This window comes from Fodinicola feengrottensis (assembly GCF_039530045.1).
GTDB classification, from domain to species: Bacteria; Actinomycetota; Actinomycetes; order Mycobacteriales; family HKI-0501; genus Fodinicola; species Fodinicola feengrottensis.
In genome coordinates this window covers 167,725-398,410 of record NZ_BAAANY010000020.1, presented here as the reverse complement: position 1 = coordinate 398,410, position 230,686 = coordinate 167,725, and the positions used below count along the sequence as shown (strand labels likewise).

General features: G+C 66.8%; 213 protein-coding genes, 1 pseudogene and 2 riboswitches (2 of these 216 running past the window's edge). Of the genes and pseudogenes, 131 read left to right on the top strand and 83 right to left on the bottom strand.

Annotated features, from left to right (window positions below; translation table 11 throughout):
- A protein-coding gene (locus ABD301_RS25960) for a PHP domain-containing protein (RefSeq protein ID WP_344313080.1) crosses the window boundary here: on the bottom strand, nt 1-367 show its start. Its footprint begins 1,325 nt before the window's first position; only the first 367 of its 1,692 coding nucleotides appear in the window; the start codon lies at nt 365-367; the stop codon falls past the left edge of the window.
- Nucleotides 368-568: 201 nt separating this feature from the next.
- Nucleotides 569-785, top strand: a riboswitch (cobalamin riboswitch).
- A gap of 117 nt (nt 786-902) precedes the next feature.
- Between ABD301_RS25960 and metE the strand changes: the two are divergent.
- Nucleotides 903-3,175, top strand: a pseudogene (gene metE / locus ABD301_RS25955) (5-methyltetrahydropteroyltriglutamate--homocysteine S-methyltransferase).
- Here metE and ABD301_RS25950 read toward each other — a convergent pair.
- The 6 genes from ABD301_RS25950 to ABD301_RS25925 all read right to left on the bottom strand — a co-directional run bounded on the left by ABD301_RS25950 (nt 3,172) and on the right by ABD301_RS25925 (nt 8,319).
- Nucleotides 3,172-4,260, bottom strand: coding sequence for an S-adenosylmethionine:tRNA ribosyltransferase-isomerase (locus ABD301_RS25950; protein WP_344313079.1), 1,089 nt, complete (start codon nt 4,258-4,260; stop codon nt 3,172-3,174). The pseudogene metE and the gene ABD301_RS25950 sit on opposite strands and share 4 nt — an antisense overlap.
- Complete coding sequence (locus tag ABD301_RS25945; RefSeq protein ID WP_344313078.1) at nt 4,257-4,952, bottom strand: SDR family NAD(P)-dependent oxidoreductase; 696 nt, start codon at nt 4,950-4,952, stop codon at nt 4,257-4,259. The genes ABD301_RS25950 and ABD301_RS25945 overlap by 4 nt, the downstream gene beginning before the upstream one ends.
- Nucleotides 4,953-5,021: 69 nt before the next feature.
- The gene (locus ABD301_RS25940; RefSeq protein ID WP_279579100.1) at nt 5,022-5,669 is read right to left on the bottom strand and encodes a response regulator transcription factor; all 648 of its coding nucleotides are present in this window, start codon (nt 5,667-5,669) and stop codon (nt 5,022-5,024) included.
- The gene (locus ABD301_RS25935) at nt 5,659-6,795 is read right to left on the bottom strand and encodes a GAF domain-containing sensor histidine kinase (protein WP_344313077.1); all 1,137 of its coding nucleotides are present in this window, start codon (nt 6,793-6,795) and stop codon (nt 5,659-5,661) included. The genes ABD301_RS25940 and ABD301_RS25935 overlap by 11 nt, the downstream gene beginning before the upstream one ends.
- Before the next feature lie 12 nt (nt 6,796-6,807).
- Complete coding sequence (locus ABD301_RS25930) at nt 6,808-7,386, bottom strand: class I SAM-dependent methyltransferase (protein WP_344313076.1); 579 nt, start codon at nt 7,384-7,386, stop codon at nt 6,808-6,810.
- A gap of 72 nt (nt 7,387-7,458) precedes the next feature.
- The gene (locus tag ABD301_RS25925) at nt 7,459-8,319 is read right to left on the bottom strand and encodes an LLM class F420-dependent oxidoreductase (RefSeq protein ID WP_344313075.1); all 861 of its coding nucleotides are present in this window, start codon (nt 8,317-8,319) and stop codon (nt 7,459-7,461) included.
- 246 nt (nt 8,320-8,565) lie between these two features.
- On the opposite strand from ABD301_RS25925, the gene ABD301_RS25920 reads away from it, so the two are divergent.
- Both ABD301_RS25920 and ABD301_RS25915 read left to right on the top strand, forming a co-directional pair.
- Nucleotides 8,566-9,573, top strand: coding sequence for a methyltransferase domain-containing protein (locus ABD301_RS25920; protein WP_279579184.1), 1,008 nt, complete (start codon nt 8,566-8,568; stop codon nt 9,571-9,573).
- Nucleotides 9,574-9,672: 99 nt separating this feature from the next.
- Nucleotides 9,673-12,231 carry a glycoside hydrolase family 20 zincin-like fold domain-containing protein gene (locus tag ABD301_RS25915; RefSeq protein WP_344313074.1) on the top strand — a complete coding sequence of 853 codons (2,559 nt, stop codon included), beginning with the start codon at nt 9,673-9,675 and terminating at the stop codon, nt 12,229-12,231.
- A gap of 17 nt (nt 12,232-12,248) precedes the next feature.
- Here the strand turns inward: ABD301_RS25915 and ABD301_RS25910 are convergent, their stop codons facing one another.
- The 3 genes from ABD301_RS25910 to ABD301_RS25900 are packed head-to-tail and all read right to left on the bottom strand — an operon-like array spanning nt 12,249 to nt 15,970.
- Nucleotides 12,249-13,424, bottom strand: a complete 1,176-nt coding sequence (locus ABD301_RS25910) for an ROK family transcriptional regulator (protein ID WP_344313073.1) — start codon at nt 13,422-13,424, stop codon at nt 12,249-12,251.
- 49 nt (nt 13,425-13,473) lie between these two features.
- The gene (locus ABD301_RS25905; protein WP_344313072.1) at nt 13,474-14,256 is read right to left on the bottom strand and encodes a thioesterase family protein; all 783 of its coding nucleotides are present in this window, start codon (nt 14,254-14,256) and stop codon (nt 13,474-13,476) included.
- A 52-nt stretch (nt 14,257-14,308) separates the two neighbouring features.
- Complete coding sequence (locus tag ABD301_RS25900; protein WP_344313071.1) at nt 14,309-15,970, bottom strand: threonine/serine exporter family protein; 1,662 nt, start codon at nt 15,968-15,970, stop codon at nt 14,309-14,311.
- 227 nt (nt 15,971-16,197) lie between these two features.
- Here ABD301_RS25900 and ABD301_RS25895 point away from each other — a divergent pair, with 227 nt between their 5' ends.
- From ABD301_RS25895 to ABD301_RS25875, 5 genes are all read left to right on the top strand, one after another.
- A complete protein-coding gene (locus ABD301_RS25895; RefSeq protein ID WP_344313070.1) occupies nt 16,198-19,290 on the top strand; it encodes an alpha-mannosidase in 3,093 nt (1,030 codons plus the stop codon).
- Between the two features lie 74 nt (nt 19,291-19,364).
- The gene (locus tag ABD301_RS25890; protein ID WP_344313069.1) at nt 19,365-20,120 is read left to right on the top strand and encodes an alpha/beta fold hydrolase; all 756 of its coding nucleotides are present in this window, start codon (nt 19,365-19,367) and stop codon (nt 20,118-20,120) included.
- 86 nt (nt 20,121-20,206) lie between these two features.
- On the top strand, nt 20,207-20,947 hold the full coding sequence (locus tag ABD301_RS25885; RefSeq protein ID WP_163566801.1) for a VOC family protein: 741 nt from the start codon (nt 20,207-20,209) through the stop codon (nt 20,945-20,947).
- Between the two features lie 3 nt (nt 20,948-20,950).
- Nucleotides 20,951-21,070, top strand: a riboswitch (ZMP/ZTP riboswitch).
- A 53-nt stretch (nt 21,071-21,123) separates the two neighbouring features.
- On the top strand, nt 21,124-22,392 hold the full coding sequence (locus ABD301_RS25880; RefSeq protein ID WP_344313068.1) for a serine hydroxymethyltransferase: 1,269 nt from the start codon (nt 21,124-21,126) through the stop codon (nt 22,390-22,392).
- Between the two features lie 113 nt (nt 22,393-22,505).
- Nucleotides 22,506-23,261, top strand: coding sequence for an MBL fold metallo-hydrolase (locus ABD301_RS25875; protein ID WP_163566894.1), 756 nt, complete (start codon nt 22,506-22,508; stop codon nt 23,259-23,261).
- Here the strand turns inward: ABD301_RS25875 and ABD301_RS25870 are convergent.
- Complete coding sequence (locus tag ABD301_RS25870) at nt 23,258-25,885, bottom strand: DUF7402 domain-containing protein (protein WP_344313067.1); 2,628 nt, start codon at nt 25,883-25,885, stop codon at nt 23,258-23,260. The two genes, ABD301_RS25875 and ABD301_RS25870, sit on opposite strands and share 4 nt — an antisense overlap.
- A 123-nt stretch (nt 25,886-26,008) precedes the next feature.
- Here ABD301_RS25870 and ABD301_RS25865 point away from each other — a divergent pair, with 123 nt between their 5' ends.
- A complete protein-coding gene (locus ABD301_RS25865) occupies nt 26,009-27,148 on the top strand; it encodes a LacI family DNA-binding transcriptional regulator (protein WP_279579107.1) in 1,140 nt (379 codons plus the stop codon).
- 41 nt (nt 27,149-27,189) lie between these two features.
- On the opposite strand, the gene ABD301_RS25860 is transcribed toward ABD301_RS25865, so the two are convergent.
- The 7 genes from ABD301_RS25860 to ABD301_RS25830 all read right to left on the bottom strand — a co-directional run bounded on the left by ABD301_RS25860 (nt 27,190) and on the right by ABD301_RS25830 (nt 34,660).
- Nucleotides 27,190-28,065 (bottom strand): septal ring lytic transglycosylase RlpA family protein, encoded by an 876-nt coding sequence (locus ABD301_RS25860; protein ID WP_344313066.1) that lies wholly within the window; start codon nt 28,063-28,065, stop codon nt 27,190-27,192.
- A gap of 145 nt (nt 28,066-28,210) precedes the next feature.
- The gene (locus tag ABD301_RS25855; RefSeq protein WP_344313065.1) at nt 28,211-29,767 is read right to left on the bottom strand and encodes an alkaline phosphatase D family protein; all 1,557 of its coding nucleotides are present in this window, start codon (nt 29,765-29,767) and stop codon (nt 28,211-28,213) included.
- 86 nt (nt 29,768-29,853) lie between these two features.
- Nucleotides 29,854-31,416, bottom strand: a complete 1,563-nt coding sequence (locus ABD301_RS25850; protein ID WP_344313064.1) for a PH domain-containing protein — start codon at nt 31,414-31,416, stop codon at nt 29,854-29,856.
- Nucleotides 31,413-31,997 (bottom strand): PH domain-containing protein, encoded by a 585-nt coding sequence (locus ABD301_RS25845; RefSeq protein WP_279579111.1) that lies wholly within the window; start codon nt 31,995-31,997, stop codon nt 31,413-31,415. The genes ABD301_RS25850 and ABD301_RS25845 overlap by 4 nt, the downstream gene beginning before the upstream one ends.
- A gap of 31 nt (nt 31,998-32,028) precedes the next feature.
- Entirely contained in the window at nt 32,029-33,147 is a 1,119-nt protein-coding gene (locus ABD301_RS25840) for a CaiB/BaiF CoA transferase family protein (RefSeq protein WP_163566805.1), read from the bottom strand.
- Between the two features lie 82 nt (nt 33,148-33,229).
- Nucleotides 33,230-33,514 (bottom strand): hypothetical protein, encoded by a 285-nt coding sequence (locus ABD301_RS25835; protein ID WP_344313063.1) that lies wholly within the window; start codon nt 33,512-33,514, stop codon nt 33,230-33,232.
- Nucleotides 33,515-33,610: 96 nt separating this feature from the next.
- A complete protein-coding gene (locus ABD301_RS25830) occupies nt 33,611-34,660 on the bottom strand; it encodes an amidohydrolase family protein (protein WP_279579112.1) in 1,050 nt (349 codons plus the stop codon).
- Here ABD301_RS25830 and ABD301_RS25825 point away from each other — a divergent pair.
- Complete coding sequence (locus tag ABD301_RS25825) at nt 34,659-35,501, top strand: SDR family oxidoreductase (protein ID WP_279579113.1); 843 nt, start codon at nt 34,659-34,661, stop codon at nt 35,499-35,501. The genes ABD301_RS25830 and ABD301_RS25825 overlap by 2 nt on opposite strands.
- A gap of 41 nt (nt 35,502-35,542) precedes the next feature.
- Nucleotides 35,543-36,772 carry a DUF445 domain-containing protein gene (locus tag ABD301_RS25820; RefSeq protein WP_344313061.1) on the top strand — a complete coding sequence of 410 codons (1,230 nt, stop codon included), beginning with the start codon at nt 35,543-35,545 and terminating at the stop codon, nt 36,770-36,772.
- On the opposite strand, the gene ABD301_RS25815 is transcribed toward ABD301_RS25820, so the two are convergent.
- On the bottom strand, nt 36,748-37,446 hold the full coding sequence (locus ABD301_RS25815; RefSeq protein WP_344313060.1) for an MOSC domain-containing protein: 699 nt from the start codon (nt 37,444-37,446) through the stop codon (nt 36,748-36,750). The two genes, ABD301_RS25820 and ABD301_RS25815, sit on opposite strands and share 25 nt — an antisense overlap.
- Nucleotides 37,447-37,598: 152 nt before the next feature.
- Between ABD301_RS25815 and ABD301_RS25810 the strand changes: the two genes are divergently transcribed.
- Together ABD301_RS25810 and ABD301_RS25805 are read left to right on the top strand one after the other, a co-directional pair.
- The gene (locus ABD301_RS25810) at nt 37,599-38,030 is read left to right on the top strand and encodes a hypothetical protein (protein ID WP_163566808.1); all 432 of its coding nucleotides are present in this window, start codon (nt 37,599-37,601) and stop codon (nt 38,028-38,030) included.
- 154 nt (nt 38,031-38,184) lie between these two features.
- Nucleotides 38,185-39,078 carry an AurF N-oxygenase family protein gene (locus ABD301_RS25805; RefSeq protein ID WP_163566809.1) on the top strand — a complete coding sequence of 298 codons (894 nt, stop codon included), beginning with the start codon at nt 38,185-38,187 and terminating at the stop codon, nt 39,076-39,078.
- Here ABD301_RS25805 and ABD301_RS25800 read toward each other — a convergent pair.
- Nucleotides 39,034-40,581, bottom strand: coding sequence for an alpha/beta hydrolase (locus ABD301_RS25800; protein ID WP_344313059.1), 1,548 nt, complete (start codon nt 40,579-40,581; stop codon nt 39,034-39,036). The genes ABD301_RS25805 and ABD301_RS25800 overlap by 45 nt on opposite strands.
- Nucleotides 40,582-40,757: 176 nt before the next feature.
- Here ABD301_RS25800 and ectA point away from each other — a divergent pair, with 176 nt between their 5' ends.
- From ectA to thpD, 4 genes are read left to right on the top strand one after another with little or no spacing between them, the layout of a single operon-like run.
- On the top strand, nt 40,758-41,324 hold the full coding sequence (gene ectA / locus ABD301_RS25795) for a diaminobutyrate acetyltransferase (RefSeq protein WP_163566811.1): 567 nt from the start codon (nt 40,758-40,760) through the stop codon (nt 41,322-41,324).
- Between the two features lie 10 nt (nt 41,325-41,334).
- Nucleotides 41,335-42,585 (top strand): diaminobutyrate--2-oxoglutarate transaminase, encoded by a 1,251-nt coding sequence (ectB, locus tag ABD301_RS25790; protein WP_344313058.1) that lies wholly within the window; start codon nt 41,335-41,337, stop codon nt 42,583-42,585.
- A gap of 17 nt (nt 42,586-42,602) precedes the next feature.
- Nucleotides 42,603-43,004: an ectoine synthase gene (locus tag ABD301_RS25785; protein WP_163566812.1), complete on the top strand. Its 402-nt coding sequence runs from the start codon at nt 42,603-42,605 to the stop codon at nt 43,002-43,004.
- Complete coding sequence (gene thpD / locus ABD301_RS25780) at nt 43,001-43,909, top strand: ectoine hydroxylase (protein WP_163566813.1); 909 nt, start codon at nt 43,001-43,003, stop codon at nt 43,907-43,909. The genes ABD301_RS25785 and thpD overlap by 4 nt, the downstream gene beginning before the upstream one ends.
- On the opposite strand, the gene ABD301_RS25775 is transcribed toward thpD, so the two are convergent.
- The gene (locus tag ABD301_RS25775; RefSeq protein WP_163566814.1) at nt 43,881-45,005 is read right to left on the bottom strand and encodes a pyridoxal phosphate-dependent aminotransferase; all 1,125 of its coding nucleotides are present in this window, start codon (nt 45,003-45,005) and stop codon (nt 43,881-43,883) included. The two genes, thpD and ABD301_RS25775, sit on opposite strands and share 29 nt — an antisense overlap.
- A 63-nt stretch (nt 45,006-45,068) precedes the next feature.
- Between ABD301_RS25775 and ABD301_RS25770 the strand changes: the two genes are divergently transcribed.
- Nucleotides 45,069-46,487: an aminotransferase-like domain-containing protein gene (locus ABD301_RS25770; RefSeq protein ID WP_344313057.1), complete on the top strand. Its 1,419-nt coding sequence runs from the start codon at nt 45,069-45,071 to the stop codon at nt 46,485-46,487.
- Here the strand turns inward: ABD301_RS25770 and ABD301_RS25765 are convergent.
- Both ABD301_RS25765 and ABD301_RS25760 read right to left on the bottom strand, forming a co-directional pair.
- Nucleotides 46,484-46,723 carry a hypothetical protein gene (locus ABD301_RS25765; protein ID WP_344313056.1) on the bottom strand — a complete coding sequence of 80 codons (240 nt, stop codon included), beginning with the start codon at nt 46,721-46,723 and terminating at the stop codon, nt 46,484-46,486. The genes ABD301_RS25770 and ABD301_RS25765 overlap by 4 nt on opposite strands.
- Nucleotides 46,724-46,752: 29 nt before the next feature.
- Complete coding sequence (locus ABD301_RS25760) at nt 46,753-47,697, bottom strand: hypothetical protein (RefSeq protein ID WP_344313055.1); 945 nt, start codon at nt 47,695-47,697, stop codon at nt 46,753-46,755.
- A 185-nt stretch (nt 47,698-47,882) separates the two neighbouring features.
- Here ABD301_RS25760 and ABD301_RS25755 point away from each other — a divergent pair, with 185 nt between their 5' ends.
- From ABD301_RS25755 to ABD301_RS25720, 8 genes are read left to right on the top strand one after another with little or no spacing between them, the layout of a single operon-like run.
- Nucleotides 47,883-49,583: an acyclic terpene utilization AtuA family protein gene (locus tag ABD301_RS25755; RefSeq protein WP_344313054.1), complete on the top strand. Its 1,701-nt coding sequence runs from the start codon at nt 47,883-47,885 to the stop codon at nt 49,581-49,583.
- Nucleotides 49,583-50,731: an acyl-CoA dehydrogenase family protein gene (locus ABD301_RS25750; protein ID WP_344313250.1), complete on the top strand. Its 1,149-nt coding sequence runs from the start codon at nt 49,583-49,585 to the stop codon at nt 50,729-50,731. The genes ABD301_RS25755 and ABD301_RS25750 overlap by 1 nt, the downstream gene beginning before the upstream one ends.
- Nucleotides 50,728-52,323: an acyl-CoA carboxylase subunit beta gene (locus ABD301_RS25745; RefSeq protein ID WP_163566817.1), complete on the top strand. Its 1,596-nt coding sequence runs from the start codon at nt 50,728-50,730 to the stop codon at nt 52,321-52,323. Before ABD301_RS25750 ends, ABD301_RS25745 begins: the two co-directional genes overlap by 4 nt.
- Nucleotides 52,323-54,308 carry an acetyl/propionyl/methylcrotonyl-CoA carboxylase subunit alpha gene (locus ABD301_RS25740; RefSeq protein WP_344313053.1) on the top strand — a complete coding sequence of 662 codons (1,986 nt, stop codon included), beginning with the start codon at nt 52,323-52,325 and terminating at the stop codon, nt 54,306-54,308. The genes ABD301_RS25745 and ABD301_RS25740 overlap by 1 nt, the downstream gene beginning before the upstream one ends.
- On the top strand, nt 54,305-55,462 hold the full coding sequence (locus ABD301_RS25735) for an acyl-CoA dehydrogenase family protein (protein ID WP_163566818.1): 1,158 nt from the start codon (nt 54,305-54,307) through the stop codon (nt 55,460-55,462). The genes ABD301_RS25740 and ABD301_RS25735 overlap by 4 nt, the downstream gene beginning before the upstream one ends.
- Nucleotides 55,463-55,474: 12 nt before the next feature.
- Nucleotides 55,475-56,242: an enoyl-CoA hydratase family protein gene (locus ABD301_RS25730; protein ID WP_344313052.1), complete on the top strand. Its 768-nt coding sequence runs from the start codon at nt 55,475-55,477 to the stop codon at nt 56,240-56,242.
- Nucleotides 56,242-56,847, top strand: a complete 606-nt coding sequence (locus ABD301_RS25725) for a TetR/AcrR family transcriptional regulator (protein WP_163566819.1) — start codon at nt 56,242-56,244, stop codon at nt 56,845-56,847. The genes ABD301_RS25730 and ABD301_RS25725 overlap by 1 nt, the downstream gene beginning before the upstream one ends.
- Before the next feature lie 53 nt (nt 56,848-56,900).
- Nucleotides 56,901-57,809: an alpha/beta hydrolase gene (locus ABD301_RS25720; RefSeq protein WP_163566820.1), complete on the top strand. Its 909-nt coding sequence runs from the start codon at nt 56,901-56,903 to the stop codon at nt 57,807-57,809.
- On the opposite strand, the gene ABD301_RS25715 is transcribed toward ABD301_RS25720, so the two are convergent.
- A complete protein-coding gene (locus ABD301_RS25715; protein ID WP_425551980.1) occupies nt 57,806-58,885 on the bottom strand; it encodes a Cmx/CmrA family chloramphenicol efflux MFS transporter in 1,080 nt (359 codons plus the stop codon). The two genes, ABD301_RS25720 and ABD301_RS25715, sit on opposite strands and share 4 nt — an antisense overlap.
- 360 nt (nt 58,886-59,245) lie before the next feature.
- On the opposite strand from ABD301_RS25715, the gene ABD301_RS25710 reads away from it, so the two are divergent.
- The 4 genes from ABD301_RS25710 to ABD301_RS25695 all read left to right on the top strand — a co-directional run bounded on the left by ABD301_RS25710 (nt 59,246) and on the right by ABD301_RS25695 (nt 68,050).
- Nucleotides 59,246-61,378, top strand: a complete 2,133-nt coding sequence (locus ABD301_RS25710; protein ID WP_344313051.1) for a protein kinase domain-containing protein — start codon at nt 59,246-59,248, stop codon at nt 61,376-61,378.
- Nucleotides 61,365-62,735: a serine/threonine-protein kinase gene (locus tag ABD301_RS25705; protein ID WP_344313050.1), complete on the top strand. Its 1,371-nt coding sequence runs from the start codon at nt 61,365-61,367 to the stop codon at nt 62,733-62,735. Before ABD301_RS25710 ends, ABD301_RS25705 begins: the two co-directional genes overlap by 14 nt.
- 40 nt (nt 62,736-62,775) lie before the next feature.
- Nucleotides 62,776-63,564, top strand: coding sequence for an FHA domain-containing protein (locus ABD301_RS25700; protein ID WP_163566824.1), 789 nt, complete (start codon nt 62,776-62,778; stop codon nt 63,562-63,564).
- Nucleotides 63,565-63,835: 271 nt separating this feature from the next.
- Nucleotides 63,836-68,050 (top strand): GH116 family glycosyl hydrolase, encoded by a 4,215-nt coding sequence (locus ABD301_RS25695; RefSeq protein WP_344313049.1) that lies wholly within the window; start codon nt 63,836-63,838, stop codon nt 68,048-68,050.
- On the opposite strand, the gene ABD301_RS25690 is transcribed toward ABD301_RS25695, so the two are convergent.
- On the bottom strand, nt 68,051-68,968 hold the full coding sequence (locus ABD301_RS25690) for an SAM-dependent methyltransferase (RefSeq protein WP_344313048.1): 918 nt from the start codon (nt 68,966-68,968) through the stop codon (nt 68,051-68,053). It abuts the gene before it with no gap.
- A gap of 115 nt (nt 68,969-69,083) precedes the next feature.
- On the opposite strand from ABD301_RS25690, the gene ABD301_RS25685 reads away from it, so the two are divergent.
- Together ABD301_RS25685 and ABD301_RS25680 are read left to right on the top strand one after the other, a co-directional pair.
- The gene (locus ABD301_RS25685; RefSeq protein WP_344313046.1) at nt 69,084-69,473 is read left to right on the top strand and encodes a hypothetical protein; all 390 of its coding nucleotides are present in this window, start codon (nt 69,084-69,086) and stop codon (nt 69,471-69,473) included.
- Nucleotides 69,473-70,258, top strand: coding sequence for a SigB/SigF/SigG family RNA polymerase sigma factor (locus ABD301_RS25680; protein ID WP_344313249.1), 786 nt, complete (start codon nt 69,473-69,475; stop codon nt 70,256-70,258). The genes ABD301_RS25685 and ABD301_RS25680 overlap by 1 nt, the downstream gene beginning before the upstream one ends.
- A gap of 30 nt (nt 70,259-70,288) precedes the next feature.
- Here the strand turns inward: ABD301_RS25680 and ABD301_RS25675 are convergent, their stop codons facing one another.
- Nucleotides 70,289-70,564, bottom strand: coding sequence for a hypothetical protein (locus ABD301_RS25675; protein WP_344313045.1), 276 nt, complete (start codon nt 70,562-70,564; stop codon nt 70,289-70,291).
- Nucleotides 70,565-70,733: 169 nt separating this feature from the next.
- On the opposite strand from ABD301_RS25675, the gene ABD301_RS25670 reads away from it, so the two are divergent.
- From ABD301_RS25670 to ABD301_RS25660, 3 genes are read left to right on the top strand one after another with little or no spacing between them, the layout of a single operon-like run.
- On the top strand, nt 70,734-71,942 hold the full coding sequence (locus ABD301_RS25670; RefSeq protein ID WP_344313044.1) for a PP2C family protein-serine/threonine phosphatase: 1,209 nt from the start codon (nt 70,734-70,736) through the stop codon (nt 71,940-71,942).
- A gap of 25 nt (nt 71,943-71,967) precedes the next feature.
- On the top strand, nt 71,968-72,342 hold the full coding sequence (locus ABD301_RS25665; protein ID WP_163566831.1) for an STAS domain-containing protein: 375 nt from the start codon (nt 71,968-71,970) through the stop codon (nt 72,340-72,342).
- A gap of 33 nt (nt 72,343-72,375) precedes the next feature.
- Nucleotides 72,376-72,780 carry an ATP-binding protein gene (locus ABD301_RS25660; protein WP_163566832.1) on the top strand — a complete coding sequence of 135 codons (405 nt, stop codon included), beginning with the start codon at nt 72,376-72,378 and terminating at the stop codon, nt 72,778-72,780.
- On the opposite strand, the gene ABD301_RS25655 is transcribed toward ABD301_RS25660, so the two are convergent.
- Entirely contained in the window at nt 72,781-75,057 is a 2,277-nt protein-coding gene (locus ABD301_RS25655) for a SpoIIE family protein phosphatase (RefSeq protein ID WP_344313043.1), read from the bottom strand.
- A 157-nt stretch (nt 75,058-75,214) separates the two neighbouring features.
- On the opposite strand from ABD301_RS25655, the gene ABD301_RS25650 reads away from it, so the two are divergent.
- The 7 genes from ABD301_RS25650 to ABD301_RS25620 all read left to right on the top strand — a co-directional run bounded on the left by ABD301_RS25650 (nt 75,215) and on the right by ABD301_RS25620 (nt 85,240).
- A complete protein-coding gene (locus tag ABD301_RS25650) occupies nt 75,215-79,432 on the top strand; it encodes a HAMP domain-containing protein (RefSeq protein ID WP_344313042.1) in 4,218 nt (1,405 codons plus the stop codon).
- A gap of 38 nt (nt 79,433-79,470) precedes the next feature.
- Nucleotides 79,471-80,325, top strand: a complete 855-nt coding sequence (locus ABD301_RS25645; RefSeq protein ID WP_344313041.1) for a glycosyltransferase family 2 protein — start codon at nt 79,471-79,473, stop codon at nt 80,323-80,325.
- Between the two features lie 139 nt (nt 80,326-80,464).
- Entirely contained in the window at nt 80,465-81,151 is a 687-nt protein-coding gene (locus ABD301_RS25640) for a response regulator transcription factor (protein ID WP_344313040.1), read from the top strand.
- Complete coding sequence (locus ABD301_RS25635) at nt 81,148-82,512, top strand: sensor histidine kinase (RefSeq protein WP_344313039.1); 1,365 nt, start codon at nt 81,148-81,150, stop codon at nt 82,510-82,512. The genes ABD301_RS25640 and ABD301_RS25635 overlap by 4 nt, the downstream gene beginning before the upstream one ends.
- Before the next feature lie 44 nt (nt 82,513-82,556).
- Complete coding sequence (locus ABD301_RS25630) at nt 82,557-83,978, top strand: ferredoxin reductase family protein (RefSeq protein WP_344313038.1); 1,422 nt, start codon at nt 82,557-82,559, stop codon at nt 83,976-83,978.
- Nucleotides 83,979-84,011: 33 nt separating this feature from the next.
- Nucleotides 84,012-84,449 (top strand): FMN-binding protein, encoded by a 438-nt coding sequence (locus ABD301_RS25625; protein WP_344313037.1) that lies wholly within the window; start codon nt 84,012-84,014, stop codon nt 84,447-84,449.
- Nucleotides 84,446-85,240: an FAD:protein FMN transferase gene (locus tag ABD301_RS25620; protein WP_344313036.1), complete on the top strand. Its 795-nt coding sequence runs from the start codon at nt 84,446-84,448 to the stop codon at nt 85,238-85,240. The genes ABD301_RS25625 and ABD301_RS25620 overlap by 4 nt, the downstream gene beginning before the upstream one ends.
- 120 nt (nt 85,241-85,360) lie before the next feature.
- Here the strand turns inward: ABD301_RS25620 and ABD301_RS25615 are convergent, their stop codons facing one another.
- Both ABD301_RS25615 and ABD301_RS25610 read right to left on the bottom strand, forming a co-directional pair.
- Entirely contained in the window at nt 85,361-87,349 is a 1,989-nt protein-coding gene (locus ABD301_RS25615; protein ID WP_344313035.1) for a hypothetical protein, read from the bottom strand.
- Between the two features lie 20 nt (nt 87,350-87,369).
- Nucleotides 87,370-88,041, bottom strand: coding sequence for a hypothetical protein (locus tag ABD301_RS25610; RefSeq protein ID WP_163566840.1), 672 nt, complete (start codon nt 88,039-88,041; stop codon nt 87,370-87,372).
- Nucleotides 88,042-88,216: 175 nt separating this feature from the next.
- Between ABD301_RS25610 and ABD301_RS25605 the strand changes: the two genes are divergently transcribed.
- Nucleotides 88,217-89,155 carry a hypothetical protein gene (locus ABD301_RS25605; protein WP_344313034.1) on the top strand — a complete coding sequence of 313 codons (939 nt, stop codon included), beginning with the start codon at nt 88,217-88,219 and terminating at the stop codon, nt 89,153-89,155.
- Here the strand turns inward: ABD301_RS25605 and ABD301_RS25600 are convergent.
- A complete protein-coding gene (locus ABD301_RS25600) occupies nt 89,146-89,646 on the bottom strand; it encodes a MarR family winged helix-turn-helix transcriptional regulator (protein ID WP_163566843.1) in 501 nt (166 codons plus the stop codon). The two genes, ABD301_RS25605 and ABD301_RS25600, sit on opposite strands and share 10 nt — an antisense overlap.
- 86 nt (nt 89,647-89,732) lie before the next feature.
- On the opposite strand from ABD301_RS25600, the gene ABD301_RS25595 reads away from it, so the two are divergent.
- Nucleotides 89,733-90,185, top strand: a complete 453-nt coding sequence (locus ABD301_RS25595) for a pyridoxamine 5'-phosphate oxidase family protein (RefSeq protein WP_163566902.1) — start codon at nt 89,733-89,735, stop codon at nt 90,183-90,185.
- Between the two features lie 4 nt (nt 90,186-90,189).
- Here the strand turns inward: ABD301_RS25595 and ABD301_RS25590 are convergent, their stop codons facing one another.
- Nucleotides 90,190-90,564, bottom strand: coding sequence for a DUF1304 domain-containing protein (locus ABD301_RS25590; RefSeq protein WP_344313033.1), 375 nt, complete (start codon nt 90,562-90,564; stop codon nt 90,190-90,192).
- A gap of 111 nt (nt 90,565-90,675) precedes the next feature.
- On the opposite strand from ABD301_RS25590, the gene ABD301_RS25585 reads away from it, so the two are divergent.
- Nucleotides 90,676-91,746, top strand: a complete 1,071-nt coding sequence (locus tag ABD301_RS25585; protein ID WP_163566844.1) for an LLM class flavin-dependent oxidoreductase — start codon at nt 90,676-90,678, stop codon at nt 91,744-91,746.
- Nucleotides 91,743-92,318, top strand: coding sequence for an FMN reductase (locus tag ABD301_RS25580; protein ID WP_344313032.1), 576 nt, complete (start codon nt 91,743-91,745; stop codon nt 92,316-92,318). The genes ABD301_RS25585 and ABD301_RS25580 overlap by 4 nt, the downstream gene beginning before the upstream one ends.
- A gap of 46 nt (nt 92,319-92,364) precedes the next feature.
- Here ABD301_RS25580 and ABD301_RS25575 read toward each other — a convergent pair whose 3' ends face one another.
- From ABD301_RS25575 to pdhA, 3 genes are read right to left on the bottom strand one after another with little or no spacing between them, the layout of a single operon-like run.
- Nucleotides 92,365-93,537 (bottom strand): dihydrolipoamide acetyltransferase family protein, encoded by a 1,173-nt coding sequence (locus ABD301_RS25575; protein ID WP_344313031.1) that lies wholly within the window; start codon nt 93,535-93,537, stop codon nt 92,365-92,367.
- Nucleotides 93,538-94,551: an alpha-ketoacid dehydrogenase subunit beta gene (locus ABD301_RS25570; RefSeq protein WP_279579136.1), complete on the bottom strand. Its 1,014-nt coding sequence runs from the start codon at nt 94,549-94,551 to the stop codon at nt 93,538-93,540.
- Nucleotides 94,548-95,615 (bottom strand): pyruvate dehydrogenase (acetyl-transferring) E1 component subunit alpha, encoded by a 1,068-nt coding sequence (gene pdhA / locus ABD301_RS25565; protein ID WP_344313030.1) that lies wholly within the window; start codon nt 95,613-95,615, stop codon nt 94,548-94,550. Before pdhA ends, ABD301_RS25570 begins: the two co-directional genes overlap by 4 nt.
- Nucleotides 95,616-95,735: 120 nt before the next feature.
- On the opposite strand from pdhA, the gene ABD301_RS25560 reads away from it, so the two are divergent.
- Both ABD301_RS25560 and ABD301_RS25555 read left to right on the top strand, forming a co-directional pair.
- Nucleotides 95,736-96,206 (top strand): Lrp/AsnC family transcriptional regulator, encoded by a 471-nt coding sequence (locus ABD301_RS25560; RefSeq protein WP_344313029.1) that lies wholly within the window; start codon nt 95,736-95,738, stop codon nt 96,204-96,206.
- Between the two features lie 111 nt (nt 96,207-96,317).
- A complete protein-coding gene (locus ABD301_RS25555) occupies nt 96,318-97,082 on the top strand; it encodes a GH12 family glycosyl hydrolase domain-containing protein (protein WP_344313028.1) in 765 nt (254 codons plus the stop codon).
- 1 nt (nt 97,083) lies between these two features.
- Here the strand turns inward: ABD301_RS25555 and ABD301_RS25550 are convergent, their stop codons facing one another.
- A complete protein-coding gene (locus ABD301_RS25550) occupies nt 97,084-98,091 on the bottom strand; it encodes a LacI family DNA-binding transcriptional regulator (RefSeq protein WP_344313027.1) in 1,008 nt (335 codons plus the stop codon).
- A gap of 122 nt (nt 98,092-98,213) precedes the next feature.
- Between ABD301_RS25550 and ABD301_RS25545 the strand changes: the two genes are divergently transcribed.
- Nucleotides 98,214-99,233, top strand: coding sequence for a glycoside hydrolase family 6 protein (locus ABD301_RS25545; protein WP_279579140.1), 1,020 nt, complete (start codon nt 98,214-98,216; stop codon nt 99,231-99,233).
- Nucleotides 99,234-99,290: 57 nt separating this feature from the next.
- Here the strand turns inward: ABD301_RS25545 and ABD301_RS25540 are convergent, their stop codons facing one another.
- Both ABD301_RS25540 and ABD301_RS25535 read right to left on the bottom strand, forming a co-directional pair.
- The gene (locus ABD301_RS25540; RefSeq protein ID WP_163566848.1) at nt 99,291-99,848 is read right to left on the bottom strand and encodes an HdeD family acid-resistance protein; all 558 of its coding nucleotides are present in this window, start codon (nt 99,846-99,848) and stop codon (nt 99,291-99,293) included.
- A gap of 52 nt (nt 99,849-99,900) precedes the next feature.
- Nucleotides 99,901-100,557 (bottom strand): pentapeptide repeat-containing protein, encoded by a 657-nt coding sequence (locus ABD301_RS25535; protein ID WP_344313026.1) that lies wholly within the window; start codon nt 100,555-100,557, stop codon nt 99,901-99,903.
- A 117-nt stretch (nt 100,558-100,674) separates the two neighbouring features.
- Here ABD301_RS25535 and ABD301_RS25530 point away from each other — a divergent pair, with 117 nt between their 5' ends.
- Entirely contained in the window at nt 100,675-101,652 is a 978-nt protein-coding gene (locus ABD301_RS25530; RefSeq protein ID WP_163566850.1) for an NAD(P)H-dependent flavin oxidoreductase, read from the top strand.
- 74 nt (nt 101,653-101,726) lie between these two features.
- On the opposite strand, the gene ABD301_RS25525 is transcribed toward ABD301_RS25530, so the two are convergent.
- The gene (locus tag ABD301_RS25525) at nt 101,727-102,929 is read right to left on the bottom strand and encodes a glycoside hydrolase family 88 protein (RefSeq protein WP_344313025.1); all 1,203 of its coding nucleotides are present in this window, start codon (nt 102,927-102,929) and stop codon (nt 101,727-101,729) included.
- 115 nt (nt 102,930-103,044) lie between these two features.
- Complete coding sequence (locus ABD301_RS25520; protein ID WP_344313024.1) at nt 103,045-104,112, bottom strand: LacI family DNA-binding transcriptional regulator; 1,068 nt, start codon at nt 104,110-104,112, stop codon at nt 103,045-103,047.
- Nucleotides 104,113-104,234: 122 nt separating this feature from the next.
- Here ABD301_RS25520 and ABD301_RS25515 point away from each other — a divergent pair, with 122 nt between their 5' ends.
- From ABD301_RS25515 to ABD301_RS25485, 7 genes are read left to right on the top strand one after another with little or no spacing between them, the layout of a single operon-like run.
- Complete coding sequence (locus tag ABD301_RS25515) at nt 104,235-105,326, top strand: Gfo/Idh/MocA family protein (protein ID WP_344313023.1); 1,092 nt, start codon at nt 104,235-104,237, stop codon at nt 105,324-105,326.
- Nucleotides 105,323-106,243, top strand: coding sequence for a DUF6807 domain-containing protein (locus ABD301_RS25510; protein WP_163566851.1), 921 nt, complete (start codon nt 105,323-105,325; stop codon nt 106,241-106,243). The genes ABD301_RS25515 and ABD301_RS25510 overlap by 4 nt, the downstream gene beginning before the upstream one ends.
- Nucleotides 106,243-106,977 (top strand): cupin domain-containing protein, encoded by a 735-nt coding sequence (locus ABD301_RS25505; RefSeq protein WP_344313022.1) that lies wholly within the window; start codon nt 106,243-106,245, stop codon nt 106,975-106,977. Before ABD301_RS25510 ends, ABD301_RS25505 begins: the two co-directional genes overlap by 1 nt.
- Nucleotides 106,974-108,125: a Gfo/Idh/MocA family protein gene (locus ABD301_RS25500; RefSeq protein WP_344313020.1), complete on the top strand. Its 1,152-nt coding sequence runs from the start codon at nt 106,974-106,976 to the stop codon at nt 108,123-108,125. The genes ABD301_RS25505 and ABD301_RS25500 overlap by 4 nt, the downstream gene beginning before the upstream one ends.
- The gene (locus ABD301_RS25495) at nt 108,122-109,279 is read left to right on the top strand and encodes a dihydrodipicolinate synthase family protein (protein ID WP_163566853.1); all 1,158 of its coding nucleotides are present in this window, start codon (nt 108,122-108,124) and stop codon (nt 109,277-109,279) included. Before ABD301_RS25500 ends, ABD301_RS25495 begins: the two co-directional genes overlap by 4 nt.
- Nucleotides 109,276-110,100, top strand: a complete 825-nt coding sequence (locus ABD301_RS25490) for a sugar phosphate isomerase/epimerase family protein (RefSeq protein WP_163566854.1) — start codon at nt 109,276-109,278, stop codon at nt 110,098-110,100. Before ABD301_RS25495 ends, ABD301_RS25490 begins: the two co-directional genes overlap by 4 nt.
- Nucleotides 110,097-111,944 (top strand): hypothetical protein, encoded by a 1,848-nt coding sequence (locus tag ABD301_RS25485; protein WP_344313019.1) that lies wholly within the window; start codon nt 110,097-110,099, stop codon nt 111,942-111,944. The genes ABD301_RS25490 and ABD301_RS25485 overlap by 4 nt, the downstream gene beginning before the upstream one ends.
- On the opposite strand, the gene ABD301_RS25480 is transcribed toward ABD301_RS25485, so the two are convergent.
- Nucleotides 111,941-114,814, bottom strand: a complete 2,874-nt coding sequence (locus tag ABD301_RS25480; protein ID WP_344313018.1) for an AfsR/SARP family transcriptional regulator — start codon at nt 114,812-114,814, stop codon at nt 111,941-111,943. The two genes, ABD301_RS25485 and ABD301_RS25480, sit on opposite strands and share 4 nt — an antisense overlap.
- A gap of 295 nt (nt 114,815-115,109) precedes the next feature.
- Here ABD301_RS25480 and ABD301_RS25475 point away from each other — a divergent pair, with 295 nt between their 5' ends.
- The 5 genes from ABD301_RS25475 (at nt 115,110) to ABD301_RS25455 (ending at nt 119,103) form a co-directional block, all read left to right on the top strand.
- The gene (locus ABD301_RS25475) at nt 115,110-115,616 is read left to right on the top strand and encodes an NlpC/P60 family protein (protein ID WP_344313016.1); all 507 of its coding nucleotides are present in this window, start codon (nt 115,110-115,112) and stop codon (nt 115,614-115,616) included.
- Between the two features lie 219 nt (nt 115,617-115,835).
- Nucleotides 115,836-116,276 carry a hypothetical protein gene (locus ABD301_RS25470; RefSeq protein ID WP_344313015.1) on the top strand — a complete coding sequence of 147 codons (441 nt, stop codon included), beginning with the start codon at nt 115,836-115,838 and terminating at the stop codon, nt 116,274-116,276.
- A 72-nt stretch (nt 116,277-116,348) separates the two neighbouring features.
- The gene (locus ABD301_RS25465; protein ID WP_344313014.1) at nt 116,349-117,494 is read left to right on the top strand and encodes an acyl-CoA dehydrogenase family protein; all 1,146 of its coding nucleotides are present in this window, start codon (nt 116,349-116,351) and stop codon (nt 117,492-117,494) included.
- Nucleotides 117,491-118,363: an HTD2 family dehydratase gene (locus tag ABD301_RS25460; protein ID WP_344313013.1), complete on the top strand. Its 873-nt coding sequence runs from the start codon at nt 117,491-117,493 to the stop codon at nt 118,361-118,363. The genes ABD301_RS25465 and ABD301_RS25460 overlap by 4 nt, the downstream gene beginning before the upstream one ends.
- On the top strand, nt 118,360-119,103 hold the full coding sequence (locus tag ABD301_RS25455; protein ID WP_344313011.1) for an SDR family oxidoreductase: 744 nt from the start codon (nt 118,360-118,362) through the stop codon (nt 119,101-119,103). Before ABD301_RS25460 ends, ABD301_RS25455 begins: the two co-directional genes overlap by 4 nt.
- Before the next feature lie 281 nt (nt 119,104-119,384).
- On the opposite strand, the gene ABD301_RS25450 is transcribed toward ABD301_RS25455, so the two are convergent.
- Nucleotides 119,385-119,870 carry a nitroreductase family deazaflavin-dependent oxidoreductase gene (locus ABD301_RS25450; protein WP_344313009.1) on the bottom strand — a complete coding sequence of 162 codons (486 nt, stop codon included), beginning with the start codon at nt 119,868-119,870 and terminating at the stop codon, nt 119,385-119,387.
- A 29-nt stretch (nt 119,871-119,899) separates the two neighbouring features.
- Nucleotides 119,900-120,334, bottom strand: a complete 435-nt coding sequence (locus tag ABD301_RS25445; RefSeq protein WP_344313008.1) for a nitroreductase family deazaflavin-dependent oxidoreductase — start codon at nt 120,332-120,334, stop codon at nt 119,900-119,902.
- Between the two features lie 179 nt (nt 120,335-120,513).
- On the opposite strand from ABD301_RS25445, the gene hrpA reads away from it, so the two are divergent.
- The 3 genes from hrpA (at nt 120,514) to ABD301_RS25430 (ending at nt 126,178) form a co-directional block, all read left to right on the top strand.
- Nucleotides 120,514-124,392: an ATP-dependent RNA helicase HrpA gene (gene hrpA / locus ABD301_RS25440; RefSeq protein ID WP_344313007.1), complete on the top strand. Its 3,879-nt coding sequence runs from the start codon at nt 120,514-120,516 to the stop codon at nt 124,390-124,392.
- A 159-nt stretch (nt 124,393-124,551) separates the two neighbouring features.
- A complete protein-coding gene (locus ABD301_RS25435; RefSeq protein ID WP_279579190.1) occupies nt 124,552-124,914 on the top strand; it encodes a sigma factor in 363 nt (120 codons plus the stop codon).
- Nucleotides 124,915-124,999: 85 nt separating this feature from the next.
- Nucleotides 125,000-126,178: an MFS transporter gene (locus ABD301_RS25430; protein ID WP_344313006.1), complete on the top strand. Its 1,179-nt coding sequence runs from the start codon at nt 125,000-125,002 to the stop codon at nt 126,176-126,178.
- Here ABD301_RS25430 and ABD301_RS25425 read toward each other — a convergent pair.
- The 4 genes from ABD301_RS25425 to ABD301_RS25410 form a co-directional block, all read right to left on the bottom strand.
- On the bottom strand, nt 126,175-127,197 hold the full coding sequence (locus ABD301_RS25425; RefSeq protein WP_344313005.1) for a sulfotransferase family protein: 1,023 nt from the start codon (nt 127,195-127,197) through the stop codon (nt 126,175-126,177). The genes ABD301_RS25430 and ABD301_RS25425 overlap by 4 nt on opposite strands.
- 150 nt (nt 127,198-127,347) lie before the next feature.
- Nucleotides 127,348-128,790, bottom strand: a complete 1,443-nt coding sequence (locus tag ABD301_RS25420) for a lipase maturation factor family protein (RefSeq protein ID WP_163566862.1) — start codon at nt 128,788-128,790, stop codon at nt 127,348-127,350.
- A 3-nt stretch (nt 128,791-128,793) separates the two neighbouring features.
- Nucleotides 128,794-130,269: a phytoene desaturase family protein gene (locus ABD301_RS25415; RefSeq protein WP_344313004.1), complete on the bottom strand. Its 1,476-nt coding sequence runs from the start codon at nt 130,267-130,269 to the stop codon at nt 128,794-128,796.
- Nucleotides 130,270-130,334: 65 nt separating this feature from the next.
- Complete coding sequence (locus tag ABD301_RS25410) at nt 130,335-130,703, bottom strand: winged helix-turn-helix transcriptional regulator (protein WP_163566864.1); 369 nt, start codon at nt 130,701-130,703, stop codon at nt 130,335-130,337.
- Between the two features lie 75 nt (nt 130,704-130,778).
- On the opposite strand from ABD301_RS25410, the gene ABD301_RS25405 reads away from it, so the two are divergent.
- The 4 genes from ABD301_RS25405 to ABD301_RS25390 all read left to right on the top strand — a co-directional run bounded on the left by ABD301_RS25405 (nt 130,779) and on the right by ABD301_RS25390 (nt 133,938).
- A complete protein-coding gene (locus tag ABD301_RS25405) occupies nt 130,779-131,696 on the top strand; it encodes an NAD(P)-dependent oxidoreductase (protein WP_344313003.1) in 918 nt (305 codons plus the stop codon).
- A gap of 6 nt (nt 131,697-131,702) precedes the next feature.
- Nucleotides 131,703-132,461, top strand: coding sequence for an SDR family NAD(P)-dependent oxidoreductase (locus ABD301_RS25400; protein WP_163566866.1), 759 nt, complete (start codon nt 131,703-131,705; stop codon nt 132,459-132,461).
- A 177-nt stretch (nt 132,462-132,638) separates the two neighbouring features.
- Nucleotides 132,639-133,169, top strand: coding sequence for a PadR family transcriptional regulator (locus ABD301_RS25395; protein ID WP_344313002.1), 531 nt, complete (start codon nt 132,639-132,641; stop codon nt 133,167-133,169).
- A gap of 67 nt (nt 133,170-133,236) precedes the next feature.
- Entirely contained in the window at nt 133,237-133,938 is a 702-nt protein-coding gene (locus tag ABD301_RS25390; protein WP_344313001.1) for an MBL fold metallo-hydrolase, read from the top strand.
- 114 nt (nt 133,939-134,052) lie between these two features.
- Here the strand turns inward: ABD301_RS25390 and ABD301_RS25385 are convergent, their stop codons facing one another.
- Nucleotides 134,053-134,670, bottom strand: coding sequence for an HAD family hydrolase (locus tag ABD301_RS25385; protein ID WP_344313000.1), 618 nt, complete (start codon nt 134,668-134,670; stop codon nt 134,053-134,055).
- Between the two features lie 30 nt (nt 134,671-134,700).
- Here ABD301_RS25385 and ABD301_RS25380 point away from each other — a divergent pair, with 30 nt between their 5' ends.
- A complete protein-coding gene (locus tag ABD301_RS25380; RefSeq protein WP_344312999.1) occupies nt 134,701-135,858 on the top strand; it encodes a sensor histidine kinase in 1,158 nt (385 codons plus the stop codon).
- Nucleotides 135,831-136,532: a response regulator gene (locus ABD301_RS25375; RefSeq protein WP_344312998.1), complete on the top strand. Its 702-nt coding sequence runs from the start codon at nt 135,831-135,833 to the stop codon at nt 136,530-136,532. The genes ABD301_RS25380 and ABD301_RS25375 overlap by 28 nt, the downstream gene beginning before the upstream one ends.
- Here the strand turns inward: ABD301_RS25375 and ABD301_RS25370 are convergent.
- Nucleotides 136,506-136,985: a DUF1877 family protein gene (locus tag ABD301_RS25370; protein ID WP_344312997.1), complete on the bottom strand. Its 480-nt coding sequence runs from the start codon at nt 136,983-136,985 to the stop codon at nt 136,506-136,508. The genes ABD301_RS25375 and ABD301_RS25370 overlap by 27 nt on opposite strands.
- Before the next feature lie 185 nt (nt 136,986-137,170).
- Here ABD301_RS25370 and ABD301_RS25365 point away from each other — a divergent pair, with 185 nt between their 5' ends.
- The 6 genes from ABD301_RS25365 to ABD301_RS25340 are packed head-to-tail and all read left to right on the top strand — an operon-like array spanning nt 137,171 to nt 143,142.
- Entirely contained in the window at nt 137,171-138,445 is a 1,275-nt protein-coding gene (locus ABD301_RS25365) for a cytochrome ubiquinol oxidase subunit I (RefSeq protein WP_344312996.1), read from the top strand.
- Between the two features lie 10 nt (nt 138,446-138,455).
- Nucleotides 138,456-139,232: a cytochrome d ubiquinol oxidase subunit II gene (locus ABD301_RS25360; protein WP_344312995.1), complete on the top strand. Its 777-nt coding sequence runs from the start codon at nt 138,456-138,458 to the stop codon at nt 139,230-139,232.
- Nucleotides 139,229-140,848, top strand: coding sequence for a thiol reductant ABC exporter subunit CydD (gene cydD, locus ABD301_RS25355; RefSeq protein WP_344312994.1), 1,620 nt, complete (start codon nt 139,229-139,231; stop codon nt 140,846-140,848). The genes ABD301_RS25360 and cydD overlap by 4 nt, the downstream gene beginning before the upstream one ends.
- Nucleotides 140,845-141,984, top strand: coding sequence for an ABC transporter domain-containing protein (locus ABD301_RS25350; RefSeq protein ID WP_344312993.1), 1,140 nt, complete (start codon nt 140,845-140,847; stop codon nt 141,982-141,984). The genes cydD and ABD301_RS25350 overlap by 4 nt, the downstream gene beginning before the upstream one ends.
- Entirely contained in the window at nt 141,921-142,466 is a 546-nt protein-coding gene (locus ABD301_RS25345; RefSeq protein ID WP_279579161.1) for an ATP-binding cassette domain-containing protein, read from the top strand. The genes ABD301_RS25350 and ABD301_RS25345 overlap by 64 nt, the downstream gene beginning before the upstream one ends.
- A gap of 22 nt (nt 142,467-142,488) precedes the next feature.
- On the top strand, nt 142,489-143,142 hold the full coding sequence (locus ABD301_RS25340) for a hypothetical protein (RefSeq protein ID WP_344312992.1): 654 nt from the start codon (nt 142,489-142,491) through the stop codon (nt 143,140-143,142).
- An 86-nt stretch (nt 143,143-143,228) separates the two neighbouring features.
- Here ABD301_RS25340 and ABD301_RS25335 read toward each other — a convergent pair whose 3' ends face one another.
- Nucleotides 143,229-144,137, bottom strand: a complete 909-nt coding sequence (locus tag ABD301_RS25335) for a LysR family transcriptional regulator (RefSeq protein WP_344312991.1) — start codon at nt 144,135-144,137, stop codon at nt 143,229-143,231.
- 111 nt (nt 144,138-144,248) lie between these two features.
- Between ABD301_RS25335 and ABD301_RS25330 the strand changes: the two genes are divergently transcribed.
- A complete protein-coding gene (locus ABD301_RS25330; protein ID WP_344312989.1) occupies nt 144,249-145,232 on the top strand; it encodes an aldo/keto reductase in 984 nt (327 codons plus the stop codon).
- Between the two features lie 37 nt (nt 145,233-145,269).
- On the opposite strand, the gene ABD301_RS25325 is transcribed toward ABD301_RS25330, so the two are convergent.
- A complete protein-coding gene (locus ABD301_RS25325; RefSeq protein ID WP_163566875.1) occupies nt 145,270-145,782 on the bottom strand; it encodes an Lrp/AsnC family transcriptional regulator in 513 nt (170 codons plus the stop codon).
- 62 nt (nt 145,783-145,844) lie between these two features.
- On the opposite strand from ABD301_RS25325, the gene ABD301_RS25320 reads away from it, so the two are divergent.
- Complete coding sequence (locus tag ABD301_RS25320) at nt 145,845-146,747, top strand: EamA family transporter (protein ID WP_344312987.1); 903 nt, start codon at nt 145,845-145,847, stop codon at nt 146,745-146,747.
- A gap of 87 nt (nt 146,748-146,834) precedes the next feature.
- Here ABD301_RS25320 and ABD301_RS25315 read toward each other — a convergent pair whose 3' ends face one another.
- Nucleotides 146,835-147,233, bottom strand: coding sequence for an SHOCT domain-containing protein (locus tag ABD301_RS25315; protein WP_344312985.1), 399 nt, complete (start codon nt 147,231-147,233; stop codon nt 146,835-146,837).
- A gap of 228 nt (nt 147,234-147,461) precedes the next feature.
- On the opposite strand from ABD301_RS25315, the gene ABD301_RS25310 reads away from it, so the two are divergent.
- Both ABD301_RS25310 and ABD301_RS25305 read left to right on the top strand, forming a co-directional pair.
- Nucleotides 147,462-147,962: a TrmH family RNA methyltransferase gene (locus tag ABD301_RS25310; RefSeq protein WP_344312984.1), complete on the top strand. Its 501-nt coding sequence runs from the start codon at nt 147,462-147,464 to the stop codon at nt 147,960-147,962.
- Between the two features lie 115 nt (nt 147,963-148,077).
- On the top strand, nt 148,078-148,815 hold the full coding sequence (locus tag ABD301_RS25305; RefSeq protein ID WP_344312983.1) for a DUF7873 family protein: 738 nt from the start codon (nt 148,078-148,080) through the stop codon (nt 148,813-148,815).
- Between the two features lie 396 nt (nt 148,816-149,211).
- On the opposite strand, the gene ABD301_RS25300 is transcribed toward ABD301_RS25305, so the two are convergent.
- Nucleotides 149,212-149,409, bottom strand: a complete 198-nt coding sequence (locus tag ABD301_RS25300; RefSeq protein WP_163566878.1) for a hypothetical protein — start codon at nt 149,407-149,409, stop codon at nt 149,212-149,214.
- A 96-nt stretch (nt 149,410-149,505) separates the two neighbouring features.
- Entirely contained in the window at nt 149,506-150,501 is a 996-nt protein-coding gene (locus ABD301_RS25295; RefSeq protein WP_344312982.1) for a cation diffusion facilitator family transporter, read from the bottom strand.
- 56 nt (nt 150,502-150,557) lie between these two features.
- Between ABD301_RS25295 and ABD301_RS25290 the strand changes: the two genes are divergently transcribed.
- Together ABD301_RS25290 and ABD301_RS25285 are read left to right on the top strand one after the other, a co-directional pair.
- Nucleotides 150,558-150,911 carry an ArsR/SmtB family transcription factor gene (locus ABD301_RS25290; protein WP_163566880.1) on the top strand — a complete coding sequence of 118 codons (354 nt, stop codon included), beginning with the start codon at nt 150,558-150,560 and terminating at the stop codon, nt 150,909-150,911.
- Nucleotides 150,912-150,948: 37 nt separating this feature from the next.
- Nucleotides 150,949-152,430 carry an MFS transporter gene (locus ABD301_RS25285; protein ID WP_344312981.1) on the top strand — a complete coding sequence of 494 codons (1,482 nt, stop codon included), beginning with the start codon at nt 150,949-150,951 and terminating at the stop codon, nt 152,428-152,430.
- Nucleotides 152,431-152,440: 10 nt separating this feature from the next.
- Here ABD301_RS25285 and ABD301_RS25280 read toward each other — a convergent pair whose 3' ends face one another.
- Entirely contained in the window at nt 152,441-153,406 is a 966-nt protein-coding gene (locus ABD301_RS25280; protein ID WP_344312980.1) for an aldo/keto reductase, read from the bottom strand.
- Nucleotides 153,407-153,434: 28 nt separating this feature from the next.
- On the opposite strand from ABD301_RS25280, the gene ABD301_RS25275 reads away from it, so the two are divergent.
- Nucleotides 153,435-154,973: an MFS transporter gene (locus ABD301_RS25275; RefSeq protein ID WP_344312979.1), complete on the top strand. Its 1,539-nt coding sequence runs from the start codon at nt 153,435-153,437 to the stop codon at nt 154,971-154,973.
- On the opposite strand, the gene ABD301_RS25270 is transcribed toward ABD301_RS25275, so the two are convergent.
- A complete protein-coding gene (locus ABD301_RS25270; RefSeq protein ID WP_344312978.1) occupies nt 154,859-155,686 on the bottom strand; it encodes a class I SAM-dependent methyltransferase in 828 nt (275 codons plus the stop codon). The two genes, ABD301_RS25275 and ABD301_RS25270, sit on opposite strands and share 115 nt — an antisense overlap.
- 189 nt (nt 155,687-155,875) lie before the next feature.
- Between ABD301_RS25270 and ABD301_RS25265 the strand changes: the two genes are divergently transcribed.
- Nucleotides 155,876-156,394: a bifunctional DNA primase/polymerase gene (locus tag ABD301_RS25265; RefSeq protein ID WP_344312977.1), complete on the top strand. Its 519-nt coding sequence runs from the start codon at nt 155,876-155,878 to the stop codon at nt 156,392-156,394.
- On the opposite strand, the gene ABD301_RS25260 is transcribed toward ABD301_RS25265, so the two are convergent.
- Nucleotides 156,391-157,098, bottom strand: coding sequence for a methyltransferase domain-containing protein (locus ABD301_RS25260; RefSeq protein ID WP_279579176.1), 708 nt, complete (start codon nt 157,096-157,098; stop codon nt 156,391-156,393). The genes ABD301_RS25265 and ABD301_RS25260 overlap by 4 nt on opposite strands.
- 28 nt (nt 157,099-157,126) lie before the next feature.
- Between ABD301_RS25260 and ABD301_RS25255 the strand changes: the two genes are divergently transcribed.
- Nucleotides 157,127-157,528, top strand: coding sequence for a MerR family transcriptional regulator (locus ABD301_RS25255; protein WP_163566883.1), 402 nt, complete (start codon nt 157,127-157,129; stop codon nt 157,526-157,528).
- 7 nt (nt 157,529-157,535) lie between these two features.
- On the opposite strand, the gene ABD301_RS25250 is transcribed toward ABD301_RS25255, so the two are convergent.
- Entirely contained in the window at nt 157,536-158,951 is a 1,416-nt protein-coding gene (locus ABD301_RS25250; protein WP_163566884.1) for a HAMP domain-containing sensor histidine kinase, read from the bottom strand.
- A gap of 12 nt (nt 158,952-158,963) precedes the next feature.
- Complete coding sequence (locus ABD301_RS25245) at nt 158,964-159,704, bottom strand: response regulator transcription factor (RefSeq protein WP_344312976.1); 741 nt, start codon at nt 159,702-159,704, stop codon at nt 158,964-158,966.
- Between the two features lie 121 nt (nt 159,705-159,825).
- On the opposite strand from ABD301_RS25245, the gene ABD301_RS25240 reads away from it, so the two are divergent.
- Nucleotides 159,826-160,404 (top strand): glycosyltransferase family A protein, encoded by a 579-nt coding sequence (locus ABD301_RS25240; protein WP_344312975.1) that lies wholly within the window; start codon nt 159,826-159,828, stop codon nt 160,402-160,404.
- On the opposite strand, the gene ABD301_RS25235 is transcribed toward ABD301_RS25240, so the two are convergent.
- The 5 genes from ABD301_RS25235 to ABD301_RS25215 form a co-directional block, all read right to left on the bottom strand.
- Entirely contained in the window at nt 160,401-162,356 is a 1,956-nt protein-coding gene (locus ABD301_RS25235) for a potassium transporter Kup (RefSeq protein WP_344312974.1), read from the bottom strand. The genes ABD301_RS25240 and ABD301_RS25235 overlap by 4 nt on opposite strands.
- Before the next feature lie 58 nt (nt 162,357-162,414).
- Nucleotides 162,415-163,341, bottom strand: coding sequence for an MBL fold metallo-hydrolase (locus ABD301_RS25230; protein WP_344312973.1), 927 nt, complete (start codon nt 163,339-163,341; stop codon nt 162,415-162,417).
- Between the two features lie 23 nt (nt 163,342-163,364).
- On the bottom strand, nt 163,365-165,401 hold the full coding sequence (locus ABD301_RS25225) for a dipeptide ABC transporter ATP-binding protein (RefSeq protein WP_344312972.1): 2,037 nt from the start codon (nt 165,399-165,401) through the stop codon (nt 163,365-163,367).
- On the bottom strand, nt 165,398-166,246 hold the full coding sequence (locus ABD301_RS25220) for an ABC transporter permease (protein WP_344313248.1): 849 nt from the start codon (nt 166,244-166,246) through the stop codon (nt 165,398-165,400). The genes ABD301_RS25225 and ABD301_RS25220 overlap by 4 nt, the downstream gene beginning before the upstream one ends.
- Nucleotides 166,247-166,355: 109 nt before the next feature.
- The gene (locus ABD301_RS25215) at nt 166,356-167,339 is read right to left on the bottom strand and encodes an ABC transporter permease (RefSeq protein WP_344313247.1); all 984 of its coding nucleotides are present in this window, start codon (nt 167,337-167,339) and stop codon (nt 166,356-166,358) included.
- 179 nt (nt 167,340-167,518) lie between these two features.
- Here ABD301_RS25215 and ABD301_RS25210 point away from each other — a divergent pair, with 179 nt between their 5' ends.
- On the top strand, nt 167,519-169,201 hold the full coding sequence (locus ABD301_RS25210) for an ABC transporter family substrate-binding protein (RefSeq protein ID WP_344312971.1): 1,683 nt from the start codon (nt 167,519-167,521) through the stop codon (nt 169,199-169,201).
- Here the strand turns inward: ABD301_RS25210 and ABD301_RS25205 are convergent.
- Nucleotides 169,191-170,150, bottom strand: a complete 960-nt coding sequence (locus ABD301_RS25205) for a helix-turn-helix transcriptional regulator (protein WP_344312970.1) — start codon at nt 170,148-170,150, stop codon at nt 169,191-169,193. The genes ABD301_RS25210 and ABD301_RS25205 overlap by 11 nt on opposite strands.
- Nucleotides 170,151-170,448: 298 nt before the next feature.
- On the opposite strand from ABD301_RS25205, the gene ABD301_RS25200 reads away from it, so the two are divergent.
- Nucleotides 170,449-171,117: a response regulator gene (locus tag ABD301_RS25200; protein ID WP_344312968.1), complete on the top strand. Its 669-nt coding sequence runs from the start codon at nt 170,449-170,451 to the stop codon at nt 171,115-171,117.
- A 76-nt stretch (nt 171,118-171,193) separates the two neighbouring features.
- On the opposite strand, the gene ABD301_RS25195 is transcribed toward ABD301_RS25200, so the two are convergent.
- Complete coding sequence (locus ABD301_RS25195; RefSeq protein WP_344312967.1) at nt 171,194-172,063, bottom strand: PAC2 family protein; 870 nt, start codon at nt 172,061-172,063, stop codon at nt 171,194-171,196.
- 81 nt (nt 172,064-172,144) lie between these two features.
- On the opposite strand from ABD301_RS25195, the gene metH reads away from it, so the two are divergent.
- From metH to ABD301_RS25175, 4 genes are all read left to right on the top strand, one after another.
- Nucleotides 172,145-175,696, top strand: coding sequence for a methionine synthase (gene metH / locus ABD301_RS25190; protein WP_344312965.1), 3,552 nt, complete (start codon nt 172,145-172,147; stop codon nt 175,694-175,696).
- Nucleotides 175,697-175,789: 93 nt separating this feature from the next.
- Nucleotides 175,790-176,452, top strand: coding sequence for an HAD family hydrolase (locus tag ABD301_RS25185; protein ID WP_163573367.1), 663 nt, complete (start codon nt 175,790-175,792; stop codon nt 176,450-176,452).
- A gap of 87 nt (nt 176,453-176,539) precedes the next feature.
- Entirely contained in the window at nt 176,540-178,120 is a 1,581-nt protein-coding gene (locus ABD301_RS25180; protein WP_163573368.1) for a carboxylesterase/lipase family protein, read from the top strand.
- A gap of 68 nt (nt 178,121-178,188) precedes the next feature.
- Nucleotides 178,189-179,097, top strand: coding sequence for an SMP-30/gluconolactonase/LRE family protein (locus ABD301_RS25175; RefSeq protein WP_279583103.1), 909 nt, complete (start codon nt 178,189-178,191; stop codon nt 179,095-179,097).
- Between the two features lie 43 nt (nt 179,098-179,140).
- Here ABD301_RS25175 and aspS read toward each other — a convergent pair whose 3' ends face one another.
- Nucleotides 179,141-180,430 (bottom strand): aspartate--tRNA(Asn) ligase, encoded by a 1,290-nt coding sequence (gene aspS, locus ABD301_RS25170; protein ID WP_344312961.1) that lies wholly within the window; start codon nt 180,428-180,430, stop codon nt 179,141-179,143.
- Nucleotides 180,431-180,805: 375 nt separating this feature from the next.
- Here aspS and ABD301_RS25165 point away from each other — a divergent pair, with 375 nt between their 5' ends.
- On the top strand, nt 180,806-181,234 hold the full coding sequence (locus tag ABD301_RS25165; RefSeq protein WP_344312958.1) for an HIT family protein: 429 nt from the start codon (nt 180,806-180,808) through the stop codon (nt 181,232-181,234).
- On the opposite strand, the gene ABD301_RS25160 is transcribed toward ABD301_RS25165, so the two are convergent.
- The 5 genes from ABD301_RS25160 to ABD301_RS25140 form a co-directional block, all read right to left on the bottom strand.
- Entirely contained in the window at nt 181,218-181,619 is a 402-nt protein-coding gene (locus ABD301_RS25160) for a carboxymuconolactone decarboxylase family protein (RefSeq protein WP_163573371.1), read from the bottom strand. The genes ABD301_RS25165 and ABD301_RS25160 overlap by 17 nt on opposite strands.
- 153 nt (nt 181,620-181,772) lie before the next feature.
- Nucleotides 181,773-182,822, bottom strand: coding sequence for an aminotransferase class V-fold PLP-dependent enzyme (locus ABD301_RS25155; RefSeq protein WP_344312956.1), 1,050 nt, complete (start codon nt 182,820-182,822; stop codon nt 181,773-181,775).
- 258 nt (nt 182,823-183,080) lie between these two features.
- Nucleotides 183,081-183,770, bottom strand: coding sequence for a response regulator (locus ABD301_RS25150; RefSeq protein ID WP_344312954.1), 690 nt, complete (start codon nt 183,768-183,770; stop codon nt 183,081-183,083).
- A complete protein-coding gene (locus ABD301_RS25145) occupies nt 183,767-184,966 on the bottom strand; it encodes a sensor histidine kinase (RefSeq protein ID WP_344312952.1) in 1,200 nt (399 codons plus the stop codon). The genes ABD301_RS25150 and ABD301_RS25145 overlap by 4 nt, the downstream gene beginning before the upstream one ends.
- Before the next feature lie 309 nt (nt 184,967-185,275).
- Entirely contained in the window at nt 185,276-186,172 is an 897-nt protein-coding gene (locus tag ABD301_RS25140; protein WP_344312951.1) for a RecB family exonuclease, read from the bottom strand.
- A gap of 98 nt (nt 186,173-186,270) precedes the next feature.
- Between ABD301_RS25140 and ABD301_RS25135 the strand changes: the two genes are divergently transcribed.
- The 11 genes from ABD301_RS25135 (at nt 186,271) to prcA (ending at nt 199,344) form a co-directional block, all read left to right on the top strand.
- Nucleotides 186,271-187,470: a site-2 protease family protein gene (locus tag ABD301_RS25135; protein ID WP_344312949.1), complete on the top strand. Its 1,200-nt coding sequence runs from the start codon at nt 186,271-186,273 to the stop codon at nt 187,468-187,470.
- A gap of 38 nt (nt 187,471-187,508) precedes the next feature.
- Nucleotides 187,509-188,438 carry a tRNA (adenine-N1)-methyltransferase gene (locus ABD301_RS25130; protein WP_163573376.1) on the top strand — a complete coding sequence of 310 codons (930 nt, stop codon included), beginning with the start codon at nt 187,509-187,511 and terminating at the stop codon, nt 188,436-188,438.
- Nucleotides 188,428-189,033, top strand: a complete 606-nt coding sequence (locus tag ABD301_RS25125; RefSeq protein ID WP_163573377.1) for a hypothetical protein — start codon at nt 188,428-188,430, stop codon at nt 189,031-189,033. Before ABD301_RS25130 ends, ABD301_RS25125 begins: the two co-directional genes overlap by 11 nt.
- Before the next feature lie 169 nt (nt 189,034-189,202).
- The gene (gene arc, locus ABD301_RS25120; RefSeq protein ID WP_390624314.1) at nt 189,203-191,002 is read left to right on the top strand and encodes a proteasome ATPase; all 1,800 of its coding nucleotides are present in this window, start codon (nt 189,203-189,205) and stop codon (nt 191,000-191,002) included.
- Nucleotides 191,003-191,150: 148 nt separating this feature from the next.
- A complete protein-coding gene (locus ABD301_RS25115; RefSeq protein ID WP_344312947.1) occupies nt 191,151-191,690 on the top strand; it encodes an acyltransferase in 540 nt (179 codons plus the stop codon).
- A 115-nt stretch (nt 191,691-191,805) separates the two neighbouring features.
- Nucleotides 191,806-192,492 (top strand): VC0807 family protein, encoded by a 687-nt coding sequence (locus tag ABD301_RS25110; RefSeq protein WP_344312946.1) that lies wholly within the window; start codon nt 191,806-191,808, stop codon nt 192,490-192,492.
- Between the two features lie 248 nt (nt 192,493-192,740).
- Nucleotides 192,741-195,563, top strand: a complete 2,823-nt coding sequence (locus ABD301_RS25105) for an AfsR/SARP family transcriptional regulator (protein ID WP_344312945.1) — start codon at nt 192,741-192,743, stop codon at nt 195,561-195,563.
- 111 nt (nt 195,564-195,674) lie between these two features.
- The gene (dop, locus tag ABD301_RS25100; RefSeq protein ID WP_344313246.1) at nt 195,675-197,177 is read left to right on the top strand and encodes a depupylase/deamidase Dop; all 1,503 of its coding nucleotides are present in this window, start codon (nt 195,675-195,677) and stop codon (nt 197,175-197,177) included.
- Nucleotides 197,178-197,224: 47 nt separating this feature from the next.
- Entirely contained in the window at nt 197,225-197,503 is a 279-nt protein-coding gene (locus ABD301_RS25095) for a ubiquitin-like protein Pup (RefSeq protein ID WP_425551979.1), read from the top strand.
- A gap of 111 nt (nt 197,504-197,614) precedes the next feature.
- Nucleotides 197,615-198,454, top strand: a complete 840-nt coding sequence (gene prcB / locus ABD301_RS25090) for a proteasome subunit beta (protein WP_163573385.1) — start codon at nt 197,615-197,617, stop codon at nt 198,452-198,454.
- A gap of 50 nt (nt 198,455-198,504) precedes the next feature.
- Nucleotides 198,505-199,344, top strand: coding sequence for a proteasome subunit alpha (gene prcA / locus ABD301_RS25085; RefSeq protein ID WP_344312943.1), 840 nt, complete (start codon nt 198,505-198,507; stop codon nt 199,342-199,344).
- A 29-nt stretch (nt 199,345-199,373) separates the two neighbouring features.
- On the opposite strand, the gene ABD301_RS25080 is transcribed toward prcA, so the two are convergent.
- Nucleotides 199,374-200,255 carry a LysR family transcriptional regulator gene (locus ABD301_RS25080; protein ID WP_344312942.1) on the bottom strand — a complete coding sequence of 294 codons (882 nt, stop codon included), beginning with the start codon at nt 200,253-200,255 and terminating at the stop codon, nt 199,374-199,376.
- A gap of 150 nt (nt 200,256-200,405) precedes the next feature.
- On the opposite strand from ABD301_RS25080, the gene ABD301_RS25075 reads away from it, so the two are divergent.
- From ABD301_RS25075 to ABD301_RS25065, 3 genes are all read left to right on the top strand, one after another.
- Nucleotides 200,406-201,455, top strand: a complete 1,050-nt coding sequence (locus tag ABD301_RS25075; protein WP_344312941.1) for an SDR family oxidoreductase — start codon at nt 200,406-200,408, stop codon at nt 201,453-201,455.
- A 95-nt stretch (nt 201,456-201,550) separates the two neighbouring features.
- Nucleotides 201,551-202,126, top strand: coding sequence for a helix-turn-helix domain-containing protein (locus ABD301_RS25070; protein WP_344312940.1), 576 nt, complete (start codon nt 201,551-201,553; stop codon nt 202,124-202,126).
- Nucleotides 202,113-203,318: an MFS transporter gene (locus tag ABD301_RS25065; RefSeq protein ID WP_344312939.1), complete on the top strand. Its 1,206-nt coding sequence runs from the start codon at nt 202,113-202,115 to the stop codon at nt 203,316-203,318. The genes ABD301_RS25070 and ABD301_RS25065 overlap by 14 nt, the downstream gene beginning before the upstream one ends.
- Here the strand turns inward: ABD301_RS25065 and ABD301_RS25060 are convergent.
- Nucleotides 203,281-203,916, bottom strand: a complete 636-nt coding sequence (locus ABD301_RS25060; RefSeq protein WP_344312937.1) for a TetR/AcrR family transcriptional regulator — start codon at nt 203,914-203,916, stop codon at nt 203,281-203,283. The two genes, ABD301_RS25065 and ABD301_RS25060, sit on opposite strands and share 38 nt — an antisense overlap.
- Before the next feature lie 69 nt (nt 203,917-203,985).
- On the opposite strand from ABD301_RS25060, the gene ABD301_RS25055 reads away from it, so the two are divergent.
- Nucleotides 203,986-204,876: an SDR family oxidoreductase gene (locus tag ABD301_RS25055; RefSeq protein WP_344312936.1), complete on the top strand. Its 891-nt coding sequence runs from the start codon at nt 203,986-203,988 to the stop codon at nt 204,874-204,876.
- Between the two features lie 15 nt (nt 204,877-204,891).
- Nucleotides 204,892-205,557 (top strand): DJ-1/PfpI family protein, encoded by a 666-nt coding sequence (locus ABD301_RS25050; RefSeq protein WP_163573389.1) that lies wholly within the window; start codon nt 204,892-204,894, stop codon nt 205,555-205,557.
- 67 nt (nt 205,558-205,624) lie between these two features.
- Here ABD301_RS25050 and ABD301_RS25045 read toward each other — a convergent pair whose 3' ends face one another.
- From ABD301_RS25045 to ABD301_RS25030, 4 genes are all read right to left on the bottom strand, one after another.
- Entirely contained in the window at nt 205,625-206,419 is a 795-nt protein-coding gene (locus ABD301_RS25045) for a bifunctional 5,10-methylenetetrahydrofolate dehydrogenase/5,10-methenyltetrahydrofolate cyclohydrolase (protein WP_344312934.1), read from the bottom strand.
- The gene (locus ABD301_RS25040) at nt 206,416-206,976 is read right to left on the bottom strand and encodes a cyclodeaminase/cyclohydrolase family protein (protein ID WP_344312933.1); all 561 of its coding nucleotides are present in this window, start codon (nt 206,974-206,976) and stop codon (nt 206,416-206,418) included. Before ABD301_RS25040 ends, ABD301_RS25045 begins: the two co-directional genes overlap by 4 nt.
- 3 nt (nt 206,977-206,979) lie before the next feature.
- On the bottom strand, nt 206,980-207,681 hold the full coding sequence (locus ABD301_RS25035; protein ID WP_344312932.1) for a peptidylprolyl isomerase: 702 nt from the start codon (nt 207,679-207,681) through the stop codon (nt 206,980-206,982).
- A gap of 140 nt (nt 207,682-207,821) precedes the next feature.
- Entirely contained in the window at nt 207,822-208,424 is a 603-nt protein-coding gene (locus ABD301_RS25030) for a TetR/AcrR family transcriptional regulator (RefSeq protein WP_344312930.1), read from the bottom strand.
- Nucleotides 208,425-208,525: 101 nt separating this feature from the next.
- On the opposite strand from ABD301_RS25030, the gene ABD301_RS25025 reads away from it, so the two are divergent.
- Entirely contained in the window at nt 208,526-209,263 is a 738-nt protein-coding gene (locus ABD301_RS25025) for an SDR family NAD(P)-dependent oxidoreductase (protein ID WP_344312929.1), read from the top strand.
- 12 nt (nt 209,264-209,275) lie between these two features.
- Here the strand turns inward: ABD301_RS25025 and ABD301_RS25020 are convergent, their stop codons facing one another.
- Entirely contained in the window at nt 209,276-209,725 is a 450-nt protein-coding gene (locus ABD301_RS25020) for a hypothetical protein (RefSeq protein ID WP_344312928.1), read from the bottom strand.
- Nucleotides 209,726-209,872: 147 nt separating this feature from the next.
- Entirely contained in the window at nt 209,873-210,484 is a 612-nt protein-coding gene (locus tag ABD301_RS25015) for a PadR family transcriptional regulator (protein ID WP_344312927.1), read from the bottom strand.
- Nucleotides 210,485-210,597: 113 nt separating this feature from the next.
- On the opposite strand from ABD301_RS25015, the gene ABD301_RS25010 reads away from it, so the two are divergent.
- From ABD301_RS25010 to ABD301_RS24995, 4 genes are all read left to right on the top strand, one after another.
- Nucleotides 210,598-211,911, top strand: coding sequence for a flavin monoamine oxidase family protein (locus tag ABD301_RS25010; protein ID WP_344312926.1), 1,314 nt, complete (start codon nt 210,598-210,600; stop codon nt 211,909-211,911).
- Nucleotides 211,912-212,095: 184 nt separating this feature from the next.
- On the top strand, nt 212,096-213,454 hold the full coding sequence (pafA, locus tag ABD301_RS25005) for a Pup--protein ligase (RefSeq protein WP_344312925.1): 1,359 nt from the start codon (nt 212,096-212,098) through the stop codon (nt 213,452-213,454).
- Between the two features lie 21 nt (nt 213,455-213,475).
- Complete coding sequence (locus ABD301_RS25000; RefSeq protein WP_344312924.1) at nt 213,476-213,724, top strand: hypothetical protein; 249 nt, start codon at nt 213,476-213,478, stop codon at nt 213,722-213,724.
- Nucleotides 213,725-214,770: 1,046 nt separating this feature from the next.
- The gene (locus ABD301_RS24995; protein WP_344312922.1) at nt 214,771-215,313 is read left to right on the top strand and encodes an MOSC domain-containing protein; all 543 of its coding nucleotides are present in this window, start codon (nt 214,771-214,773) and stop codon (nt 215,311-215,313) included.
- Here the strand turns inward: ABD301_RS24995 and ABD301_RS24990 are convergent.
- Both ABD301_RS24990 and ABD301_RS24985 read right to left on the bottom strand, forming a co-directional pair.
- Nucleotides 215,310-215,798: a pyridoxamine 5'-phosphate oxidase family protein gene (locus ABD301_RS24990; RefSeq protein ID WP_344312920.1), complete on the bottom strand. Its 489-nt coding sequence runs from the start codon at nt 215,796-215,798 to the stop codon at nt 215,310-215,312. The two genes, ABD301_RS24995 and ABD301_RS24990, sit on opposite strands and share 4 nt — an antisense overlap.
- Nucleotides 215,799-215,807: 9 nt before the next feature.
- The gene (locus tag ABD301_RS24985; protein WP_344312919.1) at nt 215,808-216,398 is read right to left on the bottom strand and encodes a GNAT family N-acetyltransferase; all 591 of its coding nucleotides are present in this window, start codon (nt 216,396-216,398) and stop codon (nt 215,808-215,810) included.
- Nucleotides 216,399-216,450: 52 nt separating this feature from the next.
- Here ABD301_RS24985 and ABD301_RS24980 point away from each other — a divergent pair, with 52 nt between their 5' ends.
- From ABD301_RS24980 to ABD301_RS24915, 14 genes are all read left to right on the top strand, one after another.
- Nucleotides 216,451-217,248: an SDR family NAD(P)-dependent oxidoreductase gene (locus ABD301_RS24980; RefSeq protein ID WP_344312918.1), complete on the top strand. Its 798-nt coding sequence runs from the start codon at nt 216,451-216,453 to the stop codon at nt 217,246-217,248.
- An 88-nt stretch (nt 217,249-217,336) separates the two neighbouring features.
- Nucleotides 217,337-217,780 (top strand): cyanase, encoded by a 444-nt coding sequence (gene cynS, locus ABD301_RS24975; RefSeq protein WP_344312916.1) that lies wholly within the window; start codon nt 217,337-217,339, stop codon nt 217,778-217,780.
- Nucleotides 217,781-217,814: 34 nt separating this feature from the next.
- Nucleotides 217,815-218,567: a MerR family transcriptional regulator gene (locus tag ABD301_RS24970; protein ID WP_344312914.1), complete on the top strand. Its 753-nt coding sequence runs from the start codon at nt 217,815-217,817 to the stop codon at nt 218,565-218,567.
- Nucleotides 218,568-218,639: 72 nt separating this feature from the next.
- Nucleotides 218,640-219,641 (top strand): helix-turn-helix transcriptional regulator, encoded by a 1,002-nt coding sequence (locus tag ABD301_RS24965; RefSeq protein ID WP_344312913.1) that lies wholly within the window; start codon nt 218,640-218,642, stop codon nt 219,639-219,641.
- Nucleotides 219,641-220,603, top strand: a complete 963-nt coding sequence (locus ABD301_RS24960) for a helix-turn-helix transcriptional regulator (RefSeq protein ID WP_344312912.1) — start codon at nt 219,641-219,643, stop codon at nt 220,601-220,603. Before ABD301_RS24965 ends, ABD301_RS24960 begins: the two co-directional genes overlap by 1 nt.
- Before the next feature lie 53 nt (nt 220,604-220,656).
- Nucleotides 220,657-221,433: a GNAT family N-acetyltransferase gene (locus ABD301_RS24955; RefSeq protein WP_344312911.1), complete on the top strand. Its 777-nt coding sequence runs from the start codon at nt 220,657-220,659 to the stop codon at nt 221,431-221,433.
- A gap of 116 nt (nt 221,434-221,549) precedes the next feature.
- Complete coding sequence (locus ABD301_RS24950; protein WP_344312910.1) at nt 221,550-221,885, top strand: hypothetical protein; 336 nt, start codon at nt 221,550-221,552, stop codon at nt 221,883-221,885.
- A 57-nt stretch (nt 221,886-221,942) separates the two neighbouring features.
- Nucleotides 221,943-222,227, top strand: coding sequence for a hypothetical protein (locus tag ABD301_RS24945; RefSeq protein ID WP_344312909.1), 285 nt, complete (start codon nt 221,943-221,945; stop codon nt 222,225-222,227).
- Nucleotides 222,228-222,316: 89 nt separating this feature from the next.
- Nucleotides 222,317-222,589 (top strand): Sec-independent protein translocase subunit TatA, encoded by a 273-nt coding sequence (gene tatA / locus ABD301_RS24940; RefSeq protein WP_344312907.1) that lies wholly within the window; start codon nt 222,317-222,319, stop codon nt 222,587-222,589.
- Nucleotides 222,590-222,685: 96 nt separating this feature from the next.
- On the top strand, nt 222,686-223,573 hold the full coding sequence (gene tatC / locus ABD301_RS24935) for a twin-arginine translocase subunit TatC (protein WP_344312906.1): 888 nt from the start codon (nt 222,686-222,688) through the stop codon (nt 223,571-223,573).
- Nucleotides 223,574-223,705: 132 nt separating this feature from the next.
- Nucleotides 223,706-224,326, top strand: coding sequence for an acyl-CoA-like ligand-binding transcription factor (locus ABD301_RS24930; RefSeq protein WP_344312905.1), 621 nt, complete (start codon nt 223,706-223,708; stop codon nt 224,324-224,326).
- A 62-nt stretch (nt 224,327-224,388) separates the two neighbouring features.
- On the top strand, nt 224,389-225,945 hold the full coding sequence (locus tag ABD301_RS24925) for an FAD-dependent monooxygenase (RefSeq protein WP_344312904.1): 1,557 nt from the start codon (nt 224,389-224,391) through the stop codon (nt 225,943-225,945).
- Nucleotides 225,942-226,781 (top strand): alpha/beta fold hydrolase, encoded by an 840-nt coding sequence (locus ABD301_RS24920; protein ID WP_344312903.1) that lies wholly within the window; start codon nt 225,942-225,944, stop codon nt 226,779-226,781. The genes ABD301_RS24925 and ABD301_RS24920 overlap by 4 nt, the downstream gene beginning before the upstream one ends.
- A gap of 2 nt (nt 226,782-226,783) precedes the next feature.
- Nucleotides 226,784-227,620, top strand: a complete 837-nt coding sequence (locus tag ABD301_RS24915) for an SDR family NAD(P)-dependent oxidoreductase (RefSeq protein WP_344312901.1) — start codon at nt 226,784-226,786, stop codon at nt 227,618-227,620.
- A 6-nt stretch (nt 227,621-227,626) separates the two neighbouring features.
- Here ABD301_RS24915 and ABD301_RS24910 read toward each other — a convergent pair whose 3' ends face one another.
- The gene (locus ABD301_RS24910; RefSeq protein WP_344312900.1) at nt 227,627-228,811 is read right to left on the bottom strand and encodes an epoxide hydrolase family protein; all 1,185 of its coding nucleotides are present in this window, start codon (nt 228,809-228,811) and stop codon (nt 227,627-227,629) included.
- Between the two features lie 64 nt (nt 228,812-228,875).
- Between ABD301_RS24910 and ABD301_RS24905 the strand changes: the two genes are divergently transcribed.
- Nucleotides 228,876-229,826, top strand: a complete 951-nt coding sequence (locus ABD301_RS24905) for a helix-turn-helix transcriptional regulator (RefSeq protein ID WP_344312897.1) — start codon at nt 228,876-228,878, stop codon at nt 229,824-229,826.
- A 58-nt stretch (nt 229,827-229,884) separates the two neighbouring features.
- Nucleotides 229,885-230,040, top strand: a complete 156-nt coding sequence (locus tag ABD301_RS24900) for a hypothetical protein (protein WP_344312895.1) — start codon at nt 229,885-229,887, stop codon at nt 230,038-230,040.
- Nucleotides 230,041-230,082: 42 nt separating this feature from the next.
- On the opposite strand, the gene ABD301_RS24895 is transcribed toward ABD301_RS24900, so the two are convergent.
- A protein-coding gene (locus ABD301_RS24895) for an RNA polymerase sigma factor (RefSeq protein WP_344312894.1) crosses the window boundary here: on the bottom strand, nt 230,083-230,686 show its 3' portion. It continues 569 nt past the right edge of the window; 604 of the gene's 1,173 nt are visible here — the last part of the coding sequence; its start codon lies beyond the right edge, outside the window; the stop codon is at nt 230,083-230,085.

The following is a 230,686-nucleotide window of genomic DNA, read 5'->3' as shown; positions in this document are numbered from 1 at the left end:
CGGTGATCACCATCCAGTCCAGGCCGTAGGCGTTCGCGTGCCGCACATGATCGATGACCCGGTAGACGGCGTCTGGGCTGTACTGCGTGTGAATGTGGTGGTCGCCGGCCAGCCAGTGCAGGCCGCCGCGCTGGGACGAGCCGGACCACGAGCGACCCGCGGTCGCCGCGGCCGCCGCCGGAAGGCCGAAGGCGCCGGCAGCGGTGGCCGCCGCGCCGGCGCTGAGCAGGCCCGCACTGCGCAGGAATCCGCGCCGGGAGACCTCGTCTGGCGACAGTTCGTCGTCCGGGATCTCGGTGTCCAGCACCGCGGGAAGATCCGCTGGGTGATCGTGGTGATGATGGTCGTGCGGGTGGCCGTGCCCCATCTGGTGCTCCGTTCCGGACCTCGGGTGTCCGGACCAATCTCGGGGAGCGGGGTAAACGGCGGTCAGACGGCCGAACAAGTCTGGGGAAACATGCGTACACGCGAATGATTTTGATGTTGCTTTACCAGCGCTTTTGCTGATCTTTCGGGCGGCGGACCGTTGTGAGGCGGCGCACAACACGGCTGGCCGCCCGCATCGGATACGCTCGGTAGCGCTGATGGTTCGACCGGTCCGTGAGGGCCGGCCGAGGCAACAGGGAACCCGGTGCGAATCCGGGACTGCCCGCGCAGCGGTGAGTGGGAACGAAAGCTGTCATCAAGCACTGGGTTCCGGCCTGGGAAGCGACAGTCGGTAGGTCCGCCGGGTTTCTCGGCGGGTGCCCGCGAGTCCGAAGACCTGCCGTCGGTACGCGTGCCAACCGGCGCGCGTGGGTCCGCGACCGCGTGGGATGGTCGGCAGGGCGTACGCCGGAATGTGGCGTGCTCGTTGCTGTCTTCGCTGTGGTGGGCCTCGGCATGCTCGCGAGGAGAGAGCTATGGCAGACACGACCCCGATCGGGGCCACCGTTCTCGGATATCCGCGGATCGGACCGCACCGGGAACTCAAGAAGGCGCTGGAAAATTACTGGAGCGGTCAGGCCGGCGAGGCGGATTTGCGGGCGGTGGCGGCACAACTGCGCCAGCAGACCTGGACCCAGTTGCAGGAAGCCGGCTTGGATTCGGTTCCGGGCAACACCTTCTCTTTCTACGATCAGGTGCTCGACACCGCAGTCATGGTTGACGCGGTGCCGTCGCGGTTCCGCGATCTCGGGCTTTCGCCGCTGGACACGTATTTCGCGATGGCCCGTGGCACGGACGGCGTGCCGCCGCTGGAAATGACCAAGTGGTTCGACACGAACTACCACTATCTGGTCCCGGAACTGGCGCCCGACACTCGCTTCCAGTTGGTGGCCAACCAGCCGCTCGCGGACTATCAGGAGGCGCTCGGCCACGGTGTCACCACCAGACCCGTGCTCGTCGGACCGGTGACTTTTCTGTTGCTCGCGAAGGCATCCGCGCAGGCACCGGCCGGTTTCGCGGCGCTGTCGCTGCTGGATGACCTGCTTGACGTTTACTTGAGAGTGCTCGCCGAGTTGGCGGACGCGGGCGTGCAATGGGTGCAGTTGGACGAGCCGGCGCTGGTCGGCGACCGCACGCCAGCGGAGCTGGACGCGGTCCGTCGCGCGTACGAGCGACTGGGTGCCGAGTCGAATCGGCCGAAGCTGTTCGTGCCCACCTATTTCGGCCGGCTCGGCGAGGCACTGCCAGTGCTGGCCAGCACGCCTGTCGAGGCGATCGGGATCGACCTGGTCACGCACCCGCAGGCGCTGACCGAGGCGGCCGCGCACTACCGGCTCCGCACCAAAGTCCTGGTCGCCGGGCTGGTCGACGGCCGCAACGTCTGGCGGACGGACCTGCGTCTCGCGTTGACCACCGCTGCCCGCCTGCTGGGTTCGGTGGGCTCGCTCGCGGTGGCGACCTCGTGCCCGCTGCTCCACGTCCCGTACGACCTGGACGCCGAAACCAACCTCGAGCCGGACGTACGGCGGCGGCTTTGCTTTGCCCGTCAGAAAGTTGATGAGGTGGTGGTGCTGAGCCGGGCGCTGCGGGACGGCACCGAGGCGGTGGCCGCCGAGTTGGCCGCCGGCGACGAGGTGGTGCCGGTGCTGCGCGATGATCGCGTACGCGCCCGGATTCAGGTCCTGCGGCCCGAAGATCGGGTCCGGTCCGATTACCACCAGCGGGCGGCGGCGCAGCAGGACCGGCTCGGCCTACCGCGCCTGGCCACCACCACGATCGGCTCTTTTCCGCAGACCGCGGACATCCGGCGGGCGCGGGCCGGTTTGCGGACCGCAGAACTGGACGCTGGCCAGTACGAAACCGCTATGCGGGCCGAAATCGAGCGGGTTATCCGCCTGCAGGAGGAAATCGGCCTCGACGTACTCGTCCATGGCGAGCCCGAGCGCAACGACATGGTGCAGTATTTCGCCGAGAACCTGGACGGTTTCGCGGCCACCGACTACGGCTGGGTGCAGTCGTACGGATCCCGCTGTGTCCGCCCGCCGATCCTGCATGGTGACGTGTCCAGGCCCGCGCCGATCACGGTCGGCTGGAGCCAGTACGCGCAGTCGCTGACTTCGCGACCGGTGAAAGCGATGCTGACCGGCCCGGTGACGATTCTCGCGTGGTCGTTCGTACGAGCCGACCAGCCGTTGGCCGACACCGCGGCCCAGGTCGCGCTCGCTTTGCGGGACGAGGTCGCTGACCTGGAGCGGGCCGGTCTGCGGATCATTCAGGTCGACGAGCCGGCACTTCGTGAGCTTTTGCCGCCGCGCAAGGAAGAACACGAGTCCTATTTGGACTGGGCGGTGATGTCGTTCCGGCTCGCCACTTCGGGGGTGGCCGAGTCGACCCAGATCCACACGCACCTGTGCTATTCGGAGTTCGGTGACGTGATCACCGCGATCGATACGCTGGACGCGGACGTGACCACCATTGAGGCAGCCAGGTCGCGAATGGAGATTTTGGACGACCTGCACGCGATCGGGTTCCGTCGAGGCGTCGGGCCGGGCGTTTACGACATCCACTCGCCACGGGTCCCGGTGTGGAGGAAATGCGGGATTTGCTGGCTGCCGCTCTGAAGGCGGTGCCGGCAGACCGGCTCTGGGTGAATCCCGACTGTGGCTTGAAAACTCGCGGCTATGCCGAGGTCGAGCCGGCCCTGCGCGCCCTCGTACGCGCCGCCGCGACCGCCCGTTCCGTGGGTTAGTGCCAGAGCAGGTGCAGGTCGCCGAACTCGTGCCAGAGATAGCCGGCGGCGAGGGCTTCCTCGTACGACTGGGAAAGGAGTTCGGGTCCGGCGATGGCGGCCAACATCTGCAGGTGCGAAGCCGCCGGTTCGTGCCAGCCAGTCAAGATCCCGTCCACAGTGGACACTCCGGTGGCTGGCGTGACGACGTGGTCGGTCCAACCGTTGGCGGAGGTCAGCCGGCCGGTCCGTGCGGCCGATTCCAACGCTCGTACGACGGTGGTCCCGACCGCCAGCACGCGGTGGCCGGCGGCGTGCGCCTGCTCGATGGTGTCCACTGTGGAAGCTGAGACACTGAACCACTCCGGATAAGGAGGTTCGCCGGATTCCTGCGAGGAAACTCCGCAGTGCAGGACGAGAGTGGCGATTTGTGCGCCGATCGACCGCAGGTGCCGGAGCATCCGGGCGCTGATCGGGCGGCCGGCGGACGGCATTTCGGCGCTGCCCGGAGTGTCGCCATGTTCGGTCCGGTAGGCCGAAATCGGCCAGCGAGCGGACGCGTAGTCATAGCGGATCGGCTCGCCGTGTTGGTTCAGCCAGGCCAGCAACGGCAGGGGAGTACGAACAGTGGCCGCACGGAGGCGTTGCTGCCCGGTCGGATGCGGGCGACCCACCGCGACCTCGCCGCCGCCGCGCAGCCGTACGACCGTGCCGTCCCAGTCCACAGTGGACGGTCGGCTGCCGATCGGTAGCGGAGTGCGGATTTCCACTACCCACTCCGATTCCGGCTGGCCCAGCGCGGCGGACGGGTCGAGTCCAGCGGCCGGCAGCGGAGTCGACAGGTGCACTTCGACCCGCTCGCCGGCTTCGGTCACGCCGGCCGTCGCGGCCGGCAGGGTGTCCGATGTGTTGAGAACCAGGACATCGCCGGCGGACAGTTCACGATGCAGGTCACGGGCCCGTACGTGCCGCAGCGGCCGACCGGGTTCGGCGACCAGCATCCGCACGGCGTCCCGTCGCAGGCCGCGGTATTCGGCCGGGCTGGTCGCCAGCGGAATGTCCGATGTGGACAGATGGAGCGGACTCTCGGCGAAGACGGTGCTCATGACGACACCACTGTCGACAGCTCGCTGGCCGCGTAACGGCCGGATGGCAGCTCACCGCGCAAAAGTGGGTCGAGCCGGGCCGCTGCGGTGGCCGGGTCCAGCAGGTCGGCCGGGTCGGCGTCGGGGTCCGCGGCCGCGTGCATCGCGGTACTCATGTCGCCAGGATCGACCGCATAGACCCGAATCGCCGGTTCTTCCTCGGCCAGCACCCGGGCCAGTTGGTCGGCGGCGGCCTTGCTGGCGCCATAAAGTCCCCAGCCTGGGTAGCCGGTCACCGCCGCGTCGCTGCTGATCAGCACGATGGTGCCGGCCGCTGCCCGTACGTGCGGCAACAGAATCTGGATGAGCGCCAGGCTGGCGACGGTGTTGGTTTCCAACACACCGCGGAAAATTCCCAGATCCGCGGTCGCGAGTGTGGGCAACGGTGTCTCGCCGAGTGCTGACGCGTTGAGAACGAGCAGGTCCAGCTTGCCTTCGGTGGCCGCGGCGAGTTCGGCGCGGTGGCCGGGGTCGGTGATGTCGCCGGCAATCGCCACGGTGTCGGTGCGGTCGAGGAGGGTGGTGGTGGCGGCGTCGAGGTCGGCCGGCGTACGCGCGTCCAGCACCAGGCGGGTGCCGTGGCCGGCCAATCGGTCGGCGATCGCGTACCCGAGACCTTGGGACGCTCCGGTGATGAGGGCTGTTTGGCTCATAGGCCAAGACTTGCGCGCACGCGGGCCGGCGGCATCGGGCCACGGACCCGGCGACCCGAGACCTTTGTCCTAGGACCCGGGGCTTGGGTCGGGGAAGTGGCGGACCGCCCACAAAGCGGCCTGTGTACGGTCCGCCGCCCCGAGTTTTCCCAGGATGGCACTGACATGCGCCTTGACCGTCTTCTCGGACAGGGCCAGTTCGCGGGCGATCAGGCGGTTCGAGAGCCCGCGGGCGATCAGGCTGAGCACCTCACGCTCACGCGGGGTGAGGTGCTCGGGATCGGGTTCTGACACATTCCGCATGACGGCTGCGGCGACGCTGGGATGCAGCGGCGCCCCGCCGGCATGCACGGTTCGTACGGCGCCGGCCAGCTCGGTTGGGTTGACGTCCTTCAAAAGATAGCCGGCGGCGCCGGCTCGGACGGCTTCGATCACCGTGTCATCGCCGGCATAGCTGGTCAGCACCAGCACCTTGACGCCCGGATGGTCGGCGCTGATCCGGCGGACCGCCTCGACGCCGGACATGCCCGGCAACATCAGGTCCATCAGCACGACATCGGGTTTGGTTGTCCCCATCAGGGCCAGTGCCTGTTCGGCGGTGCTGGCCTCGCCAGCCACCTCGATCCCTTCCTGTACGTCGAAAAAGCTGCGCAACCCGGCTCTCACCATCTCGTGGTCGTCGCACAGCAGCACTCGTACGGGCGGGTCAGCAGTCACCGAGGACCTCCAGCGACACCGTCGTCCCGGTCCCCGGGCTGGACTCCACGTGCAGGTCCGCGCCAAGCGCGGCGGCCCGCTCGGCCATCGATGACAAGCCCATCCGGCGTGATTGCCTGGCCGTGATCGCCGGGTCGAATCCGTCGCCGTCATCCGCAACGGTGAGCCGCAGTTTTCCTTCTGTGTAAGTGAGAGTGACCGCGATGCGACCGGCGTTCGCATGTTTGAGGGCGTTCGACAACGCTTCGGTGGCGATCCGGCCGACCTCGTATTCGGTGGCCGCGGACCGGGTCTGCTGGGCGCCTCTGATGCGCAGGTCGATCGGTACGTCGTGGACGCGACCCAGCAGTTCGACCCGCCTGCGCAGCAGGGTCGCGAGGTCGTCCCGGCGGTCCTCGGCGAGGCGCAAGGTGTCCAGTAGTGAGCCGAGCTCCTCGGTCGCGGTGCCGGCCAGCGCCCGGATCCGGTCCACCTGCTCGACCAGCCGCGGGTCCGCGCCGGTCGCGAGGCTGGCCGCGGTTTCGGCTGACAGGGTCAGGCTGAACACCGTTTGTGTCACCGAATCGTGCAGGTCACGGGCCAGTCGGGCCCGCTCGGCGGCGATCGACAGCTCCCGCAGCCGGGACTGCCGTTGGGCGCTGACCACCGCCAACGCGGCATGCGCGGCCAACGCCTCCACCACTCGTACGTCCGCGGTGGAGAAGTCGTCCGCCTCGATCTTGTTGGCCAGGAACAGGGCGGCCACGATGTCGCCGCTCGCGATCACCGGGATGCCCAGGAACGAGGTCATCGCCGGATGGGCCCGGGGCCAGCCGCGAAACCGTGGATCGTCCCGCAACCGGTGCAGCCGCAGCGGTTTCGGATCGGTCAGCAGGCTGCCCAGAACGCCGTGCGTACGCGGGAGGTAGCCGATCGCGTCCCAGGTCCGGGCGTCCACGCCTTCCACCAGGAACAGCGCGAAACCGCCGTCGCCGTCCGGCACCCCGACCGCCGCGTACCGGGCGCCGGCCAGGTCCTTCGCCGCCTTCAGGACCGTGCGAAGCACCGATTCCGGCCGTCGCTCGCCCTGCAGCTCCAACGCCACGTCGAGCAGCCGCTGCAGCACCGCTGGTTCGGTCTCTCCCACGGTCCTATCTTGCTACGGTCCGGGCTTGCGGGCGTGGAAGGTGAGGATGACACCAGGGTCGACGGTCACGTCGATGTCCGTGAAGCCGGCGGCCCGGAGCCGGTCCGGGAAGCTGTCGGGCTCGACGACGACCATGATGTCGCCCTCGTGCAGAGCCCGGAAGCCTTCGCTGTCCTGCCCATCGGCGCCGGCGACAACGCCACCGGGGCGCAGAAGTCGGTACGCCTCAGCGAAAATCTGGTCCTGGAGCTCGACTGACGGTACGTGGTGCAGCATGGTGAAACAAACCACACCGGAATAGCTCGCCGACGCCAGCGGCACGTCCGCGCCGCTGGCGTTGATGATGGTGACCTGGTCGCCGAATTCCGCCCGCAACCCAGCGGCGAAGTCCGGGTCGATTTCAATGGCCGTCAGCCGCTCGCAGTGGCGTACCAAAACACGAGTGGTGGCACCAAAACCGGGACCGATCTCGACGATGTCGTTGCCGATGTCACGGCCGGTGGTGGTCAGCCATTCGTCCAGTCTCTCGCCGACCGCGTCGGCCCATTCCTGCGAACTGCAGAGTTCCTGATGGCGAAGGTTCATTGGCATGCGGCCAGCGTCGCAGCGTGCGCGTACTGACCGCAATGCCGTGCCCCGACAATAAATGTCGAGAATCCGCCACTACACCAGATCGTTGGCGGCGGGGACGATCTCCCGTCCGATGATCTTCAGTTTGTCCAGATCCAGATTCGTCGGGACCCGGCCGATCGCGGTCTGGATGCCGAGTCCGTGCAGCTTTTCCAGGTGCTCGATGGTCGCCTTCACGTCGCCGTCGAAGGTGTACATCGAGGTCTTCTCGATCGCGTCGAAGTCGGTGCCTTCGCGTTCGCAGTGCTCGCGCAGCACCTGCAGCTTGTGTGCCAGCTCCGGACCGGGGAACAGGTTGCACGCCTGCGCGTACTTCGCCACCAGCCGCAGCGTCTTCTTCTCGCCGCCGCCACCGATCATGATCGGCGGGTGTGGACGGCTCAGGGACTGCGGGGAGTTGAGCGTACGGCCGAGCTGGTAGTGCTTGCCGTCGTAGCCGGCCTCGGAGTCGGACCACATCTGCAGGCAGATCTGCAGGGTCTCCTCCAGCCGCTCGAACCGCTCGGACACCGGCGGGAAGGGCAGTCCGAGGCCGGTCGTCTCCTCCTCGTTCCAACCGGCCCCGATGCCCAGCCAGGCCCGGCCGCCGGACAGCACGTCAAGCGTGGTCACGGCCTTGGCCAGCAGCCCGGGCTCGCGGTAGACGGCAGCGGTGACCAGCGTTAGCAGCCGTACTCGAGAGGTGTGCGCGGCGAGGAAACCCAGTGCTGTGTACGCCTCCAGCATGTCGTTCTCGCTGGGGCCGACGACCGAGATCTGGAACAGGTGGTCCATCACCGTGATGGTGTCGATCCCGGCGTCCTCGGCGCGCCGGACCAGGTCGGCGAGGTCCGCGCCGAGTCGGGCCGGTCCGTTCGGGTACGTGAAATCGCAAATGTGCATACCAAGTTTCATGCCTGCCAGCCTACGGAGCTGAGCGGAGCTAACCAGGGAGCGTCGCTCCGGGGATAAATAGCCGGCGGGCCAGCAGGCTTCCTTGCTACAGTCCCGGGCATGTTCTTCACCTTCCCCCTCGGCTAGCGATCCGCCGGCCTGTCGTGGCGTCGCGGTAAGTTTGTGCACCGCTGAAAGCCCGCCGCCGGCGAAGCGGAGCGGCTGCCTGCCGTTCCGTGTCGCGACGCGGGAGGAACGTAACCGTTGGTGCGCCTTTTGGCGCGTACGGTCCGTGGCCTGGAATCGTTGGCCAGCGCGGAAATTCACCAAGAGGGCATCGGCCGGACGGAAAGCGTCCGGCACCGGGAGGTCGTTTTTCGGCCGAGCGGGACTGATCCGTTGTTGTTGCGGACAGTCGATGACGTGATGGTGCTGGCCGCCGAGGTGACCGGGATCGGGAAGTCCACAGTGGACCTTCGCCGGTTCTCGGCGATGGCGGTGGACGTCGCCGCGGTTTTGGCCGTACGCAAACGTTTTGGTGGTATAGACGTGACGTCCGATGTGGACGTTTCAGCCTCGGTTGTCGGGCTGCGGCGGTTCGGCCGGTACGACGTGGAGGACGCGGTCGGCGCTCGACTCGCGGACTTGTTGGGCTGTCGCTATCACTCTCGACGGGGTGGTCGGAGGCCGCCGGCGGGCAGCGTCACCTGGCGGGTGTCCCTGGAGGGCCAGGTTGCCCGGGTCGCGGTCCGGATCGCGGACCGTCCATTGCATCGCCGCTCGTACAAGATCGGCTCGGTGCCGGGCACCCTGCATCCGCCGGTGGCCGCCGCGATGGCGCGGTTGGCGGACATCCAGGAGCGGCACTTGGTGCTGGATCCGTGCTGTGGCGCTGGTACGACCCTGCTGGAGGCCACCGGGCGGCGGCTGGGTTTCGATCTTCAGCCGTCGGTCGTACGGGTAGCGGTCGGGAATGCTGGTGGTGCGGTCTCGCTGGGCGTCGCGGACGCGGCGGCTTTGCCGATCGCTGGCGGCAGCGTCGACCGGGTGTTGGTCAACCCGCCCTGGGGTGTCGCGGTCCCGGTCACGATCGGTCCGGAGCCGCTGTGGCGGGAGATCCGTCGAGTGCTGCGACCGGACGGCCGGGCGGTGGCGCTGCTGCCGGACCTCACAGCCGGCCCACGTACAGGATTCCTGCTGCGGCGGCAGATCGATCTTCGCCTGCACGGTCGGCTGGCGGTGCTGGCGGTCTTCGACGGCGGGACGGCTGTCTGACGAATTCGGCGTTGGCCGCTCTTGGCCGTTCCCCTGATTGACGATCCGGATTATCGTCACTCTCCATCGTAATAAGGCGCATCCATACAGGGGTCTGAGATGACAAAACGGGTAAGCCTGATCCGAATCCTGCTGGCCGTCGGGGTCGCCCTCGTGCTGGCCGCTGGCCTGTCTCCAGGTCTGCCTCCGGCGTCGGCCGCGGAGGCCCTGCCCGCGGTGCTGCCCGCGCTCCGGCAGTGGCAGGCCGGTGCCGGCGCCGGATACGCATGGACCGCTGCCGCGCGGGTGGTGGTCAACCCGGCCGACGCCGCCACGCTGACAGCGGCAGCGCGGACTTTCGCCGCGGATCTCGGCTTGGCTTTGAACGTACCGTCGCCGCCGGTGGTCACCGCGACTGTCGGTACGACCCAGCCTGGCGATATTTTCCTTGGCCTGGGATCAACTGACCAGCAACTGGGCAACGAGGGTTACGCTCTGACCGTCGGGCCGACGCTGCAGGTGAGTGCCCAGACCGTCGCCGGTGCGTTCTGGGGCAGCCGTACGATCCTGCAGCTTGTGCGGCAGTCGACGGCATTGCCGGCCGGTACGGTCCGGGACTGGCCGCAGTATGCGGTGCGGGCTGTCCTGGTGGACACCAATGCCAGGCATTTTCCGCTGGGCTGGTGGTTCAACGAAATTCGTGACTTGTCCTACCTGAAGCTGAACGAGCTCCAGTTCGGTGCCAACACCTCCGCGCTCAGCGCGGCGGAATCGCAGCAGATCGACGCCTTCGCCGCCACGTACAACGTAAAGCTGACGCCAGTGGTGAACATGCCGGGACACCTGAACCAGGGCGATGCCCCGCTGCCGGACCAAGACACGCTGCGCAACGACAGTGGAACCGAGCTGCCGGGGGCGTTGGACTTGGCGAGTCCGGACGCGGTGAACTGGGCGCGCGGCCTGATGTCGACGTACCTGGCGAGGTTCGGTGGATCGACCTGGCACACCGGCGGCGACGAATATCCGGAATATAACCAGCGACTGAACGACACTGGAAATCTCGGCTCGCTGACCCGAGCGGCGGTCAGCCAGTTCGGCGCCGGCGCCACCGCCGAGGATCTTTATCGCGCTTTCATGAACGGGAACGACGCGATTGCCCGCCAGCATGGAAAATCCATGCGAATGTGGGGCGACGACCTGTTTCCCAGCAGCAAAGTGCCGCTCAACAGTGACATCACCGTAACGGACTGGCTCGCCATGCCCGGCGGCCTTTCGCCGGCGGACTTGGCCGCCAACGGTAACCAGGTGATCAACGGCGACAACACTTTTCTCTATTACGACGAGGGCAGTACGAGTCTGCCCAACACATCTGGCCAGCGGATCTGGGAGCAGTTCGATCCCGGAGTCTTCAACGGAAACCGCACTTTGCCCGGTGGTCGTACGGACCCACACCTCGCCGGTGTTCTGCTCTGTGAGTGGGACGCTCAGGCCGAGGATCCGGGCAGGCTGGAGCGGGATCTGGCACCGCTGAACCGGGCACTGGCCCAGAAATCGTGGGGTACGACGCCACTTTTCGCTACCTGGAACCAGATGCAGCCGACCCTGAACCTGGTTGGCCAGGCACCTGGTTTTCTCGCGACGCCGGCGCCAGGTGATCCTGGAGCGGGTTCGGTGGCCGGGTCGCGGACGGAGGTCTTCGGCACCTCGCAGAACGCTTTTGTCATTCATCCGGACGGAAGTCTGACGCACAGCTGGTGGGCGCCCGGGATGTCGGCCACTGAGTCCGAGCAACTCGCGCCGGCCGGCTCGGCGGCCGGCCAACCGGTCGCGTACGTCACCGCCCACCAGCAGCATGTGATGGCCCGCGGCACCGACAACCACCTGCATCAGTGGTGGACCAACGGGGTGTCCGGCGGGTGGGACACCCAGGACTGGACAGTGGGAGCCGGCGGTCCGGGCTTGGACATCGTCGGCGACCCGGCCGGTTTCGCGTACGGCGAGGAGCAGCACGTCTTCGCGCGCGGCTCGGACGGGCACCTGCATCACTGGTACTACCTGGCCGTACCGGGCCAGCTGCGGGCCGACGACTGGGGTGGGCAGGTGACCGGCGGTGCTCCCGTCGCTTACGTGTGGGGAAGCGTCCAGACCGTCTTCGCTCGCGGCGCGGACGGTGCGTTGCACCGCTGGTGGTGGCAGCCGTCCGACCCGGTCTACGTTCACCAGGCCAGCTGGGGCGGGCAGCTCGCGACCGACGCGGCGCCCACCGGTTTCGACTTCGGCGAAGCCGAGCAGCACGTCTTTGCCCGCGATCAGAACGGAAACCTGCAGCACTGGTGGTACGACGAGGGGACCGGTCAGGTGACACAGCAGGACCTGACCAGCGCCACCGGCTTCAGTATCGCCGGCAACCCCGCCAGTTTTCCTTACGTCCAGCAGAAACACGTCTTCTTTCGGGACTCCGTCACGGGTCATCTCGACCACGTCTACCTCAACGGCACCGGTATCGCGCACGAGGACTGGACCACCCTTGCCAACGGTGGCCTCGCGGTCGGCGACCTCGCCGCCTTCAACTACCGGACCGCTGAGCAACATGCTTTCTCCCTCGACACCACCGGCCACTTTCAGCATTGGTGGTACCAACAAGTCGACGGCACTTTTCACCACGACACGTGGAACTAGGATGCGGACAAGCTCCGTTACTGGGGGCGGGTGAGCGCTGGGAGGGCGCTGTCGGGGTCACCCAGGAGCAGGTCGGCGAGGTGGTCAAGGGCGTACTGGACGGCGCCCTGATGGACCGCGTCGGGGCCGAGCGTGGACACCTCGACGCGTGGCACGGTGATGCAGCGCAGGTGGAGCTCGTCGAGCAGGATTGGTCGTACGAGATCCGCGTAGGGCGCGAGAGTGCCGGTAATCAGCAGCATCTCGGGGTCTATAAGTGAGACTGCGGCGGCGGCGACCTGGCTGACTGCACGTACGTATCGGCCGACGGCATTGACGGCGGCCGGCTGGCCCTCGGCGGCGGCGGTGAGTACGTCCTGGATCCGGTCGCCGGTGCCGCCGGTGGCCGGCACGGCCGGGCACAGGTCGAGGAAGTCGACGGCATGATCGCAGCTCAACGCACTGAAGCTGGACACGTCGGCGGCCGCGCCACGGTGTCCGTGCCGCACCGCCCCGTCCAGCACCAGGCCGAGCCCGACCCGTCGGCCAGCCTGCAGGACCACCAGGTCGCGGACCCCACGGGCCATCCCGAGCCGCTGTTCGGCGAGGGTGGTCAGCCGTACGTCGTTCTCGACCAGCACCGGCCCACCGAGCAGCTCCGCGAGCCTGCCGGCCAGGTCGAGCCCGGCCCACCCGGGGATGGCCGCGGACAGCAGGATCCGGCCGTTCCGGTCGATCCGCCCGGTGGTGCCGGCGGTCGTCATCCACACCGCGTTGGCGGGCAGCTCAGCGGCCCGCAGGCAGTCGCCGACCGCGTCGACGGTGGAATCCAGCCGCTTCGCCCGCGAGTCCGCCGGTCGGGTCTGCCGCCGTGCCTCGCCAAGTACGGTGCCGGCCAGGTCTCCCACCGCGGCCTTCACCGCGTACGCGCCGATGTCGAGGCCGACCACGTGGCCAGCCTCGGCGTGGAACCGGTAGCGGTGTGCCGGCCGGCCCCGACCTGCGGTCATCGCGTCTTGCTCCACCACCCAGCCCTTGTCCCGTAGACCACGGATGACCTCGGTCAGCGACGCGCGGGTAAGGCCGGTCAGCGACACCAGCTCGGCAAGCCGCAGCTCGCCGCCGACCCGGATGGCGGCCAATACCGCCCGCTCGTTGATCTGCCGCAGTCGGGTCAGATCGCCGGCCGGCACGACAGATCGCGGACCGATCACGGGATGACCTCCGGTTCAGTGATTATCGCCAGAGACCATCGTAATGTGGTCAGCCACGCGGACCCACGTACAATGGTTGAGTCGCGCTGCCGAGATAGCCGTGCTCGTCGTAGAGGCGCGCCTCGCTCATGCCGCCGCCGTCAGCGGACAGGTGGGTGCGGCAGTCGAGGTAGATCCAGTCGCTCTGTGGATAGCGGAAAACCGTCACCGTGAGCGTGGGTGGGATGAAAAGCCAGTCGCCCAGGAACATCTGCGCGCTCAGGCCGTTCGCCGAGTCGGCCAACAAGAGGAGCCTCTGGAGGCCGACCAGTTCCGGATCGGAGTCCGCCAACAGCGGCAGCCGTACGTGCGCCCACACCTGGCTGGGACCCGGCACATCCCAGCCACCACTGACAAAACGCCACTCGGTCGCCTCGCCATAGCCCCACCGGCCGATCCCCGGAAAGTAGCTCTGCGGCTGCGGATCGGGTAGGGCCGGCGGGGAATCGGACGGCGTTGGCTCGATGGCCGCGCCGACGGCGATCTGCCAGGCCCGGGCGACGACCGCCGCCTTGCCGTCCACGACCATCGTCGCCTCAGTCAGCTGCGTACGCCGACCCGGCCGGACAATGTGGACGGCGACCTCTGCGTCCGACCGGGGAATTGGGGCCAGGAAATCGACGGTGATCCTGGCCAGCCGCAGGGGCGGGCCGCCGGCCTGCCGGCAGATTTCGGTCGCGAGCAACGCCGTTGGTGGCCCGCCGTGCTGCATCCGCTGGTCCCACGGGCTGGTCGTTGCCTCGGTCGGGCGGAACTTGCCGCCGCCAAGCTCTTCATAGAACAGGTCCGTCACGTACGTACGATATGGCACCTGTTTGGTTTGTGGTCAAAAGCGGGAGATGCGATCAATATCCGCGGGTGCGGCGGGCGGCGGGGCGGCGCCAGTTGCTGGCGACAGCGGCGATCGGGGTGCCGCGGAAGGCGCGTACGAGTTCGCCGCCAACGCAGATTCCGGCGGCGAGAGCCATCCCAATCGCCAGCGCCTGCGTCAAATGGAGCAGGCCTTGGCTGACATTTCCGCCGCCCAGCTCCAATAGTCCGCGGTAGAGCGCGGTGCCGGGCAGCAACGGTCCGATCAGCGGGACGACGTACGGGAGGGCGGGGCGGCGGGCCCAGCTGGCGGCGAAATGGGCGATGGTGCCGATGGCGGCGGCGGAGACGCCGGCGGCGATGATCGGGGAAAAGGCCGCTTCGCGAAGGAGGGTGTAAAGGACCCAGATGAGGCCGCCGCCGATCGCCGCGGCCAGCAGTTCGCGCGGTGGAGTGTGCATCGAGAGGGCGAAAGTGACGGTCAGGACGACCGCAGCGCCGATCTGCAGAGCGTTGAGTCCCGGTGGGGTAGCGGGCAGGCCGGCGATGGACAGCGGCAGTCCACAGTGGACGGCGGTGTAGACGACCAGGCCGACGCCGGACACGATCGCTGCCAGCGCGAAGAAAACCTCGAGCATGCGAGCGCCGGCGCTGACGTACGCACCGGTGATGCCATCGGTGACGCTGGCCACCAGGGCGCGACCGGGGAGCAGCGTGATGATCGAGGCGGTGACCACGGTCGAGCCGTGCAGCGGGAGTCCGGTGGCCATCAGCAGGACGGCGGTCAGCGAACCGATCGCACCGGCGACGGCGAACTGGTAGAACTCCGCGATCCCACGCCGAGCCAGCAGCACAGTGGTCTGGTCGGCCAGCAGCGCGGCCAGGAAGGCGATGCTGGAAACCAGCAGACCACCGCCGGACAGCATGGCCGCGGCGGCGGACATCAGCGGCAGCGAGAGGGCGATCAGCCAGCGCTGGTACCCGCCTCGGCCGTACTTGATGTGGTTGAGCTGCGCGAACGCGTCGTCCAGAGACAAGGTGCCGGTGGCGGCCGTACGGATGAGCGTGTGGACGGCGACCAGCTTGGTGTAGTCGGGGGAGCGGCGGCGGACCAGTCGCTCACCCGTCACGGGCGCGGCGCCGCGGCCGGGCAGGCAGGAGATGGAGATCGCGGTGAAGTTGACGATCGCCTCGGACCGGGGCAGCTCGTACGACTGCGCGAGGCTCACCATCGCCTCCGTGACACTCTCGGTCGATTCGCCGCTGGCGAGCAACAGTTCGCCGACTCGCAGGGCGAGATCCATGGCCCGGTACGTTTCGGGCGCACCCGGCTCTTCCTCGGCAAGGTCGATCAGGTTGTCCAGCCGACGGGCGGCCGCGCGGTCCAGCAACCGTCCCCAAGCGGTGCGCGCGTTCGATCGCCGGGTGCGCTCCACCAACGTCTCCATAGTGCTGTGCTCGACGCCGCCTTTCTTTGACTCGGTACGGACCGCGGGCGCGATGACGCGGCCGCGAGCCGCGGGAATGGCGAAAATGGATGGCCGAAGCCGGGTAATGGCGTTGTTACGCGGCCGGGATATGTCGTCGATCCGCGCGGCCTGGGCAGCGCCGCGACGCGGAGACTTCAGGTCGCTGGAAACGCGCGAAAACCGCGACCGGCCGGATGGTTCCGTCGGTCGCGGTGACAGCGTTGTCACAGCGAGGCATACGTTTATCGTAGGTGTCGACGCGGCCTGGACAAGCATCGCGAAGCTGTCACGTGCACCACAGTGAAGACCAGATTATGGGAACGTTCCCGGACCACCGCTGACCACTGCCGGCAACCCCGCGCAAAGGTGCCGGACCAGTGGTTAGTGTGGACCATGCCACTAACCGGCGGACAGTGCGGCCGGGTCCAGAGTCCCGGCTGAGAGAGGACACCCTTGTGCACGACGATCGCGCCCTGATCGAGGAACGGCTGAGCCGCGCGTTGCGGCAGCGCATCCGGCCGGCCCTCTATGTGCGGACCGCGCCGTTGCAGGTGCGTGCCTGGCACGTGGACGGGGAGCCGGTGCCGGCGTCCGACGCGCTGGCCGCGCATGCCGACGGCAAGTACGAGTCTTTCGAGATCGGCCAGCCCTGGGGCTCACCGTGGTCGACCACCTGGTTCGAGCTGACCGGCCAGGTGCCGGCGGACTGGGCAGGTGAGCGGGTCGAGGTGGTGATGGACCTCGGTTTCGACGGCGAAGGCCCGGGCTTTCAGGCCGAGGGCATGGCGTATGACGCCGACGGTGTGCCGATCAAGGGCATCGCGCCGCTGAACGCGTACGTCCCAGTGGCCGAAGGCGTGGAGAACGTCCACCTCTTCATCGAGGCGGCCGCCAACCCGAGCATTCTGCACGACTTTCTGCCCACCGAGATGGGCGACCGGCTGACCGCACCGGACGCGAAGCTGTATCGCCTGGTCAAGGCCGAGTTGGCGGTCCGCCACGAGGACGTGTGGCAGCTGATCCATGACGTCGAGGTGCTGGACGAGGTGATGCGCCAGCTGCCGGTCACCGAGCCGCGCCGGCACCTCATCCTGCGCGCCCTCGACCGCGCGCTCGACGCGCTTGACCTGCATGACGTGCCTGGTACGGCGGCGGCTGCTCGCGAGCAGCTGGCCGACGCGCTCGCGTCGCCGGCGAACGCCAGCGCACACCACCTCTCGGCGACCGGGCACGCGCATATCGACAGCGCATGGCTGTGGCCGCTGCGCGAGACCGTCCGCAAGGCTTCTCGTACGTTCGCCAACGTGACAGCGCTGGCAAAGGACTATCCCGAACTCGTTTTCTCGGCGTCGCAGGCGCAGCAATACGCGTGGGTGAAGGAAAACCAGCCACACATCTACCAGCGGATCCAGGACGCGGTGAAATCCGGGAACTGGTCGCCGGTCGGCAGCATGTGGGTCGAGTCGGACGCCAACCTGCCCGGCGGCGAGGCGCTGGCCCGCCAGCTGGTGGTCGGCAAAAGGTTCTTCGCCGAAGAGTTCGGTGTGGACACCCAGGAAATCTGGCTGCCCGACTCTTTTGGCTACACCGCTGCTTTTCCGCAGCTGGCACGGCTGGCGGGCGTACGCTGGTTCCTGACCCAGAAACTGTCGTGGAACCAGACGAACCGGTTGCCGCACCACACTTTCTGGTGGGAGGGCATCGACGGCAGCCGCGTTTTCACGCATTTCCCACCGGTTGACACGTACAACGCGGTGTTTTCCGGCGAGGAGCTGTCCCGGGCGGTCAGCCAGTACGCCGAAAAGGGCTTCGGCTCGACCTCGCTGATCCCGTTCGGGCACGGCGACGGCGGTGGCGGCCCCACCCGCGACCACGTCGAGCGGGCCCGCCGCCTCGCGAACCTGGAAGGCGCGCCGCGGGTCACCATTGAGAAACCGTCGGCGTTCTTTGCCAGGGCTGAGGCCGAATATCCGGACGCCCCGGTCTGGTCCGGCGAGCTCTACCTGGAGTTCCACCGCGGCACGTACACCAGTCAGCACCTCACCAAGGCCGGCAACCGGCGCAGCGAGCACCTGCTCCGGGAAGCCGAACTGTGGGCAACGACGGCCGCCTTGCAGGGCAAGGACTATCCGTACGAGAAGCTCGAAGAACTCTGGAAAACCGTTCTGCTGCACCAGTTCCACGACATCCTGCCGGGCAGTTCGATCGCCTGGGTGCACCGCGAGGCGCGCGAGACGTATGCGCGAGTGGCCGGTGAGCTGGAAACACTGATCGCCGGCGCGTTCGGCGACGGCGAGGGCGACGGGATCCGGGTTTTCAACGCCGGTCCGCAGGCTCGGTCCGAGGTCGTCGCGGTGCCGGTCGAGCTGGCGCATGGTGTTGAGGCGGACCAAAAACTCGCCGATGGGCGAGTCGCGATGTGGTCGCAGACGCCGGCCCTGGGCACCGGTACGGCCGAGCCGTCGCTACCCGGTGGCGTCACCCCCGTGAGTGTCACCGACCGCGGGCTGGACAATGGTCTTGTACGCGTCCGGCTTGACGACAACGGCAACCTGCAATCTGTTTTCGACCTGGAAAAGGGCCGCGAGGCACTCGCTCCGGGCACTGTCGGCAACCTGCTGCAGCTGCACCCGGACCACCCCAACCAGTGGGACGCCTGGGACATCGACAAGTTCTACAAGCACAAGCACACCGATCTGTCCGATGTGGACAGCATCGAGATCCTGGACGCCGGCCCGCTTTCCGGTGCGATCCGTGTTCGCAGGTCGTTTGGCGAGTCGAAGATCTCGCAGGTGCTGCGACTGACCGCGGGCAGCCAGCGGCTGGACATCGAGACCGAGATTGACTGGCACGAGTCGGAAAAGGTGCTGAAGGCCAGCTTCCCGATCGACGTGCACGCCGACCGGGCCGCCTCGGAAATCCAGTTCGGCCACGTCTACCGGCCGACCCACGCGAACACCAGCTGGGACGCCGCCCGGTTCGAGGTCTACGCACACCGCTGGGTGCACGTGGCCGAGCCCGGCTATGGCGTCGCGATCGTCAACGACGCGACTTATGGCTACGACGTTGGCCGTTCGACCCGTGCAGGCGGGGGTACGACCACGACCGTACGACTGACCCTGTTGCGTGCGCCCAAGAGCCCGGACCCGGAGACGGACCAGGGAATTCACCAGTTCACGTACTCGATCCGGGCCGGCGCGCAGATCGCGGACGCGGTCTCCGAGGGCTACTCCCTGAACCTGCCGCTGCGGGTAGCGGCCGGCTCCAGCACGGACAAGCCGCTGGTCAGCGTGTCCGGTGCGGGCGTGATGACGGAGGCTGTCAAGCTTGCCGAGGACCGCTCCGGCGACGTGATCGTCCGGTTCTACGAGTCGTCCGGCTCGCGTACGACCGCCGCCGTGTCCACCGGCTTCGACGCCGCTTCGGCGAAGGTCGTCGACCTGCTGGAGCGGCCGCTCGCCGATGCTGCCGGCGAGGTCGTGGACGGCGAGCTGCGGGTTCCGTTGCGACCGTTTGAAATCGTCACCGTACGCCTGAAGGCTCGTTAGGCTTCGGCGGTTGATGGCCCATCCACTGTTTGCCATACAGTGGATGGGCCATTGACTTTTCTTGGAGGCCAACGATGAGCGGCGCATATGCGGACGTAAACGGTCTGAAGATGTATTACGAGCTGCACGGCGAAGGTCGGCCGCTGGTGCTGCTGCACGGCGGGGTGCACACGATCGACCTGACTTTTGGCCCGATGCTGCCGGCGCTGGCGGCGAACCGTCAGGTGATCGCGGTGGAGATGCAGGGCCACGGCCACACAGCGGATATCGACCGCGACTTCACGATCGAGTCTCTCGCCGGCGACATCGTCGCGCTGCTGGATCAGCTGGGGCTCGATCGGGCGGATTTCTTTGGATTCAGCGTGGGTGGGCTGACCGCGCTGCGCATCGCGATGCTGCATCCCGAACGGGTCGACCGGCTCGTACTGGCCAGCACACAGTACCAACTTGCCGGTTACTACCCGGAAATTCAGCACTCGGAGTTGCCCAACGGACACCTACGGCTGCCAACTCCGGCTGATTTCCAGGAAATGCGCGAAGCGTACACCGCGGTTTCCCCGACCCCGGACGCTTTCATGACATTTCTGCCACGAGTGTCGCAAGCGCCGAACACCATCGGTGAGTGGACCGCGGATGACCTGCGCAATGTCTCGTCGCCGACGCTGATGATCATCGGCGACACCGACTTCGTACGCCTGGAGCACGCCGCCGAAATGCACGAGATTCTCGCCGACTCGCGACTGGCCGTACTGCCCAACACCACGCACATGGCGGTGATGCGCCAGCCAGAGCTGGTTCTGCCGATGGTGTCGGCTTTCCTGGAGCGTTAGCAAAGATTCTGCTCGGTGTACTTGCCGGCTGCGGCGAGTGACTTTCCCCTTCGCCCTGCTCCGACGAGGTGATATGAGGTTGTCCGGTGCGAGTCAACTGGGTGACGGCGTTTTTGGATCTGCCGCGTAGGGCGGACGTACGGGCGGCCGAGGCGTTCTGGCTGGACGTGACTGGCACGACGCTGTCGGCTCGGCGCGGGGAGTTCCTGGAGTTCGCCACCCTGTTGCCGGCCGAGGGCGACGCCTGCCTGCGGTTGCAGGTGGTGGACGGGGACGGTGGCTGTCACCTCGATCTGCATGTCGAGGACGTACGCGCCGAGATCGCCGGAGCCGTCGCGTTGGGCGCCGAGGTGGTCGACGACAAAGGGACCCTGGTCGTCTTCCGGTCGCCGGGCGGATTTCCGTTCTGCGTGGTGGCGCACCACAGCGAGAGCGTACGACCTGAGCCGGCGATCTGGCCGGACGGCCAGCGGAGCGCGGTCGACCAGCTGTGTCTGGACATTCCGCCGGCCACCTACCAGCGGGAGGCCGATTTCTGGTCGGCGCTGACTGGCTGGGAACGGCATCCCGCAGGGGAGTTCGAACACCTCGTACGTCCCGACCGCATGCCCATAAGACTGCTGCTGCAACGGCTGGAGGAGCCGGAGCCGTTCGTACGAGCGCACCTGGATTTGGCTTGCGACGGGCGGGAGCCAGAGGTGCGCCGGCACCAGGCGCTCGGGGCCTCTTTCGTACGAGCAACCGACGACTGGCTTACCCTGCTGGACCCCGCTGGACTGCCGTACTGCATCACTACCCGGGTGCCAGCTGGCGGGGCTGGTGGGTAAGGTAAAGAGTGCCGTGACTGGCGTACGAGCGGATCGCGCGGACGTGGAAGCGACCACGAGGAAGCGGCACACCTGGCTTGCGCTGGGGAGTTTTCCGGAGTGCCGTTCGCCTGGGCACGCCGGGTCCGTTCTCGCTGCGCCGGCAGCGGATCGACCCGAGATCGCCAGGAGAGCCGATGACAGACACCCGTCACCCCGCCCTGTCCGCCCAGGACCCGGAAATCGCCGCGCTGATTGGCGCCGAGGAGCAGCTGCAGGCCGACACGCTGCGGATGATCGCGTCCGAGAACTACGTGTCCGCCGCTGTCCTTGAGGCCACCGGTACGGTCCTGACGAACAAGTATTCCGAAGGATATCCGGGCAAGCGTTACTACGAGGGCCAGCAGAACATCGACCCGATCGAGACGCTGGCGATCGACCGCGCGAAGGCGCTTTTCGGCGCCGCCCACGCCAATGTCCAGCCGTATTCGGGCGCGCCCGCCAACCTCGCGATCTACCTGGCATTCCTGCAGCCGGGCGAGACCGTGCTCGGCATGTCGCTGCCGATGGGCGGCCATCTCACCCACGGCTGGGGTGTCTCGGCCACCGGCAAGTGGTTTCGCGGCGTGCAGTACGGCGTCCGCAAGGAGACCGGCCGGATCGACATGGACGAGGTCCGCGACCTGGCGCTGGCCGAGCGGCCGAAGCTGATTTTCTGCGGCGGTACGGCCGTGCCGCGCACCATCGACTTCGCCGCGTTCGCCGAGATCGCCCATGAGGTCGGCGCGGTGCTGGCCGCGGACGTGGCGCACATCGCCGGTCTGATCGCCGCTGGCGTGCATCCCTCGCCGATCCCGCACGCGGACGTTGTCTCCACCACCACGCACAAGACTCTGCGCGGACCCCGCGGCGCGATGCTGATGGCCAAGGAAGAGCACGCCAAGGCGGTCGACCGGGCGGTTTTCCCGGGCCTGCAGGGCGGCCCGCACAACCACACCACCGCGGCGATCGCGGTGGCGCTGAAGGAAGCCGCCACCGAGGACTTCCGTGCGTACGCGCAGCAGGTGGTCACCAACGCGAAGGCGCTCGGTGAGGAGCTGGCCGCCCGCGGCTTCGAGTTGGTCTCCGGCGGCACCGACAACCACCTGCTGCTGATGGACGTGACCAGCAAGGGCATCGCCGGCAAGCCGGCGGCGCAGGCGCTGGACCGGGCCGGCATCGTGGTCAACTACAACACCGTGCCGTTCGACCCGCGCAAGCCCTTCGACCCGTCGGGCCTGCGGATCGGTACGCCGTCGCTGACTTCGCGGGGTCTGCGGGCTTCGGAGATGGCGACCGTCGCCGGATGGATCGACCGGGTCGTAGAGGCCGCCCGGGACCAGGACGAGGACACCATCGCCAAGGTCCGTTCCGAGGTCAAGGCCCTCATGGACGGTTTCCCGGCGCCGGGTTTGCCGGTCGCCTGATCGGGGTATCCCGAAAGGTCACGGGCGGTCGGCGCAGATGCCGGCCGCCCGTCGGCCAAGCTGGCCGCTGAAAAAGCTTGCACGAGGTGACCGTCGGCGCGTGCAATGGGGAAATGACGCTGACCGTGACGTTCGCGGGCACCGGCGACGCCTTCGGCAGCGGCGGCCGGCTGCAGGCATGCATCCACGTACGCCGGGAATCCGGTGGCGTCTTCCTGATCGACTGTGGCACCACCTCGATGGTGGCGATGCGGCGCCTGGGCCTGGATCCAGGCGAGGTGCGTACGGTCTTTCTTTCGCACTTGCACGCCGACCATTTCGGTGGGCTGCCGTTCCTGATCCTGGACGGCCAGTTCACTGGCCGGCTGGACAACCTTTTGGTCAGCGGACCGGTCGGCACCGAGGACCGGCTGGTCGCCGCAATGGAGGTCTTCTTCCCTGGATCTTCAGCGGTCAGACGAAAATTCCGCACCCGTACGGTCGAGTTGGCGGAGCAGGGTGCCGGCATCGACCTGCCCAAGGACATCGACGGCGTACGAGTGCGGGCATGGTTGGGCGATCATCCCAGCGGTGCGCCGGCCTTCGTGCTGCGGCTCGAAGTGGACGGCAAGGTGATCGCCTACACCGGCGACACTGCTTGGACGGACGGGATCATCGAGGCGTCAGCTGGCGCGGATCTGCTGATCGCCGAGTGCTACTACCGCGCCAGGGCGGTTCCGTATCACCTCACTTATGAGACTTTACTTTCGTACGCTGGGAAACTCACCTGCAAGCGGGTGATCCTCACCCACCTGTCCTGCGATGTCCGCGATCACCGCGCTGATCTCGCGTACGAGACAGCCGACGACGGACTGGTCATGCGGGTCTAGCCGGCGAAAACCTGGATCTCGGACAGGCCGTTGTTCAGGCTGCCGGTGCCGCTGGCAGTGACCTGGAACCGGATCGAAGTGGTTGTCCTGGTGGGGAAAGTGACCACCTTGCCGAGCCCGGTGTTGTCGATTCCGGACACCGCGACCGTGCTGCCGTCGCTGAAGGTGAGAGTGCCGCCCATCGTCCAGTCGATCAGGTTGTTCCGGTCGTAAAGGACAACACTGCCGACCGTCTGCACGGTAGGCCAGTTCAGCTGGATCCAAGGATTCTTTTCGCCCTGCGATCCCCATTCCCCGGCATACCACTGATTGATGATCTCGTCGGTCGCTCCGGTGGCCGGCAGAGTGCCGTCGGCCGTGGAGGAAAAGACCGAGGAGGCCGAGACATCGGCGGCCGAAGCCAGGTTCGCGGCCTGGAACACCTGCAATTCGGAGAGTCCGACATCGCTGCCGGTCCCACCGTCTGCCTGGAATTGGACCCAGCCCACCGATCTGGCCGGAAAGGACACCGATTTCGGCGAGCCGTCGGTCGCGATGCCGGTCACCGGAACGGAACTGCCGTCGCTGAAGGTCAGCGTGCCGCTGTTCGCGTGGCCGCTCCCGCCGACCTGGTCGCGAAGGACAACTTCGTTGACAGGGCGAGGATTGATCCAGGTCGTACGAATCCATGGCGTTGATTCGGTGGACACCCACTGTCCGTTGGCCTGTCCGGAAATGCCGTCGACCGCGTTCACCTGGGAATGCGCGCCGGTGTCCAGCTGCGAGGAGCTGGTGACGGTCGCGTCCGGCGCCACGTTGTCACCGTGGAAAACCTGGAATTCGGACAGCCCGCTGTTGAGGGTTCCACTGGAACTGCTGTCGACTTGCAGCCGTACCGATGAAACATCGCGTGGCGCGAAGGAAATCGCTTTGCCGGTCCCGTCATCGGACAGTGCTGGTACGGGTACGGAGCTGCCGTCGCTGAAGATCAACGTGCCGGAGGTGACCCGGTCGGTAGTGTTCGAGCGGTCATAGAGAACAACCCTGCCGATGGATTGCGCGGTCGGCCAAGTGAGCTGCACCCACGGGGTTTTCTCACCGTTGGAAGCCCATTCACCGAGGCCCCATCGACCGATGATGCCATCGGTCACCTCAGCCGCTACGAACCCGCCCGAAGACGAGGAAGCCGTTGCGGTGGCCGCCGGGGCGAGGTTGGTCTCGTCCGCGATCGGGTACGAGGTCAGGCGTACGCCGACAAGTGATTTGGCTGGCGCACTCAGCGGTACGGTCACGGCACCGGCACTGACGGCCAGCTGCGTTGACGAGCGCGGCGAGCCGACGGCCTGGTTGGCGCTGGCCTCGAAAACGTTCGCCTGCACCGAAGACCCGCCGCCAAGCCCGGTTAGCCGGAGGTCTATTTGCAGCGGGCTGGTGCCGTCGTTCACGACCCAGGCCACGTTCTCGCCGGCAGCCGTGGTGGCCGCCGCCGCGTTCGTCACCGGAGCCGCGTACGAGATGCCGCGGATCGTGCCGGGGCCCGCTCCGAGCCCGAGATCCTGGGACAGCAGGTGGTAAGCGCGTGACTTCGGGGTCATGGTGCCGTTGGCGTAAACCCCGAAGAAATCCGGGTTGACGGAGTTGTCATTGTCCGCGTAGAAAAGCGCCCCGTCGGTATGTTGCAAGTACATGTTCGTCAGCCGATTGCTGTCAAAGCTGATCATGTTCGGGTGGTCGTTGTTCATCGGATCGAGGTTGAAGGCGGGTGTCCAGTTCCACTCGGTCACGTAGACCGGGAAGGTCGGTCCCCGGCCGGCGGCGGCCGCGATCGACTTCCAGGTCGGCACCACGTCGTTTGCCGCTGTCGAATAGTGGTGGTAGCTCAGGAAGTTGATGTTGGCGGCGGGGATATTGGGATCCTGGAAGAGTGCGGTGGCCCAACTGGTGAGCGTCGGGTTGGAAACCACCGGGCCGCCGATGGGAATGGTGCTGTCCACCGAGCGGACGGCATGCGACGCGTGCTGGTAGATGTCTTTGTACGCTCGCAAATTGTCGCCCTGGTAGGGGCTGCCGGTGGTGTTCAGGAAGTGGTCGAGGTCCGGCTCGTTCCAGATTTCCAGCATATCGACCTTGCCCTGGAAATGCTGGTAGATCTTCTTGACGATGTCCTCGTACACGTCGAAATCCTGCGGTGGCGAGAAATAGTCACAACCGCTGCAGCCGTAGCCGAGCCACGGCGTGTCGTAGCTCATGATGAGCAGCACTTTGAAGCCACGGCTGTGATAGGTGTCCGCCCAGCCGTATTTGCTCCAGTCCCAGGTGGATGGATCCTGGATGTTGTTCACGTTGTTCTTGTAGTTGGCGACCGTGCTGTTCGGCAGGATGTCGTTCAGATAGGCGTCGCGCCGCAGCATGGTTACGCCGGACTGGCGGAGGGCATCGACTTTGCTCGGATTGTCGAGGGTGTTGATCCCGCCGCCGAGCACGTAGGGCGAGCCGGTGCCGTTATTTGCCGAGAAATCGGCCGTCACGGTGGACACCGGGCCGTCCGCGGCCGCCGGAGTATTCGGGAGAAGAGCCGCCACGAGGCCAAAAGCGGCCGTAAGGAGGGCGGCAAGCAGGAGTCGGGGCAGCGCTTTCCGAGGCATCTTGGTCCCTCTTCTGGGCTCGGGTGACTTGGCACGCTAACCAGAGCGCGTTAACGTGTCAATGGATGTCCTCGTGGTGGTCCAAAAGCGCACTAAGATGACAAGTTAACCAGGTCCGCGAGCTTGGACCGGAGCGGAGCGGACATCAGCGGTCAGCCGAAAATCCCCCGGTACGAGCAGGTCAAGCAGGACCTGCTGGGGATGGTCTCGCGCGGCGAGTACGTGCCAAATGAGCCGTTTGTCAGCCAACGCGAGGTCTGCGAGCGGTTCGGAGTGAGCACCACGACCGCGATCAAGGCGCTCAACGATCTGGTCTCTGACGGCGTACTGATCAGGCAACAGGGCCGGGGCACGTTCGTCGCGGAGCGGCCGGCGCCCGTCAAGCCGACCCGCCGGGGGAGTGTGCGCTCGATCGCCTGCGTCATCCACGGCATGGGCCCGCACCTGTCGGCGATCGTCAGCGGAGTCGAGTCCGTGTGCGCCGATCTGGGCATCCAGCTGGTGTTGTCGGACAGCAAGGCATCGGTCGAGGTGCAGGACCGTTCGATCCGCCGGGCACTGGACAACGGAGTCAGCGGAGTGGTGCTGTATCCGGTCGACGGCGACTCGCCGTCGCCGGCGGTGGCCGAGCTGGTCCGGCGACAGGTGCCGCTGGTCACCGTGGACCGCTATTTTCCCGAGCTGGCTACGGATGCGGTGATCGTCGACAACTTCGCGGTGGGCTTCGAGCTGACCAGCTATCTGCTTGGCCAGGGGCACCAGCGGATGGCGACGCTGTGGGACGAGGCGGACTGTACGAGCGTGCGTGACCGGCTGAGTGGACACGTTCACGCGCTCACCACTTACGGCGTGCCCGTATGCCCCGACTTCACCTTGCTCAGGTCCTATCGCCAGCTTCCGGAGCCGGAGCGAAAGGCGATCCTGAGCGGGTTGCTGGATGGTCCGGAGCCGCCGACGGTTTTGCTTTGTGCGCACGGATACATGGTCGCCACGGTCGCGCACGATCTCGCCGCGCTCGGCCGCGAGGTGCCGGGCGAGGTCGAGCTGGCCGGGATGGACGACGCCGGCCCGTTCAACGTTCTGCCGCTGACCATCGCGGCCGCCGCCCTGCCGGCCACCGAAATGGGCCGGCAGGGGATGCGGCTGCTAGCCGAGCGCATCGACGAGGGGAAATCGGAGCGTCCGTGCCGCCGAGTAGTGCTGCCGGTCAGTATCCGTACGCGCGAATCCGCGCTCGGCTACCTGAAGGTCGTCAGCAGTTAGGCCCCGTCTGGCTATCGCCCGGCGGAATAACTAGACAGGACCTAGACGACTTCGTAGCGGACGGTGATGACGCCGGAACCGGTGGAGGCGATCTTCTCAAAGGCCGCGGTCGAGAGGTCCAGGCAGCGACCGGCCACGTACGGGCCGCGGTCGTTGATGCGGACGGTGACCGACTCGTTGTTGCGGATGTTGGTCACCCGCACGTGCGTGCCGAAGGGCAGCGTCTTGTGCGCGGCGGTCATGGCGTTGGGGTTGAACCGCTCGCCGGAGGCGGTGTTCTGGCCGTCGCCATAGAAGGACGCTTTGCAGGTGCTGCCGCCGGTGACCGGCGCGCCGCCGTCGCCGCTGCCCGAGCCCGAGCCGCCGGTGCTGGAGCTCCTGGTGGACCGGTCCGAGCTGGGCGAACCGCTGGGCGACGGGGTCGCGGTTGGCCGGCCAGCCATCGCGCGGGAGGCGCGGTCGCCGTCGAGATACCGGCGTGCGTCCGGGGACACCGACGGTGTCGGAGCGACCGTCTGCTTGGGCGTCGTCACGTGCACCTGGGTGGACGGCTCGGCCGCGGAGCTGTAGTGAACGGCTGCCACGCCCGCGCTGGCGATGGCCAACACGCCGACAGCGGCGGCGCCGGCAATCAGATAGCGCGTACGCGGCACCCGGCGAAACGCGCGTGGCGGCTGCTTCGGCTGATCCTCGACAGGAGTCTGCTGGTCGTGGACGGAGGGAACGGCTTCGGTGCCTTCCTCCGGGACGACCACGTTGAACTCTGCGGTGTCGGTGGGATCGAACGGCTCGTCGTTGCTGTGCCTACCGGACAAAGCGGACCTTCCACTGGAGTACGGGATGATCTGCGCAAGTCCGGTGCTTGACCAGAATCCCGCTGGAAGGGGATATTCACCGGCGCTGATCGGGGTCGCCACCGGCGGCACTGGCGGCTGGCGACCTGGCAAACTCTGGCACGTCGATGGGCCTTTGTTCGCCGTTCCGATCAATCTGTGAACCTTGTCGCAGACAACGTCGAAACTGTAACGCTGGTGGCATTCCCAGACGATAAGGAGCTATTTCCTATCTGTGGCGCGCATGAAGAGTCGTGGACCACACCGCAGCGCCGGAATTGTCCCGCAACCGTACCGTGAGGTCCTTGCTGGCGCCATTGATGGACACTTGACCGAAAAACTGGAACTCGCTGGCCGGTGAGGTGTTGGCGACCGTCGGTGCCTTCACGAACACCTGCTGTACGCCAAAAGTGCCGTCCAGTTTGTCCGGCGGGAATGCGCCGGCGTTCAGCGGCCCGGCGACGAACTGCCAGAACGGGTGGAAATCGGGGAATGCGGCCTTCTCCGGATCGAAATACTGGGCCGCCGTGTAGTGCACGTCGGTGGTCAGCCACACGACGTTGCGAATGTCCTGCCTCTTAAGGAAAGAAAGGATGTCCGCGATCTGGATCTCACGGCCGAGCGGGTGTCCGGGGTCACCCTGGGAGACCGCCTCGAAATGGTCCGTACCATCGGGTACGACCATTCCCAACGGCATGTCGTTGGAGATGACTTTCCAAGTCGCGGTCGAGGCAGCCAGCTCCCGCTTGAGCCACTCCGCCTGGTAGCGGCCGAGAATGCCGCCGTTGTCGTACGGCAGCGCGTCAGTGGAGTTCGCGTCCCGGAAAGTCCGCATGTCCAGCACGAAAACGTCCAGTAACGGCCCGTGGTGCAGAACCCGGTAAACCCGGCCCTGCGGATCATAAACTGGATTGATCGGGGTGAATTCGTGGAACGCCCGCCGGGCCCGGGAGGCCAGCACGTCCATTCGCTTTTCGGTGTACTGCGGGTCATCCAGGATCTGACCGGGATACCAGTTGTTATGTGTCTCGTGGTCGTCCCACTGCTGGATCTGCGCGACTTGTGAGTAGAACTCGCGAAGGTTCTGGTCCATCAGGTTGTACTTGTAGTTTCCGCGATATTCGGTCAAAGTCTCGGCGACTTTGGATTTCTCCACGGTGACCAGGTTGCGCCAGGTGCTGCCGTCCGGCAGCGGGACCGTCTCCTTGATGGGGTTGTCCGCGTAGATGTTGTCGCCGTTGCAGATGTAGAAGTCGGGGTTCAGCTTGCGCATCGCCGAGAAAATCCGGAAACCACCGCGCGCGGTGTCGATTCCCCAGCCCTGGCCGGCGAGGTCGCCGGCCCACAGGAACGAGACATCACCGCGGGCGATCGGCGCGGTACGGAAATGACCGGTCTGGGACTGGCCGGTGAGCGTCGAGTCGTGCAGGTCGATCGGGGTGATCCGGTAATGCACGTCCCGAGCCGGCGGCAGGGCCGGCAGGATGGTCTTGCCGGTGAGGTCGGTACGTGGGGTGACCACCGGGCCGAGGATCCGCCGGGCTCGGCGGAACTCGGGATCCGATCCGTACTCGACCAACAGCCGGGCCGGCCGGTCGGCGCGGGCCCACACCGTGCCACTGGTGGCGGTCACGTCACCGGACTGCAGTCCGTGCGTGAGGACCGGGCGACCGGATCGTACGACCGCCGCGGCCGCTATTCCGGGAACCGCCAGCGCGCCCGCGACCAAGCCTGCGCTGAGCACCGACCGCCGGCTCACCGAGCTCCGACCGTTTCTGGACACCATGCCGAGACCTGCCTTTACCTGCGCGAATGTGGCCGCAGGCAGTCTTACCGGGCGGAGTCGACCGGCAGGTGGACAGTCGGTGTCCGTCAGGTGGCGATGGTGGGCAGGATCGCCGGGGTGCTGCCGGCGATCAGCCGAACCGCCTCGGATTCGGTGACATCGATGACGAAGTGCCCACCGTGCGGCGTACCAGTGGTCGCCACCAGGGTGACCAGGCCGAGACGGCGCTGGAAGAACGACCGGTGGATCCGCCAGCCGATGATGCCGTCGATCCCGATCGCGGTGGTTTCCCTTTGCAGACTGCCCTTGCGACTAACCAGGTAGCGATCGGTCAGCGCGTGCCCGAGGCTGCGGGCCCGGTCCCAGCCCAAAATCGCGGCCAGCGGCAGCAATACCAGCGAGATGGTGAAGACCCAGGCTGGCAGGATGGCGAACCAAGCCAGTGCGGCGGCGATCACCACCAGGATCGCGGCGACCCCGATCGCCCTGGTGAAGCGCCGGCGAATGGCCGCTGCCGGGTGCTTCAGCAGCGCAGTGGTGGTCGGGTCGGTGGTTTCCCGCAGCACCTTGGCGGTCACCTTGTGCGCCTCGGCGAGCGGAGCCGGCGGCAGCAGCAGGCCGCCGCTGGATCGCTCGGCGCCCTTGCCGCCGCGGCTGAGGCCGGCCGCGATCGCGCTGACCCGGGCGCCTCGGACGATCCGCAACGGCAGCGGTTCCTTGATCTCGATGCCGCGCAGCCGGCGTTCCTCGATGGACACCGACCGGGTGGTCAGCAGGCCGCGGCGGATGTGCAGGGTGCCGGCCTGCTCACGGGTGAGCCGGAAATTCCAGTACGCCAACACATAAGCGACGGTCGAGCAGATTGCCACGACCACCACCAGAATGACCAGAATAACGGCGACGGCGGCCAGCACGCCCATTTGCTCGACTGTGGTGATGGCCTGTTGCACCGGGCCGTACCGCTCCAGGGCGATCCGGAAGTCGTTGACCGAATGGCCGAAGATGCCGACCGCCGCACCGACCGCGGCGAGGCCCGACAGGGTGAAGGGAGCAAAGCGCAGCCATCCCGGATCCAGCCGGACCAATTCGGTCTCGGTCTCGTCCCCGGCCGCGTCCACTGGGAACTGTTGAGTCGTTTTGGTGGTGGAGACGGATGTACGGTGCAGCAGCTCGGTCCGCATCGCCGCGGCGGCTTGCGCGGTGATGGCGTCGAGCTTGAGTTTGTCGTGCCGTTCGGTGGTTTGTTGGCCGGTGCCGATAGTCACCGCCGACAGCTTGAAAAAGCGGTGCATGAGGTCGGAGGACATGTCGACCGTACGGATCCGGTCCCGCGGCACTCCAATATGCCGGCGGCGGAGCAGGCCGGTGCGCAGCTCGACCTGGTCCGGGCCGATCCGGTACGACGTGGTGAACCAGTGCAGGATGCCGAGGAAGATCACTATGGCGACGCCGATGAAGCTGTAGTACTCGTACTGGAATCCGCCGGACACCCTGCCGGCGACGAAAATGGCGAACAGCGGCACAACGAACTTGACCAGCTCTCGTACCGGCCGGATGAGCAGCATCTTCGGGTCGAGCCGGCGCCAACCGTCGTCTTCAACCGCGGTTTCGGCCGGCTCGTGCTCGGAGGTGTGGGCCTGGGCGGTCACGTGGCATCCCCGCGGGTCGCCTGCGTGGTGGCGGTCAGCTCGTCGACCAGCCGGGCCGCCACGTCCGCGTCCAAGCCTTCGATGCTGACCGGGCCGGCCGACGAAGCGGTCGTGATGGTCACCTTGGAGAGCTTGAAAAGTTGCTCCAGCGGGCCGCGCTCGGTGTCGACGGTCTGGATCCGGGACACCGGGGCCACCCGGAACTCCTGGTTGATCCAGCCGGCCTTGGTGTAGACCGCCTCGGCGGTGGTTTGCCAGCGGTGCACCCGGAACCGCCACTGCGGCATCACGACGGCATGGGCCGCACCGATCACCACAGTGACGGCGATGGTCGCCCACAACCACGGCTGCTGCGAAATGACGAGCGCGACGACTTGGCCGGCAATCAGGACGAGCCAGCCGAGGGCAACTCGTACGGTCCAGTAGCCAATCGCCTTGCGACTGACGAGGTTTTGAGGCGTAGCCAGCCGCATGCCGCTCGGCTCGGCAAGAGATCCGGTCGTTGTTTCGGTCACGCTCTCACTGTCTCCCACCGCCGAGGTCGCCGCCAGTGCCAGGGCGACCACTGGAACCCCTGTCATTTGTCATTGTCCACGGCGGTGCGGATGTCCGTTACGCGACTGTGCCCGCCTTGCGCAAATCGCTGATCTGGTCGCGTAGGCCCAGCTCAGCGAGCACCGCGTCGGTGTCCTGGCCGGCCCGCGGCGGGGCGGCCGGGGTAGCCGCCGGTGTACGGTCGAAGCGCGGCGCCGGCGCCGGCTGCGTAACCCCCGCGACCTCGACAAACGTGCCGCGCTCGGCGTTGTGCGGGTGGCTCGGCGCCTCGCCGGGAGTCAGGACGGGCGCGAGGCACGCGTCGCTCGCGGCCGCCAGCTCCGCCCACTCGTCGCGGGTCTTCGTCTTCACCGCGGCGCCAATCCGCTCGCGCAACCGCGGCCACTGGCTCGGGTCCATCCGGTTCTCGACGTCCTCGAACCGAAGGATGGTCAGCAGTTCCTGGTAGAACTTCTCTTCCAGCGCACCAATTGCGACGTATTTGCCGTCGGCTGTCTCGTACGTGTCATAGAAAGGCGAGCCGCCGTCGAGCAGATTGGTGCCCCGCGGCCCATTCCACATGCCCACTGCCCGCATCCCGTGCATGAACGTCGTCAAGAGTGCGGCCCCGTCGACCATCGCCGCGTCCACGACCTGGCCTTTGCCGGAGCGCTCCCGCTCGAACAGCGCGGCGAGAATGCCGGTGGCCAGCAGCAGCCCGCCGCCACCGAAGTCGCCGAGCAGATTCAGCGGCGGGACGGGCGTCTGGCCGGCGCGGCCGATCGGCTCCAGCGCCCCGGCGATCGCGATGTAGTCGATGTCGTGGCCGGCGGTGGGCGCGAGCGGACCCTGCTGCCCCCAGCCGGTCATCCGGCCGTAAACCAGCCGCGGGTTCCGCGCGAGACAGTGCGCCGGCCCGTACCCGCCGCGCTCAGTGACACCGGGACGGAAGCCTTCGATGAGTACGTCCGACCTCTCGACCAGCCGCAGAAGGATGTCCACGCCCGCGGGATGCTTCGTATCCACCGCGATTGACCTGCGGCTACGCGCGAGTGGATCGCCAGGGGCGCCAGCGACCGACGTTCGCTCGACGCGTACGACATCCGCGCCGTAATCGGCGAGGACAGTCGCCGCGAACGGCGCCGGCGCCAGCCCGGCGAGCTCGATGACTGTCAGTCCCTGCAGCGGTCCACTCATGCGCTCCACCCTCCAGCTGACACCTGGGCTAACCTACTGAACGTACGCTAACCCAGGTGTCTGGCAGGGTGCAGCAAGCCTCTTACGGGTCGCAGCTCTCGATGTGCACGACCGCCGGCGAGATGTTTCCCCAGACATGGTGTTCGTACGAGTAGAGGTCGCTCGGGCCTTTGCCCCAAAGTTCGTTGTTGGCGGCCTCAAAATAGAAGACGCCGCTGGCGTTCATGTAGGCACCGGGCGAGTCGACTCGCCAGATGCAGTTGCGGGAACCATGCTGTGCCGCGCTGGCGGCGACCGGCGCCATCGTGGCCGCGCCGATGGACAACGCGAGGGCGGTGGCCACCACGGCCGGGACAAACTTGTTCACCAGAATCACCTTTCGCTGAAAAATGAGCGATATCAGCAAAGCAGGTGCCGCTTGCACGACGCTGACGATTCGCTGTCACGATGCCGCTGGCCAGGCCTAGGCGATGCGAACCCCGCGTCGTACCACCGCGGCGGGCTTGCCCAGCACCGAAGGATCCTCACGGGGATCGTCTTCGTACGTCACCACGTCCGCCGGCTCTGCGTCGACGAAACCGGGCCGGCCGAGGAAGGTGCGGGCGGTGGTGGTGGCCGATCGCAGGGCGTCCACAGGGGACAGTCCACAGTGGACAAGGTTGCTGACTTCCTGAGGAAGGAAGCCGACCACGTCCGTACCGGTCATGATCGGTACGCCGAGCCGATGGGCGAGTGGGATCATCGTCTTCATCCGCTCGATGCGGGCGGCCCGGCGGCGAAGGAAATATTCGGAGTCGGTGGCACGCGGGGGAGCCATCGTCATGCAGAGCGTCGGCGTCCAGCCGGCACCGGTGGCGGCCATCGTGTGCAGGCTCGCCTCGTCCATCTCGTCGCCGTGTTCGACGCTGTCGATCCCGAGCGGGACCAGGTTCGCCAGGTGAGTGGACTGCGTGTGGGCCGCTACCCGGCCACCGGCGGCGTGGACGGCGTCGACCATCGCTCGTACGGACTCCAGCGGGTAGGTCGGCGTGGACGGCACGCCTCTCTGGAGTTTGTACGGGAAGTCGCCGACCAGCTTGACCCATTGCGCCCCGAGCTGGATCTGCTCGACCGCCGCCGCGGCCAGATCGTCGGCGTGGACGGGCGTGTGCGCGCCGGGGAAGTAGTAATCCTGTGACGAAAGGAAGCGCCCGGCGGCGAGCACGCCCGACGAGGGATCGCGGGCCAGTTCCAAGGTCAGCGCCGGGTCGCCGCCGACATCGCGGATCAGCAGGGTGCCGGCCGTACGCGCGGCGGCCAACGTCGCATCGCGGAAGGCGCGGTCGGCCAGCACCATCGTGCCGTCCCGCAGTGTCAGGGTGAGGTGAGCATGCGCATCCACCAAACCGGGCAAAACATATCGACCGGGGAGTATTTCGGCACTGTCATGAGGTGTACGCGTTAAGCGGCCGTCAGAAATCCAAAGCTGGTCTTCCAGGCCGTCGGGCAGGAGAGTCGTCGGTAGGCGCCACATGACCCACAATGATCACACTTATCGCGAGCAGCAGGTGGAGGCAGGCATGGAGTTGTCGGGAGCCGGGATTGTGGTCACCGGGGCTGGGCGGGGGATCGGGGCGGCGTTGGCGCGCCGGTTCGCCGCCGACGGCGCGCGGCTGGTGCTGGCGGACCTCGACGGCGACGCGGTCGGCGAGGTGGCTGCTGAGCTGGGTGGACTCGGCGTCGGAGCGGATATCTCCAGTGCCGAAGGCAACCGTGAGTTGGTGGCCAAGGCAAGGGAAAACCTCGGTGAGATCGACATCTTCTTCGCCAACGCCGGCACTCCGGCCGGCCGTGGCATCGATTCGCTGGACAGTGACTGGCAGCTTGCGTGGCAGGTCAACGTGATGGCGCACGTGTACGCGGCGCGCGAGTTGATGCCAGCGTGGGTGCAGCGCGGCCGCGGCCATTTCGTCAGTACGGCGTCCGCCGCTGGCCTCCTGACCATGATCGGCGCGGCGCCCTATTCGGTCACCAAGCACGGCGCGGTGGCCTTCGCCGAATGGCTCTCGATCACGTACGGCGACCAAGGAATCACCGTTCAGTGTCTGTGTCCGCAGGGCGTACGCACCGCGATGCTGGCCGGCTCCGGCGAGGTCGGCAAGGCGATTCTCGGGGACAGCGCGATCGAGCCCGAGGAAGTCGCCGACACGGTGGCCGCCGCGTTGCAGACCGGCGAGTTCCTGATCCTGCCGCACCCGGAGGCGAAGGGTTACTACGAGTATCGGGCCGCCAAGCCCGACCGCTGGCTGGCCGGCATGCGTGATCTCCAGAAGCAGGCCACTGAGCAGGGCAACCAGGACCTGACTGACCGGTAGGGTGTGACCGGAATCGCCGATGACGGGATGGGGGTGGCCCGGTGCATCTCGACGCCATCGGCCGTGAACTGGCTGGCCACTGGTTCGTGTACGCGTCGATGCCGATCATCGCGGCGATCATTGGCTATGTGACCAAACGGGTCGCTATCGAGATGATGTTCCGCCCGATGGAGTTCATCGGCATCCCGCCATTCCTGGGCTGGCAGGGCATCGTGCCCAAGAACGCCCGCCGGATGGCCACCATCGCGTGTGAGCTGCTGATCGGCCGGCTGCTGGATCCGCAAGAGGTCGTCGACCAGCTTGATCCGGATCGGCTCGCCAAGGAGATGGAGGAGCCGCTCCGGCAGGTCGTACAGGACGTGGGCAGTCACGTACTGGCCCGCTATCAGCCCAATCTCTGGGAAATGTTGCCGCCGGTGGCGCAGCGGCTGCTGCTGTCCAACATCGAGTCGCGGGCGCCCGCGGTGACCCGCAAGCTGCTCGCCGAAGTGATGGCCGATGTGGACAGTTTCGTCGACATCAGGTCGATGGCGATCGAGAACATCACTCGGGACAAACATCTCTTGAACCGGCTGATCCGGGACATCTCCCGGGCCGAGTTCACCTTCATCGCCCGCTGCGGCCTGGTTTTCGGACTAGTCCTGGGTTTCGTACAGGTGGTGCTCTGGGCCCTCACCCAGCAGCCGCTGATCATGCCGATCTTCGGGCTGGTGGTGGGCGGGGCGACTGACTGGCTCGCGCTGAAGATGATTTTCCACCCGCGGGAGCCGAAGAAGTTCTTCGGTGTCGGCTGGCAGGGCCTGTTTCACCGCCGCCGCCAGGAAATCGCCGGCGACTACGGCCGGTTGATCGCCGAGGAAGTGCTGACCACCGACGCGGTGGTCGAGTCGCTGCTCACCGGACCTCGCTCGGATCGGCTGTTCGGCCTGGTCCAGCACGAAGTGCAAACCGTGATCGACGAGCAGAGCAGCATCGCCAAGCCGTTCGTGGTGCTGACCGTCGGATCGCGGCGCTACCAGGAAATGAAGGCGAGCGCGGCGCAGCTGGCGATGGCCCGGATGCGTGAGGCGATCATGCCGGCGGCCGGCTATGCCAGCGATGTGCTGGACATCGGTACGACGATCGCCGAGAAAATGCAGATGCTCAGCCCGATGGAGTTCGAGGAGCTGCTCCGGCCGGCCTTTCGTCAGGACGAGTGGAAACTCATCACGGTCGGCGCGATTATCGGCTTCCTGGTGGGGGAACTTCAGGTCCTGCTGTTGCTGGGCTGACTGGCCGGCTCGGCGTCGAGGGCGAGGCTGGTACGCCGCTCGGCCAGGTTTCGGGCGTCGGCCGGCAGGTCGTCGGCGTTGAGCAGCAGCGGTAGCAGGTCCGGTTCGACGGTCAGCGCCCGAAAGACCATCGCGATCGTGATGTCGTGCGCCGGCTGGTGGACCACCGTGACCGGATCACCGGAGCGGAGTTCGCCGGGCCGTACGATCCGCAGGTACGCGCCGGGCGTCGCGCGGCTCACCCACGTTTTGATCCATCCCCGCTGGTCCATCCACACCGCGAACGTTCGGCACGGGATCCGCGGCAGCGTCACCTGCAGCTCGACTTCGTCGCCGATCCGCCACCGCTCGCCGACCAGCGCGCCATTGACGTCGATCCCGGTCGTGGTCAGGTTTTCGCCGAAGAATCCCGGTAAAAGCGGCCGGCCCAGCTCGGTCGACCACACGTCCAGGTCCTCGCGCGCGTACGCGTAGACCGCCTGGTCGTCGCCGCCGTGGTTCGCCACGTCGATGATTTCGTCGCCCACCAGGCCGCTGCCGAGGCCGCCGTGTTTGGGTCCAGGGGAACGCAGCATCACCGGGCCCGCGACCGGTCGCTTGTCGATGCCGCTGAAGCCGGACTTGGCGGCGACCGGCCGCTTCTGGCCCACATTCAAGGACAACAAGAACCCCATTTGATCGAGGCTATGCGCCCCGCCTGCCGGCTGTCACACGATTTACCCCGGTGTGAGCCGTGCTGATGCTGGTGACAAGGTGATGACAACGACCTGACATCTGCGAAGAGCACCATCTGCGTGCAGTTGTTACCACTCTTATAAGGAGTCCCGTGGTCTCGCATCTCAAGGCATTGTCGCGGAATAGTCTGCTCGCCTTTTGTGTCGGTGCCATTGTCGGCACCGCCGTTCTCGCTGGCGCCACCGCGCCGGCCTACGCCGGTGGTCGCACCTGCGCCGTGATCTGCACGGATGTTGCCGGCACCAAACTGCACATCGACTCGATAGGAGCGGTGATAGCTGTCGCCACCTCGGAAACCGCGAAGGGGCACGTCCAGGTCCGGTGGCATCAGGGCGGGAAAGACCACACGGCGAACGGCGCGACCAACGCCGTACTGAACAGCAACACCGACACAAAGGTCAGTTTGAACGTCAACGTCGACGAGAACAGCTTCGCCTGTGCCCGGTTCTGGGTGCTCGGCGCGAACGGCTCCTTCTCCCTCTACCACGGGAGGGATTATGTCTGTCTCACGATCCGCAGCTAGTTTCGAGTTCGGCGTCAGCAGTGAGGTGGCTGGCTGCTAAGCCTCATCAGCGTTCTCCCGGATGGTTGCCCTGCCGGACCTTGACAGCGTCACGCGTACACAGGAGTGTGTGTAACACGTAGTATCTCGTACGTGTGGCGCCGTGGGAGGCGTGATGACCGGCCAGGTGCAGAACCGAGAGCGGACCGCGAGCCGACTGCTCGACTCGTCGGCCCGGAACTCATTCGATCCAGATGTGGACATCGACTGGGAGTCCGCGCTGGATCCGGACATGCCCTATGCGCCCTTTGAAAGGGTGTCGCTCTACGGCACACCGCTGTGGGAGCGGCTGAGCCACCGGCAGCGGGTGGAGTTGTCCAAACACGAGGTCGCGAGCATCGCGAGTGTGGGCCTGTGGTTTGAGGTCATTCTGATGCAGGTGCTCGCTCGCTATATCTATGACCGGAATCCGCGCACCTCGCATGCTCAGTACGCCCTCACCGAGATCGGCGACGAGACCCGGCACAGCCTGATGTTCGCCAAGATGACGGCGAAATTCGGCACGCCGTCGTACCGGCCGGCCCGGATGGTGCACGAACTCGGCCGGATTTTCACCATGGTGGCCGGTGGTCCGAGCATGTTCGCCGGTGTTCTGGTGGCGGAGGAGACCCTGGACCGGCTGCAGCGGGAGTCCATGGACGATCCGCAAATCCAGCCGTTGGTTCGGATGGTGAACCGCATTCACGTGGTCGAGGAGGCCCGGCACGTACGATTCGCCCGCGAGGAGTTGGCCCGCCAGGTGCCCAAGCTTTCCAAGCCAGCACTGGCCGTCCACCAGCACATGACCGCGGTAGTGGCGTATTTCGTGATGGACAGCCTGATCCAGCCGACGGTGTACGCGTCGGTGGGCCTGGATCCCGTGCGGGCGCGCAAAGTCGCCCGTGCGAACCCGCACTATCTGCGGACTCGGCAGTGGATGGGCGAAAAGATCATCGGCTATCTCGACGAGGTCGGCATGATCAGCTCACGCGAGCGGGTGTGGTGGCGCCGCGCCGCGCTCATTCGCTGACAGTCCCCAGGGAAGTTCGTCCGAGGGACAGATTGTGCCAGGTGCCGGCAGGGTTTGGGCTGTCAGGTAGGCGAGTTCGTACGCGTCTGCGCAAACACTGCGAGGACGGAACAACGCCGTGTGGCCAGCCGCCTCGACTGGAAGCAGGCGCGCGTTTTGAAGCTGCGCCACAGCTTTGACCGCACCGGACAGTGGGGTGGACGGGTCGTGCGTGGAGTTCACCACCAGGATCGGGCTGGCTGAACGGTTCCACGGCCCGACGAAGCGGTCGCGGTCGACCACTGGCCAGGTCGGGCAGGGCATCGGGTCGAAGACCTGCATCCGGCCGAAGGCCGGGATCCGTGCGTCCTCCGACTTTCCCAGTGTCGTGTAGGTGGACAGGCGCTTCGGAGCGGCCGCGTCCTCGCACTGGACAGCCACGTACGCTTCCGAGCCGTTGTCTTGGTAGGCACTGTTTTGATCGTCACTATCCACAGTGGATGGTGCGGATTTGTCGTACAGCTGCTGCAGAAGCGTGCCCAGTGTCGGCCAATCGAGCATCGGTGCGGTCAGGTCGTTGTAGACCTCGCCGGACAGTGTCGGGTAGTCGTACGTGATACCCCCACTGGTGACCGGCGCACGTTTGGCTTCGGCGAGCAGGTGGGTCCATTTACCGGGCAGGTCGCCGCCCGCGCTGAACGGGCATGGGGCTCCGGCTTTCGCGCACAGCAAGAAGAACTGCGACAGGACTTCTTGCCCCGCGTCGGCGACGCCCTGTCGGGTGCCGATGGAGAGCGTGCTGCCCTCGTCTCCATGACCGACCGCGTTGCCCACCATGTCGAGCGTGCCGTCCAGAATGATCGCCCGCACTTTGGTCGGGAACAGGTTGGCGTAGGTTGCGCCGACGACTGTGCCGTACGAGAATCCTTGGTAGGTCAGGCGATCATCGCCGAGTGCCTGCCGCAGCCGGTCCAGATCGCGAGCCACGTTGGCGGTTGACATGTGCGCCAACAGGGGACCGGCATGCTGCTCGCAGCGCCGGCTCAATTCGGCTGCCTGCCGGTAAAACCGTAGCTCAGCGGCACGGTTCAGGTCAGGAAAATTGGGTAGCTGGCTGAAATAGGCCTGCTGTTCGGCGTCGGAGGAGAAACAGTTGATGGGGGTCGACCGTCCGATGCCGCGCGGATCGAAGCTGACCAGATCGAAGCGATCCCGTACGGCTTGCGGAAATGTCGCCGTACGCGCGAATTTTCGCAGGCTGCGGTAGCCATCGGCACCCGGACCACCGAAGTTCGTGACCAGTGAACCGATCCGTTCTTCCGGGCGAGCGGCCGGCAGCCGGATCAGCGCGAGCGAGATCTGCCGACCGTGCGGTTGCCGGTAGTCCATCGGGACGGTCATGGTGGCGCACTGGAAGCCGGCGAAGTCGGTGCCGCAGTCGGCCCAGTGCAGCGGGCTCGTCGTTGCGCCAGCGGCCAGCGTGGCCAGCAGGAACAGGGTAGCTGCGAATGCACGTGAGATCACCGGCCGCAGAATAGAGCACGGACGCGACGGTTAGTGAGACATGACCACTCTCGGTCAGATGTTCGCCGAAAACTGTTGACCACGTCACGGTTTGAAATGTGAAAGACCTGGTGAGAGTACGTCTGCCGGGTTTCCCGAAATGAGCCCACCGGGACCCCTTGTTAGGGTCCTCTAACATGCCAATCCAACCGGAAACTCGCTCCGGCGGGCTGGTCACGCGGCTGCCGTCGCGGGCCAAGCTCGTACGCATCGACGTGCCAGTTCTCGCCGATGGCGCCGACATGTGGCGGATAGCCCGCGATTCGAAGGTGCTCGACGTCAATTCGTCGTACGCCTATCTGCTGTGGTGTCGCGACTTCGCCGACACGTCCGCGGTGGCCCGGATGGGTTCGCGGACCGTCGGTTTCGTGACTGGCTATGTCCGACCGTCCACTCCGGACACCGTCGTGGTCTGGCAGATCGCGGTGGACGAGCAAGCTCGCGGGCACGGCGTCGCCGGCGCGCTGCTGGACCGCCTGGTGGATCAGCTGGCCGTCCAGGGCGTCCGCCGGATGGAAACCACCATCACCCAGGACAACCTCGCCTCTCGACGACTTTTCGAAGCGTTGGCCGGCAAATTGGGCTGCGATTTCGGCCGGTCCGAGCTGTTCGAGGACCAACATTTCCCGGACAACCACCAAGCCGAGGACCTTTACCGCATCGGTCCCTGGGTGATCACACCCGTTCGGCGGGGAACCACGTGAACGGAGTGAGATGAGCATTTTCGAGTCGCTGGAATCGCAGGTGCGCAGCTATTGCCGGGGTTGGCCGACGGTGTTCGACCGGGCCACCGGCAGTCACCTTTACAGCGAGGACGGCCGAGAATACCTTGATTTCTTCGCAGGTGCGGGCGCGCTGAACTACGGGCACAACAATCCGGTGCTGAAGGCGGCGTTGCTGGAATATCTCGGCCGTGACGGGGTCACCCACGCCTTGGACATGACCACGGTGGCGAAGCGGGACTTCCTGGAGACCTTCCAGGACACTATCCTGCGTCCACGTGAGCTGGACTACAAGGTGATGTTTCCCGGGCCGGCCGGAGCGAATGCCGTTGAGGCGGCTCTGAAACTGGTTCGCAAGGTGACCGGCCGCGAGTCGATCATCAATTTCACCAACGCGTTTCATGGGATGACGTTAGGCGCGTTGTCGGTGACCGGCAACTCGCTGAAACGCGGTGGCGCGGGCATCCCGTTGGTGCATGCGACCCCGATGCCGTACGACAACTATTTCGACGGCCAGACCCCGGACTTCCTGTTTTTCGAGAAGCTGCTGCAAGACAGCGGCAGCGGGCTCAATGAGCCGGCCGCGGTGATCGTGGAGACCGTGCAGGGCGAGGGCGGCATTAATGTCGCCCGGATGGAATGGCTGCAGGGCCTCGCGGAACTGTGTCAACGGCATGACATCCTGCTGATCGTGGACGACGTCCAGATGGGATGCGGACGTACCGGCCCGTTCTTCAGTTTCGAGGCGGCCGGCATCACGCCTGATGTCGTTTGCCTGTCCAAATCCATCGGCGGCTACGGGTTGCCGCTGGCGTTGACGTTGATCCGGCGGGACCTGGACATCTGGGAGCCGGGGGAGCACAACGGCACTTTTCGGGGCGTTAACCCGGCTTTCGTGACCGGGACGACCGCCCTGCGGGAATACTGGCAGGACGACAAGCTGGAGAAGTCGACGCTGGCCAAGGGCGAGACAATCGGTCGGGCGTTGAAGGAGATCGTCGAGGCCCATCCGAGCGTACCGATGCAGCCGAAGGGCCGCGGACTGGCCCGTGGCCTCGCGTTTGACACCGGTGACCTGGCTGGATCGGTGTGCTCACAGGCCTTCGAGCGTGGCCTGCTGATCGAAACATCCGGACCGGACGGCGAGGTCGCGAAGCTGATGCCGGCCCTGACCGTGACCGATGACGAGGTCGAAGAGGGCCTGCGGCTGGTGGCGGAGTCGGTCGCCGCCGCGGTCGGCTGACCGCAGAGGGGAGAGCGATGATTGTTCGTACGCTGGAAGAAATCGACGAGACGGACCGGGACGTACGGACGCCGAACTGGCGGAGCAAGCGCATTGTGCTCGCCAAGGAAGGTGTCGGCTTTTCGATGCACGAGACGGTGCTTTATGCCGGCACGATCAATGATTTCTGGTATGCCAATCACATCGAGGCCGTGTTGTGCGTCGAGGGGGAAGGCGAGCTGGTCGACAAGGACAATGACCAGACGTACAAGATCGGCCCGGGCAGCCTCTACCTGTTGGACGGCCACGAGCACCATCAACTGCTGCCCAAGACGGACATGCGCACGATCTGTGTTTTCAACCCACCGGTCACCGGCCGGGAGGTGCACGACGAGAACGGAGTGTATCCGTTGATCGCCGAGACGGAGGTAGCCCCATGACCACCACCGAGCCAAAAGTGTCCGATCCGTATCCGACCAGGGTGGGTGATCAGCCGCGGCTGATCCCGCGGGTCGATCCGACGGTGTGGGGCCAGCGGCCCGGGCCGATCGAGGCTGCGACACTCCGATCGTACGAGTCAAAGGGATATCTGACCGTCGGCGGGTTGCTGACGCCGACGGAGGTGCGGTTTTACCGGCAGGAGTTGGAGAAGCTGGCGACCGATCCAGCGCTGAAAGCCGATGAACGTACGATTGTGGAGAAGGAATCCGCGCAAGTGCGGTCCGTCTTCGAGGTGCACCAGATCAGTGAGCCAATCCGGGAGCTGATCACCCAGCCGCGAGTGCTGGACCGGGCCCGGCAGATTCTCGGCTCGGATGTCTACGTGCACCAGAGTCGGGTAAATTACATGCCCGGATTCACCGGCAAAGGCTTCTACTGGCATTCGGATTTCGAGACCTGGCACGCCGAGGACGGCATGCCGGCGATGCGCGCGGTCAGCATGTCCATCGCGTTGACCGACAACTACCCGTTCAACGGCGGCCTGATGGTGATGCCCGCCTCGCATCGCACTTTCGTTTCCTGTGTGGGCGAAACGCCGGATGACCACTACCGGGCTTCGCTGAAGGAACAGGAAATCGGCACCCCCGACCAGGCAAGTCTCACCCAGTTGGCGGCAGACCACGGCATCGACCAGTTCACCGGGTCGGCGGGCTCGGCGTTGATGTTCGACTGCAACATCATGCACGGATCGGCGAACAACATCACTCCGTATCCGCGCTCGAACATCTTCGTCGTTTTCAACAGCATGGAAAACACCCTGCGAGCCCCCTACTCGGCCCGCAAGCCCCGTCCCCCGTACATCGCTTCCCCTACTTTCACGCCTCTCCAAAACCCCGGTCTCTGAGCGCGGCGGAGAACGCGTCAAGGGCGGCCTTCAGTTCGGGCTCGGCGAGGAAACCGAAGCCGAGGCGAAAGACGCGGGCCGGTTCGCCGAACCAGGTGCCGTTGGCCACTCGTACGCCGTGATCTTGCAGTGTTTGATAGAAGCTTTCGACTGCCTTGTCGTCGAACGCAGCCGGTTTGAGGCGTACACAGCAGATCGCGCCGGCGTCTGGGCGTACCCACTCGACGAATGCGGCGTTTTCTGCCACCCATTGCTCCACCATGGCCAGACCTGTGCTGAGCGACTGCCGGCGGGACGCCAGAATGTTCTCCAGGTTCTGGAAAATGCGCAGGGCCAACGTCTCACTGACAGATGAGCAAGTGACGACGGTGTTGAATTTGGCCAGCACCAAGCTCTCTCGCAGCTTCGGATCACGGGTGATGGTCCAGCCGATCCGAAGTCCAGCCGCGCCGTGGCATTTTGACAGCGAGGCGACTGAAATCACTCGGTCGTTGAGACCTGCCGCGCTGGCGGTCACCTGATCGGAACCATAAGCTGCCTCGCGATATGTCTCGTCCAGCAGCAGGTACGCGGCTGGGCATTGCGTTGCCATGATGGCGAGCACCTCTCGCACGGTATCCGGCGAAAAAGCGACGCCGGACGGGTTCTGCGGCGACGCCAGACTGACGAGTTTTGTCGCGGGCGTCAGCAAAGGGCGTAGCCGGGCCGGATCCAGCCGGTAGCCGTCCTCGAAAGTCAACGGCAACACGCGTACGTCCGCACCCATCGCGTCAAGCGCGTTGCGGGACATCGGAAACAGCGGGGACACGGTCACCGCTTCGTCGCCGGGGGAGCACAGCAGAAAGGCGATCAGGAAAATCGAGTGCATTCCACCGACGGTGACGACGACCTCGTCCGCGTCGACGCCGTTCGAGGTGGCGATCGCCGCGCGCAGAGCCGGATCACCGGCAGCGGTGCCGTATCCCAGTGACAGGTCGGAAAGATCACCGGACAGCAGGTCACCCAGGTGCAACTCCGGGCTGACGCTCTCGCCGAGATCATGCGGGGGCGTCTCGCCGACCAGGGACATGATGGCGTTCGGGGCAAATCGAGTCATGTCCCCATCGTGTGGCACCCCGGCTGGCATTCCCAGAGCCAATCGGCCAGAATTGGTTTGGAGATGGAGCCAATCGAGCTGAGCGAGCGATTGGGCCGCTGGTCGACCGGCCGCGGCCCGCTCTATGTGCTGCTGGCGAGCCGATTGCGGCAGATGATCGATGACGGCGAGCTGCCGCCGGGCACGCCGTTGCCACCCGATCGCAGCCTTGCGGCGGCGCTCGCGGTCGGGCGTACGACCGTGGTCGCCGCGTACGAGCAGCTCACCCAGGACGGCCGGATCGTCCGGAGGCAGGGCAGTGGCACCAGAGTGGCCGGGGAACGGCGGACGACGGCCCTGGAAACCACCGCGGCGCCGATGTTCCTGCACCAACTGGAGCCCAGGGACGGCGTGATCCTGTTCGCCTGCGCCGCTCCGGACGCGCCACCGCCGGAGGTGGCGCAGGCGTACGCGCGAATAGTGCCCGAGCTCGCGTCGATCAGCAACGACATCGGCTATCACCCGGCCGGCCATCCGCGGCTGCGGGCGGCGATCGCGGAACGCTATACGCAGCGGGGAAATCCGACCACCGTTGAGGAAGTGCTGGTGACCAACGGTGGCCAGCAGGCGCTTTCGTTGACGGCGCGTGGATTCGTACGCCCGGGGGAGCGAGTGCTGCTGGAGGCACCCACCTATCCGGGCGCGCTGGAGGCATTCCGTGAGGAGGGAGCCGTGCTCCGGGCACTGCCCGTCGGACTGACTGGCTTTGCCGCTGCCGTAAGGGAAGAGCGGCCGGCGCTGGCGTACGTGATCCCGACTTTCCACAATCCGACCGGATCCGTGCTTTCGGCGCCGGACCGGGTTCACCTCGCGGCCGTCGCCGCGGCCACTGGAGTGCCGCTGATCGCCGACGAAGTGCCGGCGGACTTGGGATTTCCGGGTGAGCGGCCACCGCCGGCGATGACCGGCGAAGCGGTGATCGCGGTGGGATCGTTGAGCAAGACACTGTGGGGTGGGCTGCGGATCGGATGGGTGCGGGCCGCCGCGCCGGTGATCGCGCGGCTGACCCGGCTACGGGCCGTGCATGATATTGGCGGTGACACGCCAGGTCAGCTTGCGGCCGCCGAGCTGGTCGGGCGTCTCGACGAACTTTCGTCGCGGCGGGCCGAGGAACTTCAGCGCCGTCACCACCATCTGCAGGCTGAACTGGCCCGTCACCTGCCCGATTGGCAGGCGCCGGCGGTTCGCGGCGGTCAAACCCTGTGGGTCCGGCTGCCGTACGGCGATGGCACTTCTTTCGCGCAGGCGGCGATTCGGCACGGAGTCGCCGTGTTGCCCGGCGCCGGCTTGGACGTGACCGGCGGCGGCGAAGACCACATCCGGCTGCATTTCCGGTTACCGCTGGACACTCAGGCCGAAGCGGTCCGCCGGCTGGCGGTGGCATGGCGGACCTACCGGCCACCAGGTCGGCGCGTACGAGCGTCGCCCGCCCTCGCTGTTTAGCGGCCGCCGCGGACGAACTTGTCGAACCCGAACAGGCAGAGCCTAAGGATGGCCGCCACCATGAACACCACATTGGACAGCGTCCGGATGGCGGTGGCGTGGAAGTACGTGGTGAGCAGCGAGACCAGAAAGGCCACGATCGCGACCTGACCGGCCGTTTGGCGCAGTTTGCGTGCGGGGTTCACATCGTCCTTGTCTTTTGCCGGGCTGTGCGGCACAAGTCTGCCCAATCCCACCGCGCGACGCCAGAGGGGGCCGGCGGCGGTCAGGGCCAGTCGCAGGTCAGCGAAAGGACACCCGGCTGGATGTCGTCCTCAAGGATGTGGACGGCTGAATGTGAACTGACCGGAATTTCCTGCGGTTGCGGGTCTCGCCGTAGCGACCGGTAGAGGCAGCGGCTGGGTCGACAGCCCGGGTCGAACTGCAGGAACAGCAGATATTGCCCACCGGAGAAGGGAAAACCGCGCTGGTGGCCGGGGAACGGGGTGTCCGCGGTGCCGTCGAGGAATTCGTAGCGCATGGCGTGCGTTTCGCCGTCCGACACCTCTCGGCCAAACAGGATCTCGGCGGCGACCAGGCCCTCGACGGAGTCGCGGCGGATCCGGCCGATCTGGCAGTTGACGGTGGCTCGTACGTCGATCCGGCTCGCATCGCAGCCTGGGTCGCCGGCGTACAAGGCGACCAGCCGGTCCGTACGCCCGGAGACCGCCCGCACGACGTGGTGCAGCTCGGATCGCGCCAGCCGGCCCTGACCGTCCAGGAAAAGGAACTCGTGCAGGCTCGCTACCCGTACTTTGCCCGGCGCGCCGCCAATCTCGGTGAGCAGCCGGTCCACCGCCTCTCGCGGGCCGGACATCACCTCGGCCAGCGCGCGCGATCCGGGCAGGTGGTTGAGCCAGCGCCCGCGTGGGCGGCGGGAGCCCAGCAGGATCGTCAGCGAGCCATTCGGCAGCCGGAGGATCTCCTCCAGCATCGTGACCGCGCGGAGAGACTCCGCTCGCTCCGGTCGGCGGATGCCCTGCTGCCAGTAGCTGAGGGTGGACTGAGCGACCTGGATGCCCTGTTGGGCGAGTCGGTACTGGAGCCGAGCCAAGGACAGTCCGCGACACTCGATCGCGCTGCGTAGTGCCAGGTGAAAGGGTCCGGTACGGAGCGACCGGGCCAGCTGGTCCTCCCGGTCGAGCATGGTCCCACTAGGTCGCGCAGGCATGTCGCCCCCATTGCAGCGCGATATTGACCGCCCCGATCGGCCGCATTTGACGGGAAAACAACACTTACCACAGGGTTGCCGCGGTTGGGGGCGATCTGCGTGATCCGTGGCGTCTCGATCGTTGGAGAGGCAGAAAACAAGCAGGCGTGCTTGCTTTTTTCGGCGCGACCGGGCAGGCTCCACGCATGACGGCTGGCGCACCCATCCGGATCGGCAACGCGTCCGGGTTCTACGGCGACCGCTTCTCGGCGGTCCGCGAGATGCTCACCGACGGTCCGCTGGACGTGCTCACCGGCGACTACCTGGCCGAGCTCACGATGCTGATTCTCGGCCGGGACCGGATGAAGGATCCGAGTCTTGGGTACGCCAAGACTTTCCTACGACAGCTCGAAGAGAACCTTGGATTAGCGCTCGACCGCGGAGTCATGGTGGTCAGCAACGCCGGTGGGCTCAACCCGGCCGGGCTGGCTGAGCGGCTGCGGGAAGTGGTCGGCAAGCTCGGGCTGACGGCTTCGGTCGCGTACGTCGACGGTGACGACCTGTTGGCCCGCGCGGGCGAGCTGAATCTCGGGAAACCGTTGACCGCGAACGCGTATCTCGGCGCCTGGGGCATCGCCGAATGCCTCCGGGCCGGCGCCGACATCGTGGTCACCGGCCGGGTCACCGACGCGTCGCTGGTGGTCGGGCCAGCGATCGCCCGGTACGGCTGGACGGCGGCCGACCATGACGCGCTGGCTGGAGCGGTGGTCGCGGGTCACGTGATCGAGTGCGGGACGCAGGCAACCGGCGGCAACTACTCCGGATTCGGTGAGCTGGACATCAGCCGGCCCGGCTTCCCGATCGCCGAGATCCATCCGGACGGCTCGAGTGTGATCACCAAACACGACGGCACCGGCGGTGCGGTCACGATCGGAACGGTGACCGCGCAGCTGTTGTACGAGATAGGTGCGCCGCGCTATGCGAATCCTGACGCCACCGCTCGCTTCGACACCATCCGACTGTCCGAAGTGGACAAAGACCGGATACGGATCAGTGGGGTGCGAGGTGAAGCTCCGCCGCCGACTGTGAAGGTCTGCCTCAACACTCTCGGGGGCTTTCGCAACCAGGTCGAGTTTGTGTTGACCGGCCTCGATATCGACGCTAAGGCGGAGCTGGTCAAGGCACAGATGACCGCCGCGTTGGCTGCCCAGCCACCGGCCGAGCTGACCTGGACGTTGACGCGTACGGCGGCCGCCGACGGGGAGACCGAGGAGCAGGCGAGCACGCTGCTTCGTTGTGTGGTCAAGGATGCGAACCCGGACGTGGTGGGACGGGCGTTCAGTGGGGCCGCGATCGAGCTGGCGCTGGCCAGCTACCCGGGGTTCTTTGTCACGGCTCCACCTGGGAAAGCGTCCCCGTACGCCGTCTACACGGCTGCCTTCGTCGACGCGAATATGGTTCCGCACAACGCTCACCTGCCGGACGGAACGGTCGTTGCCTTGCCAGCGGCCAGAGAGACGCTCGCGCTCGCCGACCTGGCCACGCCCGCGTTGCCCGACCCGCTGCCGACTGGTCCCACCCGCCGGGTCCCGTTGGGATCGATCGTGGACGCACGCAGTGGCGACAAAGGCGGCTCGGCCAACGTCGGCGTGTGGGCAAGGTCGGACGAGGCGTGGCGCTGGCTTGCCCACACGCTAACCGTCGACGAATTCCGCAGACTGCTGCCGGAGGCCGCCGATCTGCCGGTTTCGCGTTATGTGTTGCCAAATCTGCGCGCGCTGAACTTCGTGGTCGAGGGGCTGCTCGGGCAGGGAGTGGCCTCGCAGGCCCGGTTCGATCCGCAGGCGAAGGGCCTGGGCGAGTGGTTGAGGGCCCGGCACGTGGACATTCCGGAGTCGCTGCTGTGATCGACACCTTTCGTACGCCCGAACAAACCGCGCTGGCCGAGTCGGTTCGGCGTTTCATGGCCGCAAAGGTGCTGCCGTCCCTTACCGAGTGGGAAGAGGTCGGCGAACTTCCCCGCGAGTTGCACAAGGAAGCGGCCACGATAGGGCTGCTGGGGCTGGCGTTCCCGGAGTCGGTCGGCGGCAGCGGCGGGGACATCCTGGACTCGCTGACCGCGGTGGAGGAGATTTTCGCGGCCGGCGGCTGCGGCGGGCTGATCGCCTCGCTGCTGACCTGCGGGATCGCCGTGCCGCACCTCGTTTCGGCCGGAAACTCTGAACAGATCGACCGGTGGGTCCGACCGACACTGGCCGGTGAGCTGATCGGCTCGCTGGCGATCACCGAACCGGACGGCGGATCTGACGTGGCTTCGCTGCGGACGAGTGCTCGCCGGGATGGCGACTCGTATGTCGTTAATGGCAGTAAAACCTTCATCACGTCCGGATGCCGGGCGGATTTCGTCACCACCGCCGTCCGGACCGGTGGCGACGGCGCGCACGGGATCTCGTTGCTGGTGATCGAAAAGAGCACCCCCGGGTTCACCGTGTCCAAGAAACTGGCGAAGATGGGATGGCTCTGTTCAGACACCGCCGAGCTGTCCTTTGTGGACGTACGAGTGCCGGTGACGAACCTGGTGGGCGCCGAGAACACCGGTTTCTACCAGATCGCCGAGCATTTCGTGACCGAGCGGATCTCGTTGGCGGTGCAGGCGTACGCGACGGCCCAGCGGGCTCTCGACCTGACCGTCCAGTGGTGCCGGCTGCGGGAGACTTTTGGGCGGCCGCTGATCTCCAGGCAAGTCGTCCAGCACACGCTGACCGAGATGGCCCAACGCACGGACGTGGCGCGCACGTACGTACGGGACATCGCCCGGCGGTATGTGGCCGGCGAGACCGACCTGATCGCCCAGGTGTGTTTCGCCAAGAACGCGGCGGTCGAGGCCGGCAGCTGGGTAGTCGACCAGGCCGTACAACTGCACGGCGGGATGGGATACATGAGGTCTTCCGAGGTGGAACGGCATTATCGCGACATGAAAATCCTGGATATCGGCGGTGGCGCCGCGCAGATCATGACCTCGTTGGCGGCGCGGCGGCTCGGATACACCTCATGACCGTGCTGCGGTCCCTTTTGGACACTCGATCGGACGAGTTCGCCGCGAACGCGCAGGCGATGATGGCCAAACTCGCCGAGGTCGACGCCGAACACGCCAAGGCGGTCGGCGGCGGTGGCCCGAAATACGTGGAGCGGCATCGCAAACGCGGCAAGCTGCTGGTCCGTGAGCGGATCGAGCTGCTGATCGATGAGGACAGTGCCTTCCTGGAGCTGTCGCCGCTGGCCGCGTGGGGCACCCAGTATGCCGTCGGCGCGAGCGTGGTCACCGGGGTCGGTACGGTGTCCGGGGTCGAATGCGTGGTGGTTGCTCACGATCCGACCGTGCGTGGCGGTTCGAGCAACCCGTACACCGGGCGCAAGGTTCGCCGGGCGATGCAGATCTCCGAAGAGAACCGGCTGCCGCTGATCAACCTCGTCGAGTCCGGCGGCGCCGATTTGCCGGCCCAGAAGGAGATCTTCATCCCGGGCGGGCAGATGTTCCGGGATCTGAGCCGACTTTCCGCCGCCGGCATCCCGACTGTCGCGGTGGTGTTCGGAAATTCGACGGCCGGCGGCGCGTACGTGCCGGGCATGTGCGACCACGTCGTGATGATCAACGAGCGGTCGAAGGTGTTTCTCGGCGGGCCGCCGCTGGTGAAAATGGCCACCGGCGAGGACTCCGACGACGAGTCACTGGGCGGCGCGGACATGCATGCCCGCGTCTCCGGGTTGGCGGATTACTTCGCCGTCGACGAAACGGACGGGCTGGGGATCGCCCGGCGAATCGTCGCGCGGCTCAACTGGTCTAAAGAAGGCCCGCGTCCTGCCGTGCGGCAGGATCCCCGCTATGGCGCGGATGACTTGCTCGGGGTCGTGCCCGTCGACCTGAAGACACCTTTCGATCCACGTGAGGTGATCGCACGGATTGTCGACGACTCGGATTTCGACGAGTTCAAGCCGTTGTACGGGTCGAGCCTGGTGACGGGGTGGGCGCGCATCTACGGTTATCCGATCGGCATTCTCGCCAACGCCCGCGGGATCCTTTTCAGCGAGGAGTCGCAGAAGGCGGCCCAGTTCATCCAGTTGGCGAACCGGTCCGACACGCCTTTGTTGTTCCTGCACAACACCACCGGCTACATGGTCGGGGCCAGCTATGAGCGCGGCGGGATTATCAAACACGGCGCGATGATGATCAACGCGGTGTCGAACAGCAAGGTGCCCCATCTTTCGGTGCTGATGGGCGCGTCGTACGGCGCTGGCCACTACGGCATGTGCGGTCGTGCGTACGATCCAAGGTTCTTGTTCGCCTGGCCCAGCGCGAAGTCCGCGGTGATGGGCCCGCAACAGTTGGCCGGTGTGCTGTCTATCGTGGCCAGAGCTTCCGCGGAAGCGAAAGGTTTGCCGTACAGCGACGAAAACGACGCGGCCATGCGGACCGCGGTGGAGAACCAGATCGAGGCCGAGTCGCTGGCGATGTTCCTGTCGGGGTGGGTTTACGACGACGGGGTGATCGATCCGCGGGACACCCGTACGATCCTGAGCCTGTGTTTGTCCGCCATCCACACCGGTCCCGTTCGCGGTGCGGACGGCTTCGGCGTCTTCCGGATGTGATGAGGATGGCTGTGATTTCCACCGTACTGATCGCGAACCGCGGCGAGATCGCCCGGCGGATCATCCGGACCTGTGCCGCGCTCGGGATCGGCACGGTCGCGGTGTATTCCGATCCGGATGCGGGGTCGCCGCACGTACCGGAGGCGGACTCCGCCGTACGGCTGGCAGGAGAAACGCCTGCGGAGACCTATCTGAATGTCGACGTGCTGATCGCGGCGGCCAAAGAGGCCGGTGCGGACGCGGTGCATCCTGGCTACGGATTTCTCTCCGAGAACGCTGGGTTCGCTCGCGCGGTGGAGGCCGCGGGCCTGTGCTGGATCGGCCCGCCACCGGCCGCGATTGACGCGATGGGCTCGAAAATCGCGTCCAAGCAGTTGATGATCGAGGCGGGCGTACCGGTTTTGGGCCAACTGGAGCCCGAGCACGTCACGGATGCGGATCTTCCGGTGCTGATCAAGGCATCCGCTGGCGGCGGCGGGCGCGGGATGCGGGTGGTGCGACGGCTCGAGGACCTCGCCGGCGAGCTGACCGCGGCGTCCGCTGAGGCCGCGTCGGCCTTCGGTGACGGAAGTGTTTTCTGCGAACGATATCTGCCGACTGGCCGGCACATCGAGGTCCAGGTGATGGCCGACGCCCACGGCACGGTGTGGGCATTGCAGGAGCGGGAGTGTTCGATCCAGCGGCGACACCAGAAGATCGTCGAGGAGACGCCTTCGCCCTTGGTTTCCACGAAACCGGCGATGCGAGCCGCGCTGATGAGTGCGGCGACCGCGGCCACCAAGGCGATCGACTATCGCGGTGCTGGCACAGTGGAGTTCCTGGCCACCGATGACGGCGAGTTCTTCTTCCTGGAAATGAACACCCGGCTGCAGGTCGAGCATCCGGTCACGGAGTGCGTGCATCAGGTCGACCTGGTCCGGCTACAGCTACGGATCGCCGAAGGTGAGCCATTGCCGGCCATCGCACCGGTCGCGCAGGGACATGCGATCGAAGTTCGGCTCTATGCGGAGGATCCCGGCAATAGCTGGCAGCCGCAGACCGGCGTCCTCTATCGGTTTGAGCTGGCCCAGCCGGCTCTCGAGTTTGAGGTCTTGCGGTCGTACGGCCTGCGGTTGGATTCGGGCGTACAGAACGGATCCGAGGTCGGCATTCACTACGATCCGATGCTGGCGAAGGTGATCGCCTGGCATCCGGATCGGCGGGAGGCGGCCACGGCTTTGGCCGGAGCGCTCCGAAGGATGACGATTCACGGTCTGAAGACCAACCGCGACTTGCTCGTACGAGTGCTCAGCGATCCGGACTTCCTGGCCGGCGAGACTCGTACGGACTTCCTTGAGCACCACGATCTTTTCCAGCCACTGCTGGACAAGGACGAGGTCAAGCTGGCCGCGTTGGCCTGCGCGGTGGCCGACGCCGAGGCGAACCGACGGGACGCCGGTGACCTGTCCGGCCTACCGGTCGGCTGGCGGAACGTGTTTTCCACACCACTGCGGAAAAAGTACGCCGATGGCACCGATGAGCACGTGGTGTCGTACCGACTCTCCCGGGATGGGCTGGCCGCGCCGGACCATCCGAACGTTGGGCTGGTCGAAGCGAGCGCGGCCGGAGTCGCGTTGGTCGTCGGGGGAGTCCGGCGATGGTTTTCGGTCGCCCGGTACGAGGATCTTCGATGTGTGGACTCCGCATCTGGCTCGGTGCAGGTGCACCGGATCGGACGCTTCGCGCCCGCGGATTCGGGCGCCGCCTCCGGGTCGCTGACCGCGCCGATGCCCGGCTCGATCGTTCGGCTGGCGGTTGCCGTCGGAGATCGCGTACGAGCCGGCCAGCCGCTGCTGTGGCTGGAGGCGATGAAAATGGAACACCAGGTCAGCGCGCCGGTGGCCGGAGTGGTGGACGAGCTGACCGTCCGGATCGGACAGCAGGTGGAGATCGGCGCCGTGCTTGCGGTCGTACGTCCGGAAACCGACGAGGAGAGTGGATCGTGAGCTTCAACGAAACCGAGGAACAGAAGGCGCTTCGCGCCGCGGTCGCCGAGTTGGGCAAGCGCTACGGCTACGACTACTACGTGAGGAAAGCGCGGGCCGGCGAATACTGCGACGAACTCTGGCAGGAGGCCGGGAAACAGGGCTTCCTCGGCGTGAACCTGCCGGAGGAATACGGCGGCGGTGGCGCTGGCATGACGGAGCTGGCGATCGTGTTGGAAGAACTCGGCGCGGCCGGCTGTCCGCTGTTGATGATGGTTGTCTCGCCGGCGATCTGTGGCACGGTGATCAACCGTTTCGGGACCGACGAACAGAAGCAGCGTTACCTGCCGGGCATCGCGGACGGATCGTTCACGATGGCTTTCGGGATCACCGAGCCGGACGCGGGCTCCAACTCACACCGGTTGACCACCACCGCCCGCCGGGACGGCACCGAATGGGTGCTGTCCGGCCGGAAGGTCTTCATTTCCGGGGTCGACGTGGCCGATGCTGTGCTGATCGTCGGGCGCACCGAGGACGCCAAGTCCGGCAAGCTCAAGCCGGTGCTTTTCGTCGTACCCACCGACGCGAAAGGCTTGGAACGCAAGCAAATCGACATGGAACTCGTGTCCGTGGACCGCCAGTTCATGTTGTTCCTGGATGACGTGCACTTGCCGGCCGATGCGTTGATCGGCACCGAAGACGCTGGCCTGATGCAGCTTTTCGCCGGCCTGAACCCGGAAAGAGTGATGGCCTCGGCGTTTTCGTCCGGCATCGCACGACACGTGCTGGAGAAGGCCGTTCGGTACGTGAACGACCGCACGGTCTGGAAGACGCCGATTGGTGCGCACCAAGGCATTGCGCACCCGCTGGCGCAGATCAAGATCGAGTTGGAGCTGGCCCGGTTGATGATGCGGAAGGCCGCTTTCCTTTATGACAGCGGCGACGACATGGGCGCCGGTGAGGCAGCGAACATGGCGAAATATGCCGCCGCCGAGGTCGCCGTCCGAGCCGTCGACCAGGCGGTGCAGTCGATGGGCGGCAACGGCATGACCGCCGAATACGGGGTGGCTTCGCTGATCGCGGCTTCCCGGGTCGGCCGGATCGCGCCGGTAAGCCGGGAAATGATCCTGAACTTCATCGCCCAGTTCTCGCTGGGTCTTCCGAAGTCCTACTAGGAAAGGGAAGACGTGTCAGACGAGCTGGTTCATTGCGAGGTGGACCGCGCGGTGGCCACGGTGACGCTGGATTCGCCGGCCAACCGCAATGCGTTGTCCAGCCGGTTGATGACCGACCTGGAGGGTCACCTTGCCGCGGCGGCAAAGGATCCTGGCGTACGAGCGGTGGTCCTGACCCACACCGGCGGCACGTTTTGTGCTGGAGTGGACCTGAAAGAGGCAAGTCAGGGCGGCCCCGCCGGCGGCACTGGGCGAATGCTGGCGCTGATGCGGAGTTTGGTCGCTATGCCCAAGCCGGTGGTGGCCCGGATCGACGGTCACGTACGGGCCGGCGGGCTCGGTCTGATCGGTGGCTGCGACATCGTGGTGGCCGGCCCGGCCAGCACTTTCGCTTTTACCGAGGTGCGGCTCGGGCTCGCGCCGGCGGTGATTTCGTTGACCACTCTGTCGCGTTTGGACGAACGGGCGGCCGCGCGCTATTTCCTCACCGGCGAGAAATTCGGAGCGGCCGAGGCGGCCCGGATCGGCATGGTCACGGTCGCGGCGCAGGACGCGGGGGCCGAGACCGAGGCCGTGCTGACCGGACTACGAGCTTGCTCGCCGCAGGGTTTGGCGGAATCCAAGGCATTGACGACCCGATCCGTGCTGTCCACAATGGATAGTGAGGGAGACCGCGTACAAGAGCAGTCGGCGCGGCTGTTCGCCTCTGCCGAGGCCGCCGAGGGAATGCAGGCATTTCTGCAGCGAAGGCCACCGCGCTGGGCCGCCGAGGCCGGCTGATGGGCAGCCCGGCCGTACGGGAGCCGCAGCAGGATCGCAGCCGGGCGACCAGGCAGCGGTTGTTGGAAGCGGCCGTGGAATGCCTGGCCGAGCGCGGCTTCGCCGGCAGCACGGTGACCGTGGTGGCCGAGCGAGCCGGGGTGTCCAGGGGAGCGGCGCAGCATCATTTTCCTACCCGCGAAGAACTTTTCCTGGCCGCCGTACGGTATGTCAGCGAAGTACGGATGCAGGAGATCGGCCGGCAGGCAGCTACTCTTGGGGCCGGGAGTCGGCGGACTGAGGCACTGATGGAGTTGCTCGCTGATCTCTACACCGGTCAGCTTTTTCGGGCGGCGCTGCATCTTTGGGTGGCCGCGGCCGCCGAACCGCAGATGCGCGAGGCGATCGTGTCGCTGGAGGCCGAGCTCGGCCGGGAAGCGCATCGGGCGGTCATCCGGATGCTCGGTGTGCCGGACACGCCCGGCGTCCGGGAAACAGTCCAAGCCACCTTGGACCTGCTCCGCGGACTTGGTCTCGGGAACCTGCTGACCGACGACAGCGCGCGCCGCGCCGGCATCGTCCGGCAGTGGGCGCGCATGCTGGACTCGACGCTGCCCAAAAGCTGAGCGTTCCTGTCGGTGCCGCCGGCTATGGTCAGAGGTAACGAGAGGAGCAGCCGATGCCCGTCGAGCCGTCCGTTCTGGCCGCGATGCAGGACATGCCACCGCTGGTGACTGAGGGTGCTTCGGTGGCCGACATCCGCGCCGCGTACCGGCGGCAATGCGTCGTGGAACCGGTGTCTGACCGGTTGCCGGTGGGCGGCGTCGAGGATCGTACGATCGGCGCCGACCTGCCGATCAGGATCTACCGTCCGCAGGGCCCCGGGCCGCATCCGACAATCGTGTATTTCCATGGCGGTGGCTGGGTTTTCGGTGATCTGGACACCCACGACAGTCCGTGCCGCGCGCTGTGCCAACAGGTGGATGCGGTCGTGGTGTCGGTGGACTACCGGCTCGCGCCGGAGCACCCGTTTCCGGCCGGAGTGCAAGACGCGCTCACCGCGACCCGCTGGGTCGCCGACAACCTCGACGAGCTCGGCGCCGATCCGGCCCGGCTGGCGGTGGCCGGCGACAGCGCGGGCGGCAATTTCGCCGCGGTGGTGAGCCAGCAGTTGCTCGATGACGGGCCACCAATCGCCGCCCAGGTGCTTTTCTACCCCACCACCGATGTTTCTCGCCGCTACCCGTCCGGACCGATGTTCGCGGACGGTTACCTGCTCGATCGGCGGGCCCTGAAACTCTTCGGGCAGGCCTATCTGACGGGTCCCGCGGACGTGACGGATCCGCGGATTTCGCCGCTGCTGTTCGACCGGCTCGGCGAGCTGCCACCGGCCGTCGTGGTCACCTCCGAGTATGACCCGATCCGTGACCAAGGGGTGGCCTATGCGGCGGCGCTGAGGGACGCCGGCGTGCGGGTCGAGGAACTGCAGTTCGCCGGGATGATCCACGGCTTCCTGACGATGCCCGGCGTGCCGGCGGCTCGCCGGGCCATCGAGGAAAGCTTCGCGCTGGTAAGAAAAATCCTCTAAACCCGCGCCCGTACGATGGCGCTGAGCACCACCGCCAAAGCCATCAGCAGCGCGCTGATCCAGAGCGGCGACCCAAACCCGAGCCCAGTGGCGAGGGCCAGCCCGCCGAGCCACGGTCCCACCGCGGCACCGACGTTGAGCGCGGCGGTGGCGAACCCGCCGCCCAGCGTCGGCGCCTCCGTCGCCAGATAGAGCACCCGGGAGACCAGAGTGGACCCGGTACCGAACGCGAACGCGCCGAGGCCGAAGACCAACACCGCGGTGACCAGCGGATTTTCCGCTGTCAGCGCGAGAACCGCCCATCCGACGAGCAGGCCGTAGCCGCCGACGGCGAGCAGCGCATGCGGCCGTACGTCCGCGATCCGGCCGCCGATGCTGACACCGGCGAAGGACCCGAGTCCGAACAGCGCGAGCATGACCGGCACCCAGCCGACCGCGAAACCGGTGACATTCGTCAAAATCGGTGCCAAATAGGTGAAAGAGCAGAAGGTCGCGCCGTTGACGAGAGCGCCCAACGTCAAAGCCACCACGAGTCGGGAGTTTGCCAGTGAGCGCAGCTCTTTCCCAAGACTGCCCCGGTTGTTCGGGGCGTGATCGGCCGGGATTGCCCGTACGATCGCGAAAACGGCCGGCACCGAGACCAGCGCGACGGCCCAGAAAGCGGCCCGCCAGCCGCCGTACTGGCCGAGCAGTGCGCCGGCGGGAACTCCGGCGACGCACGCGACAGTCACGCCGCCGACCACGATGGAGGTGGCCCGGGCCTTGGCATTCGGCGCGACCAGCGTGGTGGCGGCCGCGAGCGCAGTGGCCCAGAAACCAGCGTTCGCCAGCGCGCCCACCACACGAGTGCTGAGCAGCACGACATAGCTGCTGGTCAGAGCCCCGATGACGTGTACGAGGACAAAGGTGGCCAGGAAGGTGACCAGCGCACGGCGGCGCGGCCAGCGCCCGCTCCAAGCCGCCATCAGCGGCGCGCCGACGATCATCCCCAGCGCGTACGCCGAGGTCAACAACCCCGCGGCGGACAGGGAGACGTGCAGGTCAGCGGCGATTTCCGGCAGCAGGCCGGACAGCATGAACTCGGACGTCCCCTGCGTGAAGACCGCCAGTCCGAGCGGTAAAGGGCAAAAGGCATCACGAAACCCCGCAACTGACCGTGTTTCCAAGTTGACGCTGGGAAACACGGCCTGAGTCGTTCATTGACAGGAAGGCAGCCGGGTACGAAGCGGCCGCCGCGCGAGGACCGGCGTTCCGGTGGTGATGGTCAGGGACAGTGGCCACCGGATGGCCGGTGGCTACGCTCTGTCTGACTCGGGGCTGGACACCAGAGCAGATTAGTCAGGTGAGCCGATGGTGTCGACATAAATACAGATGCAGCCAGCTGCTTCGTGGTTGGCTGTCCGGGAGCAGATGGGGTCGAGCCGAGAGGCAGGGTTGTGCAGCCGCTGGAACCGGGGGATCCGGCGTGGGTGGGCGCCTATCGGGTGTTGGCCCGGTTGGGGATGGGCGGCATGGGCGTCGTCTACCTTGGGCGTACGCCCGGCAGCAGGCTGGTCGCGATCAAGGTGGTGCGCGGGATGGGCACCGATCCCGAATACCGCCGCCGGTTCGCTCGCGAGATCCGCGCCGCGAGGTCTGTGAGCGGCACTTTTACCGCCCCGGTGGTGGACGCCGACCCGGACGCGACCCCGCCCTGGCTGGTCACCGCGTACTTGCCGGGACTGTCCCTGGACGAGGCGATCCGCGGCTTCGGTGGGGCGCCGGTCGGCTCCGTACGGGCCCTCGCGGCCGGGATGGCCGAGGCGCTCGCGGCGATCCACCGGGCCGGCGTGGTGCACCGGGATTTCAAGCCGTCGAACGTGATGCTGACCGCCGGCGGGCCGCGGGTGATCGACTTCGGCATCGCTACCCCGGAGGACGCGACCTCGATCACCCGACCCGGCGCTTTCGTTGGTACGCCTGGATTCACCTCGCCGGAACAGATCGCCGGCGTCCGGATCGGGCCGGCCAGCGACATTTTCACCTTTGGCGCGGTGCTGGCGTACGCGGCTACCGGCACGGAGGTTTTCGGTGCCGGTAGCTGGCAGGACCGGATGGAAAGGGTGTCCGCCGGCAGGGCGGAGCTGAGCGGTGTCACCGACGGCGACCTGCATCGGCTGATTTCCCAGTGCCTGCGGCTGGATCCGCGGCAGCGTCCGAGCGCTGAGGCGGTGCTCGCACAGCTCGGCCCGAGTCAGTTTTCGTTGCAGGGCACCGGATGGCTGCCGGCCGCGGTGGCCCAGGAGATTGACCGGCGGACGGCGCTGGCCCGGCATCCGCCGTCGCCGCCGGTCGGGCAGCTGTCGGTGCTGACCGGCGAGCCGACGGCCGATCCCGTGGTGATGGGTCTGCCAACGGTGGATCCCACCATCGTGCCGGCGCCGCCGGCGCCCCGAAGCCCGCTGAGCCGGCGCAGTTTCGTCATCGGCGCGGTCGGTGCGAGTGTGCTGGCCGGCGGTGTCGCGGTCGGGCTCGCGACCACCCAGCACCGCGCTCGGCAGCCGGCCCCGTCGACGACCGAGGCAGCCAGGGCGCTGCCCTCGGTGTCGGTGCCGCTGGCGAGTCTCAAGTGGACAGTACGGCTGGGTGGCTACTTTCCTGACGTGGTCACGATGGCCGGCGGGCTGGTGCTGGTGTGGATCGACAAGACCATCCACGCACTGGACCCGGCGACGGGTCGCCAGCGCTGGTCGCGGGCCGGCTCGCGGGGCTCGGCCACCGGCGATCTGGCGTATACCTCCGATGCCACCCAGCTGCAGTTGCTGACCGCCATCCACGCGTCCAGCGGCGCGACCGCGTGGACGTACGTGGGTGAGCCCGACTACCCGGATTCCGATGTCGTCGTCGCCGGATCGGTGGCCTGCTTCGGATATGAGCGTACGCACGGCCTGAGCGTGTCCAGCGGAAGTCCACTGTGGACGGCCAACTTCGGGGCCAAGGAAGGCATCGACACGACGGCCGGGGTGGTTGTCGTTCTTCAGGACGTGTTGGTGGGGCTGGAGGCCAGCACTGGCCGCAAGAAATGGTCGTACCAGATCGCTGACGCGCTTTTCCCGCTGGCCGGTGATGCGATGGTTTTCGTCTGTGACAAGCAGGGAACCCTGCACGCGCTTCGCGCCGACAACGGCCAGCATGTCTGGCAGCGGTCCGACTACGACCTCACATCTGGATTTCAGTGCGGCAGCGGAATTCTCTACACCACCAGACCGGATGGGCAGGTCCGGGCGCTTCGGACGCGTACCGGCGAGCTGGTGTGGTCGCAGCAGGTCGGTCACGGCGAGGGCCGAGTGGCTGGTACGAGCAATATGCTCACGCTGACCGGGACGATGCTTTATGTTGCGGGCACTGACAAGATGACGTACGCGCTGGATGCCACCTCCGGGCGGGTCCTGTGGACTTACGCCGCTGACGTCATGCACAACGGTGGGCCGGTCGCCGCCGGCGCGCTGGTGTTCATCGGGACCCGGGACGGGTCCGTGCAAGCCATCAGCCCGCCGACGCCCGTGGGAGCCGCCAGTGCAAGCCCTTGAATTCGGGGATCCGGCCTCGGTCGGCCGTTTCCAGGTGCTGGCCCGGATCGGTGCCGGCGGCATGGGCACTGTCTACTTGGGACGGTCGCCGGCCGGCCGGTCGGTGGCGGTCAAGGTGGTGCATCCCGTGCTCGCCGCCGATCCGGAGATTCGGGACCGATTCCGTCGGGAGGTGTGGGCCGCTCAGGCCATTGGCGGCGCCTTCACCGCGCCGCTGGTGGACACCGACCCCGATGCGGCGGTCCCATGGCTGGTCACCGAGTTCCTGCCGGCGGTGTCTTTGCGTGATGCCGTACGGGATTTCGGCGTGCTGCCGCCGACCGCGGTGTGGCCGTTGGCGGCGGGCCTGGGCGAAGCGCTGGTCGCGATTCACGCGGCCGGGGTTGCCCACTTGGACCTGAAACCGTCGAACGTGCTGCTGACCGCGGACGGTCCGCGGGTGATCGACTTCGGTATTTCCCGCCCGAGCGGGGAAATCTCCGGACCGACGCTGCCAGCTGGATCACCCGGTTTCATGTCGCCGGAGCAGGTGGGCGGCCGAGCGCTCGGACCGGCCAGTGACGTCTTCTCGCTGGGATCCACCCTCGCGTACGCCTGCACCGCGATGGAGCCGTTCGGCGAGGGACCGCCGCACGTGAAGATGTTCCGGATCGACCACGAAGTCCCACCACTGGTAGGGATTGCCGACGAAAACCTGCGAATTTTCCTGGCCAACTGCATGATCCGGGAACCGGCCGGTCGGCCGACGGCGGTGCAGCTGACCAGCTACTTGGCCTCGGTGACCAGGTCCAGCGGGTCGTCTTGGCTGCCGCCAGCCGTGGTGACCGAAATCGATCGGCGCGCGAGCGAGGCCCAGAATCCGCCGGTGGAAAGGGCGATAGGTCCGCGGATGGCGGTCGAGATGCCACCGCGTCGGCGGATGAGCCGGCGGGCGCTGCTTTTCGGCGGCATCGGCGGCGCGGTCGTGCTGGCGGCCGGTATTGGCGTCCCAACGCTCTACGCCCTCGATACGAAGCCGAAGCCAGCGCCTACCCCGAAACCCACCCCCAAACCGACCGCCTCGCCGGCGGCCGTGCACACGCTGGAGTTCTACTTCACCGGCAACGTCGCGCTCACTTCGGTCACGTACACCGTGAACGGGCAGGCGATGACCCTGAAGAACGTCAGGCTGCCGTGGCGGCAAGTGGTGAAGTTGCCTTCTGGGAAGGGAAAGAACACCTGGCAGCTGACGTATGGCTTCCCGCCGGGGGAGATCCAGCACCGAGTCCTGGTCGACGGTTTCCAGGTGACCACCGGTGTCGACGGGGTCTCCGGTCAACAGGGCAGCGGCAAGGACAGCGGCTACACGTACACCTGAATCGGGACCCCTCCCGGATGGCGGCGGTTAGCCTGCATTCATGACGCTGTCCATCCCGGGATCGTCGAGCAAGGTGACCTTGCTGCCGAAAGACGCCCGCAGCCTCGCCGGGGGCTTGCCGCCGGCCGCGCCCGGCACGCTGTTCGTGCTCGGCGTGAATGGCGGGATGAGCGTCGCACCGGATGCCGGCTTCCGGGTGGTTTTCGGCCGCAACGATCCTGCGGTGCACGTCTGCGTCGGTGCCGACGATCCGCACGTCAGCCGCGAGCACGGCTACATCACGTACGAGCGATCCGGCTGGGTCGTGGACAACGTGGGTCGGATGCCGATTTGCTTTCCCGGGCCGCGCCTGCTGCTGAGCGGCCACCGCGAACACCTGCCGGTCGCGTACACGCCGTTGTTCATTGTCGGACCGCGGCGCGAACACCTCCTGGAGGTCCGCGTCGCCGGTCGCGCCAGCACCAACCCGGCGTCCGCGTACGAGCTGAACACGATCGATCCGGACGCGCATTCTCTCAGTCCGGTGGAAAAGCTGGTGCTGGTCTGTCTGAGTCAACGCTATCTGCGCTCCGACCCCCAACCGCAGCCGCTCACGTGGGGACAGGTCGCCAGCGAGCTGGCGGAGGTGCGGCCGACCGAAGAATGGGGCGTCCGCCGGCTCGGGCACGTCGTCGGTAAGGTCCGGCGTCGGCTCAGCCCGATCACACCCGGCCTTTTGGAAGAGGAAGTCCCGCCACCAGTGGGCAACGCGCTGAACCACAATCTGATCACCGCGTTGCTGGTGTCGGGCACCCTCACCCCGGCAGACCTGGCCCTCCTCGAGGGCTGAGGTTGCCAAGGCCACACTTTTGCTGCCACTGCACACGTCGCGTGCTCATCGACTGCCGCGCTGGAATGAGTGAATCCAACGCCGGAATTGCTGACGGCCGTCCCTTTCGGGGCCGAAGTCTGCTTTCCCATTCTTGGACGATGGTCTTGTGTGGGATTTCCCGAGCCGCCCCGACAGCCGTTGACCCGATGGCCATCCGGCGGCTAGCCTCCACGCGCGGAAAACGATTTCTAGCGTGGTTGTCCCGCATTTTCTCAGGAGGCCGACCGTCATGGATCCGACTCAGCCGAACGACCCGTACTGTTGCGACGGCCCGAAGGGTGCGCGACTGCCCATCGGCGCGGTCTCACGGCGGGCGTTCCTCACCTCGTCGCTGTCGGCGGCGGCTTTTGGGATTCTGGCCAGTCGAGCCGACGTGGCCGCCGCCTTCTCGGCGCGGCCTGACCAGATCGAGCGGATCGGCGCACCGGCCGAGCTGGACGCGGTGACCGCGAAGGCGTTGACCGACCGCGGCGTGCCGACAAGTTGGTCCGGGGCCGCGTTGGCGCACATCGGCATGCCGGTTGGCGGCATCACCACCGGGCAGCTCTACCTCGGCGGCGACGGCCGGCTGTGGTGGTGGGACATCGACAACGGTCCCACGCTGGTCGCGCCTGGCGCCAACGACTGCGGTGGCCCGCACTATGTCGCGCCGGCGTCCTACCTCGACCGCACCACGTACGCGCCGCGGTTCCGGCAAGGCTTCGTCATTCGTACGGTGTCGGCCGGCCAGACGGTGACCCGGGCGCTGGACTCCACCGGGTTCGACCCGGCCGGCATCACCTTCACCGGTCGCTATCCGCTCGCCCACGTCGACTACCCAGCCGGCGGTTTGCCGGTCAGCGTCTCGCTGGAGGCATTCAGCCCGTACGTGCCGACCAACGTCGACGACTCCGAGCTGCCAGCGACGGTGATGGCGTACACGGTCAAGAACACCTCGACGCAGCCGGTCACCGTCACCCTGGCCGGGTGGAGCGAGGCGCCGGTGTGCCTGGCCAGCCGCAATACGCAGCCGGTCCAGCTGCACGGCCGCGGTTTCACCGTCAGTGGTGGCGCCGGGGTGGAATTCAGTGCCACCGACCCGGGTGACTTTGTCTTTGAGGACTTCGAAACGGCTCGCTATGTGGGGTGGACAGCGACCGGAACGGCATTCGGCGCTGGCCCGGTGACCGTTGGATCGACGCCGGCCTACCTGAGGCGTTTCGGCGATTTCCAGCAGATCGGTACGCATTTCGTCACCTCGCACAACTTCATCGCGGCCGGCGGGGACCTGGCCACCGCTGACTCGTACACCGGGACGCTGACCAGCGCCGCCTTCACGATTTCCCACAATTACGTCCGGGCCCGGGTCGGTGGCGGCAACTGGCCGGCCGAGGAATGCCTGAATGTGGTGGTGAATGGCACGGTCGTCGGCTCGGTCACCGGATCTACGCCTGGGACCGGAAACGGCACCGAGCAGATGGTGGACCAGTGGATCGACGTGTCCGCCCACAAAGGACAGTCGGCCACTATTCAGATCGTCGACTCCAGGCAGGGCGCCTGGGCACATATCAACGTCGACCAGATCGTCTTCACGGACCACGCGCCGGACATTCTTTTCGAGGACTTCGAAGCGGGAACGTACGCTGGTTGGACGGTGACCGGGACGGCCTTCGGCGCCGGACCGGTGGCGGCTTCTTCGGTGCCGGACGGGATGAAGCGCTTCGGTGACCTCAACGCGAACGGCACGAACATCGTGACGTCGTATAACTATCGCGCCAACAGTGGTGATCCGGACTCCTACACCGGCACTTTGACCAGCCAACCCTTCACGATCAGCCGCGATTTCGTACGAGCGCGGGTCGGCGGCGGCAACTGGCCTGGACAGGAATGCGTCAACGTCCTTGTCAACGGTACGGTCATCGGCTCGGTCACCGGAGCCGGCGCGGGCGTTGGCGACGGCACCGAGCCGTTGATAGAGCAGTACATCGACGTGTCCGCCCACAAAGGACAGACGGCGACCATCCAGATCGTCGACTCGCGGCAGGGCGCGTGGGCGCACATCAACGTCGACTACCTCGGCTTCACCGACACCCGTGCGGACATCGTCGTCGATGACTTCGAATCCAGCACGTACGCGGGATGGACGGTGACCGGGAACGCGTTTGGTGCCGGGCCAGTGGCCGTCGCTTCGGTGCCGGACGGAATGAAACGCTTCGGCGACCTCAACGCACACGGTGCGAACTGGGTGACCTCATACAACTATCGGTCCAACAGCGGTGATTTTGACTCGTACACCGGCATGCTCAGCCGGACTTTCACCGTCAGCCGGCAATATCTGTCCCTGCGGGTGGGCGGTGGCAACAAACCCGGCACCGCTTGCGTGAATGTCCTGATCAACGGCACGGTGATTGGCTCGGTTACCGGCGAGGACACCGAACTCCTGAAGCCGCGCGTCATCAGCCTCGCTGGATATCAGGGACAAACCGCGACCCTGCAGATCGTCGACAACGCGCAGGGCGGGTGGGCGCACATCAACGTCGACTACATCGTGCAGACCGACCAGCCGCCGACCCAGGTTTTCAGTCGTATCCCCGACCAGGGCACGTTCGCGATCACCGCGCTCGCCGCCGGCGCCGACGCGCATCCGGCGCTCAGCCGGTCGGCGACGGTGGACGATATTTTCGATTCACCAGACGGAACGGCCGACACCGCTCCCGGGCAGGCCGGGCCGGTCGGTGCCGTACGGGTGCCGGTCACGCTCGCGCCGGGCGCATCCGCGACCGTACGTTTCGCGGTCACCTGGCGGTTTCCGGTGCCCCGGCGGGACCTTTTCGCGCTGCTGGCGGACGCCGACACACTCACCCACCACTACGCCGGCCGCTTTGGCTCCGCGCAGGCGATCGCCGGCTATCTTGGCACAGACCTGGCTCGGCTGGAGGCGACGACCCGCTCGTGGGTGGACGCCGTCTATGACAGCTCCACGCTGCCGTACTGGTTCCTGCAACGAACCATGAGCCCGGCGTCCACCGCGGCCACCTCGACCTGTTACCACTTCGGCAGTGGCCGTTTCTACGCCTTCGAGGGCGTGTATTCCTGCGACGGAACCTGCGAGCACGTCTGGTCGTACGCGCAGTCCATCGCCCGGCTTTTCCCGTCGCTGGAAAGGGATACCCGAGAGCGGGTGGATCTCGGAGTCGGCTTCCACCCGGACACCGGCGCGATGGGTTTCCGGGCTGAGTACGACATGACCACGGCGGCCGACGGCGACTGCGGCACCATGCTGCGGATTTACCGCGAACACCAGATGGCCCCGGATGCCAGCTTCCTGCAGCGAAACTGGCCGACGATCAAGGTCGCGATGAACTACCTGATCGGTCAGGACGGCAATAACAACGGGATCCTGGAAGGAAAGCAGCACACCACTCTGGACGACGACTGGTACGGCGTCATTCCCTGGATCAGCGGCCTTTACATCGCCGCCCTGCGGGCGGTGGCGGCGATGGCGACCGAGATGGGCGATACCGCGTACGCGAACCAGTGCACGACCCTGGCGACCGCGGGCAGCAACTACCTGAACACGAACATGTGGAACGCCCAGTACGGCTACTACATTCAGAAACCCGACACCTCGCACGGCCAGACGCACAGCAGCAACTGGGGCAGCTACATCGACCAGATGTTCGGGCAGATGTATGCCTCGCAACTCGACCTGCCGCGGGTTTTCCCGGCGGACAAGGCGCAAACAGCGCTGGCGAACCTGTTCCGCTACAACTTCATCGCGGACCCGGTGGGTTACCTCAGCACCAGTCCGGCCGGCAGCGGTGCGCGGACGTACGCGGCGAAGAACGAGCCGGGGATGATCATGTCGGTGTGGCCGCACGGCGTCAGCCCGGACGCCGGCGGCGGTTGGATCGGCTGGTATTTCAACGAAGTGTGGACCGGCCAGGAATACCAGGCGGCGGCGCACATGATGGCCGAGGGGCTGGTGTCGCAGGCCCTGTCGGTGGTGAATGCGGTGCATGCCCGCTACGACGCGGTGAAACGCAACCCCTACAACGAGATCGAGTGCGGGGACCACTATTCCCGGGCGATGGCGAGCCACGCCGTTTTCCTGGCCGCGTCCGGGTATGCGTACCACGGGCCGCGCGGTCATCTCGGATTCGCGCCGAAAATCACCCCGGAGGCATTCCAGACCGCGTTCACGGCGGCGCAGGGCTGGGGTTCCTATCGCCAACTCCGGGACGCCACCTCGCAGACCTGTCAGGTCCAGGTCCGCTACGGGCAGGTCACACTTTCCTCGCTGGCCTTCGAAACCGCCACCGCCGCAACGACGGTCGCGGTGACCCTCGCGGGTCAACCGGTCGCCGTAGCGCAGAAGACCGTGACTGGGACGCGGGTGGACATCACGCTGGCCAGCCAGGTTACCGTGGCCGCCGGCCAGCAGCTGGAGGTGGTCCTGAGCTGATCAGCTCTTCACCGCGTAGCAAGACTGTTCGATATCGGTCACCGGCAGCCTACTTCCAGATGGTGCGACGTAGCGGGCGGTGAACTCCTTGCCGCCCAGCTGCTCTTTCACCATCCAGGAGTAGTCGGCGAGAAATCCTTCGACCTGGTCCGGGTTCATGCCGAACTGCCAGAGACGGTTCTTCATCACGAAGTCCAAGTAGGCGCCCTCGGCGCCGTAGAGCGTGATGCCGTCGAGGAAGTCCTTGCGGACGTACGTGAAAACCAGCTCGCTGCCAGCCGATGCCTGGGAGAGAAAGGTGAAACAGCTCCGGACGGCGTCTTCGGTCAGGTACTGGGTGACCGCCTCCCAGACGAAGAAGGTCCGGCCGCCGGACCGGTAGCCGTGCGCGGTCAGCACCTCGCGGAGGTTCTCCTTCTGGAAGTCGATCGGCACCAGCGTCACCGTGGCCGGCATCTTCCCGAGCGCCCGGGTCACCGCTTTTTTCTTGTACGAGATGGTGTCCGGCTGGTCGACCTCGAAAACCGCCGTACCGGCTGGGACAGGACGGCGATAGGCGAGAGTGTCCAGGCCGGCGCCGAGAATGACGACGTTGTCCACGCCGGCGGTGACCGCGGCCCGGAGCTTGTCGTCGACATACCGCTTACGGCACAGCATTTCCGCCCACAGGCCCTTCGCCCGCGACTCGGTGGCGTTGAAGAGAGCGCGCCGCGCGGGTTCCCACCGGGTCAGCGACACGATGGCTCGGGTGGCGGCGGGCAGGAAGCCGTACGCCAGCTTGTCCTCATGTATCCGGTGCTCCTGGGGACCCCACTGGGCGGCCGCGACGATGGTCATCGGGCCGACGGCCGTACGGGCGGCTGGGTTCGGCATAGCTGGTCCCTGTTCGTCCTTTCCGGCTTCGCGCGGTACGGCCACCGGCGACTTTATCCTTGATAACAGGCAGCTCAGTAGTGGGTCCGGAAGGGAATCCGGGTCGCCGCGCGGAAAGCCCCGTTCGGCGGTCCGTCGTGCGGCGCGCTACGGTTTTGAGGTGGATGTTCCCCAAGCGGTCGAGGTGCGAGTGCCGGCCGAAGCGACCCAACTCCCGGTGTTGCGAGCCGTGGCCAACACGATCGCCATGCGGGAGGACTTCGACCTGGACGCCATCGCGGACGTGACGATGGCCGTCGACGAGCTGTGTTCGCAGCTGATCGTACGGGCCGCCGGCGAAGCCGTGCTGGTGTGCCGGTTCATTGTGGACAGTGACCGGATCACCCTGCATGGCAGCGTGGGAGCCAAAAAACCGGATCCGCTCAGCGTCACCTCGTTCGGGTGGCGAGTGCTGTCCACTTTGGTCGACTCGGTGCGGACGTGGGCCCAGGAACCGGCGGAGCTGCACATCGAGGCAGTCAAGTCTCGCGGCGGGGTGGCCGCAGGGTGATGGCCGCGGATGCCGGTCAACCGAATCAGCCGCGCGACTACACCGACCTCGAACCGCTCTTCGTCGAGCTGGGCGGCCTCGCCGAGGAGGACCCGCGGCGAGCGGACGTACGCGATCGGCTGGTGACCGAATACCTGCCGGTCGCCGAGCACGTGGCGCTGCGGTTCCGCAACCGGGGCGAGCCCCATGACGACCTCGTACAGGTGGCCCGGCTGGGACTGGTGAAGGCGGTGGACCGGTTCGACCCGGCGCACGGCAGCGATTTCCTGTCTTTCGCGGTGCCCACGATCATGGGCGAGGTGCGTCGCTACTTCCGGGACGCCAGCTGGGCCGTACGAGTGCCGCGGGGCGCCAAGGAACTGCACTTGGCCGTTAGCTCGGCGGCCGCCGAGCTGTCCCAGCGGATCGGGTCCGCGCCGACGCCGACGCAGCTCGCCGAGCACCTCGGGATGAGCCTGCAGCAGGTGTACGAGGGTCTGGAGGCCGGCCGGGCGTATCACGCGGACTCGCTGCAGGCGCCGGCCCCGGGATTCTCCGCGGACACCCCGCTCGCCGAGACGCTCGGCGAGGAGGACAGCCGCCTCGAGCTGGTGGACAACCACGAGGCGCTCAAGCCCTTGTTGGCCGCCCTGCCCGAGCGGGAGCGGCGCATTCTTTTGCTGCGGTTCTTCGGAAACCTCACCCAGACCAAGATCGCCGAGCAGGTCGGGGTGTCGCAGATGCAGGTCTCCCGCATCCTTGGCCGTACGCTCGAACAACTCCGCGAGGCGCTCGCGCAGGACTGAGCAGCGGCCGCCGCAGGCGCGTACGGCTGCTCAGCGGTCTAACCTGGCTCGCAGTTCGGGGAGGAAATCGGGGTCGGCGACCGCGAGATCTCGAAGGTCCAGGTCGTGCGGGAGTTCCTCGGGGATCCACGTTTCCAGCAGCAGGATCAGGGCCTGGTGCACCAGGTCGTCTGGATCGGGCCCGCCGAGCAGCGCGACGACCGGCTCGTCCAGGCCCAGTAGGAGATGGCGGAGTACGTCTCCGGGCTGGATGACCGCGAGATACTCGCCGATGCCGTACGGGTGGAGCTCGACTGGGGACTCCATGGCGGGCCACCCTTTCCAGACCTGGCGACGTTCCGCGGCGGATACCCGATCTGCGCTGGGGCAAACGCACGCGCCCAAACTTTTTCTTAGAATCATCGCGAATAACGACAAATCGCCGACTTTATGGAGGTTGTCGTCCGGTTTGCCACGAACGCGGTAACCTACCGCCGTGCCGGCGCAGTCATCTCCGGGGGCCGCTGACCGGCTTCGCCAGATCGAGTCCGTGACCGACCCGTCGTTGGCCCGGCTGGGGCCAACCGAGTTGATCAACGAACTGCTTGCCCGGGTGTTGGAAGCGTTGTCCGCCGACACCGCGGCTGTGCTGCTGCTTGAAGATGATGAGCTTGTCGTGACCACCGCTCGCGGTCTCCAGGAGGAGCGCCGGGCGGGCATCGGAGTCCCGACGGCTGGCAGCTTCGCCGGCCAGGTGGTGGCGGCCCGCCGACCGCTGGCTCTCGACGACGTGAGCCCGGCCACAGTCCTTGACCCGGTGCTGCTGTCGGCTGGGATCCGGACCCTGCTCGGCGTCCCGCTGGTGGCCGCGGACCGCCTCCTGGGTGTGCTGCACGTCGGCCGGCTGGCCCAGGTCGGCTTCACCGACGAGGACGCCGACCTGCTGCAGATGGTCGCCGACCGGGTCGCGTTGGCGATGCAGACCGAGCTGAGCCGGGAGGACCGCAGCGCTGCCCAGATGCTGCAGCGGAGCCTGATGCCGGCGCGGCTGCCGGAAGTCCCGGGACTGCGGCTCGCCGCGCGGTATGTGCCCGGGGAGGGCGAGAACATCGGCGGCGACTGGTACGACCTGTTCACCCTGCCATCCGGGCGGTTCTGCGTGGTGATGGGAGATGTGGCTGGTCACGGCCTCGCCGCGGCAGTGGTGATGGGACGGCTCCGCAGTGCGCTTCGGGCGTACGCGCTGGAGTACGAGGACCCGGCCGAGGTGCTGCAGCGGTTGGATGCGAAGGCGAGGCACTTCGAGGCCGGTTCGATGGCCACCGTGCTCTATGCCGTCTTCGACACGGACCTGCGCCGGGTGCGGATCTCGCTGGCCGGCCACTTGCCTCCGGTGGTGGCCGGACCTGGCCAGCCGGCCAGGGTCGCCGACCTGCCGGTGGACCCGCCGGTCGGCGTTCTGGCCGCGGCGCGCAGACGTACCAGCACGGTGGAACTGCCCGCCCGGGTGATGGTGGCGTTCTACACCGATGGCCTGGTGGAACGGCGCGGCGTCTCCATCGACGCGGGCATGGACGCGCTCTGTCGGGCGGTCGTCGACGCGGACCCGGAAGAGGTCTGCGCGGCCGTGATGGCGAGCATGCTTGGTCGGACCGCACCAGCGGACGACGTGGCGTTGCTCATTCTGCGTAGGCGCGCGGGCTAGGTGCCGGGTACGGCAGGATGTGACCATGAGCTTCGGTGAGTCGCCGCCCGTCTCGGGCGGCCGGACAGACATCACGGTCCGTGTGGACAGCGCCGACGGGATGACGACGGTCAGCGTCGCCGGCGACCTGGACATGACGACCACTCCCAAACTGCAGCGGATCGTCACCAAGGCGCTGGACGAAGGCCCCCAGACGCTGGTGCTCGATCTGGACGAGGTGAGCTTTCTCGGCTCCGACGGCATCGCCGTGCTGCTGCGCTGCCATCAGTACGCCGGCGCACGGATCAGCTTCCGGGTGGTGACCGCCAACCCGGTCAGCCTGCGGCCGATGCAGTTGACCGGTATCACCGACGTGGTTCCGATCTTCGCGACCCGGGAGGAGGCGCTCGGCGCTGGCTGAGGGCTCCCGTCCACTCGCCGTCGCGAGATCGACATGATGACTGACCTGCATCACCGAGTGCCGGCCACGGCCGGCGAGCTGCCGGCTCTGCGACAGGCGCTGTCGCTGTGGTCCGGGCGAGCTGGCGTCGGCCCGGAGGCGGTGATGTCGATCGTGTTGGCGAGCTACGAGGCGATGGCGAACGTCGTCGACCATGCGTACGCACACAGCGCCGGCGTTCTGGACATCAGGGCCGCGCTCACCGACACCGGCGGGGTCATCGTCACGGTGACCGACTACGGCCACTGGCGGCAGCTCCCGGTCGACCCGGGCAACCGCGGCCGCGGCCTGCTGTTGATGCGCCGGCTGGCCACCAGCACCGAGGTCGACGCGACCGAGGACGGGACGTCTGTGCTGCTCTGGTGGTCTCTGGAGACCCTCAAGAAAATGGACAGTTAGCTACTCGCGGGGGTGTGCCTGGAGGGCGAGGATGCAGGTGTCGTCTGTGGTGTCCCCGATCTGAGCGGTCATCAGGGTGTCGACGAGGTCCCCGACGCTGGGCACGGGCTTGCTGGCCGTACGAACGAGGTCGGCCAGTGACTCGTCCAGGACGACCCCACGCCGTTCGATGAGGCCGTCCGTGTAGAGGACCAGCGTGTCGCCGACCTCCAGGACCAGCGTGGACTCCTCGTAGTCGGCGGCGTCGCTGGCGCCGAGCAGGATCCCGCGAGGTTGGCGGAGCAGGGTGGCGATGCCATCCCGTACGAGCATCGGCGGCAGGTGTCCGGCCTTGGCCCAGCGCAGCGTACGGGTGGCCGGCGCGTACAAGCCGCAGACGATGGTCGCGGTGGTGCCCGCGTAGAGGCCGATCAACATCGTGTTCAGCAACGCCAGCAGCCGACCCGGGCCGGCGCCGGTGATGGCCAGGCCGCGCAGGCCGTTGCGCAGCGCGACCATGGTCGTGGACGCGGTGATGCCGTGGCCGGAGACATCGCCAACGGCGAACAGCACCTGGTCGCCGGGGAGCTCGGCCGCGTCGTACCAGTCGCCGCCGACGTTGTGCTCGTCCACCGGCGGCCGGTAGCGCATGACTGCCTCCAGACCGTCCAACCGGAGCGGCCGGTCGGCCGGCGGCAGGATCGCCCGCTGCAGCTGCAGGGCGATCCTGAGCTGCTCCTGGACCTGATCCTCGGTGGTGGCGAGCTGGTCCTGGGTCGCGGACAACGCGATCTGCGTGTGGTAATGCTGAGAAATATCCTGAAAGGTGCCGCGGACCAGCGTCAACTCACCGGTCGCGGTGAGGACCGGCTCGGCGGAGGCCCGGATCTGCCGGAGCGTGCCGTCGTCGCGCAGGAAGCGGAGGTTTGTGCTGGCGCTCTGCTTTTGCTGCAACAGCAGGTCCAGGAATGCCGACAAGTACGGCACGTCGTCTGGATGGACCTGGGTGCGCAGCTCCTCCGGGCTGGGGGCCGCGGTGCCCGGCGCCAGGTCGAAGAGCGCGTACGTGTAGTCGGTCCAGGTCGTGCGGCCGTCCACCGGCGTGTACTCCCAGCCGCCGATCCGGCCCAGCCGCTGCACGTTGGCGAGCACGTCCGCGAGCCGGTCGGTGGTGTCGTGCGGACGCCAGCTGACCAGCAGCCCGTCGACGAACCGGGCGACCCGCAGGTTGACGACCCGCGGCGATCCGCTGCCCGGGGCCAGCGCGGTCATCGGCAGGTGGTCCAGCTGGTAAGGCACTCCTGTACGAAGGACAGTCTGGAGATGGTCGAACAGCGGCTGCGTGACCAGGCCCGGGTAGAGCGCCGTGAGCCGTCGCCCGACCAGCTGGGTCGACGGCCGGCCGGCCGGGTCGGCGAACCGTTCGGTGACGTGGCTGACCTCGAAGTCCGTGATGGCAGTGCCGTCTGTGTCGGTGTAAGCGGGGCGTACGAACAGGCCCGAGTCCAGGACGCCGTCCAGGACCGCGTATGGCCACCCATCCGGGTCGGTGTGCAACGTCGGGTCGCCGGATCGCAGGTCGAGCGTACGGGCGCAGACGTCGGCCAGGGTGGAGAGGTGTTTGCGCAGGCTGGCTGGGAAGTCCTTGATCGGCGCCGGCCAGCAGACCTCCAGGACGCCCAGCACGGTGGTCGGCCCCAGCAGCGGCAGCACGGCCCGGCCGCCGAGCCATCCACCGGTGAGTGCGACGCCGTCGGCGGCCTCGCCCGCGCTGCGCAGCCAGATGGGCTCCCGGCGGCGGGCGACCTGCTGGCAGAGGGTGTTGATCATCGGGCCCGGCACGTGCTGCCACCGGCTGGCCTCGCCGCTGGTCAGGCCGGCCTGACCGACCAGCTCCAGGGTCCCCTCCGGGCTCAGTCGCCACAGGATCGCGCCGGCCGCGTTGGTGCCCCGGCTGACCTCCTCCAGGACGGCGTCGGCGATGGCCGCGCCCGAACCGGCCGTGCTCACCGTCGCCTCGGCCGCCGGCAGCTGGACGGTCAGCCGGTCGGCGACCGGCGCACCGGCGGCCTGGTCAACCAGGTCCGCGGCCAGTTCCTCGGGTCGTACGCCCGCCTGTTTGGCCAGCTGGGAGAGCTGCTGCGCGGCTTCGGTAGGCGTACATGCGAGCTGCTCGACGAGCACGCCGCAGGCCCAGGCGACCAGCTTGTCGGCGGCCTGGGCGGCCCGCAGAGCCTCGATCTCGACCTGCTGTTGGGCGACCGCGGCAGCGAGCCGGGAGACGTCCTCAGACGTCACAAGGACCGCCGGGGGACATGACCTGTGAGCGGTCTTCTGAAAGGCTGGGACCTACAAGACGGTGACCGCACGCCCAGAAGGGTGCCCTCGCCCGCCGCGAGGCGCAAGGGGACACGACCGGGCGACGCAGCAGAAGAGGGCGTTGGTGACGGAACAGATGACTGATACCGACCTCGGTACGGCGGGCCGGCGGGAGTCCGAGCCGGCGCTGGCGGACCTCCGGCTGCAGCAACTGCTGGCCGGGCTGACGGCCGTACGAGACGGCGACTTCGGCACCCGCCTGCCGCTGGTCGGCGACGAGCTCACCGACGAGATCGCCGCGGTGTTCAACGGCATGGTCGACCAGCTCGACCTGTTCACCTCCGAGGTCACCCGGGTGGCCCGGGAGGTGGGTACCGACGGCAAGCTCGGCGGCCAGGCCGACGTACCAGGAGTCTCGGGCACCTGGAAGGACCTCACCGACTCGGTGAACTTCATGGCCGGCAACCTGACTGAGCAGGTGCGATCGATCGCCCAGGTGGCGACCGCGGTGGCCAACGGCGACCTGTCGCAGAAGATCACCGTGGACGCGCGCGGCGAGATCCTGGAGCTGAAGAACACCCTGAACACCATGGTCGACCAGCTGTCCGCCTTCGCGGACGAGGTTAGCCGGGTGGCCCGCGAGGTGGGTACGGACGGGCGGCTCGGCGGCCAGGCGCAGGTGCCAGGCGTCGGCGGCACCTGGCGGGCGTTGACCGACTCGGTGAACTTCATGGCCGGCAACCTGACTGAGCAGGTGCGATCGATCGCCCAGGTGGCGACCGCGGTGGCCAACGGCGACCTGTCGCAGAAGATCACCGTGGACGCGCGCGGCGAGATCCTGGAGCTGAAGAACACCCTGAACACCATGGTCGACCAGCTGTCCGCCTTCGCGGACGAGGTCACCCGGGTCGCCCGCGAGGTCGGCACGGACGGCCGGCTCGGCGGCCAGGCGGACGTCAAGGGCGTCTCGGGCACGTGGAAGGCGTTGACCGAGTCGGTGAACGTCATGGCGAACAACCTGACCAACCAGGTCCGGTCGCTCGCCGAGGTCACCACCGCGGTCGCGAAAGGCGACCTGTCGCAGAAGATCCGGGTAGACGCGCGCGGTGAGATCCTGGAACTCAAGGAGACCATGAACACCATGGTCGACCAGCTGTCGGCCTTCGCGGACGAGGTCAGCCGGGTGGCCCGCGAGGTCGGCACCGAGGGCATCCTGGGTGGTCAGGCGACCGTACGAGGCGTCTCCGGCTCATGGAAGGACCTCACCGACAATGTCAACGTGATGGCGTCCAACCTGACCAGCCAGGTGCGGTCGATCGCCCAGGTCGCCAGCTCGGTGGAACGCGGCGACCTGTCGAAGAAGATCACTGTCGACGCGCAGGGCGAGGTCGCGGCGCTCGCCGAGACGATCAACACGATGGTGGACACGCTTGGCGCCTTCGCCATCGAGGTCACCCGGGTCGCCCGGGAGGTCGGCACCGAGGGCATGCTGGGCGGCCAGGCGCGCGTGCCGAACGTCGCCGGCACCTGGAAAGACCTGACCGAGAACGTGAACTCGATGGCCAACAACCTCACCAACCAGGTGCGGAACATCGCCGAGGTCACCACTGCGGTCGCCCAGGGAGACCTCAAAAAGAAGATCGACGTCGACGCGCGCGGCGAGTTCCTGGAACTCAAGACGACGGTCAACACCATGGTCGACACGCTGAGCGCTTTCGCTTCGGAGGTCACCCGAGTCGCCCGCGAGGTCGGCAGCGAGGGCCGGCTCGGTGGCCAGGCCGAGGTCGAGGGCGTGTCCGGCACCTGGAAGCGGCTCACCGAGAACGTCAACGAACTGGCCGAAAACCTGACCCGGCAGGTCCGGTCCATCGCCGAGGTCACCAGCGCGGTCGCGACCGGCGACCTGACTCGTACGATTTCGGTGGAAGCGCCAGGAGAGCTCGCCGAGCTCAAGGACAACATCAACTCGATGGTGGAGTCGCTGCGAGACACGACGACAGCCAACATCGAGCAGGACTGGCTCAAGACGAACCTCGCGCACATCAACAGCCTGATGCAGGGCCAGCGGGTGCTGACCACCGTCGCCGGCGTGATCCTGGATGACCTGGTGCCGCTCGTACGAGCGCAGTACGGCACGTTCTTCCTTGCCACCACTGGCGATGACGGGCGTACTCAGCTGGAGCTGATCGCCAGTTACGGGCATCACGAGCACTCGGTGGAACCGCGTACCCGCTTTGCCGTCGGCCAGTCGCTGGTCGGGCAGGCGGCGCGTACGCGCAAACCGATCCTGGTCACCGACACGCCACCTGACTACCTGAAGATCTCGTCCAGTCTGGGGCAGGCGCCACCGGCCACCCTGATGGTGCTGCCGATCCTGTTCGAGGGGCAGACACTCGGTGTCATCGAACTGGCTGCCTTCAACGCGTTCACCCAGGTGCACCGCGACTTTCTCCAGCAACTGACCGAAACCATCGGTGTCAACGTCAACGCGATCGTCGCCAGCTCCCGTACCGACGACCTCCTGGAGGAGTCGCAGCGGCTCGCCGCCGAACTTCGCGCCCAGCAGGAGGAGCTGCAGTATTCGAACGCGGAGCTGGCCGACAAAGCGGCCCTGATGGCCCGGCAGAATCACGACATCGAGATCAAGAACATCGAGATCGAGCATGCCCGGCGGGAGATCGAGGAACGCGCCCAACAGCTCGCGCTGGCCTCGAAATACAAGTCCGAATTCCTCGCCAACATGTCACACGAGCTGCGTACGCCGCTGAACAGCCTGCTGATCCTGGCCCGGCTGCTGTCCCAGAACTCGGCCGGCAACCTGTCCTCCAAGCAGGTCGAATACGCGACCGTCATCCATTCGGCCGGATCGGATCTTCTGCAGTTGATCAACGACATCCTGGACCTGTCCAAAGTGGAGGCCGGCAAGATGGCCGTGCACGCCGAGTCGGTTCCGGTGCGGGATCTGCTGGAATACGTGCAGGCCACTTTCCGACCGCTGACGCTGGAAAAAGGCCTGGAATTTGCCATTGTCGCCGAGTCGGACGCGCCCACCGAGTTGGTGACCGACGAACAGCGGCTGCGTCAGGTGCTCGGAAACCTGTTGTCGAACGCGGTGAAGTTCACCGAAAAGGGCCGGGTGGAGCTGCGTACGAGGCGAGCCGACCCGGCCGAGTTGCCGGCGGCCGCCGCGGACCGGCCCTTCGTGGTCTTCTCGGTGGTGGACACCGGGGTGGGCATCGCCGAGGAGAATCTCGCGACGATCTTCAACGCCTTCCAGCAGGCCGACGGCACCACCAGCCGGCGCTACGGCGGCACCGGCCTCGGCCTGTCCATCGGCCGGCAGATCGCGGCCCTGCTCGGCGGCGAGATCAGGGCGGTGAGTGAGCCGGACCGGGGGAGCACCTTCACCCTCTACCTGCCGGTCGACGGCATCGACGCGGCCGGCCTCGAAAGTGTGTCGGCGGGCCTCGCCGGCGGCGAGGTGGTCGCGCTGGCGCCGCTGGAGCAGCCGTTGGTGCTCGTCCTGGAGCCGGCCGAGAACCGGTTGCTCTCGGTGCTCGCGCACAGCGCGGCCAGCACCGCGAGCCGGGACGGCGCCGCCGTGGTCAGCACGGTGAGCGACAGCCGGGAGGCGGTCAAGGTGCTGCGCGGCGGCCATTACGGCTGTGTGGTGGTCAACCTCGACGAGCCGGCCGGCGCGGCGCTGGACCTGATGGAGCCGCTCGCGGCCGAGTCCGACCCGCCGGTGGTGCTCGCCCATTCCAGCCAACCGCTCGCCGCGGCGCAGCGGGAAGTGCTGGAAAACCTGCGAAAGATCCACCCGGTGGAGGTGTTCGACTCGCTCGACCAGCTCCGCCGCCGGATTGTCGCCTGCCTGTCCGTTGCGGACACGACGGTGGTCGAGGAGCCCACGCTGGCCGAGGTGCGGCCGGCGGTCACCGAGCCGGCGCCGGCCGGCCAGTACGAGCGGCTGCGCGGCCGTACGGTGCTGGTCGTCGATGACGACAGCCGGAACGTGTTCGCGATCACCGGCGTCCTGGAGCTCTACGGGATGACCGTCCTGCACGCGCCGAACGGGAAGGAAGGAGTCGCGGCCGTACTGGCGCATGACGCCATTGATCTGGTCCTCATGGACGTGATGATGCCGGAGATGGACGGCCACGCGGCGACCATCGCGATCCGCGAGATCCCGCGCTACGCGAAACTGCCGATCATCGCGGTGACGGCCAAGGCGATGGCCGGTGACCAGGAGAAAAGCCTCGCCGCCGGAGCCACCGACTACGTCACCAAACCGGTGGACGCCCAGGACCTGCTGACCCGGATGGACCGGTTGCTCAACGTTTCGTCGGGATGAGCGGGTTTGGCGGCGACTTGGCCGGGTAACCAGACCTGGTGGATCCTGACTGGAAGCTGGCCGAAACCGACCGAGTGACGGTCGTCATCGCGACCCGCAACCGGCGCGCTGACCTGCTGCGATTCCTTGACAGCCTGGTAGGGCGAGTGCCGGTGGTGGTGGTCGACAACGATTCCCGCGACGGCACCGCGGCCGCTGTCCGTACCGCTTTCCCCTCGGTACGGATCGCAGTGCTTCCGCGCAACCGCGGTGCCGCCGCACGCAATGTGGGCGTCCGGCTCGCCACCACGCCGTACGTCGCCTTCGGCTACCTCGACTCCGCCTGGGCCGCCGGCACCCTCGCCCAAGCAGCCAGGATCTTCGACCGGCAACGCGCTCTCGGCCTGCTCGCCGCTCGTACGATCGGCGGCTCTGACCCGGCCGCGAGCGAGACCGCCGTCCGGTCGCTGCGTCCCGACAGCGTGCCGGTGCTCGGATTCCGCGGCCGGGCCGCGTTCGTACGCCGAGACGCCTTCCTCGCGGTGGGCGGATTTTCGTCGGTGTCGTTTTCCACCAATGAAGCGATGCTGCTGTCGTACGACCTGGCCGCGGCTGGCTGGGCGCTGGCGTACGTCGACACCGTCGTCATGCACCAACGGTCGTCCACGCGGTCCGCCCGCCGCCGGTTGGAGTTGCGGAATCTGCTGCTGATCAGCTGGATGCGCCGGCCTTTGCGGCGAGCGTGCGCCGACGCCTTCCGGCTCGCCCACTGCGCGACGGTGTCCGCGGACGCCTGCGTCGCCTTCGGGTCGGCGCTGATCCGGCTGCCCTGGGCCCTGGCCAACCGCCGTCGCCTCCCACCGCAGGTCGAAAGCGAGATCCTGCGCCTGGAACGCGAAACCGTCGCCGCCTGATAAGGGGGGCCTGGATTTTCGTCGAGTGCGGGACTTTATCCCGCACTCGACACCGGACATCCAGCCCTCCTACCGCCATTTGGGGAACGGGCGTAGGTCCCCGGGGGCGCTGGCGGAGGCGTACCGGCAGGATGGCGATATGGCGCATCACGTACTGATCGCGGACGACGACCGGGCGATCCGGGACTCGCTGGAGCGTGCGCTGGAGTTGGCCGGGTACCAAGTCAGTACGGCGGTGGATGGGGTGACCGCGCTGGCCGCCGTGAAGCATGAGCAGATCGACGTGCTGGTGCTCGATGTCGCGATGCCGGGAGTCGACGGACTGGGTGTGTGCCAGGTGCTGCGAGCGTCTGGCGACCACACGCCCGTCCTCATGCTGACCGCGCGCGTTGAGACTCCCGATCGGGTCGCCGGGTTGGACGCGGGTGCGGACGACTACCTGCCCAAGCCGTTCGAGTTGGACGAGCTGCTGGCCAGACTGCGGGCGCTGGTCCGCCGGGCGGTGCCGCCCGAGCCGGACGAGTCGGCTCGTACGATCCGGGTCGCCGACCTGGAGGTGGACCCGGCGGGCCGCCGGGTGTCGTGGGGGAGCGCGCCGATCGAGCTTTCCAAGACTGAGTTCGACCTGTTGGAGCTGCTGGTCCGTCATGCCGGCGCGGTGCTCGACCACTCCACCATCTACCAGCGGATCTGGGGTTTCGACTTCGGCCCGGAGTCCAAGAACCTGGCCGTCTACATCAGCTACCTGCGCCGCAAGCTGGACCAGGCCGGTGCGCCGCCGCTGATCCGTACCGTCCGAGGTGTCGGTTACTCGGTGCGGGCATGAGCTTGCGTACGAAGGTCGTGGTGGCCTTCGCGGCGATCGCTGGGCTGGTGGCGGCGCTGATGGGGATCCTCAGCTATCAGGCCACCGACAACGAAGTCTGGGGCCAGCTGGACCGTTCGCTCGCGGCCACCGCAGGCCAGCTGGCGGCGGGCGCGACTACGGTGGCGCTGCCCATCGGCAAGAAGAACCAGCCGGACCCGGACGGTGATCGCAGCGGCGCCGCTGACCCGATCATCGCCCAGCTCATCTCGCCTGACGGCACGGTCCACGAGGTCACCGGAAGTGCCGGCACCCTGCCGATCACGGACACTGACCGGCACCTCGCGAGTATGACGACGGGGAAGGTTGCGAAGGAGCGGACGGTCGTGGTCGGCGGCGTCCATTACCGGGTGTGCACGCTGGCCCTCGGCGCGAAGCGCGGTGCGGTGCTGGTGGCCCGTGACCTTGGCCCGACGGACCGGATCATGGCCGGGCTCGCCACCATGATCGTGCTTGCCGGCGTGCTCGTTCTGATCGCCGCCGCGGCGGTCGGCTGGTTCATCGCCTGGCGCATCACCCGCCGGCTGGTACGCCTGGCCGAGCTCGCCGAGCGGGTCAGGTCCACTGAGCGACTGGACATCGAGGTGCCAACCGGCGGCCGGGACGAGGTGGGCCGGCTCGGCGCCGCCCTGGACGCGATGCTCGGCCGGCTGGCGCGCTCGCGCGACGACCAGCAGCGGCTCGTCCAGGACGCTGGGCATGAGCTGCGTACGCCGCTGACCAGCCTGCGGACGAACGTGGCGGTCCTGCGGCAGCTCGACGACCTGACCCCGGACGCGCGCAACCGACTGATCGATGACCTGGACGGTGAGACGCGCGAGCTGACCGATCTCGTCAACGAACTGATCGACCTGGCCACTCACCGGCACGACCTGGAGAGTGCGGAGCTGGTGGCGCTTTCGGAGGTGGCCGAGGCGGCGGCCAGCCGGGTACGTCGTCGGTCCGGCCGCGAGATTCTCGTCGACGCCGACCGGACTGTGGTCCGAGGGCGCCGGCAGGCGCTGGAGCGGGCGGTGTCCAATCTCCTGGAAAACGCGGTGAAATTCGCTCCTGAAGAGCCCATCGATGTGGTGGTCAAGGACGGCCGGATCGAGGTGCGGGACCGCGGACCGGGCATGTCCGAAGAGGACGGGCAGCACGTTTTCGAGCGCTTCTACCGCGCTAGTACGGCCCGGGGCCTGCCCGGTTCTGGTCTGGGCCTCGCCATAGTGAGTCAGGTCGCGGACTCCCATGGCGGGGACGTTTTCGTGACGAGCCGCGAGGGTGGCGGCGCCGTGGTCGGCTTCTCAGTGAACTCTAAACCGGGCCACGTCGAGGACTAAGCCAAGGTGATGACTGTTGGGGGAGCCCACCGAGAGGAGCTCCCTTGCCGCCAGTCACCGCACCGCCACGGCCCGCCGTGCATGTCGCGCCGGTACGCCGGACCGGCAGCCATCGGCGGACGCCGGGCTGGTGGCGCGACGCGGTGGGATTCACCGCTTGGATGAGCCTGCTGGTGGTGGTCGCGCTGTGGGTGGCCAACCGTGGCGTACAGAATGCCGACACGCTGCCTGGCCTCGCCACTTCGCTGGGCCGGTTGGCCGGGTTGTTGTCGGCGGACCTGCTGCTCCTGCAGGTGCTGCTGATGGCCCGCATTCCGTGGGTGGAGCGGGGCTTCGGACAGGATGCGCTCGTGCGGACCCACCGCCTGGTCGGGTTCACGTCTTTTCATTTGTTGCTGGCCCACATCGTGCTGATTGTCGTCGGCTATGCGGCCGATGCGCACACTGGTTTGCCTGCCCAGGCTTGGAGTTTGGTCACCACCTATCCGGGAATGTTGTTGGCCACCGCGGCGACCGTGCTGCTGGTCATGGTGGTGGTGACCTCGGTACGAGCTGCGCGCCGGCGGCTTCGGTACGAGTCGTGGCACCTGCTGCATTTGTACGCGTACCTCGGTGTCGGTCTCGCCCTTCCACACGAAATCTGGACCGGCGCTGATTTCACCGCGTCGCCGCTGGCGGCCGGGTATTGGTGGAGTGTCTATGCGGCCGCCGCGGGTGCGGTGTTGGTCTTCCGGATTTTTTTGCCAGGATTGCGAAACCTGCGACACCGGCTGGTTGTGGACCAGGTTGTCGTTGAGGCGGACGGCGTGGTGTCGGTGTATTTGCGCGGGCGGCAGTTGGCGCGTTTGCAGGCGAGCGCCGGCCAGTTCTTCGTCTGGCGGTTCCTGGACGGACCAGGATGCAGTCGTGGCAAGCCGTACTCGCTGTCGGCCGCCCCGCGCCGGGACCGGCTCCGAATCACCGCCCGCGACCTCGGGCCAGGCAGTCGACGACTGGCCACTCTGTCGGTTGGCACCCGAGTTGTTTTCGAGGGCCCGTACGGAAGAATGACCGCCGCTGTTCGTCGTACGCGGAAAGTCACGCTGATCGCGTCCGGGATTGGGATCACGCCGTTGCGGGCGTTGCTCGAGGAAATGACATACGCGCCGGGCGAGGCCGTGCTGATCTACCGGGCGCGCGGGGAGCGAGACCTTCTTTTCCGGCCGGAGCTCGACATGCTCGCCGCACGCCGAGGCGTTCGCATTGTCTATCTCTGCGGGCACCGCATTCCGGGCCGTGACTCATGGTTGCCGGCGCAGTATGCGGGGTTTGCCGATAACAACGTTTTACGCGAGATCGTGCCGGACATCGCCGGCCACGATGTCTTCGTCTGTGGTCCGGACGGGTGGACAGCCGCGGTCGTACGAGCCGCCCGTGCCGCTGGGGTGCCGCACAGTCAGCTGCACAGCGAGCGATTTTCGTGGTGAACGGCGGATTCTCACCGAGAGAGGAGCTTGAAGATGCGTAGGATCGTGGTCGCGCTGGCCGCCACTGTTTCCGGCCTGGTGCTGCTTTTCAGCTATTACACGAGTACGAACCAGACCCGAGCCGCACCGGCCGCGACCGCGCCGCCCGCGCCAGCTGGCACGCCGGAGCCGGCTGGTTCGACCGGAACGGCTGGTGGGACGTACACCGGTTCGGTGGTCCAGACGAGATACGGTCCGGTGCAGGTCCGGATCACCGTGTCCGGTGGCCGGATCGGGGCGGCCCAGGCCGTCCAGGTCCCGACGGACAACGCGCGGGACGCCGAAATCAACGCCTCCGCGGTGCCTGTCCTCAACCAAGAGGTGGTTTCCGCGCAGAGCGCCAAAATCGATGCGGTGAGTGGCGCGACCTACACCAGTCAGGGCTATATCTCGTCGCTGCAGGCGGCCATCGACGCGGCTCACCTGTCATGAAGCGGTCGTGGGTCGAGCAGATCATGGGAATGCCGATCAGTGTTTGCGTACGCGGACCTGGTACGGCCGACGACTCGGCGATCTCGGCTGCGGTTCGGAGCGTTTTCGAGCAGTTGCGCGAGGTCGACCGACTGTTCAGCCCCTTTCGGGCGGACAGCGAGATCAGCAAAATGAACCGTCACCTGGAAACCGCCGCCGACTGCCACCCGTTGGTCGACGAAGTCCTCGACCTCTGTTACGAAGCCCGCGAGCGTACTGACGGCAGTTTCGACCCGTGGCTGCCCGGCCCGCGAGACGTGCCGGTCTTCGATCCATCCGGGCTGGTCAAGGGCTGGGCGGTGGAGCGAGCCGCGCGGGCACTCGCGGCTGTCGAAGACCATGATTACTACCTGAACGCTGGCGGTGACATCGCCCTTGGCGTCCGCCCGAAAGCCGCGGCCAGCTGGCGAATCGGTGTCGAGAATCCCTTTGACCGTACCCAGATCCTGGCCGTTCGCGAACTGCGTTCGGGCGGCATCGCCACTTCCGGGACCGCGGCTCGCGGTGCGCACATCCGAGATCCTCGTACCGGCCGTCCCGCCGGCACCTTCGCCTCCGTGACCGTCATCGGGCCGTCGTTGCTGTGGGCCGATATTTATGCGACCGCGGCCTTCGCTCGCGGCCCAGGTGCCTTGCGGTGGCTGGCGAAAAACGCCGGGGAATACGAGGCGATCACCGTCGAACGGATGACCGGCCGGGTCGCCGGGATGCACCTCGTCAGCACTTCCAGCCCGCCCGGCACAGCGCGCTGACAGCCGCCGTCGCGAGACCTGTTGTCGTTTTGTCGGTCGTCGAGCGGTGCAGGAACACCTACGTGACAATCCCTGCGGCCGCCAGCACCAAAACCACGCTGATGGCGATAACTATTCGCTTCATTTCCAGGTCGAGTTTCGTAGAATGTCCGGCAGGCTCGGATTCTGCCAATCGTCCACGATGAGGACTTGGGCGTCAGGGAGATACCAGCTGCGTTCCACGAACGAGACATTCTCGTTCGCGTCTTCCGGCCGGCCGCCCATCAGCGCGGACCGCGGCACACACTGGATCCGCCATTCCCGGTAGTCGGCCGAACGTCCACCCACCATTTCCTTGGCTGACTTCACCAGCACCGGCTGTTTGTCGCCGCCGGTGCCCAACCGTGGCATGGGCGGGCAGTTGAATCCCTGGTCCTGCGAATCCATCAGGGCCGCCGGCTGATCGAGCCGATAGGGGGCGGACGCGCCGCTGGCCGCGGTGATCCAGCTCTGGTCCAGCACCATCACCCCTGGACAGCCACCGGTCAGCTGGCCGTCCGGGCAGGGTTTGCCGGTGGTGACCCAGAAACCACCGTACTGGTGATTGTCCGGCACTACCGCGGCCCGCCAGTTAGGTGGTGCGGCGAGGCTGAGTTTTCCCACATCCAAGGGCGTAGGCGGGGCAGGTGTTTGGAACTTGGTGTCGGTGGTGTGCCACAGCGGGAATTTCGTGGTGATGGTGGCGAGAGTCTTCTTCTTTCCGAAGTCGCGAAACCGCAGGTCCAGCTCCATCTCCGCGGTCAACTCCAGCTTGAAGACCAGGGCCACTGCGGCCGAACCTGGTTCCACCGAGAACTCCGGTCCGGCGCCCACCTCGACGCTGAGGCCCAGCCACGCGGTTCCGGTCGGATCGCCGCCCTTCAGGCCAAAGGTGAGTCCCAGGTCGCCGCCCACCGATGCGCTGACCGACGTACCAGGGACTACTTGCTGGGAAATGTTCCTGGTGGCGACATCACTGACGCTGAAGAGGGGCTTGTTGTCCTTGATGCCGGCGTGGACGGTGGCATCGAAACCGAGTGTGGTCGCCGCGCTGGTGTGCACCCCCACGGACACGAACGGCGAGAGCTCGCATTTCAACGATACTGGGCCGACCCGTACCAGCTTGCCGATGACCTTGTCGCATAAGCTGTTGAGTAGGGTGAAACCCTTCGCTTTCTCAAACTTCAGCTCGCAGTTCAGTGCGGCCGCGACCTGCCCATCGAAGCTGATGTGAGGATTGAGGGTGGCGGTGAGCTTAATGGACACTTTTGGCGGCGCCAGGCCCCATTTAAAGGATCCGCCGAATTTCGGGGACAAATCGTGGATCGCGAGCGCCAACTGGGGCGCCTTCATACCTTCGGTGTCGCAGCTCCCCGCACCCTCGATGCCACCCTTCTCGCCGGTCTTCCATTTTCCGTAGCTCTCGATCGCCTTCCCGAAATCAAAGGAGAAATCAGGATGCGAAGGAGACTCGTACAGTGCTGGTACGACGCTGGTCGACGAGTCGTCGGACAGGTCGAAGTGTCCCACCGGCAGAGCCTCGGAGAGTTTCACCGGCGTGGTCTGCACAACCAGTCCCGCCGCGGTCAACGTGACGCTGACGACCCGGCGGGCCAGCGGATCTGGCGTTTGCGGGCCTTCGGCGACGATGAAAATGTGGCCAGGTACCAAAGCCGGTCGGCTGCCGGAATTCGCCGCGAAGGTGACCTTCAGGCCGTCGACCGCGATGATTCCCGGGTTGGTGTAGTCCAGCACTTTGGTGGTGTCCGGAATGATCGTCGCGTAGTCGACAGTCGTGCTGGTGGTGCGCCCGGCTGGCACGGTGACCGACTGCTGGTCGGCGTCAGCGTACGCGGTGCCCAGGCTCGTCCGCGCCGACGGGATCTGGACAACGTACGCACCGGCTGGCACCTTTCGTTCGTCCGAGCCGGTCACGGTGTATGTCACCGGCCCGCGGACGGTCACCGTCGCGCTTGCGCCGGATGGCAACCCGGTCACGCTGACCCGCAGGGTGGTCGTTGATCCCCCGATGAAGACAACAACGACGACCACGACCACCAGCAACAACGCGCTGATTCCGGCGGTCCACAAGAGAAACCTGCCTCTCGCGCTCACCCGAACAGCCACTGCAGGATGCCATCCACGATGCTGACGATAGCGTCATGGACGCCGTCCTCAATGCCGGCCTTGATCGCGTAACCGACCACCGCGATCGTGATGGCGAACGCGAGGAAAAGTGTGTTGGTCAGGCCGAAAATCCAGCCGAGGGTGCCGAGCGCCATCCCGCGGTCACCGGTCCGGCGGATCTGTCGCACGGCCACCACGCCGGTGAGGAACCCTGCCAGCGGCAGCAACAACGCCAAAGGTAGTGCCAGTACCGCTAGTGCGTTCCATGGCTTCTTCGGGACCACCACGCGATAAAGGTGTGGCACCTGATAAGGATGCGGCGCGTACGGAGAAACCTCTTCCCTGACCACAGTCTCGCTGCTGACCTGCATCGGCACGAACGTGCCATCCGGCGGCCGTACGGCCACCTGCGACTGCTGGATCGGCACGTACGTGGGCGGCTTCCGCGTCACCGTGACGGTCACCGGCAGCCGGGCCGCGATCTTGGGCGCGGTGGCGGCCACCAGAGCCCGTCCGGAGCGGAGCGAGCCGCGCAGCCGGCTCGGGCTCGCATCGACATTGACATTGACCGGCCGGTAAGCCATCCGGTTGGCTACCGCATCGGCGGTCGGCGGGAGGTATTCCGGTGGAATACTCTCGTCGATCGGGCGCTCCATGGACAAAGGCCTCCATCCCAGTACGATCGCGGACTGCACCATGAAGCCATGGCCGGCCGTGGAAGCCAACGATTTTCCGGACCAGCGTCCCGAACGCTCCGCTGTTCGGTTGCTCGAACGCAGGTCAGCGGGTTTTGCCGAGTGACACGAACCGAACGGGTGGTTAGAGACCGAAGTGAGTGACGACAAGGGCGACCGGGACATCCAGACCGAGAGCCGGCCGCCGGGCAGTGTCCGCGAGTTCCGGCTTCGGCTGCTCGCGCTGGACACCGAAAGCGGCCGACCGGCGCACCGGGAAATCGACAGCATCGGCCGCGACTACGGCTCCGCGGTCGCCAAGGCGACGCTGTCCGAGTTTCGCAACGAGCGCTCCAGTGGCCTGCCGCGGTGGGATTTCGTCCAAGCGGTGGTGGCTGGCTGCCTGGTCGCCAGCGGCTTGTCCCGGGACGAGGTGACCGTCCATCTGGACATCTGGCACACCTGGTGGAAAGACCTCGTGATCGCGTCCGGGCAGCCGCTGCGGGAGGCGCCGGCCAAGCCACCGCCACAGGTCAAGGCTGAGCCGGTGGCCGTACCAGCGCCGGTACGCCCGGGCCGCCGATGGTTGATCGCGGCCATCGCGGCGGCGGTGCTGGTGGGCTTTGGCGCTGGTGCGGTCGTGACGGGTTGGCGCCTGCCGTCGTCGGCGGATCCGTCGTTGGAGTACGGCCCCTGCGCCGAACAGATCGGCCAGAGCACTCGGGTTGGCAGCGTGGCGCTGTTGTTCGAACAGGGCCCGCCGGGCAAGCCGAACCCGGACCGGCGGATTGAGCTGCGAGTTCAGAAACATCCCGACGACGGCTGGATCGCTTGGGCGTATTTGCAGAAGTCAGCGTCGAACCTGGACCGGCTCTGGCTGGACTGGAGCTATTCGGCGAATCCGGTCGACCAGTCGCAGTGGCGCCAGTGCGGCGCGCAGCCGGTCAGCCAAGGCACGTCCACGCCGGCGCTGCTGGCTGTCGACGCGAACGGCGACGCCCGGTGGTTCCGCGCCTGCGGCCAGGCACCGGTGGAGGACCGCGCGCCCGACCACGCCGGCACCTTCTGTACGAGCTGGACGCGGCCTCAGGTCTGATCGGTCGTCTCGATGTGCGTCAGCACGCGGCGAAGCAACGTGTTGAGCTGGGTCAGGTCCGCGGCGGGCAGCGCGTCCGCGATCAGCGTCCGTCGCAGCTCGATCAACTCGCCGCTGACCTCGTGGTGCATCGCGTGCCCGCTCTCGGTCAACGCGATCTGAACGTGCACACGGTTGTCGGCGTCGACCGTACGGCGAAGGAAGCCGCCGCGCTCCAACCGGCCCAACCGGGCCGTCACGCTGCCGGCGGTGATGTGGAACGCCCGGGCCAGGTGACCGGGCGTACGCTCCGTCGGCTCGCTGTGCGCGAGCTCGAAGATCACCTGGCAGTCGCCGAGCGAGATGTCATAGCGGCCGGCCACCGTACGCATCGCTTCCTCGTACCGCCGAGAGATCTCGGCGATCCGCTTCACCGCACCTTCCAGTGCCGGGTCCGCGGTGGGATGCCCGGCCAGGTCGCGGCTCATCGACGCTTCGACGGAGTCGGTCACCGGATCTCTCCTTCGATGGCTCTTGACACGCATAGATTTTGATAGTCAAACTCTGAGGTGTTCAAAGTCTAACAGAGGAGCGGAACATGCCTGGTCCGATGAGCGAACAAGGTCGGCAGGACTTCCTGGCGGCCATCCACGTCGGCACGCTCAGTGTCGCCAGCATTGACGAGCGGCCGCCGCTGGCGGTGCCGGTTTTCTACCACTACGAGCCGGGTGGAGATCTGACCTTCTTCACCAACACGCACGGTCGGCAGTCCCGCAAGGTCGGTCTGATCGCGAAGCACGGCGTGCTCAGCCTGTCCGTACAACACGAAGAGCTGCCGTACAAGTACGTCACCGTCGAGGGCACCGTGACCGGCATCGAGCAGCCGCCAACGGCCGAGCGGATGCTGGCGATCACCCGGCGCTACATGCCTGAGGAGTTCGCGCAGAGCTTCGTCCAACAGGAACTGGCGCATCCGGGCGGAACCGTCCTTATGTACACCGTTCGGCCGGATCGGTGGCATAGTGCCGACATGTCGGAGGAGGTTGCCTGACGGGTCAGAAGAGCGACGCGATCAGGGCGATCAGCGGGAGGGTGCCCTGCATCGCGGCGGCCCGGGCCATTCGCGGCTCGCTGCCCACCAGGACGACCGCCGCGGCCAGCATGCTGCCGCAGCAGAAGAGCACCAGCGTACGACCGGGGATTTCCCCGCCGGCGTACAACATCACCAGCCCGCCAATGGTCCCGACCGCCAGGAACAGGTTGTAAAAGCCCTGGTTGAAGGCCCACGGCCGGGCGGTCTCGACCTCGTTGTCGGCGACCAGGAAGCGGGCGTGGATCGTCGGCCGGCGAAACAGCAGGCTCTCGAACGAGAAGATCACGATATGGAGCAGGCCGGCGAGCAGGGCGGCGATCTGCGCGACAAGATTCATGGCCGGCATCCTCGCAGGAAGTGACGAGGTTCCGCAGCCCGGGAACAATGGTGCCCTCGGAGTGGTTGCAAGTCTATGCACGCGCATAAACATTCGCACGAGGAGCACACGATGCAGTTCGGCATCTTCACAGTCGGCGATGTGACCACCGACCCGACCACCGGTCAGACGGTGTCGGAGCACGATCGGATCAAGGCGATGGTCACGATCGCCCGCAAGGCCGAGGAAGTCGGGCTGGACGTGTTCGCGACCGGTGAGCACCACAATCCGCCGTTCGTGCCGTCGTCGCCGACGACGATGCTGGGGTACGTAGCCGCGCAGACCAGCAAACTGATCCTGTCCACGTCGACGACCCTGATCACCACGAACGACCCGGTGAAGATCGCCGAGGATTTCGCGATGCTGCAACACCTCGCGGACGGCCGGGTCGACTTGATGATGGGCCGTGGCAACACCGGGCCGGTTTACCCCTGGTTTGGCAAGGATATTCGGCAGGGCATCGCGCTCGCAGTGGAGAATTATGCTCTGCTGCACAGGTTGTGGCATGAGGACGTGGTCGACTGGGAAGGCAAGTTTCGTACGCCCCTGCGCGGTTTCACGTCCACCCCGAGGCCGTTGAACGGCGTGCCGCCGTTTGTCTGGCACGGGTCGATCCGCAGCCCGGAAATTGCCGAGCAGGCCGCATACTATGGCGACGGCTTCTTCGCGAACCACATTTTCTGGCCGAAAGAGCATTTCATGGCGCTGGTGAACCTCTACCGGCAGCGCTTCGAGCACTATGGCCACGGCTCGGCCGACCAGGCGATCGTGGGCCTGGGCGGGCAGGCGTTCATGCGGAAGAACTCGCAGGACGCGATCAAGGAGTTCCGTCCGTACTTTGACAACGCCCCGGTTTACGGTCACGGGCCGTCGCTGGAGGAATTCATGGACGAGACGCCGCTCAGTGTCGGCAGCCCGCAGGAGGTCATTGAGAAGACGTTGACCTTCCGCGAACATTTCGGTGACTACCAACGGCAGCTGTGGTTGGTGGATCACGCTGGCCTGCCGGTGAAAACCGTCCTGAAACAGCTTGACCTCCTTGGTGAAGAGGTCGTTCCGGTGCTGCGCAAGGAAATGGCCATCAACCGGCCAGCGCACGTACCCGATGGTCCCACCCAACCTGTGTTGGAGAATTCCCGATGAACAAGAACATAGTGGTGGTCTCCGCAGGTTTGAGCGTGCCCTCTTCGACACGTTTGCTCGCCGACCGGCTGGCCGCGGCCACCCAGGACGTGGTGCCGGCCGACGTGACGGTGATCGAGCTGCGTGACCTGGCCGTGGACATCGCCAAGAACCTCGTGACGATGTTTCCCAGCCCTGCCTTGCGTACGGCGATTGATGTGGTCACCCAGGCAGATGGGCTGATCGCGGTGACACCGGTTTTCACCGCCTCGTACAGCGGTCTGTTCAAGTCCTTCTTTGATGTCATCGACAAGGAGGCGTTGGTGGGCATGCCGGTCCTGATGGGTGCGACCGGCGGGACGGAACGGCATTCGCTCGTACTGGACTACCACATGCGACCGATGTTCGCCTACTTACGAGCCGTACCGACGACGACCGCTGTTTACGCGGCCTCGGCCGATTGGGGCGCTGGCACACTTCAGCAGCGGATCGAGCGCGCCGCCGGCGAGTTCGGTGCGCTTCTGCAGGCACGTACGACGAAACCGGCGGACGATCTGGTGCCGTTCGAGGAGCTGCTGCGTCGTACGGCTTAACGCACTGCTGATGCGCCGAGATCCCGCGTTCCATGGCGGGGCGGCGTCAGAGGTGTCGGAGAATCGTGGTGGGGGATTCGACGCAGTCGGCGACGAAACGCAGGAAACCGCCGGCGGTGCCGCCGTCGCAGACACGGTGGTCGAAGGCGAGCGTCAGCTGGGTGCAGCTGCGCACGACGACCTGTTTGTCCACCGCCCACGGTCGGTCGATGATGCGGCCGACGCCGAGGATCGCCACCTCGGGGTGGTTGATGATGGCGGCCGAACCGTCGACGCCGAAAACGCCGTAGTTGTTAAGGGTGAAGGTGCCGCCGGTCAGGTCTTTGGGTGCCAGTTTTCCTTCTCTGGCCAGGGTCGTACGCTCCGCGAGGCTCATCGACAGCTGCTCAAGTGGCAGTTTTGCCGCGTCTGGCACGACGGGTACGACCAGGCCGCGGTCGGTCTGGGCGGCGAAACCGAGATTGACCGTCGGGCCCATCAGAATCTCGTCGCCCTCGATCCGCGCGTTGAGCTCGGGAAATCGGCGCAGGCCCAGCATCGCGAACTTGGAAAACAGTGCCAGAAGGCTGATTTTCGGGCCTGTCGTGTTGAGATCCTGGCGGAGCCTGAGCAACCCGGTCGCGTCCACGTCGACCCAGACGGTGGCCTCCGGGATTTCCCGCCGCGACTGGGAAAGCTTGTCCGCGATGACCTTGCGGAACCCGGTCATCGGGACGCGTACGAGTCCGGCCGGCTCGGGATGCACGGCCTGGTCCACGTCTCGGCGGGTGATGAGGCCGTTGGCGCCTGATCCGCGCACGGTGGCGAGGTCGACACCGGCCGTACGAGCGAGCCGCCGGACCAACGGAGACACCACTGGAATGGGAGCCGTTTGGGTGGTGTCGCGGCGGCGTCGACGGCTGCCCGCGGAGGTGCCGTAACCGATGAGGACGTTGCCGCTTTCGTTGTCGGCCTGGACGATACCTGGCTCGACGAAGAGATTCTCGTTCTCCTGTACGGTGATCAGCGGCCTTCCGACGGTGAGGACCTCACCCGCGGCGCCATGCAACTCGGTCACCCGGCCGGCGAAAGGCACCGGCACCTCGACGACGGCTTTGGCCGTTTCCACCTCGACGACGGCCTGGTCAATCGTGACCGTGTCGCCCACCCGTACGTGCCAGGTGACGATTTCCGCCTCGGTGAGCCCTTCACCGAGGTCCGGCAGCAGAAAGTCGGGCATTCAGCTGTCCTCCCACTGCAACCGGTCGATGGTGTCCAGGATGCGATCCACGCTGGGAAGGTGATGTTCTTCGAGATTCGGTGCCGGGTAAGGAATGTCGAAACCGGCTACTCGCAGGATCGGAGCGTGCAGATAGTGGAAGCACTGCTCAGTCAACCGTGCCGCGACTTCCGCGCCATAGCCGCAAAATCGGCTGGCTTCGTGGACGACGACGGCCCGGCCGGTACGCCGAACGGACGCCGCGACGGTCTTGTCGTCGAAAGGGGAGAGGCTGCGCAGATCGATGACCTCGACACTGCGGTCAGCCTCCTGCGCTGCCTCCAACGCGGTACCGAGGGTGCCACCGTACGTGATGAGGGTGACATCGGTGCCCGTCCGGCGAATCACCGCACCGTCCACAGTGGAGCCGGTGTGGTCGAGCGTGACGGCTTCCTTCGACCAGTAGCGGCGTTTGGGTTCCAGGAAAATCACCGGGTCTGGACAGTCGATCGCCTGCCGGAGCAGCGCGTACGCGTCGCCAGCAGTGCCCGGGGTTACCACCCGCAGGCCCGCGGTGTGCGTGTAATAGGCCTCGGACGAATCACAGTGATGCTCGACGCCACCAATGCCGCCGCCGTACGGAATGCGAATGACGATCGGCAGCGCGATCTTGCCTTTCGTCCGGTTGTGGAGCTTCGCTAGATGGCTGGTGATCTGTTCGAAAGCGGGGTAGGCGAAGGCGTCGAACTGCATCTCGATCACCGGCCGTAGGCCGTTCATGGCCATCCCGATCGCGGTGCCGACAATGCCGGCCTCGGCCAGCGGAGTGTCGAACACCCGGGCCGGCCCGAAGGTCGCTGCGAGCCCGTCGGTCACCCGGAAAACCCCGCCAAGCTTTGCTACGTCCTCGCCGAAAACAAGGACTCGGTCGTCGTCACGCAACGCGTCGGCCAAAGCGCGGTTGAGTGCGGCCTCCATGGTCACCGCGGAGGCTACTGGTGCCGCCTCGACGACCTGTTCCGCCACGATCGTCATCGCGACTCCTCAGCCAGTTCCTGCTGCTGCGCGCGCAGCTCGGGCGTCTGTTCGGCGTAGACGTACCGAAAAAGGTCAGCCGGGTCGAGTACGGCGTCCACGTTCATCCGCTGCCGCAAGGCGGCCGCCTCGGCCTCGGCCTCCGCATCGAGTGCGGCGATCCTGTCGGCATCCAGGAGGCCGCGATCGGTGAGATAGCGGGTAAGTCTGGTGAGCGGGTCACGTGCGAGCCACTGCCGCACTTCCTCCGCCGGTCGATAGCGGGTCGCGTCGTCGGCGTTGGTGTGGGCCTCTATCCGGTACGTCACCGCCTCGATCAACGTCGGCCCGTCCCCAGCGGCAGCGCGAGCGATCGCGACGGAGACGGCGCGGTAGACGGCGGCCGGATCGTTGCCATCAATGAGCATCGCGGGAACGCCATAACCGATTCCCTTGGCCGCCAACGAAGGTGCCGCGGTCTGTTGGGCGAGCGGAACGCTGATGGCATAGCCGTTGTTCTGTACGAAGAACACTACCGGCGCTTTCCAGACACCAGCGAAGTTCAGCGCCTCGTGAGTATCACCCTCGCTGGTGGCGCCGTCGCCAAGCATGACCAGCGCGACGGTGTCCTCGCCCTTGAGGGTGGCCGCGTGGCCGACACCGACGGCGTGCAGGGTGTTGGTCGCCAGCGGTGTGCATTGCGGGGCGACCAGATGCTCGTACGGGTCGTAGCCGCAGTGCCAGTCCCCGCGCAGCAGCGTCAGGACCTCGACCGGATCGACACCGCGCGCCACCACTGCCATCGAGTCCCGATAAGTGGGGAAAAGCCAGTCCTGGGGCCGCAAAGCCAGCGCGGCGCCGATCTCGCTGGCCTCTTGCCCTCGCGCGGACGGGTAGACCGCCAGCCGGCCCTGCTTCGTCAATGCCGTCGCCTGCGCGTCGAACCGGCGCGCCAGCACGATGGCTCGATGCAGCGCCACCAACACCTCGTCGCTCGGCATGCTCCATAAGGCGTCGGGAACCGGCTGGCCGTCGGCGTCGATCAGGGCCACCGGACTTTCGGTGGGGAGCAGCGATGTGGTCACCAGGCGCTCCGATCTGCGAAAAGACGAGTAGCCGCCAGTCTGGGCGTGTGAGCGCAGAACATCTAGCGTGGGCAAGCAAGCGTAGACAAATACGAACTGAGGCTCGTACGCTCTGGAATTATGGCTACCGAAGCTGACTCTTCGTCCGGTTCGGCTGGACAACCGGTCGCTCTCGACGACGTTGATCTGCGGTTGTTGGCGCAGTTGCAGGTCGAGGGGCGGCTGTCGATGCGGGCGCTGGCCGAGCGCGTACACATCTCCCGTGCCGGTTGTTATGCCCGAGTGGAACGCCTGCAGCGCGAGGGCGTGATCACCGGCTATGCGGCGATCGTCAATCCCCGCAAGCTCGGCCGGACGGTGTCCGCGCACATCCACGTGAAGATTCGCCAGCACTCCTGGAAAAACGTCCGGCAAGCACTGCGACGGGTGCCGGAGGTCGAACACGGGGCGCTGGTGTCCGGCGACAACGACCTGGTCTTGTTTGTCCGTACTCGTGACGCCGAGAGCCTGCGCGATCTGGTCTTGGAGCGACTGCAAATGATGGAGGATGTGCTTTCTACCCACACGATCCTGGTCTTCGACGAGCTCTGAACTTCGCTTTAAACGACAAATCACCGCCATAAGGGGCGAAGGCTTTTCAATCAGCTAAGCCAATGCTAGCGTGACGGCCAGTTGGGAGCGCTCCCAGAAAGGGCGGAAACCATGACGCTACGAAATCGCTTTGTCACGCTGGCGGCGCTGGTGTCGATCGGACTCGGCGCTTTATCGACTCCGGCCGTGGCAGCCACGACACTCTGTCATTCGCAGACAGCCTCGGTGGCCGGCGGCACGTACATCGTGCAGAACGACGAGTGGAACTCCTCCGCGAACGAATGCATCAGCACCAGCGGCGGCGCCGACTTCGCGGTGGTGAACTCGTCGATGAACAGCCCGACCGGTCAACCGCCCGCTGGATATCCGTCCATTTACAAGGGATGTCACTGGGGCGCCTGTACGCCGAACAGCGGTTTCCCGATCCAGGTTTCGGCACTGTCCGCTGGAAAAGTCACCACCAGTTGGAGCACTAGCCAGCCCGCCGGCAGCAACGTGTACGACGTTGCTTACGACGTTTGGTATAACCAAAGCGCTTCGACCAGTGGGCAACCAAACGGCACTGAGGTGATGATTTGGTTGGCGCACAACGGAAACGTTGGCCCGGCCGGTTCGAAGGTCGGGACAGTGACAGTTGGGGGAGTGCAGTACGACGTTTGGTACGCGCGGCAGTCGGGGTGGAATCTCGTTTCGTACGCGCGAACCAACCCGACGACCTCGGTGAACGACATCGACGTTCATGACCTGACTGCCGACTCGGTCGGGCGCGGTTACCTCCAGAACTCGTGGTGGCTGATCGACGTCGAAGCGGGTTTTGAGCTTTGGAAGGGCGGAACAGGCCTCGCCACGCATTCGTTTTCAGTGACGGTGAACTGAGCTACGTCGATTGCCGGATGACCAGCCGCGTGGGCAGGATCAGCGAGGTGGCCGGCCGTCCGGCCATCAGGCTGAGCAACATCTTGGCCATTTCCGCGCCGAGTGCCTGGACAGGCTGGTGAACAGTTGTCAGCGGCGGATGGGTGGTCAGCGCGGTGGCGCGATCGTCGAATCCGACCACGGCTACGTCCTGCGGGATCCGTCGACCGCGCTCATGGAGGACGCCGAGTGCGGCCGCCGCCATCGAGTCAGCAGCGACGAAAACCGCGTCCAGGTCCGGAAATCGGTCCAGGAGGTCGGCCATCGCACGTACGGCCGAGGCTGCGGTGAAATCGGCGTTCGCCACCCGATGCGCGGGCAGGCCCGCCGAGCCGAGCGCGTCCCGGAATCCGTGGTAGCGGGCCACTCCCACGTCCATGTCCATCGGCCCGGTGACGGTGGCGATGCGTTGGCGGCCGGTGGTGACCAGGTGCTCGACGGCTTGCCGGGCGCCACCGCGATTATCGGCGTCGACGTAGTGCGGCGGCTCTACTCCGAGCGGCTTTCCGCCGTAGACGACCGGGACGTCGGCCTGCTCCGCCAGCTCGTACAGCGGATCCTCACCATGTAAGGAAAGCAGCATTATGCCGTCCACTCGGCGTGAGCTCAGCTGACGGCGCAGTCGGTTCCGCTCCCGAACGCTGGCCCCGAGCACCAGCATCAGTTCCAGGTCGGACTCGGCCAGCACCGTGTCGATGCCGACGATCACCTCGGAGAAGAACGGATGTTCGGTGAACAGCCGCGGATTCGCGTCGGAGATCGCCAAAGCGACAGCATCATTGCGTTGCGTGACAAGGGAACGGGCCGCACGGCTCGGCACGTATTGCAGCTCTTCGATCGCCTTAAGGACTTTTTCGTGTGCGGCTGGGCTGACATGGGCTCCCCCGTTTATCACCCGCGATGCCGTACCGCGGGAGACACCGGCCAGCCGGGCCACCTCGTCGATCGTCGGTTGTCCCGCTCCGGCCACCTCTGCCCACCCTCCCGTGTCGTCACCCAACAAGCCCCCGTCGGCTCTCGACCAATGCCCAAGGCCACACTATAGTCCGTTCATGGGAGCGCTCCCAAAAAGGTCCTTCCGGAGGTGCCGTGATGGAAATCTTTCGAACTGGTCGTCCCGAAATCGGCCGGTGCGGGTTCCGCCTGGCCGCCGCAGCCGCTGTCCTTGTCGCCGCGCTCGGCGCGGCTGGATCGGCGTCCGGAGCGGAGCTGGTCGGCGCCCGGCCGCACAGCCCCATCGAGATGACGAACGGGTTCTACGTGGACCCGGAGTCCCACCCGGCTACCTGGGCTCGGGACCACGCCGACGACTCGCGGGCGCCGGCCATCGCATCGGCGATCGGCAGCAAGCCAATCGCTCGCTGGTTCGGGAACTGGAGCGGTGATATCTCCTCGGCGGTCTCCGGGTTCGTTGGCGCCGCGGCGAACGTGGATCAGCTTCCGGTTTTGGTGGCGTACAACATTCCCGGCCGCGACTGTGGGGGCAATTCCAGTGGCGGAGCCGGCAGCCCGGAGGCGTACCGGGCCTGGATTTCGACTTTTGCCGCCGCTATCGGCGATCTGCCGGCCGTGGTGGTGATCGAGCCCGATGCGCTGCCGCAGCTGGACTGCCTGCCCACGGACGGCGATCGGCAGGTGCGTACGGACATGATCAACTACGCCACCACACAGTTCCGGGACAAGTCGCCGAACACTTGGGCATACCTGGATGCGGGCAATGCCGGCTGGATGTCGGCGGATGTGATGGCCCCCCGGCTGGAGGCCGCCGGCCTCCGCAACGTCCGTGGTTTTTCTGACAATGTCTCAAATTTCTACACAACCGAGCAGTCAATAGGCTTCTCCAACGCGGTGGATGACCAATTGTCCAGCCGGTACGGCTACACCACGCCGTTTGTGATTGATGTCGGTCGCAACGGCAACGGCGCGAACGGACAGTGGTGCAACCCGGCCGGACGCAAGCTCGGCGAAGATAGCCGCACCGGAGGTGGCGCGGAAATGCTCCTGTGGGTGAAGGTGCCCGGCGATTCCGACGGTACGTGCGGCAGTGCGCCTTCGGTGCCGGCGGGCCAGTTCTCGCCGGACCTCGCGACTCATCTCATCAACGGAAACTGAGGCGCTGGCGATGACCGAACGCAGGGGGCTGGGCATTATGGATGGCGCTATTTGCGCCTAGACAACTTTCCGGGCTGCACGCAGTCGCCAGGCGAGGGCGATCAGCGCGATGCCGTAGATGACGGCGTACGCGCCGATGATGAGCGCGATGCCGTAAGCACCGGCGAGCGGTTGGACGAGGATCAAGATCCCGGCGAGCACGGACAGCGCGCCGACCACGATCACCAGCACGCTTGCCGATCCCACGACCCGGCGCATGGACAGCGCGGCGGCAATTTCCAGCACGCCGGTCACTACTGCCCAGATGCCGACCAGCGTGACGAGGACGAGGACTGTCAGGCCCGGCCAGAGCAGCGCCAGGATGCCGGCGACAATGCCCAGCGCCCCGAGCCCCACGTAACCCCAACGGGCCGTGGTCGCGCCGTGCTGGAACGCGTGCACGATCGCGCTGATGCCATCGACCAGCACGTACGCGCCGAAAAGCACCGCCAGCGTGAGAATGGAGATGGTCGGCCAGACCAGCGCGACCACTCCGAAGAGAACGGCGAGCAGGCCGCGAAGCCCCACCATTGGCCAGGCTGGGGACAGCTGTGCGACACCGCTGGTTTCGGCCATCAGGCACCTCCGGTAGGACGGATATGCCGGATTATGCACCATCTTGGAGCGACTAGCTGTCCTCAATGTTGATGCCGAGCGCGCCGGCGAGTGTGTACGTCAGCGCCACCAGGTCGGCGCCGGACACGGTGGCGCCGGCGAGGCTCGACACTCCGCCGAGATGTGCCAGCACACAGCCAGTGAGGCGGGTGCCGGTCATTTTCGCGTGCGAGAACTGCGCGCCGGTCAGGTCGCAGTTGACGAACCGGGCGCCGGTGAGATCGGCGTTCTGGAAATCCGCACGGGTGAGCACGCAGTCCTCGAAGAGGACGTTTTGGAAGGCGGTGAAACGAAAAGACGACAGGTCGGCGCGGCAGTCAGTGATCGCCACCTCGCGCAAGGCGCCGTCCACCCAGTGCAGCCCGGTCATTCGGTCGGCGGACAAGTGCACCCGATGCAGAGACGACTTGACCGTACGGAGGTTGGCCAGATCCGAGCTCTCCAGCAGGCAGTCGGTGAAAGACGCCCGCTCCAGCCGGGTGTTGCTGAGGTTGGCCGTGCGGAACCGGCACTGCTCGAATTCGGCGAGCGCGGCCGTACGCCCGGAAAGGTCGGTTTCGACGAATCCGAGCCGGCGGTAGACGGCTTCGTCGGCTAGCTCGTCAGCGGCGGGGTCCAGCGCGGCTGGTGGCTTGGGTTTCGCCGGTCGCCGAGCGGGTTTGGTGGGCACGGCGTCGACGCTAGTGGACGTACATGGTGGCAGATTCGTCACTCTCTCCTTACTTAGCGATCGCTCAGGGTACGGTGCGCTGCATTGCCGTCGGCGCGAGCGGGAGGTTGAGACACCATGCTCAGGACCAGGTTCTGCGAGGTTTTCGGGGTAGAGCATCCGATCGCCCAGGGCGGCATGCAGTGGGTGGGCCGCGCCGAGTTGGTGGCAGCGGTCGCGAACGCGGGCGCGTTGGGGTTCATCACCGCGCTCACGCAGCCCACTCCGGAGGCGCTGGCCAAGGAGATCGTCCGTTGTCGCGAGCTCACGGACAGGCCGTTCGGCGTGAACCTGACGATCCTGCCGTCGATCAACCCGCCGCCGTACGACGAGTATCGGGCCGCGATCGTGGACTCCGGCGTCAAGATCGTCGAGACTGCCGGTTTCAACCCGCAGGCGCACCTGCCTGATTTTCACCGTGCTGGCATCAAAGTTCTGCACAAGTGCACCAGCGTCCGGCACGCGGTGAAGGCCGAGTCGATCGGTGTGGACGGCGTGAGCATCGACGGTTTCGAGTGCGCCGGCCACCCAGGGGAGGACGACATTCCGGGCCTGGTGTTGATTCCGGCGGCCGCTGACAAGATCAGCATCCCGATGATCGCGTCCGGTGGGTTCGGGGACGCGCGAGGCCTGGTCGCGGCGCTCGCGCTGGGCGCGGACGGCATCAACATGGGCACCCGGTTCATGTGTACGGTCGAGTCGCCGATCCACCAGCGGGTCAAGGAACAGATCGTGGCGTCCAGCGAGCGGGACACCGAGTTGATCTTCCGTTCGCTGCGCAACACCGCGCGCGTCTCGAGTAATGCGGTGAGCCGCGATGTGGTCCGGATTCTGGACGAAGGCGGGGAATTCGCGGACGTACGCGACTTGGTCGCCGGCTCGCGGGGTCGTAAGGTTTTCGAGCTGGGTGACCCCGAACACGGCATCTGGAGCGCGGGATTGGTGCAAGGACTCATCAAGGACATCCCCACCGTCGGCGAGCTCGTCCGGCGGATCGTCACCGAGGCGGTCGAGATTATCGACGGCCGGCTGGCCGCCATGACGCTGCCTGCCTGATGGGCAACCGGATCCACCGCTCTTGGTCCTTGAGTACGGGGACTGTGGCCCTTCGACCGCGTGGCGAGTAGCGGCTAAAGTCCGATCGCGGCGGCCAGCTGGGTGGGGCGAAGGACGCGCAACAGCGCCTCCAGGAGGTAGTAATCGCCGTAGGGGACGGAAATCTCGACGCCGTCCTCGCTGGGCCGGTTGCGCGTACAGCGGGCGACGATCGCGTCGGCGCGGGTGGATGTGGTGGTCAGGCAGGTGCGGCAAAGCGCGGTAAGGATGTCCAACGCCCGGGTTTGGTAAATCGGACGACGCGAAACACGCGCAAGATCCAACAAACCGCAAGCCATCACAGCTCCGGCCGAAGCGTCCTTGATGTCATGAGGTGCCTGTGGGGCGCGGTAGTCCCAGACCGGCACATGGTCGGGTGTGAGTACGCTCAGCGCGAAGTCGGCGAGTTTCCTGGCGGTGGCCAGGAATTCCGGGTAGCCGGTCCGCCTGTACATGGTGGTGAAGCCGTAGATTCCCCAGGCCTGACCGCGAGACCAACACGAGGTGGGGCTGTAACCCTGCACGGTGTTCGGCCCGATCGGTGCCCCGGTGACCGGGTCAAAATCGAAGACATGCGGAGTCGAGCCGTCCGGTCGTACGAAGTTGTGCTGGGTCGTACGAGCGTGGGCGATCGCGATGTCGAGATATTTCGGATCGCCGGTTTGCTGGCTGGCGAAGGAAAGCAGGTCGAGGTTCATCAGCGTGTCCATGATTGCCCGGCCAGCGTTGCCGGAAGTGCCCAACGCTCCCCAGGCCCGGATGAAACGGCCGGCCGGGTTGTATCGCTGGATCAGCGAAGAAGCGGCCTGCAACGCGCCGGCGCGCCATTTGTCGTCGCCGGTCAGCCGCCAGCCGGTCACCCATGAGGGAGAGAACAGAAAACCGAGGTCGTGGGTGGAGGTGTCATTCTGTCGGGGTGCCAATTTGGTCGCCGAGGCGATCGCCAGCGACTGGAAGTTCTCCTCGCCGCTGTAGATCCACGCCAACCACAGGGCACCCGCCCAGAAGCCGCCCACCCAGTCACCGTCCTGCGAGAAGGCCCATTTCTCGAACTTCGTACCGGTCGGGAACGCCGTCACGGTCGGCGCCACCGTACGAAGTTTGGACACCGCGTAAGAGGCCGCGTCGGTGAGAACTCGCGGCTCAGCGGCGGCGGCCACTGGGAATGCTGGAAGTGCCAGCGCGCCAGCGGTTCCGGTGGCACCGGCCAGCAAAGCCCGTCGGGAAACGTCCGTCATGTCGGCCGCCATTCGTCGGATGTACGACAAGTGTGTTCGTGGATGTGAACAGGCGCTGTTGGGCTGAACAGATGCTACATACATGAAATGGCGTGGGCAAGGCTTTGATTAAGTCCTAAATCCCGCGGACGGGCGCGGTGGACGCTCGTACGACCAACTCGGCTGGGACGGGGAAAATCCCGCCAGGGGGCGGAAGTTGCCGTCCCAGGGCGAGCCGTCCGGCCGTACGCCCCGCCTCGATGAGCGGCAGCCGGACGGTGGTGAGTGCCGGCACCGCGTCCGCGCTGAAGGGGAGATCGTCGAAGCCGGCCACCGACACGTCCGCGGGCACGGTGCGGCCCTGGGATCGCAGATAGGCGCAGACGCCAAGGGCGATGGTGTCATTGCCGGCCACGATCGCGGTCAGGTCTGGCCGCTGGCGGAGCAGTTCAGCGGTCGCGGACTCTCCGGTGCCGCGGCTGAAGTCTCCGGACACCACTGGACAGTCGGTGCCGCCGAGGCCGTGCCGCTTCAGCGCGTCTTGGTGGCCAAGCACCCGCAGTTTCGTTGTTGTCCGGTTCGCCGGCCCGGCCACATAGCCGATCCGCCGATGACCGAGCGCGATCAGGTGGGCGGTCAGTGCCTGCCCGCCGCCGCGATTGTCGAAGTCCACAGTGGACACTCCGGCCAACGGCCCATGGTCCGCGCCGGCCAGCGGTGGCCGACCGCACAGAACCACCGTGGTTCCGGCGCTGACCAGGGCGCTGACCTGGGTCGCGACCGCGCGAAGGTGGTCGGGGGAGTCGACCGTACCGCCGGTGAGGACGACCGCGCGGGCCCGTTGGCGGCGCAACAGCGTCAAGTAACGCAACTCCCGATCCGGTGCGCCCGCGGTGTTGCCGATGATGGCCAGAACGTCGGTGCCGCCGGTCTCATCCTGGATGCCGCTCGCGATCAACCCGAAAAACGGGTCGGCCACGTCGTTGACGATGATCCCGACCAGGTCCGAAGTGGCGGCCGCGAGTGCGCGAGCATTGCCGTTGACGACGTAACTCAGCTCGGTGACCGCACGCTGAACCCGGGCCGCGGTGTCGAGCGCGACCGGGTAGTTGCCGTTGAGCACCCGCGACACGGTTGCCGGCGACACGCCGGCGCGGCGGGCGACGTCGGCCAGTGTGGCCGGTGGATCGGGGTGCTGGGTCATGCCGCAATCGCTTTCTGCGCGTACCGAACGCTGAGGCTACCAAGCCGGAGGTTGACAAGCCGGACCGTCGGATCCTAGTTTCGAGAGAATGTAGAAAGCGCTTTCTATGGAGGTCGTACGACGTGTCGCGTGGAGTCGATCAGCAGGTCCGGGTCGCGATTGTCGGGACCGGGAACATCGCCGGCAGCGCGCACCTGCCGGCGCTACGCGGACTGGGTCCCGAGGTGGCGGTGGTGGGCGCGGCTGACGTCCACCCCGGCGCGTTGGCTGCCTTCGCTGCACAATGGGACATCCCGGACACCGACCAGGATGTGCCGGCGCTGCTGGCCCGGACCGAACCGGACCTGGTGGTGGTCTGCTCTCCGCCCGGCCTGCACAGCGAGCACGCGAGCGCCGCGTTGCGGGCCGGCGCATGGGTGTGGTGCGAGAAGCCACCGGCACGTTCCTTGGCCGAGTACGACGCGATGATCGCCGCCGAGTCCGAAGGCGGCCCGTACGCGGCGATTGTTTTCCAACAGCGATACGGATCTGGTACGCGACACCTCGCCGGCCTGGTACGTGACGGGTCGCTTGGTGATCCGCTGGTGGCCCTCTGTCAAACCACGTGGTATCGCGACGACGCCTATTTCGCGGTGCCCTGGCGGGGAAAGTTCGAGACCGAAGGTGGTGGGCCGGCGATGGCGTTGGGCATCCACCAAATCGACCTGATGCTGGCAGTGTTGGGCGACTGGGCGGAAATCCGCGCCATGACAGGGACACTCGCTCGCAACATCGAGACCGACGACGTTTCCATGGCGTGCGTACGATTCGAGCGTGGCACGATGGCGACCGTGGTCACCAGTGCGCTCTCGCCACGTGAGGAAAGCTACCTGCGGTTCGATTTCCGGGACGCGACCGTCGAGCTCAGCCATCTCTACGGCTACCAGAACGCGAACTGGCGCTTTACCCCGGCCCATCATTGCTCTGAGGCAACAGAAAAGCTCTGGCCGTCCACTGAGGACGTGCCCAGCTCACATGCCGCCGCTCTGGATGATCTGCTGGCCAGCATGCGAGCCGGCGAGCGTCCAAAGGCCGGCGGCGCGAGCGGCCGGGCGGCTCTCGAGCTGATCACCGCCATGTATGCCTCGGCCGACAGCGGCACACCGGTCCGCCGCGGCGACATCGGTCCTGGCCATCCGTATTACCAGTCGATGCGGGGAAAGGCGGCCCGGTGAGTCAGATTCAGGTCGTTCACACGCACGGCGAGGCGATCGCCGTGTCGACCGAAGGGCTGGAGATCTTCCGGTATGTCTATCGACCCGATCCGTCCGCCTTCGAAGGCCCCAAGCCGTACGCGCATCCCCTGCGGACCCTCGCCGGCGACCTCGTCACCGGCTATCGCCCTCACGACCATCGCTGGCACAAGGGGTTGCAGTTCGCGGTTTCGCATCTGAGCGGCCACAATTTCTGGGGCGGCCACAGCTACCGACACGGCGAAGGGTATTTGCCGCTGCCGGAGGTCGTCGGTTCGATGGAGCACCTTGGCTTCGATCGGGTGCAGGTGAGCGACGAATCTCTGAGAATAGCCGAGAAGCTGCGGTGGCTGACGGCGGCTGGGGAAGAATGGGCGCGGGAAACCCGGGAAATCGCAGTCGCAGATGTGTCGCCGTCATGGGGAACGTGGTCGATTCGCTGGCGTACGGCGATAACCAATACCCGGGATGAGTCCTTGCTTTTCGGCAGCCCGACCACGGCCGGCCGGCCGGCGGCTGGTTACACCGGCCTCGCGTGGCGTGGACCGCGATCGTTCACCGACGGTCAGGTGCTCGGACCCGCGGATCTGGGCGGACCGCAAATGATGGGGCAGCGCGCGGATTGGCTCGCGTATGTGGGTAAACACGACGACGTGGACGCCACGTCCACGCTGCTTTTCGAACACGATCCTTCGAATGCGGCCGAGGCGAAGTGGTTCGTACGCACCGAGCCTTTCCCGATCGCCAATCCTTCGCTGGCTTTCGACCAGGAAATCGAACTGAGGCCTGGAGCCGTACTCGAGCGCGGGTGGCGCGTGGTCGTACGGGCCGGCGGCTGGGATCGGGACGGGATTGAGGACTATCGTAAGGCTTTCCCGTTGTCTACCTGGACCGGCTGATGGCCGTCGACGAGGCACCTCTGCCTGGTGCGATCGGGATTTCCCAGCTGAGGGTCTATGACTGGCCAGGTGCCGACGAGCTGTGTGGCGGTTCACCGCACATGCATCTGGCGTGCACCGAGGGTTACGCGGTGACTGGCGGCCGCGGGGCCGTGCAAACCCTCACCACCGAAGGATTTCGTCGCACGCCGCTGGGCGCCGGCGAGGTCGTCTGGTTCACTCCCGGTACGATTCATCGGCTGATCAACGAGGACGACCTGCGGCTCGTCGTCCTGATGCAGAATGCCGGCCTTCCGGAGTCCGGAGACGCGGTTTTCACCTTCCCATCCAACATCCTGGCCGATCCGGCGGCATATGCGGCAGCGTCCACAGTGGACCCGCTGGCCGCGGAGGAATCGGTGCGCCGGCGACGCGATCTGGCGATCGTCGGGTTCCAGGAACTGGTACGCGGGGACGCGGCCGCGCTCGCCGCTTTCCATCGAGCCGCGGGCGGCTTGGTGGCGCCGAAAATCGGAGAGTGGCGCCAGAAGTGGCAGGACGGCCCGGTGGCGGCCGCTGAGCGTACCGGCCGGCAGTTGGACGCTCTCGCCGCTGGAGATATCAGCCACCTCACCGAAGGTGCCGTCTACGTCGGCGAACCTAGCCCTGCTTGGGGAATGTGCGGCCGGTTGCAACGCTATGACACTGCGACACGACCTTCGATCGAGGATATTAGGGCGGGGAGCGAGAAGTGACGATCAGAACCGTACAGATCGCTATGAACGGCGTGACCGGGCGGATGGGTTACCGACAGCATTTGGTGCGCTCGATTCTGGCGATCCGGGACGCCGGCGGCCTGGACCTGCCGGACGGCAGCACGCTGATGCCGGAGCCGATCCTGATCGGCCGCAGCGAGACCAAACTGCGCCGGATGGCCGAGCAGCACAAGATCGAGCACTGGACGACCGATCTGGACGAGGTGTTGTCCAGTGACTCGGTGGAAATCTATTTCGACTCGGCGGTGACTTCGGCACGCGAACCGGCCGTAAGGGCCGCGATCGCCGCCGGAAAGCACATCTACTGCGAGAAACCGACCGCCACCACCCTCGCGAGCGCTCTCGAACTGGCCCGGCTGGCGGACGCGGCCGGGATCAAGTCCGGAGTTGTGCAGGACAAACTTTTCCTTCCGGGATTGCGAAAGCTGAAACGGCTGATTGACGGCGGTTTCTTCGGCCGCATCCTGTCCGTGCGGGGGGAATTCGGCTACTGGGTGTTTGAGGGCGACTGGCAGCCGCCGAACCGGCCGTCGTGGAACTACCGCGCTGAGGACGGCGGCGGGATCGTGCTCGACATGTTTCCGCACTGGGACTACGTTCTGCGCGGTCTCTTCGGGCCGATCCGTACGGTTCAGGCCATCCAGGCCACCGGGATCCCGGCGCGGGTGGACGAGGCCGGCCAGCCGTACGAGGCGACCGCGGACGATGCCGCGTACGGGATTTTCCAGCTGGAAAACGGGATCATCGCGCAGATCAACTCCTCATGGACGGTTCGGGTGAATCGGGACGAGCTGGTGGAGTTCCAGGTGGACGGCACCGACGGGAGTGCGGTCGCGGGCCTGCGCCGGTGCCGGGTGCAACACCGCTCGGCCACGCCGATGCCGGTATGGGACCCGGACATGCCCACGCCGTTGGATTTCCGGTCGCAGTGGCAGGAAATTCCGGACAACGCGGTTTTCGACAACGGCTTCAAAATCCAGTGGGAGCAGTTCCTTCGGCACGTCTATGCCGGTGGCGAATGGTCACACGACCTGTTGTCCGGAGCCCGAGGCCTGCAGCTCGCCGAACTTGGCCTGCAAGCGGCGGCTGAAGGGCGCCGGCTCGACGTGCCGGAGCTGCGGTTGTGATTCTCCATATCCCGACCGCCGATGGCTCGATTGTCGAGCACCAGCCGGCAAAGACACCCCACGCGTTCGAGCCGGTGGACACCCCGCTGACCGAGCGGGTGGTCTTCGCGGCGGCGCACGTGGTGGCGGATCCGCTGGCGGACAACAGTCCTGGGCAGCCCGCGGTCCTGGACTGGGACGCGACTCTGGCATTTCGCCGGCATCTTTGGTCGTACGGACTCGGCGTGGCCGAGGCGATGGACACCGCGCAGCGCGGCATGGGCCTGGACTGGCCGGTCGCCGCGGAGCTGATTCGGCGCAGTGGTGCCGAAGCGTCGGCGTGTGGTGGCGCGATCTCGTGCGGAGTGGGTACGGATCAGTTGGCTTCGCCCGTCTCGTCCCTCCACGAGATTGTTCAGGCATATCTGGAGCAACTGGCGGTGGTCGAGGAAGTCGGCGGCCAGCCGATCGTGATGGCAAGTCGGGCGTTGGCCGCCTTCGCGACCAGCCCTGACGAGTACGAGCAGGTGTACGGCACTGTTCTGCGGCAGGCCAGCCGGCCGGCGATCCTGCATTGGTTGGGACCGATGTTCGATCCAGCGTTGAGCGGCTACTGGGGGAGCGACGACCTCGACAAGGCGACTGACACCCTTGTCGACTTGATCGTGGCGCATCAGGACGCGATCGACGGCGTGAAGGTGTCCTTGCTGGACGCCGATCGGGAGGTCGAGCTTCGCCGCCGGCTGCCGGCCGGGGTGCGGTGCTATTCAGGTGACGATTTCCATTACCCGGAACTGATTACTGGCGACAAGCATGGCCACAGCGATGCCCTGCTGGGAATTTTCGATCCGCTGGCCGGTGTAGCGTCAACGGCTGTCCGGCAGCTGGCCGACGATCCGGCCGCCGTCCGCCGGCTGCTCGATCCGACGGTGGAGTTCTCTCGACATTTATTTGGCGCGCCTACCCGGTTCTACAAGACCGGGGTGGTATTCGTGGCCTGGCTGGCCGGTTTCCAGGACACTCCGCGCATGGTCGGCGGCCTGGAGAGCGCTCGCTCGGTGCCGCACCTTGCTCGTGCGTACGTCCTCGCCGACAGGCTCGGACTTTTCCCTGACCCGGATCTCGCCGCGACCCGAGTACGGGATTTCCTCCGGTTGGCGGGAGTCGATCAATGAGCCGGTTGTCGATCAACCAGCAGACAGTGAAGCAACTTTCGTTGCCTGAGCTGATCAGAGCGTGCACCGCTGTCGGTGTTGACGCGGTCGGGCTCTGGCGGGAGCCGGTTGCCGAGTACGGGTTGGTGCGGTCCGCCGAACTGTTCACCAGCGCTGGATTTTCCGTCACCAGCCTTTGCCGGGGTGGCTTCTTCACGGCCGCGGATCCGGCCGACCGGCGCCGGGCGATCCAGGACAATCGCGCAGCCATCGACGAAACGGCCGCGCTGGGAGCACCGGTGCTGGTGCTCGTTGCCGGTGGGTTGCCGGCCGGTTCTCGCGATCTGCGAGGGGCGCGCGCTCAGGTCGTCGACGCGATCGCAGAACTGGCGCCGTACGCGGCTGAGCGCGGTGTGCGGTTGGCGATCGAGCCGCTGCACCCCATGTTCACGTCGGACCGCTGCGTGGTGTCCACTTTGGCGCAGTCGCTGGACATCGCCGAGCAGTTCCCGGTGGCACAGGTCGGCGTCTGCGTGGACACTTACCACCTGTGGTGGGATCCGGACCTGGATGCCGGCATTTCGCGGGCGGGGGAGCGGATCGCCGCGTACCAACTGGCGGACTGGACGACGCCGCTGCCGGCCGGCGTGTTGACCGGTCGTGGGCAGATCGGCGACGGTTGTGTTGACTTTCCGGCGTTCACCGAGGCCGTGCTGGCGACCGGCTACACCGGCCCGATCGAGGTGGAGATTTTCAACGACGAGCTGTGGAAACGGGACGGTGCGGCGGTGGTCGCCGAGATCGCCGCCCGTTATCCGGCCTGTGTCGGGACAGCTTCTTGACCAACGAGAGACCTATTTCGCCGCTGGATTCGGCGATCTCGACCAGCCCCACCAGCGTCGAGGACCTGCTTGATCTGCTCACCAGTCACCTTGCCCGGGCGATCGCACGGCAGGGCGCCGACGGGAGTTTCGATGTCGCCGGGCGTGAACTCGATGTCGGCGACAACACTCTCGGGGTCGTTTCCCTGCTAGCGTACGAATGGCACCTCAACGCGGACCCGGGGCTGGTCGAACCGGTCCGTCGTGGCCTGGATTTTCATTTCCGGCAGCGGATTTTCGTCACCGACAACCCCGGCACACCGTTCTTGCGGGTAAGGGACAGTGGCCTCCCGTACGCACGCTACTGCCTGACACCGGGCCGGATCCCCGGTGGCGACTGGCCGACCACGGTCTGGGCTTTGTTGCACGCGGTGAACATCCTGCGTTTCGGCGACGGGCTGCTGACTGACCAGCACCGGCTGGCGCTGCTGGACCTGGGCCGTTCGTACTGGCGCTGGTCCACCGAGGTGACCGACTTCGATCCACAGGATGCCAGCAACCAGGCCATTGCTTGTGTGATCGGTGGCATGCAACTGGGTGATTTGCTGGCGGCGGCCGGTGAACGCGAGGTGGGTGAGTCCATGCGCGCGGCGGCGATGCGGCTCTATCTGGAGAAGATCCGGCCGACTCGCGCCACTGACCGCGGGTACGCGTACTTCCAGGAGCACTCGGGCGGGTTCGATCAGAACTACAGCGCGATCGCGCTGACCTTCGTCACCGAAGCTTATCTGGCCACCGGCGAGACAGTTTTCGCGGCGGACGCTGAACAACATGCGCGCTACCTGAACCTGCGGATGTCGGTGTCCGGCTTCGACTACGGCGGTGCCCGGCACAACGAGGAACGCGACAACTCGCCGAACGTGCTGGGTTTGCGGTTTTGGAGCAATGCGCTTGGCGACGATCTCGGTCGCTATCGGACCGACAGCTCCCGGGCATTTCATATGGACAGCGCGGATGGGGTGCCGACCGGCCATTTCGCCTTCACCACCATTTGGTTGATGGAGCACCGGCAGGAGTGGTGGCCGTCCGGCCGAGATGAGAATTCTCGTTACAAGCTGCGAAAAGGCACGACGTCGGTGGTCTTTGATGAGTCGTTGGTGCCGTATTCGATCACGGCCGGGCAGACCGAGATCATCCATCAGATCGGTCCATATTGGACGGACGAGCACGGCCTTCATCGGCTGACGAACCTGGTTTCGGTGGCCAGGTCCGAGGAGTACACCGATGGCCAGTACGCGGTGAAGGTCATCCACTCAGTCGTCCAGGGCCCGCACGGGGTGGTTGGCGTACGGACTGCCTATATGACAGACGGGACAACGCTGACCGTAATGTCCACTGTGGACAATGAGGTCAGCGGCGAGTTTGGCTATCTGGTGGGACTGCCGTACCTGACCGGTACGCCGCCAGCCAGCAAAGTCACCAGCGTCACCTGCGATGGCGTACGAATGAACCTGACCGACGACGGTCGGTCCCTCACGGGTTCGGCAGTGACGGCGGGGGAGCTGACACTATCCGGCGGGGCTGGCATCCGGGTGACGAACGTGACCGTGCCCGCTGGCGGGGATCCGATGAGCTATTTCAACTCGGCGGCGACAGTCGGGATGTTGCTGGAGCCCTACAGCCTCATTGTCTCGAAAGAGCGGGATCCCTGGGGTGTGCCACATCCCGCCGCCGGCTGGGCGGCTTTACAAGGAACCACACTGTTGCAGGCTCCGGCCGGACCTGACCGTACGGTAATTCTGCATTATGGGACCGGGAAATCGCCCCTGACCTTGGACGTAAGCGTACTTAAGCTGCTGGGTTAGGAACCGGTACGCAGAGTGTGGGAAAGCTGAGCTGCCCGCTGGCGATATCTCCACGCAGGGCCCGCCCGGCGCTCGGATTCGTTGAGATCACTCAAAAGCAGCAGAGCGTCCACTTCGGACCGGCGATCGCCGAGAGTGCGGTACGTCGGAAGGGTCTCTTCGAGCAGGGCGATCGCCGGCCGCACCGCGCCACGCTCGGCGGTGAGCTGGCCGAGCTGGAGCTTGGTGTTGGCGACGCCGAGGTCGTTGCCGAGGCCGCTGAAGATGGCCATCGCCTCGCGTTGGTACGCGGCGGCCATGGCGGGTTCTTCCTGGCGGTGCATGAGAAGCCCGAGTTTGTGCAGGACATGTGCGGACCGGTTGTGGTCGGCCACCGCACCGGCGTCCAGGCGGGCGCGATCCAGCCACTTGCGGGCGGCGGTGGCATTGCCGGCGCTCATGCCCACCAGGCCGATGGCGGCCCGGGCGTACGCGACCCCGTGGGCATTGCCGGTTTTTTCGTACAGTCCCAGCGCCAACCGGTAAAAGTCGAGTGCTTGGTCGTTTTTCTGGTCGTAGTGGTGGGCAGCGCCGAGGCCGGACAGTGCGGCCGCCGCACCGCGGCGATCACCGAGTTGGGTGAACAGTGCCAGCGAGCGGTGGAATTTGCCGGCCGCGGCTGAATACTGGTCGGCGTAAATGTCGAGTTGTCCAAGCCCACGCAGGATCATCGCCTCACCGCGGGCATCGCCGGCCGACACGGCCGCGCGCAGTGCCGCCCGGTGCGTACGCCGCCAGTCGTCGACATTCGCGCGCAGCTCGAAGAACGACGCCAGCCCGACGGCGAGGTCGACGGCCAGTCCGGCGGCGCCCGCGTCGGCGGTCTGCTCGGTGACGGCGACCAGTCGGGACTGCTCGGACTCCAGCCAGCGAACGGCGTTCCGGCGGGCCCGCGCCACCACCTGGGCGGCCGGCGGGACCGTCGTGCGGCGAGCCGCCGCGGCCGGCTCCACCTGGAAGAAACCCACTGGCAACGACTCGGACGCGTACGCGAGGAGGGTCAACCACCCGCCGGCCATTCGTTCCAGCGCGGGCAGCGGTATGGACGCGGTCCTACGGCCGTCCAGATAGCGCCGGACCAGGCCGGACAGTTGGTACGTCGGGATGCCGAGGGTATCCGTGCCGACCGGTTGCAGCAGTCCGGCGGAGACGACGCCGTCCAGGGTGCCGGTCGCACCGGACAGCGCGGACACCATCCAGTCCGGGACCGGCTCCGGACCGAGGGTAGCGAGGACGGTCAGCGCGTCGGCAGCGCCGGCCGGCAGCCGTCGAAAGTCGGCATCCAGGCTGGCCCGTAGCTGTTCGGTCGCCGCCCCGATGCCGTCGGCGACGACGCCGTCCAAACCGCGACCCTTCGCCGGCACGGCGATCGACCATAGTGGCCTGTACGGCTGCGCGATCAGGCCGGCGGCCACCGTACGCAGCGCTAATGGCAGCCCGTCGCAGCCGGTCACGATGGCTTGCGCGGCGGCCGGTTCGGCGTCGACGCGGTGCTGGCCAAGCAGTTCCGCGAGCAGCTGGTGGGAGTCGGGATCTTCGAGAGCGGGCACCGAGATGCGCCGAAAGCCCGGCAGAGTGGGGTGGTGGTGCCGGCTGCTGACCAGCGCGGCGGAACCGGTGGTGGCTGGCAGGAAAGCGGCGATCTGGTCGGCCGTCGCCGCGTTGTCGACGATGACCAGAACGGCCCGGTCGGCCAGCAGCGAGCGGAACTGGGCGGCCCGGCCGGCGAGGCCGGGCGCGAGCGCTCCGGCCGGCACCCCGAGCGCCCCGAGCGCCTCGGCCAGCAGGTCCGTGGCGCCCCGTTCGTCGGTGCCCCGACAGTCGACGTAGATCTGGCCGTCCGGAAAGCGCCCCCGGAACCGGTGCGCGGCGTGTACGGCCAGCGCCGACTTGCCGACCCCGGCTGGGCCGGTGAGCAGCACGAACGTGGGCCCGGTTGCGATCTCCAGGGCGGTCGCGATCTCCGCGGTCTCGGCTTTGCGGCCAACGAAGTCGGCGGTGTCCGCAGGCGTTTGGAAGACCCGCGGTGGCGGCACGTACGCCTCGCCGCGCGGCTCGGAGTCCAGGTCGGCGTCCGCCAGCACGGTCCGCTGTAGGCCACGCAGCGCCGGTCCGGGATCGATGCCGAGTTCGTCGACGAGCACGGTCCGGGCGTCCACGTACGCCTGCAGGGCCTCGGCCCGGCGGCCAGCGCCGTGCAGTGCCCGTACCAGCTCGAACCAGAGCTGCTCGCGCAGCGGGTGCTCGGAAACCAGAGCCCGCAGGTCCGGGATGGCCTGTGTTGGTCGGCCGAGCGAGATCAGCGTGCCCAGCCGCAGTTCCTCGGCCTCCAGCCGGAGCGCCTTCAGCCGGCTGATGGTTATTTCCCATTCCGGCGCGGGAGACAGGTCGGCCAGCGGATCGCCCCGCCAGAGCCGGTTGGCCTCGTCCAGCAGCGCACTGGCCCGGACCGTGTCGCCGGAGCCGTGTTGGCGGCGCGCCTCACCGACCAGCTGTTCGAACCGGATCAGGTCACTGGCGTCGTCGTCCAGGTCGATCCGGTAGCCGGACGGCCGGGTCTGCAACGGGCCGTCGCCGCTGACGCCCAGTCGCGCGCGGAGCGAGCTGACGTACGTACGCAGGTTCGCGACTGCCGAGCGCGGTGGCGCCGCCGGCCACAACACGTCGACCAGAACATCGGTCGAGACCGTGTGCCTGGGCTGCAGCAGGAGCGTGGCGAGCAGGCGCTTGGCCTTGTCGCCGCCCACCTCGACGACCTGGCCGAAGCGGCGGACCTCGAGTTGTCCCAGGATGTGGTACCGGAAGAGGAACTGGTGGTTCGGTTCGGTCACGGCTGTTCACCCCCGTGCGGCGCGAAGTCCCTGCTCGGACCGGCAAAAGGCGGCTTTGGGTGCAAACGGTACCTGGCCGCATCCACCTTGCCCGGATATTGGCCAAACTACGCCAGGTAAACGTGGTAAATAATCATGTCGGGCGAAGTTTGTAGGAAATTTGTATCCGGCCCCGCTTAGCTGAAAGCGCCTCACCACGCTGGACCGGCGAAAATCCGGTGTCTGGCGGAGGAGATAGCTGGCGACTGGCATCCGGCCGTCGCCACCCTACCTGCACGGAGGGAGCTGGATGAGGATGAGGATCACCAGACGGGCGGTGGCCAGGCTGGCCGTGGCGACAGTCGCGCTGGTCGTCTCGGCTGGACTGGTCGCGTCGATGGCACCACCCGCATCGGCCTCGGTGTCCCGAGCGACCGTGATCGCCCGGGCCCAGAACTGGGTCAACGACGGCGTCGTATACAACCAGGGCGCCACCCACGACGGTTACCGCACCGACTGCTCGGGCTATGTCTCCTACACCTGGGGGCTGGCCAAACCGGGCATCGACACCACCCGCTTCCCTGGCATCTCCACCAAGATCGCCAAGGCTGACCTCAAACGCGGCGACATCCTGCTGAACAAGGCCGCCGGCAACGCCGGCCACGTGGCGATCTTCGAGAAGTGGGCGAACACCGCCCATAGCTCGTACGTCGGTTACGAACTGTCCGGCAGCGGCATCCACCACCGCACGATCACCTACCCGTACTTCTCTGGCTACGGCACTTTCGTGCCGTATCGCTACAACAGCATCACCGGCACCTGATCGCCGAACAGCTTCCAGGCACCGCCCAGGCCTGGTTGACCCCGCCCACCGGACAACCTCCGGTGGGCGGGGTTTTTTTTCTTTCCTGGGATTTCCCAGGCCCGATGTCCATAAGGACTGGCCGGCAGACTTACGTCGACAGGTCCACAGGAAATGCCAGTCAACAGACCAAATTTCCAGGTTCCGTGAGGTCTGGTGGGTCCGTTACAGTCCCCAGCCATGGAGACAACGACCGCAGATGTTCAACTCAAAATCAACCGGCTTGACAACGACGTGCACGCGATCTATGGCCTGCTCGAGAAGATCGAGAAGACTCAGGAAAAACAGGGAGCCACGCTTGAGGCGTTGAGCCAGTCGCAAACGAGAATGCAAGTCACCCAGATGAGGGAGAACAACCGGATCAACGAGCTCACCGGAACGTACGACGATCTCAGTGCGAGTAACAGCGAGCTCGCCGTGATCCAGCGGCGTCAGGCGCATCGGCTCGATGAGTTCGCGCATCGGCTCGACCAGTTGTCGGGTAGTCAAACGCAGCTCCTCAACAGCCAAGCGCAACTTGCCAGCAATCAGATGCAGTTCGTCGCCAGCCAGGCCGAGCACGGGAAGAAACTGGACAAGGTGCTTGAGGCCATGGCCGGGAAGAACGGGACAGCCGAGTAAGCGACGGGTTTCCGGTGGCCCGGCGGGAGAGCCGGGCTGCTGGGGGCGAGGGCGGCACGTAGTGTCGACGGCATGGATGCGGCCTCTTTTCAGCAGGTGCTGTCCACCGTCCGTGAGCTGGTACGGGAGCGGGTGGTCCCGGCTGAGCAGGAAATCGAGGACACCGACCGGATTCCCGACGACTTGCGAGCGCTGGCCGCGCAGATGGGGTTGTTCGGGTTCGCGCTGCCGGAGCGGTACGGCGGCCTCGGGCTGACGATGGCCGAGGACGTACGCCTGGGCTTCGAGCTCGGCTACACGACGCCGGCGTTCCGGTCGATGTTCGGCACGAACAACTCGATCGCCGGCCAGATGATCGTGAAGTTCGGTACGGAAGCGCAGAAACAGGAGTTTCTGCCGTCCCTCGCGGCGGGCGAGACGATCGCGTCTTTCGCGCTCACCGAGCCCGAAGCCGGCTCCGACCCGGCGGGCTTGCGAACCACCGCGAAACGGGACGGCGACACGTACGTGATCAACGGCGGCAAGCGGTTCATCACCAACGCGCCGCTGGCCGACTATTTCGTCGTTTTCGCGCGTACGGACGCGGAAGCGCAAGGCGGTCGCGGCATCTCGGCGTTGATCGTGGACGCGAAGAGCGACGGCGTGACGGTCGGCCCAAAGGACCACAAAATGGGACAGGCCGGCGCCTGGACCTCCGATGTGAGCTTCGATGACGTACGCGTCGACGCCGCCCGGTTGATCGGCGCCGAGCCGAACCGTGGCTACCAGGCGGCGCTGTCGGTGCTGGCTCGCGGCCGGCTGCACATCGCGGCGGTCTGTGTCGGGATGGCGCAGCGGATCCTGGACGAGTCGGTACGGCACGCGGCCGTCACCAAACAGGGTGGCCAGGCCATCGGCACGTACCAGCTGGTCCAGGCCCTGTTGGCGGACTCGTACACGGACGTCAGGGCCGGCCGCGCGCTGGTGGTCGAGGCCGCCGACGACTACGACAGCGGTGCCGACACCTCGACCGGCCCAGCGGCCGCGAAGCTGTTCTGCAGTGAGATGGTCGGTCGGGTGGCCGACCACGGCGTCCAGGTGCATGGCGGCATGGGTTACATGCGCGGCACCGCGGTCGAGCGCTTCTACCGGGACGCCCGGCTGTTCCGGATTTACGAGGGCACCAGCGAAATCCAGCGACTGGTGATTGGCCGCGCGTTGGTACGGGCCGCCACGTGAGCGAGCCGCCGGAGGCGTTCGCGGCCATCGAGGCGAACTGGCGGCCGCACCCGGAGACCTCCGAGGACGTGATCACCGTGAAGCCGCCGGAGACTTTCGCGGCGTTGCTGGACCAGCCGGCCCCGGTCCGTACGGCCGGCGACCCGCTGCCGCCGTTGTGGCACTGGTTCTTCTTCGACACGATCCATCCGCAGGCCACACTTGGGCAGGACGGCCATCCGGCGAACGCGTCCTTCACTCCGCCGCTGCCGCACCGGCGGCGGATGTTTGGCGGCGGCCGACTCACTGTCCATCAGCCGCTGCGGTGCGGCGACCAGGTCCAACGCCGATCGAGCCTCGGCTCCGTACGAGTACGCCACGGCAGCACCGGCTGGTTGTTGCTGGTGACCGTCAGGCACGAATTCCTGGTCGGCGGGCAGCTGCGGGTGCTCGAGGAACAGGACCTCGTCTACCGAGATGCCGACGACCTGCGCAGCGGGCCGACAGCCCCGCCGGAGATGACCGAACCCGCCGAACGCGGCCCCTGGCAGCTGCGCGTCCGGCCCGATCCGGTGCTGCTTTTCCGGTTCAGCGCGCTCACCCACAACGCCCATCGGATCCACTACGACCAGCCGTACGCGACCCAGGTCGAGGGCCATCCGGGGTTGGTCGTGCACGGCCCGCTGTTGGCGTTGTTGCTGCTGGAGTTGCCGCGGCGAGAGGCTCCGGATCGTACGGTCAGGGATTTCCGCTGGCGGGCCTGTCGGCCGCTGTTCGACCACCAGTTGGTCACGGTCAGCGGTGGCTCGGGCGGTGAGCTGACCGCCGGCGCCGCCGGCGCCCCGGACGCGGTGACCGGCCAGGTCACGCTGGATGAGGAGAGCGAGTGACGGACGAAAGCAGGGTCGCGGTGGTGACCGGCGCGGGCTCCGGGATCGGCCGGGCGGCCGCGACCGCGTTGCTGGCGGACGGCTATCGAGTGGTGTTGGCAGGCCGCCGCGAGGAGCTGTTGCGTGCGGTCGCGGCGGGCTCCGAGCGGGCCTTGCCGGTGCGTACGGACGTGACCGACCCGGACTCGGTGCGGGCTCTTTTCCAAGCCACCACTGACACATTCGGTCGGGTCGACCTACTCGTCAACAACGCGGGCGCCGGTTTGGCGGGCACTGTCGGCGACCTCTCGGTGCAGGACTGGAATGCGATCGTCGCGGTCAACCTGACTGGCTCGTTCCTGTGCGCTCGCGAGGCGTTCCGGATCATGCGCGATCAGGACCCGCAGGGCGGTCGGATCATCAACAACGGATCCATCTCGGCGTATGTGCCGCGGCCGGCCAGCGTGGCGTACACGGCCACCAAACACGCCATCTCCGGGCTGACGAAGTCGATCTCGTTGGACGGCCGGCCGTATCAGATCGCCTGCGGGCAGATCGACATCGGCAACGCGGCCACCGACATGGGCAGCAGGATGGCCGCTGGGGTGCCGCAGGCGAATGGGCAGATCGTCGCTGAACCGGTTTTCGACGTCGAACATGTCGGCAGCGCAGTGCGATATATGGCGGACCTGCCACTGGGAGTGAACGTGCAGTTCATCACCGTGATGGCGACGGCGATGCCGTACATCGGGCGCGGCTGAGACCGAATCGAGACCGCATCTGGTCAGCATGGGGGGATTCCCCCAATGCTACGGCTGGCATTGGCCCGGCAGGCTAGCCGACGCGACCGAGATCAGGAGCTACAAAGCCACCGAACGGGGGGCTGCTGCTCTCACCGGCCGGGTGCGGGACACGCCTCGACGGCGAGGCCCGCACCGCCGGGTCGCCTCCATCCGGGGCGCTCGGGGGGCTCCGGAGTAGGGACATTCCCAGCAGGCAACGAAACGGCCGAGCCGTCTCGTTGCCTGCTGGTGTGAACTACCTACTTACGGTGTAGCACGACGACCGGGATGAGCCGGTCGGTGTTCTTCTGGTATTCGTGGAAATTCGGCATCTTGTCAGCCATCTGCTGGTAGAGACGCGCCCGCTCTTCGCCCTCGGTCAGCGGTTCCGCGGTCACCTCGATGACGTCCGGGCCAAGCTCGATTTTGGTGTCCGGGTTCGCGACCAGGTTGTGGAACCAGGCCGGATTCTCCGGCGTACCGCCCTTGGACGCGATGATGATGACGTTGTCACCGTCGATGTCGTACGCGAGCGGGGCGATCCGTTCCTTGCCGGACTTCGCGCCGACGTGGTGCACCAGCACGAGCGGCGCGCCCTTGAACGGGTCCACGGTGACCTTGCCGTTGTTCGCGCGGAAGTCATCGATGATCATCTTGTTGAACGCGGCCATCTCGGCATCGGTCGGCACCGTGTTGTTGGCACGATGCGCTGCCATTTCCGCCGCGGAGGTTTCGGTGTCGGGCATCTGAGGAATCCTTTCGAGCGGGGAGCAGGCTACTTGCGGCGCAGCACGACGACCGGGATGAGTCGGTCGGTCTTGGTCTGGTATTCGGCGAAGTTCGGCATCTTGTCGGCAGCGATCTTGTAGAGCCGGGCGCGCTCGTCGCCTTCGGTCAGTGCCTCGATGGTCACCTCGATGGTGTCCGGGCCGACCTCGATGGTGGTGTCCGGGTTGGCCAGCAGGTTGTAGTACCAGGCCGGGTTCTCCGGCGTGCCGCCCTTGGACGCGATGATGAACAACTGGTCGCCGTCCTGGTGGTAGACCAGTGGAGTGATCCGCTTGGTACCGGACTTGGCACCCACATGGTGCAACAGGACGATCGGAGTGCCGGTGAACGGAGGCGTCGTAATCGTCCCGTTGTTGGCACGGAAATCGTCGATCACCTGCTTGTTGATGGCGTTCATCTGGTCAGCGTCGAAATCGGGCACTGCTAGGTCCTCTCGGAGAACGGGTACGGGTCGCGAGCTCTCAACCAATTGACAGTCGACTATCGGTAACACTGACAGGCCGGATTCGCATTCCCACCCGCAGGGTGTCCGCTCACAGCGAACGCCTGACGATATTGGCGAGCGTTCGGGACAGTCGTACGCCTATCCTTGGTCGCGCTATGCCTACGACCCCAGCGACGACCCCGTTCGCCGGCCTCTCGCAACGCCTCCCCGAGTTGATGGCCCGCGATGAACGCCGGCTCCGTCGCCGTCTCGAGGGCGCCCGCAAGCTCCGGGACCCAACCCGCCAGCAGCAGGCCGCGACCCAGCTGACCAGCGAAATCGACAAGGCCGAGGCGAGAGTCGCGCGGCGGCGGGCGGCGGTGCCCAAGCTGGTCTACCCGGACGCGTTGCCGGTCAGCCAGCGTCGCGACGAGATCGCCGCCGCGATCCGGGATCACCAGGTCGTGATCGTGGCCGGCGAGACCGGCTCGGGAAAGACGACCCAGCTGCCGAAGATCTGCTTGGAGCTCGGACGGGGGATCCGCGGCACGATCGGGCACACGCAGCCCCGTCGGATCGCCGCCCGTACGGTCGCCGAACGGGTCGCCGAGGAGCTCGGTACGACGATGGGCGCGACCGTCGGCTACAAGGTCCGGTTCACCGACCAGGTCGGCGAGGACAGTCTGGTCAAGCTGATGACCGACGGCATCCTGCTCGCCGAGATCGGCTCGGACCGGATGCTTCGGCAATATGACACGCTGATCATCGACGAGGCGCACGAACGCAGCCTCAATGTCGACTTCATCCTCGGCTACCTGAAGCAGTTGCTGCCACGGCGGCCGGACCTGAAGGTCATCATCACCTCCGCGACCATCGATCCGGAGCGGTTTTCCCGGCATTTCAACGACGCTCCGATCGTCGAGGTCTCGGGGCGTACGTATCCGGTGGAGGTCCGCTACCGTCCGGTCGTCGACCCGGATGACCCCGATCCGGACGAGGACCGTGACCAGTTGCAGGCGATCAGCGATGCGGTCGCCGAGCTGTCCGCCGAGGGACCAGGCGACATTCTGGTGTTCCTGAGCGGTGAGCGCGAAATCCGGGACGCGGCCGACTATCTCAACCGGCTGAGCCTGCGCAATACCGAGGTGCTGCCGCTGTACGCGCGGCTGTCCGCCGCCGAGCAGCATCGAGTTTTCCACCGCCACACCGGCCGCCGGATCGTGCTGGCCACCAACGTCGCGGAGACTTCGCTGACGGTGCCGGGCATCAAGTACGTGATCGACCCCGGTCAGGCCCGGATTTCCCGCTACAGCACCAGGTTGAAGGTGCAGCGGCTGCCGATCGAACGGGTTTCGCAGGCCTCGGCGAACCAGCGCAAGGGGCGTTGCGGTCGTACGTCCGATGGCATCTGCATCCGGCTCTACACCGAGGACGACTTCGACTCGCGGCCAGAATTCACCGACCCTGAGATCCTGCGTACCAACCTCGCGTCGGTGATCCTGCAGATGACCGCGCTCGACCTCGGCGACATCGCGGCCTTCGGTTTCCTTGATCCGCCGGACAAGCGCAACATCGCCGCCGGTGTGCAGCTCCTTGAGGAACTCGGCGCACTCGACGGCTCCGGACTCACCCAGGTGGGGCGGAAGCTTTCGCAGCTGCCGGTGGATCCGCGGCTCGGCCGGATGATCCTGGAAGCCGACAAAAACGGCTGCGTAAGAGAAGTCACGATCATCGTGTCGGCACTGTCCATTCAGGACCCACGCGAACGTCCAATCGACAAGCAGGAAGCCGCAACCGAGAAACATCGCCGCTTCGCCGAGCCGCACTCGGACTTCCTGGCCTATCTGAACCTCTGGGCGTATCTGACCGAGCAGCAGAAGGAACTGTCCGGCAACCAGTTCCGCAAACTCTGTCGTACGGACTTCCTGAACTATTTGCGCGTACGCGAGTGGCAGGATCTTTACGGCCAGCTCCGACAGATTTCGCGGGGCGTCGGCATCTCGCCGAACGTGGCGAACGCCGATCCGGACAAGGTGCATATCAGCCTGCTGTCCGGGTTGCTGTCGCAGATTGGCCTGAAGGATCCGGAAAAGAACGACTACGCGGGCCCGCGTAACGCGCATTTCTCGATCTTCCCCGGCTCTGGACTTTTCAAGAAGCAGCCCCGCTGGGTGATGGCCGCGGAGCTGGTCGAAACCAGCCGACTGTGGGCGCGTACGGTCGCTGCCGTCAACCCGGACTGGGTGGAACCGCTCGCCGAACACCTGATTTCCCGTACGTACAGCGAACCGCACTGGGACGCCGAGGCCGGCGCGGTGATGGCGTACGAAAAAGTCACCCTCTACGGGCTGCCGGTGGTGCCGCGGCGGCGGGTCAACTACGGCCGGATCGAACCGGAGCTGAGCCGCGAACTGTTCATCCGGTACGCGCTGGTGGACGGCGAATGGGAGACGCATCACAAGTTCTTCCACGAGAACCGCAAGCTGCTGGCCGAGGTCGAGGATCTGGAAAACCGGGCCCGGCGCCGGGACATCCTGGTCGACGACGAGGCGCTTTTCGACTTCTACGACCGCAGGATCGGGCCGGAGGTGGTGTCCGGCCGGCACTTTGACAGCTGGTGGAAGAAAGTCCGGCGGGACGAGCCGGATCTGCTGAACTTCGAGAAGTCTATGCTGATCAACGACCCGGCGAAGCTGGTCAGTGCGCAGGACTATCCGGACACCTGGCGGCACGGCGAGCTGGCTTTGCATTTGTCGTACCAGTTCGAGCCGGGCGCGGACGCGGACGGCGTGACCGTACACATTCCGCTCGCGGTGCTGAACCAGGTTGGCGCGCAAGGATTCGACTGGCAGGTGCCGGGGCTCCGCAAGGATGTGGTGGCAGCGCTGATCCGGTCGCTGCCCAAGGTCTGGCGCCGCAATTTCGTCCCTGCGCCGGATGTCGCGGCCGCCGTGGTGGCGGCGATCGATCCGTCCGACGGCGAGTTGGTGGCCGCGGTGGAAGACGAGCTGGCCCGGCTGACCGGGATCCGGGTGCCGGTCGACGCGTGGGACCTGAGCAAGGTGCCTGATCACCTGCGGGTCACTTTTCGGGTGGTGGACCGCAAACGTACGGTCGCAGAGGGCAAAGACCTGAACGTTCTGAAGGAACGCCTGCGTAAACGCATGCGCGAGGAGATGTCGGGGGGCACCGACAGTCCTGAGCGCGCCGGTCTGCGGACTTTCGAAGCTGTGCCGAAGGTCTACGAGCGGCGGCGCGGCGGACATGTGGTCAAGGCATTCCCGGCGCTGACCGACGAGCGGGACAGCGTGGCCGTTCGGCTCTATGACACCGAAGCCGAGCAGCAGCGGGCGATGGCGGAGGGGACCCGGCGGCTGGTGCTGCTGAATTCGCCGTCTCCCGTCGCGTACGTGAATGGTCGGCTCACCAACCGCAGCAAGCTCACTCTCAGCAAGAACCCGCACTGCGATGTCGCCGACATGTTGCAGGACTGCGTTTCCTGCGCGGCGGACAAACTCATCGCCGACGCCGGCGGACCGGTCTGGGAAGGCGAGGGTTTCCAAGCCCTGCTCACATCCGTGCGGGCAGCTCTGCCGGAGACGACGTTGGCGGTCGTACGAGCGGTGGAAGCCGTGTTGGCCGCGACCCAGCAGGTGGAAGGTGAGATCGCCGACCTGCGTGCGACGGCCGTACAACCGGCTGTCGCCGATATTCGCCGGCAGCTGGACGCACTGGTTTTCCGCGGTTTCGTGACCGCGAGTGGCTGGCATCGGCTGGCGGATCTCCCGCGCTATTTGACCGGCATTTCCCAGCGGATCGAAAGGCTTCGCCGGGACGTGCCGCGGGACACCATCAACACCGGCACGATCGCGTACGTCCAGGAGGAATACCAGCGGCGGCTGGACCGGTTGCCGGCCGGCGCACCGGTGCCCGCCGCCCTCGCCGAGGTCCGCTGGATGATCGAAGAACTGCGGGTCAGCCTCTTCGCGCAGTCGCTGCGCACCGCGTACCCAGTCTCCGAGAAGCGCATCCTGCGGGCCATCGACAGCGTCTGAGAAAGTCGCTGAAACCGTTTGTGACCTGGCCTGGGTCTTTCCTCGTGATAGTGACCGATGACGAGGAGCCTGGATGGGACACGCGACAGCGGTTGACAGTGACTGGAGAGCGGGTGAGATGACCGGTACGGGGGACATACGTCGTCGACTCGACGAGCTCTGTATCGCGGCACGTACCAACGCCTGGTGGTGCCCGCTTACGCGCTGACCGGCGACCTTCCGGAGGCACAAGACGCCATACAGGAGGCGTTCGTACGGGCGGTGGCGCGGCCCGCCAAGGTGCTGGACGCGGACAACCCCGAGGCCTGGCTGCGGACCGTAGCGCTAAACGTGGCGCGGAGCCGGTTCCGGCGGCGGGTCCGGATGGACACGTTGTTGCGGCGAGTGCCGGCGTCGCCGCGGGCGCTACCCGGGATCAGCTCTTCCCGGCTGGAGGTGATCGCCGCGATGCGCAAGCTGCCGGCCGTGCAGGCCGCCGTGAATGTTCGCGGAGTCGCTGCCTCGGGACGCCCCTGCCATTAGGATTTCGCCACGATTGGTCTGTGTGACATCGGCCTTGGTGGCGCGTCTGGGTTGGCGGGGGCGTAAGGGCGGCGAGAGGAATGCCTTGGTTGCGGACAAATCCACCGTCGGGTGGTCCGATGCCGATCAGGGATCGCAGCCCTGGTCCCGAGAACTGCCCAAAGCGGTCGTCGCGCTGTTCGCGGCTTTCACCGCGTTCGGGATCACCGTGCCGGTGCTGCCGGTGCTGATCACCGGACGGCTGCACGGGTCCTCCTTCGAGGTGGGTCTGACCTTCGCTCTCAACGCGATCACCGCGTTGGTGGTCCGGCCGTACGCGGGCCAGTTCGCCCAGCGGGTCGGCACTCGCCCGGCGATGCTGCTGGGCTGCGGGCTGGCCGCCGCCAGCACCGTGTTTTACGTGCTTCCGCTGGGCATTCCCGGCATTCTGGTCGGCCGGATCATGATGGGCGCGGGCAGCGCGCTGCTGTTCGTGGGTGGCGCGGTGTGGATTGTCGCGATGGCGCCGACCGATCGGCGGGGGCAGTGGGTCGGGCTCTACGGCCTGGGGCCGTGGAGCGGCTTGATCGCCGGTCCGATCGTCGGTGATTTGTTGTTCAGGGTCGGTTCGTACCCGCTGGCCTGGACGGTGGCGGCCGGTCTGCCGTTGCTGGCGGTGATGGTCGTGCTGTGGTTGAAAAAGGTCGCCGGTCAGGGCGCCAGCACCTCGCGGAGCCTGCTGCCGCGCAGTGTCGTGTTGCCCGGGCTCGCGCTGGCGGCCGGGGCGTTCGGCTATGGCACGGTGACCAGTTTTGGCGTGTTGGCGTTCAAATCGCATGGGTTCGGTAGTGGTTCGCTGGCGCTTGGCCTGTTCAGCGTTGGCTATCTGGTCACTCGGCTGCTGACCAGCCGGGTTCCGGACAAGGTCGCACCCGTACGGCTCATCGCGGGATCGTCGATCGCGGAGGCGGTCGGGCTGGCGCTGATGGGATTCGCGCCGGCCTTCTGGATGGGCGCTGTTGGCGCGGTGCTGGCCGGCGCCGGTTTCACGCTTTTCCAGCCGGTGCTGGCACTCATCACGATCAAGACCGCGCCGGAGGCTGAGCGGGGTGCGGCATTGGGGGCCCTGTCGTCTTTCCTGGACATCGGCGTCACCTGTGCCGGTCTCGGTGGCGGTGTGATCGCGACCGCGTCGACGCCGGCCGCGACCTTCCCGGCTGCCGCGGTTGTCGTGTTGGCCGCGATCATCGTCGTGGTTTTCGCGGCCCGCCGGCGCTCGGCTTAGGACAGTCCGAGCGCCTGCATTCCTGGTTCGCAGGCGGCGACGAGCTCGGCGCGTACGGCCGCGGGCAGCTTGCCGGCGGTGCCGCTACGGGTCGGGTCCAGCAAGACGGCCGCCTTTTCGAGCCATTCGGGATGTGCTGGTACGTCCACGAAATCGGCCAGTCGGGTCAGCTCGGCGGCTGGGTCGGCAAGCAGCGTCTCGTACCGCAGGTCGGTCCGTTGAGCGGCCGGGATCGCTGCCAGGTCAGCTAATCCGCGAATGATGATGTCCGACCAGAGCGCGCCAAACCGGTCCACCGGCAGCGAGCGGTCGAAAATCAGCGACCGGTCATAGGTGTCGCTGAGCAGCGGTGCCAGATCTGGCGGCAGTTGCGCCGCGTGTGCGGGCGTCAGGTCCTCGATCGTTCGTACGCCGACGCGCTCGCACATTTCCAACAGCAGCACGATCATCCGAAAGCCCGGATGGTCCTTCATCGACAGCGCGCAGTCCGGGCCGTTCCGAAACAAATGCACGAACCTGGCGTCTGGGAAGGTGTCGCGCAGCGCGGGCACCAGCCGCAGGGAGTAGCCCGACCGCTCGACCACCGCGGAGCGGTCGAAACGCTCGCAGAACCAGCCGAAAAGGGCCAGCCAGTGGGCTGTGGTGCTGCGTTCGGGCCAGGTCGGCACCTCGGCGGCGAGTTCGTCGTACAGGCCGTCCGGGTCGTCTGACAGGGCCGGCAGCGGCACCAGGCTGATCGCCGGAATGCCGCTCTGCGCGGTGAACCGGCCGGGCCGGCGCGGATAGAGAATCTCCGGTGCCTGCGCGCCGCTGCGGATCGCCGCGTCCAGGCCCGGCCGCGGTTTGGCCAGCAGTCGCCAAAAACGCTGGCCGTCCAGCGGGCCTGGCCGGAATCCGCGCGGTCCGATCGAAAACCACAACTCGCTGAGGCTGAGGACATCGGGATGTGCCTGGAGAACGCTGGTCAGCGCGGTCGATCCGGCCCGGCCGGTGCCGACCACGAACGTTACCTGTCGCATTGTCTGTTTCCCCGTTGTCGAGAGCGGAAGACCTTCCGAACAGGAGAACGTGGCACGATACGTCAGGTCACGTTATTTCTGTCCGATTTTTCGGCGAGTAGGTGCGGGAAGGGTTCAGTGTAGGTAAAAAGCTGCGCTGGATAGCGTAAATCACCGAGTCCGCGCCGGACGGCGGAGCCGGACCGGTTGGCGAAAGTCGCCGACGAGTTCGCGGTGCCACCAGAGCCCGGTGTCGCGACGTTCGGCAGGGGTGGTGAATCGATAACGGAACATCCGGGCCCGAACGAAGACCGGCGGGTCGTCCGGGAACGGGTTGCGTCGCAGCAGCCGATCGAGCGTTGGATCGTTCTTCAGCAGTTTGTCCACAAAGTTCGGCAACCAGGATGTGCCGTAGCGGGGTGAAAGCGCGACAAACCACATCAGCCAGTCCAACCGGAGGTGATAGGGCGCGTATTGCCGCGGCCGGCGACCGGGATCGCCGGGCTTGCCGCGGAACTCGTACGGGTGCCACACCGTTTCCGGTGTCAGGCGATGGTCACGAGTGCCTTCCCACACGATTTCGTGCCGGAGCCGGGTCACGCTGCCGAAGGCACCGTACGTGTTGACCAGGTGCAGCCGGTTGAAGCTGCGGTTCATCACCTGGCGTGGGCCGATCATGTTCCGTACGGGGAAGTAGCTCAGCGCCGCCATGGCAACGAAAAGCAGTGCGACGGCGATGTCGTACCACAGCGGCGGAAGGGCGCTGGGCAAGGGAATCGGCAGGGCGTGACGCAGCAGCCCGTCATCCATCGCACCAAACGCGAGCACGATGGTGAGTGCGTTGAGCCAGGCGAAGTTTCCGCTCACCATCAACCATAGCTGCGTCCCCGCGATGATCGCCGCGGCCACGTTTTTCGCCGGCTGTGGAGCGAAAAGCAGGAACGGAACGAGAAGTTGGGTGACGTGGTTGGCGGCGGCTTCGACCCGGTGCATCGGCCGCGGTAGGTGGTGGAAATACCAGCTGAGCGGACCGGGCATGGGCTGGGTTTCGTGGTGGTAGTAAAGACAGGTGAGGTTCTTCCAGCATCGGTCGCCACGCATCTTGATCAGCCCGGCGCCGAACTCGAGCCGGAAAAGCAGCCACCAGAGCAGCCACAGGACCGGCGCGGCCGGCGTGAGCGATGAGGGTGCGAGGAAAACAGCGAGAAAGCCGACCTCACACAGCAGCGACTCCCATCCGAAGCCATACCAGATCTGCCCGACATTCACGATGGACACGTAAATGAGCCACAACACCAGCCAAGCCGCCATCGTGGCCGGCAAAGGCAACACGTCGCCGGCGCCAACAACCAAGGCGACCGAGATCGTCAAGCCGCTCCAGCAGACGCCCGCGAAGAACCGGTCGCAATAGTGGAAATGGAAGATGCTGGGCGCCTGGCGGAAGGTACGGCTGGCCAGAAAGCGCGGGATCGGAGTGAGGCCACGTTCGCCGAGCAGACCTCTGAACTGCCGGAGGGCGCTGGCGAAAGCGAGCGTGTAGATCACCGCTACCAGATGGGAGACCACCAGCCGCGCGAGAGCGTAGTCCGGCGCGAAAAACCAGTCCGGGAACACCGATCAGCCGCCGATTGCCTCGGTCATCCTGGCCCGCGTCATCCCAGCCCCGCTGACGCCAAAAACGCGCCGGAGCGCGGTCCGCGCCGCGTGCCAACCGCACATTCCATGGACGCCTGGGCCGGGTGGGGTAGCCGCCGAACAAAGGAAAATCCGCGGATCGGGGGTAGCGTAGGGAACCGGCACCGGAATCGGCCGGAAAAGCAGCTGGGTGCCCCGAAAAGCGCCACATGCGATGTCACCGCCGAGGTAATTCCGGTTCGCCGCCTCCAGCGCGGCCGGGCCGCGGACCGATCGGGCGAGGACAAGGTCGCGAAATCCCGGCGCGAACCGCTCGATCTGCTTTTCCATCAGGGTCGTCAGGTCGCCGGGCCAGCCGGCCGGAACATGCCCGTACGCCCAGAAAACACTCTTGCCCTCCGGCGCCCGGGACGGGTCGACCACGGTCGGCTGGGAAGTGATCAGGAAAGGTGGGTTCGGCGGCCTGCCGTGCTGGACGGCTTTGAGCGCGTTGCCGATCTCCGGCACCGACGGTCCAATGTGGACGGTGCCGGCCCGGCGGCAGTCCGGATCCAGCCACGGGACGGGTTCGGACAGGGCGTAGTCGATTTTGAAGGCGGCCGGCCCGTACGAGTAGCGCCCCAGCCGGGCGGCGTATTTGCGGCCCAGCCGGTGACCACCGATGGTGACCAGGTCACGCGGTGACACATCCAGGACGTAGGCGCGAGCCGGCGGCAGCTCGTCGATCGACCGCACCAGCGTACCGGTATGGATTTTCCCGCCCAGCAAACGAAAGTAGCCAGCCAGTGCGTCGGTGATCGACTGGGATCCGCCGGCCGGGACCGGCCAGCCGTTGGCGTGCGCGGCCGCCGCGAAGACCATCGCGACCCCGCCGGTGGCCGGCGTGCTGAGCGGTGCGATCACGTGCGCGGCCAACCCACTCAGCATCGCCCTGGTGCCGCTTTCCTTGAAGAAAGCAGCCAAAGCGGAGATCGGCAACCCGCCAGGAACCCCGAAAGCCGCGAGCAGCGCGGGATGGGGCGGAAAACCATCCAGCGGGGCGCGCAGGAAGGCCGCGGCGAGGGCGTCCCAGCGATCCGCGAAGGGCTGCAGCAGTCGTCGATATCGATGACCGTCCCGGCCCAGCGAGGCGACGGTGGCCTGGAAACCGCGGTCCAGGACGACCGCCGGCCGACCCGGCACCGGATGGGCGAGCGCGAGGTCGGGCTGGAGCCAGCGCAGTCCGTGCTCCGCGAGCGGGAGGGCCCTGAACGCCGGTGATCCGATGCCGAGCGGGTGCACCGCTGAACAGGGATCGTGCGCGAAGCCGGGAAGTGTCAGCTCGTCCGTACGGGCGCCGCCGCCGATCCCTTCACTGGCCTCGAAAAGCTCCACCGCGAGGCCAGCCTGGGCGAGCGTTATCGCAGCGGTCAGCCCGTTCGGCCCGGAGCCGACCACGACGGCGTCTGTTGCTGGCACTGTGTCCCCTCGGTGTCTTCACGCACATTCTCCCGGGGTTCGGGGTAGGCCGCACACCGAGCTGGTTAGCCGGTCGCGATATCGAACTCGGCTGGACGGCGGTTGGCTTCGATGGTCTTGATGTGCCGGCGCCCCCAGGCCCCGAGGGGCCGCAGTGCCTCGTTAAGGGAGTCGCCGAACTCGGTCAGCGAGTACTCGACGTGTGGCGGCACCTCGTGGAACACCTCGCGGTGCACGACCTCATCGGCCGCCAGCTCACGCAGCTGCTGGATCAGCACCTTCTCGCTGACGCCCGGCAGCTCCCGCCGCAGGTCAGCGAACCGGCGGGTGGTTCCGTGGTCCAACGCCCAGAGAATGAGCACTTTCCACTTGCCGCCGACCACGTCGATGGCGGCGTCGATCCCGCAGACGTACGGCAGCTTGCTCTTCACCACAACGACCCCACTTACTTCTTGGTAAGTACCCCACAAAATTGTCAGTACTTGATCAGAGTAAAGCCTGCGCGGACGATGGGAAAGACCGACCGGGATTTCTCGAACAATGAGGTTTGTGTGCGAAAAGAAAATGTGACTGTGCTCGGCCTTGGGCAGATGGGGGTCGCGCTGGCGCGTGCGTTCGCGCGAGCCGGCCATCGTACGACAGGGTGGAACCGGACCGCGGGTAAGGCCGGCGACCTGGCCGGCGTGGTGGAGGCCGCGAGTGTTGCCGACGCGGTGACCGCGAGCGACCTGGTTGTGGTCTGTGTGCTGGATTATTCGGCGGTGCAGGAGATCTTTGGCGCGGTCGACATTTCCGGCCGTACGATCGTGAACCTCACCAACGGCACGCCCCGGCAGGCGAGAGAGCTTGATGCCGCGGTGACCGCACGCGGCGCAAGATATGTCGACGGCGGCATTATGGCTATCCCGCCGATGATTGGCCGGCCTGAGGCGATGGTGCTGTACAGCGGATCGACGCAGGCGTACGAATCGTATGAGCACGTTTTGGGGTTGCTGGGCACGGGGACCTTCGTCGGCACCGACCCGGGACTAGCGGCGTTGTACGATCTTTCCTTGCTGAGCGCGATGTACGGCTTGCACGGCGGTGCCTTGAACGCCTTTGCTCTGGCGGGTAGCGAGAAAGTGCCGGCAACGGATTTCCTGGCCCTGTTGGTTCCCTGGCTGCGGGCCATGTTGGGCGCGTTGCCACGGTTCGCCGAGCGGATCGACTCGGGCGACTTCGGTACCGGCGTGTCGTCCAAGCTCAGCATGCAGGTGCAGGCCTTTCCCAACTTCTTCGACGCCAGCAGGGAACAAGGCGTCCGAGACGATCTGCTGCGGCCGATATACGAGCTGATGAAACAGCGGGTAGCCGACGGTCATGGCGACCAGGACGGGGCCAGCATTGTCGAGCTCCTGCGCACACCGTCCACAGTAGACAGGGGCTAGTTTTCCATGGGCAAGTACGAAGGTAAGAAGGCTGTCGTGATCGGCGGCACGCACGGCATCGGGGCGGCGATCGTGGACGGCCTGCTGTCCGGCGGCGCCGAGGTGCTGTTAACCGGCCGGAACGAGAAGAATCTGGCCGCGGTCGCCGAACGGCTGGGGCCGAGCGTCCACGTCGTACGGGTGGATGCGGCGAATCTCGCTGACCTCGACGAGTTGCGGGGCGAGGTGATGCACCGACTTGGCGGGGTCGACGCATTGTTTGTGAACCACGGGTATGCGCGGCTGGCACCGTACGAGCAGGTCACCGAAGAGATGTATGACCGACATTTCAACGTCAACGCCAAAGGTGCCTTCTTCGCCGTCCAGCGGCTGGCGCCGGCGGTACGGTCCGGCGGCTCGATCGTGTTCACCAGCTCGATCGCCGACGCCGGCGGTTCGCCGGGCATGATGGCGTACGCGGGCTCGAAGGCGGCGCTGTGGTCATTCGCGCAGGGTTTCGCGTCCGAACTGCTGCCTCAGGGAGTCCGGGTGAACGCGGTCAGTCCGGGATTTGTCGACACCCCGACGATGGGGGTGGACGCCTCCGACCAGCTCCGCGCCGAGTTTTCGGTGATAGGCGACCAGGTCACGCCGATGAAGCGGCACGGGCGACCGGACGAGGTCGCGGCGGCAGCGCTGTTCCTGGCCTTCGACGCGACCTTCACCACCGGCGCGAAACTCCCGGTCGACGGTGGTCTCGGCCAGCGTGTCAAGGCCCCGGACTAGTGTCCTGCGCCCGAAGTTCATTACTTTCTCCGGCGCCCAGACGGCGTCTGAGAGCACCGGAGAACCGCCCACATACCACCAGTATGAGGACGATCCTCCGGCGCACTCAGGCCACCATCTGGATCACCGAATAAAGCAACGAACTTCGAACCCAGGACACTAGGTTAAAATAGCTGGGTGTATCTGGAGATTCTCATCCTGGCTGAGCTGGCTCAGCGGCCGGCTCACGGCTACGAGCTGAAGGAGCGGATTCACCGCGATCTGGCCGGCTCGGTGGAGATCAACAGCAACACCCTCCATCCGGCGCTGCGTCGGTTCAGCACTGACGGGTTGGTGCGGTCCGAGGAACACCACGAGCCGGGCCGGCCAACCCGCCAGGTCTACCGGCTGACCGAGGCCGGCCGCCGTCGGCTGGACACCCTGTTGACCGACTTCGAGCCGGCCGCGGCACGTCGTGCGGATGAATTTTGGACCAGGGTAGCGTTTTTTCATCTCGTCAACGCGGACGTACGCCGACGGGTTCTGCTAGCGCGCCTGGATGCCCTTGACGGCCTCGACAAAAAGCTGGCGGAACTGCGCGGCCGTACGCTCGGCGATGTCGAAGAGATGGCCAGCTGGCCGACACAGGCGGTGGATTTTCGCCGGCACATGACCGAAGTGGAGCGGGAATGGGTGCGTGCCCAGCTGGCCGAGTTCGGCACCCGGTAGTTTCGGGACGATCATGCTCTGAGTGAAAGCGCTGTGCAGGTCTGGTGGCGGTCGCTACGGTGGTGCGGTGGAAACAGTTGAGGTTCTTCCGACTCTCTTGATGTTGCGTTTTCCGGTAGGTCAGGCGTATCTCTGGCACGACAGTGATTCGCTGACTTTGATCGACGCGGGCTTCGCCGGCTCCGGGCCGGCCATCGCGGACGCGATCCGCGGGCTGGGCAGGCGCCAGGAGGAACTACGCGCGATCGTCCTGACCCACCACCACCCGGACCATGCCGGTGGCGCGGCCGAGGTCGCCGCCTGGAACGGCGCGGCCGTGCTGGCGCACCGTCTGGAGGCTCCGGTCGTACGCGGCGAACAGCCAGCCATCCCACCCGTTCTCACCGACGAGGACCGTGCCCTCTATGAGCGTATTGTCGGCACTGGCAACCAAGATCCGAGCCCACCGTCGGGTGTGGACCGGGAGGTGGAGGACGGCGACGTGCTCGACTTCGGCGGCGGCGCCGAGGTGCTTTGGGGTCCCGGCCATACCGCCGGCAGCATCGGGATTTTCCTTCCCCATCACGGTGTGCTGTTCACCGGCGATACCGTGGCGAACCAGCCGGCCCTGCGGCTCGGCGTCTTCAACACGGACCGCGCCGCGACCATCGAGAGCTTCAAGCGTTTTGCCGCATTGGAAACGGAAATCGCGTGCTTCGGTCACGGTGACCCCGTTATCGGTGACTCGGCGTCCCAATTGCGTACGGTGGCCGCGGATATTAAACCGTAGGCCGTTTCCAGACCTATTGCGCTGGCATCCTCGAATCTGTTCAAGCGGGGCCATCGGATTCGAACCTTCGACGGGTGAGTTGCAGCACCGAAATAGTGAGCGGTGAAGGAAGGGCTAGTAGTCGATCAGCGTACGACCGAGTTGGTACGCCTCGAAAAGGTCATCTCCGTGGTAGCGCGCAGCAGCGAGCCCGTCCAAATGTTTGTCAGCGTTGACGGCGACCGTCGCGGTGAGGTGACGAAAGAGGGGCGCGTCCGACATGGAGTCGCCATAGGCGACACACGGGTCGGACTGTGCGGCCACAATACGGACTTTGTCCGCAGGCGTAAGAATGAGCGATGGATCGATCGGCGCGGCGAAAGGCGGCGCTGGGAACTGGGACGCCACCACCTCGTCGAAGCCGCGGTTGAGGAGGTGCCGCGCGAAAAAGTCTGGCGACATGGTGATGACCATCGAACGTTCGCCGCGGGAGCGGATATCGGCGCATACGTCGTCGATGCGTGACAGCCATGGGCTTGTCGCGTACGCGTCTGCCACTACCGCCGGCGTCAACTGCCGCCAAAGCCGATGCAATGCCTGGGCGAAGCCGCGAGTGTCGAGATCGCCGGCGGTGAACCGGGCCTCCAGCGCGACCAGCTCCGGAACGGTGTCCAAGGCCCGCGCGATTTCCAGGCTCGCGGTCGTACCGGCCAGCAGGGTGCCGTCCATGTCGAAAACGTGCAGGGTGCTCACCTCTGGAGTCTCTCAACTATGGTTCGGCGCATGGCAGAGGCAAGCCACGCGCGAACGCTGGACGCGGCCGTCGCGGTGGTGGTCGGGCTGATCGTCGTCGCGGGGACCGTACGCCTGTGGCCACCGGTCTCGGTGCCGCTGCAGCCGGCCGGCTGGGCGCTGATCGTGGCCGCCTCGGTGGGATTGTATTTCCGCCGGCGTTTTCCGGTCGTGATCGCGGCTTTCACGCTCGCGGTCTGCGTGGTCTACTACCCGGCCACCGAGCCGGACGGGCCGATCGTGCTCGCCTTCGTGGTGGCTCTCTACACCGTGGCGGCCGCTGGGAAGCTGGTGGCGGCGATCGTGGTTGCCGCGGTCAGCCTGCTGTTGGTGGTGGCTGGCGAGATCAGCCTGATAGTCGCCCGGGAGCCTCGGCAGGTCGACAACTTCGAGCTGTTCCTGCTGGTCGGCTGGCTGATCGCGGTGGTCGCGCTGGGCGCGGTAGCGGACAACCGGCGGGCGTATCAGCGTGAAGCCGACCAGCGGGCTGTGGAAGCTGAGCGCAACCGCGAGGAGGCGCTGCGCCGGCGGGCCACCGAGGAGCGGCTACGGATCGCCCGCGAGCTGCACGACGTGCTCGGGCATCACCTCTCGCTGATCAACGTGCAGGCCAGCGCCGCCCTGCATCGCCAGCCCGCGGATCCGGCGCAGTCGTCGGGCGCGCTGGTGGCGATCAAGGACAGCAGCCGGGAAGCACTGCGCGAGTTGCGGGCCACCCTCGGGGTGCTTCGCCAGGTGGACGAGGCCGCGCCGACCGCGCCGGCGGCCGGCCTGGACCGGCTGGGCGACCTGACGGCGGCCGCCGAGGTCGCCGGCGTCGCGGTGTCGACCGAGGTCAGCGGGTCGCGAGTGGACCTGCCGGCGGAGATCGACCTGGCCGCGTACCGGATCGTCCAGGAAGCCCTCACCAACGTGACCCGGCATGCCGGTACGCACAGCGCGAGTGTCAGGATCCGGTACGCGGCCGATCACCTGAGCGTCGAGATTCTCGACAGCGGCGGCGGCTCGGCTGAGGGGGACACCGATGGGAACGGGATCCGCGGCATGACCGAGCGGGCGGTCGCGATCGGTGGCGAGCTGACCGCCGGGAACCGCGACGGCGGCGGGTTCCGGGTGGCGGCTTGGCTGCCAATCGGCGGCGACCGGTGATCCACGTCGTGCTGGCGGACGACCAGACGCTCGTACGCGCCGGCTTCCGCTCGATCCTGGACGGCGAGCCCGACATCACCGTGCTCGCGGAGGCCGCCAACGGTCTGGAAGCCGTACGAATGACCCGTGAGCTGCGCCCTGACGTTGTCCTTATGGACATCCGGATGCCGGAGTTGGACGGCCTCGAGGCGACCCGCCGGATCGCCGCCGAGAACGGTGCCTCCAAGGTGCTCATCCTCACCACCTTCGACCTCGACGAGTACGTCTACGACGCGCTGCGGTCCGGGGCGAGCGGCTTCCTGGTCAAGGACACCGAGCCGACCGAGCTGATCCACGCGGTTCGGGTGGTGGCCCGCGGCGACGCGCTGATCGCGCCGGCGATCACCCGCCGGCTGATCGCCGAGTTCGCCGGCCGGGGGCCACGGCCGACAGCGGGCCTCCGGCTGGACGGCTTGACCACCCGTGAGCGAGAGGTGATGGCACTGGTCGCCGGCGGCCTGTCCAACGACGAGATCGCCGCTCAGCTGGTGCTCAGCCCGGCCACCGCGAAGACGCACGTCAGCCGGATCATGAGCAAGGTCGGCGTACGGGATCGGGCGCAGCTCGTGGTGCTCGCGTACGAGTCGGGCATGGTGCGGCCCGGCTGGCTACATATCGACGGTGAAGATCACTGACCGGCGCTGTCGCGCGGCGCGGTCGAAGAAGTCCCGCAGCTCGACGAGGTTGTCCCAGGTGTAGACGAAGTCATCGTCGTCGTACGGACCGTCGTAATCGGTCGCGCTGAGCCGCCGGTAGCGCGTCAACAGCCAGTCCTTGTTGAGTGGCTGAAGTGCGGCGGCGGTGGCGGCGACCTGGTCGGCGGTGATGTGGCTGACGAAGGAGTCATCGGACTCGTACAGCTGCTGGCCGCCCAGCACCGCGTGGGCGAGCGGGTCGTCGCCGCCGTCGATGGTGAGGGTGCCGTCGGTGAGACAGCGGTGGATGGCGTCCCAGGCCTTGTCGGTCTCCAGGGTCTCGGGTCCGCCGAGCGTCTTCACGACCGCCATTCTGGCGGTGTCGTCGGCGGCGCGGGTGAGCAGCCGGTCCTGTTCTGGGGTGAGCATGAAGTGCACGCCCAGGCTGGCCATGCGAGCTCCGTCCGTCGGGGCTGATCGGGCCTGCGCATAGTAGTGCCCGGTGCCGCCGCGGACCGAACCCCGGGGTATTGCAACTGGCGGTGTAAGGGGAAACCCCTAGTAACAACTGGTGCGGTACGCGCAGTGCCAGCGCCGGCATGACGACCGCGGGGGTGTGCGCGGGCGATCGTGGTGAGGTGACTGGAGAAACCCTTGAGTTCGCCCGGCTGCAGTTCGCGTTGACGGCCGGCGCCCACTTCCTTTTCGTCGCGCTGACCGTGGGCCTGGCCACGATCGTCGCCTGTATGCAGACCCGGGCAACGCTGACCGAAAGCGCCGTCCACGAGCGGATGACCAGGTTCTGGGGGCAGCTTTACGTCATCAACTACGCCATGGGAATCCTGACCGGGTTGGTGATGGAATTCCAGTTCGGGCTGAACTGGAGCGGCCTCACGCATTTCGCCGGCAATGTTTTCGGTGCCTCGCTGGCGATGGAGACGCTGGTCGCGTTCTTCGTCGAGTCGACCTTCCTCGGCCTGTGGATTTTCGGCTGGGGACGGCTGAACCGGTGGGCGCACCTCGGGGTGATCTGGGTGGTGACGATCACCGCCTACCTCTCTGCGTACTGGATCCTGGTGTCCAACGGATTCCTGCAGAATCCGCGTGGCTATCACGTGGTGGACGGAGTCCTGCGGCTGACCGACGCGGCCGCCGTACTGACAAATCCCAACTCGATCGTGGCGTTTTTCCACATCATCGGTGGATCACTGGTCACCGCCGGTTTCTTCGTCGCCGGGGTGAGCGCGTACCAGCTGATGCGCCGGGCCGTCGAGGAGGAACTTTTCCGGCGGTCGCTGCGGATCGGGGTGTTCTTGACCGTGCCGGCGCTGGTTTCGACGGTCATCGCCGGTGGCATTCAGTTCGCCGTGGTCGGTGGCGAACAGCCGATGAAGCTGGCGGTTTTCGGCGACGTGGCCGACGAGGTCGCCCATCTACAGGCGGCCATGATGGCGCAGTTCGGGCCGGGAGACTACGTTCCGGACGCTGGCTGGGTGCGTACCGGTGGCGTGCTGATGCTGGTGTTCTTCGCGCTGATGTTTCTCTTCTCCTGCATGAATTTCCTGCTGGCATTGGCCACCCCGGTAGTCCGTCGATGCTGGCCATGGCACTTGCTGTTGATCGCGGCGATTCCGGTGCCTTTCCTGACGATGCTCGCTGGCTGGGTTTTCCGGGAAACCGGGAGGCAACCTTGGCTGGTGTACGGGCTGCTGAAAACCTCCGACGCGATCTCGCCGATTCCGGAAGGGCAGATGCGGTTGTCGTTGATCGCCTTCAGCATGCTTTTCGGCGTCTTGATCCTGCTCAATGTCTGGCTGTTGGCCCGAGCCGCCCGGCACGGCCCGGACAGCGTGCTGCTCGGCCACCCCACCTCTACCCAAGCACCGGTGTCGCTGCCGGTCACGACCTTTTAGGCGGCCCGCCATGGATGTCATCGCTGTTGCTCTGCTCACCTTTTTCGCAGTCGGCTATTTCGTCCTGGCTGGGGCGGATATCGGGGTCGGCATGGTATTGCCGTTCCTGGGTCGCCGTCCCGGCGAACGCCGGCTGGTCATCGCGTCCTTCGGTCCTTTCTTCCTGGCAAACGAAGTGTGGTTGGTCGGCACCGCGGGACTGTTGGTCGGGTTTTTCCCCAACCTGGAAGGTAAACTTCTGACTGGGCTGTTTCCGGCGGTGGTCTGCCTGCTGCTGGGCTGGATTTGCCGGGACCTCGGCCTGTGGCTGCGAGGCCGGATGAACGCCCGGCCTTGGTGGTGGTGTTGCGACGCGGCGATCGTGGCCGGCAGTTGGACGGTCGCGCTGAGCTGGGGGTGGATCGCGGCGAGCGTGCTCGGTCAGTCGAGTGCCGCCGTCGCGTCTGGACCAGGCACGGTGCTCGCCGCGTTGACGGTCGCCAGTCTCTTTGTCTTACATGGCCTCGCGTACGCGACCCTGCGGTTGTCCGGTGAGCTGCGGTCCCGGGCCCGAGCGCTGTCCGGCCCAGCCGGCGAGGTCCGGACGTACATCCTCACCTCGGCGGGCCTGGTGGCGCTGACCGTCGGCATGGGGTTCCGGCTCCCGCTGCTGGATTCGGCGGCCGACTCGGCGACCTTGCAGCTGCTGGTGCCGGCGGTCGTGTTGCTCACGCCTTTCCTGCTGCTGTCGCAAATCCTGGTCTGGCTGGTCTGTGGCGGCCGGGTGACCTGGCCGTCATACCTGTGAAGCGCCGCCAGCAAGACCCCACTGCCGGCCGGCTGACGGCGCTCCTGCCGGCGTACGCGGAGCCAGCCGGCCGGGTCCTCGCGCTGGTCCAGGGCGTTTTGATCGTCGTCCAGGCGGATCTGCTGGCCCGGGCGATCGCCGATCGACAGCTGCTGGCGTTGCCGTGGCTGGCCGTTGCCATCGGCCTTCGGGCGGTGGCCGGGTGGGGCGGCGGGCTGCTGGCACGAAAAGCCGCTGAGACGGCGAAAACTGGGCTGCGCAAGGCATTGCTCCGGCGAGCGGGCGGCGGGGACGGTGGTGGTTTCGGAACTCTGGTGGGGCGCGGCCTAGACGCTCTCGACCCGTACCTCGGCGGGTACGTTCCGCAGCTCGCGACGGCGATGATCGTGCCGCCGATCGTGCTCGCCAGACTGGGGTTCGCCGATCCGCTGTCCGCGGCGATCGTCTTGGTGACTCTCCCGCTGGTGCCTGTTTTCGGGGCGTTGATTGGGTTGCGGACTCGGGACGTGACCAGCAGGCAGTGGGCGCACCTGCAACATCTCGGCGGCCATTTCCGGGACGTGCTGGCGGGTCTCTCCACGCTGCGGGCCTTCGAGCGTACGGACCATCAGGCCGGAGTAATCAGGGAAATGGCCGAGGCGCACCGAAAGTCCACCATGGGCGCGCTGCGGGTCGCGTTTCTTTCCGCCTTCGTCCTGGAACTCGTGTGCTCGATGGCCGTCGCGCTGGTGGCTGTGCCGGTCGGCCTGCGGCTGCTCGACGGTCGTATCGGATGGCACCCGGCTCTGTTGGTGCTCGTACTGACACCGGAGGCATTCCTTGCGTTGCGGGCGCTGGGAACTCGGTTCCATGCCGGCGCGGAAGGTGTCGCGGCGGCCGAGCGCGCCTTTGCGGTGTTGGATGCGCCGGCCGAACCCGCCAGTGCGGGTTTGTCAGCAATGGCAGGGGAAATCCGGCTGGAGAATGTGACAGTCCGGTTTCCCGGCCAGCCCGAACCGGCGCTCGATCGGGTGAGTCTGACGATCCAGCCCGGCGAACGGGTAGCGATCATCGGGCCAAGTGGCGCCGGCAAGTCCACGCTTTTGCATCTCCTGTTGGGATTCGTACGACCGGACAGTGGTCGGGTGCTGGTGGGTGGGGTCGACTTGGCGACGGTGGATGTGCCGTCCTGGCGGCGGCAGTTGGCCTGGGTGCCTCAGCAGCCGCATTTCTTTATGGGAACTGTCGAGGAAAACATCCTGATGGGTACGCAGGCCGACCTCGCCCAGGTCAGGACCGCTGTCCAGGCGGCCGCGGCGGATTTCGTCGAACGGCTGCCGGCGGCGTACGACACGGTGTTGGGGGAGCGCGGCACCAGCCTGTCCGCCGGTCAGCGGCAACGGATCGCGCTGGCCCGGGCGTATCTGCGAAATGCTCCGGTGGTCTTGCTGGACGAGCCGACCGCTCGACTGGATGTGTGCAGCGAGGCCGCGGTGGTGGAGGCCGCGACGCGGCTGTTGCTCGGGCGTACGGCAGTGATGGTGGCTCATCGGCCAGCAATGCTGGCCGCGGCCGACCGGGTCGTACGGCTGCGGGCCGGCCGCCTGGAGCCGGTGGACGTCGAGGTAGCGGCATGATGGTGCTGTTGCGGACCCTTGCGAGGCCGCGGCTGCTGATCGCGGTGGTTGCCGGCATGCTGGCCGAGGTGGGTGCGGTCGGGCTGACCGCGACCGCGGCCTGGCTGCTCGCTCGGGCCGCTGACCAGCCGCCGATCGCCGCGCTGGGGGTCGCCATTGTCGGCGTCCGGGCGTTCGCGCTCCTACGCGGTGTTTTCCGTTACGCCGAAAGGCTTGCAGGTCACGACGTGGCCCTTCGCACGGTGGCTGGGCTTCGGTCGCGGGTCTATGCCGCGGTGGTCCGACACCGCGACGATGAGCGGGACGGCGACGCGTTGTCCCGGCTGGTGTCCGATGTGGACAGTGCGCAGGACGTGCTGCTGCGGTGCCTGCTGCCGTCGGCGGTGGCCGCGAGCGTCAGCGTCGCCGCGATCACCACCTGCGCGATTCTGCTGCCGACCGCTGGATTCCTGCTGGCCGCCGGATTGGTGGTCGTGGGCATGGTGTTGCCCGCGATCGGCGCGGTGGCAGCGAAACGGATGAGCGCCGGCATCGCGCCCCTGCATGCGGAGTTGGCGGTCCGCAGCCTCGATCTGGTGGACGGTCGATGGGATTTGGCGGCTTTTGGCGGCACGGCGGCGGCCGAGCAGCGGGCCGAACGTGTCGCGGCAAGGCTCGGCCGGTCGGAACGGATGGCCGCGTACACTGGCGCAGTCCTCACCGGCATAGGGATTTTGTTGCAGGGCCTCATATGTGTGCTGGTGACGCTGCTGGCGGTACGAGCCGGGGCCGACGGAGTTTTGGTCGCGGTGCTGGCCTTGACCGCGTTGGCCGCCTTCGAACCGGTGCTGCCGCTTGCGGACGCGGCGCAGCGATGGGTCGAGCTCTGGCCGGTGGCCCGCCGAGTGGCTGAGCTGCTGAAACCGGTTGCGTCGCCACCGCGTCCCTTGCCGGCGGAGCGAATCGAACTGACCGGCGTACGGGTGACTTTTGGTGCCGTGGTTGCGTTGAACGACGTGTCATTCCGGGTCGAGCCGGGCCGTGCGGTGGCGATCGTCGGCGCGAGCGGGGCCGGGAAAGCACGCTGCTGGCGGTGCTGGCCGGTCTCGTACGCCCGGAGGCCGGTTCCGTACAGCTGCCGGCATCGCGGGTCTTGACTCAGGACGCGCACCTGTTCCGGACCACCATCCGGGCCAACCTTGCGCTCGCCCGGCCGGACGCGACCGAGGCGGAGCTGCTGGCGGCCGTACGGCTGAGCGGCGCGCGGGAATGGGTGGCGAGCCTGCCCGCTGGCCTGGACACCGTCGTCGGCGAAGGTGGCCGGCCGATTTCGGGGGGCCAGCGGCAAAGACTGTTGTTGGCCCGGGCCGTGCTGGCCGATCCGGATGTGCTGCTGCTGGACGAACCCACCGAAGGCCTGGAAATGGCGGCCGCGGACGAAGTGCTCGCGGGCCTGCTTCGAGCCCGGGCGGGCCGAACGACAGTGGTGGTCACCCACCGGCTGGCCGGACTGTCCGAGATGGACGAGGTGGTGGTGTTGGACTGCGGCAGGGCTGTGCAGCGCGGTCCGCACAACCAGTTGCTGGCGGGACCCGGGCCGTACCAGGACCTGTGGTCCGCCGAACTGTTGGTTTCCTGAGAACGGGACGGGATGAAACAGCGTGTCGAAAAGAAGTTCGCAGTACGGCCGCAATTTACTGGTATGGATCCACGTCATCACGTCGGTCGGCTGGATGAGCCAGGCGTTGGCGTTGCTCACTTTGATGCTGGTCGCCCGGTTGGATCCGTCCGTACGGGATGCGGCGATCGCGATCGCGCGGCTGCTCGATCGCCAGGTGCTCGCGCAGTTGGCCGACGCGTCCGCGTTCACCGGCTTCATGTTGTCGGCTCTGACCGCGTGGGGCTATTTCCGCTACTGGTGGGTGTTGGCGAAATTCGTGATCACGGTCGCTCAGCTCACGGTGGGGATCTTCTTTCTGGACCCGGATGGGACCCCCTTGTCCATCGCCGCGGCGGCGCTGATGATGTCCGCGATTGGATTCCAGGCGTGGATGTCGATCGCCAAACCCTGGAAGAAGACGCCATGGGGTGAGAATGGCACCCCTAAGCGGTTGCCCACCGGGTCGCCTCGGGTATTCCTCGCCTGTTGCGCGGTGCCGGTGACCGACCTGGCGCTGAGCCTGGTTTGTGGCTTCCCCGCGCCACTCTTCTCGCTGCTGGCCACGATCGGGTATCCGATCTGGCGGTTCCGGCAGCTGCGACACCTGCCGGCCGCGCCGGCGCCGAGACGTACCTCCGAACCAATCCAGGTGTGAATCCCTGAGAAGATGAAGGGGAATGTGATGACCATGTGATGACAATACGAATCGTACGAGAGCGACAGTCGGGGCCGGTGACGTGATCAGCTGGAGAGCGCCGACGCGGGCTCATAGTTGGCGAGTTCCGGGATCTGGTCGAGCAGGGCGCGGGCCGCTGGAGTGGGGCGGCCGTCCGGTGGGATCGCGGCGCACACGTGCCACCGCATCGGGTGGCCGTCCAGCTCGACCCGGTGCAGGTCGGCGGCCTGCGGCTTGTTGGCGATCGGCTCCGGCACGACCGCGATACCGAGGTCGTGGCCGAGCAGCTCCAGCTGCGTGTGCACGTCGTTGACCTGCAGGCCGACCTTGCGCCGCAGGCCGGCCCTGGCAAAAGCCGCGTCCGCCATTGTCCGGCCGGCCCAGTTCGGTGGGAAGTCGATGAAAACCTCGCCGGCGATGGCCGCGAGGTCCACTGTGGACTGGCCAGCCAGCCAATGCGACCGGTGACAGAGAACCACCATGGGGCGGACCATCATCGGCAGCAGTCCTGGGGTGTCACCGAGTGTGTCGACAGCGACGAAGGCCACATCCAGCTGGCCCTGCCGGACTTTGTCGATGAGGCTGCTTGACCCGTCCTGCAGCAACTCCACCCGCACGCCCGGATGCCGGAGCCGAAAGGCGGCCAGCGTCGATGGCACGTCCGGGGCGCCGAGGCACTGTTCGGTGCCGACCGCCAGCGTGCCGCGCAACAGGCCCTGGACCGCGGCGACCGCGTCGCGCGCGGCGGCGGCGCCGTCGAGCGTACGTCTGGCCTCGGACAACAGCGCCCGGCCGGCATCGGTCAGCTCGACGCGGCGGGTCGAGCGGGTGAACAACGGTGCGCCGAGCTCCTGCTCCAACGCCCGGATCGAGGCCGAGAGGCCAGACTGGGCGATGTGCAGGCGCGCCGCGGCCCGGGTGAAGTGCCGTTCCTCGGCGACGGTGACGAAATACTCCAGGTGACGCAGTTCCACGTTCATCACTCTAGCTGCTGAGTGTGTGCAGGTTTCGCTGTTGGACGCCGGCCCGCTGTCCTGGCGACGATGGTAGGCATCGGACAGCGTGCTCAAAGGAGTGAGGAGCTCATGCAGCGGACAACACTGGGCAGGACCGGTCTCTCGGTGTCACCGATCGCGTTCGGCACCTGGCAGCTGGGTGGGGACTGGGGCGCCTTCGACGAGGCCGACGCGGTGGCGGCGATCCGGACGGCCCGGGACAGCGGCATCGACTTCTTCGACACAGCGCAGGCGTACGGCTTCGGGGCCTCAGAACGGCTGCTCGGCAAGGCCCTGCGGACGGACCTGGATCAGCGCCGCGACGAGGTGGTGATCGCCACCAAGGGTGGGGTACGCAGGACGGCGACCGGGCGGGTACGCGACTCAAGCCCGGAGTTTCTGCGCCGGGGCGTCGAGGAAAGCCTGACCTGCCTCGGCATCGACACGATCGACCTCTACCAGGTGCACTGGCCGGACCCGGGGACGCCGTTCGAGGACACCGCAGCCGCGCTGAAAGACCTTGTAGAGCAGGGCAAAATCAAGCATGTTGGCGTCTCGAACTACACCGCCGACCAGATGGCGGCGTTTTCCGAGGTGCTGCCGGTCGAGACGTTGCAGCCGCCATACCACCTCTTTCGCCGTACGGCCGAGGCTGACATTTTGGCGTACGCAAAGGAAAGCGACATTGGTGTCTTGGTGTACGGCCCGCTCGCACACGGCCTGCTCACCGGCTCGATGACTGCCTCCACGACATTCGCGCCTGACGACTGGCGATCCCGGAACCCGGCTTTCCGCGGTGAGCCGTTCGCCAAGAACCTCACCGTGGTCGACGAACTGGCGAAGCTGGCCGCCGACCTGGAGGTGACGCTGCCACAGTTGGCAACCGCCTGGACGTTGGCCAAACCTGCCGTGCATGTCGCGATTGTGGGCTCCCGCAACGCGAAACACATCGCGGACGCGGTGGGTGCGGCGGATGTACGGCTGGATGCGGACACCCTTGCCCAGATCGAGGAGATCACCTCCCACGGTGTTCAGATCGGCGGCTCCAGCCCAGAAGGTCCGACCGCGCCGTAGCGGGCTTTGGACGACAAAGTCGTCTTGCCCTCAACGGTCAGAGGTTCCGCACGTCCGGGAGCGGCAGCGGGCGGACTGGCACAGGGGTGGAGACCAGCACGGCGGAGGTGGTGGTGCCGTACGGCAGGATGCGGTCCAGGACGTTCTCCAGATCCTCGACGGCTGGCACGTAGACGCGCAGCAGGAAGCAGTCCTCACCGGTGATCCGATAGCACTCGGTGATCTGCGGGGTACGAGCGGCCATGTCGGCGATCCGGCCCAGCTGGCCGGGCCCAGGCCCGGGGCGTACGCGCACCCACGCGGACACCGGCAGGCCGATCGCGGCCGGGTCGATGTCCACCCGGTAACCACGAATGACGCCGGCCGCCTCCAGCCGGCCGACCCGCTCGGTCACCGCCGGCGCGGACATCCCCACCCGGCGGGCCAGCTCGGACATGCTCTGCCGCGGGTCGGCCTGAAGTTCGGTCAGCAGCCGGACGTTGACCTCGTCCAGCAGCTGCTTACCGTTCGGAACGCCAGTGGCCGGCCGGGCTGCCCTTTCTGAAGGCATCACAGTCTCCTGACCTCGAAAAAGCCCTTCAGCTGGGACGTTACGCCTTCGACAATAGACCGGTGACGCCCACTGCCGGCAAACCCGCACGACTCGCCCAGAGAGTGCCTCCGCACGCCTACTTCGTGACCAGCGCGGTCTTCCACTATCTTGGCCCGTCGTTCGCGGTTCTGTTGTTCGCGCGGGTCGGTGTGCTCGGTGTCGCCTGGCTGCGGATCGCCGCGGCGGCGGCGGTTTTCGCGATCTGGCGCCGCCCGTGGTTGGTGTTGATCCGGGCCCGCGGCCAGCAACGGCTGCTGTTGCTGGCCCTTGGCGCGGTCCTGGGTCTGATGAACGTGGTTTTCTACCTCGCGATCGACCGGCTGCCGTTGAGCACGGTTGGCGCGATCGAGTTCCTCGGGCCAGTGCTACTGGCTGCGGTGGGCGTACGCACCTGGCGAAACCTCGCCGCGCTCCTGTTCGCGATGGGCGGGGTGGCGTTGCTGACCGAAGTGCGCCTGGTGGGTGAGCCGCTGGGGTTCGTCTTCGCTTTCGTGAACTGCGCTGGCTTCGTGCTCTACGTGGTGCTTGGGCACCGGATCGCCGGCGACGGCGGCGCCGAGGGCATCGACCGGTTGGGTGCGTCGATGCTGGTCGCGTTGGTGGTGGTGAGTCCGGTCGGGTTCGTCGAGGCGGCTCGTACGTTCACCCAGCCGCTGCTGCTGGCCGCCGGGATCGGCGTCGGCATCTGTTCGTCGGTGGTGCCGTACGTGTGTGACCAGCTCGCGATGGCCCGGCTGCCGCGGTCGACTTTCGCGCTGCTGCTGGCTTTGCTACCGGCGACGGCCACGGTGATCGGCATCGTCGTGCTGCGCCAGGTGCCAACACTGACCGAGGTGGCCGGGATCCTGTTGGTGATCGTCGGGGTGGCCGTGCACTCCGACCGGACACCGCAACGACCCGCTGCCGGCGGGAGAGGCCGATAGGCGGGTCGTGGCGGCCCCTCAGGAGGAAGAGGGGCTTTCGCGGGCCGGGCGACGGGGGGCGCGCGGCCCGCGAAAGCCGTCTGGGGGTCAGGACTCCGCGGGCGGAATCCTTTCTGTTTTGTCCAGGTTGGTGGGTTCTGGCGCCGGCGGCGGCGGGGGAGCGGCGGCTGGTGGTGCGGCGGCGGTTTCGCCACGCAGGACCGAGCGGCGATGCACGTACTGCTGCTCGTCGATCTCGCCGCGGGCGAACCGCTCGGCCAGGATCGTCTCGGCGGAGCTGGGCCGGCCCATCCCAGCCCGGGCCATCATCTGCGCGCGTCCCCACGAGCCACGCCGACGCGCCGCGAAGAACGCGAGAACGACGAAAGCCGCGATCAGGATAAGCAGCGTCAGGGCGATCGCCGGGCCGAGCAAGGACAGCGGTCCGAACCCGCGGCCGCCGCCACCAGGACCCCACGGTCCTCGCGCAATTACGGACGAAAGCATGAGTTGGTCTCCCTCTGCTGGAACCCGGGGCGGCCAACGGCTGTCCCGGGTTCCATCCTCCACCTTGGCGCTAAGAATTCCCTGAGTACGATCTTCTAAACGTACTGGCGTAGGATTAAGTTCTGTCAAGTCGTCGAGACGGTCAGCACCCGCCGAGCAGTGGTGCGGAAAAATGTCACTTTGGGTAGGAAAGGGCCGGCTGGCCCCGCGCCGGTGAGCGCGCCGCGGGTGAGCACCCGCCAGGAAGTTTCCCGGCAGCGGCGCCGCCGCGCACACGGCTGCTGGGGCCATTTGATCGTGGCGCCGCTGTGGCCCAAACACGGCGTCAATCTGGGCACTCTGCTCCGTACGTGTGACGCCGTTGGCGCCTGCATGGCGGTGCCGAAACACAAGTGGGTGCCCGAGGCGCTGGACCGCGGCAACACGTTGCGGCGGCCGAGTTGTGTGCACTGGGTCAACGATCCGCGCGGCTGGCTGCTGCGCGAACGCGCTGTCGGTACGCGGATCTTCGCGGTGGAGTTGGCGGACGAGGCGATCCGGTTAGGCGATCTGCCGGCCGCCGGCGGCCGCAGCATCGCGTTGCTCGGCCACGAGACGTACGGGATCCCGGAGGACGTCCTGGACCTGGTGGACGTGGCCGTGGAGATCCCGATGATCGGCAGCGGGATCAGCCTGAATGTCGCGGTCGCCGGATCCCTTGTTCTCTACAAACTCGCCGGGATGCTCTGACAGCGAATAATTGTGCCCCAACGGCAGGAGAAATCGAAGGCGCCCGATGGCGGCCACCGACTACAGTGCCCGGAAGCGGAAAGCTGACGAGATTTCATAGGAGAGAAGACAGCAGATGGCGGCAACGCGGCTCAACCAGATCGTCGCAGTGGAGAAGGGCGTGAAATCCCGGTCGTTCTCGGAGCTGACCGACGCCCACCAGGCATTGCAGAAATCCGCGTTGCTGTCCGGCATCTCCCGGACCTATCGGGCCAAGGACGAGGAAGGCGAGCAGTTGCCGCCGGAGGCGACCAAGGTCCAGGTGAAGTCGGACGAGGTGATCCGGCAGACCGCGGCGATCCTCACCAAGCTCTTCGACGTGACGGCCACCAAGGACTGGGCGAACTGCTCGGCCAAGGCCGACCTGGTGGTCGACGGCACCACCCTGGTCTCCGGCGTGCCGGTCACTTACCTGCTGTTCCTCGAAAAACAGCTCACCGACCTGCACACCTTCGTGCGTAAGCTGCCGACCCTGGACGCCGCGGACACGTGGGAGTACGACGCGTCCGCGGACTGCTGGGCGACCGAGCCGGCGCAGACGTTGCGGACGAAGAAGATCCCGCGTAACCACGTGAAGGCCGAGGCGACCGAGAAGCACCCGGCGCAGGTGGAGGTCTACTACGAGGACATCACGGTCGGCACCTGGCGTACGGTCAAGTTCTCCGGCGCGTTGCCGGCCAAGCGGGTGAACGAGTTGCTGGATCGGGTGGAAAAACTCCAGCAAGCGGTCAAATTTGCCCGCGAGGAAGCCAATAACGCGGAGATCGCCGACGTGAAGACCGGCGACCGGATCTTCGGCTATCTCTTCGCCTGAATTTTCCATCTGCTATGATTTCGGTGCGCAGGAGCGCAAACTGAAACTGAAGGTCAGTGTGACAGGCAAGACGGTGACAGTGGGGGTTCGATTCCCTCTCCCGCCACTCCTGGCGGGATAGCCCAACAAGGCAGAGGCAACCGCCGGGCCGCAACCAAGGTCAGACTCTCGCTCCAGCTTCAGCATTCGCCGTCGAGCACCGGATCAACGGAAAGGGAACGACCGCGTCGAGATACTGGTTCAAACCCGGTCGGGTGCCCCAAAACATGCGCCCGTAGCTTAATCGAAAAGCGCGATGCACTCAGAGTGATTCCCGTTCTTAAATGTGTCGGTGCAAGGAATTGGACGGCATTTCCAGGCCCGGGGGCGGGCAAACCCCCCGGGCCTCCCTGCGTTTCAGGAGCGGCGGCGAAAGCCCGCGACGGCGAGGCCGATGCACACCAGGCCGACGATGGCGATGATCGGGCCGAGGATCGCCCACAGCATCACGCCGGTCATGGCGCTGCCGGGCAGGATGCCCACCCCCTGAAGGGCGAAGACAGCTCCGAAGAAGGTCAGCAGGATGCCGACGATCACGAGCACGGTGTTCCTCATGGCGGCGTTTCCTTCCAGAGCAGGGATCGTCCTGTTCAGAAGGTACGACAGCCGGCGGCTTTTGGTTCAGTGATGCTGCGTTCAGCGGTGGTGCGTTCAGTGGTGGTGCGCGAGCGCCGAGTGGTCGGCGGTGGCCGGATCGGTGTGTACGGTCGCGCCGGCCAGCCGGGGGGCCGCGTGCAGCAGCCGGTGCTCCGCGTCGACGGCGATCGCGTGCGCGGCCACCAACGTCAGGTCGGCGGCCAGCACGACATCGGTTTCGGCGTGCAGCCGGTGGCCGATCCAGCGCAACCGCAAAGCCCCTACCGCGACTATCCCAGGTGTCTCAAGCAGCGTCTGCTCGGCCTGGCTGACCAGCGCTGGGTCAACCGCGTCCATCAACCGGCGGTAGATCTCCCGAGCCGCATCGCGCAACACCAGCACGATCGCGCCGGTGATGACGAGCCCCACCACCGGGTCGGCCCACGACCAGCCGAGCGCCACTCCGCCGGCGCCGAACAGCACGGCCAGCGACGTGAACCCGTCCGTACGAGCGTGCAGCCCGTCGGCGACCAGTGCCGCGGACCCGATCCGGCGCCCGACGGTGATCCGATAGCGGGCGACCAGCTCGTTGCCGGCAAAGCCGACCACGGCGGCGATCGCGACGGCGAACAGGTTGTGCACCGGCCGTGGATGGAGCAGCCGGTCCACCGCCTCGTACCCGGCCAGTGCTGAGGAAGCGGCGATGACCAGCACGATCGCGATCCCGGCGAGATCCTCGGCCCGCCCGTACCCGTACGTGTAGCGGCGGTTCGCGGCCCGCCGGCCGACCAGGAAAGCGAGTGCCAGCGGGATTGCGGTCAGCGCGTCAGCGACGTTGTGCAGCGTGTCGCCCAACAACGCCACCGAACCGGAGAAAACCACCACGACGGCCTGGAAGAGCGCGGTCAGCCCGAGCCCGACAAGAGAGATCCACAGCGCTCGCATGCCGTCCCGGCTGGACTCCATCGCGCGGTCCACCTTGTCCGCGGAGTCGTGCGAATGAGGGGTCAGCAACCCCCGCCAGCCACGCTTGCCGTGCCCGTGGCTATGTCCATGTCCGTGTGTGTGCATCCCGGACTCCTCTCTGGCTGGACAGGACCACTCGTACGCGACGATGATATGTGCTCATGTACGCACGCGACAATGTGGCAGCTGCCGCTGACCTGCAACTGCCGACGGAAGAGCAGGTGGACGCCGCCGCTACCGCGCTGCGGATGCTCGCCGACCCCACCCGGCTGCGGATCGCCTGGCTGCTGCGTGACCAGGAGCTGGACGTGACAACCCTCGCGGAGGCGACCGGCGCGGCCCGGCCGGCGGTGTCGCAGCACCTGGCGAAACTGCTGCTGGCCGGGCTGGTACGCACCCGCCGGGACGGGCGGCGGGCGCTCTACAAGGCCCGCGGCGGGCACGTACGAAGGCTGGTCAGTGAGGTCGTCGAGGCGGTCGACCACGATCTACGCGGGTTGCCAGATCACGACTGATTTCGCCAAATGGCGTCGGAAGGACAACGATGGGGCGGTGACTGAAGATCCGCCTCCCGGGGCCGACCCCAGACGGTGGAAGGCGCTCGCGGTCACGCTGGTCGCCGGCTTCATGGGTCTGCTCGACGTCAGCATCGTGAATGTCGCCTTCCCGTCGATCCAGCACGCCCTGAACGCCTCCCTGAGCGATGTGCAGTGGGTGATTTCGGGTTATGCGCTGGCCTTCGGCCTCGCGCTGGTGGCTGGCGGGCGGCTGGGAGACGCGCTGGGGCGGCGGCGGATGTTCCTGATCGCGCTGACCGCCTTCATCCTCACCAGTGCGCTGGCCGGCGCGGCGACCAGCGCCTTCTGGCTGGTGGCCGCCCGGCTACTGCAGGGCCTGGCCGCCGGCCTGCTGACCCCACAGAACTCCGGACTGATCCAGGACCTGTTCCGTGGCGCCGAAAGAGGCCGGGCTTTCGGCATGTTCGGCGCCACCGTTGGGCTTTCCACCGCGGTCGGCCCGGTGGTCGGCGGGCTGATCCTCGCGGCCTTCGGGCCGGAGCACGGGTGGCGGTGGGTTTTCTACGTCAACGTACCGATCGGCGTGCTCGCGCTGATCCTGGCCGCCCGTCTGTTGCCACGCTGGCAACGAAAACCCGGCACCCGCGCGGACATCGACTTCGTCGGCGCGATCCTGCTCGGGCTCGCCGTGGTGTGTCTGCTTTTCCCGCTCGTACAATCGGAAAACGGCGGGCTGACGAAGTTCTGGTGGCTGTTCCCGGTCGGCGTTCTGGTCGGGTTCGGGTTCCTTCGCTGGGAGGTGCGTACGGTTCGTCGCCAACGCGCCTCACTGCTGGACATTCGGCTTTTCACCGAGACACCCGGATATTCGTCCGGGGCCGCGCTCGGTGCGGTGTATTTCTCCGGCTTCGCCGGCATCTGGCTCGTACTGGCGCTGTTTTTCCAGGACGGCCTCGGATACACGCCGTTGCAGTCCGGCCTCGCGGTGACGTCGTTCGCGTTGGGATCGGCGGTCACCTCGGTGGTCGCCGGCCGGCTGGTGTCGCGCTGGGGGAGGTGGGTGACGGTGACCGGCCTCAGCCTGGTCATCGTCGGCCTCACCCTGGTCGCGGTCCTGGTGCCGCTGTCGTCCCGATCAACCGCCGGCTTCGCGGTCGCGTTGCCGTTGCTGCTGGCCGGCATTGGCGGCGGTGCCGTCATTTCGCCGAACACCACGTTGACGCTGGAATGTGTGCCCACCCGGATGGCCGGCGTCGCTGGTGGTGCCTTGCAGACCGGCCAGCGGATCGGGACGGCTATCGGCACGGCCGTCCTCGCGTCGATCTTCCGGGCCGGCGTCGGCTCCTCGAACGCGTACGAGCGAGGCGTCTCGTTAGCGATGTACGGCGCCGTCGCCGTGACGGTGGTGGCGCTGGCCATCGGGCTGTGGGAGGTGTGGTCCCGGCGCACTCGGGTGAGCGCGGGCGAGCGTGCGGTGGCCGAGACCGCGGTGGCCTCCGACGTACACCGCGGCTGAGCGGGACGGGTTACCGGAAGCCAACCGTGACGTGCGGCGCGTACGGCTCCTCCAGGCGGGCGACCTCGGCGGGAGTCAGCTCGAGGTCGAGCGAAGCGATCGCGTCGTCAATGTGCTCCGGTTTGGTGGCCCCGATGATGGGCGCCGCCACCCCGGGTTTGCCGCCGAACCACGCCAGCGCGACCTGCGCCCGGGGCACTCCACGCTCGGCGGCCACCTCGCCGACCCGTTCCACCACCGTACGGTCGGAATCCACGTAGAGCAGCTTGCCGAACTCGTCGGTGTCGCTGCGTGCGGTGGCGGTGTCCCAGTCGCGGGTGAGCCGGCCGCGGGCGAGCGGGCTCCACGGGATGACCCCGATGCCCTGGTCGGCGCACAGCGGCAACATTTCCCGCTCCTCCTCGCGGTAGATCAGGTTGTAGTGGTTCTGCATGGTGACGAACCGCGTCCAGCCGTGTTTTTCCGCCAGATAAAGAGCTTTCGAGAACTGCCACGCGTACATTGAGGACGCCCCGATATACCGCGCCTTGCCGGCCTTCACCACGTCGTGCAGCGCCTCGAGGGTCTCTTCGATGGGAGTTTCGTAGTCCCAGCGGTGAATCTGGTAGAGGTCGACGTAGTCGGTCTCGAGTCGGACGAGGCTGCGGTCGATCTCGGTCATGATCGCTTTACGGGAAAGCCCGCCGCCGTTGGGTCCTGGTCGCATCCGGCCGTGCAGCTTGGTGGCCAGCACGATTTCGTCGCGCTTGGCGAAGTCTTTGAGCGCCCGCCCCACAATCTCCTCGCTCTTGCCGACCGAATAGATGTTGGCGGTGTCGAAGAAATTGATGCCGGCCTCGACCGCCTGCTTGAGAAAGGGGCGGCTGGCCTCCTCGTCGTAACCCCAGGTGTGGTTGCCGCCGCCACCGAAACTCATGGTGCCCAGGCAGATGGCCGAAACGTCGAGTCCGGTCGAGCCGAGTTTCACGTACTTCATGCGCGAGCCTCCTGTTGAATCAACACCTGTGACCATCGTCGCAAATGGTCGTACGACCGGCACGACTCCCTACCATCGGAACGTGTCCCAGCCGTCCGACTCCCGAAAATACCGCCTCGTGCTGGTCGTTCTGTTGTCCGCGTGGTTCATGGCACAGTTCGATTTCTTCGTGGTGAATGTGGCCGCGCCGTCGTTCGAACGTGAGCTGCATGCCGGTCCGGCGGCACTGGAGCTGATCGTCGGCGGGTACGCGTTCACGTACGCGGCAGGCATGATCACCGGCGGCCGCCTCGGCGATCTTTTCGGTCACCGCCGGCTGTTTCTGGCCGGGATGGTGGCTTTCACGGTCGCATCGCTGCTGTGCGGGCTGGCGCAGGATCCCACCCAGCTGGTGCTCGGGCGGCTTGCGCAGGGCCTGACCGGCGCGCTGATGGTCCCGCAGGTGCTCGCACTCATCACCGCCGACTTCCCGGTGCGGCTGCGTGGTTGGGCGATCGGCTGGTACGGCACGGCGGGCGGGTTGGGATCGATCGCCGGCCAAGTGCTGGGTGGCTTTCTGCTGGACGCCAACGTTCTGGGCCTCGGCTGGCGGACGATCTTCCTGGTCAACGTGCCGGTCGGGATCATCGCGCTGGCCTTCGCATGGCGGGTGCTGCCGCGTCGGGAGGCCGCCCGGCGGGTGCGGCTGGATCTGCTCGGCGCGACCGGAATCGCGGCCGCGCTGGGTCTCGCGTTGATCCCGCTCGCGCTCGGCCGCGATCAGGGCTGGCCGGCGTGGGTGTGGATCTGCTTCGCGCTGGCCGTCCCCGCGGCCGCTGGAACCCTGTGGTGGCAGCGAAAGTTGGCCGCAAGTGGTGGTCAGCCCGTACTGGAGCTGGGCCTTTTCCGGCTGCGATCCTTCGTCGCCGGGGTGGGCAGCAGTGGCGCGTTCATGCTCTATTTCGGCAGCTTCATGTTCACCCTGACCCTGGTGCTGCAAAGCGGTATTGGCCTGACGGCCTTCCAAGCTGGCCTGGCTTTCGCTCCGATGGGCATCACGTATTCGGTGGCATCCGTGCTGGGCTCCCGCATCCCGCCTCGGTACGGTCGGCAAACGGTCGTCGCCGGCGGCACGCTGGTGGCGGCAAGCCTGGTCTTTTTGTTCTTCCTGCTGGGATCCACGCACGTACGGCTGGGCTGGTTCGTCGTCATGCTGGCGATTGCCGGCGTTGGCAACGGATTGACCGCGCCGCGCCTCATCGGCGCGACGCTCGTCGAGGTCGAGCCGCGGAACGCCGGTGCCGGCGCGGGCATTCTCACCACCACCCAGCAGTTCGCCAGCTCCGCCGGGGTAGCCGTGGTGGGTACGGTTTTCTTCGCCGCGGCCGCCCAGTCGAGCCTGGCTGGCGGCATGCGTTATGCGGCAGTCATCCAGCTCGCGCTGGTCCTGGTCGTGATCACGCTGATGATGATTCAGGGACGCCAGAAGTCCAACGCCATGGGGCGGAGCCGTTCGCTGAAAAGCCCAGAGGAGGACGTACCGCGAAGCAGTTCGCGCAGCTCGCGGTCGAATTCCGGCAGCCGCTGACCAAAAAGATGCGGAGTCGAGTACGACAGTGACAGCACGCTGGCGACGACCTCGTCCTCGGTACGCGTCAGAACGTCGTCATAATCGACCTGGATCCGGGTTGGCCCGGTGAATCCGGCCGCGCGCAGCTCGTCGACCTCGGTGCCGGGCGTACCAGCTGGCAGGGTGCCGCGGCCAGCTCTGCGTACGGGCCCCAAAAAATCGACGATCAGCGCGGCGATCGCGTCGTGTGGCGGTGTCGGATACGCAGTTGGGCCGGCGTCGGCCGTACCTTGATGAGTGGTCGCTTGTACGTGCACACAAACACCGCCCGGGGCGATGAGTGAGTGTACGACCGGAAGTACGCTCGGCTGATCCAGCCAGTGCAGCGACTGCGCGAAGGTGATCAGCTGGAAAGGCTCCCAGTCAGCCGGGATTTCCTCGGCACGAAGCCGATGCCAGCTCACCCTGCCGCGCTCATCCCGTCGCTTCGCCTCGGCGATCATGCCCTCGTCGGCGTCAATGCCGATGGTTTCGGCGAAAAGCGGCGCCAGCAGCATAGTCAGGGACCCAGGTCCGCAGCCCACATCGAGCAGTCGGCCGGTGCTGTCCAGCTGAAGTTGCGTGCGCAAGGTGTCGGCGATCGCGGGCGGATAGGGCATCCTGCCCTGGGCGTAATAGGTCGCGCTGCCTTCGTAGAGTGTCTCGTCCCAGGTCCAACCGTCTTTACGCATGGGCGCGATCGTACGAAGAAAGGCTGATGAGCGGAAACTCAATTCCGCCCGCGAGCACGTGGGCCCTTTCGGTGCGTCACAGCACGCTCACCAGGACGTACTCGCGGCGTGTCGGACCCCTCCCGATGAGATCGGTCAGAATCGGGTCTGTCATGGTGGTCGCACTCTTCAGTACGGAAGGCACGCGCGATGTTGTTCCGTTCTCGACTTCGCTCCGCCGCGCTGCGATATGCCCGCAGCGGCTGGGCCGTTCTGCCCGAGTCGGTGGTCGACCTCTCCCAGGCGAGTGTCGACCCTGACCAGATCATCGCCTGGTGGCCGCGTACGGCATGCAAGGAGGCCGTGTGCCTGCCGACTGGCCGCGGCTTCGACGTACTCGACGTGTCCACCGTGCTCGGCGCACACGCGATGCGAATCCTGGAGTGCGGTCCGCGGCCGTATCCGGCGGCGGTGCGTACGCCGGACCGCTGGCTGTTCTTCACTGCTCCGCTGGAGAGCGGCCGGGAGCCGATCTGGGATCCCGAGCTGGACATCCTGCACCGCGGCTCCGGTGGCGTGGTGAAGGCGCCGCCGTCGCCGGGCGCTGGGCACTGGGTGTGGCACTGGGAGCTGCGGCACCACTGCCTGCCTGCGATGACGACCGTGCTTGAGGCGCTGCTCGCCGCCAACCGGATGGCCACCGAGGGCGCCTACCAAGAGGCCATTTAGCGTCTGGTGGCCGCCGCGAGGTAGATCGTGGCGCACACGGTCATACGACCGGTTCGGGCTCTTTCGTGCTGTTCGGCCAGCCAGTCGTCGTTGTTCTGGGCTGCCCGTCGAAGCAGCGGGCCGATGACCTCGCCATCGGTGAAGAGCATGGGCGAGACTTCCAGCTCGATGTCCGCAAATCCGGCATCGGCCAGCAACGCGCGGAAGTTGGCGGCGGCTGACGGACTCGGGATCGTATCGGCGAAGCCGCGGATGAGGTCGCGGGTCAGCGCCCGGTCGTTCGCCGCCACCGCGATCGTGTCCCAGTCCTGGCCGATCAGGACGATCCGGCCTGTCGGCTTTATTACGCGGCTCGCCTCGGTGATCGCGTCCGCCGGATTCTTGAGCACGTGGAGGACTTTGTCGGCTCGGTAGGCGTCCAGTTCGGCGTCATCGAAGGGCAGTGATTCGGCGGTTGCTCGTACGAAGGTGACCTCCGGATAACGGTCGTGGGCGACCTCCAGCAGCTGCGGATCCGGGTCGACGCCGGTGACTTTTCGGGCCTGCCCCGCCAGCTCCGAGGTAGCCCGGCCCGAGCCGCAGCCGACGTCAGCGACCTTGCTCGCGCTGGTGAGACGCAGCAGCTCGTACGAGCGATGGCGCAGCTTGATGGCTGACGGTGTCAGCTCGGTTTTGTCGAGGGCAGTAAGCATGTCGTTGACCATGAGGCCCAGCGTGCAATTTCATGTTGACATGAAGTCAAGCGACGATCTCACCATCGGCGAACTCGCGGGCCGCTTCGGCCTCGCGACGCACGTGCTCCGGCACTGGGAGTCCGAAGGGCTCATCACGCCCCGGCGGCTGCCCAACGGCCGTCGCCGCTACGACTTCCCGGACGTCGTACAGGTCGCGATGATCTTGCGTGGCAAAGAAGCAGGGCTCAGCCTGGAGGACATCCGGGAGACCGTACAAGCCCCCGACGGTGCCGCCCGCCGCAAGGTCCTTCGCCGCCATCGGGACGACCTCCAACAGCGGATCGATCGCCTGCAGAGCGCCAAGTCGATGATCGATCATGCCCTGGACTGCAAGGCCCCCGACGTGTGGGAATGCGGAGTCTTCCGCGCCCGCATCATGGCCCTCGTCCCACCCGCCTGATGCGGCGCTACTGGGGGCCGGCTGCTATCGGCGTGGGGGTTTGCTCAGGTGCCGGCTCGGTGGGGCTGCCCGGGAAGACACAGGTCGCGACTGCGCCGCCAGTCGGCGCGCTGGCCAGCGTGACCCGGCCGCCGACATCGCGCATGACCTGGGCGACGATCGCGAGGCCGAGGCCCGAGCCGGGCAGCGCGCGGGCGGTGGGGGAGCGCCAGAACCGCTCGAAGACCTCGGCGGCGTCAGCTTTCGAGATGCCCGGGCCGTGGTCGCGTACGACCAGACGTCCCTCGCTCAGCGTGACCTCGACGGAACCGTTCGGCGGACTGAACTTGATCGCGTTGTCGAGGATGTTCAGCACCGCCCGTTCCAGACCGGTCGGGTCACCTCGGACGAACCACGGCTGCAGCTCGGCCTCGATCCGATGGTCCGGGCCGCGCAGCCGGGCCCGGTTGAGTGCGCGCTCGACGATCCTGTGCAGGGCGACCTGGCGGGCCACCCCGTCGGCCGCCGGTTGAACGCCCCTGGCCAGCGCCAGCAGGTCGATGACCAGGTCCGACAGCTCCCGCAACTGGGCGTCGATGCTGGTCAGCATGCGCGGCGCCTCCCCGTCGGGCAGTGGCCGGCCGGTGGCCGCGCTGCGGCGCAGTAGGTCCACGTTCGTACGCATGCTCGTCAATGGCGTACGCAGCTCGTGCCCGGCATCCTCGATGAGCCGGCGTTGTCGTTCTCGTGACTCGGCGAGCGCGTGCGTCATCGTGTTGAAAGCCTGACCGAGCCGGGCGATCTCGTCATTGCCCTGGATCGGCAGCGTGATGGATAGGTCCTCGGTACGCGAGATGTGCTCGGCGGCCTGGGTGAGCCGGTCGACCGGGGCGAGGCCGGTCCTCGCGATCACCAGCCCAGCGCTGGCCGCCAGCAGTACGCCCAAAGCCGCGATGCCGAGGTAGAGGAGCCCCAAGGACCGCATCGGATCGTCGACGACCGCCAGCGGTTCGGACACGACGACCGCGAGATGCGGAAACTTGGGGTAGTACGTGAGCGCGTAGACCTGGACCTTGGTGCCGTAGTAGGTGACGGCATCGTGTGTGGTGCTCGTGAGCGAGTCGGCCGAAGCGACAGCGGCATCGGACTCCTGGAGGCGCGGCGAGTCGCCGGTCTGCCCGCACAGCTGCGCGCCGTCCTCGCTGATCACCTGGAAGTGGACCGAATATCGGTCGGGCAGCAGGCTGGCGTCGAGCCGACACACCGTCGTCGGGTCGTTCTTCTGGATGGCTCCGATCGCGGCCGCCTGCAGGTTGGCGTTGAGCTGTTGAGTCAGCTGCGATCGGGTGATCAGCCAGGCCGAGGTCGCGGCCAGCACGATCGCGATCGCGACGGCGACCGCGGACATCAGCGCGAGCCGGCCGCGCAGGGTGAGGTGGCGCATGGCGGCGCCGGTCTAGCCGGCCTGCCGGAGGACGTACCCGACTCCGCGCACGGTGTGCAGCAGCCGGGTAGAGCCAGCCGGTTCGGTCTTCCTGCGCAAATACATCATGTAGACATCGAGTGAGTTGGACGCCGGCTCGAAGTCGAACCCCCAGACCGCCTTCAGGATCTGTGCCCTGGTCAGCACCTGGCGCGGGTGCGCCAGGAAGAGCTCCAGCAGCGCGTACTCCGTACGAGTCAGCTCCACCCGGTCGTCGCCGCGGCGGACCTCGCGGGTGGTGGTGTTCATCGTCAGGTCGTCGAAGTGCAGGGTGGCGGCCGGGTCGCCGTCGGGCGAGTCGGTTGGCGGCTGGGTCGAGGAGAGGGCGCTGCGGCGCAGCAGGGCGCGCAGCCGGGCCAGCAACTCCTCCAGGTCGAATGGCTTGACCAGGTAGTCGTCGGCGCCCACATCCAGCCCGGTGACCCGGTCCCCGACAGTGTCCCGTGCGGTCAGCATGAGAACCGGCAGCATGTCACCCTCGGCGCGCAGCCGGCGGCAGGTGGTCAAGCCGTCGCGGCGAGGCATCAGTACGTCCAGGACGACCACGTCCGGGCGCTCGGCGGCGATCCGCTCCATCGCCTCAATACCATCGGCGGCCAGGCTGACCTGGTAGCCCTCGAAAGTCAGGCTGCGCGCCAGCGACTCTCGGACGGCTGGTTCGTCGTCGACGACCAGCACGTGCCGCGGTCCGCTCGGCTCGGCGTTCGGTTGCATGAGACGACAGTAGGCACTACCGCCCGTTATCGCCTACAAGAGGGGTCCCCGGCGACATCTCTTAGCGAATTCTCACCCCTCCTTGAGTGGTGGCTCAGCGGTCCCTCGGATCGTCGTAACCATGAGCAGCACGGCGGAGCCGACGGACGACGAAGCCGCCGCGCCCGTCATCGAAATCGTCCTCCCGGTGCGGAACCGCGGCCCTGAGTTCGCCGCCGACGTGAACGTCCTTTACGCGGCGCTGGCCGCCGGCAGGGCGCCCTTCCGGTTGGTCATCGCGGATGCCGGCAGCACCGACGGCAGCTGGCTGGTGGCCCGCCGGCTGGCCGCCGAGCTGCCGGACGTGTACGCGCAGCAGACCCATCACCGTGGCCGCGTCGAGGCGGTCCGGCAGGTGTGGGAGGCCAGCGACGCGGACGTGGTGGCTGACCTGCACACGCTCTCGCTGCTCGGCCGTACGGACGTGTTGCCGGGCCTCGCCGACCTGGTCGCCGGCAAGATCGACGTGAGCGTCGGGGCCGGCTATCTGGCGGTGCGTACGGTCATTGCTCAGGCCCTGCTCTCCGACATGAGCGGGCATGTCCGACGCTTTGAGGCAGCGCTGCTGGCCGCCGCGAGCCGGCATGGCCTGCGGGTTCGAAAGGCCTCCCGGCGGTCCGACCTGCTGGCCCGCCTGCTGTTGCTGGGGCGGCCCAGCTAAAGGTCGACGTGGGAGCCCATGACGACCGTACGTTCGTGGGGTAGGCGGAAATAGATGGCCGGGCTGGCCGCGTTGTTGGCCAGTCCGATAAAGAGCCGTTTGCGCCAGCTGTGCATGCCGGGTTGATGACTGAGCTCGATGGTGATCCGGGACAGGAAATAGGACGCGGTCTCCGGGTCGATGTCGAGTTCGGACTGGGTCTCGCTGAGGGCCTTCGCGCTGCGTAGCGTCGCCGGAATGTCCTGGTCGTCCTGGAAGCCGAAGCGGGCGGTGAGATGGACGATGCCGTCGTCGACGTAGCCGAGGTTGTCGACCCGCAGGCGCTGATCGGCCGGCACGTGCGGCACGTTCTCGGTCTCGACGGACACGATCACCACGTGCTGGTGGAGCACGTGGTTGAACTCGACGTTCGCGCGCAGCGCCAGCGGTGTGGTGAGGCTGGTGGGATGCGGGAAGACCGCCGTACCGGGCACTCGGAGCAGCGACTTCTCCCGGATGGCGTCGACAAAATCTGGCAGCGAGCCTTCCAGGTCGGTACGTCGGGTGGTGACGATCCGGCGACCGCGCTGCCAGGTGGTCATCACCGTGACGATCAGGATCGCGACCAGCACCGGCAGCCAACCGCCGTGCGCGATTTTGGTGAGGTTGGCGGCGAAGTACGTGATTTCGACGCCGCCGAAGACGACGCCGGCCACGATGACCTTCCAGCGGGCCCACTTCCAGATCGCGCCCGCGACGACCAGGAAAAGCGTGGTCGTGATGAGCAGCGTGCCGGTGACGGCCACGCCGTACGCGGTGGCCAGCTTGTCCGATGACCGGAAGGCCAGCATCAGCACCAGAACTCCGCCGAAGAGCAGCCAGTTCACCGCTGGCACGTAAATCTGGCCGCTTTCGCTGTGCGAGGTGTGCTTGACGGTCAACTGAGGCAGGAAGCCGAGCCGCACGGCCTGCCGGGACACCGAGAACGCACCGGAGATGACAGCTTGTGAGGCGATCACGGTGGCGATGGTCGCCAGCGCCACCATCGGAATCTGCGCCCAGGTCGGCACCAGCAGGTAGAACGGGTCCGAGACCGCCGACGGCTGGTGCAGGATGAGCGCGCCCTGGCCGAGATAGTTCACCGTGAGCGCTGGGAAAACGACCGCGAACCAGGCCCGTCGGATCGGCGGCCGGCCGAAATGGCCCATGTCCGCGTAGAGCGCCTCGGCGCCGGTGATCGCCAGCACCACAGCGCCCATCGCGATAAAGGCGATATACGGATGGTCGAAGATGAAGGTGACGATGTACGTGGGGGACAGGCCACGCAGGATGTCCGGGTGCGCGACGATCTGCGGCACGCCGAGCACCGCGAGCACCACGAACCAGAGCACCATGACCGGCCCGAACAGCCGCCCGACCCGATGCGTGCCCCAGCGCTGCGCGGCGAACAGCAGGGCGACGATCACCAGCCCGATCGGCAGGATCAGCGGGGTCAGTCCGGGAGCGGCGACCTGCAGGCCCTCCACCGCCGACAGCACGGAGATGGCCGGCGTGATCAGGCTGTCGCCGTAGAACAGCGCGGCGCCCACCACGCCGAGCAGCATCGCGACCGCGACCAGCCGGGTCGCCCCGCGCAACCGGCCGCGGATCAGCGCGGCCAGCGCCATCACCCCACCCTCGCCGTCGTTGTCCGCGCGCAGGATGAACAGCACATACTTGACCGAGACGACCACCGTGATCGACCAGAAAACCAGCGAGATGACGCCGTACACATCGCCGGGGGTCGGTTTGACGACCCCGCCATCCAGCGAGAACACCGTTTTCAACGCGTAAAGCGGGCTGGTGCCGATGTCGCCGAACACCACCCCCAAGGCGCCGATCGCCAGCCCGAACATGCCGGCACCGTGCGCCGCGGGATGCGGGACAGCGTGGTCGGTCCCGGTCGGGGGAGACTGCGTTGGCGCGTTGGTCATGGCATCAGTCTGCCGGGTATGTCCGACAGTCCGCAGCCGCGGTAGCGGGGACGGCCGGTCAGGCTCGGGATCGGATGGGTCCGCCGCGCAGCGCCATCATGTCCGGCCAAACGGTGACCAGGTCGAGTCGGCTGCCCAGCGGCTCGCCAGCCAGCTCGCTGTATGCCCGGTGGATGTTGGCGACGAGCCGCTCGCCCTCCTGCCAGTCCGCGAAGATGGCCAGGTCCGTGGCCTTGGCGACCTCCAGTGGCGGCCGGCCGGCGGCATGCCCGTCGCGGGCGAGGGCATCGACAAAGCTGGCGTACGCGGTGAGGTCGTCCAGGACCCGGGGAATGTCGTCGCCGCGGCAGACCGGGCCGTGGCCGGGCACCAGAACCTCGGGTTCCAGCGCGCGGATCGCGGCCAGCGCGGGGGAATAACCGGCGAGGCTGCCTTCCAGGAGCAACGGCTGGCCACCGTTGAAGACGACATCGCCGGCGAACAGTACGCGCGAGTCGGGCAGCCAGACGACCACATCGCCTCGGGTGTGGGCCGGGCCGACATGACGCAGGTCAAGCTGGCGGTCCGCGAGGTGCAGGGTCAGCGTGTCGGCGAAGGTCACCGTGGGTGGGCGAAGCTCGATGTGCCCGTAGTCCGGGCCGGTCAGCACCTGGGCCGCGATCAGGCCGGAGTGCACCAGGTCTTCCCGGCAGAGCAGGTGGCCCATGATCGGGGTCTCGGCCGGCATCAGCCAGTTGCCGAAGGTGTGGTCGCCGTGGTGATGGGTGTTCACGAGAGCCTGCGGCGGGCCGCTGTGCAGCCGGTCCACGGCCGCGAGCAGGGCCCGGTTGCGGGCCTCCGTGGACGTGGTGTCGACCAGGACGTGCCCACCGTCCTCGGCGACCACCACGCCGGTGTTGTTCAACATCCAACCGCCGTCGGGTTGGACGTAGGCGTACACACCGTCGCCGATTTTCTGCATCTCAGGATCGGGTACGCGACTCATCGACCACTCTCCAGTAGGGGAAGTCAGCTCACGAAATGACAGGCGGCCTCGTGGTCGTCAGCCAGCGTGACCATCGGCGGGTCGGCCGTCCGGCAGCTCTCGGCGTCGGCCGGGCTCAGCGTCAGATGCAACGGGCACCGCCCACGAAAGCGGCAGCCGACCTGCCGGGCGGTCGGGCTGGGGGGATCGCCTGGCAGCAGGACGCGTTTTCGCAGCCGCTCGACCGCCGGGTCCGGCACTGGCACGGCCGACAACAGCGCGCGGGTGTACGGGTGCGCGGGGTGGTCGAAAACCTCGTCGACCGCGCCGGCCTCGATGGTCCGGCCGAGATACATCACCGCGACCCGGTCGGCCAGATAGCGGATCACCGAAAGGTCGTGCGAGACGAAAAGATAAGACAGACCCAGCTCGGTTTTGAGGCGCTGCAGCAGGTTCAGGATGCCGGCCTGGATGGAAACGTCCAGCGCGGACACGGGTTCGTCCAGGACGAGCAGTCGCGGCCGTACGGACAGCGCCCGGGCGATGCTGATGCGTTGCCTTTGACCGCCGGAAAACTCGTGCGGAAATCGCGTCGCGTCCGATGCGGCGAGACCGACGAGCCGAAGGAGTTCGGGAATGCGCGTACCGATCGTGGCCCGGTCGGCGTGTTGTGCGCGCAGCGGTTCGGCGATGATGTCCGCGACCGGCATCCGCGGATCGAGGCTGCCCATCGGGTCCTGGAAGACGATTTGCACGTCCGCGCGGAGAGCATGCTCATCAGTGGCGGAGAGTTTGTCCGTCCGATGCCCGAGAATGGAAATGGTCCCGGACTCGGTGGCCGTCATCGCCAGGATTTCGAAGAGGGTGGTGCTCTTGCCCGCGCCGGACTCACCGACCAAGCCAAGCGTCTCGCCGGCCCGGATCCGTAGGTCGACGCCGTCCACCGGATAAACCGTGCCGACCCGGCGCTTGAACACGGATCCCTTCAGCAGCGGGAAAGTCTTGGTCAGCTGGTCGACCCGGAGCACCTCGCCACCGGCCACCACGGGCCCGGTTTCCACGGCCGGCACCTGGTAGACGGCAGCAGGTGTCAGCTCACCCTCGATGACGTATTCCGCGCGGTGGCAGGCAACTTCGTGGTGTGCGGCTATTTCCCGAAGGTCCGGCGACAGCTCTCGGCAATGGTCCTCGACCAGCGGGCACCGGTCAGCGAAAGAGCAGCCGGCCGGCAGTCGAGACGGCGCCGGCGGAGTGCCGGGGATCGGCACCAGCGGCTGGCGGCGGTGAGTGTCCTGGTCGACGCGCGGCACCGAGCCGATCAGCCCGAGGCTGTACGGCATCACCGGACGGGCGAAGAAGTCAGTGACCGCGGCGGTCTCCACGATCCGGCCGGCGTACATCACCGCGACCCGGTCCGCGGCACCGGCGATGACGCCGAGATCGTGGCTGACCAGGACCAATGCGGCGCCCGTCTGGTCTTGTGCGGTCTTGAGCACGGCCAGGATCTGGGCCTGGATGGTGACGTCGAGGGCGGTGGTCGGTTCGTCGGCGATCAGTACGTCGGGGTCGTTCGCGATCGCCATCGCGATCATCGCGCGCTGGCGCATGCCGCCGGAGAACTCGTGCGGGAAGGCATTGGCGCGTACGGCCGCATCGGGGATGCCGACCAGGTCCAGCAGTTCGACCGCGCGGGCGTGCGCCGCCTGCCGGCTCACCTTCCGGTGCGCGAGCACGGCTTCGGCGAGCTGGTCACCGATCCGGTAGACCGGCGTGAAAGCCGACAGCGGGTCCTGGAAAACCATCGCGATGGCTTCGCCGCGCAGCTTGGTCATGGCCCGGTCGCTGGCGCCGACCAGTTCCCGGCCAGCGAGCTGGATCGAGCCGGAAACCGTTGCGGTCGCTGGCAAAAGCCCCATGAGAGCGAGCGAGGTGACGGACTTGCCGGACCCGGACTCGCCGACGATTCCCAGCACTTCGCCAGCCGAGACTTCGAAACTCACACCTCGTACGGCCGGCACTGGGATCACCCCGCCGTCGAAGGTCACGGACAGGTCCTGGACTTGCAGGACTGGCCCGGTCATCGTTTCCGCCGACGGCGGCCGCGGTCCGAGGTGGGATCCAACGCGTCCCGCAAGCCGTCGCCGATCAGGTTGATCGAAAGCACGAAAAACACCAGCATCCCGGCGGCGAAGAAGAACATCCACGGGTACGTGATCGCCGAGCCGGTGCCGGCCGCGATCAGCGTTCCCAGCGACACGTCCGGCGGTTGTACACCGAAACCGAAGTAGGAGAGCACGGTCTCGAACATGACCGCGGTGCCGACCGTGATGGTCGCGTCGATAATCAGGAAGGATGCCACGTTCGGCAGGATGTGCCGCACGATGATCCGAACCGGGTGCACGCCGGCGAACCTGGCGGCACGGACGAACTCCTGCTGTTTCAAGGACAACGTCATCGACCGGATCACTCGTGCGGTGATCATCCATGCCAGCACGGCAAGAATGACCACGAAAGCAATCCACCCGTACGACCGCAGGGCCGGCGACACGACCGCGACGACCAGCACCGCGGGGAAAACCAGCAGCAGGTCGACGAAGAACATCGCGATCCGGTCGGGCCAGCCGCCGAAATACCCCGCCGCGGTGCCGACCGCGGCCGCCATCGCGGTGGAGAAAAGCGCCACCAACAAACCAATCAGCAGCGATTTCTGCAGTCCGCGGACGGTTTGCGCGAAAACGTCCTGGCCGATCGGGTTGGTGCCGAACCAGTGCTCGGCGGACGGCACGTCCCGCAAGGCGGAATAGTCGATGTCCGAGTACGACCAGTGCGTGAGAAACGGCCCACCAAAGGCCAGCAGGAACAGCAGGACGATCACCGTGAGGCCGACCAGCGCCGACGGGTTCCGGCGAAATCGCCGGAACACCACCGAAAACCGGCTGGGTGGGACGCCGACGAGGTGCTCTGCGACGGTCGCGGCGACGCCGGCGCTTTCCGCGTCGACGGTCTCCTGTGGTGCCTCTGGTTGCGTTGACACGTCAGCCGGCCCGTACTCGCGGATCGAGCGCCGCGTGCAGGATGTCGGCGACCAGACCGGCCAACAACACCGTCACCGCGGTGAAAACGCTGACGGCAACGACCGAGTTCACGTCGCTTTTGTCGATCGAGTCGATCAACCAGGCCCCCATGCCGTTCCAGCCGAAGATCTTCTCGGTGAAGATCGCGCCGGTGAAGATGCCCAGGAATCCGTACGCGAAGAATGTCGACATTGGGATGAGTGCTATTCGCAGCCCGTGCCGGATCACCGCGCGCCGCTGGGAAAGTCCCTTGGCTCGGGCCGTACGCAGGTAGTCGGCACCCAGCACGTCAAGCATCGTGCTGCGTTGGTAACGACTGTAAAGCGCGACCGTGCCCAGCGCGATCGACAGCGTCGGCAGCAGCAGGTGTACCGCGGCATCGCCGAAATGGACCCAGAAACCACCAGTCAGCCCCGCCGAACTCTCGCCGGTGAACTGGATGAGATCGATGCCGATGCTCTGGTTGAAGGCGATCGCGCCGATCTTCAACAACACCGCCAACAGGAAGGTGGGGGTGGACAGCAGAACGAACGACACGATCGTGATGGTGCGGTCGGACAGCCGGTACTGCCGGACCGCGCTGTATGCGCCGGCCGCGATGCCGGCGGCCGTCCCGACCAGCGTGCCGATCACCAGCAGTCGCAGGCTGACCCCGAGCCGGCGGGTAATCTCGTCGTTTACCGACGTGTTGTCGATGGTCCGGCCGAAGTTACCGGTGACCGCACCCTTGGCCCACTGTCCGAATCGGACGATCACCGGAGTGTGGTCGTCGAGCCCCAACGCGGTGAGCTGCCGATCCACTGAGGCCGCTGGCGGGGGAGGCGTCTTGCCCTCGAAGTACGCCCGCGGGGACAACGCCGTGGATGCCAACAGGTACGACAAAAAGGTCGCTACCAGGAGCAGAACGACGTAGTAGCCGAGCCTTCGCAGCAGGTAACCCGCCACCACACCTCCGCACGCCGTGCCGACCGAGGTCCCCTGGTCGGGAATGTCCAGGCGTACGCACGTCATTGGAGTTCATATCACGATCAATGCAGAATGCACGCCCAACCCGGGAAATGCCGCTAATCTGTTCGCGGTCGAGCGCACCGCAGGTCCGCCGGCCCGAGACGAGGAGAGCACGAATGGTACGTTCGCGACGATATCTGGCAACGCTGGCGGTGGGGACAGTGGGTCTCTTGGCGCTCGGCGCCTGTACGTCCGCGAACAACGTTCCGCAGGCCAAGGCGCCGCCGGTGCACAGCTGGGACATGAACCCGAAACCGGTCAGCGAGTTGCGCAATGGTGGCACCTACAAGCTGTCCATCACGCAGTGGATCAGTCAGTACAACCGCTACCAGACCGACGGCGCACAGGGGGACGCGGTCTCGATCGTGGCGATGATGGAGCCGCAACTGTTCGACCGCGGCCCGGACGGCGCTCCCAAGATCCACCCGGACACGCTGGTGTCGGCAGCGGTCACCGCGACCAGCCCGAAGCAGGTCGTCACGTATGTGCTGAACCCGAAGGCGAAGTGGTCCGACGGCCAGCCGATCACCTGGAAGGACTTCGCCGCGCAGTGGAAAGCCCTGAACGGTAGCAATCCGGCGTATCAGGTCTCGTCCTCTGCGGGCTACGACAAAATCAGCACCATCACCCAGGGCGCCACCCCGAACGCGGTCGCGGTGACCTTCGCGCAGCCGTTCGGTGACTGGCAGCTGTTGTTCGACCCGCTGTTCCCGGCCGCTGGGATCGATACGCCGGAGAAGTTCAACACTGGTTGGATCGAAAAGGTGCCGGTCACCGCCGGACCGTGGAAAATCGGTTCACTGAACAAGACGACGCAAACTGTCACCATGGTGCCGGACCCGACTTACTGGGGCACCAAGCCAAAACTGGACAGCATCACTTATCGAGCCCTGGATTCGACGGCGGACACCGACGCCTACCTGAACAACGAGATCGACGAGACACCGGCCCGCGCACCGGAGGACTACAAACGCCTGAAACCGGCGAAAAACACCGATATCCGGATCGGCGCGCGATGGGACGAGACGCACCTTTCGTTCAACTCGCGTGGCCCGCTGGCCGACGTGCACGTACGGCAGGCGCTGGGCATGGGCATCGACCGGAGCGCGATCGTACGGTCAGTGTCGAAGGACCTGCCTTTCTCGCTGGCTCCGCTGGGCAACCACTTCTTCATGCCGAACCAGGCCGGATACCAGGACAACTCCGGGATCTACGGCAAGTTCGACCAGGCAGCGGCCAAAAAACTGCTGGACGCGGCCGGGTGGACCAGCAGCGGAGCCGGCAAACCACGCACCAAGGCCGGCAAGCCGCTCTCGCTGACCTACCTGGTGAATGCCGGTGCCAGCCAGTCCAATAAGGACATCGCGCAACTGGTGCAGAACATGCTCGGCCAGATCGGCGTCACCGTGACGCTGCGGCAGGTGCCGCAGAACGACTACTTCGACAAATATGTCAACGTCGGTGACTTCGATCTGACCGTCTTCCGTCAGGTCGACGAGGTCTTTCCGTCCCAGCTGTACGACATTTTCCGGCAGCCGGTGGGAAACAACGTCTTCCAGAACTACGGCCGGGTGGGTACGCCGGAAATCGACCAGCTGATGGTCAAGGCGCAGGAGACCCCCGACCGGGTCGCCGCCGCGGCGCTTTACAACCAGGCGGACGCGAAGATCTGGGAGGTGGGCAACTCGCTCGAGCTTTACCAGACCCCGCAGATCCTGGCATTCCGCCATACCCTCGCGAATGAGGGCGCGCCTGGCCTCGCGACCCAGGACTACGTGGCCACTGGTTTCACGAAGTAGCCCGCTGATATCGGGCGGACAGCTCGCGTAGGTAAGCCACCAGCTCCGGTGGCTCGGTCACGGTGAAATCGAAGCCGAGCATGCCGATATGGACGGCAAGCGTCTCGATGCTGTCCGCGCCGGTGTTCAGTACGCAGGTCTGGTCGTCGATCGCCTCCACCGCGCCGACCGCGGGGCTGATCCGGTCGGCGACCTGGTCGGCCGGCGCTCGTACGGTAATCCGGGCGTGGAACCGCCAGGCGGCGGCAGACACCCGCTGGGAGACGTAGGCGGCGGGGTCGCCGCCGGGCAGTTCTCGAGGTGCGAACCGTGGCCCGGCCGGTGGCTGGAGCTCCAGCCGGTCGACCCGGAAGGTGCGCCAGTCGTGCCGCTCGGTGTCCCAGGCCACCAGATACCAGCGGCGACCCCAGCTGACCAGCCGGTACGGCTCGACCGTGCGCACACTGGCCGTTCCGTCGTGGCCGCGATAGTCGAAGCGGAGCCGGTCGCTGTCCCGGCAAGCGGCCGCGACCAGCATCAACGTGCTCGCGTCCACCCGCGGCGCGGCTCGGTCCGCCGGCACTGGCACGGCGTACGTCTGCAATGCGCTGACTCGTTGGCGCAGCCTCGCGGGCAGGACGCGTTCGAGTTTGGCCAGCGCTCGCAGCGAGGTCTCCTCGACGCCCACCACCGAGCCGGCGGCGGCCGTCCGGAGCCCGACGGTGACCGCGACCGCTTCGTCGTCGTCCAGCAACAGTGGCGGCAGGTTGGCGCCGGACCCGAGCCGGTAGCCGCCGACCGCACCCCGGGTGCCGTGGACGGGGTAGCCAAGCGTGCGTAGGCGTTCCACGTCGTTGCGTACGGTTCGAGTGCTCACCTCGAGCCGGCCGGCCAACTCCGTACCGGTCCACTCCCGGGGGCTCTGCAGCAGTGACAGCAGCCGAAGCAGGCGTGCTGAGGTCTCCAACATGGGATCCAGTCTGCCAGCCGATTAGGAACAGCCTTTTCCTAGTGACAAAAATCAATAGGGCTACAGACCGTAGCGATAATGTGGACTATTGGCTCAGCGTCTTCGCGCTGCGTACCGACAGTGACGGTATGCGACTGATCGCACACGTCCCGGCGCGTTTTGCCAAACGAAACCCACAGGGGTGCGCGGACCAGATATCGTCACCGCCATTCGTGGCTGGAGTCGCTTCCGGCCGCGCGGGACGGAAGCTGCTTCCAGACGAACGCCGGTTGTGGCAAGGAACCGGGGAGAGACGGGTATGGCCATCCGGGTACTGATCGCCGATGACGAAGAGGCTCACCGCCGCAAGCTGCGGGCCGCCTTGGAGGCTCAACCGGACATCGAGGTGGTGGACGATGTGCGGGACGGTGAGGCCGCCCTGCGGGTGGCCCGGGACCAGTGGCCGGACGTGGCCCTCGCGGACATCCGGATGCGTGGCATGGACGCGCTGGAGTTCACCCGCCAGCTCGCCGGTCCCAAGGTCCGCCGACCGGTGCGGGTCATCATGCTGACGACCTTCGCGCTGGACTGGTACGTCTACAACGCGCTCCGGGAGGGCGCGTGCGGGTTCCTACTCAAACCAACCCGCCCGAAGCCGGCGGTCGAGGGTGTCCGGATTGCCGCCACCGGCGCGACCATGGTCAGCCCGCGGCTCGCCGTACGGCTGCTCAAGCAGATGTCGACGCGTGCCGCGGTGGCCCGCGGCAAGGCGAAGGTCGACGAGGATGAGCCGCTCAACGAGTGGGAGATCGACATCGCCCAACTCGTCGCGCAGGGTCGTACGGACGCGGAGATCGGCGACGAGCTCTACATCTCCCCGATCTCGGTGCAGCGCCGAGTCGTCGAGATCGCCCACAAGCTGGGCGTCCGCAGCCGGATCGCGATCGCCCTCTGGGCATGGGAATCCGGCCACGTCCGCCGCTGGTAGCCAGCCGATCCTGGCGTCGCTGCACAATCGGATTCCGACTGTGCAGCCACGGTGCCGCTGACCTGCGGCGGTGGGGTCAGGCTCCGGTGGGGCCGGTGGCGGGACCGGACGGGCCGCGCCGGCGCAGGTAGTTCTCGAACTCGGCGGCCAGTTCCTCGCCGCTGGTCTGCGCCATCGCCTCGCCGTCGCGTTCTTCCAACGCCCGTACGTAGTCGGACATCTCGGTGTCCTGGGTGGCCAGCTCGTCGACGGTGGAAGCCCAGGTCGCGGCCGCTTCGGGCAGGTCCTCGGTGGGCACCGGGAGGTCCAGTACGTCCTCGAGCCTGGTCAGCAGCGCGAGCGTCGCCTTCGGGCAGGGCGGCTGTGCGACATAGTGCGGCACCTGCACCCAGAAGGAGACGGTCTCCAATTCGGCCCGGGCGCAGGCCTCGTGCATGACTCCGGTGATGCCGGTCGGGCCCTCGTACCGGGACGGCTGCAGGCCGAAGCGGTCGATCATGGCCGGGTCGGTGGAACTTCCGTGTACGGGAAACGGGCGGGTATGCGGCACGTCCGCCAGCAGCGCGCCCAGCAGAACGACCGAGTCAACCTCCAGGGCGTGCAGGATCTCCAGCAGCTCTTCGCAGAACCCGCGCCAGCGCATGTTCGGCTCCAGGCCCCTGACCAGCACGATGTCCCGCTCGGAGCCAGGCGGGGAGCACACCGACAGTCGAGTGGTCGGCCACTCGATGCGGCGGCCGTCCTCGTCGGTCATCGACACCGTCGGCCGGTTGACCTGGAAGTCGTAGTAGTCATCTGGATCGATCGCGGCCAGCGGCTCGGCCTCCCAAGCCGCCTCCAGGTGCTCCACCACCGCGGTGGCGGCGTCCCCGGCGTCGTTCCAGCCTTCGAAGGCGGCGATCGCGATGGGCGAACGTAGGGTTGGCAGTCCGTCGAACTCACTCACTCGTACACCCTACGTCCCGCGCCGAGGAAGCCACCGGCAAACCAGGGTGGAGCGGCGCGCCGAACGCGGTAACCTTGACACATGTCTGGCAACCTTTCTCCAGAACACCCACTCCTGCGGACCCTGTCCGACCGGGTTCTGGTCGCCGATGGAGCGACGGGGACCATGCTCCAAGCCGCCGATCTGACCCTCGACGACTTCCAGGGCCTGGAGGGTTGTAACGAGATCCTCAACGTCACCAGGCCCGATGTCGTACGGCACATCCACGACGCCTACCTGGCGGCCGGCGCGGACCTGGTGAAGACCAACACCTTCGGGGCCAACTACGCCAACCTGCTGGAATACGGGATTCCGGAACGGATTTTCGAGCTCTCCGAGGCCGCCGCGCGGATCGCCAGGGAGGCCGTGGACGCGGCCGGTACGCCCACCTGGCGGCGCTGGGTGCTCGGCTCGGTCGGCCCCGGCACCAAGCTGCCCACGCTCGGCCACGCGCCTTTCACCACGCTGCGCGACGCGTACCAACAACAGGTCGCCGGGATGTTGGAAGGTGGCATCGACGCGGTCCTGGTGGAGACCTGCCAGGACCTGCTGCAGTGCAAGTCCGCGGTGTTGGGCGCGAAGCGGGCGATGGAACTTCTCGGCCGGCCGGTCCCGATCGTGTGCCATGTCACTGTCGAGACCACCGGCACGATGCTGCTCGGCTCCGAGATCGGCGCCGCGATGACCGCGCTGGAACCGCTGGGCATCGACTTCCTCGGACTGAACTGCGCCACCGGCCCAGCCGAGATGAGCGAGCACCTGCGGTATCTGTCGCGGCACTCGCGGGTGGGTCTGTCGGTGATGCCGAACGCCGGGCTGCCGCGGCTCGGCCGCAACGGTGCCGAATACCCGCTCACCCCGGACGAACTGGCCGAGGCGCTGTCGCGGTTCATCACCGAATACGGCGCGACCCTGGTCGGCGGCTGCTGTGGAACTACCCCTGACCACATCCGGACCGTACGAGCCGCGGTCGCCGACCTGGCGCCGGGACCACGAGCGCACGACGTCGAGCCGGCGGTCGCTTCGCTCTACACCTCGGTGCCGTTCGAGCAGGACGCGTCGGTGCTGATGATCGGTGAGCGTACGAACGCGAACGGCTCCAAGGCGTTCCGGGAGGCGATGCTGGCCGCCCGCTGGGACGACTGCGTCGAGATCGCCCGCGACCAGACCCGCGACGGCGCCCACCTGTTGGACCTGTGCGTCGACTACGTCGGCCGGGACGGCAGCGCCGACATGGCCGAGCTCGCCAGCCGGTTCGCCACCGCGTCCACGCTGCCGATCGTGCTGGACTCCACCGAGCCAGACGTGCTGCGGACCGGCCTGGAGCACCTTGGCGGCCGGTGCGCGATCAACTCGGTGAACTTCGAGGACGGTGACGGCCCCACTTCTCGCTACCACCGGATCATGGAGCTGGTCAGTGAATATGGCGCAGCCGTGATCGCGCTGACCATCGACGAGGAGGGCCAGGCTCGTACGGCCGAGCACAAGGTCGCGATCGCGACCCGGCTGATCGAGGACCTGACCGAGCGGTGGGGGATGCTGGAGTCGGACATCATCGTCGACACGCTCACCTTTACGGTCGCCACCGGTCAGGAGGAGAGTCGCCGGGACGCCCTGGAGACGATCGAGGCGATCCGGCAGCTGTCCAAGAAGTTTCCGGCCGTACAAACAACTCTCGGACTGTCCAATGTGTCCTTCGGGCTGAACCCGGCGGCTCGCCAGGTGCTGAACTCGGTGTTCCTGCACGAGTGCCAGGAAGCCGGGCTGACCTCGGCGATCGTGCATGCCAGCAAGATCCTGCCGATCTCCCGGATCGACCAGGAGCACCAGCAAGTCGCGCTCGACCTGATCTATGACCGGCGCGCCGACGGCTATGATCCGTTGCAGCGGCTGCTGGAGCTTTTCGAAGGCGTGGACGCGAAATCCAGCTCGGAGTCACGTGCGTCCGAGCTGGCCGCGCTGCCGTTGGTTGAGCGCTTGGAGCGGCGGATCGTCGATGGCGAGCGCACTGGTCTGGAAGCTGATCTGGACGCAGCCATGGCTTCGCGTGGGCCGTTGGAAATCGTCAACACGACCTTGCTGGCCGGCATGAAGACCGTTGGTGAGCTGTTCGGCTCCGGCCAGATGCAGCTACCGTTTGTGTTGCAGTCAGCGGAAACCATGAAGACCGCGGTGGCCTATCTAGAACCGCACATGGAGAAGAACGAGGATGACGACAGCAAGGGCACGATCGTGCTGGCCACTGTCAAGGGCGATGTGCACGATATTGGCAAGAACCTGGTCGACATCATTCTCTCCAACAACGGCTACCACGTGGTGAATATCGGCATCAAGCAACCGGTGACCGCGATTCTGGACGCGGCAACGGAAAACCGTGCCGACGTGATTGGGATGTCCGGCCTGTTGGTCAAGTCGACCGTGGTGATGAAGGAAAATCTGGCCGAGATGAACGAGCGGGGGATCGCCGCCCAGTTCCCGGTGATCCTCGGTGGGGCGGCGTTGACCCGTGCGTACGTGGAAGACAACCTGGCCGACATCTATGCCGGCGAGGTCCGCTACGCCCGGGACGCTTTCGAAGGCCTGCGGCTGATGGACGCGCTGATGCTCGCGAAACGGTCTGGGGCGGCCGTGACGCTTTCGCCCGAAGAGGAGAAGAAGGCTGCCGAGCGTAAGGCAAGACACGAGCGTTCCAAGCAAATCGCCGAAAAACGCAGGGCCGCCGGCCCGATTCTCTCGGTGCGCGACTCGTCCGTACGCTCCGATGTCTCGTCTTCGAACCCGGTGCCGTCTCCGCCGTTCTGGGGTTCTCGTGTGGTCAAAGGCCTTCCGACCACGGACTACTCCAGCTGGCTGGACGAACGGGCCACTTTCCTTGGCCAGTGGGGACTGCGCGGGGCACGCGGCGGAAACGGCCCGTCGTACGAGGAACTGGTGGAAACCGAAGGCCGGCCGCGACTGCGGTACTGGTTGGACCGGCTGAAGGCAGACGGCGTTCTGGAAGCCGCCGTCGTCTACGGCTACTTCCGGTGCTATTCAGAGGGAAACGATTTGATCGTGATCGGCGAGGACTCGGCCGAGCGGGCCAGGTTCTCGTTCCCCCGCCAGCGCCGGGACCGCCGACTCTGCCTGGCCGACTTCTTCCGGGAAAAGTCGGCCGACGAGCTGGACGTGGTCGCCTTCCATGTCGTCACGATGGGCCAGCCGATCGCCGACTATGCCAACAAACTGTTCGCGGACAACGCATACCGCGACTACCTGGAGGTGCACGGCCTGTCCGTCCAGCTCACCGAGGCGCTCGCCGAATACTGGCATTCGCGCGTACGAGCGGAAATGACGCTACCGGACGGGCGGGCAGCTGACGCGAACGACAGCAAGGATCTCGACGACGTGTTCCGACAGGGCTACCGCGGTTCCCGGTACTCGTTCGGATACCCCGCCTGCCCGGACATCGAGCAGCAGAAATACCTGATGGACCTGCTGGAGCCGGACCGGATCGGGGTCCAGCTGTCCGAGGAGTTCCAGCTGCATCCCGAGCAGTCCACGTCCGCGCTGATCGTGCACCACCCGGAGGCCAAATACTTCAACGCCACCTGAGCTCCACCTTCAGCGGCTGACACCGGGGATGTGATGAGCATCTTGGGAGCGGAGGGTGTTCGGCGGCGGGCGAAAGAAATAAGCTGGTGGGTGATGAATGCCCGAAGCCGCCTTCAAGCCGTCCTGTTCGACATGGACGGCACCCTTGTCGACTCCGAGAAGATCTGGGACATCTCGCTCAAGGAGCTCTCGCACCGGCTCGGCGGCGAGCTGTCCGCGCCGGCCAGGGCCTCCATGGTCGGCGCCAACCTGGCCCGGTCGATCGGCATCGTGCACGCCGGTGTGGGAGTGGTCGGCGGCGACCTGGCCGGTGACAGCGCGTGGTTGTTGGCTCGTACGCGCGAGCTGTTCAGCGAGGGGTTGACCTGGCGGCCGGGTGCACCGGAGTTGCTGCAATCCGTGCGAGACGCCGGCATTCGGACCGCGCTGGTCACCTCCACCGAACGTGACCTCACCGATGTCGCGCTCAAGTGGATCGGCGCGGAGTTCTTCGATGTCACCGTGTGTGGTGACGAGGTCGCACACAACAAACCGCACCCGGATCCGTACGAACGGGCCGCCGGGTTGCTCGGCGCCGATCCCGGGACGTGCGTCGCGGTGGAGGACTCGCCGACCGGGGTCGCCTCCGCGGTGGCCGCCGGTTGCACAGTGGTCGTGGTGCCGGCCGAGGTGCCGGTCGAGCCGGGCGAGCGGCGGATCATCCGGGAATCGCTGGTCGGCGTCGACGCGGAATATCTGAGAAACCTACTTAAGTAGGGCGTGCGGTGATTCCTTTAGGGCTCACGTAGCGAAAGCATTCCGGATCGAATATCCGTGGGAGCACATCACCACGGAGGGATGCGAATGCAGGGAAACCTGAGCAGGATAGGAAAGGCCGCGTTGGCGGCGGCGCTGGCCGTGGGATTCGTCGCGGCGGCGCCCGTTGCCGTCACCGCTGGCACGAATCCCATCGTACGAACCGATCGCGGTCTGGTCCGCGGTACGAGCGGCGCTGACTACCAGTTGTTCCAAGGCATTCCGTATGCGGCGCCACCGACGGGGTCGCTGCGCTGGAAAGACCCGCGACCGGCGCATTCCTGGTCGGGAGTACGCGACGCCACCCAGCCAGGTGCCCGCTGCGCCCAGCTCAGCCAGTACGGCGAGCCGGCCAGCGACAGTGAGGACTGTCTTTATCTGAATGTCGCCACCCCGCGGCCGACCGACCACTGGCCCAAACCGGTGATGGTGTGGGTGCACGGCGGCGGTTTCACCAACGGCTCAGGCTCCGAGTACGACGCGCGCCGGATCGCGGCGGCCGGCGATGTCGTGGTCGTCACGGTCAACTACCGACTGGGGATTTTCGGCAACTTCGGGCTGCCGGGGCTGCCCGACTCCGGTGACTTCGGCCTCGCCGACCAGCAGGCCGCCCTCCGATGGGTACGCGCGAACGCGGCCGCTTTCGGTGGCAATCCTGGCAACGTGACGCTGTTCGGCGAATCCGCCGGCGGCATGAGTACGTGTGCGCAGCTGACCTCGCCCAGGGCCGCGGGCCTTTTCGACAAGGCCATCATGGAAAGCGGCAGCTGTTCGCTCAACTGGCCGGTCGACGGCTGGTTCCCGGGGTTGCCGGCTTTTGGTGTCTACACGCCGCTTTCCCAGACGCAGGAGTTCGGCACGGAGACCGCCGCCGAGCTGCAGTGCCCGACCGGAACGACCACGCTGGCTTGTCTGCAAGGGAAATCCGTCGACAAGCTGCTGAACGTGACCCAGCCTTACAACGCGCCGGCCTACGGCACCGCGATGTTGCCGAGCGCACCGGCCGACGCGCTGAAAGCGGGTCGGTTCTCGCGCGTACCAGTCATCAACGGGCACAACCGCGACGAACACCAGGCCAACGCGGCCGGCTTGGGCACCATTAGCGCGGACCACTATGCGGAGCTGATCCGCGGCTCGTTTGGGGCGCAGGGCGACGCCGTACTGCGGGAGTATCCAGCGTCCGGGTATTCGTCACCGGCCGAAGCCTGGGGCGCGGCGATGACCGACCGCGGCTGGGCCTGCCCGACCCTGTCCGACGACCGCGCTTTGTCGGCCCACACGAGGACGTACGCGTACCAGTTCGCGGACCGGACGGCGCCGGTGCTGGCCCCGCATCCGGCCGGTTCGAACGCTGGGGCCGTACACGCCTCCGAATTGCCTTACCTGTTCGCGTTTCCGGTCACGTTGACTTCGGCACAACAGCAGCTGTCGGCCACGATGATGGGCTACTGGACCAGATTCGCGCACGCGTCGAACCCGAACGCGGCTGGCCAGCCATCCTGGTCGCCGGTCGTCGGAACGCAGGCTTCGCCGTACGTACAAAACCTGGACCTGGGTCCCAGCGGCGTCGGCCGGGTGGACGAGATGGTCCAGCACAAATGCGATTTCTGGTCCACTGTGAAGAGCTAGTAATCCCTTGCCGGAAATCCTGCCGACTTAACATGGAAGTGACCGTTGGATATGACGGAAGGACAACTGTGCTGACTTCTCGGATCGGGGTACGTCGGTGGGCGTTGGTCGCGGCGGTGGCCGTCGGTGTGGGGGTGATGACAGGTGCGGCACAACCGGTTAGCGCGGCGACCACCGCCTGTGACACCAAGGCGACGGTCAGCACCTTTCACGCCGATGCCGGCACCTGGTACGAAAACCTGGAGTTCGACGGTCAGGGCGGGGTGTGGATCGCCAACCTGACCGGAAACCGGGTGGAGCGGTATTCGGCCACCGGGACACTGTTGTCCACTGTGGACGTAAGGGCACCGGGCGCGTTGCGGAAAGGGCCGGATGGCCTGATCTACGTCAACTCCGGCGACGATCAGTCCGGACACGCCGAGATCGTCCGGTTCGATCCAGCCCACCTGGACCGGCCGCCGACGACGTACGCGACCGGGCTGATGAACGCGAACGGCAGCGGTTTTGACCGGGCCGGCAACCTGTATGTGGCGGATTCGAATGGCTCGGTGGTGAGAATCCGTCCCGGTGGGGCGATCGACGACAAGTGGACGACACCGATCCCCAGCGCCGACGGCGTGGCGATCGCCGGTGGATGGCTGTTCACCACCTCGGTGTTGGACCCGGATTCGGCGGTGACCCGGATTCCGCTGTCCCACCCAACCGACCATCAGGTGGTGACGAAGCTTTCCGCGGGTACGTCAAAGAATCCGGATGACCTGACGATGGGTCGCGACGGCCAGCTTCTGGTGGCCGCCTGGGGGAGCGGCGAGCTTTACCGGGTGAACCCGTGGACCGGCAGGACGTGTCTTTTGTTGTCCGGCCTCGACAAACCCACCAGCCTGCGGTTCGCACGGAATTTCGGCTCGTACGCGCCATGGCGTGATCTGCTGGTGACCGAGTCATCAGGAGCGATCCTGCGCTTGACACTCGGCTGATTCGTCGTCAGTGGCCCGGAGCCTTCCGGGCCACTGACGAGTCTTACGGGTTCAGCCGGTGCAGGTCGCGCGGAAACAGCGTGGTTTGCCGGATATTCGACACGCCGAGCAGCCGCGCCGTCCACCGTTCGAGACCGATGGCGAAACCACCGTGCGGCGGCATGCCGTGCGCGAACACGGCGAGATAGTCCTGGTACGTCTGGACATCCTCACCTCGCGCCGCCAGCGCGCTGACATAGTCCGAATAGCGGTGCAGCCGCTGGCCGCCGGTGACGAGTTCCAGCCCACGGAAAAGCAGGTCGAAGCTGTTCGAGGAGGCCGGCCGGGCCGGGTCCGGATGGGTGTAGAACGGCCGCTTAACCATCGGATACCCGGTGACGTAAAGGAATTCCGACCCGTACGTGCGCATCGCCCATTCGGACAGCCAGCGCTCGTGCGCGGGCGCGAGGTCCGGCTCGCCGCGCGGGTCCTCGGCGGTGTGTTTGGCCAGAAGTTCCTGCGCGTCAACGAAGTGGATCGCTGGAATCTCGTCCGGGACCTCCGGGATTTCCGCCTCCAGCAAAGCAACCGCCTGGCCGGCTCGTTCGGCGACAGAGGCCAGCATTCCAGCTATCGCCTGGCGCAGCACCGCCATCACCTCGCGATGGTCGGTAATGTAGCCAAGTTCGGCGTCCAGACTGGTGTATTGGGCGAGGTGCCGGGCGGTGTCGTGCGGTTCGGCGCGGAACACCGGACCCACCTCGTACACTCGCTCGAACACGCCAACCAGTGCCTGCTTGAAAAACTGCGGTGACTGGGCCAGATAAGCGGATTGACCGAAGTAGTCGATGCCGAAGACGTTCGCGCCGGACTCGGTGGCCGACCCGACGATCTTGGGCGTGTGGATCTCAGTGAAGTCGAGACCGTCCAGGGCGGCGCGAAAACCCGTCACACTGGCCGCGGTGATCTCGAACTGCGCCCGCAGTCGCGGATGCCGTAACGCGACCGGCGCATTGTCGAGAATGGTGGGCAGCGTAGCTGACACGGCCGGCCGGTAGAGGTCGAACGGCGGTGCCGCCGCCGGCTCGGAGAGCAGCGTGAGCTCCGGCTGGACGAGTTCCACTCCGCCGGGCGCCTGCGGCCTCGCGGCCACCAGCCCGGACACCTCGACGACCGTCTCTTCGCCGATGCCCTCGGGCGGCTCGGAAAAGACCACTTGGGCGAGCCCTGAGCGGTCCCGTACGACCACGAAAGTGACCGATTTCAGGTGCCGCTGGCGGTGCACCCAGCCGGCGATTCGCACCCGGTGGCCGACGTGCGCTGGCAGCTGCGCTGCCAGAATTCGTGAGATCATCACACTCCTGTGGGGATATGCGCGACCCCTTGGGAGTGCGGGCGAGAAGGGAACTCGCGGTGCCACCGCACTTTCACCGCCGCCGGCGCGAACACCGGTGACGGCCTCGTCGTGGCCCGATCACGGGGGCCGGCCGGCGGGGCATCGGGTGGCCTTGCGACCACCGTTCCTCCCCGCGCTCAGGAGTGTCTTCGCCACCGGACGCGAGGCCGCCTTCTCAGCTGCCGGCGGCTCTCTCCGACTCGCGCGGTCCGTGGCTACTTGTCTCCGTCAACGCGTTGCCCAGGATCATAAAGTCTTCGTCGCCCGGGCGCTCGTCAATTTGTCGCGAGCCGGCCCGGCCGGTGTCGGTGGGCCGCGATAGGTTCTCTCCTCGTGGCCGATAAACCGTGCGTGTTCTGTCAGATCGTGGCCGGCGAGTCCACTGCTCACGAGGTATGGCGGGATGAGCGGATCGTCGCTTTTTTGGACACCAAACCGGTTTTCCACGGACATGTGCTGATGGTGCCGACCGTGCACATCCGGACGTACGACCAGCTGCCGATCGATCTCGCCGAGCACTGGCTGACCACCTCGCAGCGGTTGCAGCTCGCGGTGCAGGAGGCGCAGGGCGCGGAAGGTTCGTTGATCCTGATGAACAACATCGTCAGCCAGAGCGTCCCGCACCTGCACCTGCACGTTATTCCGCGAGTGCGCAAGGACGGTCTGCGTTTCTGGCTCGGCCCACGGCACCCGTACGCCTCCGACGAGCAAGCCGCCGAAACCGCGGCCCGGATCAAGGCAGCCCTTAGCCTTCCTGCTTGACGGGAAGCAGGCCGCGTTCGGCAAAGACCTTCTTGGCGACGAAAGTCGCGTTCAAAGACTTCGGAAATCCGCAGTAAAGTGCCGTGTGCATCAGCGCCTCAACGATCTCGGTGGGCGTCAGGCCGACGTTGAGCGCGGTGTTGATGTTTCCGTCCAGCTGCGACTCGCAGCCGCCCAGCGCGGTGAGTATCCCCAGGTTGAGGAGCTGGCGATCGCGCGGCGGGAGCTCCGGCCGGCTGTACATCTCCCCAAAGCCCCACCCGATGATCTGCTCGCCGAGCTCGGGGTTGATATCGGCGAGCGCGTCGATGGTCTTCTGGACGGCCTCGCCATCGAGCTGCTGCAACATCTTCTGGCCCTTGGCGAACCGTTCCTCGCGCGTCATCTCTGGTCTCCATGAATTTCGATGGTGGTGTCCACAGGTTAACTCCAGGAGTGGGACCGAGCGGCGGTTCCGGGCGGCGAGCGGCACTTTCGGGCCGGCGGAAGGGGCTGATCATGCCACTGACCGGGATCGAGTCGCGGCACGTGATGGGCGTCATAGCGGCCGGCCAGTGATGGCGGTCACGGCAGTGTCCACATCGGACATCGTGTTGTAGACGTGGAAAGACAGCCGCACCCGGCCGGCTCGTACGGCCGTCACCACGCCGGCGGCGGCCAGCCGACGAGTGGCATTGTCGTCGACGGCGACAGTGACGACAGCGCTGTTCGACGGCGGTTGGTCCAGACCGGTGCGGAATGCGTTCGCCAGTGCCACATCATGCTCGTGAATTGCCTCAATGCCGGCGGTCTCCAGAGCCTGAAGCGACGGCACCGCACCCACCCAGCAAAACCAGGCCGGCGAGATGTCGAACTGGCGCGCCGAGGCGGCCAACCGCAGCGGTGGCCCGTAGTACGACTCGTGAAAGTCCTCACCGGCGTACCAACCGGCGGCCAGCGGCCGGATCCGTGCGGCGATTTCCGGCCGTACGGCGGCGAAAGCGGCACCGCGCGGCGCCATCAACCATTTGTACGCGGCACAAACCAGCACGTCGACGTCGCTCGCGTCGATCGGCAGCCAACCGGCCGCCTGACTGGCGTCCACAATGGACATCGCGCCGAACGCACGGGCCGCCGTGGTGAGTTTCGCCAGTGGGGCCACATAACCCGAGGCTGACTGCACCAGGCTGAAGGCCACCACGTCAGTGCGACCGTCGATCGCGTCCAGCAGCGACTCCGCAGGCACTGTGACGACCTCAACACCGCGGTCCGCGTGCACCAAATACGGGAACAGGTTGGAGGTGAATTCCTCGACAGGCACCAGCACCCGAGAACCGTCCGGAATCGACGCCGCCACCGGCGCCAACAATTGCGACACGGCCGCGCCGATGGCCACTGTGTCGTACGGCACGTTAACCAGATTCGCGAAAAGCACCCGCGCCTGGTTGACAGCCGGTTCCCATTCCTCCCAGGAACAAGCGCCCGTCTGCCATTGGTCAATGACTGTTTTTAATGTCTCGACAGTGGCCCGTGGCGGCAGGCCGTACGACGTCGTATTGAGCCAGCCGGGACGCGGTTCCCACAGCTGCTGCACGCTGGTACCGATCATCGCACCAGCGTATGACCCAGCGAAGCCCGTCGGCTCGGCCGACGGGCTCCGTTTTATGGGTTTCGGGGCTCTGAGGGGGATGCCGCGGACCTCCCCCCGACAGAGGTCCGACCGGGCCGCCGGCACTTTCGCGCTGATCGGCCAAGGCCAGCCTATAAAGTGGCGCAACTGATTTTCGTCATCACGATGGATGGTGACGGTCAGACCTTCGACGGATATTTCTCGCCTACGGACCGTCAGCTGAATATGAAACCCGGTTCAGGCACCTGGTCGGATGAGTCCCGATTCGTACGCGAGCACCACGGCTTGTACGCGATCCCGCAGCTCGAGCTTGGTCAGCACATGCCCGACGTGCGTCTTGACCGTCGTCTCGCCAAGCACCAGCTTGGCCGCGATCTCGGCGTTCGACAGGCCGCGGGCCATCAGCACCAGGACCTCCCGCTCGCGCTCGGTCAACGCCCCCAGTGCCGGCGCGGCCGGGGCGTTCGGGTCTGGCAACCGATCGGCGTAGCGGTCCAGCAGCCGGCGCAGGATCCGCGGCGCGACCACGGCCTCGCCGGAGGCCACCACGTGGATGGCGTCGACCAGGTCCTCGGCTGGCACGTCCTTGGACAGGAAGCCGCTGGCACCGGCGCGAAGCGCCCCCAACACGTACTCGTCGAGGTCGAACGTGGTGAGGATCAGCACCCGTACGGGCAGCTTCGCGGCGGTGATCCGGGCGGTCGCCTGGACGCCGTCGAGTCGCGGCATCCGGATGTCCATAAGAACCACATCGGGGAGCAGCCGGCGAGCCAGCTCGACCCCTTCCTCGCCATCGGAAGCCTCACCGATGACCTCGAGATCGGACTCGGTGCCGAGCACCATCCGAAAGCCGGTGCGCAGCAGTGGCTGGTCGTCGACGAGCAGGATTCGAACCGGCGGCTTCCCGCCTCCTTCGACGTCGTTCACGTACGTGATCCCCTTGTCTTGGCTGCTGGCCGATCGAACGGGACGGTCGCCCGCACGGTGTAGCCACCGTCTTCGCCCGGCCCGGTGTAAAGACTGCCGGCGTAGAGGCCGACCCGCTCGCGCATGCCGACCAGCCCGTGGCCACTGGCGTTGCCGCCGCCGGCCGGCCCTTTGCCGCGGTCCGTCACGACGACCTCGACGTCGGCGAGGCCATACCGTACGACTACCTCCGCCCGGGTCGGGCCGGCGTGTTTGAGAGTGTTCGTCAGGGCTTCCTGGACGATCCGGAACAACGTCAGGTCGACGCCGGAGTCCAGCGGCACCGGCTCGCCCTCGACCGTCAGCTGGACCGCGAGCCCGGCCTCGCCGACCTGGCCGACCAGGGTTTCCAATCCGGGCAGGCCCGGTTGCGGGGTGGTCGGCAGCGCGGTGTCCTGCTCGTCCCGTAGCACGTCCAGCAGCCGCCGCATCTCCCGCAGCGTGGCCCGCCCGGTCTCCTCGATCGTGGTCAGCGCCTCGTCGGCCACCTCCGGATGGGCGCGCAGCGTCCGGCGCGCGGCCGCCGCCATCACGCCCATGACGCTGATGTGGTGCGCCACCACGTCATGCAGCTCTCGGGCGATCCGCTGCCGCTCGGCCATCACCGCATCGCGGGCGGTTAGCTCGCGGGTCGTCTCGGCAGCGATCGCCCGTTGCTCCAAGGCGCTGACGAACGCCAGCCGGGTCCGCCGTACCGACCCGACCGCGAAGGCGATCAGGACTTCTAGACCGTTAAGCGCCCACACCAGCGGCTGGGCGTGCGACAGCACCAGCGCTCCAGCGATCCCCAGCACCACGATGCCCACCGCGCCGGCCGCCGTCGTCGGGCGCAACCGTGACGCGGCCGTGTAGATGACGATCAGGATGGAGATGCCTTCGGTGGTGTTCCCACCCACCAGTGGAACCGCGGCGACCGTCACGACCGCCACCGCCACCGCCGAGACCCACACCCAGCGTCGCACGGCGATCGGGACCACCCCGGCCGCGCAGACCGCGACCGCGAGCGGGATGTTCCTGGTCAGCTCCCCGGCCGCACCGGTCCCGGCGAACACCAGAAGGAGCAGTCCGAAGAGTGCGAACAACCCGACGGCCAGGGCCACGTCGGCCATCCAGGACGGCAGCGACATCAACCGCTGCAGACGACCCACACCCTTCACATACGTAACCGTAGCGTCGCCGTACGGCCCAGTACTCATCGTCAGGGGCCATCCGCGCCTCGTCCTGCGGGAGGACCTATCCCGCCCTGCGGCCGCTGGCTCGTTTCGTACGCACCGGTCCATGCGGCCAGACAGTGCCGGACGGTCGTACGGACCTCGGGCAGCTCAGCCAGCGAGGCCCGACGCCGAGTGCGGGACTTTAACCCGCTCTCGACGTCGAGCGCAGAACAAAGTCCGACACTCGACGAAAACCCAGCCTGACAGGGAGGGCAGGTGGGGCATAAACCGGACAGGACCGAACCCGCGGACTCAGTCCTCGCTGGCGGGGGTGATCACGAGCGGCTCGCCGGGGGTGGGAAGCACCTCGGGAAACGGCGGGGGAGTGCCGCCCTTGGCGGGGCACAGCGCCTGGTGGTCACACCAGCCGCACAACTTACTCGGGTTGGGGCGAAAATCCCGCTGAGTCGTGGCGCGGTCGATGGCCGCCCAGAGCGCCTGCAGATTCCGCTCGAACCGACGCAGCTCATCGACGTCCGGCGCGTAGTCGAGGATCTCCCGGTCGCCCAGATACATCAGCCGGAGCAGCCTGGGAACCACGTCGCGGGACCGCCACAGCACCAGGGCGTAGAACTTCAGCTGGAAAAGTGCCTTGCCCTCGAAGGCTTCCCGGGGCGCCGCGCCGGTTTTGTAGTCGACGACCCGCATGTCGCCGGTTGGCGCGACATCGAGCCGGTCGACGAATCCGCGCAGCCGCAGACCCGACTCCAGCACCACCTCGACCAGCTGTTCCCGCTCGGCCGGCTCCAGCCTGTTTGGGTCCTCCAGCTGGAAATAGCCGTCGAGCATGCCCCGAGCGGTCTTCAGCCAGGTCGCCAACGAATCCGCGTCCTGGAAGAGCTCACCGAGAGCGGGCTCGGCTTCGCGCAGTTTGTCCCACTCCGGCGCGAGCAGCTCGGCCGCGTGCTCCACCGTCCGTTCACCAGGGGCGACATCGAAAAGACGCTCCAAAACGGCGTGTACGAGAGTGCCGCGGGCGGTGGCGACGGTCGGCTTCTGCGGCAGCCGGTCGATGGCCCGGAAACGGTAGAGCAACGGGCAGGTCTTGAAATCGCTGGCTCGCGACGGCGAGAGCGATCCCCGGACATCGCCATGCGTACGGGTCGATGCCGGGTCGATTGCATGGTCGATCGGGAGCACAGCGGACATGGCTCCCAGGCTAGGCCAGACCACCGACAGTGTTCGGCAGACTCGCCACGAACCCTGTGCGGCGTCCGAGCGTCGTCGACCCGCCGTAGCATCGGGGGATGGCAACACAGCAGCCCTACGACGCGTCCAACAGGCGAGACGAGATCTCGTCGGCCGGGCGCGGCTGGCGGGTGGGACGGGTTTTCGGGATCCCGGTCTTCGTCTCGCCGATGTGGTTCGTGATCGCCGCGATTCTCGTCTATTCGTACGGCAGCTGGGTCCGGTACACGTCTCCAACGCTGAACACCGTGCAGACCTACCTGGTGTCCTTCGTTTTCGTGCTGCTGCTGTTGGGATCGGTGTTTCTGCACGAGCTCGGGCACGCGCTCGCGAGCAAGGCGTACGGGATCAGGGTCTACGCGATGACGCTGTGGATGCTGGGCGGTCTGACAGAGACCGATGCCGAGGACCGGCGGCCGGGCGTCGACTTCGTGATCGCGCTCGCCGGACCCGCGGTGAACCTCGTGCTGGGCGTGATTGGCGGCGTCGCGGCGTTCCTGATCAGCCCGCAACTGGCTTTGACGCAGGCGTTCATTCTCCAGTTGGCCTGGGCGAACCTGTATGTGGGGGTTTTCAACCTGCTGCCGGGACTGCCGCTGGATGGTGGCACGATGTTGCGCGCGGTCGTCTGGAAAGTCACCTCGAACCGGTTCCTCAGCACCAGGGTCGCCGGCTGGGTCGGCCGGGTCGTCGCGATCGCTGTCGTCGGGGTGGCGTTGTTCGGCGTGACCAACGGCGCCACCGCGTTCTCCTTCGGCTTGCTCTTCACGCTCACAATCGCCTGGTTCCTGTGGAACGGTGCGACGCAGGCGATCCGGGCGGGCACCTTGGGCGACCGGTTCGGGTTGCTGCATGCCGGCCGGATGGCAGCGCCGGCGCTGTTGGTGCCGGCCGACCTGCCGCTGGCGGAGGCGCTGCGGCGGGCCGCCGAGGCCGGCCGGCCGGGCATTGTCGTGGTCGACTCGGAAAACCGGCCGGAATCGATCGTGTCCGGCGAGGCAGTCGCCGCGACACCGGAGGATCGCCGCCCGTGGATGCCCGTCTCGTCGGCGGCCCGTAGCCTTGCGCCCGGGCTAGTGCTGCCGGCCACCCTCGCCGGCGAGGACATGATCCGCGCAGTGCAGGCCGCCCCGGCCACCGAGTATCTGGTCGTCAGCGAGCTCTCCCCGAGCGGGCAAGTGGCCGGCGGTCAGGTCGTCGGCGTGCTCGCGGCCCGGTCCATCGCGGACGTGCTGGACCCGCACCAGACCGTAAAGTAAGACGGCTTTTCCACCAATCGAACAGAAGGCCAGGCACGTTGACAAGCAGCCACGGCGGCGCTTTCCAACCCGGCGACCGGGTGCAGCTCACCGACCCCAAGGGGCGCCTGCACACCGTCGTACTGGAAGCCGGAAAGACATTCCACACCCACCGCGGCGCGCTGGCGCATGACGACCTCATCGGTGCCCCGGAGGGCAGCGTTGTCACGTCCAGCGGTGCTACCGGTTACCTGGCCTTGCGGCCGCGGCTGGCCGACTACGTGCTGTCGATGCCGCGCGGCGCCGCGGTGGTCTATCCCAAGGACGCGGCCCAAATCGTGTCCGAGGGCGACATCTTCCCGGGCGCCCGGGTGCTGGAGGCCGGCGCCGGCTCCGGCGCGCTGACCTGCTCGTTGCTGCGCGCGGTCGGGCCGGAGGGCGAGGTGCACTCGTACGAGCGACGGGCCGATTTCGCCGAGGTGGCGAGTCGGAACGTGGAGAACTTCTTCGGCAAACTCCCGTCCAACTGGCGGCTGACTGTCGGCGACGTGACCGGCGCGGCGGACGATCTGGAGCCGGCCAGCGTGCACCGGGTCATTCTGGACATGCTGGCGCCCTGGGAGGTGCTCGGCCCGATCGGCCAGGTGCTGATCCCCGGCGGCGTACTGGTGGCGTATGTGGCGACCACGACCCAGCTGTCCGCGGTCGTCGAGGCGATGCGCGAGCACGGGTCGTTCACCGAGCCCAGGGCTTGGGAAACGCTCGTACGAGAGTGGAGCGCGGAGGGCCTCGCGGTCCGCCCGTCGCACCGGATGATCGGCCACACCGCGTTTCTGGTGTCCGCACGCCGGTTGGCCGACGGCGTCACGATGCCGCGCCGGCAGCGCAAGCCCTCCAAGGGCGTCGAGGCGTACCAAGCCCAGCGCAGTGCGGCCGCCGCTAGGGTGGCCGAAGACGACCGTACGACTGGGGGCTCGGATGTTCGGTAAATCCCGCGACCACGACGACCGGCGAAGCTCCAGCCTCGACGGTGTCGTGTTTCCGGACTGGTCCCCCTACAACGACCTCGCGGAGGCCGCGAAGGCTTACCTGCGTGACCCTGAGCTGGCCCTGGAGGACCTCACCCCGGTGCTCGGCGACCGGCCGGTCCTCGGGTTCACGCTGGAGCGGGTGGTGCTCGACGGCGGCCAGGTCTGGCAGGAGGTCGTGCTCTGCGACGGCGACCGGCTGGTGCTGTGGCACGGCGAGGATGTCCCGGATGCTGGGATGGGTGCGATGACCTCCGCCGTCCGGATCACCCCGCTGGCCTCGGTGGCCGAGGTGGGCACTCGGCGGCACCTGACGCGGGACGACGACGGCGTCAGCAAGGTGTCCGAGATCGAGGCATATGTCCTCCTTCGTACGCTAGATGAGGCCGAACAACTGGAGCAGCCGGAAGGGACGGCCACGGTGATCAGGCACGACGCCATCCGGTTCGCCAAGACGGTGGCCAACGGCGGCGAGGGCCAGGTCCGCCGTGTTCAGGAGTTCGTCCGGCTGGTCGCCACCCGGGTAGGGTCCGGTATGCCCGGCTCCGCTCCGTAATTGGCCACATTTGGTCGGCCGGGGCGTGTTCAATGGCGCTCGGTAACCGAGTGGAAACGCTTTCCTGCAACGATCTGGGCGTGCGGCTGCCAGCATGCGGTCGTGGAACCGTTTAGGCTTTAACTGGGCCGTATCCCGAAGGGGATGCCCGTCAGGGAGGTGAGTGCTCGTGTCGGATGACCGGGAGAACGCTTCGGCTCGTGCTGCGCGGTACGAGAGAGAGGTCCAGGACCTCAACTCGCAGATCGGGTTCCTGCAGGAGGAGGTTTCGCTCCTACGCCGGAAGCTGACCGAGGGGCCGCGGCATGTCCGCGGGATCGAGGAACGGCTCGCGGCCGCCCACGCGAATGTGGCGCGGCTCGGCGAGCAGAACGAGAAGTTGGTGTCCACGCTGCGCGACGCGCGCGAGCAGATCATCCAGCTCAAGGAGGAAATCGACCGGCTGGCCCAGCCACCGAGCGGTTTCGGGGTTGTCCTGGAGCTCCAGGAGGACAACACGGTCGACGTGTTCACCGGCGGCCGCAAGCTGCGCGTCGCGGTGTCGCCGTCGGTCGAGGTCGACCAGCTGGCCAAGGGCCAGGAAGTGCTGCTCAACGACTCACTGAACGTGGTGCTGGCGCTCGGCTTCGAGCGGGCCGGCGAGATCGTCAGCCTCAAGGAGCTGCTGCACAACGCGGACGGCGTCGCCGACCGCGCGTTGGTGGTGGGCCGGGCCGACGAGGAGCGGGTGGTCTACCTGGCCGACTCGCTCAAGGACACGCCCATCCGGGCCGGCGACGCGCTGCTGATGGAGACCCGCAGCGGATATGTGTACGAGCGGATCCCCAAGTCCGAGGTCGAGGAGCTGGTGCTGGAAGAGGTGCCGGACATCGACTACACGTCGATCGGTGGCCTGGCCAGCCAGATCGAGGCGATCCGGGACGCCGTCGAGCTGCCGTTCCTGCACGCGGACCTGTTCCGCGAGCACGAGCTGCGCCCGCCCAAGGGCATCCTGCTGTACGGTCCGCCCGGTTGCGGTAAGACGCTGATCGCCAAGGCGGTCGCCAACTCGCTGGCCAAGAAGGTCGCCGAGGTGCGCGGCGAACAGGGCGCCGGCGGCGATCGCAACGCCAAGTCGTACTTCCTGAACATCAAGGGCCCGGAGCTGCTGAACAAGTACGTCGGCGAGACCGAGCGGCACATCCGGCTGGTGTTCCAGCGGGCTCGGGAGAAGGCGTCCGAGGGCACCCCGGTCATCGTGTTCTTCGACGAGATGGACTCGATTTTCCGTACTCGTGGCTCGGGGGTGTCCTCCGACGTGGAGAACACCATCGTGCCGCAGCTGCTGTCGGAGATCGACGGCGTCGAGGGCCTGGAGAACGTGATCGTGATCGGCGCCTCCAACCGGGAGGACATGATCGACCCGGCCATCCTGCGCCCCGGCCGGCTCGACGTGAAGATCAAGATCGAGCGCCCGGACGCCGAGGCGGCCCGGGACATCTTCTCCAAATACATCACCACGTCGGTGCCGCTGCACCACGACGACCTGGCCGAGCACGGCAGCGACCGGCAGGCCACCGTCGGCGAGATGATCCAGCGGGTCGTCGAGCGGATGTACACCGAGTCCGACGAGAACCGCTTCCTGGAAGTCACGTATGCCAACGGTGACAAGGAAGTCCTCTACTTCAAGGACTTCAACTCCGGCGCGATGATCCAGAACATCGTCGACCGGGCCAAGAAGATGGCGATCAAGGACTTCCTGCTCACCGGCGGCAAGGGCCTGCGGATGCAGCACCTGCTGGACGCGTGCGTGGACGAGTTCCGGGAGAACGAGGACCTCCCGAACACCACCAACCCGGACGACTGGGCCCGCATCTCCGGCAAGAAGGGCGAGCGGATCGTCTACATCCGGACGCTCGTCACCGGCAGCAAGGGCGCCGAGGCCGGCCGCTCCATCGACACCATCGCCAACACCGGCCAATACCTGTAGAGCCGTTGGGATAGCCGCCTGCCGGCGGTGTCGCAATCGGAATCCGATTGCGACACCGCCGCCTTGCTGAGCTGGGCAGATGCTCTCGCCCGTGACAATCGGACAGCCACCCGGCAGGTGCGCCGGCAGCGTCCGAAACAATGAACTCATGACGACGACCGAGGCTCCGTACATCCACCCGACCGCCAGCGCCGACGAGGGCGCGCAGATCGGCGCTGGTACGAAGGTGTGGCACCTCTCGTACGTACGTTCCGGCGCGAAGGTCGGGCGGGACTGCAATCTCGGCCGCAACGTGTATGTCGACCCGGGTGCGGTGGTGGGGGACCGCTGCAAAATTCAGAACAACGTCTCGGTCTACGTCGGTGTGACCCTGGAAGACGAGGTTTTTGTCGGCCCGTCCGCGGTCTTCACGAACGACCTGAATCCGCGCGCCGCCAAGGAAGACTGGACGGTGACACCCACGCTCGTACGCCGCGGCGCAACCATCGGCGGCGGCGTGACGGTCGTCTGTGGGGTGGAGATCGGTGAGTACGCGTTCGTGGCCGCCGGCGCCGTCGTCACCAAGGATGTCGAGGCGTACCGACTGGTAGTGGGTAACCCGGCCCGTCCGGTCGCCTGGGTGAACCGCGACGGCGATGTCGTCTCCCGCGCGTCGGAGCGTCCTGAAGACGGCGTTCTCAAAGCCTGAGGGTGGAGCCCTCCACCCGCGGGTGGAGGTTGGCGGACCCACCCGAGGACCGAAGAACAGCAACGAAAACGTCCATAGTGTTCTCCCCATCAGCCGATTCGACGGGGAGACCCAGATGACAGAGCCAGTCGCACAGACCGCCACCGGGAGCGCCGCGAAGAGCGCTCGAAAGGCGATGGTCATCTCCCTGTTCTTGGACATGGGGCTGTCGATCGTGGCGTATTACGGCCTTCGCATGCTGGGCGCCGACCAGTACGTCGCACTGCTGGCCGGCACGGTCGTCGCCGGCCTCCGGATCGTCTACGTTGCCCTCAAGGCACGCCGGTTGGACGGTTTCGCGGTCTTCATGATGGGCACGTTCGGGGTCAGCCTCGGACTGTCGTTCCTCACCGGCGACGCGCGTTTCCTGCTGTTGAAGGACTCGATTGGTACCAGCGTGGTTGGCGCGATCTTCCTGATCAGCACGGTGATCGGGAAGCCGGTCATCTTCCACGCGGCCCGCCGATTCACCTCGGCGACGCCGGAGAAGGCTCAGCAGTGGGAGCAGCGCTGGCAGACCGAGCCGGCCGTACGACACACTTTCCGGGTCCTGTCGACAGTGTGGGGCTGCGGTCTGCTGCTGGAGGCGGCGATCCGGATCCCGCTGGTCTACCTGCTGCCGATCGACGTGATGGCGGGCCTCGCGCAGGTGTTCGGCCTCTTCTTCATCGGCCCGCTGATCGTTTGGATGATGTGGTACGTGAAGCGCCGGACCGGCAGCTTCAAGGTCAGCAACGCCCACCAGGTGGCAGCCGTCGTTTGACCGTACGAGAAAACGAGCCGACCGGATCATCCCGGCCGGCTCGTTTCTCGTACCACTGGCGGTGACGTTGTTCACCTGGCCCGCCCAGGCGACCAACCTGCGAACGTTCCCGGCCAAAGGCGGGGGCCAGCTGGCCCTACGATCCTTCCGCCGCGGTCGAAACCGCCGGTGGGGACGTGACGACTAAATCGATTCGTCTCATGATTGTGGGACGATTCCGGTCGTCGAAACCGTCAGCGGGGGTGCGGATGCGAGGGCGTACCGAGTGCCGGCTGTTGGGGCCGTTCGAGGTACGCGTCGACGGCGCCCTCGTGCCGGTCCGCGGCCGGCAGCGGATCGCGCTCGCTGCGCTGGCCCTGTCCGCCGGGCGGGTGCTGCCGATTGACACGCTGATCGACCGCGTCTGGGAGGACGAGCCGCCGCGGCAGGCCCGGGCCAGCCTGCAGACGCTGGTCACCCGGCTGCGCCGGCTGCTCGGCGCGGACCTGATCGAGACGTCCGGCCCGGGTTACCGGCTGCGAACGCAGGTCTGCACCACCGATCTGATCCGGTTCCGCGAGCTGGTGTCACGGGCCCGTGAAGTGGCCGCCCAGGGCGATGGCTACGCCGAGCTTGACCTGCTCCGGGAGGCGATCGGGCTGTGGGCCGGCGAGCCGCTTTCCGACCTGCCGTCGGTCCGGCTTCAAGCGGACGCGGCGGGGATCGTCGAGGAAGGATTCCGGGCACTGGAGCGCCGGCTCGACATCGACTTGGCCGCCGGGCGGCACCGCGAGGTGCTCGGAGAGCTACGTTCGATGGTCAGCCGGTATCCGCTCCGCGAAACGCTCTGGGAGCGGCTGATGCTGGCGCTGCACCGAGCTGGCCGGCGAGCCGATGCGCTCGCCGCGTACGAGGAAGCGGCCAAGGTGATCCGCGGCCAACTCGGGCTGGATCCCGGCCGGCGGATGACCGTGCTGCGGGAGGCGATCCTGCAGGACGGTACGGCCGCGGCGTACGAGCCGGCGCCGGCTGACGCCGCCGAGGCCACGCCCGTACCAGCCGGCGCCTGGACGCCTCGCCAGCTGCCGCCGGACATCGCCGGCTTCGTCGGCCGGGCCGCGGACCTCGCCGTCCTCGACGAGCTGGTCGACGAGACGATCGACGCCCGGGTCGTCACCGCCGCGGTCGACGGGCCAGCCGGGATTGGCAAGACCGCGCTGGTGGTGCACTGGGCGCATCGGGTCAGCGGCCACTTCCCGGACGGCCAGCTCTACGTCAACCTGCACGGATACGGCACCGAGAAGCCGGTCGAAACGGCCGGCGCGCTGGATTTCATGCTCCGGTCGCTGGGCGTGCCGGCGGCCCGGATCCCGCCGGACCTGGACGCCCGCTCGGCGCTGCTGCGCAGCGAGCTGGCCGGGCGCCGGCTGCTGGTCATCCTGGACAACGCCCGCGACAGCGAACAGGTCCGGCCGTTGCTGCCCGGCAGCGGGTCGTTGGCGCTGATCACCGGCCGTCGGCAGCTGCGCAGCCTGGCGGTCCGCGAGGGCGCCCGACGGATCACCCTCGGCCTGCTCGACGACATGGACGCCGTCGCCCTGCTGCATCGGGTGCTGGGCGCGGAACGGGTACGACACGACCCGGCCGCGGCGGTAGAGGTCGTGGACCTGTGCGCACGGCTGCCGCTGGCCCTTCGGGTGGTGGCCGAGTACGCCGCCCGGCGGCTGGACGAGCCGCTCGCCGAGGTCGCAGCGGACCTGCGCGCCCAACGGTCCCGGCTGGACGCACTGTCGGCGGACGACGGTGTCTCCACGGACCTGCGAGCAGTGTTTTCGTGGTCGTACAACGCCTTGAGTGACAGCGCGGCCCGGATGTTCCGGCTGCTCGGCCTGTCGCCGGGCACCGAGTTCAGCGCTTGCGCGGCGGCGGCTTTGGCGGGTCTCGGTGTTCGGCCGGCCAGCCAGCTGCTGGACGAGTTGACCGCCGTTCACCTGCTGGCGAACCCGACGCCCGGCCGCTACGAGTTCCACGACCTGCTCGGTGAGTACGCCCGCGAGCGGGCCGAGCTGCAGGAGTCCGACGGCGACCGGGAGGCCGCCGAGAATCGGCTGCTGGACTGGTATCTGCGGACTGCCGTCAACGCGCGGGCGAAGCTGACCACGTACCGCTTTATCGAGAAGCCGTCGCCGCCGGCCGGTCCTGACCCGGTGCCGGACTTTGCCGGATATGACGACGCCACCGCCTGGTTCGAGGGGCAGTGGCGGACCATCCTGTCCCTGATCGACCGGATCGCGAGCGCTGGACCGGACTCCGGCCGGACCCGGCAGACAGTGCTGCTGAGCCTCGCCATCTGGGACTTCCTCTGGCTGACCGGCTACCGGCACGACCTGCCCCGGTTGTACGAGCGGGCGTTGGCGGCGGCCAGGGAGATCGGTGCCGGGATGCTGGAAGGCCTTTGCCTGACCTTCCTGGCGGTCGTCTATCGATGGATCGGCCAGTTGGAAAGGGCGCTGCGGGCCGGCGCCGACGCGGTGGACCTCTTCATCCGCCTCGGGTCGGTCGAGTACGAGGCGTTCGCGCTGGTCCGGATGGCCAACGGGCTGGCGGCTATTGGCGAGAACGACCTCGCCTGCGCGGCCTTGGAAAGGGTGTTGCTGCTGAGCCGCGCCGACGTCGACCTGACCGTGCGCGGGGATGCTCAAAATCATTTGGCGATCGCCGAGATGCGCCGGGGAAAGTTCGATGCGGCGATCGCGCACGGCCAGCTCGCCGTGGAGACCTTCCGGCAGCTGGGCGATCGCGTCCGGATGACGGCCGCCCTCGACACGTACGCGGAGGCGCTGGAGAGCTCTGGCCAGCCGGAGCTGTCCTGGCCGAGCTATCGGGAAGCGCTCGCACTGACCCGGGAGATCCACACCATCCCCTGGCAGGCGTTGGTGCTTTATCACTACGGACGGTCGCTGCGGGTGGCCGGCGAGGTCGACCGCGCCGTGACGGCATGGCGGGAGGCGTACGACCTTTTCCTATGGGTAGGCGATCCGACCGCGGACACCGTCCGGGATCTGCTGGCCGAACTGGATAGACAGCCATAAAACCCTTGCTAGGGGGTTTTCTTCACAACCTGCGGCTCGTCAGATCACCCACACACCGGCGCGACGGTCGGTGCCGGCTATTAGGCTGTTGTAGTGACGACACGACGGGTAATGGGCACCGAGGTCGAGTACGGCATCGCGGTGCCCGGCCAGCCGCAGGCCAATCCGATGGTCACCTCCTCACTGGTCGTGAACGCGTACGGATCGCGTGAGGAGCTGACCCGGCAGCGCCGGACCCGGTGGGACTACGAGGAAGAGTCGCCGTTGCGCGACGCGCGCGGCTTCACCTTCGGCGGCGCGCTGTATGACCCGGCCGAGGCGCTGGCCGACGAGGACCTCGGGCTGGCGAACCTGATCCTGACCAATGGTGCCCGGCTCTACGTCGACCACGCCCACCCGGAGTATTCGACGCCCGAGGTGATGTCGCCGCTGGACATCGTGCTGTGGGACAAGGCCGGCGAGCGGGTGATGACCGAGGCCGCCCAGCGGGCCGCCTCGGTGCCCGGCGCGCCGACGCTGCAGCTCTACAAGAACAACACCGACAACAAGGGCGCCTCGTACGGCTCGCATGAGAACTACCTGATGAGCCGGCAAACGCCGTTCGCCGAGATCGTCACCCACCTGACACCGTTTTTCGTGACCCGGCAGGTGATCTGCGGGGCCGGCCGGGTCGGCATCGGACAGGACGGGTCGCAGGACGGCTTCCAGCTGTCCCAGCGAGCTGACTACTTCGAGGTCGAGGTCGGGTTGGAGACGACCCTCAAGCGGCCGATCATCAACACCCGCGACGAGCCACACGCGGACGCCGACAAGTATCGCCGGCTGCACGTCATCATCGGCGACGCGAACCTCTGTGAGGTGTCGACGTATTTGAAGGTCGGCACGACAGCGCTGGTGCTGGCGATGATCGAGGCCCGGTTCCTGCCCGATGACCTGGGCATCGCCGAGCCGGTCGGCGAGCTGCACCGGATTTCCCATGACGTCTCGCTCAAACACCAGGTCCGGATGCGCGACGGACGCCGGCTGACCGCGCTGCAGATCCAGCACGAGTACTGCCAGCGGGCCCGCAAGTTCGTCGAGGACCGGTATGGAACGGACGCCGACGAGCAGACCGTGGATGTGCTCAACCGGTGGGAGTCGGTGCTGGAGCGGCTCGGCGACGACCCGATGAAGTGTTCCCGCGAGCTGGACTGGGTGGCCAAGCTGCGGCTGCTGCAGGGCTACCGGGACCGCGACCGGCTCGGTTGGGGTTCGTCCCGGCTGCAGCTGGTCGATCTGCAGTATGCGGACGTGCGGCCGGACAAGGGGCTCTACAACCGGCTGGTGGCCCGGGATGCGGTGGAACGGCTGGTCACCGAGGAGCAGGTGCTCGCGGCCACCACCAACCCGCCGGAGGAGACCCGGGCATATTTCCGGGGTCGCTGCCTGCGTAAGTTCGGCGCCTCGGTGGTGGCCGCAAGCTGGGATTCGGTGATTTTCGACGTGGGCCGCGAGTCGCTCGTACGGGTGCCGATGATGGAGCCCACTCGCGGCACCGCTGCCCATGTCAAGGACCTGCTAGACCGCTGTGACACCGCCGAGCAGCTGATCGACGCCATCACCGGTTCGCGCTAACCCCAGCCGCTCGTTCGCGAAGGCGGCGCCGGATTGCGTTGCGCGGCATGGCGTTGTCGGTTCGGCGAGATATCGTTTGGGTCAGGACGTTGATGCTCAAGCCGACACCGGGAGTGCCGATGGCAACGCGAGAGAGTGGCGGTCAGCAGCACCGCAGGAACGTCGAGGACGAGGAAACGCCGGCGCCGGAGGCGAATCCTGAGGTCGCCGAGCGGCACGAAAAGCTCTCCGACGACGTCGACGACGTGTTGGACGAGATCGACTCGGTGCTCGAGGAGAATGCCGAGGAGTTCGTCCGTGGTTATGTCCAGAAGGGCGGCCAGTAGGGGCCGTGCCGCGGGCGGGCGTTTCGGCCCGCCCGTAGCATGACCACCGCCGGCGCGACCGGTATCGTCTGCAAGCTCGTTGAAGCCGCCGACCCATAGGAGAGAACCCACGTGGCTGCTGGTTCCGCCTCGTACGGACGCCTGCCGGAATCCTTCAGCACCCCGGGCACGTCGTCGTTCACCGATCTGCTCGGTCAGGTCGCGCCCGAGTTGCTGCCCGGCCGGCGGGCCATGCCGCCCGGGAACGCTGGCCATCTGAGCGCGCACGGCACCACCATCGTCGCCTTGCAATATGCCGGCGGCGTGGTGATGGCCGGCGACCGGCGGGCCACCGCCGGCAACATGATCGCCAACCGCGACATGCGCAAGGTCTACCCCGCTGACGAGTTCTCGGTGATCGGCATCGCCGGCAGCGCGGGCCTCGCCCTGGAGTTCGTCCGGCTTTTCCAGGTTGAGCTGGAGCATTACGAGAAGATGGAGGGCGTCATGCTGTCGCTCTCCGGCAAGGCCACCAAGCTGGCCAACATGGTGCGCGGCAACCTCGCCGCCGCCATGCAGGGGCTCGCGGTGGTGCCGCTGTTCGCCGGCATCGACCCGGATGCCGCCGACCCGGCGAGCAGCGGTCGCATCTGGTCGTACGACCCGACCGGCGGGCCGTATCCAGAGCAGAAGTTCCACTCGGTCGGTTCGGGCTCGATCTTCGCCCGCAACTCGATGAAGAAGCTCTACCGTGACGACCTTGACGGAGATCGGGCGGTCCGGCTGGCGATCGAGGCCTTGTACGACGCGGCCGACGACGACACCGCGACCGGCGGACCCGATCTCGGTCGGCAGATCTTCCCGCTGGTGTTCCAGGTGGACATCGACGGGGCCCGCGAGATCGACGGGGACACCATCGCCGCCCTGACGCGGACGGTGGTCCAGGACCGGACCGCCAACCCCGGCGGCTGACCAGCAGCCTCGACGGCCGAGTCCGACCAGCAGAAGGAGCCGATCCAACCGTGGCCATGCAGTTCTACGCGTCACCCGAGCAGATCATGCGGGACCGTTCGGAGTATGCCCGCAAGGGCATTGCCCGCGGCCGCAGTGTCGTCGTGCTCAGCTACGCCGGCGGTGTGCTGTTCGTGGCCGAGAATGTCTCGTCCGCGCTGCACAAGGTGTCCGAGATCTACGATCGGATCGGCTTCGCCGCGGTCGGTCGCTACAACGAGTTCGAGAACCTGCGGATGGCCGGCGTCCGGATCTGCGACCTGCGTGGCTACAACTACGACCGGGTCGACGTGACCGGCAAGTTCCTCGCCAACGCGTACGCGCAGATGCTGGGCTCACTGTTCGTCGAGCAGTCCAAGCCGCTGGAGGTGGAGGTCTGCCTGGCTCAGGTGGGCGCCACCGCCGCCGAGGACGAGCTCTACCGGATCACGTACGACGGCTCAGTCGGCGACGAACCCGGCTATGTGACGATGGGCGGCCAGCCGGAAAGCATTTCGACGGTGCTGAAGGAAGGCCATCAGGACACTCTGGAGCTGGCCGAGGCTCTCCAGCTCGCGGTGAAGGCGTTGGGCAGCGTCGGTGGCGAGAACGGCTCGCCTCGGCAGCTGAAGGCCGAGCAGTTGGAGGTCGCGATCCTGGATCGCCACCGCACCGGCCGCGCGTTCCGCCGGGTCCGCAACAGCCGGTTGGAAGAGCTGCTCGGCGAAAACGCCGAGCCGAAGACCCCTGATTCGGAAACCCCTGAGGCAGCGACTGCTGAGGCGAAGACTCCAGGGAAGAAGCCAGCCAAGAAACCAGCCGGCAAGCCGGACGAGACGGCCGGCACTGGCGACACTCCGGCTGAGTCCTAGAAGCTGGGTTCTAGAAGCTGAGCCTTGGTCTAGCGGATTTTGGCGTTGGCCTTGAGAATCTCGATGAAGGCGGCGGCGATCGGGTCGGGTTCGTCGCGGGTGTAGGCGGTCAGGGTCCGCAGGATCCGCGGCTCCGGTCTCAACACCCTGCCATCGAAGTGCGGCGACAGCACATTCGACGGCACCAACGCTGGACCGAGCCCGGCAGCGGCGAGGACCGGCGCCGCCGCGGTCTGCTCGGTGCGTACGGCTGCCCGTGGCTGGAAACCTGCCGCCGCGCAGTGCCGGTTGAGGATATCGGCGAGTCCGTTGCTGGGCGCGTAGTGCACCCAGTCGCGGTCCTGAAGTTGATTGAGCGCGATGGTCCCGTTTTCGTCCTCTACTGGATCGTCTTGTGGCACGACCACGACAAACTCCTCGACGCCGAGGTCACGCACCGGACCGGCCCACCCCGCCGGCGCTGGCCCGACGGCGAGATCCGCTTGACCGGCGGTCATGGCGGCCGCCAGCTCGTCGGCGTGGCGATGCTCGAACAGCCGGATCGCGATCCCGTCGCCGTGTTCCTGCCGCCACGCTTTGAGAGCTGGCGGCAGGACGCCGAGGCTGACCGAATACAGCGTCGCGAGACGGAGCTCGCCCTGTTCGAGGTGGGCGACCTGCCTCGCGGCCGTACGGGCGCGGCCGGCGTCGGCGAGCGCGGCGCGAGCGTGCGGGAGCATGGCCCGACCCATTGGGGTGAGCCGTACCGACCTCGGCAGCCGTTCCAGCAGAAATCCGCCGGTCGACTGTTCGAGTGCGCGAATCTGATGGGAAAGCGCTGGTTGGGTGACGTGCAGCAGCTCGGCGGCCCGGGTGAACGAGCCTTCGTCGACCACCGCGACGAGGTACTCAAGCTGCCGGAGCGTCGTCATAAACAGATCTTATCGCTCCAGTGAGAAACAAGACTTTGTCCTATCGGTGCTTCCGCGGCATCCTTGTCCCATGAGTCAACTGTCGGACTCCGCGCCCGCCGTACTCGCCGCTGATTTTGTGACTGTCGAACACAAGTCTGGAGTGCCGGAATGAGTAAGGTCGCGTTGGTCGTTGGATCCCGCGGAGTCATCGGCGGCAACCTGATCGACCACCTGCTGGACCTGGGCGACTGGGACGTGGTCGGCCTGTCGCGTCGCGGCGGTCCTTCTTCGGCGCACCTGCGGAATATTTCCGTCGACCTGCTGGATCGTACGGACACCTTCGAGAAACTCGCCGACCTGAGCGACGTGACGCACGTCTTTTATGCCGCGTACCAGGACCGCCCGACCTGGGCCGAGCTGGTTCCACCAAATCTCGCGATGCTGGTGAACGTCGTCGAGGCCATCGAGCCGGTCGCGGCTGGCTTGCGGCACGTCAGTTTGATGCAGGGCTACAAGGTTTACGGCGCGCATCTCGGCCCGTTCAAGACGCCGGCCAAGGAGAGCGACGCGAACCACATGCCGCCGGAATTCAACATTGACCAGCAGGATTTCCTTGAACGTACGCAGAAGGGCAAGACCTGGACCTGGTCCGCGCTGCGCCCGTCGGTAGTTTGTGGGTTCGGGCTGGGAAACCCGATGAACCTGACCATGGTCATCGCGATCTATGCCGCCATGTCGAAGGAGTTGGGTATCCCGCTGCGTTTCCCCGGTAAGGCCGGCGCGTACGACACCCTCCTGGAGATGACCGACGCCGGCCTGCTCGCTCGCGCGACTGTCTGGGCCGCGACCGACGACCGGGCAGCGAACCAGGCTTTCAACATCAACAACGGTGACCTCTTCCGCTGGAACGACCTGTGGCCCAAAATCGCCGCCTTCTTCGACCTGGAGGTCGCCCCGCCATTGCACCTGTCACTCGCCGATGTCATGGCCGACAAGGAACCCCTCTGGAACGCGATGGTCGCCAAACACGACCTCGAGCCGCACCCGTACTCAGACGTGTCGTCGTGGACGTTCGGTGATTTCGTCTTCGGGTGGGACTATGACTTCTTCGCCGATGGCACCAAGGCGCGGCGGCTCGGCTTCCATGAGTTCGTGGACACAGAGAAAATGTTCCTGTCCCTCTTCACTGAATTCCGCAAGCGCCGCCTGATCCCCTAGTGGTCTGTCTGTGATGTGGCGCGGTGGCTCCGGCACTCGCAAGATAAAGCCGAAGAACTGTTCGCGAATAACCGTTCGTGTTCTAGACTGGGCGCATGGACGTGCTGCAACCGGATCCGAACAAGGACGTAACCCTCGACACGGCAACCCTCAGAGTCCTTGCCCATCCCATGCGCCTGGCCCTGCTCAACCACCTCCGTCACCACGGGCCGGCGACGGGACGACAGTTGGCGGCGATCTTCGGGATCGACTCCGGAGCCGCCAGCTACCACCTGCGCAAACTCGCCGCCGGCGACCTCATCGACGAAGACGAGGAGCGGGGCACCGGCCGCGATCGCTGGTGGCGCGCCCTGCACCGGACCTCGTTCCACGACCCCGCCCAGTCACCAGACCAGGAGGCAGGCCGTGCGTACGCGCAAGCCCTGGTCCTCGCGTACGCCGACACCCTGCGCACCCTCGCCGGCCAGGTCCCGCTGCTCCCGCAGGACTGGTATGGCGCGAGCATTTTCAGCGACTACACCCTGACGATCACGCCAGATGCGTTGAACAGCCTCAAAAGTGAGCTGGTAGCGGTCATCAACCGCTATCGCGACGCGCCCACCGGCGAGACCGCGGTTTCGGTGCAGTTGCAGGCGTACCCGCTGCTGGAGCCCCGGATTGCTACTGACTGACAACCGGACGATCGCCGCCCATCGAGACCCGAACATCCTGCGCTGGCTGGGTGCATACACCGCCTCGGTGACCGGTGATCTCGTCTATTTCGTGGCGCTGTCGTGGGCCGCGGCCCGTACCGGTGGGCCGGTCGGGGTGGGCGTCATTCTGGCCGCTGGGTCGGTGCCCAGGGCGATTCTGATGCTGGGCGGCGGAGTGGTGGCCGATCGTTTCGGCCCTCGGCTGGTGGTGATCGGCAGCGATCTTGTCCGCTGCGTACTCATTCTGGCCGCTGCGGCCGTCATCTTCTTCGGTCAGCTGGAGGTGTGGCTGTTGGTGGTGCTGGCATTGGCCTTCGGCACGGTCGACGCTCTCTTCATGCCAGCGGTCGGTGCGTTGCCGGCTTCGATGACCACGACGGATCAGCTTTCTCGAGTGCAGGGCCTGCGCATGCTCGGCGTACGCGCCAGCAACGCCATCGGCCCGGTGCTGGCCGCGGCCGCGCTGATCGGCGGAGCGGCCGGCGCGTTTGGCGTTTCCGGCGTACTTTTCGCGCTGTCACTGGCGGTTTTGCTGACCGTACGCGTACACCGACGTGCTCCAGAAAAGCGGGAGTCGCCCTGGAAGGATTTCCGTGCGGGCCTGAATCACCTGCGCAGCAAGCGCAGCCTGGTGCCGCTCGTCATTGTCATCGGACTGAGCGAAATGTGTTTCAGTGGCCCGGTTGCCGTCGGGCTCGTGCTGTTTGTCAAAGAACATCACTGGAACGCGTCGATCTTGGGTTGGATTCTGAGCGCCTTCAGTGTCGGCGGTGCGGCGTCCGCAGTGGTGCTCAGTGCTGTCCGCGGTATCAGGCGAGCTGGACTCACGATGGCGTTGTCGTTGGTGATCACGGCAGTTCTGGTGACTGTCATTGGGCTGTTGAACTTCCAGCTCGTCGCGATCGCCATCGCTGGCCTGCTCGGGTTTTCCAGTGGTTGCACCATGGTCCTGAGCAATGCGCTGATCCAGAAAGAGGCTGAGCCGCGGTATCTGGGACGAGTCACGGCCGTCACGACGTTCTGTACGCTCGGATTGAGTCCGCTGCTCTTCCCGTTGACCGGCCTGATCGCGGCAGGCTGGGGGATCGGCGTCTTCTTCGCGGCATGCGGCGGAATCTGCGCGGTAGCGGCGATTATTTCGATGTGGCGGCTGCGGGCGGCGCACCTGTGACGCGGATTCCGGACAGCAGCAGGTCCAGATGTGGGTCGACCAGTTGACTCGCCTTCGCCGGGCTGACTCGCTCGTACTTTCCGATGGTCACGAACATGTGGACGCCATGCACCAAGGCCCAACATGTCTTCACCAACAGCTCGATATCCGTGTCGACGAACACCCCCGATTGCTGGCCGCGATAGAGAATCTCGCCAAGAGCGACAAGTGCATCCTCGCCGGCGGCCAGGGCGGGGGAGTCGGCCGGAATATCGGCGTGGTTACGCTCAATGAACTGCTTCGCCTCGCCGGGATGGCTGAGCTGGTAGCGCAGATAGGCGGTGGCCGCGGCGCGCAGTGCCATTTCCGGGTGGTCGCCGGCGCGCCGGCCGGCTGACCGGATCGCGGCGGCCAGGTCGCGCATCACAGCAGCCGCGACCTCCTCGCGGAGTGCCGCGAAATTGCCGAAATGTCGATAAGGAGCCGCGTGGCTGACGCCTGCCCTGCGTGCCACCTCGCGCAGTGACGGGTCGCTGTCGCGGCCGTCCGCGAGCAGTTCCCGGGCGGCCTGGACGAGCGCCGGCCGGAGGTTGCCGTGGTGATATCCCTCGGGTGCCATGTTGACATGATAAACATCAGCTGCTTTCCTCGAGCATGTTGCCGACGTAAACATTGAGAGGTCGAGCCGATGCCAGCAGAGACCAGCAGCCGCCGCATACTTGTCACCGGAGCGTCCACCGGCATTGGCCGGGCCACGGCAAAAGAGCTGGTCGAACGAGGTTGGTACGTGTACGCGGCGGTCCGCCGCGAGAAGGACGCCGAGAGTCTGCGCAAGGAGCTCGGTGCAAGCGGCGAGCCGGTGTTGATGGATGTGACCGACCAGCCGTCGATCGACGCGGCGGCCGGCCACCTCGGCGCGGCCGGGCCGTTGGACGCTGTCGTGAACAACGCGGGCATCGCGATCGGCGCACCGCTTGAGTTTCTGCCGCTGGACGATTTCCGCCGGCAGCTGGAGGTCAACCTGACCGGTCAGCTGGCCGTGACGCAGGCTTTCCTGCCGCAGTTGCGAAAGACTCGTGGCCGAGTGGTCTTCGTCGGCTCGATCGGCGGCCGGGTCGCCAGCCCGCTGCTCGGTGCGTACAGCGCGAGCAAGTTCGCGCTGGCCGCCCTGGCCGACAGCCTTCGCGCGGAGCTGAAACCGTCCGACATCAAGGTCATCCTCGTCGAACCGGGCACCATCGCGACCGAGATCTGGAGCACCGCTGTCAGTGCGGGGCGCGCGCTCTACGACCGCCTACCCGTCGAGGCTCGCCGCTACTATGGCGCCGCGATGGAGGCGACGATCAACACCGCCGAGGAGCGCGGAGGCAACGGTCTCGCACCCGAAGCCGCCGCCAGGGTGCTCGTACGCGCGCTTGAACGCCCCAACCCACGCCCTCGCTACCTGATCGGCCGCGACGCCCGATTCGCGTCCGTCATCCCGTACCTCCCGGCCACCCTCCGCGCCTACCTGGTCGCGACCCAGATGCCCGCCGGCCCCGCCAAGGACACGCCCAGCCCCGCCATCACAGACCGCTAACCAGGGAGAAATACCATGCAGATCGCGATCGTGCTCTATCCGGGCGTCACGATGCTGGACGCCATCGGCCCGTACGAGGTGCTGCATAACCTCCCGGGTGTCGATCTACGGTTCGTCAGCGTCAAGGCCGGTTCTCTCAAGGTCGACAGCGGTCTCGTCAGCCTGGTGACCACACACTCGCTCGCGGACACCCCCGCGCCGGATCTCGTACTGGTGCCCGGCGCAGCGGCCAACACGCTCGCCGAGATGGGCGATCAGGAGTTGCTCGACTGGCTTCGCGAGGTCCATAAGACGACGACTTGGACAACATCGGTGTGCAGCGGCGCGCTCATCCTCGGGGCGGCCGGCATCCTCAAGGGGCACCCGGCGACGACACACTGGGCGGCAATGGCAGCGTTGCCGGGTTTGGGCGCCGAGCCGCGACCGGACGAGCGGATCGTGCGGTCGGGCAAGATCGTCACCGCGGCCGGTGTGTCGGCGGGCATCGACCTCGCGCTCTGGCTGGCCGGCCAGATCGCCGGTCAGGAGCAGGCCGAGGCCGTACAGCTGCTCATTGAATACGACCCACGGCCGCCGTACGACGCCGGGCACATCAGCAAGGCGTCACCCGAGGTCCGCCAGCTCGCGGAGGCATCGATGGCCGCGCAGATCGAGCACCCTCAGCCGATGGTTTTTGATTAGGGCGCGTCTCCTCATCCCAGGCGGCGTTTGGGCTCGGCCCTCGCCGCCTGGGATGAGGAGACGCGCCCTAGTGCGCCGCAGTTCTAGCCGCGTCCACGGTGTGGCTGAGCAGCAGCGCGGTGGTCACCGGTCCGACGCCGCCGGGAACGGGGCTCAGCGCGCCGGCGCGGTCGGCGACGGCCGGATCGACATCCCCCACGAGACCGCCGTCAGCGGTGGGGTTCGTGCCCACGTCGATCACCACGGCGCCCGGGCGCACGTGATCGGGCCCGATCAATCCGGCTCGTCCGGCTGCCGCGATCAGGATGTCTGCTTCTCGCGTGACAGCCGCTAAATCGGGCGTACGCGAATGGGCGACCGTGACGGTGGCGTGCCGGTTGAGCAGCAGATGCGCCAATGGCTTGCCTACCACGGTCGACCGGCCAACGATCATGGCTCGGCGGCCAGCGATCTCGATGTGGTGATGCTCGAGCAGCCGTACGACGGCTTCCGCGGTGGCGGGTGCGAAAGCCGGTAGTCCGGCGGCGAGCCGTCCGAGGCTGACGGGGTTCGCACCGTCGACGTCCTTGGTTGGCGGAATGCCCATCGCGAACTCTGCTGCCGGCACTTCACCAGGCACCGGAGTCGCGAGGATGATGCCATGGATGTCGTTGCCAAGCTCGGAAAGCGTGCCAGCGACATCCTTGGTTTCGACTACTTCGCAGGAGATGCCGACTTTTGCGGCGGCTGCCGAGATGGACCGGACATACCAGGCGGTCGCCTCGTCGGTCGTCGCCGTGACGATGGCCAGACGCGCCGGAGTCCCGGTGATCCCCGCTCTGATCGCCGCAGCCAACGCCGTACCCGACAGGGAAATCGTCATGGCGCGATTTCCCGTCGCACGGCCGTGGTCAGGTCTTCGGCGCGTACCAATAAATCGTCGATATCCGCCGCCGGGCCACGGTTGATTTCCACATTCACCCGCGAGATAGCGGCCGCCGCCCGGATCGACTCGGCGGCGGCCGCGATGTCGGTGATGACGTTTTTGTTGCTGACTGGCAAAAGCTGCTCGGCGAGGTCGATCAGCTGACGGGCCGCCGCGATCACGGCCAGCGGCGGTTCGACGGCACCGGCCAACGCCGAACTGATCGCAGCCGTACGCGCCTGGCGTTCGTCGTCGGTTGTTTTCGGTAGTTTGTAGGCCGTACCGACTGCTTCAAAAGCCGCCGCGTCAGCCGCGGCGAGCCGCAGGCCAGTCTCACGCAGCTCGTCGGCCGCTGTCACGACCCGGCCGGCGACCTCGCCGTCGCTGTAGCGGGCGACCATCGCCAGCAGCGCCGCACCCATCGCGGCCTGCGTGCCGGCGGCCGCACCGCCGCCAGGTGCCGGCGTACGACTCGCCAGCCGGGTCAGGAATTCGTCAACTGTCCAGTCGTACAAACGTCAGCCTCCGGACACCTGGACGTGCAGAATCTGGGTGAAGGCGGTGGGATAGCCGTCGCCGTCACCGTTCTGGTCGTCCTCGCCAGCCGCGGCGATCTTCTTCAACACGTCCATGCCGCCGATGACCTTGCCGAACGGCGTGTAGTTGGGCCGCAGCGTGGTGTCCTTCCAGGTGAAGAAGAACTGGCTGCCGTTGGTGCCAGGTCCGGCGTTGGCCATCGCGACCGTACCGGCCTCGTAGGTGGCTCCGGTGAGGTTCTCGTCGGCGAACTGGTAGCCGGGACCGCCGCTGCCGGTGCCGGTCGGGTCACCGCACTGCAACACGTAGAGCCGCTGGGTGGTGAGCCGGTGGCAGTGGGTCAGGTCGTAGTAGGCCCGCTGGGCCAGGAAGCGGAACGAGTACGTTGTGCAGGGCGCCTTAGTGGTGAGCGCCTGGAACGTGATGACGCCCTGGCTGGTGAACAGGCGCGCCACATACGGCCGGGCCGCGGCGGCCGCGTTGAAGGTCGGGATTCCGCGGAACTTGTCCTTCGGCTTCACTGCTGTGTAGCCGCACGCATCAGTGGCCGTGGTGACGGCCGCGTGGGACCGGGTGGGGGTGGTCAGCGCCGGGGCCGTCGGCCCAGGTGCGGCCGAGGCGGCACCGGCGAGGGCCAGCACCATGGCAAGGACAGAGACGACGAACAGGCTGCGCCGACGCATCGAGGCGGACCTCCACAGACGACAATGGGGGCGTAAGCGTACGACACCACCGTCCCCGGTTTTTGTCCGCAACACCCCGTTGCTTGCACCACACGCAAGCATCGGGGCTTTGCGGACAAAAACGGCGGCGAAGCAGGGCGTTAGCTGGCGAGTGCGTCCCAGGTGGCCATGGCGGCAGTGGCGACCTTGGTCAGAGTGGCCGCGGATGAGCCGTCTCTGGCCCGTATCGACAGGCCGTGCAGGACGGTCGCGTAGAACTCGGTCATCGCGGCGATGTCCGCGTCCGCCGGCACATCACCATCGGCGATGCCGCGCTCGAGACGGCGGTGGAGCAGGTCGACGAATTCGCGGCGGCAGTCAGCCAGGAAGTCGCGTACGCCGTCGTTCACCGGATTCGACACCGTGGCGGCGAGGACGACCATGCACCCTGGTGGGGTGTCCGTCTCGGTGTAGACGGACACGTTGTCGCGGAGCATCGCCTCGACCGCTGCCCGCGCGGTCGGTTCACGGGTCAGCGCTCGCTCCGAGGTGCCACCTTCGATCTTGCCGTACAGCTCGACCGCCTCCCGAAAGAGTGCTTCCTTGCAGCTGAAGGCCGCGTACAGGCTGGGGGAGTTGATGCCTATCGCGGTCGTGAGGTCGCTGATGGAGGTGCCTTCGTACCCGCGAGCCCAGAAGACCTCCATCGCCTGCCTGAGCGCGATATCCCGATCGAATGCCCGTGGTCGGCCGCGTGTGGCCATCTCGCCTCCGTTTTGTATCGATCACCACAATACTGTTGCGGCCGCGACTGGGCGACTGGTAGACATATTAATGTAGCGGTCGACACAGAAAAGGAGCGGGCATGAGCTTGGCAGGCAAGGTCGCACTGGTGACCGGCGGAAGTCGCGGCATCGGGGCGGCTACCGCACGACGGCTGGCCAGTGAGGGCGCGGCGGTCGCCATCACGTACGAGCGGGCCGAGGATCGGGCGAAGCAGGTGGTGGCCGAGATCCTGGCCGCCGGCGGTCGCGCCGTCGCGATCCGTGCCGATGCCGCGAATGCGGCCGATGTGACGGCGTCTGTCGAGCGTACGGTGTCCGAACTGGGACGGCTGGACATCCTCGTCAACAACGCCGGCATCTTCGTCGCCGGACCGCTCGCGGACGTGACGGTCGAGCAGATCGACCGGACCTTCGCCATCCACGTACGGGCCGTGTTCGTCGCCGTCCAAGCCGCCGCGAAGCACCTCCCGGCCGGCGGGCGTGTGGTCAGCATCGGCAGCAACCTCGCCGACATCGCGAACCGGCCAGGGGTCAGCCTCTATGCAGCGAGCAAGGCGGCGCTGGCCGGCCTGACCAAGGGCCTCGCCCGCGACCTCGGCGAGCAGGGCGTGACCGTCAACCTGGTGCAGCCCGGCTCGACCGACACCGAGATGAACCCGGCCGATGGTGAGCACGCCGATCAGCAGCGCCAGCGCACCGCCCTCGGCCACTACGGCACCGCCGACGACATCGCCGCGACCGTCGCCCACCTGGTCGGCGACGGCGGCCGCCAGATCACCGGCGCCACCATCACCGTCGACGGCGGCGCCAACGCCTGACTCGCGCGGTGGTCACGAGCTGAGGGTGCGGGCCAGGTCGTCGACGCCCTGCTGGGTGCGGCGCTGGTAACCAGCGAACATCCGGTTCGCGAACGGGACAGCCCAGCGACCGCGGGCGGCGACGTTGTAGACGCGGTGGATCAGGCGAGTGCCGGGTGGCTCGGACACCAAGGTGAACTCGCCGCGATACCACCAGTGGCCCTGCATGCCGATCGTGTGGCGCTCCCGATCGAGGTCCATGTAGAGCACATGCGTTCCGCCGGCGTGTACGTCGAACTGGTCCGGGCCACCCGAGACGATCCATCCGGGCCGCTCGTCGTCGCGACTCAGCAGTGGTGCGCTCGTACGAGTCACCGGGCCGACTTTCAGGTGCAACAGACGTGGGATCAGGTCGGCGATCGGGGCTTGGATATATGCGGACGCTTCAAAAAGCGGCTTGCGGGCAGTAGCTACAGGGGACACGAATGCTCCTACGGGTTGCTGGGTTTCCGCAGGCGTACGGGTATCCGGGCTATGCTGGCCGGTGCTTGGTCCAGGCCGATCCGGTGCGTACGCGTGCAGGTCGGTGTGGTCGCCCGGATGGGATGGGCCAACATCCCGTCCGGGCGTTTATGTTTTAGGGAACGGCATCTCCTTGATCAGCTCACGTGGGTCCGCTGGCCAGTCGAGTGTCCCGTCGGCCAGATCGGCGATGAGCTGGCCGACCCACCGCGCCTCGGCGGTTTCCCTGGCCAGGTCGTATTCCAGCTCGAGCAGCAGCAATCGATGCAGCTGCGGACCAACGTCCGTCAGTGTCGCGGTGGCAGCGGCGACCTGGCGGTCCAAGGTCTCGACGCGGGCGGTGAGAGCCGCTCTCGCCTGATCGACCGAGAGGCAACCCAGGTACGAGAGCGCCGCGACGAGTAGCGTCGAGTCGGCATCGGGCGTACGCAGCAGGCGTTCTTCTCGTTCTGACAACTCGGCTCGGCCAGCGTCCGTGAGGGCGTACACCGTTCGCTCGGGTCGTGGGCCGTCCTTGAGCGTGTCAACCGCGTCGATGAAGTTGTCCTTTAGGAGCCGCTCGACTGCGTGGTACATGCTGCGGGGCAGGCCAGTGACGAATGTCTTGTGGGTGTCGATCATCATCCGATGCATCTCGTACGTGTGCTTCGGTCCGGTCATCAACAGCGCCAGCACCGTCAACGCGACCAGGTCGCGATCACTGCGGCGTAGCTCCGCCATCCATCCTCCCCATCTAATGCATAACGCAGTATGGCGGTCTGCCATATGGGAGTCAAGTGCGGTCATAGTGTGAGGGGCGTTTCGAGCCGTCCAGCCGGGAGGTACCCGAAGTTATGACCGAGTCGTACGACGTGGTGATCGTGGGCGCCGGCTTCGCCGGTCTGACCGCGGCACGCGAACTTAGCCGACGCGGCTATTCGGTGCTGCAGCTGGAAGCACGTGACCGGATGGGCGGGCGTACGTGGACCGACGAGCGGTTCGGCCGCCAACTGGAGATGGGCGGCACCTGGGTGCACTGGCTGCAGCCGCACACCTGGAGCGAGATCACCCGCTACGACCTGGCCGTCGTCGCCAGCCCGACCGCGCAACAGGTGCGGTGGATCGCCGGCGGGCAGGTCCGGGTGGAGTCACCCGCGGACTTTCGGGCGCGGATCACTCCCGGCCATAACGCGCTGCTCAGGGATGCTCTGAAGTGGTTTCCGCGGCCGTACGAGCCGCTCTCGAACCCTGATCTCGGTGAGATTGACGGCCAGTGCATCCTCGACCGATTCGGCCAGCTCGACCTCGCCGACGAGGACCGCGAGCTGCAGATCGGCATCTGGGCCGAGCACTTCAGCGCGCCGCCCGAGCTGTGCGCGCTCACCCAGGCGCTGCGCTGGTGTGCCGCTGCCTCAGGCGACTGGCAACTTATGGACGACAGCACGTCGACGTACCGGATTGCCACCGGCACTCGGTCGCTGGCTGAGGGCATTCATGCTGACTCCACGGCTGACCTGCGGCTCGGCCAGGTCGTACGGCGGATCTCGCAGGACGCTGCCGGTGCGGTGGTGGTCACCGCGGACAGTCGTACGTACGCGGCCCGCCAGGTCATCGTCACCGTGCCGGTGAATGCCCTGGCCGGCATCGACTTCGAGCCGGCGCTGCCGCCGCTGATCGGGGCGGCGGTTGCGGAGCGGCTCGCGAGCCGTGGGCTGAAGACGTGGATCAAGGTCCGTGGCGAGGTCGAGCCGTTCACCGCGTACGCGCCGGCCAGCAACGGCCTGACCTGGCTGCGGTCGGAGTTCCCCGCGACCGGACCTGACGGTGACACGATCTTCGTCGCCTTCGGTCCGGATGCCGCTGTCCTGGACCCGAACGACCTGGCCGGCGTGACGAATGCCGTCCATCGCTGGCGGGACGACCTGGAGATCCTGGAGGTCACCGGCCACCACTGGGTCGCCGACGAGTTCTCCCGGGAAACCTGGCCCATGCTGCAACCCGGCCAGCTGACCAGCTATCTGGCCGCGCTGCAGGCCGGCCACGGCCTGGTCCGGTTCGCCGGCTCGGACTATGCCACCGCCTGGGCCGGTTTCATCGACGGCGCCATCGAAAGCGGGCTGCGGACCGCCGCCACCGTCCATCGGACCTTCCAGTCGATCACTCGGTGATCACTCTCTGTCCGCACTCCACGCGGCCGGCCCTGCCGCATCGACGCGATGCGTGCGGTGGGCGCACGCATCGCGTCGATGCGGCAAAACCAGCGGCTACTCAGCGTGCGGTGCCTGAGTTTTCCCGGAAACTGACCGTGGCGAGTTGTCACCTAGAAGGCATCCGGCCGGCTAGGGTCTGACTATGGATCGACGCATTTTCGGTCTGGAGACCGAGTACGGCGTCACCTGTACGTTTCGCGGGCAGCGGCGCCTGAGTCCGGACGAGGTGGCCCGCTATCTGTTCCGTCGGGTGGTGTCTTGGGGGCGTTCCAGCAACGTCTTCCTGCGCAACGGCGCCCGGCTGTATCTGGATGTCGGTTCGCATCCGGAATACGCGACGCCCGAATGCGACTCGCTGACTGACCTGGTCACCCATGACCGGGCCGGCGAGCGAGTGCTGGAAGGGCTGCTCATCGACGCCGAGCGGCGGCTCCGAGACGAGGGCATCGCCGGCGACATCTACCTGTTCAAGAACAACACCGACTCGGCCGGCAACTCGTACGGCTGCCACGAGAACTACTGCGTCGGCAGGCACGGGGAGTTCGGCCGGCTGGCCGACGTGCTGATCCCGTTCCTGGTCACCCGGCAGCTGATCTGCGGTGCCGGCAAGGTGCTGCAGACCCCGCGCGGAGCGGTCTACTGCCTGTCGCAGCGGGCCGAGCACATCTGGGAAGGCGTCTCGTCGGCGACCACCCGATCGCGGCCGATCATCAACACCCGGGACGAGCCGCACGCCGACGCCGAGCGCTACCGCCGGCTGCACGTGATCGTCGGCGACTCGAACATGAGCGAGACAACCACGCTGCTGAAGGTGGGCACGGTCGACCTCGTGCTCCGGATGATCGAGTCCGGTGTCGCGCTGCGTGACCTGGCGTTGGAGAACCCGATCCGGGCGATCCGCGAGGTCTCCCACGACGTGACCGGCCGCCGCAAGATCCGGCTGGCCAACGGCCGCGAGGCGTCCGCGCTGGAGATCCAGCAGGAGTATTTCTCCAAGGCCTCCGACTTCGTCACCCGGCGGGGCAGCGATCCGGTCGCCAAACATGTCCTGGAGCTGTGGGAGCGCACGCTCCGCGCGGTGGAGACGGACAATCTGGAGCTTGTCGACAAGGAAATTGACTGGGTGATCAAGCAGAAGCTGATCCGGCGATATGCCGACAAGCACTCGCTTCCGCTGTCCCACCCGCGAATCGCCCAGCTCGACCTCGCGTACCACGACATCCGCCGTGGCCGCGGCCTGTCCGGGCTGCTGGAAAACCGTGGCGAGGCCGTACGCATCTCCCGGGACCTGAAGGTCTTCGAAGCCAAGAGCGTCCCGCCGCAGACCACCCGGGCCCGACTGCGTGGCGAATTCATCAAACACGCGCAGGAAAAACGGCGCGACTTCACCGTCGACTGGGTGCACCTGAAGCTGAACGACCAAGCGCAGCGCACCGTGCTGTGCAAGGACCCGTTCCGTTCGGTGGACGATCGGGTCGACAAGCTCATCGCCAGCATGTAGTCGTATGAGAAGGTTCCCACCGTGAGTAGCCCTGAGACCCCGGCCACCGAAGGCACGTCCAACGCGTTCGTCGGGTGGCTCCGGTATGCCTTCCTGCGCCCGGACTACGTGAAGCAAGCACGTCCCAAGCTTCGCGGTCTCAGTCGTCTCGAGCGTCGGCGTGCCAAGGTCCAGTATCAGATGCATGCCGGCGCATTCCGCACCTGGGTTTACGCGGCGGCGCTGATCGGCTTCATCGTCGTTTTCGGCCTGTTGGTGATGTATGCGTGACGTTTTTTGCTGACGTACGAGCGACGGGTGACTTTGCCGGAGGCTGGACTTCAGTCTGCTCTGACTGATTGCGTCGGCTGCGTGGGTGTGCGGGTCCGGTGTCGGTACGGCCGCTTGGTTCCGGGCGATCTGTAGTGCGAAGGACCGTGTTGAGAGTGGTGTTTGTTGGTGCGGGGTGACGGCCCTGGTTAAGGGCTGAGTGTGCTGCGGAAGTGACGGCCCTGGTTAAGGGCTGAGTGTGCTGCGGAAGTGACGGCCCTGGTTAAGGGCTGAGTGTGCTGCGGAAGTGACGGCCCTGGTTAAGGGCTGAGTGTGCTGCGGAAGTGACAGCCCTGGTTAAGGGCCGCGTGTGCTGCGGAAGTGAGCTCCTTGGTTAAGGGCGTTTTCTGTGAGGGTGCGGCGTCTCGTCTACCAGCCATCGGAAAATCCCGCCCCCGCCACCAAAGACCGGTGGCGGGGGCGGGATTTTCCGATGGTTACTGCCGATCCGCCCTGTGTTTCTGGCGCCTTCGGCGCGGGCGCCGTCGACTACGGCTACGAGAGTCGGTCCCCCAGACCCTGCAAAAACCGCAGGGTCTGGGGGACCGACGCCCCTGCCGGAGGGGCGACAACATCGGCCTGGCGGCCGATGACGCCGGACGGGGCTGGGTCCCGTACAAAGTTGACCAACTTTGGTTTAGAGGTGGCAGTCCCGCGCGGGGTGGGGACCCCGGGGCTGGCCCCGTATAAGGTTGACCAACTTTGGTTTAGAGGTGGCAGTCCCGCGCGGGGTGGGGACGGCGGGGTTGGGTTGCGTCGGAGTTGACCGACTTTGGGTTGAGGGTGACGGGTCCGCACGGGGTGAGGTCAGCGGGGCTGGGGTTCGTCTAAGTTGGCCAACTATGGGTTGAAAAGTTCTGTCCCGCACGGGGTGAGTAGACGGGGTTGGGTTGCGTCGGAGGTGGCGACCGAGGGTTGAAGGCGACGGTCTCGCGCGGGTGGGGTGATGTCCGTTGCAGTTTGGGGACAGGGATTGTCGGCAGGTGGCGGGCTGAAAAGATGGGGGCATGGGAGCGCGCGTGATCGCGGTTTGTGCCGATTCGGGACATCGGTTTAGTAAGCCGGTGGCGGCAGAGATTCGGTTGGTTGCGGGGCTTGGCGTGGAAGGGGATGCGCATTTGGGGGTGACTGTGCAGCATCGGTCCAGGGTGGCGCGGGATCCGTCGCAGCCCAACCTTCGGCAGGTGCATCTGATTCACGCGGAGCTGCTCGACGAGTTGGAACCGGTGGGCTATCAGGTCAATCCGGGGGACCTGGGCGAGAACATCACCACGCGCGGGATAGATCTGCTGGGGCTGCCGACCGGAACCTTGTTGAGAATGGGTGACGGTGCGGTGGTCGAGGTGACCGGCCTGCGCAATCCGTGCCAGCAGATCAATAGCTTCTCGGCTGGCCTGATGAAGGCCGTGCTGGGGCGCGACGAAGAAGGAGATCTGGTCCGCAAGGCCGGCGTGATGGGGATTGTCTTGGCCAGCGGGGCGGTACGGCCGGGCGACGTGATTGATATTGAGTTGCCCACCCGGCCGCACAAAAAACTGCTGCCGGTTTAGGGCCAGGACACCGCGCCGGCGGGGCCTTTGGTCATGAGGGTGTCTTTGGTGAGGACGCTGAGGCGCCAGGGGCGGAATTCCAGGACTGAGAAGGCTGGTGAGGTGGGGCCGTCCCAGCCTGGTACGCCGATGGCAGCTGGGTCGTAGCCAAGCGGTTCCGGGGTGTTCTGGAAGAAGTTCCACACCTTCGTACGGATGGCGTCGTCAGGGGCGAAAGCGGCAGCGCATTCGGCGATCGCGCAGTCGCCGTAGCCTTCGGCGCGATAGGCGACCGACGCATATGGGCTCTTGGCCAGGTGTGCCTTTTTGACCGGCGTCTGCCAGGTCGCGACGTAGCCGGTCAGCTCGCCGTCTTTCCATTCCCAGTACGGATGCAGCACCCGGGTCCGGGGCCGGCCGGCACTGTCCACAGTGGCGACTGTAGCCCACACAATGCTATGGGCGACCTCGACAAAGGCCGGCGCGATCGTCTCAAGATCTGGCATTGAAGCTCATCAACTCCTGGTAGTTTCGGCCGGCCGAGCATGCCACGGCCGTGGATCGGTCGCGAGAATTGCCATCGAGATCGTGTCGTGCCAGTCGCCGTCCCAGTTCAGGGCGTCGCGCTGGCGCCCCTCCACCCCGAAACCGCTCTTCTCGTACGCCCGCTGCGCACGCCGGTTGAAGTCGTAAACCTCCAGGTGAACGCGGTGCAGGCCAACAAGATCGAAGGCGAAGTCGACGATCATTCGGGTGGCCTGGGTGCCGAGCCCCTGCCCGTACGGCAGCGTCCGACCAAGCGCTATCCGGTAGGCCATCGAGGCGTTTTCCTCGTCCAGATCGAAAAGCGCGAGGGAACCCAGGTATGCCCGATCGGGTTGGTGCAACACGGCGTAGTCAGCCCGGTCGTGTTGGTCTGGCCGGGTCAGCAGGAACTTTCGGATGCGTTCCTCGGTGAAAGTCTGGTGGGTGCCGGTCAGCCGCCGCACCTGCGGATCGGCCAGCATCGCCACCTCGCCGTCCAGGTGGTCGATCGTCAACGGCTCGAGCACCACCCGCTCACCGGTGAGGATTGGCTGTCGTACAAAGAACTTGGTCTCGATCACCTCGTCAGTATGATGATCATGATTGGCATGCCTCAACGGATTTGGTGGCTGGATGACCTCCGCAGCGCTTCGCAGGTACGACGGCAGGACAGTCTTCATCGCCGGCGCGGCACACGGCATCGGGCGGGCGATCGCGCACCGGCTGGCCGCGGAGGGCGCGGCGCTGGTGATCGCCGACATGGACAGCGAAGGCGCCGACGCCGTGGTCGCCGAGCTGGCCGGGTCCGAGGCCTTGGCCGTGCACTGTGACGTGCGGGATCGGGAGTCCGTACGAGCGGGCGTCGCCGCCGCTGTCGACCGGTTCGGCGGTTTCGGGGTGCTTGTCACCAACGCCTACTCCGCCTCCAGCGTGCCTTTCGAGGACCTGACGGACGAGGACTGGAACCGCGATCTGGACCCGACGCTGAACGGTGCCGTGCGTACCATCCAGGCGGCGATCCCGCACCTGATCGCGTCCCCGTACGGCGGTGCGGTAGTCAGCATCGGCTCGGTGAACGGGCTCGCGGCCTTTGGCGGTCTTGCTTATTCAGCGGCAAAAGCTGGGCTTGTCAACGTGACGCGCAACCTCGCGGTCATGTACGGCGGGAAGGGCGTGCGCTTCAACGTCGTCGCGCCGGGGACCGTACGCACCCGTGTGTGGACCGATCGCGGCCCGGAGCGGCTCGCGTTCGTGGAGCAGGCGAAGCGGCACTACCCGCTCGGGCGGGTCGGCGAGCCGGAGGACATCGCCGCCGCGGTGGCCTTCCTCGGCTCCGACGACGCGGCCTGGATCACCGGCGTGGCACTGCCGGTCGACGGCGGCATCATGACCGGGCCGCTCATGCAGATGTTCGGCACCGACCCCATCTGACTTTTGCCTCTTTTGTCACATCCAGAACGGCTGCCGCAGCCTCTAAATTGATCCTCATTTCCCGCGATTGTTCCTGGAGGAGCCGGAAATGACGACGAAACAGGAGGCCGCCGCGGCGGTCCGGGACGCCAAGGTCCGGCTCGGCCTCAGCTGGGCGCAGGTCGCCGAGGCGGTCGGTCGGCCGGTGGCCTGGACGACCGCCGCGCTGCTCGGCCAGCACCCGATGCCGGCCGCTGAGGCGACTGCGGCAGCGGCCCTGCTGGAACTGGACGACAACGTGGTGATGGCCCTGCGACTGCAACCGACTCGCGGGGCGCTGGACACCGCCGTGCCGGTGGACCCGACCATCTACCGCTTCTACGAGGTCTTGCAGGTGTACGGGCCGACCATCAAGGAGCTCATCCACGAGCAGTTCGGTGACGGCATCATGAGCGCGATCAACTTCCGGATGGACGTGAAGAAGGTCGCCGACCCGGCCGGCGACCGGGTGGTTGTCACCCTCGACGGGAAGTTCCTGCCGTACCAGTGGTGACGGGGTGTGCATCTCAGCCGGCTAGCGTTACCCCGTGGCAGGTGAACGGCAGTGGAGCGTGGGCGAGCTGGCCGCCGCGAGCGGCCTGACCGTACGCGCGCTGCACCACTACGACGAGATCGGCTTGCTCCCAGCCAGCGCGCGGACCGGCGCCGGCCATCGGCGCTACACCGCCGACGACGTTCGGCGGCTCTACCGGGTCCGGGCCTTGCGCCATCTCGGCCTGTCACTTGAGGAAATCAGTGCGGTCCTGCACAAGACACCCGACGCGGCCGGCTGGCGTTCGCTGCTGACCGCTCAGCTCGACCAACTGGCCGCCGAGGCGGACCGTACGGCCCGGCTCGTCACCCACGTCCGCGGGCTGCTCGCCGAGCTCGACGGTCCGGAGGTGCCGACGACTCGGTCGTTCCTGAGCACCCTCGAAGCGATGTCCATGTTCGAGACCTACTTCGATCAGAACCAGCGTGATCGGTTGGCCGGCCACCGGTCCGAGCTGGGGGAGCCGGCGATCGAGTCCGCCAGGACGGAGTTCCTGAACCTGGCCGACGAGCTGGGACGCCACCGGCGGGCGGGCACCCCTGTCGACGACCCGGCCGTGCGAGCGTTGGTACGCCGGTGGACCGAGCTGGCGGCCCGGTTCACCGGTGGGGACCAGCGGATCCAGGCCGCCGCCGGCCGGATGTGGGACGACAACCGGGCCGAGCTGAGCGAACGGGCCGGGTGGTCACCGGCCGAAGGCGAAGCGCTGGTGTCCTATATCCGCGCTGTCCGGTCCGCCTGTGGATAACGCCGAAGTGGTCCGGGGTGTCCTGGGGGTCGTTCGAACACATGACCGGGTCCATCCGCTAGCGTCGTCGGGGTGTCCCGCGTACGTACCGAGCGCCTCGTCAACCTGGTCATCTGCCTGCTGTCCACCCGCAGGTTCCTGACCTCGTCGCAGATCGCGCAGACGGTGGCCGGTTATGAGCACGACGAGGACGACCTGAAGGCGCACGACGCCTTCCAGCGGATGTTCGAGCGTGACAAGGCCGAGCTGCGCGACCTCGGAGTGCCGGTCGAGATGGGCACGCCGAGCGCTTTCGACCCGGAGGCCGGCTACCGGATCGCCCGCCGCGACTACGCCCTGCCGGACATCCACCTGGAGCCGGACGAGGCCGCCGCCGTCGGGTTGGCCACCCGGTTCTGGCACGTCCGAGGTCTCGCGTCGGCGGCCGCGTCCGGGCTGCTCAAGCTGCGGGCCGCCGGAGTGGAGGTCGACTCGCAGGCGACCCTGCCGGTGGAGCCGGTGGTGGCCGCGGACCCCGCGGTCGACACGATCCTCGCCGCTGTGCGGAACCGCCGAGCGGTCACCTTCGGCTATCGCCGGCCGGAGGACGACGAGCCGGCCAACCGGCATCTGCAGCCCTGGGGCGTGGTGTCCTGGCGCGGCCGGTGGTATGTGGTGGGCCATGACATCGATCGGGGCGCCAGCCGCTGTTTCCGGCTGTCCCGAGTGGTCGGCACCCTGAAGGCGTATGGGCCGTCCGGGAAGTTCGAGCCGCCGGAGAAGGTCGACCTGGTCGGCTATGTGGCCAGCAACGAGACCCCGGCCCGGCAAAGCAAGGCGACCGTACGGATCCGGGTGGGCACCTGCGCGGGCCTGCGGCGTTGGGCGATCGAGGTCCAGCCCAGTGACAGCTACCCCGGGTGGGAAACCGTCTTCCTGCCGTATCGGGATCCGGGCAGCCTGGCCGGCCGGCTCGTCGGATATGGAGCGGACGTGGTCGCCGTCGAGCCGGCGGATGTGCGGCAGGCGGTCATCGACCGGCTGACCGCGCTGGCCGGCGCCACGGCTCCGGTCGCCGTGGAAGGGGACCGCTGATGGCCATCAGCGTCAGTGAGCACTTGCCGCGGTTGCTCGCGATGGTGCCGTATTTGCTGGCCAGGCCGGGGATCCGGGTGCAGGACGCGGCCGACGAACTGGGCGTCAGCGAGCATCAGCTGCGGCTGGACCTGAACCTGCTGTTCGTCTGTGGGCTGCCCGGCTATGGCCCTGGTGACCTGATCGACATGGTGCTCGACGACGAGACCATCTCGATCACGTACCACGCCGGCATCGACCGGCCGCTGCGGCTGACCACCGACGAGGCGCTGGCGCTGATCGTGGCGCTGCGGGCACTGGGGGAGACGCCCGGCCTCAGCCAGGACGACGCGATCGACCGGGCGCTGTCCAAGCTGGAGTCGGCGGCCGGCGACGCCGCGTCGGCGGCCAGCCGGCTGACCGTGAAGTTGCGTACGTCCCCGACCGAGACCAGCCGGGCGAACGAGCTGCGCGGTGCGCTGGAGCGCCAACACGCCGTCCGGATGACGTATTACACGGCCACCCGCGACGAGACGACCGACCGAGTGGTCGACCCGATCCGGCTGCTGCTGGTCGACGGCCGCAGCTACCTGGAGGCGTGGTGCCGCTCGGCCGAGGCGGTTCGCCGCTTCCGGCTCGACCGGATCGACGACCTCGCCGAGCTGGCCGAGCCGGCCGCCCCGCCACCGGGCGCCGGCGGCGGCGACCTGTCCGGCGGGGTGTTCCGGCCGGGGTCCGACGACGTACTGGTCACGCTGCTGCTGTCCCGGTCGGCCCGCTGGGTCGCCGAGTACTACCCAGTGGAGAGCGAGACCCGCCGGCACGGCGGCGACACCGAGGTCACGTTGTGGGCCAGCGACCTCGCGTGGGCCCGCCGGCTGGTGCTCGGCCTCGGCTCTGAGGTGCGGGTGGTGTCCCCGCCCGAGCTGGCTGACGCGGTCCGCCGCGATGCCCAAGAAGCTCTCCTCGCGTACGAGTCGTAGAACCAGCGCTAATCATTTGCCGTCGGGCGGCGGTTTCTGGTCCGCTAACAGGCATGGATCCCCGCATAGCACTCGCCGCTTTTGACCGTCAGCTTCGCCGCACTCCGGAGCCGGACGGCCCAGACGTCATGATCGAGACCGGTGAGCGGGTAGTGCGTACCATCAGCCCCGGCTGGACCGGCGTCGTGTGGAGCGACCTCGACGAGGCCACCGTGGACCGGGTCATCGCTGCAGAGCTCGCCCGTTTCGCCGAGCTGGGGCGCCCGTGGGAGTGGAAGCACTACTCGTACGACGGACCCGCCGACCTTGCGGAGCGGCTGCTGGCCGCTGGCTTCGTACCGGAGGCGCCGGAGACCCTGCTGGTCGCCGAGATCGCCGACCTTGAGCTCGAAGTGCCGGCGCCGGACGGCGTAAGGCTGGTGCCCGTGGTTGGCTCTGAAGGTGCGAACGACCTGGTCGCGGTGCATGACGAGGTGTTCGGCGGCGACCACTCCAAGATCGGCGACACTGTGCTGGCCGGCCTGGCGCAGCAGCCCGCCACGCTCGCCGCGGTCGTCGCGATGGCCGGCGACCTGGCGGTGTCCGCTGGCCGGGTGGAATTCCATCAGGGCACCGAGTTCGCCAGCATCTGGGGTGGCGGCACGTTGCCGGCCTGGCGGGGCCGTGGTGTCTTTCGCTCGCTGGTCGCCCACCGCGCGGCGCTCGCGGCGGCCCGCGGCCTGCGTTACCTGCAGGTCGACGCCACGCCCGACAGCCGCCCGATCCTGCGCCGACTCGGCTTCGTCGAGCTCGCCACCACCACCGCCTACAACCACCCCGGAGTGGTGTGATCTAGGCCTCACGAATGCGGTCCGTTATCCCGTCATCACCAGGTTACTGGCGCGTCAACACCACACAGGGCGGGAGTTGAAACCCCCGCCGATCGGGGCGGCGAAAGGGGACCGTGGTGAACGCGCAAATCAAGGCAACCTGTCCGTACTGCGGCGACGTTGACCTGACCACGCAGGACGTGGTGCTACACGAATGCTCGACAGGCGGGCTGTCGTACTACACGTTCGACTGCACCGGCTGCGCCCGCAGCATCCGCAAGCCGGCCGACACACACGTGTCGACGCTGCTGCGGACCGGCGGCGTACGGGTCGAGCACTGGTCGATCCCGGACGAGGCGGCCGAGGCCCATCACGGCCCGGTGCTGAGTGTGGATGACCTGCTGGACTTCGTCATCGAGCTTTCCAAGACCGAGGACCTGGCCGCCGCGGCGCGCCGGGTCGCCACCAGCTAGCCGTCTGCTCCCGGCCGGGTTACCAGCCGACCAGATAAGCCACTAGGGTGCTTGGCTGTGAGCGTTACCCTCTGGATTGCCCTGATCGTGGTTCTGGCCGTGGTGCTGCTTCTGGTGGTGCTGGCGCGGTTGGTGGGCCCATTGCGTCGGCTGCAAACCCAGGTGGTGACCCTGCAGGGCAAACTCGGCGATGTCGAGGCGCTGCAGGCCCGAGTGGACGAGGTAAATGCCGCTATGTCCGCTTTGCAGGCTCGGGCGGCTGTGATGTCGAACCGAACTGAGCCGGCGAACGAACGGCCAGTTGGTGACTATTCCGCGGAAACCCGCGGCAGCGCCGCCTAGATCGCTCAGCTGGACGTACCATAGGCGTGCTCCACTTGGGCAGGGCGGCAGTCCTGACGTGGGAGTCGATCGTAGGAGAGGGCTAGCTTATGTTCGCTGGTGGCCTGAGGCCGTGGCACATTATCGTGCTCGTTGTTGTGCTGATTCTGCTCTTCGGTGCGAAGAAGCTGCCGGACGCCGCTCGCGGCCTGGGCCGCTCGCTGCGCATCTTCAAGGCCGAGACCAAGGCCTTGACCGACGAGTTCCGGGACGGCAAGGACAAGCCGGCCGATGCGAAGGCCGACGAGCCGAGCATCCCGGACGACCAGGCGTCGTCGATCGACGACAAGGTCGGCCATACGTCGAACAACCGCACGCGATAGCCGCGGCTGCGTGACGGCAGGCTCGTGAGTCCCTCGCTGATCCGGCGTACGGCCGGACGTCCCCCCAGTCGCCGTCAGCGTGCCGCTGACGGATCGATGCCGCTGATCGAGCATCTGCTCGAGCTGCGCAGCCGCCTCTTCAAGGCCTGCATCGGGATCGTCCTGGGCACCATCGTCTCGCTGGTCTTCGTCAAGCAGGTGTTGGCGTTCCTCGAGCGGCCGTACGATCAAGCCGCCCGCGCGCTCGGCATGAAAAACCCTGGGCTGCAGATCCTGGCGCCGACAGACCTGCTGGTTCTTGAACTCAAGATAGCCCTATATGTTGGGCTGTTAATCGCCGCTCCGATCTGGCTCTACCAGTTGTGGAGTTTCATTACTCCCGGCCTCCACAAGAACGAGCGACGCTGGGCGTATTCGTTTGTCGCTGTCGCGTCGCCCCTCTTCTTCGGTGGAGCGGTGCTGGCGTATTTCGTGATTTCCCGAGGCTTGGAGTTCCTGCTTCCCAGCGGCAACAGTGGCATCATCGCCAACCTCGAGCTGAGCAAGTACATCGACTTCGTCACCGGCATGATGGTGCTGTTCGGGTGCGGGTTCGAGTTCCCGCTGATCGTCGTCATGCTCAACTTCGCCGGCCTCATCAGTGCCCGCAGGCTGCTGTCCTGGTGGCGGGTGTCGATCTTCGTCATGTTCCTGTTCGCAGCCGTCGTGACCCCGACGCCTGACCCGTTCGGCATGACCGCCCTCGCGCTGCCGATGACGGCTCTGTACTTCCTTGCCGTGGGTGTCGCCTTCGCCCACGACCGTCGCAAGGCGAAAGCGGCTGCCGCCGCTGGCTTCGGGAACGTGTCCGACGACGAGGCTTCGCCGATCACGTACGACCTGGACGAGATCGACAACCCGGACACCAGCGGATATGTCGACACCGTCCGTTCCACCGAGATCGAGCCCGCACCACGCCGTCGCTACGACGACGACGCCACCTGATAGGCGATTAGCTCGTACGAATGGCCTCTGACCGCAAGGTCGGGGGCCATTCTGCGTACCAGAGGGTACCCCGAGAAATGTGCGCGCCCCGAAACATTGCGTGGCCCGAAGTTTGGTCGTACAGTCTGAGGCATGGACATGGAGGCGGTGCCGAAGCTCGGGCTCCGGGAGCGGAAGAAACAGGAGACCCGCTCCGCGCTCAGCTGGGCGGCCGTGCGGCTCTCGGTTGAGCGGGGCCTCGACCACGTCCTGGTGGAGGACATCGCGGCCGAGGCCGGGGTGTCGGCTCGTACGTTCAACAACTACTTTTCCAGCAAGGCCGAGGCAATTGCTTCGCGGCACGTCGACCGGGTCCGGATGATCGCCGCGGGACTGCGCGAGCAGCCAGCTGGCCAACCTTTGTGGGAGGCCATCTCCGACGCGGTGTTCGCGCAGTTCGGCTCTTCCGAGGCCGACGATCGGGTGCCGGATCAGCGGTGGACCGCTGGTGTCCAACTGATGACGGATCAGCCGACCGTGAGAGCGGAGCTGCTGCGGGGAAGTCGCGAGGCCGAGCGTGATCTGGCAGCCGCCGTCGCCGAACGCCTCAAGACGGATCCCTTGAGCGTCTATCCACAGCTGGTGGCCGCCGCGGTCGGGATAGCCCTGCAGGTCGCGATGGAGGGCTGGCTGCGCGCGGATCCGCCAGAGCTGCTCGCGCCGCTGTTGAGAAAGTCGTTGGAGCAGGTGGCCAACCTCTCCGAGCAGGTCTAGTAGGCCCCATCTAACCCGACCGGCAACTGTTTCTTTGGGCTGCCCGAAAAAGGAGAACTCTGATGAAAGCCGATGTCGTCATTTCCGGTGGTGGGCCCAATGGCCTGCTGATGGCCTGCGAGCTGGCCCTGGCCGGCGTACGGGCGATTGTCCTGGAGCGGTTGCCGGAGCGGTCCACGATGCCCAAGGCCAACGGGCTGGTCGGGCGGGTGATACCGGCTCTGGATCGCCGCGGGCTCTACCAGGTTTTCAGTGGTAGCGACCAACCGCCGATGCCGGCGCCGGCCTTCCAGTTCGGTGCCCTGACCCTAAACATGTCCACATTGGACAATCCCTCGATGTACATTCTGCCGATCCCGCAGCGACGGATCGAGGAGATCCTGGAGCAGCGCGCGCTCGAGGCGGACGTGGACATCCGGCGAGGCCACGAAGTGACCGCACTGAGCCAAAATTCCAGTGGCGTGACGATCGAGGTGAATGGCCCGGACGGCCGGTACGAGCTGGTGGCTGACTATCTGGTCGCGGCCGACGGTGGCCACAGCGTGATCCGCAAACAGCTGGGAATCGAGTTCGCCGGCATCACCGATACCAGCTTTGGCGGCATGATGGGACAAGTCGGCATCGCGGCGCCGATGGCCCAGCCGAACGGCGAACTGGAAATCCCCGGGCTGGGGCGGCTCAAACCAGGAACGTTCACTCGTACCGAGACAGGGATGTTCGCCTTTGGCATGTTCCAGCCGGGCGTCTATCGGTTCGGAGCGTACGAATGGGATCGGCCTTACGTGGACGAAAACGCGCCAGTCTCGCTGGTGGAGGTGGGCGAATGCCTCAGTCGGGTGCTCGGTACTGACATCGCGGTCACCGCGCCAGCCGGCGGTGAGATGCTGTTGACCCGGCGAGCCAGCGACGGGATCAACTCGCGGCAGGCCGTGCATTACCGCGAGGGGCGGGTTTTCCTGGTCGGCGACGCGGCGCACGTACATTCGGGCGTTGGTGGTCCAGGACTTAACCTGGGGATGCAGGATGTGCTGAACCTGGCCTGGAAACTGGCCGCCCAGGTGAATGGCTGGGCGCCGGAGGGTTTGCTCGACACGTACGAGTCCGAGCGGCATCCGGTGGGCGCTCGGGTCATCATGCACACCCGCGCCCAGAGCGCTTTGCTGTCGCCGGGACCGAATATCACCGCGCTGCGCCAGCTTTTCGAGGAACTTCTGCGGAATCAGGACAACGTCCAGCACGTCGCTGACCTGATGGCCGGCGCGGACGTACGCTATGACATCACGTGTGACACCCCGTGCGGCCACCCGCTGGCCGGGCAGTGGATGCCAGATTTGCCGCTGCGTACCGAAAATGGCGAGACAACGGTGACCGAGCTGATGCGTACGGGCCGACCGGTCTTGCTCGATCTGACGGGCACCTTGGCAGCGGCGGCGGGATGGAGCGACCGGGTGGATGTGGTGGTCGCTACCGCCGAGGACGCGCCGGCCGACGGGGTGCTGATCCGGCCAGACGGATATGTCGTGTGGGCCGGCGGTGCGGACGAGGTGCAAGAGCTGGCAACTGCACTGCGAATGTGGTTCGGAGCGCCGAAAGCAGTCCCGGCCGGAGCGCAGCGGTGACCATTGTGGACGGTCTGGAGACGGTCACCTCACCGGACGGCACCTCGATCGGCTACCGGACGTACGGCAGCGGCCCTGGCGTTGTGCTGGTGCCGGGGGCACTGCATTCCGGCCATCATTACCAGGAATTGGCGTGCTGTCTGGCCGATGAGTTCACGATCTACGCGATGGATCGGCGTGGGCGTCCCGGCAGCGGTCGCCAGCTACCGCACCACAGCATCGATGATGAGTGCGCCGATGTCATGGCGGTGATGGAGAAAACCGGTGCGTCGAGGTTGTTCGGTCACAGCTCTGGGGGAGTTGTCGCTTTGCAGACCGCTCTTCGCGTACAAGTAACGAAAGTCGCTGTCTACGAGCCGGCGGTGATGGGTCCCGCTTCGGTGCCGCCGGTGAAGGACCTGGCCGCGATGGAGCGGGCGCTGGCTGAGGGCCGACAGACGGATGCCTTCGCGATGCTGGCCAAAGGCGAGAGCGGCCCCGTCCCGAAAATGCCATTGTTCGCACTGAAAATGCTGTTCCGGCTGGCCAGCAAGGGGACCAATGCCCGGTTCCGGGAGTATGTGGACGCCGTCGCGGCCTTCCCCGCCGAGCAGCGGATGATCATGGGGCTGGGCGCCGAAGCGGACCGGTATCGGGAGCTGGCGACTGAGACTTTGGTGCTGCTGGGGGCGCGTACGGGCGGAGAACTTGCCCGCGGTGCGCGGTTCCTCGCGGCGACCGCGCCGGGCGCGCGGCTGCAGGTGCTGGCGGGCCTTAACCACGACGCACCGGACGAGAAGGCCCCGGGCCGGGTGGCCGCCGAGCTGCGGCCGTATTTTTCCCGCAGTAGTTTGTAAGTATGCGTCCACTCACCGAACACAAGATTCTCGTCACCGGCGCTACCAGCGGCCTCGGCCAGCAGGTCGCCGTCGAGCTGGCCGCGTTGGGGGCGGCCGTGGTGGTGCACGGTCGGGATCCGGACCGGGTCCGCGAGACCGCGGCGAAGGTGGCCGCGCAGAGTGCGGACCCGGCCCGGATCACCACTGCGGTAGCCGACCTCGCCGCGCTGGCGGAGGTGGCCCGGCTCGCCGAAATCGTCGCGATTGACCATCCAGATCTCACCGTCCTGGTGAACAACGCCGGGATCGGCTTCGGCCGGCCCGGCGGATCGCGGGAGGTCAGCCGGGACGGCATTGAGTTGCGGTTCGCGGTCAACTACCTGGCCGCGCACCTGCTGGCCCGGCGGCTGCTGCCCACCCTGACCGCGAACGCGCCGAGCCGGATCGTCAACGTCTCGTCCGCCGGGCAGGCGCCCTTCAGCGCCGACCCGCTGATGGAACGTGCGTACGACGGCGTGCTGGCCTATCGGCAGAGCAAGCTCGCGATGATCGCCGACACGTTCGCACTGGCGAAGCAGACCGCCGGCACTGGCGTCACGGTCAACACCCTGCATCCGGCGTCGCTGATGCCGACCGCGATGGTGGTCGAATCCGGCTGGGACACGATGGACAGCCTCGAGTCGGGCGTACGAGCGACGATGCGACTGATTACCGATCCAGATCTGGACAATATGACCGGCCGCTACTTCTTCCGGCTGGAGGAGGCCGACCCGCTGCCGGAGGCGTCCGACCCGGCCGCTCAGACTGGCCTGGCCGAGGTGACCGACCGCTTGCTGGCCGAACACCTCGGCACCTGACGTTCTTTAGCGGAGCGTACGGAAGAACGTACGAATATCGCCGACCAGCGCCTCGGGCTGCTCCATCGCGGCGAAGTGGCCGCCGTGCTCGAACTCCGTCCAGTGCACGATGTTGTCGGACCGCTCGGCGAGCCGGCGCACCGGCAGCGACAACTCCTTGGGGAAGACCGCGACGCCGGTCGGCACGGTGCTCGCGGGCGGCGGTGGGCCGCCCCAGCCCCGGCCGGCGTGCGCGGTTTCGTAGTAGAGCCGCGCCGACGAGCCGGCCGTGCCGGTCAGCCAGTAGATGCTGACGTTGGTCAGCAGCTGGTCGCGATCGACCGCGTCCTCCGGCCGGTCCGTCGAGTCGGTCCACTCCTTGAACTTCTCGGTGATCCACGCGAGCTGCCCGGTCGGCGAGTCGGCCAGCCCGTACGCGAGGGTCTGCGGCCGAGTGGACTGCAGCATCCCGTAGCCGGCGCCGCTCGACTGGAACTGGATCGTCCGCTCGTACGAGGTGACCAGCTGCTTCTGGTCCGCCTCGCTGAGTCCCTCGAGGTCCTGCTTGGTGGGCTTGGATCGCTGGACACCAGTGGGCAGCATGGTCAGGTGAACGCCCAGCACCCGCTCGGGATGCCGGACGCCGGTCTCCCGGGAGATCATCGCGCCCCAGTCGCCGCCGTGGACGGCGAAGCGGTCATAGCCGAGGCGGGTCATCAGCTCACCGAACGCGGTGGCGACCCGGCCCACGTCCCACCCGGTCTCGGTCGTCGGCCCAGAGAAGCCGTAGCCGGGGATGGACGGTGCTACCACGTGGAAGGCGTCCGCGGGGTCGCCGCCGTGCGCGGCCGGATCGGTCAGCGGTCCGAGGACCTTCAGGAACTCGGCCACCGACCCCGGCCAGCCGTGCGTGACGAGAAGCGGCACCGCGGACGGCTCCGGCGAGCGTACGTGCAGGAAATGCACGTTGGTGCCGTCGATCGTGGTGGTGAACTGGTCGAACTCATTGAGCCTTGCCTCGTACGCACGCCAGTCGTATGCGGTTCGCCAGTACTCAGCAAGCTCGCGGACATAGCCGAGCGGGATCCCGTAATCCCAGCCGACGCCCGGGAGCTCGTCTGGCCAGCGCGTACGAGCCAGTCGTTCGTGCAGGTCGGCGAGGTCGGCGTCCGGAATGTCGATGCGGAAAGGAGTGACTTCGGTGGCATCCATAAGAAACACCGTAACCCGGGTTGAGGACAACTACCGTCCTTGATAGGTGGAAAACTCTGTTGACATGAGGGAAACGTCGGCCCGCCTGCTCCGCTTGCTCTCGCTCCTGCAGACCCGCCGCGACTGGTCCGGAGCGGATCTGGCTGAGCGCCTTGAGGTGGACGTACGCACGGTGCGCCGGGACGTCGACCGGCTGCGTGGGCTCGGCTATCCGGTGAACGCGACGCCCGGCGTCGCGGGCGGGTACCGGCTCGCGGCTGGCGCGTCGCTGCCACCGTTGTTGTTGGATGACGACGAAGCCGTCGCGGTGGTCATCGGCCTGTGGACCGCGGCGAGCGGCACGGTCATGGGCATGGAGGAGACGTCCGTACGGGCGCTCGCGAAGCTGGAGCAGGTGCTGCCGGCCCGGCTCCGACAGCGAGTGGACGCGCTGAAATCGGCGGTCGTGCCGCTGCCGAACCTGGCGCCGACCGTGGACGCCGACGTACTGACGGCGATCGCCTCAGGGTGTCGCGACCAGGTCCGGTTGACCTTCGACTACGTGGCGGTTCTCGGGCGAGCCAGCGTCCGCGAGATCGAGCCGTACCGGCTGGTCCACACCGGCAGTCGCTGGTATCTCGTCGCGTACGACTGCCAGCGGCGAGACTGGCGGACGTTCCGGGTCGACCGGATCCAGGCGGTGCCCACCACGGGTTCCCGGTTCACTCCACAAGAGCCGCCTGAGGACGTCAGCGCTTATGTTTCCCGGTCAGTATCAACGGCTGCCTATGCGTACCAGACCAAGATCCTGCTGTACGCGCCTGCGGCGGTGATCCGGGCGCAGGTGTCGGCGACCGCCGGGGTGGTCGAGCCGATCGACGAGGACACCTGTTACCTCCACGCTGGCGCGAACGATCTGCGTTTCGTGCCGCTGCACCTGGCCCGGCTCGGTGTCGATTTCGAGGTGGTGGAGCCCCCTGAGCTGGTCGAGGAGATACGGGCAATAGCCGTCCGGCTGACGAGGGCCACCTCATGATCGAGTCTCCGAGGCATCGGCGCTACGGTCATCACATCCCGCCGACCATGGAGGCCGTATGCAGGGCAGCGCGCGCCAGTGGCGGTTCGCCGTCGCGATCCTGGTCGGAGCACTGACCGCCGCGCTGGTGATGCCCGCCGACCGAGTGGACGGCGCGACCGTACCGAGTCAAGACGCACCACGGCCCGCCACCGGGACCGGCAACGGCTGGTGACCGGCTGTTCCTGCTTTGGATCCCCCTTCGCGCGACTACTAGTCAGGGAGATGTTCTTGGCTGGGCCCGTTCGGCCAGGAACTCGTGCTCAGCAGCGTTGTCGGTGAGCGCCAACGCGGCCTGGTAGGCCTGGACCGCCTCAGCGTCTCGTCCCAGCCGGTGGAGCAGGTCTGCCTTGGTCGCCGGTAGGTAGCGATAGCCGGTCAGCCTGCCGTCCCGTTCGAGTGCCTCGACCTCGGCCAGCGCGGCCGCCGGGCCTTGCACCATGGCCACCGCGACGGCCCGGTTGAGGGCGACGACCGGCGACGGCCAGATCCGCAACAGCACGTCGTACAGCGTGACGATCTGCGGCCAGTCGGTCTGCGAATAGCTCGCCGCCTGCGCGTGCAGCGCGGCGATCGCGGCCTGCACCGCGAAACGTCCGGGCGGGCCTGCGGTCAGGGCGGTAACCACGAGCCGGTCCGCATCGGCGATCAGGTCGCGGTCCCAGGCGGAGCGGTCCTGGTGCTCGAGGCGTACCAACCGGCCGTGGTCGTCGGTGCGGGTCGTCCGCCGAGCGTGATGGACGAGCAGCAGCGCGAGCAGCGCGGCGGTCTCGCGGTCCGCCGGAAGGAGGGCGTGCAGCGTACGGGCGAGGTCCAGTGCC

Coding starts and splice junctions, on each gene's coding strand:
- ABD301_RS25185 (WP_163573367.1), top strand. CDS start 175,790: ATGAATGCCCGAAGCCGCCTTCAAGCCGTCCTGTTCGACATGGACGGC.
- ABD301_RS25680 (WP_344313249.1), top strand. CDS start 69,473: ATGGCCGCGGATGCCGGTCAACCGAATCAGCCGCGCGACTACACCGAC.
- ABD301_RS25075 (WP_344312941.1), top strand. CDS start 200,406: ATGAGTAAGGTCGCGTTGGTCGTTGGATCCCGCGGAGTCATCGGCGGC.
- pafA (WP_344312925.1), top strand. CDS start 212,096: ATGGATCGACGCATTTTCGGTCTGGAGACCGAGTACGGCGTCACCTGT.
- ABD301_RS24960 (WP_344312912.1), top strand. CDS start 219,641: ATGGCCATCAGCGTCAGTGAGCACTTGCCGCGGTTGCTCGCGATGGTG.
- ABD301_RS25400 (WP_163566866.1), top strand. CDS start 131,703: ATGGGCAAGTACGAAGGTAAGAAGGCTGTCGTGATCGGCGGCACGCAC.
- ABD301_RS24905 (WP_344312897.1), top strand. CDS start 228,876: ATGAGGGAAACGTCGGCCCGCCTGCTCCGCTTGCTCTCGCTCCTGCAG.
- ABD301_RS25325 (WP_163566875.1), bottom strand. CDS start 145,782: ATGCCTTCAGAAAGGGCAGCCCGGCCGGCCACTGGCGTTCCGAACGGT.
- ABD301_RS25475 (WP_344313016.1), top strand. CDS start 115,110: ATGAGGATCACCAGACGGGCGGTGGCCAGGCTGGCCGTGGCGACAGTC.
- ABD301_RS25745 (WP_163566817.1), top strand. CDS start 50,728: ATGACCGTGCTGCGGTCCCTTTTGGACACTCGATCGGACGAGTTCGCC.
- ABD301_RS25490 (WP_163566854.1), top strand. CDS start 109,276: ATGAGCCGGTTGTCGATCAACCAGCAGACAGTGAAGCAACTTTCGTTG.
- ABD301_RS25650 (WP_344313042.1), top strand. CDS start 75,215: ATGACTGATACCGACCTCGGTACGGCGGGCCGGCGGGAGTCCGAGCCG.
- ectA (WP_163566811.1), top strand. CDS start 40,758: ATGCCAATCCAACCGGAAACTCGCTCCGGCGGGCTGGTCACGCGGCTG.
- ABD301_RS25640 (WP_344313040.1), top strand. CDS start 80,465: ATGGCGCATCACGTACTGATCGCGGACGACGACCGGGCGATCCGGGAC.
- ABD301_RS24990 (WP_344312920.1), bottom strand. CDS start 215,798: ATGCCAGATCTTGAGACGATCGCGCCGGCCTTTGTCGAGGTCGCCCAT.
- ABD301_RS25015 (WP_344312927.1), bottom strand. CDS start 210,484: ATGGCGGAGCTACGCCGCAGTGATCGCGACCTGGTCGCGTTGACGGTG.
- ABD301_RS25585 (WP_163566844.1), top strand. CDS start 90,676: ATGCAGTTCGGCATCTTCACAGTCGGCGATGTGACCACCGACCCGACC.
- ABD301_RS25785 (WP_163566812.1), top strand. CDS start 42,603: ATGATTGTTCGTACGCTGGAAGAAATCGACGAGACGGACCGGGACGTA.
- ABD301_RS25525 (WP_344313025.1), bottom strand. CDS start 102,929: ATGACGGACGTTTCCCGACGGGCTTTGCTGGCCGGTGCCACCGGAACC.
- ABD301_RS25665 (WP_163566831.1), top strand. CDS start 71,968: ATGAGCTTCGGTGAGTCGCCGCCCGTCTCGGGCGGCCGGACAGACATC.
- ABD301_RS25830 (WP_279579112.1), bottom strand. CDS start 34,660: ATGTGGCGCCTACCGACGACTCTCCTGCCCGACGGCCTGGAAGACCAG.
- ABD301_RS25245 (WP_344312976.1), bottom strand. CDS start 159,704: ATGCAACCGAACGCCGAGCCGAGCGGACCGCGGCACGTGCTGGTCGTC.
- ABD301_RS25930 (WP_344313076.1), bottom strand. CDS start 7,386: ATGCCAATGAACCTTCGCCATCAGGAACTCTGCAGTTCGCAGGAATGG.
- ABD301_RS25350 (WP_344312993.1), top strand. CDS start 140,845: ATGATGGTGCTGTTGCGGACCCTTGCGAGGCCGCGGCTGCTGATCGCG.
- ABD301_RS25140 (WP_344312951.1), bottom strand. CDS start 186,172: ATGTCCGCTGTGCTCCCGATCGACCATGCAATCGACCCGGCATCGACC.
- ABD301_RS25720 (WP_163566820.1), top strand. CDS start 56,901: ATGCCCGTCGAGCCGTCCGTTCTGGCCGCGATGCAGGACATGCCACCG.
- ABD301_RS25530 (WP_163566850.1), top strand. CDS start 100,675: ATGCTCAGGACCAGGTTCTGCGAGGTTTTCGGGGTAGAGCATCCGATC.
- ABD301_RS25925 (WP_344313075.1), bottom strand. CDS start 8,319: ATGAAACTTGGTATGCACATTTGCGATTTCACGTACCCGAACGGACCG.
- ABD301_RS25740 (WP_344313053.1), top strand. CDS start 52,323: ATGAGGATGGCTGTGATTTCCACCGTACTGATCGCGAACCGCGGCGAG.
- ABD301_RS25625 (WP_344313037.1), top strand. CDS start 84,012: ATGCGTAGGATCGTGGTCGCGCTGGCCGCCACTGTTTCCGGCCTGGTG.
- ABD301_RS25915 (WP_344313074.1), top strand. CDS start 9,673: ATGACAAAACGGGTAAGCCTGATCCGAATCCTGCTGGCCGTCGGGGTC.
- ABD301_RS25235 (WP_344312974.1), bottom strand. CDS start 162,356: ATGACCAACGCGCCAACGCAGTCTCCCCCGACCGGGACCGACCACGCT.
- ABD301_RS25260 (WP_279579176.1), bottom strand. CDS start 157,098: ATGGTCAACGACATGCTTACTGCCCTCGACAAAACCGAGCTGACACCG.
- ABD301_RS25635 (WP_344313039.1), top strand. CDS start 81,148: ATGAGCTTGCGTACGAAGGTCGTGGTGGCCTTCGCGGCGATCGCTGGG.
- ABD301_RS25300 (WP_163566878.1), bottom strand. CDS start 149,409: ATGAGGAACACCGTGCTCGTGATCGTCGGCATCCTGCTGACCTTCTTC.
- ABD301_RS25080 (WP_344312942.1), bottom strand. CDS start 200,255: ATGACGACGCTCCGGCAGCTTGAGTACCTCGTCGCGGTGGTCGACGAA.
- ABD301_RS24910 (WP_344312900.1), bottom strand. CDS start 228,811: ATGGATGCCACCGAAGTCACTCCTTTCCGCATCGACATTCCGGACGCC.
- ABD301_RS25825 (WP_279579113.1), top strand. CDS start 34,659: ATGACCCACAATGATCACACTTATCGCGAGCAGCAGGTGGAGGCAGGC.
- ABD301_RS25240 (WP_344312975.1), top strand. CDS start 159,826: ATGAGCAGCACGGCGGAGCCGACGGACGACGAAGCCGCCGCGCCCGTC.
- ABD301_RS25290 (WP_163566880.1), top strand. CDS start 150,558: ATGTACGCACGCGACAATGTGGCAGCTGCCGCTGACCTGCAACTGCCG.
- cynS (WP_344312916.1), top strand. CDS start 217,337: ATGACGACGAAACAGGAGGCCGCCGCGGCGGTCCGGGACGCCAAGGTC.
- ABD301_RS25025 (WP_344312929.1), top strand. CDS start 208,526: ATGAGCTTGGCAGGCAAGGTCGCACTGGTGACCGGCGGAAGTCGCGGC.
- ABD301_RS25315 (WP_344312985.1), bottom strand. CDS start 147,233: ATGCTTTCGTCCGTAATTGCGCGAGGACCGTGGGGTCCTGGTGGCGGC.
- ABD301_RS25305 (WP_344312983.1), top strand. CDS start 148,078: ATGGCGGCAACGCGGCTCAACCAGATCGTCGCAGTGGAGAAGGGCGTG.
- ABD301_RS25255 (WP_163566883.1), top strand. CDS start 157,127: ATGAAGTCAAGCGACGATCTCACCATCGGCGAACTCGCGGGCCGCTTC.
- ABD301_RS25760 (WP_344313055.1), bottom strand. CDS start 47,697: ATGCCTGCGCGACCTAGTGGGACCATGCTCGACCGGGAGGACCAGCTG.
- tatC (WP_344312906.1), top strand. CDS start 222,686: ATGCCGCTGATCGAGCATCTGCTCGAGCTGCGCAGCCGCCTCTTCAAG.
- ABD301_RS25330 (WP_344312989.1), top strand. CDS start 144,249: ATGCAGCGGACAACACTGGGCAGGACCGGTCTCTCGGTGTCACCGATC.
- ABD301_RS25725 (WP_163566819.1), top strand. CDS start 56,242: ATGGGCAGCCCGGCCGTACGGGAGCCGCAGCAGGATCGCAGCCGGGCG.
- ABD301_RS25105 (WP_344312945.1), top strand. CDS start 192,741: ATGCGAGGGCGTACCGAGTGCCGGCTGTTGGGGCCGTTCGAGGTACGC.
- ABD301_RS25700 (WP_163566824.1), top strand. CDS start 62,776: ATGACGCTGTCCATCCCGGGATCGTCGAGCAAGGTGACCTTGCTGCCG.
- ABD301_RS25250 (WP_163566884.1), bottom strand. CDS start 158,951: ATGCGCCACCTCACCCTGCGCGGCCGGCTCGCGCTGATGTCCGCGGTC.
- ABD301_RS25775 (WP_163566814.1), bottom strand. CDS start 45,005: ATGACTCGATTTGCCCCGAACGCCATCATGTCCCTGGTCGGCGAGACG.
- ABD301_RS25540 (WP_163566848.1), bottom strand. CDS start 99,848: ATGGCCGAAACCAGCGGTGTCGCACAGCTGTCCCCAGCCTGGCCAATG.
- ectB (WP_344313058.1), top strand. CDS start 41,335: ATGAGCATTTTCGAGTCGCTGGAATCGCAGGTGCGCAGCTATTGCCGG.
- ABD301_RS25560 (WP_344313029.1), top strand. CDS start 95,736: ATGGCTACCGAAGCTGACTCTTCGTCCGGTTCGGCTGGACAACCGGTC.
- ABD301_RS25950 (WP_344313079.1), bottom strand. CDS start 4,260: ATGAGCACCGTCTTCGCCGAGAGTCCGCTCCATCTGTCCACATCGGAC.
- ABD301_RS25210 (WP_344312971.1), top strand. CDS start 167,519: ATGGTACGTTCGCGACGATATCTGGCAACGCTGGCGGTGGGGACAGTG.
- ABD301_RS25695 (WP_344313049.1), top strand. CDS start 63,836: ATGGATCCGACTCAGCCGAACGACCCGTACTGTTGCGACGGCCCGAAG.
- ABD301_RS25265 (WP_344312977.1), top strand. CDS start 155,876: ATGTTGTTCCGTTCTCGACTTCGCTCCGCCGCGCTGCGATATGCCCGC.
- ABD301_RS25520 (WP_344313024.1), bottom strand. CDS start 104,112: ATGACCCAGCACCCCGATCCACCGGCCACACTGGCCGACGTCGCCCGC.
- ABD301_RS25405 (WP_344313003.1), top strand. CDS start 130,779: ATGGGAAAGACCGACCGGGATTTCTCGAACAATGAGGTTTGTGTGCGA.
- ABD301_RS25270 (WP_344312978.1), bottom strand. CDS start 155,686: ATGCGTAAAGACGGTTGGACCTGGGACGAGACACTCTACGAAGGCAGC.
- ABD301_RS25590 (WP_344313033.1), bottom strand. CDS start 90,564: ATGAATCTTGTCGCGCAGATCGCCGCCCTGCTCGCCGGCCTGCTCCAT.
- ABD301_RS24925 (WP_344312904.1), top strand. CDS start 224,389: ATGAAAGCCGATGTCGTCATTTCCGGTGGTGGGCCCAATGGCCTGCTG.
- ABD301_RS25225 (WP_344312972.1), bottom strand. CDS start 165,401: ATGACCGGGCCAGTCCTGCAAGTCCAGGACCTGTCCGTGACCTTCGAC.
- ABD301_RS25180 (WP_163573368.1), top strand. CDS start 176,540: ATGCAGGGAAACCTGAGCAGGATAGGAAAGGCCGCGTTGGCGGCGGCG.
- ABD301_RS25050 (WP_163573389.1), top strand. CDS start 204,892: ATGCAGATCGCGATCGTGCTCTATCCGGGCGTCACGATGCTGGACGCC.
- ABD301_RS24930 (WP_344312905.1), top strand. CDS start 223,706: ATGGACATGGAGGCGGTGCCGAAGCTCGGGCTCCGGGAGCGGAAGAAA.
- ABD301_RS25620 (WP_344313036.1), top strand. CDS start 84,446: ATGAAGCGGTCGTGGGTCGAGCAGATCATGGGAATGCCGATCAGTGTT.
- ABD301_RS25200 (WP_344312968.1), top strand. CDS start 170,449: ATGGCCATCCGGGTACTGATCGCCGATGACGAAGAGGCTCACCGCCGC.
- ABD301_RS25845 (WP_279579111.1), bottom strand. CDS start 31,997: ATGACAGGGGTTCCAGTGGTCGCCCTGGCACTGGCGGCGACCTCGGCG.
- ABD301_RS25855 (WP_344313065.1), bottom strand. CDS start 29,767: ATGGTGTCCAGAAACGGTCGGAGCTCGGTGAGCCGGCGGTCGGTGCTC.
- ABD301_RS25060 (WP_344312937.1), bottom strand. CDS start 203,916: ATGGCACCCGAGGGATATCACCACGGCAACCTCCGGCCGGCGCTCGTC.
- ABD301_RS25610 (WP_163566840.1), bottom strand. CDS start 88,041: ATGGAGCGCCCGATCGACGAGAGTATTCCACCGGAATACCTCCCGCCG.
- ABD301_RS25135 (WP_344312949.1), top strand. CDS start 186,271: ATGGCAACACAGCAGCCCTACGACGCGTCCAACAGGCGAGACGAGATC.
- ABD301_RS25570 (WP_279579136.1), bottom strand. CDS start 94,551: ATGACGATCGTGGCGGAACAGGTCGTCGAGGCGGCACCAGTAGCCTCC.
- ABD301_RS25805 (WP_163566809.1), top strand. CDS start 38,185: ATGACCGGCCAGGTGCAGAACCGAGAGCGGACCGCGAGCCGACTGCTC.
- ABD301_RS25035 (WP_344312932.1), bottom strand. CDS start 207,681: ATGCGTCGGCGCAGCCTGTTCGTCGTCTCTGTCCTTGCCATGGTGCTG.
- dop (WP_344313246.1), top strand. CDS start 195,675: ATGGGCACCGAGGTCGAGTACGGCATCGCGGTGCCCGGCCAGCCGCAG.
- metH (WP_344312965.1), top strand. CDS start 172,145: ATGTCTGGCAACCTTTCTCCAGAACACCCACTCCTGCGGACCCTGTCC.
- ABD301_RS25450 (WP_344313009.1), bottom strand. CDS start 119,870: ATGCCCGACACCGAAACCTCCGCGGCGGAAATGGCAGCGCATCGTGCC.
- ABD301_RS25425 (WP_344313005.1), bottom strand. CDS start 127,197: ATGCGACAGGTAACGTTCGTGGTCGGCACCGGCCGGGCCGGATCGACC.
- ABD301_RS25465 (WP_344313014.1), top strand. CDS start 116,349: ATGGATGCGGCCTCTTTTCAGCAGGTGCTGTCCACCGTCCGTGAGCTG.
- ABD301_RS25890 (WP_344313069.1), top strand. CDS start 19,365: ATGAGCGGCGCATATGCGGACGTAAACGGTCTGAAGATGTATTACGAG.
- ABD301_RS25380 (WP_344312999.1), top strand. CDS start 134,701: ATGGCAGAGGCAAGCCACGCGCGAACGCTGGACGCGGCCGTCGCGGTG.
- ABD301_RS25840 (WP_163566805.1), bottom strand. CDS start 33,147: ATGAGTGGACCGCTGCAGGGACTGACAGTCATCGAGCTCGCCGGGCTG.
- ABD301_RS25715 (WP_425551980.1), bottom strand. CDS start 58,885: ATGCTGTCCGGCCTGCTGCCGGAAATCGCCGCTGACCTGCACGTCTCC.
- ABD301_RS25575 (WP_344313031.1), bottom strand. CDS start 93,537: ATGCCCGACTTTCTGCTGCCGGACCTCGGTGAAGGGCTCACCGAGGCG.
- ABD301_RS25880 (WP_344313068.1), top strand. CDS start 21,124: ATGACAGACACCCGTCACCCCGCCCTGTCCGCCCAGGACCCGGAAATC.
- aspS (WP_344312961.1), bottom strand. CDS start 180,430: ATGATCTCACGAATTCTGGCAGCGCAGCTGCCAGCGCACGTCGGCCAC.
- ABD301_RS25815 (WP_344313060.1), bottom strand. CDS start 37,446: ATGGGGTTCTTGTTGTCCTTGAATGTGGGCCAGAAGCGGCCGGTCGCC.
- ABD301_RS25030 (WP_344312930.1), bottom strand. CDS start 208,424: ATGGCCACACGCGGCCGACCACGGGCATTCGATCGGGATATCGCGCTC.
- ABD301_RS25660 (WP_163566832.1), top strand. CDS start 72,376: ATGATGACTGACCTGCATCACCGAGTGCCGGCCACGGCCGGCGAGCTG.
- tatA (WP_344312907.1), top strand. CDS start 222,317: ATGTTCGCTGGTGGCCTGAGGCCGTGGCACATTATCGTGCTCGTTGTT.
- ABD301_RS25545 (WP_279579140.1), top strand. CDS start 98,214: ATGGAAATCTTTCGAACTGGTCGTCCCGAAATCGGCCGGTGCGGGTTC.
- ABD301_RS24980 (WP_344312918.1), top strand. CDS start 216,451: ATGACCTCCGCAGCGCTTCGCAGGTACGACGGCAGGACAGTCTTCATC.
- ABD301_RS25770 (WP_344313057.1), top strand. CDS start 45,069: ATGGAGCCAATCGAGCTGAGCGAGCGATTGGGCCGCTGGTCGACCGGC.
- ABD301_RS25115 (WP_344312947.1), top strand. CDS start 191,151: ATGACGACGACCGAGGCTCCGTACATCCACCCGACCGCCAGCGCCGAC.
- thpD (WP_163566813.1), top strand. CDS start 43,001: ATGACCACCACCGAGCCAAAAGTGTCCGATCCGTATCCGACCAGGGTG.
- ABD301_RS25070 (WP_344312940.1), top strand. CDS start 201,551: ATGGACGTGCTGCAACCGGATCCGAACAAGGACGTAACCCTCGACACG.
- ABD301_RS25870 (WP_344313067.1), bottom strand. CDS start 25,885: ATGCCTCGGAAAGCGCTGCCCCGACTCCTGCTTGCCGCCCTCCTTACG.
- ABD301_RS25230 (WP_344312973.1), bottom strand. CDS start 163,341: ATGAGTCGCGTACCCGATCCTGAGATGCAGAAAATCGGCGACGGTGTG.
- ABD301_RS25875 (WP_163566894.1), top strand. CDS start 22,506: ATGACGCTGACCGTGACGTTCGCGGGCACCGGCGACGCCTTCGGCAGC.
- ABD301_RS25295 (WP_344312982.1), bottom strand. CDS start 150,501: ATGCACACACACGGACATGGACATAGCCACGGGCACGGCAAGCGTGGC.
- ABD301_RS24900 (WP_344312895.1), top strand. CDS start 229,885: ATGCAGGGCAGCGCGCGCCAGTGGCGGTTCGCCGTCGCGATCCTGGTC.
- ABD301_RS25045 (WP_344312934.1), bottom strand. CDS start 206,419: ATGACGATTTCCCTGTCGGGTACGGCGTTGGCTGCGGCGATCAGAGCG.
- ABD301_RS25095 (WP_425551979.1), top strand. CDS start 197,225: ATGGCGTTGTCGGTTCGGCGAGATATCGTTTGGGTCAGGACGTTGATG.
- ABD301_RS25470 (WP_344313015.1), top strand. CDS start 115,836: ATGGAGACAACGACCGCAGATGTTCAACTCAAAATCAACCGGCTTGAC.
- ABD301_RS24915 (WP_344312901.1), top strand. CDS start 226,784: ATGCGTCCACTCACCGAACACAAGATTCTCGTCACCGGCGCTACCAGC.
- ABD301_RS25595 (WP_163566902.1), top strand. CDS start 89,733: ATGCCTGGTCCGATGAGCGAACAAGGTCGGCAGGACTTCCTGGCGGCC.
- ABD301_RS25755 (WP_344313054.1), top strand. CDS start 47,883: ATGACGGCTGGCGCACCCATCCGGATCGGCAACGCGTCCGGGTTCTAC.
- hrpA (WP_344313007.1), top strand. CDS start 120,514: ATGCCTACGACCCCAGCGACGACCCCGTTCGCCGGCCTCTCGCAACGC.
- ABD301_RS25010 (WP_344312926.1), top strand. CDS start 210,598: ATGACCGAGTCGTACGACGTGGTGATCGTGGGCGCCGGCTTCGCCGGT.
- ABD301_RS24955 (WP_344312911.1), top strand. CDS start 220,657: ATGGATCCCCGCATAGCACTCGCCGCTTTTGACCGTCAGCTTCGCCGC.
- ABD301_RS25055 (WP_344312936.1), top strand. CDS start 203,986: ATGCCAGCAGAGACCAGCAGCCGCCGCATACTTGTCACCGGAGCGTCC.
- ABD301_RS25505 (WP_344313022.1), top strand. CDS start 106,243: ATGGCCGTCGACGAGGCACCTCTGCCTGGTGCGATCGGGATTTCCCAG.
- ABD301_RS25945 (WP_344313078.1), bottom strand. CDS start 4,952: ATGAGCCAAACAGCCCTCATCACCGGAGCGTCCCAAGGTCTCGGGTAC.
- ABD301_RS25580 (WP_344313032.1), top strand. CDS start 91,743: ATGAACAAGAACATAGTGGTGGTCTCCGCAGGTTTGAGCGTGCCCTCT.
- ABD301_RS25370 (WP_344312997.1), bottom strand. CDS start 136,985: ATGGCCAGCCTGGGCGTGCACTTCATGCTCACCCCAGAACAGGACCGG.
- ABD301_RS25280 (WP_344312980.1), bottom strand. CDS start 153,406: ATGAAGTACGTGAAACTCGGCTCGACCGGACTCGACGTTTCGGCCATC.
- ABD301_RS25110 (WP_344312946.1), top strand. CDS start 191,806: ATGACAGAGCCAGTCGCACAGACCGCCACCGGGAGCGCCGCGAAGAGC.
- ABD301_RS25205 (WP_344312970.1), bottom strand. CDS start 170,150: ATGTTGGAGACCTCAGCACGCCTGCTTCGGCTGCTGTCACTGCTGCAG.
- ABD301_RS24995 (WP_344312922.1), top strand. CDS start 214,771: ATGGGAGCGCGCGTGATCGCGGTTTGTGCCGATTCGGGACATCGGTTT.
- ABD301_RS25675 (WP_344313045.1), bottom strand. CDS start 70,564: ATGGAGTCCCCAGTCGAGCTCCACCCGTACGGCATCGGCGAGTATCTC.
- ABD301_RS25160 (WP_163573371.1), bottom strand. CDS start 181,619: ATGACGCGCGAGGAACGGTTCGCCAAGGGCCAGAAGATGTTGCAGCAG.
- ABD301_RS25555 (WP_344313028.1), top strand. CDS start 96,318: ATGACGCTACGAAATCGCTTTGTCACGCTGGCGGCGCTGGTGTCGATC.
- ABD301_RS25360 (WP_344312995.1), top strand. CDS start 138,456: ATGGATGTCATCGCTGTTGCTCTGCTCACCTTTTTCGCAGTCGGCTAT.
- ABD301_RS25125 (WP_163573377.1), top strand. CDS start 188,428: ATGTTCGGTAAATCCCGCGACCACGACGACCGGCGAAGCTCCAGCCTC.
- ABD301_RS25155 (WP_344312956.1), bottom strand. CDS start 182,822: ATGATCGGTACCAGCGTGCAGCAGCTGTGGGAACCGCGTCCCGGCTGG.